Source organism: Sorangiineae bacterium MSr12523, assembly GCA_037157775.1.
Classification (GTDB): domain Bacteria; phylum Myxococcota_A; class Polyangia; order Polyangiales; family Polyangiaceae; genus Pendulispora; species Pendulispora brunnea.
Map to the genome: position 1 here is coordinate 11750236 of CP089982.1, position 230686 is coordinate 11980921.

At 65.9% G+C, this 230686-nt stretch carries 159 protein-coding genes, 1 tRNA gene and 2 pseudogenes (2 of these 162 running past the window's edge); 75 read left to right on the plus strand and 87 right to left on the minus strand.

Translation table 11 applies throughout. The annotated features are described in order from the left end of the window. From LZC95_46430 to LZC95_46455, 6 genes are all read right to left on the minus strand, one after another. Window positions 1–238, minus strand: the 5' portion of a protein-coding gene (locus LZC95_46430; GenBank protein ID WXA93880.1) for a non-ribosomal peptide synthase/polyketide synthase. The gene continues 21500 nt to the left of window position 1, outside the view; only the first 238 of its 21738 coding nucleotides appear in the window; its start codon is at window positions 236–238; its stop codon lies beyond the left edge, outside the window. Next, complete coding sequence (locus LZC95_46435; GenBank protein ID WXA93881.1) at window positions 235–20922, minus strand: non-ribosomal peptide synthase/polyketide synthase; 20688 nt, start codon at window positions 20920–20922, stop codon at window positions 235–237. The genes LZC95_46430 and LZC95_46435 overlap by 4 nt, the downstream gene beginning before the upstream one ends. A 62-nt stretch (window positions 20923–20984) precedes the next feature. Continuing rightward, window positions 20985–22457 carry a hypothetical protein gene (locus LZC95_46440; GenBank protein WXA93882.1) on the minus strand — a complete coding sequence of 491 codons (1473 nt, stop codon included), beginning with the start codon at window positions 22455–22457 and terminating at the stop codon, window positions 20985–20987. A gap of 1 nt (window position 22458) precedes the next feature. Beyond that, window positions 22459–22692 (minus strand): MbtH family NRPS accessory protein, encoded by a 234-nt coding sequence (locus LZC95_46445; protein ID WXA93883.1) that lies wholly within the window; start codon window positions 22690–22692, stop codon window positions 22459–22461. A 111-nt stretch (window positions 22693–22803) separates the two neighbouring features. Further along, window positions 22804–24972, minus strand: coding sequence for a TonB-dependent receptor (locus LZC95_46450; protein ID WXA93884.1), 2169 nt, complete (start codon window positions 24970–24972; stop codon window positions 22804–22806). Window positions 24973–25028: 56 nt separating this feature from the next. Further along, window positions 25029–25517: a transcriptional repressor gene (locus tag LZC95_46455; protein ID WXA93885.1), complete on the minus strand. Its 489-nt coding sequence runs from the start codon at window positions 25515–25517 to the stop codon at window positions 25029–25031. 83 nt (window positions 25518–25600) lie between these two features. On the opposite strand from LZC95_46455, the gene LZC95_46460 reads away from it, so the two are divergent. Continuing rightward, the gene (locus tag LZC95_46460; GenBank protein ID WXA93886.1) at window positions 25601–26329 is read left to right on the plus strand and encodes a LamG domain-containing protein; all 729 of its coding nucleotides are present in this window, start codon (window positions 25601–25603) and stop codon (window positions 26327–26329) included. Window positions 26330–26473: 144 nt separating this feature from the next. Next, window positions 26474–27304, plus strand: a complete 831-nt coding sequence (locus LZC95_46465) for a class I SAM-dependent methyltransferase (GenBank protein WXA93887.1) — start codon at window positions 26474–26476, stop codon at window positions 27302–27304. A 640-nt stretch (window positions 27305–27944) separates the two neighbouring features. Here the strand turns inward: LZC95_46465 and LZC95_46470 are convergent. Next, window positions 27945–28934, minus strand: coding sequence for a nucleoside hydrolase (locus tag LZC95_46470; GenBank protein WXA93888.1), 990 nt, complete (start codon window positions 28932–28934; stop codon window positions 27945–27947). A gap of 112 nt (window positions 28935–29046) precedes the next feature. Between LZC95_46470 and LZC95_46475 the strand changes: the two genes are divergently transcribed. Next, complete coding sequence (locus tag LZC95_46475) at window positions 29047–29715, plus strand: NAD(P)H-binding protein (GenBank protein ID WXA93889.1); 669 nt, start codon at window positions 29047–29049, stop codon at window positions 29713–29715. Window positions 29716–30666: 951 nt separating this feature from the next. Here LZC95_46475 and LZC95_46480 read toward each other — a convergent pair. The 4 genes from LZC95_46480 to LZC95_46495 all read right to left on the minus strand — a co-directional run bounded on the left by LZC95_46480 (window position 30667) and on the right by LZC95_46495 (window position 44841). Beyond that, window positions 30667–31248 carry a hypothetical protein gene (locus LZC95_46480; protein WXA93890.1) on the minus strand — a complete coding sequence of 194 codons (582 nt, stop codon included), beginning with the start codon at window positions 31246–31248 and terminating at the stop codon, window positions 30667–30669. A 40-nt stretch (window positions 31249–31288) separates the two neighbouring features. Then, a complete protein-coding gene (locus LZC95_46485) occupies window positions 31289–31882 on the minus strand; it encodes a hypothetical protein (GenBank protein WXA93891.1) in 594 nt (197 codons plus the stop codon). A gap of 11 nt (window positions 31883–31893) precedes the next feature. After that, on the minus strand, window positions 31894–42645 hold the full coding sequence (locus tag LZC95_46490; protein ID WXA93892.1) for a Rhs family carbohydrate-binding protein: 10752 nt from the start codon (window positions 42643–42645) through the stop codon (window positions 31894–31896). Window positions 42646–44759: 2114 nt separating this feature from the next. Beyond that, window positions 44760–44841: transfer RNA gene (locus tag LZC95_46495), tRNA-Leu, on the minus strand. A 53-nt stretch (window positions 44842–44894) separates the two neighbouring features. Here LZC95_46495 and LZC95_46500 point away from each other — a divergent pair. Both LZC95_46500 and LZC95_46505 read left to right on the plus strand, forming a co-directional pair. Further along, window positions 44895–45803: a LysR family transcriptional regulator gene (locus LZC95_46500; GenBank protein WXA93893.1), complete on the plus strand. Its 909-nt coding sequence runs from the start codon at window positions 44895–44897 to the stop codon at window positions 45801–45803. Window positions 45804–45873: 70 nt separating this feature from the next. After that, the gene (locus LZC95_46505) at window positions 45874–46410 is read left to right on the plus strand and encodes a YceI family protein (protein WXA93894.1); all 537 of its coding nucleotides are present in this window, start codon (window positions 45874–45876) and stop codon (window positions 46408–46410) included. Here LZC95_46505 and LZC95_46510 read toward each other — a convergent pair. From LZC95_46510 to LZC95_46520, 3 genes are read right to left on the minus strand one after another with little or no spacing between them, the layout of a single operon-like run. Further along, a complete protein-coding gene (locus LZC95_46510; GenBank protein WXA93895.1) occupies window positions 46380–49832 on the minus strand; it encodes a hypothetical protein in 3453 nt (1150 codons plus the stop codon). The two genes, LZC95_46505 and LZC95_46510, sit on opposite strands and share 31 nt — an antisense overlap. Continuing rightward, window positions 49829–50710, minus strand: coding sequence for an ATP-binding cassette domain-containing protein (locus LZC95_46515; protein ID WXA93896.1), 882 nt, complete (start codon window positions 50708–50710; stop codon window positions 49829–49831). The genes LZC95_46510 and LZC95_46515 overlap by 4 nt, the downstream gene beginning before the upstream one ends. Before the next feature lie 10 nt (window positions 50711–50720). Beyond that, window positions 50721–51581: a TrmB family transcriptional regulator gene (locus tag LZC95_46520; protein WXA93897.1), complete on the minus strand. Its 861-nt coding sequence runs from the start codon at window positions 51579–51581 to the stop codon at window positions 50721–50723. Window positions 51582–51710: 129 nt separating this feature from the next. Here LZC95_46520 and LZC95_46525 point away from each other — a divergent pair, with 129 nt between their 5' ends. The 3 genes from LZC95_46525 (at window position 51711) to LZC95_46535 (ending at window position 56520) form a co-directional block, all read left to right on the plus strand. Beyond that, a complete protein-coding gene (locus LZC95_46525) occupies window positions 51711–54287 on the plus strand; it encodes a protein kinase (protein ID WXA93898.1) in 2577 nt (858 codons plus the stop codon). Between the two features lie 100 nt (window positions 54288–54387). Next, a complete protein-coding gene (locus LZC95_46530; GenBank protein ID WXA93899.1) occupies window positions 54388–55119 on the plus strand; it encodes a hypothetical protein in 732 nt (243 codons plus the stop codon). A gap of 51 nt (window positions 55120–55170) precedes the next feature. Next, complete coding sequence (locus LZC95_46535) at window positions 55171–56520, plus strand: hypothetical protein (protein ID WXA93900.1); 1350 nt, start codon at window positions 55171–55173, stop codon at window positions 56518–56520. Here LZC95_46535 and gstA read toward each other — a convergent pair. Both gstA and LZC95_46545 read right to left on the minus strand, forming a co-directional pair. After that, window positions 56517–57143: a glutathione transferase GstA gene (gene gstA, locus LZC95_46540; protein WXA93901.1), complete on the minus strand. Its 627-nt coding sequence runs from the start codon at window positions 57141–57143 to the stop codon at window positions 56517–56519. The two genes, LZC95_46535 and gstA, sit on opposite strands and share 4 nt — an antisense overlap. Before the next feature lie 54 nt (window positions 57144–57197). Further along, window positions 57198–58256, minus strand: coding sequence for a hypothetical protein (locus tag LZC95_46545; protein WXA93902.1), 1059 nt, complete (start codon window positions 58254–58256; stop codon window positions 57198–57200). 287 nt (window positions 58257–58543) lie between these two features. On the opposite strand from LZC95_46545, the gene LZC95_46550 reads away from it, so the two are divergent. From LZC95_46550 to LZC95_46560, 3 genes are read left to right on the plus strand one after another with little or no spacing between them, the layout of a single operon-like run. Then, window positions 58544–59188: a hypothetical protein gene (locus LZC95_46550; protein ID WXA93903.1), complete on the plus strand. Its 645-nt coding sequence runs from the start codon at window positions 58544–58546 to the stop codon at window positions 59186–59188. After that, complete coding sequence (locus LZC95_46555; protein ID WXA93904.1) at window positions 59185–60744, plus strand: Tim44-like domain-containing protein; 1560 nt, start codon at window positions 59185–59187, stop codon at window positions 60742–60744. The genes LZC95_46550 and LZC95_46555 overlap by 4 nt, the downstream gene beginning before the upstream one ends. 26 nt (window positions 60745–60770) lie before the next feature. Next, window positions 60771–62924, plus strand: a complete 2154-nt coding sequence (locus LZC95_46560; protein ID WXA93905.1) for a glucan 1,4-alpha-glucosidase — start codon at window positions 60771–60773, stop codon at window positions 62922–62924. 17 nt (window positions 62925–62941) lie between these two features. On the opposite strand, the gene LZC95_46565 is transcribed toward LZC95_46560, so the two are convergent. From LZC95_46565 to LZC95_46580, 4 genes are all read right to left on the minus strand, one after another. Beyond that, complete coding sequence (locus tag LZC95_46565; protein WXA93906.1) at window positions 62942–63652, minus strand: hypothetical protein; 711 nt, start codon at window positions 63650–63652, stop codon at window positions 62942–62944. Between the two features lie 14 nt (window positions 63653–63666). Further along, the gene (locus LZC95_46570) at window positions 63667–65433 is read right to left on the minus strand and encodes a HAMP domain-containing histidine kinase (GenBank protein WXA93907.1); all 1767 of its coding nucleotides are present in this window, start codon (window positions 65431–65433) and stop codon (window positions 63667–63669) included. 143 nt (window positions 65434–65576) lie between these two features. Next, complete coding sequence (locus tag LZC95_46575) at window positions 65577–66800, minus strand: SUMF1/EgtB/PvdO family nonheme iron enzyme (protein ID WXA93908.1); 1224 nt, start codon at window positions 66798–66800, stop codon at window positions 65577–65579. Beyond that, on the minus strand, window positions 66797–68233 hold the full coding sequence (locus LZC95_46580) for a sigma-54 dependent transcriptional regulator (protein WXA93909.1): 1437 nt from the start codon (window positions 68231–68233) through the stop codon (window positions 66797–66799). The genes LZC95_46575 and LZC95_46580 overlap by 4 nt, the downstream gene beginning before the upstream one ends. A 33-nt stretch (window positions 68234–68266) precedes the next feature. Here LZC95_46580 and LZC95_46585 point away from each other — a divergent pair, with 33 nt between their 5' ends. Together LZC95_46585 and LZC95_46590 are read left to right on the plus strand one after the other, a co-directional pair. After that, window positions 68267–68878: a Uma2 family endonuclease gene (locus LZC95_46585; protein WXA93910.1), complete on the plus strand. Its 612-nt coding sequence runs from the start codon at window positions 68267–68269 to the stop codon at window positions 68876–68878. 48 nt (window positions 68879–68926) lie between these two features. Continuing rightward, window positions 68927–70063: an iron-containing alcohol dehydrogenase gene (locus tag LZC95_46590; protein WXA93911.1), complete on the plus strand. Its 1137-nt coding sequence runs from the start codon at window positions 68927–68929 to the stop codon at window positions 70061–70063. Window positions 70064–70250: 187 nt separating this feature from the next. Here the strand turns inward: LZC95_46590 and LZC95_46595 are convergent, their stop codons facing one another. Next, complete coding sequence (locus tag LZC95_46595) at window positions 70251–71294, minus strand: agmatinase family protein (GenBank protein ID WXA93912.1); 1044 nt, start codon at window positions 71292–71294, stop codon at window positions 70251–70253. A 34-nt stretch (window positions 71295–71328) separates the two neighbouring features. On the opposite strand from LZC95_46595, the gene LZC95_46600 reads away from it, so the two are divergent. Beyond that, entirely contained in the window at window positions 71329–72690 is a 1362-nt protein-coding gene (locus LZC95_46600; protein WXA93913.1) for a glutamine synthetase family protein, read from the plus strand. On the opposite strand, the gene LZC95_46605 is transcribed toward LZC95_46600, so the two are convergent. Next, complete coding sequence (locus LZC95_46605) at window positions 72650–74389, minus strand: hypothetical protein (protein ID WXA93914.1); 1740 nt, start codon at window positions 74387–74389, stop codon at window positions 72650–72652. The genes LZC95_46600 and LZC95_46605 overlap by 41 nt on opposite strands. 59 nt (window positions 74390–74448) lie before the next feature. Between LZC95_46605 and aspS the strand changes: the two genes are divergently transcribed. From aspS to LZC95_46620, 3 genes are all read left to right on the plus strand, one after another. Continuing rightward, window positions 74449–76335, plus strand: a complete 1887-nt coding sequence (gene aspS, locus LZC95_46610) for an aspartate--tRNA ligase (protein ID WXA93915.1) — start codon at window positions 74449–74451, stop codon at window positions 76333–76335. 4 nt (window positions 76336–76339) lie between these two features. Then, on the plus strand, window positions 76340–76852 hold the full coding sequence (locus LZC95_46615; protein WXA93916.1) for a hypothetical protein: 513 nt from the start codon (window positions 76340–76342) through the stop codon (window positions 76850–76852). A 205-nt stretch (window positions 76853–77057) separates the two neighbouring features. Further along, window positions 77058–78482, plus strand: coding sequence for a hypothetical protein (locus LZC95_46620; GenBank protein WXA93917.1), 1425 nt, complete (start codon window positions 77058–77060; stop codon window positions 78480–78482). Here the strand turns inward: LZC95_46620 and LZC95_46625 are convergent. Further along, complete coding sequence (locus tag LZC95_46625) at window positions 78479–79513, minus strand: hypothetical protein (protein ID WXA93918.1); 1035 nt, start codon at window positions 79511–79513, stop codon at window positions 78479–78481. The genes LZC95_46620 and LZC95_46625 overlap by 4 nt on opposite strands. Here LZC95_46625 and LZC95_46630 point away from each other — a divergent pair. The 3 genes from LZC95_46630 to LZC95_46640 all read left to right on the plus strand — a co-directional run bounded on the left by LZC95_46630 (window position 79512) and on the right by LZC95_46640 (window position 82956). After that, complete coding sequence (locus LZC95_46630) at window positions 79512–80459, plus strand: hypothetical protein (GenBank protein WXA93919.1); 948 nt, start codon at window positions 79512–79514, stop codon at window positions 80457–80459. The genes LZC95_46625 and LZC95_46630 overlap by 2 nt on opposite strands. A 12-nt stretch (window positions 80460–80471) precedes the next feature. Beyond that, window positions 80472–82118: an ATP-binding protein gene (locus tag LZC95_46635; GenBank protein ID WXA93920.1), complete on the plus strand. Its 1647-nt coding sequence runs from the start codon at window positions 80472–80474 to the stop codon at window positions 82116–82118. Window positions 82119–82365: 247 nt separating this feature from the next. Further along, on the plus strand, window positions 82366–82956 hold the full coding sequence (locus tag LZC95_46640; GenBank protein WXA93921.1) for a TlpA family protein disulfide reductase: 591 nt from the start codon (window positions 82366–82368) through the stop codon (window positions 82954–82956). Between the two features lie 141 nt (window positions 82957–83097). On the opposite strand, the gene LZC95_46645 is transcribed toward LZC95_46640, so the two are convergent. Next, the gene (locus LZC95_46645) at window positions 83098–83934 is read right to left on the minus strand and encodes an ABC transporter ATP-binding protein (protein ID WXA93922.1); all 837 of its coding nucleotides are present in this window, start codon (window positions 83932–83934) and stop codon (window positions 83098–83100) included. Between the two features lie 137 nt (window positions 83935–84071). On the opposite strand from LZC95_46645, the gene LZC95_46650 reads away from it, so the two are divergent. The 7 genes from LZC95_46650 to LZC95_46680 all read left to right on the plus strand — a co-directional run bounded on the left by LZC95_46650 (window position 84072) and on the right by LZC95_46680 (window position 96770). After that, window positions 84072–84728, plus strand: a complete 657-nt coding sequence (locus LZC95_46650; protein ID WXA93923.1) for a hypothetical protein — start codon at window positions 84072–84074, stop codon at window positions 84726–84728. A gap of 201 nt (window positions 84729–84929) precedes the next feature. After that, complete coding sequence (locus tag LZC95_46655; GenBank protein WXA93924.1) at window positions 84930–85598, plus strand: sigma-70 family RNA polymerase sigma factor; 669 nt, start codon at window positions 84930–84932, stop codon at window positions 85596–85598. A gap of 8 nt (window positions 85599–85606) precedes the next feature. After that, window positions 85607–86509, plus strand: coding sequence for a zf-HC2 domain-containing protein (locus tag LZC95_46660; GenBank protein ID WXA93925.1), 903 nt, complete (start codon window positions 85607–85609; stop codon window positions 86507–86509). Between the two features lie 313 nt (window positions 86510–86822). Beyond that, window positions 86823–88847 (plus strand): hypothetical protein, encoded by a 2025-nt coding sequence (locus LZC95_46665; GenBank protein ID WXA93926.1) that lies wholly within the window; start codon window positions 86823–86825, stop codon window positions 88845–88847. A gap of 206 nt (window positions 88848–89053) precedes the next feature. Beyond that, window positions 89054–92809 carry a hypothetical protein gene (locus LZC95_46670; GenBank protein WXA93927.1) on the plus strand — a complete coding sequence of 1252 codons (3756 nt, stop codon included), beginning with the start codon at window positions 89054–89056 and terminating at the stop codon, window positions 92807–92809. Further along, on the plus strand, window positions 92806–93354 hold the full coding sequence (locus LZC95_46675) for a DUF1318 domain-containing protein (GenBank protein WXA93928.1): 549 nt from the start codon (window positions 92806–92808) through the stop codon (window positions 93352–93354). The genes LZC95_46670 and LZC95_46675 overlap by 4 nt, the downstream gene beginning before the upstream one ends. Next, on the plus strand, window positions 93348–96770 hold the full coding sequence (locus LZC95_46680) for a hypothetical protein (GenBank protein ID WXA93929.1): 3423 nt from the start codon (window positions 93348–93350) through the stop codon (window positions 96768–96770). The genes LZC95_46675 and LZC95_46680 overlap by 7 nt, the downstream gene beginning before the upstream one ends. Here the strand turns inward: LZC95_46680 and LZC95_46685 are convergent. The 3 genes from LZC95_46685 to LZC95_46695 are packed head-to-tail and all read right to left on the minus strand — an operon-like array spanning window position 96757 to window position 99915. Continuing rightward, window positions 96757–97644: a hypothetical protein gene (locus LZC95_46685; protein WXA93930.1), complete on the minus strand. Its 888-nt coding sequence runs from the start codon at window positions 97642–97644 to the stop codon at window positions 96757–96759. The genes LZC95_46680 and LZC95_46685 overlap by 14 nt on opposite strands. Window position 97645: 1 nt before the next feature. Next, window positions 97646–99121 (minus strand): aldehyde dehydrogenase, encoded by a 1476-nt coding sequence (locus LZC95_46690; protein ID WXA93931.1) that lies wholly within the window; start codon window positions 99119–99121, stop codon window positions 97646–97648. Then, window positions 99118–99915, minus strand: coding sequence for an acetoacetate decarboxylase family protein (locus tag LZC95_46695; GenBank protein WXA93932.1), 798 nt, complete (start codon window positions 99913–99915; stop codon window positions 99118–99120). The genes LZC95_46690 and LZC95_46695 overlap by 4 nt, the downstream gene beginning before the upstream one ends. A gap of 50 nt (window positions 99916–99965) precedes the next feature. On the opposite strand from LZC95_46695, the gene LZC95_46700 reads away from it, so the two are divergent. Both LZC95_46700 and LZC95_46705 read left to right on the plus strand, forming a co-directional pair. Beyond that, window positions 99966–100817, plus strand: a complete 852-nt coding sequence (locus LZC95_46700) for a fumarylacetoacetate hydrolase family protein (protein ID WXA93933.1) — start codon at window positions 99966–99968, stop codon at window positions 100815–100817. Then, complete coding sequence (locus tag LZC95_46705; GenBank protein ID WXA93934.1) at window positions 100798–102045, plus strand: glutamine synthetase family protein; 1248 nt, start codon at window positions 100798–100800, stop codon at window positions 102043–102045. The genes LZC95_46700 and LZC95_46705 overlap by 20 nt, the downstream gene beginning before the upstream one ends. Here the strand turns inward: LZC95_46705 and LZC95_46710 are convergent. Together LZC95_46710 and ggt are read right to left on the minus strand one after the other, a co-directional pair. Beyond that, complete coding sequence (locus LZC95_46710) at window positions 102027–102551, minus strand: MarR family transcriptional regulator (GenBank protein WXA93935.1); 525 nt, start codon at window positions 102549–102551, stop codon at window positions 102027–102029. The genes LZC95_46705 and LZC95_46710 overlap by 19 nt on opposite strands. Beyond that, window positions 102548–104302, minus strand: a complete 1755-nt coding sequence (gene ggt / locus LZC95_46715) for a gamma-glutamyltransferase (GenBank protein ID WXA93936.1) — start codon at window positions 104300–104302, stop codon at window positions 102548–102550. The genes LZC95_46710 and ggt overlap by 4 nt, the downstream gene beginning before the upstream one ends. On the opposite strand from ggt, the gene gshB reads away from it, so the two are divergent. The 6 genes from gshB to LZC95_46745 all read left to right on the plus strand — a co-directional run bounded on the left by gshB (window position 104301) and on the right by LZC95_46745 (window position 111784). Beyond that, a complete protein-coding gene (gene gshB, locus LZC95_46720; GenBank protein ID WXA93937.1) occupies window positions 104301–105260 on the plus strand; it encodes a glutathione synthase in 960 nt (319 codons plus the stop codon). The genes ggt and gshB overlap by 2 nt on opposite strands. Before the next feature lie 9 nt (window positions 105261–105269). Then, on the plus strand, window positions 105270–106313 hold the full coding sequence (locus LZC95_46725; GenBank protein ID WXA93938.1) for an FHA domain-containing protein: 1044 nt from the start codon (window positions 105270–105272) through the stop codon (window positions 106311–106313). A gap of 53 nt (window positions 106314–106366) precedes the next feature. After that, on the plus strand, window positions 106367–107782 hold the full coding sequence (locus LZC95_46730; protein WXA93939.1) for a pyridoxal-dependent decarboxylase: 1416 nt from the start codon (window positions 106367–106369) through the stop codon (window positions 107780–107782). Between the two features lie 293 nt (window positions 107783–108075). Continuing rightward, window positions 108076–108591, plus strand: a complete 516-nt coding sequence (locus tag LZC95_46735) for a (2Fe-2S)-binding protein (GenBank protein WXB00277.1) — start codon at window positions 108076–108078, stop codon at window positions 108589–108591. Continuing rightward, the gene (locus LZC95_46740) at window positions 108588–109574 is read left to right on the plus strand and encodes a xanthine dehydrogenase family protein subunit M (protein ID WXA93940.1); all 987 of its coding nucleotides are present in this window, start codon (window positions 108588–108590) and stop codon (window positions 109572–109574) included. Before LZC95_46735 ends, LZC95_46740 begins: the two co-directional genes overlap by 4 nt. After that, on the plus strand, window positions 109571–111784 hold the full coding sequence (locus LZC95_46745; protein WXA93941.1) for a xanthine dehydrogenase family protein molybdopterin-binding subunit: 2214 nt from the start codon (window positions 109571–109573) through the stop codon (window positions 111782–111784). The genes LZC95_46740 and LZC95_46745 overlap by 4 nt, the downstream gene beginning before the upstream one ends. On the opposite strand, the gene LZC95_46750 is transcribed toward LZC95_46745, so the two are convergent. Continuing rightward, window positions 111779–113050 (minus strand): divalent metal cation transporter, encoded by a 1272-nt coding sequence (locus tag LZC95_46750; protein WXA93942.1) that lies wholly within the window; start codon window positions 113048–113050, stop codon window positions 111779–111781. The two genes, LZC95_46745 and LZC95_46750, sit on opposite strands and share 6 nt — an antisense overlap. Window positions 113051–113074: 24 nt before the next feature. Between LZC95_46750 and LZC95_46755 the strand changes: the two genes are divergently transcribed. From LZC95_46755 to LZC95_46780, 6 genes are read left to right on the plus strand one after another with little or no spacing between them, the layout of a single operon-like run. Then, complete coding sequence (locus tag LZC95_46755; protein WXA93943.1) at window positions 113075–113638, plus strand: DUF6184 family natural product biosynthesis lipoprotein; 564 nt, start codon at window positions 113075–113077, stop codon at window positions 113636–113638. Next, the gene (locus LZC95_46760) at window positions 113635–114543 is read left to right on the plus strand and encodes a DUF4202 family protein (GenBank protein WXA93944.1); all 909 of its coding nucleotides are present in this window, start codon (window positions 113635–113637) and stop codon (window positions 114541–114543) included. The genes LZC95_46755 and LZC95_46760 overlap by 4 nt, the downstream gene beginning before the upstream one ends. Beyond that, window positions 114540–115622, plus strand: coding sequence for a glycosyltransferase (locus LZC95_46765; GenBank protein ID WXA93945.1), 1083 nt, complete (start codon window positions 114540–114542; stop codon window positions 115620–115622). Before LZC95_46760 ends, LZC95_46765 begins: the two co-directional genes overlap by 4 nt. 1 nt (window position 115623) lies before the next feature. After that, entirely contained in the window at window positions 115624–116379 is a 756-nt protein-coding gene (locus LZC95_46770) for a nucleotidyltransferase family protein (protein WXA93946.1), read from the plus strand. Then, a complete protein-coding gene (locus LZC95_46775) occupies window positions 116376–117086 on the plus strand; it encodes a TIGR04290 family methyltransferase (GenBank protein ID WXA93947.1) in 711 nt (236 codons plus the stop codon). Before LZC95_46770 ends, LZC95_46775 begins: the two co-directional genes overlap by 4 nt. Before the next feature lie 14 nt (window positions 117087–117100). Beyond that, window positions 117101–117970, plus strand: coding sequence for a beta-xylosidase (locus LZC95_46780; GenBank protein WXB00278.1), 870 nt, complete (start codon window positions 117101–117103; stop codon window positions 117968–117970). On the opposite strand, the gene LZC95_46785 is transcribed toward LZC95_46780, so the two are convergent. Genes LZC95_46785 through LZC95_46820 form a run of 8 tightly spaced genes read right to left on the minus strand, consistent with a single transcriptional unit; the run spans window position 117961 to window position 127638 of the window. Then, a complete protein-coding gene (locus tag LZC95_46785) occupies window positions 117961–119724 on the minus strand; it encodes a hypothetical protein (protein WXA93948.1) in 1764 nt (587 codons plus the stop codon). The two genes, LZC95_46780 and LZC95_46785, sit on opposite strands and share 10 nt — an antisense overlap. A 12-nt stretch (window positions 119725–119736) precedes the next feature. Next, window positions 119737–120864, minus strand: coding sequence for a glycosyltransferase (locus LZC95_46790; GenBank protein ID WXA93949.1), 1128 nt, complete (start codon window positions 120862–120864; stop codon window positions 119737–119739). Further along, entirely contained in the window at window positions 120861–121958 is a 1098-nt protein-coding gene (locus LZC95_46795) for a glycosyltransferase (GenBank protein WXA93950.1), read from the minus strand. Before LZC95_46795 ends, LZC95_46790 begins: the two co-directional genes overlap by 4 nt. Beyond that, window positions 121955–123067: a glycosyltransferase gene (locus tag LZC95_46800; protein ID WXA93951.1), complete on the minus strand. Its 1113-nt coding sequence runs from the start codon at window positions 123065–123067 to the stop codon at window positions 121955–121957. The genes LZC95_46795 and LZC95_46800 overlap by 4 nt, the downstream gene beginning before the upstream one ends. A gap of 5 nt (window positions 123068–123072) precedes the next feature. Continuing rightward, the gene (locus LZC95_46805) at window positions 123073–124152 is read right to left on the minus strand and encodes a glycosyltransferase family 4 protein (protein WXA93952.1); all 1080 of its coding nucleotides are present in this window, start codon (window positions 124150–124152) and stop codon (window positions 123073–123075) included. Further along, on the minus strand, window positions 124149–125435 hold the full coding sequence (locus LZC95_46810; GenBank protein ID WXA93953.1) for a TIGR04295 family B12-binding domain-containing radical SAM protein: 1287 nt from the start codon (window positions 125433–125435) through the stop codon (window positions 124149–124151). The genes LZC95_46805 and LZC95_46810 overlap by 4 nt, the downstream gene beginning before the upstream one ends. Continuing rightward, on the minus strand, window positions 125432–126520 hold the full coding sequence (locus LZC95_46815) for a GDP-mannose 4,6-dehydratase (protein WXA93954.1): 1089 nt from the start codon (window positions 126518–126520) through the stop codon (window positions 125432–125434). The genes LZC95_46810 and LZC95_46815 overlap by 4 nt, the downstream gene beginning before the upstream one ends. 2 nt (window positions 126521–126522) lie before the next feature. After that, window positions 126523–127638 (minus strand): NAD-dependent epimerase/dehydratase family protein, encoded by a 1116-nt coding sequence (locus LZC95_46820; protein WXA93955.1) that lies wholly within the window; start codon window positions 127636–127638, stop codon window positions 126523–126525. A 277-nt stretch (window positions 127639–127915) separates the two neighbouring features. Between LZC95_46820 and LZC95_46825 the strand changes: the two genes are divergently transcribed. The 5 genes and pseudogenes from LZC95_46825 to LZC95_46845 all read left to right on the plus strand — a co-directional run bounded on the left by LZC95_46825 (window position 127916) and on the right by LZC95_46845 (window position 132403). Continuing rightward, a complete protein-coding gene (locus LZC95_46825; protein WXA93956.1) occupies window positions 127916–128293 on the plus strand; it encodes a hypothetical protein in 378 nt (125 codons plus the stop codon). A gap of 232 nt (window positions 128294–128525) precedes the next feature. Further along, window positions 128526–129113 (plus strand): annotated as a pseudogene (locus tag LZC95_46830) (DNA topoisomerase IB). Window positions 129114–129294: 181 nt separating this feature from the next. Further along, window positions 129295–130452 (plus strand): glutathione-dependent formaldehyde dehydrogenase, encoded by a 1158-nt coding sequence (locus LZC95_46835; protein WXA93957.1) that lies wholly within the window; start codon window positions 129295–129297, stop codon window positions 130450–130452. Between the two features lie 14 nt (window positions 130453–130466). After that, window positions 130467–131657: a hypothetical protein gene (locus LZC95_46840; protein ID WXA93958.1), complete on the plus strand. Its 1191-nt coding sequence runs from the start codon at window positions 130467–130469 to the stop codon at window positions 131655–131657. Next, the gene (locus tag LZC95_46845; GenBank protein ID WXA93959.1) at window positions 131657–132403 is read left to right on the plus strand and encodes a ferritin-like domain-containing protein; all 747 of its coding nucleotides are present in this window, start codon (window positions 131657–131659) and stop codon (window positions 132401–132403) included. Before LZC95_46840 ends, LZC95_46845 begins: the two co-directional genes overlap by 1 nt. Here the strand turns inward: LZC95_46845 and LZC95_46850 are convergent. Then, window positions 132400–133770 (minus strand): hypothetical protein, encoded by a 1371-nt coding sequence (locus tag LZC95_46850; GenBank protein WXA93960.1) that lies wholly within the window; start codon window positions 133768–133770, stop codon window positions 132400–132402. The genes LZC95_46845 and LZC95_46850 overlap by 4 nt on opposite strands. After that, window positions 133767–135407, minus strand: a complete 1641-nt coding sequence (locus tag LZC95_46855) for a prolyl oligopeptidase family serine peptidase (protein ID WXA93961.1) — start codon at window positions 135405–135407, stop codon at window positions 133767–133769. The genes LZC95_46850 and LZC95_46855 overlap by 4 nt, the downstream gene beginning before the upstream one ends. Window positions 135408–135525: 118 nt before the next feature. Between LZC95_46855 and LZC95_46860 the strand changes: the two genes are divergently transcribed. The 7 genes and pseudogenes from LZC95_46860 to mscL all read left to right on the plus strand — a co-directional run bounded on the left by LZC95_46860 (window position 135526) and on the right by mscL (window position 144985). After that, the gene (locus LZC95_46860) at window positions 135526–136164 is read left to right on the plus strand and encodes a succinate dehydrogenase (GenBank protein WXA93962.1); all 639 of its coding nucleotides are present in this window, start codon (window positions 135526–135528) and stop codon (window positions 136162–136164) included. Between the two features lie 104 nt (window positions 136165–136268). Continuing rightward, the gene (locus LZC95_46865; GenBank protein WXB00279.1) at window positions 136269–138212 is read left to right on the plus strand and encodes a serine/threonine protein kinase; all 1944 of its coding nucleotides are present in this window, start codon (window positions 136269–136271) and stop codon (window positions 138210–138212) included. 1 nt (window position 138213) lies between these two features. Then, window positions 138214–138795, plus strand: a complete 582-nt coding sequence (locus LZC95_46870) for a Uma2 family endonuclease (GenBank protein ID WXA93963.1) — start codon at window positions 138214–138216, stop codon at window positions 138793–138795. 60 nt (window positions 138796–138855) lie between these two features. Further along, the gene (locus tag LZC95_46875; protein ID WXA93964.1) at window positions 138856–143076 is read left to right on the plus strand and encodes a tetratricopeptide repeat protein; all 4221 of its coding nucleotides are present in this window, start codon (window positions 138856–138858) and stop codon (window positions 143074–143076) included. Continuing rightward, entirely contained in the window at window positions 143073–143597 is a 525-nt protein-coding gene (locus tag LZC95_46880) for a hypothetical protein (protein WXA93965.1), read from the plus strand. The genes LZC95_46875 and LZC95_46880 overlap by 4 nt, the downstream gene beginning before the upstream one ends. A 3-nt stretch (window positions 143598–143600) precedes the next feature. After that, the gene (gene tsaD / locus LZC95_46885; GenBank protein WXA93966.1) at window positions 143601–144668 is read left to right on the plus strand and encodes a tRNA (adenosine(37)-N6)-threonylcarbamoyltransferase complex transferase subunit TsaD; all 1068 of its coding nucleotides are present in this window, start codon (window positions 143601–143603) and stop codon (window positions 144666–144668) included. 11 nt (window positions 144669–144679) lie between these two features. Beyond that, a pseudogene (mscL, locus tag LZC95_46890) lies at window positions 144680–144985 on the plus strand (large conductance mechanosensitive channel protein MscL). Between the two features lie 378 nt (window positions 144986–145363). On the opposite strand, the gene LZC95_46895 reads toward mscL, so the two are convergent. The 11 genes from LZC95_46895 to LZC95_46945 form a co-directional block, all read right to left on the minus strand. Continuing rightward, window positions 145364–147250 carry a PilZ domain-containing protein gene (locus LZC95_46895; protein ID WXA93967.1) on the minus strand — a complete coding sequence of 629 codons (1887 nt, stop codon included), beginning with the start codon at window positions 147248–147250 and terminating at the stop codon, window positions 145364–145366. Further along, window positions 147201–148055, minus strand: a complete 855-nt coding sequence (locus LZC95_46900) for a CDP-alcohol phosphatidyltransferase family protein (protein ID WXA93968.1) — start codon at window positions 148053–148055, stop codon at window positions 147201–147203. Before LZC95_46900 ends, LZC95_46895 begins: the two co-directional genes overlap by 50 nt. 181 nt (window positions 148056–148236) lie before the next feature. Continuing rightward, complete coding sequence (locus tag LZC95_46905; GenBank protein WXA93969.1) at window positions 148237–149100, minus strand: ATP-binding cassette domain-containing protein; 864 nt, start codon at window positions 149098–149100, stop codon at window positions 148237–148239. Window positions 149101–149109: 9 nt separating this feature from the next. Then, window positions 149110–150150: an ABC transporter permease gene (locus LZC95_46910; GenBank protein ID WXA93970.1), complete on the minus strand. Its 1041-nt coding sequence runs from the start codon at window positions 150148–150150 to the stop codon at window positions 149110–149112. A gap of 5 nt (window positions 150151–150155) precedes the next feature. Next, on the minus strand, window positions 150156–151187 hold the full coding sequence (locus LZC95_46915) for a sugar ABC transporter substrate-binding protein (protein ID WXA93971.1): 1032 nt from the start codon (window positions 151185–151187) through the stop codon (window positions 150156–150158). Between the two features lie 35 nt (window positions 151188–151222). Continuing rightward, complete coding sequence (gene iolD / locus LZC95_46920) at window positions 151223–153100, minus strand: 3D-(3,5/4)-trihydroxycyclohexane-1,2-dione acylhydrolase (decyclizing) (protein ID WXA93972.1); 1878 nt, start codon at window positions 153098–153100, stop codon at window positions 151223–151225. Continuing rightward, window positions 153097–153969 (minus strand): 5-deoxy-glucuronate isomerase, encoded by an 873-nt coding sequence (gene iolB, locus LZC95_46925; protein ID WXA93973.1) that lies wholly within the window; start codon window positions 153967–153969, stop codon window positions 153097–153099. The genes iolD and iolB overlap by 4 nt, the downstream gene beginning before the upstream one ends. Further along, window positions 153966–154850: a deoxyribose-phosphate aldolase gene (locus LZC95_46930; GenBank protein WXA93974.1), complete on the minus strand. Its 885-nt coding sequence runs from the start codon at window positions 154848–154850 to the stop codon at window positions 153966–153968. Before LZC95_46930 ends, iolB begins: the two co-directional genes overlap by 4 nt. After that, the gene (iolC, locus tag LZC95_46935; GenBank protein ID WXA93975.1) at window positions 154840–155799 is read right to left on the minus strand and encodes a 5-dehydro-2-deoxygluconokinase; all 960 of its coding nucleotides are present in this window, start codon (window positions 155797–155799) and stop codon (window positions 154840–154842) included. The genes LZC95_46930 and iolC overlap by 11 nt, the downstream gene beginning before the upstream one ends. Beyond that, a complete protein-coding gene (locus LZC95_46940; protein WXA93976.1) occupies window positions 155796–156665 on the minus strand; it encodes a sugar phosphate isomerase/epimerase in 870 nt (289 codons plus the stop codon). The genes iolC and LZC95_46940 overlap by 4 nt, the downstream gene beginning before the upstream one ends. After that, a complete protein-coding gene (locus LZC95_46945; protein WXA93977.1) occupies window positions 156662–157669 on the minus strand; it encodes a Gfo/Idh/MocA family oxidoreductase in 1008 nt (335 codons plus the stop codon). Before LZC95_46945 ends, LZC95_46940 begins: the two co-directional genes overlap by 4 nt. Before the next feature lie 180 nt (window positions 157670–157849). On the opposite strand from LZC95_46945, the gene LZC95_46950 reads away from it, so the two are divergent. Continuing rightward, entirely contained in the window at window positions 157850–158581 is a 732-nt protein-coding gene (locus LZC95_46950; protein WXA93978.1) for a GntR family transcriptional regulator, read from the plus strand. Here the strand turns inward: LZC95_46950 and LZC95_46955 are convergent. Then, on the minus strand, window positions 158576–158773 hold the full coding sequence (locus LZC95_46955; GenBank protein ID WXA93979.1) for a hypothetical protein: 198 nt from the start codon (window positions 158771–158773) through the stop codon (window positions 158576–158578). The genes LZC95_46950 and LZC95_46955 overlap by 6 nt on opposite strands. Before the next feature lie 148 nt (window positions 158774–158921). Between LZC95_46955 and LZC95_46960 the strand changes: the two genes are divergently transcribed. After that, complete coding sequence (locus tag LZC95_46960) at window positions 158922–160049, plus strand: hypothetical protein (protein ID WXB00364.1); 1128 nt, start codon at window positions 158922–158924, stop codon at window positions 160047–160049. Here LZC95_46960 and acpA read toward each other — a convergent pair. From acpA to LZC95_46975, 3 genes are all read right to left on the minus strand, one after another. Continuing rightward, the gene (gene acpA, locus LZC95_46965; GenBank protein ID WXA93980.1) at window positions 160024–161508 is read right to left on the minus strand and encodes an acid phosphatase; all 1485 of its coding nucleotides are present in this window, start codon (window positions 161506–161508) and stop codon (window positions 160024–160026) included. The two genes, LZC95_46960 and acpA, sit on opposite strands and share 26 nt — an antisense overlap. 117 nt (window positions 161509–161625) lie before the next feature. After that, the gene (locus LZC95_46970) at window positions 161626–163161 is read right to left on the minus strand and encodes a hypothetical protein (protein ID WXA93981.1); all 1536 of its coding nucleotides are present in this window, start codon (window positions 163159–163161) and stop codon (window positions 161626–161628) included. A 149-nt stretch (window positions 163162–163310) separates the two neighbouring features. Further along, window positions 163311–164873, minus strand: coding sequence for an acyl-CoA carboxylase subunit beta (locus LZC95_46975; GenBank protein ID WXA93982.1), 1563 nt, complete (start codon window positions 164871–164873; stop codon window positions 163311–163313). Between the two features lie 74 nt (window positions 164874–164947). Between LZC95_46975 and LZC95_46980 the strand changes: the two genes are divergently transcribed. Beyond that, window positions 164948–165556 (plus strand): histidine phosphatase family protein, encoded by a 609-nt coding sequence (locus LZC95_46980; GenBank protein ID WXA93983.1) that lies wholly within the window; start codon window positions 164948–164950, stop codon window positions 165554–165556. 4 nt (window positions 165557–165560) lie between these two features. On the opposite strand, the gene LZC95_46985 is transcribed toward LZC95_46980, so the two are convergent. Both LZC95_46985 and LZC95_46990 read right to left on the minus strand, forming a co-directional pair. Next, the gene (locus tag LZC95_46985; protein WXA93984.1) at window positions 165561–166700 is read right to left on the minus strand and encodes a KamA family radical SAM protein; all 1140 of its coding nucleotides are present in this window, start codon (window positions 166698–166700) and stop codon (window positions 165561–165563) included. 2 nt (window positions 166701–166702) lie between these two features. Beyond that, window positions 166703–167680: a peptidyl-prolyl cis-trans isomerase gene (locus tag LZC95_46990; protein ID WXA93985.1), complete on the minus strand. Its 978-nt coding sequence runs from the start codon at window positions 167678–167680 to the stop codon at window positions 166703–166705. Between the two features lie 80 nt (window positions 167681–167760). Between LZC95_46990 and pyrH the strand changes: the two genes are divergently transcribed. Beyond that, window positions 167761–168546, plus strand: coding sequence for a UMP kinase (gene pyrH / locus LZC95_46995; GenBank protein ID WXA93986.1), 786 nt, complete (start codon window positions 167761–167763; stop codon window positions 168544–168546). 222 nt (window positions 168547–168768) lie between these two features. On the opposite strand, the gene LZC95_47000 is transcribed toward pyrH, so the two are convergent. Genes LZC95_47000 through LZC95_47015 form a run of 4 tightly spaced genes read right to left on the minus strand, consistent with a single transcriptional unit; the run spans window position 168769 to window position 172679 of the window. Further along, entirely contained in the window at window positions 168769–169764 is a 996-nt protein-coding gene (locus LZC95_47000; protein ID WXA93987.1) for a hypothetical protein, read from the minus strand. After that, window positions 169761–171401 (minus strand): response regulator, encoded by a 1641-nt coding sequence (locus LZC95_47005; GenBank protein ID WXA93988.1) that lies wholly within the window; start codon window positions 171399–171401, stop codon window positions 169761–169763. Before LZC95_47005 ends, LZC95_47000 begins: the two co-directional genes overlap by 4 nt. Then, entirely contained in the window at window positions 171398–172258 is an 861-nt protein-coding gene (dapF, locus tag LZC95_47010; GenBank protein ID WXA93989.1) for a diaminopimelate epimerase, read from the minus strand. The genes LZC95_47005 and dapF overlap by 4 nt, the downstream gene beginning before the upstream one ends. A gap of 16 nt (window positions 172259–172274) precedes the next feature. Next, window positions 172275–172679, minus strand: coding sequence for a DUF167 domain-containing protein (locus LZC95_47015; GenBank protein ID WXA93990.1), 405 nt, complete (start codon window positions 172677–172679; stop codon window positions 172275–172277). Between the two features lie 40 nt (window positions 172680–172719). Between LZC95_47015 and aroB the strand changes: the two genes are divergently transcribed. The 5 genes from aroB to LZC95_47040 all read left to right on the plus strand — a co-directional run bounded on the left by aroB (window position 172720) and on the right by LZC95_47040 (window position 177512). Beyond that, on the plus strand, window positions 172720–174291 hold the full coding sequence (aroB, locus tag LZC95_47020; protein ID WXA93991.1) for a 3-dehydroquinate synthase: 1572 nt from the start codon (window positions 172720–172722) through the stop codon (window positions 174289–174291). 43 nt (window positions 174292–174334) lie between these two features. Next, entirely contained in the window at window positions 174335–174904 is a 570-nt protein-coding gene (locus LZC95_47025) for a hypothetical protein (protein WXA93992.1), read from the plus strand. 80 nt (window positions 174905–174984) lie between these two features. Then, complete coding sequence (locus LZC95_47030) at window positions 174985–175311, plus strand: cell division protein ZapA (GenBank protein WXA93993.1); 327 nt, start codon at window positions 174985–174987, stop codon at window positions 175309–175311. Continuing rightward, window positions 175308–176525 carry an 8-amino-7-oxononanoate synthase gene (locus tag LZC95_47035; protein WXA93994.1) on the plus strand — a complete coding sequence of 406 codons (1218 nt, stop codon included), beginning with the start codon at window positions 175308–175310 and terminating at the stop codon, window positions 176523–176525. Before LZC95_47030 ends, LZC95_47035 begins: the two co-directional genes overlap by 4 nt. A 51-nt stretch (window positions 176526–176576) precedes the next feature. Next, on the plus strand, window positions 176577–177512 hold the full coding sequence (locus LZC95_47040; protein ID WXA93995.1) for a dethiobiotin synthase: 936 nt from the start codon (window positions 176577–176579) through the stop codon (window positions 177510–177512). A 442-nt stretch (window positions 177513–177954) separates the two neighbouring features. Here LZC95_47040 and mgrA read toward each other — a convergent pair whose 3' ends face one another. The 3 genes from mgrA to LZC95_47055 all read right to left on the minus strand — a co-directional run bounded on the left by mgrA (window position 177955) and on the right by LZC95_47055 (window position 181130). Beyond that, complete coding sequence (gene mgrA, locus LZC95_47045) at window positions 177955–178986, minus strand: L-glyceraldehyde 3-phosphate reductase (GenBank protein WXA93996.1); 1032 nt, start codon at window positions 178984–178986, stop codon at window positions 177955–177957. A gap of 128 nt (window positions 178987–179114) precedes the next feature. Further along, a complete protein-coding gene (locus tag LZC95_47050; protein ID WXA93997.1) occupies window positions 179115–180473 on the minus strand; it encodes a serine/threonine protein kinase in 1359 nt (452 codons plus the stop codon). Between the two features lie 54 nt (window positions 180474–180527). Then, a complete protein-coding gene (locus LZC95_47055; protein ID WXA93998.1) occupies window positions 180528–181130 on the minus strand; it encodes an ABC transporter ATP-binding protein in 603 nt (200 codons plus the stop codon). A 174-nt stretch (window positions 181131–181304) separates the two neighbouring features. Here LZC95_47055 and LZC95_47060 point away from each other — a divergent pair, with 174 nt between their 5' ends. The 3 genes from LZC95_47060 to LZC95_47070 are packed head-to-tail and all read left to right on the plus strand — an operon-like array spanning window position 181305 to window position 185547. Beyond that, window positions 181305–182267 carry a MoxR family ATPase gene (locus LZC95_47060; GenBank protein WXA93999.1) on the plus strand — a complete coding sequence of 321 codons (963 nt, stop codon included), beginning with the start codon at window positions 181305–181307 and terminating at the stop codon, window positions 182265–182267. A gap of 8 nt (window positions 182268–182275) precedes the next feature. Next, the gene (locus LZC95_47065; GenBank protein WXA94000.1) at window positions 182276–183316 is read left to right on the plus strand and encodes a DUF58 domain-containing protein; all 1041 of its coding nucleotides are present in this window, start codon (window positions 182276–182278) and stop codon (window positions 183314–183316) included. A 2-nt stretch (window positions 183317–183318) separates the two neighbouring features. After that, window positions 183319–185547 (plus strand): DUF3488 and transglutaminase-like domain-containing protein, encoded by a 2229-nt coding sequence (locus tag LZC95_47070; protein WXA94001.1) that lies wholly within the window; start codon window positions 183319–183321, stop codon window positions 185545–185547. On the opposite strand, the gene LZC95_47075 is transcribed toward LZC95_47070, so the two are convergent. The 18 genes from LZC95_47075 to LZC95_47160 form a co-directional block, all read right to left on the minus strand. Further along, entirely contained in the window at window positions 185534–186016 is a 483-nt protein-coding gene (locus LZC95_47075; protein WXA94002.1) for a hypothetical protein, read from the minus strand. The genes LZC95_47070 and LZC95_47075 overlap by 14 nt on opposite strands. 352 nt (window positions 186017–186368) lie before the next feature. Further along, the gene (gene clpB, locus LZC95_47080) at window positions 186369–188981 is read right to left on the minus strand and encodes an ATP-dependent chaperone ClpB (protein WXA94003.1); all 2613 of its coding nucleotides are present in this window, start codon (window positions 188979–188981) and stop codon (window positions 186369–186371) included. 115 nt (window positions 188982–189096) lie between these two features. Further along, window positions 189097–191748, minus strand: a complete 2652-nt coding sequence (gyrB, locus tag LZC95_47085) for a DNA topoisomerase (ATP-hydrolyzing) subunit B (GenBank protein WXA94004.1) — start codon at window positions 191746–191748, stop codon at window positions 189097–189099. A 196-nt stretch (window positions 191749–191944) separates the two neighbouring features. Beyond that, entirely contained in the window at window positions 191945–193063 is a 1119-nt protein-coding gene (gene recF / locus LZC95_47090; GenBank protein WXA94005.1) for a DNA replication and repair protein RecF, read from the minus strand. Further along, window positions 193060–194193: a DNA polymerase III subunit beta gene (gene dnaN / locus LZC95_47095; GenBank protein ID WXA94006.1), complete on the minus strand. Its 1134-nt coding sequence runs from the start codon at window positions 194191–194193 to the stop codon at window positions 193060–193062. The genes recF and dnaN overlap by 4 nt, the downstream gene beginning before the upstream one ends. A gap of 448 nt (window positions 194194–194641) precedes the next feature. After that, on the minus strand, window positions 194642–195565 hold the full coding sequence (locus tag LZC95_47100; protein WXA94007.1) for a hypothetical protein: 924 nt from the start codon (window positions 195563–195565) through the stop codon (window positions 194642–194644). A gap of 106 nt (window positions 195566–195671) precedes the next feature. After that, a complete protein-coding gene (locus LZC95_47105) occupies window positions 195672–197174 on the minus strand; it encodes a tetratricopeptide repeat protein (protein WXA94008.1) in 1503 nt (500 codons plus the stop codon). Beyond that, the gene (locus LZC95_47110; protein WXA94009.1) at window positions 197171–197761 is read right to left on the minus strand and encodes an RNA polymerase sigma factor; all 591 of its coding nucleotides are present in this window, start codon (window positions 197759–197761) and stop codon (window positions 197171–197173) included. Before LZC95_47110 ends, LZC95_47105 begins: the two co-directional genes overlap by 4 nt. Next, window positions 197746–198672 (minus strand): hypothetical protein, encoded by a 927-nt coding sequence (locus tag LZC95_47115; GenBank protein WXA94010.1) that lies wholly within the window; start codon window positions 198670–198672, stop codon window positions 197746–197748. Before LZC95_47115 ends, LZC95_47110 begins: the two co-directional genes overlap by 16 nt. A gap of 50 nt (window positions 198673–198722) precedes the next feature. Further along, on the minus strand, window positions 198723–199658 hold the full coding sequence (locus LZC95_47120; GenBank protein WXA94011.1) for a hypothetical protein: 936 nt from the start codon (window positions 199656–199658) through the stop codon (window positions 198723–198725). A 52-nt stretch (window positions 199659–199710) separates the two neighbouring features. After that, complete coding sequence (locus LZC95_47125) at window positions 199711–201111, minus strand: carboxypeptidase-like regulatory domain-containing protein (protein ID WXA94012.1); 1401 nt, start codon at window positions 201109–201111, stop codon at window positions 199711–199713. Further along, window positions 201098–201817 carry a zinc ribbon domain-containing protein gene (locus tag LZC95_47130; protein WXA94013.1) on the minus strand — a complete coding sequence of 240 codons (720 nt, stop codon included), beginning with the start codon at window positions 201815–201817 and terminating at the stop codon, window positions 201098–201100. The genes LZC95_47125 and LZC95_47130 overlap by 14 nt, the downstream gene beginning before the upstream one ends. After that, complete coding sequence (gene ccsA / locus LZC95_47135; protein WXA94014.1) at window positions 201810–204653, minus strand: cytochrome c biogenesis protein CcsA; 2844 nt, start codon at window positions 204651–204653, stop codon at window positions 201810–201812. The genes LZC95_47130 and ccsA overlap by 8 nt, the downstream gene beginning before the upstream one ends. Window positions 204654–204704: 51 nt before the next feature. After that, window positions 204705–205784 (minus strand): pyridoxal phosphate-dependent aminotransferase, encoded by a 1080-nt coding sequence (locus LZC95_47140; protein WXA94015.1) that lies wholly within the window; start codon window positions 205782–205784, stop codon window positions 204705–204707. Window positions 205785–205789: 5 nt separating this feature from the next. Further along, window positions 205790–206341 (minus strand): hypothetical protein, encoded by a 552-nt coding sequence (locus LZC95_47145; GenBank protein ID WXA94016.1) that lies wholly within the window; start codon window positions 206339–206341, stop codon window positions 205790–205792. Further along, entirely contained in the window at window positions 206338–207399 is a 1062-nt protein-coding gene (locus LZC95_47150; protein ID WXA94017.1) for a FliM/FliN family flagellar motor switch protein, read from the minus strand. The genes LZC95_47145 and LZC95_47150 overlap by 4 nt, the downstream gene beginning before the upstream one ends. Next, entirely contained in the window at window positions 207396–211178 is a 3783-nt protein-coding gene (locus tag LZC95_47155; protein WXA94018.1) for a tetratricopeptide repeat protein, read from the minus strand. The genes LZC95_47150 and LZC95_47155 overlap by 4 nt, the downstream gene beginning before the upstream one ends. A 17-nt stretch (window positions 211179–211195) precedes the next feature. Continuing rightward, window positions 211196–214876 carry a DUF3857 domain-containing protein gene (locus LZC95_47160; GenBank protein ID WXA94019.1) on the minus strand — a complete coding sequence of 1227 codons (3681 nt, stop codon included), beginning with the start codon at window positions 214874–214876 and terminating at the stop codon, window positions 211196–211198. A 130-nt stretch (window positions 214877–215006) separates the two neighbouring features. Between LZC95_47160 and LZC95_47165 the strand changes: the two genes are divergently transcribed. Continuing rightward, window positions 215007–215927: a UbiA prenyltransferase family protein gene (locus tag LZC95_47165; protein WXA94020.1), complete on the plus strand. Its 921-nt coding sequence runs from the start codon at window positions 215007–215009 to the stop codon at window positions 215925–215927. 1 nt (window position 215928) lies between these two features. After that, window positions 215929–216699 (plus strand): CPBP family glutamic-type intramembrane protease, encoded by a 771-nt coding sequence (locus LZC95_47170; GenBank protein ID WXA94021.1) that lies wholly within the window; start codon window positions 215929–215931, stop codon window positions 216697–216699. Here the strand turns inward: LZC95_47170 and LZC95_47175 are convergent. Further along, window positions 216672–217919 (minus strand): MFS transporter, encoded by a 1248-nt coding sequence (locus LZC95_47175; protein WXA94022.1) that lies wholly within the window; start codon window positions 217917–217919, stop codon window positions 216672–216674. The two genes, LZC95_47170 and LZC95_47175, sit on opposite strands and share 28 nt — an antisense overlap. 19 nt (window positions 217920–217938) lie before the next feature. After that, window positions 217939–218688: a TlyA family RNA methyltransferase gene (locus tag LZC95_47180; protein WXA94023.1), complete on the minus strand. Its 750-nt coding sequence runs from the start codon at window positions 218686–218688 to the stop codon at window positions 217939–217941. A 107-nt stretch (window positions 218689–218795) separates the two neighbouring features. Here LZC95_47180 and LZC95_47185 point away from each other — a divergent pair, with 107 nt between their 5' ends. Together LZC95_47185 and LZC95_47190 are read left to right on the plus strand one after the other, a co-directional pair. Further along, window positions 218796–219608, plus strand: coding sequence for a rhomboid family intramembrane serine protease (locus LZC95_47185; GenBank protein WXA94024.1), 813 nt, complete (start codon window positions 218796–218798; stop codon window positions 219606–219608). 106 nt (window positions 219609–219714) lie between these two features. Continuing rightward, entirely contained in the window at window positions 219715–221100 is a 1386-nt protein-coding gene (locus tag LZC95_47190; GenBank protein ID WXA94025.1) for a hypothetical protein, read from the plus strand. On the opposite strand, the gene LZC95_47195 is transcribed toward LZC95_47190, so the two are convergent. Next, entirely contained in the window at window positions 221097–222008 is a 912-nt protein-coding gene (locus LZC95_47195) for a helical backbone metal receptor (protein ID WXA94026.1), read from the minus strand. The two genes, LZC95_47190 and LZC95_47195, sit on opposite strands and share 4 nt — an antisense overlap. A 119-nt stretch (window positions 222009–222127) precedes the next feature. Between LZC95_47195 and LZC95_47200 the strand changes: the two genes are divergently transcribed. From LZC95_47200 to LZC95_47215, 4 genes are all read left to right on the plus strand, one after another. Continuing rightward, a complete protein-coding gene (locus LZC95_47200) occupies window positions 222128–223279 on the plus strand; it encodes a hypothetical protein (GenBank protein WXA94027.1) in 1152 nt (383 codons plus the stop codon). A 39-nt stretch (window positions 223280–223318) separates the two neighbouring features. After that, window positions 223319–225349, plus strand: a complete 2031-nt coding sequence (locus LZC95_47205; GenBank protein WXA94028.1) for a prolyl oligopeptidase family serine peptidase — start codon at window positions 223319–223321, stop codon at window positions 225347–225349. Window positions 225350–225392: 43 nt separating this feature from the next. Next, the gene (locus LZC95_47210; GenBank protein WXA94029.1) at window positions 225393–226766 is read left to right on the plus strand and encodes a glycoside hydrolase family 76 protein; all 1374 of its coding nucleotides are present in this window, start codon (window positions 225393–225395) and stop codon (window positions 226764–226766) included. A gap of 68 nt (window positions 226767–226834) precedes the next feature. Next, window positions 226835–228142 (plus strand): hypothetical protein, encoded by a 1308-nt coding sequence (locus LZC95_47215; GenBank protein ID WXA94030.1) that lies wholly within the window; start codon window positions 226835–226837, stop codon window positions 228140–228142. On the opposite strand, the gene LZC95_47220 is transcribed toward LZC95_47215, so the two are convergent. Together LZC95_47220 and LZC95_47225 are read right to left on the minus strand one after the other, a co-directional pair. Next, window positions 228139–228930 carry a metallophosphoesterase gene (locus tag LZC95_47220; GenBank protein ID WXA94031.1) on the minus strand — a complete coding sequence of 264 codons (792 nt, stop codon included), beginning with the start codon at window positions 228928–228930 and terminating at the stop codon, window positions 228139–228141. The genes LZC95_47215 and LZC95_47220 overlap by 4 nt on opposite strands. A gap of 33 nt (window positions 228931–228963) precedes the next feature. Then, window positions 228964–229815, minus strand: a complete 852-nt coding sequence (locus tag LZC95_47225; protein ID WXA94032.1) for a hypothetical protein — start codon at window positions 229813–229815, stop codon at window positions 228964–228966. 26 nt (window positions 229816–229841) lie between these two features. On the opposite strand from LZC95_47225, the gene LZC95_47230 reads away from it, so the two are divergent. Both LZC95_47230 and LZC95_47235 read left to right on the plus strand, forming a co-directional pair. Beyond that, window positions 229842–230630: a fumarylacetoacetate hydrolase family protein gene (locus LZC95_47230; GenBank protein ID WXA94033.1), complete on the plus strand. Its 789-nt coding sequence runs from the start codon at window positions 229842–229844 to the stop codon at window positions 230628–230630. A 10-nt stretch (window positions 230631–230640) separates the two neighbouring features. After that, window positions 230641–230686: the 5' end (the start) of a formylglycine-generating enzyme family protein gene (locus LZC95_47235; GenBank protein WXA94034.1), read on the plus strand. It continues 794 nt past the right edge of the window; the window shows 46 of its 840 coding nt (coding positions 1–46); it begins with the start codon at window positions 230641–230643; its stop codon lies beyond the right edge, outside the window.

Sequence of the window (230686 nt, forward strand, 5' to 3'; positions counted from 1 at the left end):
CGCTCGCGGGCTCGAGCTTCCAAAGGAACCAGAGGCGCTCCTGTCCGTGCGACAACGGGAGATCCCCTGGGCGGGACGCGAGGCGGACGATGGGCAGGCGCGACGGCGAAATCGCGTTCTCCTCGAGGCGGGCCCGGAATGCGGCCCGCTTTTCGGCGGGCAGCGCAGCGTAGCGTTCCGAAAGGCGGTGAAACTCGTCGCTTGTATTCTGCAACTTGGGGACTCCGGGGATCGTCATGTCAGGGAATCGAGCCAATCGTTCATGAGGGCGACGGCGCCATCGTCCGCCGCGTGAGCTTCATCCAGGTGCTTCGCGAGATCGCGTACGGCCGGGTGCTGGAAGACGGCGGCCACTTCGACATGCCGCCCCATGGCCTCGGAGAGCCGCGCGGCCACGCGCACTGCCGCGAGTGAGTCGCCACCCAGGTGGAAGAAGTCGCTCTCGGCGAAGGCCTGCGTCAGCCCCAACACCGCGGAGAAGGCCTCCGCCACACGGTTCTCCATCGGCGTGCGCGGGACGGTACGGGCGCCCAACTCGTCGTAGCCCGGCTCGGGAAGCGCCGACCGATCGAGCTTGCCGTTGGTCGTGAGCGGCAGCGCGTCGAGCAGCACGAACGCCGCCGGAACCATGTGCCCGGGCAAGCGCGACGCAGCATGGCCGCGCAGCGACGCCTGGGTCAGCGCGCCATCGGGTACGGCGTAGGCAACGAGGCGCGGGCCGCGTTCGCCGTCCGAACGCACGACGACCACCGCCTCGCGAACTTGGAGGTGCGCCCGCAAGGTGGCCTCGATCTCGCCGAGCTCGATGCGATAACCGCGGATCTTCACCTGCGCGTCGGCGCGGCCGATGTACTCGATGTCGCCGTCGGCGAGGCGGCGCGCGCGGTCGCCCGATGCATACAGGCGACGGCCGCCGCCGCGCGGATCGGGGACGAAGCGCGAGGCCGTCAGGCCGGGGCGTCCCTGGTATGCGCGGGCAAGGCCGGCGCCTCCCACGTAGAGCTCCCCGATGCCGTTGACCGGCACCGTGTTCATGGCCTCGTCGAGCACGTACAGCTCGAGATCGTCGATGGGTGCGCCGATGAGGCTGCGCGCCCTGGCCGGCTCGAGATCCGCCGGGGCGAAGACGCGATGGGTGACGTGCACGGTGGTCTCGGTGATGCCGTACATGTTCACGAGGCGGGGCAGGCTTTCGCCGCGGGCCTGCGCCCAAGGCGCGAGCAGCGCGGGGTCCAACTTTTCGCCGCCAAAGATGACCGCACGCAGGTCGCGCAGCGGGTGCTCCGCCTGGCGATCGATGTGCATGAGCGGCACGAACGCCGAGGGCGTCTGGTTCAACACCGTGACGCGCTCCTCGGCGAGGAGGCGGTGGAACGCGCTGGGATCGCGCGTGGTCGCATAGGGGACGACCACGAGGCGGCCGCCATGGACCAGCGGGCCGAAGATCTCCCAGACGGAGAAGTCGAACGACGGCGAGTGAAACAGCGTCCACACGTCGGCCGGGCCAAAGCCGAAGTGGACCGCGGTCGCGTCGAACAAGCGCGCCACGTTCGCGTGCGTGATGCCGACTCCCTTGGGGTGCCCCGTGGAGCCGGAGGTGTAGATGACGTAGGCAAGCTGCTCCCGGTGCACCGGTACGTGCCAACCCGCGTCGTCGGTCGCGTGGGGCAGGTTCGAGGCGTCGATGGTGTCGAGGCTCTCCCACTCGGCCGAGGGTGCGTCGAGCACGACGCGGCGGATGCCGGCGTCCCGGACGGTGTCGGCCAGGCGCTCGCGTGGGTAACGCGGATCGAGCGGAACGTACGCGCCGCCGGCCTTGAGAATGCCGAGAATCGCCGCCACCACCGCGGGCGATCGATCGATGCACACGCCCACCGGTTCCTCACGGCTTACCCCGAGCGCGAGCAGCCGCCGCCCGATGCGGGTCGACCACGCATCGAGCTCGCGGTACGTCCAGCGTTGGCCCTCGAAGACCAGCGCCACGGCATCGGGCCGCAACGCAACCTGCCGCGCGAACCGCGCAGGAACGGACTCGAACGGGTGCACGGCCACCACGGGCGCAGGGGCCTCGACGTGCAACGCCATCTCGCCGATGCGGAGCTCGACGTCGGCAGCAGCGGCCTCGAGGATGGCCGCGTAGTCTTCGAGCAGGCGCGCCACGGTGACCTCGTCGAAGAGATCCACCGCATAGCCAAAGGACAGCGTCAGACGGCCGCGCGAGGACGCTGCATCGAGCATCAGGTCGAAGGCGACGTCGCCGGTGCGCGCCGGAACGGGCGAGACGCGCAGACCGGCGAGCTCCGGTACGATGCCGTCGTCCTCTTCGTAATTGAAGGTGACACGGAAGAGCGGCGTCTGGCCCAAGTTGCGCTCGGGCCGCAAGGCATCCACCACGCGGGCGAAGGGAACGTCTTGGTTCGCCAGGGCCGACGCCATTTCCGCGCGCACCTCGCGCAGAAGGTCGCCGAAGGGCATGGCCGCCCGAAGCACCGCGCGGTGAACGACGGTGTTCACGAAGAAGCCGATGAGCGGCTCCGTTTCCACGTGCCCGCGCCCCGTGACGGGGATGCCCACGCGAATGTCGCGCTCGCCCGCGTAGCGGTGAAGCAGCACATCGAACGCCGCGAGAAGCACGACGAAGCGGGTCACGCCGGCCCGGCGCGCCAAGGCATCGATCGCGTGAACGCGCTCCGGATCGAGCTCGCGCGCGACACGCGCCCCATGCGGGCTCCGCGGACCGCGCCGCGGCCGATCCGCGGGAAGCTCGAGCGCGGGATGCTCGCTGCCAAGGTGCTCACGCCAATGCGCGAGCTTTTGCACCATCGCGGCTTCGTTCGCGGTATCCCGCTCCCAGAGCGCGTAGTCGGCGTATTGGATCGGCAGGGGCGCGAGCTCCGCACCTCGGTAAGCCGCCGCCAGCTCGGCGAGGAACCGATCGACCGAGGCACCGTCGGAGACGATGTGGTGCATCGCGAGCACGAGCACGTGGTCGCCCGGGGCGCGCTTCGCTAGCTCGACGCGAAAGAGCGGGCCGCGCTCCAGATCGAACGGGCGCGCGAGCGCATCGGGGCTCGGCTCGCCATCGCGCTCGACCCATTCGAAATCGGGCGACTCGGAGACGATTTGAACCGGCGTCCCATCGGGGCCGGCCTGAAACCGGGTTCGCAGGCTTTCGTGGCGCGCCACGATTGCCGTGAGCGCATCGCGCAGGGCAGGCACGTCGAGATCGCCCTCCAGGCGAAGCGCACCGCCCACGGTGTAGGCCGCGCTGTCGGGTTCGAGCTTCCAAAGGAACCAAAGACGCTCTTGCGCAAAGGACAGCGGGATCGCGCCCGGGCGATCCCGGCGGGGCGCCATCGCGTGCACCGAGCCCGTGGTGCGATCGAGCGATGCGGCCAAGTCCGCGAGGACCGGGTGCTCGAAGATGGCGCGCAGCGGCAGGTCCCGCTGGAGATCGCGCCGAATGCGGGCGACGAGCCGCACCGCGGAAATCGAGTGGCCGCCGGCGGCGAAAAAGTCGTCCCGTGCCGAGACCTTCTCGGTCCCGAGCACCTCGGCCCATAGCTTGGCCAGCGTCACCTCCGTATCGGTGCGCGGTGCGACGAACGCCTCGCGCGCGTCGACATCCGGAAGCGCACCGCGCGCAATCTTCCCATTGAGGGTCATGGGAAGCGCCGCGAGCGGCACCAGGACCGATGGCACCATGATCGACGGAAGCTTCCGAGCCAGCGCCGCGCGCAATGCCTGCGGTTCCGCGTGCCCGGTGACGTAGCCCACGAGGCGCGCACGATCGCCGGCATCTTTCACGACGACGACGGCGTCGACCACGCCGGGCTGCGCGCGCAAGGCGGATTCAATCTCGCCAAGCTCGATGCGGTGACCGCGCAGCTTCACCTGAAGATCGAGCCGACCGAGGAACTCCGCGGTACCGTCCGCACGCAGCCGGCATCGGTCACCCGTGCGGTACGAGCGCCCGCCGCCGGCAGACGGTGTGAAACGCTCCGCGGTCATGCCGGGGCGGCCAAGGTAGCCGCGTGCCAGGTTCGTTCCTCCGATGCAAACCTCTCCCACACCGCCCACCGGCACCGGCTCACCGCGCGCATCGAGCACGCGGAGCACGGTGTCGTGAAGCGGCTCGCCCAAGGTGATGCGCTGCCCCGGCTCGAGCCGTGCTGCGCTCGACCAGATCGTCGTCTCCGTCGGGCCGTACATGTTCCAGAGGGTGACGCCCCGTTCGAGCAACGCGCGCGCGAGATCCTCGGGCAACGCCTCGCCGCCCGAGAGGGCCACGAGCTTCGCGGCGCCGCGCCATCCCGCATCCACCAAGGTGCGCCAGGTCGTCGGGGTGGCCTGCATCACGGTGGCGCCGCTGCTGCCGAGCAACGCTGCCAACGCAGCGCCATCGACCAGGGCCTCACGGGGTGCCATCTCCACGCGTGCGCCGGTGATCAGCGGCAGGTAAATCTCGAGCGCGGAAATGTCGAACGACGGCGACGTCACGCTGAGCCACACGTCGTCGGGCGTGAGTCCGGGTCGTTGCCCGGTGCTGGCGAGGAATCGATCGAGCGCTTCGTGGCTGACGGCTACGCCCTTTGGTGCACCCGTCGATCCGGACGTGTACAGCACGTACGCGGTCTGCGCGGGATGCAGAGCGCGCCTTTCGACGGGCGCGCCGGCCGTGCCCTCTTCGTCCTCGACGAGCACGACGCGACGGGCTGCCAAGAGCGCGGCCAAGTTTGCCGCGCTCGCCCGATCGGCCACGACGGTGCCGATGCGCGCATCCTCCAGCATGTACGCCAGCCGCTCCACCGGGTACGACGGATCGAGCGGAACATAGGCGGCGCCCGACGCGAGCACGCCCAAGAGCGCCACCGGAAGCGCCACGCCACGCTCGACGCATAGGCCAATGCGCTCTTCAGGGACCGCGCCGGCGAGGCGATGCGCGATGCGTGAGGACCAGGCGACGAGGCGCGCGTACGTCAGGTGCACGCCTGCGCAGCTCACCGCCACCGCATCGGGCTTTCGCACCGCCTGCACGGACACGCGCGCGGGCACGGCCTGGAATGCGTAGCCCGTAAGCTCCGTTGCGGTGGTCGGGATCGATTCGAGCCGCACATCGCGGACCCGCGCGTCATCGTGGGCGAGCTGCTCGAGTACCCGTGCGAGGTGCGCTGCGAGCCGTTCGACGACGGGGCGATCGAGCGAGCCTCCCTGCCATGCCCACGTGACCTCGAGCGAGGCGCCGGAGGTCACCGACAGGGTCAGCGGATAGTGCGTTCGATCGTCCAGGGAGGCGCCCTCGAAGACGAGATCGCCCGAGGACTGCGCGGCCTCGTGCAGCGGGTAATTCTCGAAGACGAGCAACGTATCGAACAGCGCCGCACCGGAGCGGCCGGCCCAACGCTGAAGTTCGTGAAGCGGGGTGTGCTCGTGCTGCGCGAGCTCGATCATCGCATCCTGCACCTCGCGCAGCCACACCGGGACGGGCGTGGCATCGGGCACGGTGATGGGCACGGGCAGCGTGTTGATGAACAGCCCGAGCATCGCCTCCACACCGGGCAGCTCGGCGGGGCGCCCTGCGACGGCCGTACCGAAGATGACGTTGGCGTTGTCCGCATGGCGGCTCAACACGAGCGCCCACGCGGCCTGCACCACCGTGTTCAAGGTGACGCGATGGCGCCGCGCGAAGGCCACGATGCGAGCGGTGAGCGCCGTGTCGAGCCGCTGCTCGTGGCGTCCTGGCTCGTGACGGTCTCTCGTGCCCAGGCCATCGAGAAGCCCCGCCGCGTCCCCCACGCCCGCGAGCTTCGCGCGCCACCATGCCTCGTCCGCGGCGCCAAGCTGACGAAGCCATGCCACATATTGCCGGAACGGAGGCGGCGGCTGCGCGGGCGGTGCACCGCGGTATTCCGCGATGACCTCGCCGAAGAGCCGCGCCACGCTCCATCCATCGAGCAGCACGTGGTGCGAGGTCCACACGAAATGGTGCACGCCCGCATCCGCCCCCGCCGTCAGACACGCCCGCATCAGCGGCGCCCGCCCCAGATCCATCGAGGCGGGGTCCTCGTTCCATGGAAGCTCCGCATGCCGGTGCACGATCTGCAGCGCCTCGCCGCCGTGCCGCCACTCGAAGTGCGTGCGCAAGATCGGATGCCGCGAAACGGCCGCCTGCCAGGCCGCACGGAAGGCTTCATGGTTCAGCGGACCACGAATGGTCACGCGCAGCTCGTTGGTGTACGCCGCCGGATCGAGCAGCGTGTGGAAGAGAAGCCCCTGCTGCAGCGGCGTGGCCGGGTAGATGTCCTCCACGTTGGCGAGATCGAGCCCGAGCGCATCCAACTCGGCCTTCCCGATGCCTGCGAGCGGAAAATCCGCGGCACTGGTCAGTACGCCCGACGTCGCAGCATGGGACACCAGCGCGCGCAGCGCCGCATCGAAACGCGAAACGATGGCGTCCGCGGACGCGAGGCGCTCGGGATCGTAGCGGAAACTCACTTGGAGCACGCCGCCGGCCACGAGCGCGTTCACCTCGAGCGGGTGCGGAAGGCGGCTCGATGCCGCCACCGCGGGCCCGTAGCCTTCTTCCGCACGGGCAAAGGGCCCCTCGGCGAACTCGAATTGCCCGAGGTAGTTGAAGTTCACGTCCGGGCGCGGGAGCGCGCGCATTGCTTCGCGGGTCGCCGGGTCGGCGCCATAGCGCAAGAGACCGAAGTGCATGCCGCGATGGGGCACCGCGCGGAGTCGCTCTTTGACGACGCGCAGGGCGGCCGTTTGCTCCGCGGGCGCCTCGAACCACACGGGGTACTGTGTGGTGAACCAGCCGAGGGTGCGGCTCGCATCCACGCCGTCGAGGACGTCCTCGCGACCGTGACCTTCGAGGTCCACGAGCAACCCTGCCCCGGGCTCTGCGAGCGTGCGCACCAGGGCCGTGATCAGCACTTCGTCGACCCGCATGCGGTAGACGCGCGCGGCGACGTCGAGCAAGCGACGCGTCCAGACCGCGTCGAGCTCGAGGTTCGTCTCGACGCTCGCCCCGACAGTCCCGGCCTTGGAAAACCGGGTTCCCGAGGCGCGCGCGAGCGACGTCTGCCAAAACGGGATTTCGCTCGTCACCTGCGCGCGGCCCGCATACTCCGCGAGGGCCTTCGCCCAAGCGCTCCACGGTGTGCTCGATGCCGGCAGCGCGATGGCTTCTCCACGCGCGGCCTGGCGATACGCCGTCGCCAGCTCGTCCAGGAGCACGCGCCAAGAAACGCCGTCCACCGCCAAGTGGTGCACGACGATCAACAGGCGCCCCTCGCGCTCGCCCACGTGGAAATAGCCGGCGCGCAGCAGCGGGCCGCTCTGCAGGTTCAGGCTTTTCTGCAAGCGCTCGCCCTCGGCCTCGAGGCGCGCGGTCCAGTGGGTCTCGTGGCGAAGATCGCACACCGAGACGCGCGTGTGCCGATCCTCCGGCGTGACGCGCTGGTGCCAGACGCCGTCGTGCACGTGAAAGCGCAGACGGAGCGCGTCGTGGCGCGCAACCAGCGTGTCGAAGGCTCGCTCGAGGGCGGCGGGCGAGAGGTCTTCGGTCGTGCGAAGGAGGACAGCTTGGTTGTAGTGCGACTCGCCGGCGGGGTGCTCCTCGAAGAACCACGCTTGGATCGGCGTCAGGGGGAGCGCATCGTGGATTTCACGGTGCTCGGCTTCGCGTGCACGGCCGGCGGCCAGCGCGAGCTCGGCGATGGTCGGATGCTCGAGCACCAGCTTGGGGGTAAGGCCGATGCCGAGTTCGCGCGCGCGGGCGACGACGCGAAGGCTCGCAATGGAGTCGCCCTCCAGCGCGAAGAAGTCATCGGTGACGCCAATGTCGGTCCGCTGCAAGACGTCGCACCAAATGGCCACGAGCTGCCGCTCAATCTCGGTGCGCGGTGCAACGGTCGCGTGCCCGTCGCGGATTTCCGGCTCGGGCAATGCGTCGCGGTCCACCTTTCCATTGGGGCGCAGGGGCAGCGATGGCAGGGCCACGATCGCCGAGGGCACCATGTACGGTGGAAGGCTGTCTTTCAAAGAGCGGATCACGGCCTCCGTGTCAGAGGTTCCCGTGACGTAGCCAACGAGGCGACGACGCTCGCCCGAGCCCCGAACGAGGGCGGCGGCCTCGCGCACATCGGGGATGCGACGAAGGGCGGATTCGACTTCGCCGAGCTCGATGCGGTGGCCGCGCAGTTTGATCTGGTCGTCGCGGCGACCGAGGAACTCGAAGGCGCCGTCCTCGAGCACGCGGCAGATGTCGCCGGTGCGGTAGACGCGCGCTCCGGGGACGAAGGGGTCCGGTACGAACGCGGCGGCGGTGGCACCGGCGCGTTCGAGGTAGCCACGCGCCAGTGTGTCGCCTCCGACGCAGAGTTCTCCGATGCCGAAGAGAGGGACTGGGCCGCCGTCGGCGTCGAGCACGTAGATGCGGCGGCTCGCGTGGGCTCGGCCGATGGGGACCACCGCGCGGGTGGCGTCGGCGGTGGTGGTTTCGTGCACGGTGCACGTCACCGTGATTTCCGTCGGGCCATAGCCGTTCGTCAGCCGCACCGAGCCGAGTGCGCTGGCCCGCCACCGTTGGAGCATGTCCGGGGTGACGGCTTCGCCGCCAATGAGCATTACGCGCAACGCGGGGAGCGGTTCGCGCATGTGCGCGATGGCTTGCGCCCAGTACGCCGTCGATAGGTTCAACACCGTCACGCGCTCCGCTGCGAGCACGTCGTGGAGTGTGGGCCAGTCGGGCACGGAGGGTCCGCGCACGACGATGCGGGCGCCGGCGGCCAGTGACGGGAAGATTTGTTCGACTGACGTGTCGAAGTTGATCGTCGCGAACTGATACACCGTGTCGCGGGAGTCGATGCCGTACGTCGCCAGGAAATCCGCCGTGTGCAGGGCAAGGGCGCGGTGGGTGATGCCCACGGCTTTCGGCTCGCCGGTGGAGCCCGAGGTGAACATCACGTACGCGAGTTCGTCCGGGTGCACCTCGGTGAACATGGGGGCGTCGGAGACGCCGTCGAGGTCCAGCTCGGCGAGGATGCGGTGGACGGCGCCCGCCTGCACCATCGCGCGCAGCCGCTCCTCGGGGTAGCTCGGGTCGAGCGGCACGTACGCGCCGCCCGCTTTCCAGATCCCCAGGCATGCCGCCACCATCGTCACCGAGCGCTCGACCCGCACGCCAATGCGCTCGCCCTTCGCGCTTCCTAGCTTGCGCGCAATGCGGTTTGCCAGCGCATCGAGCTGCGCATACGTCAGCCGCTCGCCGTCGCAGGAGACAGCTTCCGCGTGCGGTTGCAGCTGTACGCGTTCGGCAATTTGTCGCGGAAGCAACGGGCCACCCCCCGCCAGCCGGCCGGAGGCCGGCGTACCGCCGCCGAGACGGCGGCGCTCCATACCGCCGGCCTCCGGCCGGCTGTGCATCCCCTGTGGCCGAATCTCATCGAGAATGCACGCTCCCTCGCTCGCGAGCTGCTCGAGAATGGTCGTGTAGCCATCCGCCATGGCCAGCACGCGCGAGCGCGGTACCTTGTGCGGATCCCACGACCACACGATGGCGATGTCATCGCCGCGCGGGATCACGGTGAGCGTCAGTGGATAATGCGTGCGATCCACGACCTGAACACGCTCGATCGAGAGGCCCGTGCCGCTGGCGAGCGGCGTCTCGCCCACGGGGTAGTTCTCGAACACCACGATGCTGTCGAACAACGCATCGCCCGTTCGATGCACCCAATGTTGCAGCTCGTGCAGCGGCGTGTGCTCGTAAGCCGCCAGCTCGGTCGCGTCGCGCTGAAGACCTTGCAGCCATGCGCAAACGGACATGTCGCCGGGTAAATCGACCACCACCGGCAGCGTGTTGATGAACAACCCGAACATGCGTTCGACCCCATCGAGCTCCGGCGGCCGCCCGGAAACGGTGGCTCCAAAAAGCGCCTGCCGAGCGCCGCCCATCCTCCCGAGCACCAGCGCCCACGCCGCCTGCACCAGCGTATTCAGCGTGATCTGGTTCCGCCGTGCCGCTTCACGCATGCGCCGGGCGAGCGAGGCATCCAGGCGCCCTTCGATGGGGCCGGGGTCTTCCCCTCCCAAGGTCGACCGCTGCAGAATCGTCGATACACTCGCCGGGTCGACGACATCGCGGAACTTCGCCTCCCAGTAGACGCGCGGGCTCGGGCACGCTTGCAGCCACACCACGTAATCGCGGTACGGAACGGGCGGCGGCAGCTCGATCAAGCGTCCCGCGCGTCGTGCCGCGTACTCCGCGAAAATTTCGCCGAACAACCGCTGCGCACTCCAGCCATCGGAGAGCGCGTGGTGACTCGTACGGACCAAGTCATACGCACCGTCCGGCCGCCGGAAAAGGTGAATGCGCAACAACGGGGCGGTGTCCATTGCGAAACCGCGCGCGAGATCGGCCTCGCAGAACGAGGCGAGGCGTGCCTCGTAGCCGTGCGTCTCGGACCAATCGTGCTCGACGAAAGGAAGCGCCACCTCGCGGTGAACCACCTGCAGCGCCTGGCCGCCGTGCCGAAACTCGAAGTGCGTGCGCAGCATGTCGTGCCGCGCCACCGCGGACGCCCATGCCGCACGGAAGGCGCCCACGTCGAGCGGACCACGCAACGTCACACGGAGCTGGTTGATGTACGCGCTACGCGACGGGTCCACCAGGCTCTCGAAGACGAGCCCCTGTTGAACCGGCGTCGCCGGGTAGATGTCCTGCACCTCGGCGAGCGGCAGCTTCATCGCCTCGAGCGAGGCTTGCGTGAGCCGCGCAAGCGGAAAGTCGGACGCCGTCCACACCGGCTCCGCAGACGCTGCGCACTCGACCAGCGCGCGCAACCTCGCCTCGAACGCCGCAACCAGCCCGCGCACGACGTCCTCGCCGATCGCCGCTGGACTGAACCGCCAGCTCACACGCAGCGAGCCCTCGCGCACCATCGCATTGAGATCGAGCGCACGCCCCATCTCGGTGGCGGGATCGATCGCATCCCCCGCGAACTCGTCGGCCAGCGCGAAAAGTCCTCCGACCTGGCCCTCGAATCGGCCAAGGTAATTGAAGCCGATGCCCGGCTGCGGCACCGCGAGGTGCGCCGTATCGAGCAAGCCCCAGTGGAGCCCCTTGTGCGGAACCGCGCGGAGCCGCTCTTTTGCATCGACGAGAGCGGCGGCGGAGTCGCCTGCGGCCTCCAGCCAAACGGGGTAACGTGTGGTGAACCACCCGAGGGTGCGGCTGATGTCGACCCCCGCGATCGCGTCCTCGCGACCATGGCCTTCCAGATCGACGAGCGCCCCGGCGTCGCCGGTATGCGCGGCCATTGTCTGGACGAGGGCCGTGAGCATCACTTCGTCGGCGCGCATCCGATACGCGCGCGGCGCGGCATCGAGAAGGCGCTGCGTCTCGGCGGCGTTCAATGTCCACACGATCTCGCGGCTCGCACCGTACGTCCGATCGACGCGGGCGCCTTCCATGTGGCGCGGAAAGGGCGTGGCCAAAGAGAGGTGACGGCTCCACCAGGCAAGCTCGGAGGTGACCGCGTCGCCCGTCGCGTATTCGCGCAGACGCGATGCCCAGAGGCTCCACGGCGTGGTCGGCGCCGGCAGCTCGGGTGCGGAACCTTGCGCGATCGCCGGATAGGCGCGCGCGAGCTCCTCGAGCAGGATGCGCCAGGATACGCCGTCCACCGCGAGGTGGTGCACGACGAGGAGAAGGCGGCGCTCGCCGTTCGGCAGGCGGAAGTAGCCCGCGCGCAGCAGCGGCCCGTGCTGCAGGTCCAGACTTCGCTGGAGGCGATCTCCCTCGGTGGCCAGCTGCGCGAGATCGCGGAGCTCGACGACCTCGGAAAGGGTGTTCGTCTCGTGCTCGGCGACACGCTGGGTCCAAGCCGCCCCTTTGCGGGTGAAACGCAGGCGCAGCGCATCGTGCCGCGCGGCGAGGATGGCCAACGTTTGCTCCAGGGCCTCCGGCTGGACCTCGCCATGGACGCGCAGAAGGACCGACTGGTTCCAGTGCGCGGGGCCGGCCGGATGCCGCTCGAAGAAGCGCGCTTGAATCGGGGTAAGAGGGATGTCGCCGCGCGGTACCTCGTATGGCTCGGCGTGGTTTGCTCGACGTGCGACGCGTGCGCACGATGCAATGGTCGGGTGCTCGAAGAGCTGCTTCGGCGTGAGCTTCCACCCCGCCTCGCGGGCGCGGGAGATGATTTGGAGGCTCAGGATCGAGTCACCGCCCAGGTCGAAAAAGCTCTCCGTGATACCGATGGATTCGCGCTTCAGGACGGCCTGCCAGATTGTCTGCAAGGTCGCCTCGAGCTCCGTGCGCGGGGCTACATGCTCCGCGGTTTCCAGCTCGGGCTCGGGCAGCGCACGGCGATTCACCTTGCCGTTCGGCAACAGCGGCCATGCGGCCAACACCACGTAGGCCGACGGGACCATGTACGACGGCAGCTTTTGCTCCGCCGCGGCGCGCAGTGCTTCCACGCTTGCATTGCCCGTCGCATACCCCACCAGACGCCGCGACTCCCCTTCCCCTTTCACCTCCGCCACCGCATCCGTCACGCCCGCGCACCCGCGCAGCGCCGACTCGATTTCTCCCAGTTCGATCCGGTACCCACGCAGTTTGATCTGCGCGTCCGCTCGACCCAGAAACTCGATGACCCCGTCCGCGCGCTCTCGGCACACGTCCCCGCTTCGGTACAACCGGCCACCCACCGCGTGCGGATCCGGAACGAACCGCTCCGCCGTCAGCCCCGGCCGCTCCAGGTACCCTCGCGCCACGCTCGCTCCGCCGATGCACAGCTCCCCCACCCCGCCAGCCGGCACCGCATTTCCCCATCGGTCCATCACGTACGACGTTCGCCCGGGGAAAGCCTGCCCGATCGGCACGATCGTCTCGCCCCCATCCTCCCTCTGGGTCCGGTGACGGTGCGATGCCACCGTCGTTTCCGTCGGGCCATACAGGTTGTCCAGCTTCACCGCCGACAGCGGACCCGCGAACCACTGCTGAAGCGCGCCGCCGGCCAGCCCCTCGCCTCCCACCGTCACCTGCCGCAGCTTCGGCAGCGCCTCCGGAAGCCGATGCACCCACTGCTGCCAATACGCCGTCGACACTCGCGCGAACGTCACGCCTTGCTCACGCAACGTCGTCGTCAGCTGCTCCAGCTCCCACGCGTCCTTCCCTCGCATCACCGAGCGCCCGCCGCGCGTCAACACAGGCAGCAGCTCGTGCAGCGACACGTCGAAGTTGATCGTCGACGAGAACAACACACGGTCTTCCGGCCCAATCCCGTACGTCCCCACGAAGTCGTCCACGTGCAGGCTCAGCGACCGGTGGCTCACCCCCACGCCCTTCGGTCGTCCCGTCGACCCCGACGTGTAGATCACGTACGCCAACTGCTCCGGGTGCGGCGTCGGCCACTCCCCATCTGCGGCCTCCCTTTCCACCTCGTCGATCCGCACCACCTCCGCATCGGCAAAACGCCCCGCCGTCGACGCGTCGCACACCACCACGCGAACCCCGCTCAGCATCTCCCGCAGGCGCTCCTCCGGGTACGTCGGATCCAGCGGCACGAACGCTCCGCCCGATTTCCACACCCCCAAAAGCCCCGCCACCAATCCCGCCGAGCGCTCCACGCACAATCCCACGAGCTCGTCGCGTTTTACACCGCGCTTCGCCAGCGCATACCCCACCCGATTCGACCACGTCTCCAATGCGCCGTAGCGCGTGACGACGCCCTCGCAGAAGATCGCCTCGGCCTCGGCGTTCGCGCGGGCGGTGCGAGCGATGCGCTCTTGAATCGCATCGAAGGTATAGACGGGCAGCGGCTGCGCCCGCACTTCGCCAAGGGCCAATTCACCCAGGCGCTGGTTCCCGCCTTCTGCGATCCGAGACAAAACCTCCACGTAGCGCGCGGCGAGGCGTTCGACCCACGCGCGCTCGATTCGCTCGCCGTCCCACTCCCACTCGAGCTCGAGGTCCCGATGCGGATAGACCGTCAAGGTCAGCGGGTAGTGCGTGCGGTCCATCGTGGTGACGTTCTCGATGGCCAGCCCGGCGGCGCGCGTGCCAAGGACGTCGAAGATCGGATGGTTCTCGTACACCAGCACGCTGTCGAAGAGCGGATCGCCTGTGCGGCCGGCCCACTTCTGCACGTCGGCGGCCCGCGTATCCTCGTGCTCGCGCAAGCTCATGGCGCGCTGTTGCACGGTGCGCAGCCATGCATCGAGGCTCACCTCGGGCGACGTCTCCAGGCACATGGGCAGCGTGTTGATGAACAAGCCCACCATGCGCTCCACGCCCGGGAGCTCGGCAGGACGGCCTGCCACCGTAACGCCAAACACGGCTTGCGCCCGGTCCGCGTGGCGCGCGAGCACGATGGCCCATGCGGCTTGCAACAGCGTGTTCACGGTAACCCGCGCGCGGGCAGCCGCCGACTTGAGCGCACCCGAGAGGGAGGCGCCGGGCGCACGGCGCAGGTGGTGCGTCCCCGGCTCCCGGAGTCGAACGCGACCGAATCCCGCGCCCACCGTGGCCGGCGCATCCCATCGCGCGAGCTCGGCACGCCACCACGCTTCGCCGCTCGGACGCCCCTGAAGCCACGCCACGTAGCGACGGTACGGAGGCGCCGGCTCCCTCGGCACCTCGCCCTGCGATGCATGATCCTCGAGGACCTCGGCCACGATGCGCGACGCACTCCACCCATCGAGCAGCGCGTGGTGGTACGTCCACACCAGATCATAGCCACCGTCGGGGCGCACCAACCCCGTGATGCGCATCAGCGGGGCCGCCCCCAGATCGAACCCACGCGCAACGTCGGCGGCGCGGACCTCCGCGACGAGCGTCGCGTACGCATCCATCGAAAGATGCGACGCGTCTCGCTCCTCGTAGGGCAACGAGACCTCACGGTGCACGGTCTGCAAGGCACCTCCCTGGGGCTGCCACGCAAACGACGTTCGCAACACGTCGTGCCGTACGACCGCCGCCTCCCAGGCCTTGCGCAACGAGGTTCGATCGAGCTCACCCCGCAACGTGAGGCAGCCCTGCGAGACGTAGACCCCGCCCGACTCCTCGAAGGCGTCGTGGAAAAGCAGCCCCTCTTGCACCGGTGTCGCCGGATACACGTCCGCCGAGTTCTCGCTCGGAGCTGCCGCCGCACCCTCGCACGGCGCTGCCGCCGCGGCGAGTTCGGCCACCGTCGGATGCTCGAACACCTGTCGCGCCGAAATGGAAAGCCCCGCATCACGCGCCCGCGCGACCAGCTGCAGGCTCAGGATCGAGTCGCCGCCCAGCGCGAAAAAGTCGTCCCCCGTGCCCAGGTCGTCGCGCCCCAGCACACGCTTCCAGATCGCGAGCAGCACCTCTTCGCGCTCCGTGCGCGGCGATGCCGCATCCACCGCGCGGGCCATTTCCGGTGCCGGCAACGCGCGGCGATCCAGCTTGCCGTTCGGCGAACGCGGGAACGACGCCAGGGGCACGAGCACCTGCGGGACCATGTGCGCCGGGAGCACCCGTGCGAGCGCGCGGCGCATCACGTCGGGCTCTTCGCCGCCCACCACGTACGCCGCCAGAAAGCGGCGCTCGCCCTCGCCGTGGAGCATGGCCACCGCGTCCTTCACGCCCGCGAGCGCGCGCAGCGAGCTCTCGATCTCGCCGAGTTCGATCCGGTAGCCGCGCAGCTTCACCTGGTCGTCGAACCGTCCGAGAAACTCCAGGGTTCCGTCCATGCGGCGCCGGCAACGATCGCCGGTTCGGTACACGCGCCCGCCAGCCGCCACGCCGGAGCGTGCAGGCTCCGGTGCGAAGCGGAGCGCGGTCTGCAAAGGCTGACCCGCGTAGCCGCGGGCGAGGCTCGCGCCACCGAGGCATAGCTCGCCGATGCCGCCCGGCGGGACCTCGTTGCCGTCGGGGTCGAGCACGTATGCGCGGCGGCCGGTGAAGCTTTTTCCGATGGGCACCATCGCATCGCGCACGTCGTCCGCGCACGTCGCGTGTGCCGATGTGGAGACGGCGCACTCCGTGGGGCCGTAGCAGTTGTCCAACCGCACCGAGCCAAACGAGCTCGCGCGCCAGCGGCCGACGGCGTCGCCGGCAAGCGCCTCCCCGCCGACGCGCACGCGACGCAGCGATGCGGGCGGCTGCGGCGGCAGATGGTGCAGCCACTGCTGCCAGTACCCGGTGGCCAGAAAGGCGAGCGAAACGCGCTCGCGTTCCAACGTCGCATTCAGCTCGGCCCAACTCCAAATCTCGGGCCCGCGCATGACCAAACGCGCCCCCGCGGCGAGCGCGGGGAAAATCTGCTCCACGGCCGCGTCGAAGCTGATCGTCGAAAATTGAAGCACCACGTCGCGCGGCCCCAGCTCGAAGGCCTCGGTGTAGTCGTCGACGTGCAGCGCCAGGGCGCGATGGGAAATCTCTACGCCCTTCGGCCGGCCGCTCGAGCCCGACGTGAACATCACGTACGCAAGCTGCTCCGGGTGCACCGAAGCGCGGCGCCCCGTCTCCTCATCACCGTCGGCGTCCGTCACGGAAACGAGGAGCCGGCCTTCGAGCACCTCGCGAAGGCTCTGCGCGCTTGCCGCATCGGCGACCACGCACCGCACGTGTGCATCGTCGAGCATGGCCCGCAGCCGCTCCACCGGGTACGTCGGATCCAGCGGAACGAACGCCGCCCCCGCCTGCTGGATGCCGAGCATCCCGGCCACGACGGCCACGGAGCGCCCCACGCATAGACCGACCCGTTCCTCCGCGCGCACGCCGGCGGCCTCGAGCCGTGCCGCAATGCGATGCGACCACGCCCCGAGACGCTGGTAGTCGATGGATGCTCCTTCGCAGGTCACGGCCACGGCGTCGCCTTGCTCGCGAACGCGGTCGGCGAAGCGATCGAGCACGCTGCGAAAGGGCTGCTCCGTCGAGGTCTCGGTGACGCTCGTCAAGCGAAAGCCACCCGGGTGCGTCCCTGCATCGGCCGACGCCTGCTCGAGCAACGCCACGTAGTCGCCAAGCACCTGCTCGGCCACGCCGCCGTCGTACCGGCCCGCGCGGTACTCGAGTGAAAGCGCCAGCGCATCCCCTGACTCGCGCGCGTGCAAGGTCCAATCGAACGGAGCCCCTGCTTCGAGCTGCTCGATCGCCACATCGAGGCCCGGAAGGCGCACCGACTCGATGTCCGGCGGCACGTGGTTGAACACCACGTCGAAGAACGGCGCCGCGCCGTGGCGGCGCTCCGGCTGCAACGCAGCCACCACCCGCTCGAAGGGCACATCCTGGTTCGCCCGCTCTTGCGCCGCGCGCGAACGCACGTGCGCGAGCACCTCCGCGAATGTCGCCGCCGGCGGCACGGTCGCGCGATGCACCACCGTGTTGACGAAGTAGCCCACGAGCCCCTCGGTCTCGGCGCGCCCTCGTCCGGCGGTGGCGACGCCGACGACGACCTCGCGCTCGCCGCTGTAGCGATGGAGAAGCACATCGAGCGCGGTCAGCAGCACCACGGACAACGTCACACCCTCGCGTTGCGCCAGGTGACGCACGGCGGACATCGCCTCGGCCGGCACCATGCGGAGCGCCCGGCCCATCGCATCGCCCTGCTCGAACGACGACCGCCGCCCCGGCGCCTCCGTCGGGCGAACCTCCGCGAGCGCATCACGCCAGTACGCGAGCTGCGCCTCGTGCGCGGCCGCGCGCTCCCACACCGCGTAGTCACCGAACTGGATCGGCAACGCCTCGAGCGGCGCCGCGGTTCCATCCCGCTCGGCCGTGTAGAAAGCTGCGAGCTCGCGCCAGATCGTCGCCACGGACCACCCATCCGCCGCGATGTGGTGCACCGCGAGCACGAGCACATGCTCCTCGGGCGCGAGCCGCACCAAGGCCGCCCGCGTCACCGGACCGCGCTGCAGATCGAACGGCCCCGCGATGGCCGCCTGGACCGCCTCCAAGCCCGCGTCGTGCTCTTCCCATGGCAGCGGCGCGTCCTCCGCGGGCTGCTGCCATGGCACGCCGTCGACCTCTTCGAACCGCGCCCGCAGCACCTCGTGCCGATCGAGCAGCAGCCCGAACGCGGCGCGCAGTGCGTCCACGTCCAGCGACCCCGTGAGCCGCACCGTCGCGCTCAGGGTATACGCCGTGCTCGCGGGACGGAGCTTCCAGAGAAACCACAGCGCCTGCTGCCCGTGCGAAAGCGGGGCGCGCACTTCGGCGCGCCGCAAAATCGGCTGCCTCCGCGGCGTCGATGGCGCCTCGATGCGCGCGGCCTGCGCGGCGATGGTGCGTGCCTCGAAGACCGCCTCCATCGGAAGATCTGCGGGAAAGAGGCCCTGGATGCGCGCGAGCAACCGCGCCGCACGCAGCGAGTCGCCACCCGCTTCGAAAAAGTCATCGTGCACGCCGGGGTTGCGCACGCCGAGGATCTCGCTCCATAGGCTCGCCAGGGCATGCTCCGTCGACGTACGCGGCGGCACGCGCGCCGCTTGCGCGGGCTCCTTCTCGGGACGGTACACGGCGAGCGGCGCGATCGCGCCCGCGTGCCACTCGGGAACGCAGGCCGAGCGGCGCAGTTTTCCGCTCGACGTCCGCGGCAAGGTCCCCGGGCGAAGAAGCAGCCCGAGCTCCACGGGCATCTGGTGCTCGCCCGAAATGGCGCGCGCAATCGCACGCAGAATTTCCTCCGCCCCGCGCGATGCTACCTGCGCCGGACTCGCCTCCACCGCGAAGCCGATGCCCTCGACCCCGTCCACCACGAAGGGAAACACCGAGGCGCGCCCTTTGCGAACACTGGGCACGCGCTCGTGGATCGTCTGCTCGATGTCCTGCGGGTACACGTTCTGCCCCCACACGACGAGCGTGTCCTTCACGCGCCCATTGACGAAAAGGCGTCCGCGCTGCACGAAGCCCAAGTCGCCCGTGCGCAGGAAGCGCTCCTCCGAGCCATCCTCGTGCACCACGGTGTGAAACATCGCGGCGGTCGCCTCGGCATTCTGCCAATAGCCGCCGGTGACGCTCGGACCCGAGACCCAAATTTCGCCGGTGCTCCCCTCGTCGCATTCATGCCCGGTCACCGGATCGGAAATGCGCACGCGATGGCCTTGCACCACGGGCCCGCACTCGACGAGCGATCCGCCCAGTGGAAGCGGCGCCGCACGCATCCCCGAGCCCGCCGGCGACACGGACACCACCAAGGTAGCTTCCGCGAGACCGTACGCCGGTGCCAGCGCGCGCGCTGCGAAGCCGCAGGGCTCGAAGCGTTGCGCGAAGGCCTCCAATGTTGCCGCGCGAATGGGCTCCGCGCCGCAGAACGCCACGCGCCAGCGACGCAGATCGAGGCCGGCCAGCACTGCGTCCTTCGCGCGGTCGACGCAGAGCTGGTAGGCGAAGTTCGGACCGCCTCCGACCGTGCCTCCGTATTCCGTGATGGCCTTCAACCAGAGCATGGGGCTCTGCATCACCCGATGCGGCGACATGAAGACGAACGGGATGCCCGCATGCACGGAGCAGAGCATCGTCCCGATGAGCCCCATGTCGTGGAACAACGGCAGCCAGCTCACCATCACGTCGTCCGGCCCGAGGGCCATCCCGACGGTGAGGGCCGTGCAGTTGGCCATCAGGTTCGCATGGCTGACCATGACGCCCTTGGGCGAGCCGGTGGAGCCCGAGGTGTACTGCAAGAAGGCCGTCGACGCCGGATCGCGCGCCGGAGGCTCCCACGCACTCAGCGCCGGCACATCGCTGCGCACCACCACCGTGCGCGCGCCCTCCAGCAGCGCGGGCTCGAAGTTCGCGAGGTGCGCTTCGCTTGCCGCGTCCACCAGCAGCAGCCGCGGACGCGCATCGCGCACCATGCCCACGAGCCGCTGGAAATGCTGCGCATTGCCGCGGGTCGGCGGGTAAGCCGGAACCGCGATGATCCCCGCGTAGAAGCAGGCGAACATCGACACGACGTATTCGAGCCCGCTCGGCGCGAGGATCAGCGCGCGATCGCCCGGCTCGGCCTGCGCGAGCAGCGTCTCGGCCACACGGCGCGCGTGAGCGTCGAGCTCCGCGTACGTCAGCGGGATGGCCGGTCCTCCCGCATCCGGAATGAACCGCACCGCCACCCGGTCTGGCGTCGTGCGCGCGCGATCGCGCAGCACGCTGCCGAGATCCCGCGGCTCCGTCTTTCGGCGCTGCCGGAAGGGACACACCCCCACCTCGGGCGCGTTCACGTCGTCGATGAAGTACTGCCGCCACTCCAGGTTCGTCGGATCGCCGTACACGCCCATGTCGGGGTGGTGCGGAAAGCCATCCCATGCGAGCAGCCGCCGTCGCACCTCGGCGCGGGCCTCTTCGCCGATGGCCCGCTTGGTCACTTGGTCGATGAACACGGCCCGCGGCTGGAAGAGCATCACGATGCCCGGTCCCAGGTTGCGGCTGCGCCGGTTCTCGTACGACGGGCTGCACCCCACGACGAACATCTGCTGGCCGAACGCGGAAAACTCCCACGCCGGATCCGACGGATCCACGTCGAGCTCCAACTCGCCCGCGGTGTCGGCGTCGTGCAAATGCTGCAGCACCTTCCAGCAGAAGGTGCGGTACGCCGCGTGGTCCAGCGGCTCCTCGGTGGGTTCGAAGAACAGCGCGAAGTTGCTCCGCTGATGCTGCGGCATCCGCGACAGCTCGGAAAAATGCGCCGTCGTCGCCGCGAGGTGCGACCAATCGTCGCCGTTCACGAACGCGTAGAACATCTCGCCGCGGCGTTCCGCCGTGGTCCCGAAGAAGCAAGGAAACGCGGGATCGATGACGTTCTTGCGGAACGCTTCGTACGACCGCACGAACCACTCCGGCGGGTTCTCGATCCCCAGCCGTTCGCCGACGATCACACGGCTCGTCCAGGAACTCGGGGCGGGACTCCGCCTTCGCGGCGCGCCCTCTTTGGTGCTCATCGACATGATGGATGCCTTTTTTTCCTCGCCGCAACGTGGCGATGGACGCGAAAGAAGTAGGCGCCGGCTCAGATCCGTATGGCGGCGCCGCGCGGATCCAAGTCCGCGACGAGAGATTGCACCCAGTCTTCGGGAATGATCGGCTGGTGGTAGACGCACTCGTCCGACTCGATGGACGAGCCGTGCAAGCGCCCCATCGGCACGAGCACCATCTCCCCCGGAGCTAGCCGCAGCTCCATGCCGAGGTTGCCCCAGAAGATCATGTTGCCCGTCTCGATGACCACGAGGCGGTGGTCGTCGTGCACGTGCGTGGTGGAGCACATCTCGCGCGGCTCCACGAAGGTCTCGCGGTCGATGTTCGGCCGCTCGGCGCGAATGCGGGCGTCGATGCGGTGGGCAATCTCCTTGTAGACGTCCATCGACGAGAGCCAGCGGAACTGCTCACCGAGGTTGCGGCGCACGGAGGTACCGAGGACTTCCGCCATGCCGAGACCTCGCTCGACCTCATCGAGACCGCGCGCGCCCCACCGGCGTTCGACGATGTCCAAGGTCTGCTCGAAGCGGTGCGCCAGGTCGTCAACGAGGGAGTGTGTCATTCCATCATCGTTCACGTCATTCGCGCCCTCCAGCCCAAGCTTGGCGCCTGCCATTCCCGTGAGGCATCCGAAGGCGACCCACTCCGCCTCGGCGGCGAAGGCCGCACCGTAGAGGCGAAGCGCGCGATCCGGCCGACGCGCGAGCGCGTGAAGGAAGTTGCACGAGGCGAGGCTCGTCGACAGGTAGAATTGCCAATACGAGTGCTGCTGGCGTTTGACACCGCAGCGGTTGGCGAGCCGGCGCACGTTCGCATCGGACGGCGCATGCGTGACCAAGCGCGGTGCGAGGCTCGGGCCGAGCGGCTCGAAGAAGCGCGAGGCGGTCGCACGGGCGAGGGCGGCGCGCTTCGAGGCCGCGAGCGCCCACGTCTGAATCAGCGCGAAACGCGTGCCTTCTTCGACGTACCCCGTTTCGGCGAAGCGCCCGAACACCGAACCCCAGAATGCGGCCTCGGTGCGGACCAGCACGCGCAGGCGATTCAGAAGCTCGTCCTTGCGTGCCACGCCCGTGCTGGAAGGGGCCTCGCGCTCGAGGAAATCGAAGGAGAACGCCTCCAAGAAGGGCAAAATCTGCGCGCCGAGCATCCGGTGCTCTTCGTCGTAGAAGCGCGCGACGCGATCGAAGCTCTCGGCCGAGCCATCGCGGGGCAGCCCGGCGATGCCCAATTCGTGGATGGAAAGCAGGATGCGCTGCGAGGCGAGAAACGGAAGCTGCGTCACCGTGTCGGGCGTGACGGGCCGCGAAAACTTGATGAACGAGAGATCCTCGGGCCGAGCAGCGCGGCGGTGAAACTCGTCGTCGAGCTCCAGCTCTTCGACCATCGCGCTGCGCAGCGCCTCGTGCGCGGCGAATTGACGGATGCCCTCGGTGGCGCCGCGCGCATGGCCATCCCAGTCGTCGAACGCGAACGTCCTCTTCGGACTCTGCGGATCGGCGGAGCCCACGTCAGGACATCCTGCTCTGACGTTCGGCTTCCTCTTGGGCCAGCGCTTTGCGAAGGCTCAGAGGGCGCATGTCCGTCCAAGTCACATCGATGTACGCGAGGCATTCGGCCTTTTTTCCCTGCTTCCCGACGGCCTTCCAGCCCGCGGGAATCGGCTTGTAGCTCGGCCAAATCGAGTATTGCTCTTCGTCGTTCATCACGACGTCGAACGTCGTGTCGTCGTCACCCCAGCTCATGGCAGACCTCCACACTTATCTGGCTGTGGAAATGTCTTTTAGACCCTCTTGATAATGATTCTCAACTTCTTTTCGGTTGGGTTGACCGTCTGTAAGGTGCAGACCATGTGGTCAGCGCACGTCAGCTGCGATTTTGACGAAGAATTGGCGTCCCGGACGCTGCGCCCCGAAGATGTCGAACACACGCGCATCGGTCAGGTTGTCGACTTCGAAGGTGCTCGCGACACGGGTGTCCCCTGCAAAGACAGCCCATGTGACTCCGGCGGCGTGCGTGACCTGCGCGTCCACGACGTCTTTGAATCCGGTGGCGCCCTGGCTTTCCCACGCGCGAAAGAAGGAGTGCACGTAGCGACCGACGTAGTACGGCTCGACGGAATCGTTGGGGCCGGGAAGCCCGCGAAAACGGAAGCGCGCGCCCCAACTGCCGAAGAAATACGGCCGGGCGACCACGCGATCCCCGTTCTCCGGAGCGAACGGGCCTTCGGTGGCCGTGTTGCGAAAGTCGTTGTACGTGACGGATCCGTCGAGGGTGACGAACCTGCCGGGAGCCGTCCACGCACCGCCGGCTTCGACGCCGATCGCGCGCGCCGCGAAGATGTTTTGGTACGTGGTTTGAATCGTCGCCGGGAACACGTTGATCAGGTTGTCGGTGTCGCGAAAGAAGCCGTTCACGTCCAAGGTGATGTCGCCGATGCGCTTGCGGCGTACCTCGATGTGCGGGCCAACGTTGATGTTGTGGCTCTCCTCCGGCTCGAGCTGCGGGTTTGCCTTGATGAGCGCGCCGTCGCCGAAGGTCTCGTCGGGGCTGGGTAGGCGCGTGGCCCGCTCGTACGAGGCCTTGGCGTAGAGCCAATCGTTCACGCGGTAGCGGATCGCGTTGCCGATGCCGAAGCGGTGTTCGTTGACGTCGAAGCTCCGGCCGAATTCGTCGTTGGACGACGCGCGATAGACGTAGTCCTTTACGAAGAAGATGTTCTGAAGGCGGCCTTCGAGCAGGTTCATTTCGTACTCGACGCCGCTGTTCAGGGTGAAGAGCCGGCCTGCGCCGCCGACGTCTTGGAGCGGAGTGTCCGCGCGCTCGTCGCCGGTGCGCACCGTATAGGAGGGCGTCGCGGCGAAGCGCAGCACATGGTCTTTGGCCAAGGTCCACGTCACCAGCGCGCGGGCGAAGACGGCGTCCTGCCAGAAGACCTGATCGCGCGGCTTGCCCTCCACCTCGCCGGGTCTCAGCCGTGGTCCGACACGGCGGCCGTACCAGTCGTAAGTGAAGGCTCCCACGTCGGTGAAATGCATGAACCGCCGCGAGTAGTTCGCCAGGGTCTCGAGCTCGAGGTTCTTCGCGAGGGGCTGCTCGTAGCGCACCGTGCCGCCATACACGCGCTCCTTGCGCGTGACGTCGCCGTAAGGCAGGGTCATGATCAGGTTGCTCTGGATGTCCTTGTCGAAGCCCGTCGCGAAGACGCGCGCAGTGAGGCGGCGTGCCCACGGGCGATCGACGACGCCCGCCTCGACGGCGCCGCCCAGCGCCCAATAGCCGTCGTGAAAGCGTGGAACGGTGACCGGCTCCAGGTGTGCCGCTGCGTTGGTCGCGTTGACGTCGACGTCGTAGTTGTTCTTCGCGCGGTCGAGAAAGGCGGTGGCGCTGAAGACGAACCCCGAGTCGATATCGCGCGTGCGACCATCGACCGAGAGCCGGTAGATGCCGTTCGAACCGGTTTGGTAGCTCGCCGAGAGGCGCGGCGCGTAGTTCGAATCGAGGCTCACCAGGTTCACGGCGCCACCCAAGGCATCGGCCCCGAAGCGAAGAGGAACGACGCCGCGGTACACTTCGACGCGCTCGATCAGGTTCACGGGAACGTTGGCAATCCCGAAGGGAAACCCCGCCGAGGCGAGCGGAACGCCATCGAGAAAGAAGCGAATCTGCTCGTCCGAGAGGCCATTCAACGAAAAGCGCGTGCTGCTTCCCAAGCCTCCATCGCGGGCCACCGAGATGCCCTGCGTGCGCGCGAGCACCTCCCCCATGTCCACGGTCTGCTCCTTGGCGCGACGCAGATCGACCACGGTGACCGACTCGGCCGAGCGCACGAGGCGTTGGGCGGGGCTGCCCTTTCCGCGCACGGTGACTTCCGCGGGCTCTTTCTTGTCCTTCGCGCTCGCGTCGTTTGGCGCCTTCGGCGTTTTCGATTCGTCGGACGAAGACGCGGTTTGGGCCGCAGCATGGGATGCGTCGAGTGCGACGAGCAGGTGCAGGACGAGCGCAAGGCGCCGTTTGGTTCTCATTCGCGTTCAAGCACGCGTTCGAGCACACTCCGGACGAGGATGCACCCTCGTTGTTTTCAGCGCTTCTTTTTGCGGCACTTCGGACAACAGCCGAGAAGCTCGTGAACGTGACCGGTCAGCTCGTAGCCGTACCTCTCGGCGATCACGCGTTGAAGCGTCTCGAGCACCTCGTCATGGAACTCGACGACCCCTCCGCATTGCGTGCACACCAAATGGTCATGGTGCGGCCGCTCGAAGGCGGCCTCGTAGCGCTGTTCGTCACCGGCGGACACGAGCGCCGGCTGCACGATGCCGGCTTCCACCAGCAACGGCATCGCCCGATAGACGGTGGCCACGGCGGCATCGCGCAGACCGCGCGCCTGCAGCACACGCGCGAGCTCCTGCACGTGAAAGTGCCCGTCGTATTCCAGGGCGGCCCGCACGATCGCCTCGCGCACGGACGTCATGCGAAGCTCCCGCGCATAGAGAACCTCCCGAAAGCGTTCCAGCGCGCGAGCGATACGCTCCTCCGAATTGAGGCAGCTCGCTTTCCCGACGTGAGCCACGACCTGTGGATCTAGCTTGCCCCACACGTAGGTCAAGCCACCCGAAGCGGACGCCGCGAGGAACCGTGTTAAAGTCAGGGCGTATGCGTCGCTTCGCGGGTTTCAGTCTGGCAAGCGCGATGCTGGCGACGGCATGCTCGCTCTCCCAGTTTTCCGCCGAGTTCGGTCGTGACGCCGGCGCCGATGCGGGGATCGACGGCGCAAACGGCGCGGATGGTGCGATCGGCTGCAGCGCGTCCATTTTCTGCGACGACTTCGACGGCGCGCAACCTTATGTAAAGTGGGACGATGCGCCACCCCCGCCCGGGTCGGCCATCTCGATCGACCCCACGAAGTCCGTCTCGTCGCCGAACTCCGTGCGCCTTCAGTGCGGCAACGACCGCATCTGCCATTTGCAGAAGACGCTGCCCAAGATCGACCGCATGCGGGTCGATTTCGACGTGCTCCTGGTGACCGCCCCACCGGTGCCGCGCACCATCTGGTCCCACAGCTTCGACCAAAGCGACGAGTCCATCGAGATCAAACACGTACAAAGCGGGATGGAGTTTTCCATCTGCGCGCGATCGTCATGCTGGGCCCAACGCGACCTCGGCGATGCCAAGGACGTCTTCCACCACGTCCGCGTCGACGTCATCTTCGGCGACGCCGGCCACATTGACGTCTTCGTCGACGGCACCCCACGCATCACCAACGCCCAACCCGTTCCTCGCTCCAACTTCGAGCGCGGCGTTTTCTACCTGGGCAACGCGTTGCCCGATCCGGGCACCTCGAGCGACGTTCGGATCGATAATTTCACAATCTCACCTTTTTAGTCGTTCTCACTGACGGATTCCGGCGACGGGTGCCAATTCCATGCAAAGGCGCTTCGAGAAAGGTGCGCCTGCTCGAGCCTGACCGCACGCCCGCGGGTGAAATGACCGAGGCGGAACGGCGGCCTTTTGTCCGGAGCCGATATCATGAACCGTTCTTTTCCGAATTGGCATCCCATGCATTTCGTTCCGCCAAAGTCGAATGCGGTGATCGACATTGGGTGCAACGTAGGCGAATCGCTCGTCGCCGCTCGAGCTCTTGGCGTCAAGCGCCTATACGGCATCGACATCAATAGGTATGCCGTGGATGCAGCACGCCAGCGGTTCGCGGGCGACGAAGATTGCGCACTCGCGCACGGGTCGGCGGACGAATTACCCTTCGACGCGAACGCCGCGGACGTGGCCATCTGCACGGAGGTGCTGGAGCACCTCCCCAGCGAGTTGCGCCCCTCGGCCTTGCGCGAGATCCATCGTGTGCTGCGCGACGACGGCACCCTCATTTTCACCGTTCCCGCGGCCGGCATGTTTGCTCCACTGGATCCCGCGAACCTGCGCTTCCGATTCAAAAGCCTCTACGGCTTCGTCTCGTCGCGCCTCGGTGGTCCTGGACGCGACCGGGGATACGAAGGCCAAAAGCACGGCATCGTTTGGCACCATCATTTCACCCTGGATGAGCTGCATGCCCTCTTCGAGCCGTACTTCGAAATCACCACGGTGCGATGGCGCGCCAGCCTGCTCGCGCCGATCTGCGACATCCTGACCTTTCCATTCGCCCGGCTCAATCGCTACGACCACCCCGTCTACCGCGCCCTCGTGAGGGTTACCAACTGGGACCACTCGAAGGACTTCGGCGAGGCCTACGCCTACAACGTTCTCCTCGTCGCCAAGAAGCGGCCGACTCTCTCTCGTCCCCAGCCGTGCGGCGACTCGGACGCCCACGAACCGACACGGACGGCGTCGGATCGGCGTGTAGCCTAGCAAGCGCGATGCTGGCAACGGCGTGCTCCCTCTCCCCGCTTTCCGCCGAGTTCGGCTGTGACGGTGCACGGCTCGTTGAAAACCAGTCCCGGTAATATCGCTGTTGAGTATCGAAGGGACCCGAGCTTTCCGCATCCGGACTGCATGAGTAGCGTCCCGCGTCGTTTATTAGGTTTGCTTTGTTTTGTCTCCGCTGCCGACGCACAAACCAACATCGCGTCGCGCGCGTCGTTTATCGACGGCTACGATCGGAGTCGCGGGGCTACCCGCGGGCTGGCTATTTGGCAGGTCGATCACCCGCCACCCGACGCCGAGGGGGCGACGAGCATCGCTGCGATGAATATCATGCGAGAGTACGCCTGGCGCCCGTCAACACAATTGAAATACCGCCACGAAATACGATATCTTTCTTCCAATATCGCGCAACGCATATCGAACGCATCGTTGAATCAGCCCTCCAATTCGTCACTGCAAGGGACTCTGGCCTCGTGCTCACTCGGATATGCGAAGGAACAATCGAAATCTTCGCAGAAGGTCATGGCATCGTCCAGTCGTCATTGCGCTGCGCAAGGAGCGAATGAATCCGGGATATGCGCCGAGTTTCGCATGAAGTTCGTCACGTGGACTATCGATGCAAGTTCTACGGGGCGTCGACAAGCATGTCTTCGATGGACGCGGTCACCCGACCCGACGGATCCGAGAACCGCAGGTAGTGCTGATTCGCACTCGATGCAAGAACACACTGGTTCGAGCCATCGTCGGAAATTCGATTGAAACCGCATCGCACCGCGGTGAAGTGTCGGCTGCCCCGCACCGCGTAGAGCACGGGCAGCACGTCCCAGACGTCGTTGTCGATGCCGGCGCCGAAGCCAATCTCGAAGGCTGCACGCACCGGGCTGTCCGCGGGCGCCTGCGTCGATGCGCGCTTTCCGACCTTCACGGAGGACTCGCCGCCGCTGAAGACGATGGGCGTCGGCCAATCGCGCATCACGCGGCGCGTGCCCGGAGGGTCGAGTGCGAAGTTGAACTCGGGTGCATCGATGCGCGGATACTGCCCGCCCATCATCACCATCCGCGCGACCTTGGCACGAACCAGCGCCGCCCCCGATAACGCACTGTATTCGTCCGGCCCCGAGTCGAGCAGCGCGGATAAGTTCGTCGCCGCGCCCAGCGACAGAATCACCACGCTGCGGTCTTTTTCCGCCGCGAGCAATTTGCGATACAAGCGAACGGCATTCGGGGCCGCGGAGCCGCCCGCGAGATCGTGCGGGAAGCGCTCGACGAGGCGCCCGACATAGTCGTGCGCATACTGTTCGCAAATCGATGCATCCGTCGGCTGCAATGCGCCAATGGGAATATCGGGATGACCATAATAGGTATTCACCACGTCGACGGCGGCCGCCCCCGCATCGCCCCGCGTGTTCACAAGGACACCGAGCAGCCTCGCCTCGCCGCGGCTGTGCATCACGTTGGCCATGGCCAGCGCCGCCACGTCATCGACCGCGGCGCAAATGTCCGTGTCGATGAGGATCGGGGGTGGTGCGTCGCATTCTTCGACGGCTTCGAGCGACGGACTCGCGGAGATCGTCGCAGCGAGCACGAGCACGGCGGCGGACTTTCGCATCGTCATGGGAAAGAATTGGCCGACGCGCCCCAGTCTGTCGAGGACCGTGGCCCTTTTTTGAATGGAGAACGAAAACGATGTCCGGCAAGATGCGACTCCAACGTCGAGCGACCAAGAGATGAAACTCACAATCTTCGCGGCAACGGGTGGTGTTGGTGGTCAGCTCCTCACGCAGGCGCTCGACGCAGGCCACGAAGTGACCGCTGTCGTCCGAAACCCGAGCAAGATCTCTCGAAAAGAAGTGCGCGTCGTCACCGCCGATCTGGCAGCTCCGGATCGCGGCGCGCTCGAGTCCGCCGTCGATGGTGCGGACGCGGTGCTCTCCGGCCTCGGTCCACGATCATCATCCGAGGCCGGTATCGCATGGCGCGGCACCCAAGCCATCGTGAACGCCATGCAAGCAACGTCCGCGCGGCGCCTCGTCGTCATCAGCGCCGCCCCGGTCGGGACCGTGCCTTCCCCCGCCCGCCCCAATCCGCCAAAGTTCGATCCCGGCGATGGCGCCTTTCTGCGCCACGTCGTCTATCCGATTCTAAAGACCCTACTGCGCAAGTACTATGTGGACCTCGCGCAGATGGAAGACATCGTTCGCGAAAGCTCCCTCGATTGGACGGTGGTCCGGCCACCGCAGCTGACCGACAAGCCTCTCACCGGCAGCTACCGCGTGGCATTCGAGCAAAATCTGCCCCGAGGCCTCCACATCTCCCGCGCCGACGTCGCCCACTTCATGCTCCGCGCACTCGAGCGAGCCGACACGAGCCGCCGCGTCGTCGCAATCGCGGATTAGGCTGCAGCCCAGTAACCAGCTGTGGTCGGCGACGGTGGGCGACAACGTCGCGCGCTCGAAAAGCTCCTTGGGTTTGGTCGCCGTGACGCGCGAAAACGCGCGACGACGATACGCACGGGGGTCGCGCGACGGAAACCAAGCCGACAACTCTCCTCGAAACCGATTCGCTCGGCGTTGCCTTCGAGGGTACGTCCAGAATTTCGACTCGTTCTTCGGGAATGTGGAGCGAGCGCCGATCGCGTCGACCTTTCGGCCTGCGATGTCGCATCGACACCGTCCTTCTTCGGAGCATGCAGCACCTTTTTCAAAGGAAGCAGCGGGGAACCCCTGAGGCGCCGAACAACTCTTTCCTCGAAGGCATTCGAGAATGCCGGTTTCACCGGCAGGTTCTTCGGAGGAACCTCTCCTTCGCAATATACAGCTTCAAACCAAGGTTCTCTCTCCCTGAGAGCAAGTAAATCCTTGATTGCTGTCGAGAACACTGTGACCCCGATGCTGCCGAGATTCACCAGGTCACGTTCGCACACGAGCGAAAGCCCTGGCACGGCGCTTCCCGTAGCGCGCATCCTTCGATGCGCATTGCACGCATGCACGATTCGATCACGCCCACCGTCGCCTGACAGCGACTATCCGTCCGGCTGCCGAGCGCACCGATGCACCGATCTCGCGACATCGTGGTTACGCCACACGAGAGCGAACGGCCGCTGCCCCCTAAGTAGGCTTCGCTCCACTGACAGAACGTATAGACGTCGTCGTCCGACAGCGACGAAACCTTCGCACCCTCAGGAAGCCCCGACGTCTCCGGAACAGGATCGGAGCCTCCACACGCGAACGTGGTCACAATCACGAAGCCTAGGAGGCTACGCGCGACGTCCCGGCGCAACGGCCGTCGCATCGGTACCGTTCTTCTTCGGAGCATACAGCACCTCTTAATGGAAGCAGCGGATACCCTCATCGCTTCGAACCACCTAACAATTCATCCATGGTGGGGATCCGAAACGGTGGTGGCTTGGGGAGATCCGGAGCTTCTTCGCCTTCGTAGCAGACAGCTTCGAACCATAGTTTCGGCTCAAATTGCAGGAGCAAATCTTTTATCTCGTCGGAAACAACGGTAACTCCATTGTTTCTAATCTTGCAGATATTGGGCTCTCTTACTTTGTAAGATGGGTCCAAAATGTAAGGTCGCTTAAAGCTTGGACGACCTTGTTGATCGTAACGTATCGATTCTTGCGACAATCGGACTTCGTCCAGGCCGAGCAGCTGGAGCATGGGCGGTCGAGGTTCCATCGCGGGTTGAGGCCCTCTTACGTGGGCAACACGCCTAGCCTGCTTGGATTCGGGCAGTACTTTTTCGAGCTCGAGCGCTACTTCTTCACCAACGAGGATATCGCCGCCGACGAGCACTACTCTGGGACCATCTCTGAGGAGCGTAACGCTCAACGGCCCTTTTTGCGTAGGGGTATTGTCGGGACCGTAGTGCCAGGCACTCCCATCATCTTCAGCCCACTGTCCGTCATCGATTCTGAAGAGCATCTTCGATCTCCACGCTATTTGGTGGAAGCAGCGGATACCCTCATCGCTTCGAGCCACCGAACAATTCCTCCCTCGTGGGTATTCGAGAAACTGGCTTCACAGGCAGGTCTTTCGGAGGATCTTCCCCTTCGTAACATACGGCTTCAAACCAAAGTTTCGGCTCTCTGAGAGCAAGCAAATCCTTGATTGCTGCTGAAAAAATTGTGACACGATTATTCTTTATTTTACATATATTAGGCTCTTTTACTCGATACGCCGCATCGAGAACAAATGGCCGTTTCAATCGTATCGTCCCTTCTTCGTTAGGAACGATGGACATCGGTGACAACGGGATCTCTTCGATGCCAAGCAATTGAAGCATCGATGGTCGCACCGCCATCTCCGGTTGTGGTCCTCGAACATGAGCTACCCGGCGGGCTTGCTTGGACTCCGGCACCAACCTCTCGATTTCCAGCGCGAGCTCCTCATCAACGAGGACCTCACCGCCAACGTCAACGACTCGATAGCCGTCCTCCAGCAGACAGACGCTTAGCGGGCCGTTTTGAACACGTTGATAGCGGCCCTTTCCGTCAGGTTCGTAGCTCCATGCGCTACCGTCATCCGTGGCTATCGCTGCGTTGAGCATAAAGAACATCGTTTGCCTACTTACTTTACTGGTTCCCAAAAAGTATGGCCGTACTTGTCGTCTATGTGGTTGGCGAAATTTTCGATTTGCTGTCGCGAAGGTGTCTGCCCGCGGGCGTCGAAGCCATTCTGGAACTCGGCCCACTCCTGAGTAATGTCGTTGTGCACATTGAACCCGGCATTTCGGCTGCTTGAGACTCCCTGGATGTTTTCCGGCGCATCGAAGTCGAACCCTTTGAAATCCGGATGCTCTCGATAATCCTGCGGAATCCGATGGTGGGCATCCCATTCGGATGGTAGCTCCTGTTTACCTTTTTGGCTCAAGGACTGGTTGTATCGGCCTCGATAGTCGCCCTTGGCGATTTCTTGCTGCGGGCTCTTGGCCGCAGGAGGCGCTTGGGTCCGTGAAGGCTCCTCCGGTTTGGCTTGCTCGGCCTTCTTGATGGCGCCTTGAACGGCCTTGACGCCTTGGGCCATGTTGTACACGCCCCCCGCCGCCACCGTACTCCCGACGGCAGCCAGCGGCACCCCTACCGGGGCGCAAGCTCCGTCGGTCACCACGGTGCATGCAGCGCCGGTCAAGCCAGCACTACCGCCCTGTACGCTGGTGTAGAGGCCGCCCGAAATGAGACCCAGGCCGCGACCAAACTCGAAATCCGCATCCGGATGCGGCTGAGAGGCGGCCGCGGCGAACGGCACCACGCCCTGTACAACCCCAATCCCAACGCCGAGCAAACCTTTGCCCGTACGGACGTACCACGGGTCACCGGGAGCGTGACCGGTCGGGTCAACCAGCCCGACCGGGTTGTTGAACGTGTACGTATAGAGTCCGAGATTCAGCGGCGAATACACACCACCGTTGGGGCCACCGCCGGTGAGGTACTTCCGAAGAATCGGGTCCGGCGAATTCCATTGGCTGATCCGCGGGTCGTAGTAGCGGGCCCCGAAGTAGTAGAGACCCGTTGCAGCATCGAGCTCCTTGCCCGTGAAGAGGTACTTCGGTCCGACCTTCACGGTCGGATTGCTTTCGTCGACCCAGAGCTCGCCCGTAGGGAAGTACTCTTGGTGCGCGACGATCTCCTGCTCGGAGCTGGTGACGTAGTTGGTGCTTCCAAGACGATCATCGTGCAGATAGACCGTCGTCGATGGATGCACCCATTCGGGGCCCTCGCCGGTCTTGCTTGCGATGCGGGACGGCCCGGCGAAGATATGCTTCGTGGGTACCTTCCCATCACGCAACGTGAGGTTCGGGCCGAAGTAGGCGGTCTCCTCTTCGAGCCATTGCAGATTCACGGCGCGCTCGCCGGCACCGTCGTAGAGGGCGCGAGCAAGCTGCATGTTGTTGCGTTCGACGACGTGTTTGACGCGATCTTCCTCATCCCACTCGAGCGTTCGTCTCACGTCGGGATCGCCGTACGCCGTTTCCGCTTGGTTGCCGTCGAGGTCGTACTCGATGAGCCGTGTTTTCGTGTCGTGCCCTTCGCCGGGCCCGGCGAGCGTGTCAACGATCCGCGTCGGCGCATGCGGGCGCGTCCCGCCGTACGTGTAATCGGCGGTGTAGGTCACATCGGTGAGCGGGTAGTCTTTCTGCCACTCGCCCCGGAAGAACGTCTCGTGTTCGACCCGCTGGGCCTTTTGGACAATGTTGCCGATGCCATCGTAGTTGAACGCGAGCCCGTACGTCGTCCGCCAGGGATCGTCCTCCTGGTGCACGCCGTTGGCCGTCTTGAGTTGGTAAAGGTCGTCGTATGTGAAGTTCTGCGCGACAGTGCCCACCGCGACCGTCATCGCTCGATCGGGATCGAACGGTGCATCGTTGCGCATTTGCGTAACGTTGCCGACGGGATCGTAGCTGTAGCGAAGGCGCTGCATCGGCCGCGGCGGAAGCTCGTGGAAGACGAGGTACGGATCGCGGTAATCGGCGTTGACCTCGGTCAAGCGACGCGTGAGCGGGTCGTAGCCGTACTTCGTGGTGATACCGTTGCCCGAGACGAGGCGCGTGCGCTGCTCGAATTCGTCGTAGCCGATGAAGTTCAAATACGGCGTGGTGATGGTCCCCCCGCTCGGGCCACTCGACGGCATGGTGCCGACGGCGCTTGTCACGTTTCCACCGCGGTCGTAGCCGTAGGTGACGGTCTCGATTTCTTCACCGGGGAACTGCATCGAGAGCACACGGCCGAAGGAATCGTAGGCCCACGACATCGTGCGGTCGTACGTCTCGGTCGGCGGGATGGACTGCAGCGGATTGAGGACCCAGCGCTGCTCGATGACGTTTCCGAGCCGGTCGTAGCGGTAGGTCTTGGCGCCTGCTTCGCTGGTTTCGACCGTAACGCGTCCGGCGAGATTGCCTGCCTGGTCTCCCGACTGCGAAGCGTCGCCGTAGGCGTACGTCACCGCCGGCATGTACGGGTATTCAATCTTCTTCAAACGATTGAAGTCGTAGTGGTAGCGGATGCCCTCGTGAGTTCCGCGAAGCTTGGCCGTCTGCTTGCTGCCGAGGTTGCCCGATAGATCGAAGCTCAAATCCGTTCGGCCTGAGTCCGGACTCGTGAGCGACACCATGCGGCCGACCGTGTCGTAATCGGCCGTGGTGACATTGCCCTTCGCATCGGTCACCCGCACCAGCTCTTCGACGGGGTTGTAGGCGTAGCGCGTGACCAGCGGTGTCGGTGCACCGCCCGCAAGCCGGTTGGACTCTTCCACGGCGAGCACGAGTCCTCGCACATCGCGATAGGTCGTCATGGCCGAGCCGGGGAGCCCACCGGCAGCGTTGACATTCGGATCGCGCACCGTGGTCGTGAGGCGCGTGACACCGTCGAGCGTTCCAAAGCCGTAGGTCGTCGTGCTCAGCGCGCCATCCGGTGTTTGCGTCGAACGCGTGCGCCCGAGCACGTCGTAGGTGAACAACGTAGGGTTCTTCATTGGAGCGAGCACGAAATTGGCTGCGTCGCTCGTATCGAAAATGGGTTGTCCTTGCTGCACCACCCGGCCGCGCGCATCGAATTGGAGCGCCCCGCTGACAATCATGCCGACCGCGGTACCGGCGCCAGTGTCCTTTTCGATGTCCTTCTTGGTCTGAATGACACGATCGAGGCCGTCAATGAACGTCGCCGTAACGAGCGGATCGCCCGGATGGAGTACGTCCTTGTGCGCGGTGATGGCGTATGCCGGCAATGCACTTGCGTTGCCTTGGTAGCTATAGCCAAAGGAGATCGTCGGCTCGTTCGAGCCGATGTCGTTCGGCCCATAAACCGCGGAGAGACGACCAAAATCGTCAAAAACGAAGTGGTTCGACTGCTTGTTGACGTCGTTGGTCCACTCGACCGTGCCGAAGTAGTAGTTCGGCACCGACGATGAGATGTAACCGAACGAATCCAAGATGCTCGTGCGGTACGTCCGCGCGACGTCGTCGTAGGCGTAGGTGAGCTTGTAGCCGCGCGGATCCGTCGTCTCTTGCAGGTTTCCGTAAGGATCGTAGCGGAACTGCCACGTTGGATTGGTTGCTGGATCCCCGGTGTAGGGGCTTCCCGTCGCGGGATCCTTTCCACCGATGACCACGTTGGTCAGCGTTTTGAGCGCACCCGTCGCGTAGTAACTCGCTTGCCGATTGCGCAAGATGCTGCCGCTGTGGTCTTTCGCCGTCACTGCGCTCGAACGGAAAATGCCTTGCGCGGCCAGCGCCGGATCGTAATCGACGTGATAAAGGACATCGTCCTCCGGCCCATCTTCGGCAAAGACCTTCAGGTCCGTGACGTTGCCGTTATCGTCCCACACGCGCTCTTCGGAGGCTGCTTTACGAGGCTGGGAAAGATCGCTCGTGGTGCCTTCGTACCAATAAGAGATGCGTGAAAGTTCCTTCGGGAAGAAGGAGCCTTCGCGCGGCGGTGCGCTGACATTCGCGGGGTCGTCGTAGACGAACTGGTTCGAGGTGTAGAGCGCCCCCGAGCTGTCACGCGTGGACGCTCGGACCACGAATCCTTTGCGGTAGAAATCGCGATTGAGATATTCGATTTCATCGACGCTGCCGTCTTCCAGGGTGGTGCTCACGTTGGCGAAGCCGAAGTCATCGCGCTCGATCCGGTCATAGATGCCGCTCGGCTCGTAGTGGATCGTCCGCGCGTAGTGGTTACCCCGCCCGTCGTCGACGTCGACCTTGGTCAGCACATACTTGTTCGTGGGCTCGTCGATCTTCGGCAACCCGTTCGGCCGATTGAGGAGCACGAGGTTGCCTTCTCGCTCGTACTCCAGCGCGATGTTGCTGCCGAGGGGGCGATGCACGGCCGAAAGCAGGTTCACCGCACCGATGAGATTCCTTTTGACCAGAACATTGTTTCCGTTCTTGTAGACCATGTCCACGCGGCCATCGCCGTCGATGTCCGTCATGGCCGTGTGAGCGGAGCTCGAGCCGTCCGCGTAGTAGCCTTCCACCCCGATGCAGATGAAGAAGCAGACTTCGACCTTGAAGTTGTACGAGTAGGTTTTCGCGCGACGCATTTCGAGCGCGTCGTCGAGCCCCCCGAGGAAGTTGTAATCCCCGTCCATGGGGATGCCCCAATCGGGCACCTTCCAAAGGACCTCGTTCGGGTCGAATTTGTCTCCGAGATTCTGATGAACGCGCAGCACGCCGGTTTCGCCCGGCTTGCGCATGATTTGGTCGGGCAAACCGTCGCCCGTCACGTCCACCAAGTCGACCAAAGTTCGGGTGACGTTGTACGTCCAGCCGGCCCCGCCTCCGATGCCAGCGCTCCCTCCACCGCCACCAACACCGATGCCTGTGCTCTTCGAACCACTGTCTTGCAGACGAACCGAATCAACACCGATGTCGATGCTGAACTTGTCGACCAAGAAGTCGACCGCGGACTTGGTGATGCTATGGCCGGCCCCCTCGAAACCTCCGCCACTGGGGCCGACATCGCGTTGCTGCCATTGTCCCGTCGTCCACGGGATCTCATTGCCGAGGCGATAGCCGTAATTGAGGCGGACTCGGAATTGGTTCGAGTCCGAGGCATCTGGATTTCGCGTGACCGCGTCAGGTAAACCGTCCGAGTTGACGTCCACCCAATCAACGAGGCCACTCGTGTAGCCGTAGTCGACTCCTTTGCTGAAGCCGGCCATGAACCGCTTCTTCGACTTTCCGTCGCTGGATGTGGAATTAACCAGCTGCACATCGAGTCCCGCATGAGCGCTGATGGCGGCGTGCCGGCTCTGATGGAGAGAATCGAGGCTGGGAAGCTGCGGAACGGGGACGGTGGCGAAGAACGTCCTGCCATTACTGAGCTGGACCAGACCACCGTGGGACACGGCGTCCGCATAGTGGTCGCCGTTGAAATCGAAGAAGTCGTGATCGCTCGATGTGGCTCCTTCGTTGAAGGCGATGCCACCGAAGCCAAAGTCGGCTTCCAGGCGAAGGTCCCAGGTCGTTGCCGCTCTTAAGGAACCCACACCACCAATGCCATTGACGGCCCCAACGGAACCGGCCCGCGTGGGGTTCTGCACGCCTGCTGCGATGTACGCGCTACCAGGACCATCCCACGCGAAGGTGGGCACCCCGGAGCTCGTATCGATGCGATTCGGGATGGGCAGATCAAAACTTGGGGGCACCTGCCGCAACTCCCCTTTGTTGTTGTAGGGGAACGTGATCTTGAACTCGTCGAAGGGAAGATCGCCGTTGTAGAACCCCGTGTACCATCGATGGTACCCACCGCCCATCGGATGCGCGGGAAGGCCCGTAATAGGATCGGGCAACTCTTGCGTGCCGTCGTACCAGCGGGTGTTGACCGGCATCGCGGATCCATTGGCGGTGACGTTGCCGAACACGCCGTTGGCGAGGCTTGGATCGCCATAGATGTTGATGAAGAGAGGGTCACCGGCGTGGGCGCCGGGCACGGTGACGTGAAGGATACTGGTAGTATCCGTAATCAACGTACTGGAGTAGAGCTGATTAACTCCTTGAACCAAGACCGCGGCGAACCCCGGGGCGGGCAGCTTCAGAGTTCCTTCGATGACCACATCCCCTGTCGTGGGGACCACGTAGGCTTCCAGCGGCTTGTTGGGCAACGTTTGGCCGTATGGAAAAAAGACCTGTGCCGGCTGTGAGATGAGCTCGATCGGGATCGTCGCGTTCGGATCTGGGTCGTTCTGCATTTTGCAAACGACTTGAGGCGAACCAGGATCAGGGGTCGTACACGAGACCGGTCCACACACACGATGATCCTGCGCGTCGACCTTGCAGTACGTCCGGTGGGTAACATACGGAGCCCAGTGAATACGCTGCGGATCAAATGATACGGCGCTTGCCGCGGGACCATTCGGATTGATTGGGCTCACGCGAAATGCGATGCGGTCTCCTTCCTTGAGATCAGCATCGTCGAGGATGATGGGGACGGGGGCCGGCGCAGCTTCTGCACCGAAGTCCTGGCCAAAAATCTCCTTATCGTGACCGAACGTGTCGATCAGGAGAATGCTCGCGTGCACCCCGATCGGGGTGGATTCCTTGGCGAACATCGCGCCGAGCTGTGCATGGGTGTCGAAAGGTGCCGTCCAGGTCACCTTGGTTTGCCCCGCTACTCGATGATCGGCAGCATACTCGTAACGGTAAATGTACGAGCCATCCGGTTGTTTCAGTTCCCGTACGCCGGCCGCCACGTCATAGGTGATCGTCGGATTCCATGCCGTGTCGTTGAGTTGCGATTCTTGCGCAAGCTGCGTATCGGGCCCACTTGGATCGTGGAAGGGGTTCAATTCGGTGTAGATGCGGTCACCGGCCGCTACCGGGATCGAAATGCCGCCGCCGCACGCATTGCTGCCGGATGGCACGCAGGCGTTGAGATCGTTCGCCGCAATGAACCGCGACCACACCTGGTTTCCGTTATGGAAGACGGTCGCTACGAGTCCGTTGCCGCCGGCGTGAAGCTTTTGGATTGCACCCGTGAAGAGGACCGTCCCATCGAAGGGTGCAAGCCACTGCACCAGGGGCGCGACGCGATGAAAGCCCGTAGTAGCCGCTTGCTTTTGCAAGGACGCATCGATGGAGCCGCGACTCGAGACGGGTCGCACAGGCTCGGATAGGGACGTAGGGGCACCAAAATGCCCGGCTCCGTCACCGGGGAAATATTTGACGACGCCTTCGTCGATCCGCACCACATCGATGAAGCCATCACCGTTTGCATCGGCGAGGATCGTGCCGTCCTCCGACGATGTTCGCGTATAGGAGGCGCTGCCGCCGACCGCTTCGAAAAGCTTGATGCTGCCCTTGGCGCTCCAGCCCAGGTTGCTCGTACGCCCAAGGCTTTCGAGCCCCAAGAGGGGTTGATCGTAAAGGTGCGAGTTACTCGGTTGCGAAGTGGATAATCCGGGTCGCAGAAAATTGAAGCTTCCGCCTGACCCATCGGAGAGCAGATCGGGCATGCCATCGCCGTTCCAATCGAGGAGCATCCGATGGGTGGCTTGGGCGCCACCGTGAGCGCCTCCGCCCACCGTAGCCTTGAAGATCCCCGTAAAGCCGATGCCCACGTTACCACTGAGGCCCGCGTTCCAGTCGTTCACGTGCGAAAGTGGATCGCCGGTCGATGTCGTGCCCCACGACTTCGGCGTGTCGAAAGCGTCGATCTGCCCGCCCGTGGTGTGCATCGCCGTGTAGTCGAAAACGTGCTCGTCGAGCTGCGTCCTGGAGTCGAGCCCTCGAACCTCGATCGAATGAAGGAGACTCTTGAAAAAGTGTTCCTGCGACGACGCCTCGTATGCCAGCTGGTAGCGGCGGATAATCTTTGACTGGTAGAGCACATCGACGTGGTCCAGGCGATGGCGCGTCCGCTCCAGGAAGCCGCCCCGGCCCGACGACATAATGTCCGGCCGTGAGCCGGCTGCATCGCGTACGAACAGAACCCGGTAAGGAGCAACAAGCCCGCCGCCGTCGTTGGCGGTGTAGTCGATGCGCTCGGGATAGAGCTGCGCGAAACGGTCTCCTGCCGGATTGCCGTTGGCATCACGCGTAACGTCGATGTCTTTGGCGTACGTGACGCGCATCACGTTGCCGAAGGTGTCTTTCACTTCGCGAAGGCCCCATCGGAACACGTGGCACGCCTGATTGGGATCGGCGAGTACGGCGGAAGCGTCGCTTCCGTACGTGAACACGGTGCCTGCCCTATCGGTCACCTTCCAGCCCGTGACACACGGAGCCTCCACCAGGCGTTCGATGCGCTCGAAACGGCCTTCAACGCGCCGCCGATAAAGTGTCTCGGAACCAAGAACGGGCGTTAGCTCGTCTCCATCAATGGCATATGTGTCCTTTAGGCCCTGGACTTCCCCATACGAGGCCGCACCGAAGCGGGTGTCGATTTCAATGCTCGATACGGAGAGGTCCCAACCCGCACCGAGCCATCCATTCGTTTTCGCGCTGTTGTATGTAAACGCAAGATGCGGCTCGATTCCGCCCCGGCCGGGCGGTACCTCGACCGGATAGGAAAGCGTCGCAGAGCCGGATGAATTGCCTTGCGGCGGGGCAATCAACTCGATGGCCGCCGAAGGACTGCCGACCGAGATTCCCTTCATTTCATTCGGATTAAAGGAGGCCGGGCCAGGCGCGTCGGGCATTGCCAACGTGGCGTTGACGAAGTCCGTGAAGTGCTCGGTCAGCCCCGAAAGTTCACCGTTCTCCGCGCCACCCACGCGCCCGATGCGCTGCCATTTGCCGAGCGGCTCATCGTAGTAGAACGAAAAAATGTGCCTTTCATGCATCGCTTCGCCGAGCGAGGCGCGGTCGTATGGAAGCGTGATCGTGACCGGCTTCTTGAACTTCAACCCGTGCGGCCCGAACCGAAACGCGCGACCATCGGGCGAGACGTTCGCCATCCCGCGCGACATGGCAGGAACCTGCGCCGGCACAAGCGGTCGCACCGTGATGCGGACGTCCTTATCGACAGCCCCGGCGGGGATATCGAGCTTTGCCCCGCCGAAGGCGATCGTCCTCGCTTCTCCGGCGCGCACGACTTCACCGAACGGCGCCCCATCGTCTTCGACAAGGCTGGCATCGCTCTTCTTTGCCGGATCGAGGCACGGACCAACACGCACGGACCGTTGGAGCACCCTGCCGCTCGCCATGGTGGCTTGCAGCGACACATCCCACGAGCGACCCACGAAGAAGTCGGGCTCTGGAACCGCAGCCGAAAAGCTCGCATCGTCCCCAAGGGACTCGGCCTTTTGCCCGTTGACCGCAAACGCAGCCAAGCGGTCACCGGCGTTGGCCGTGACGAACCCGCGCACGTAAGCCTTGTGACCGACGCACTCACCGTGAAGCGGATAGCTCACCGCGATTCGCGCCCCGTCACCTTGGCGGGGTACGGCGCTCACGGTAACGGCGACGGCGGACACGACGCGGTGGTCATCCTCGACGGGAAGGACACCCCGCGCCTTCGTGCCCTCAAGCATGACGGACAGCGAATTGGTCACCGGGAGCCGCCCGGCATCCACTCGGTGCCACCCCGCCTCCAGGCCCTTCAAGTCGATACGCACCGGCGCGCTTTTCGCCCCTATCCCCGCGGCGCGAACGAGCAGATGCCTGTCCGTCTGCTTCCCGAGCTCGAAGACGAGATCGTGCACGTGAGAGGGCGATTCGAGCGCTATACGACGCTCCTTCCCTTCCGAGGCACCGGGAGGATTCTCCACGACGCGACCAAGGGGCACGCCGACGATACGGAGGTGGCGCACACCGTAATCGAGCGCGTTCAACCCCGGAAGTGGCAAGAAACGAATCTCGTTGTCCCCCTGGTGGAGCGCAGACGGGGCGATCTCCTCGACTTGAAGCCCCCCATCGCCCATGACACTCGAAGCGTTCGTGGCCGCGACGCGGTTGCCTCCCTGGATGGATGCACCGTTGATCTGGCGCACCGCTTCGGTCCAGTGACCGAGACCCGCGAGCTCGTAGACGAGAAACGCCCGCGTCAGCGAGCGCGGGTCGGCGTCGAGCATCGCGTGGAACACGGCGGGCTGGTTCGCGGCGCTCGTGCCCAGCGTCACACGCGCGACACGGCCCTCGTTTGGCGTCGCGCGAACTGCCATGGCTCCGAGTGCTACCCCCGAGAGGATCTGGTCTGCGAGCTCGGCGTCCGCGACACCGCGCCTCGGCGACGCGAAGCCCCAAAGCCCGATCTCGCCCGGACCGCGTGACGTCTTCCCGGCCCACTCAATGACAAGCCGTTTCACCGGCGTCGATTCGGTGGTCGCGATCCGCGTCCAGGTACCCGCCGCGGCGCGTACCGGAACGTTGCTCAAGCCTGCTAGAGGACGGAGCTCGAAACCTTCGCCCTGAGCAAAGACGCTGATCGCCCCATCGGCGGGTCCGAGCAGGGAGAGCGCCGCCAGCTTCGTGGGCTCCTGGAGCTGCACCTCGACCCGCACGGGCGCGCCCGCCGCCGCTTCGATCGCCGTGTCCGAACGCCCATCGAACAGTGTCCACGGATCTCCGCTCAGCCCCTGCGACATTCGCACGACGTAAGTGGGAAGCAGCGGCACCGGGAGCACCTCGGTGGCGAGATGCGCCCCGCTTGGCGTCTCGGGAACCCCAACGTCACGCGCAGCAACTGACTTATGCACGTTCGGCGCCGGCGTAGGACCTTTCTCCCGTGGGTCTTCATCTTCGATGGGTGGAGACGCCGTTCGCTGCATGGCCGCCGCACGAGCCAATGCTTCGAACGGCCCGCCCAAGACGAGCAGCACACTCAGAATCCCAGATAGCGCGGGCGCAAAGACGCTCCGCTCCCATCGAGCTCGATTCATGACCTACTCTTCCCTCTCACAACTCTGTCGTCCGACAAGACGGAAGGACAAACGGGTTAGACCCTGTCACCCTATGATGCCGGTGCGACTGTGCCAGATCGTCAAAGAGGCGCAATGCATTTAGGTAAATGCCTTACTCAATTCACAAATATCGCGGACTTAGAAAGGTTGGAGTCCAAATAAGATCCCGTTGTCGCGACGTCGCGCCAAATGGCCGTCAACGGCCATACCAGCACCCACCGCTAGATCCGCGCTCTTCCCACACTTCGGAATCTCCGCGGCGATGCGGGCCGTCAGGAAGGTCCTTCGGGCCGATCCGAGTCCCGCCCGCCATTCGATCCCAGCTTTCGAAACCTCCACCTGCATACGACGACCAACCCTCCTTTCCTGCGGAGAGTCCGACCTCGTTGCTTTCGACCGAAATCACCCAGGCAGTCACACATGCCACTTGCATTGTGGCTCCGTGCGCGTGGGTAGAACGAGGACACAGTGGAGTTGAGGCGACCGTCCCGTCACGGGCAAGCCACGCAGACAGGATTTCCGCGGAGCGCCGAACCTGGCTTCTCCATCCGGAAAGGATGCGTGTTTTTCGCGCTGCCTACCGTTCAGGAACAGAGCGTTCGCCTCGGCCAGCATGTCGAGCGCGAGTGCTTCGAGTGCTTCGAAAGCCGGTATGGGTCGTACGCTATCCTCGTATCGAGGCCGGCAAGCCAGGGTCTCCGATCCATTTTGGTACATGCGCATGGCTCCCCACTGAACTGGAAAGGAGCGCCCCCTTGGAGGAAGGGCAGGCATTGGCGACGTCCGCCGGAGGGCGCTCCACGGAATCGCCAGAGCAAGGGGCGCGCCATAGAGTGCACAGCCGGGGTCGGCGTTGGTTCCTCGCCGCTATTATCGTGGCAACGCCGGAAGGGCTTGCTCAAAAATCTAGCAACGTATTGTCCGCGTTAGACAACGCACCGACCTCAAATCGAGGCGTTTTCGCGGGGTGGCCGACGTAGTGCTCAATTTTTGGGCAGTGCTCATTTTTTGAGCAACGCCTTACCTTATCGCATCTTGTTGTGCAGGGTATTCCGATTGATCCCAAGCAGTGCGGCGGCCTTGGTTCAATTTCCCCCAGTCTCTCGGAGCTCCGCTTCGATCGCCCATCGTTCGAGCCAATCGAGTGCCGCGGGCAAGCGCACAATGTTCGCATCGTCGTCCACCGCATCCTTGGGTGCAGACAGCGAAAGGTCAGCGGCCGAGATCCGTGGATCCTCGCCCAGCATCAGCGCGTGCTCAATCGCGTTGCGTAGCTCCCGGACGTTCCCGGGCCAGGAATAGCTCTGGATAGCATCGAGATGCGTCCGGGGAGAATCCCTCGATGCGCCGGCCGGCGGTAGGCGCAAGGTCCGTGAGAATTTGATTGGCCAGCAAGAGCAAGTCGTCGCCTCGCTCGTGCAAAGGGGGCACATGCGCTTTCAAAACGGAGATACGGTCGAAGAGCTCTTTGCGAAACGCGCCGATCGCAATCATCGCCTCGTGATCTTCGGCGTCGCGGCAGTCGCCATAGTTGGGGCGCAGATGGCCTATCGATATGTAGCGGGTCGCCAGCACACCGAGAAAGCTCTCGTCGCGGCTGAAGCCTCCGCCCCCCGAGTCCCAACGAGAGAGCGATGCGATTGTGGACTGCGCGATTCAGCTCTGGATGGATGGTGCATGCAGACTTGCGCGTGCGGCGTTTGCGCGCGCGAGCACGAAACATCCATCTGGACCCTCGTGTTCCCGAACATCGACTGGAAGCACCTCACCCAACTGTTTCGGAAGCACCTCGAACTCGCGGGGATCGGAGTCGACGAGCGCCAAGAGATCTACAGGCGCTCCGAAAATCGCAAGCGGATCGTGGCGCACGACCTCGCGCGACGTTCATCACTCGCAGTTTGGCGGCCGGCAAGACGGAGAGCTGGGTTCAAGATCGCACCGGCCACACGACGCGCGGGCAGTTGATGAACTACCGCGAGTCCGCGCGCTCGTCGTCGACACCATTTATCACGAGCTCGGAGCCATCACCGAGCCCCGGACGACCACGGACACCTCCCCGACGGGGGGGGCCATGCCTAGGGATCAAGAACAAGTGCACGGGAGGGGAGTCGAACCCCTACGCCTTGCGGCGCCGGAACCTAAATCCGGTGCGTCTGCCAGTTTCGCCACCCGTGCTCGGTCGAGGCCGTACTATAGCCGGCCTTCGTCGGCGAAACTAGACCGGGAAAATGTTCGACCCCATCACGCTCGACCAGCTACGCGCGCTCGTGGCCGTCGTGGAGGAAGGCAGCTTTTCTGCGGCTGCGCGCAAGCTCCGGCGGGTCCAGTCGGCGGTGAGCACCGCCATGAGCAATTTGGAGAACCAGCTCGGGGTGCCCCTTTGGGACCGTTCCACGAAGGTGGCGCGCCTGACCGAGCAGGGCCAGGCGGTGCTGGCCGCCGCCCGGAGGGTCCTGCTCGAGGTCGACTCCCTCAAACGACTCACCAGCGACATGGTCATGGGCCTCGAGGCGCAGGTCTCCCTCTGCGTCGACGCCCTCTTTCCCCTGAGTGCCCTCGTCGAGCTTTGCGAGGGATTTGCCAAGGAATTCCCCTCGGTCGACCTGCGGGTGGACATCCAGGTGCTCAAGGCGGTCACCGAGCGCGTCGTCTCGGGCGCGGCCACCATCGGTGTCGTCGCACCACCGGGCGTCGCCGGCGATCTGGAGCGCACCTTTCTCGGCCGCATCGAAATGATCCCCGTCACGGGACCGAAGCACCCGCTCGCCAGCATCCGCGGCCCCATCCCCGCGGCCCGCTTGGCCGATGCCGTACAAGTCGTCCTCTCCGAGCGCAGCGACGCGGGCATCGCCGATCAGGCCGTCCTCTCACCGCGCACGTGGCGCGTCGCCGACCTGCACACCAAGCATGCCCTTCTGCGGGCCAACCTTGGGTGGGGCAACATGCCCGAACACCTGATTCGCAACGACCTGCGCTCCCGCAAACTCGTGCGCATCCGGCCCCAAGCATGGGTGGGCATGGACCTCCGGGTCACGTTTCATGCGGTGTATCGGCCCGGATCCATGTTCGGCCCGGCGCACCGATGGGTCCTGGATCGGCTCGCAAGCCTGCTCCAGGAGCATCGAAGAAACAGATGATACGTATCGATTTTTCGTCGGGTACGTCGATGGACGGCAAACCCTAACCTCTGGCGCAGGAGGTTCTTCCATGGCCACGTACTCGATTGATACGGCTCACTCGGAAATTGCGTTCACCGTTCGTCACATGATGTTCGCCAAAGTGCGGGGCCAGTTCAAAACCTGGAGCGCAACGCTCTCGTACGATCCTGCCAATGCGTCCGCCTCGAACGTCCAGGTCGAAATCGACGTGGCCAGCATCGACACGCACGAAGCTCAGCGCGACGGGCACCTGCGCTCCGGCGACTTTTTCGATGCCGAGAAATTCCCGAAGATCACCTTCGCGAGCAAACGCGTGGAGTCGACCGGCAAGGGCCGTTACAAGCTCGCTGGCGATCTCACCATCCATGGTGTGACCAACGAGGTCACCTTGGAGGTCGAGCAGACCGGCCACGGCAAAGATCCCTGGGGCAACGAGCGTCTCGGCTTCAACGCCAAGGCGACCATTTTGCGCAGCGATTTTGGCTTGAAGTGGAACCAGGCGCTCGAAACGGGCGGCGTCCTGGTCAGCGACAAAGTCGAGATCGAGGCCGAGCTTCAAGTCGTGCAGGCGCGCGCGGCAGCCTGACGCTCCAACTGCAGCACCATCCGATCGGGATCGACGACGATCTGCTCTGGCGGAAAATCCGTGTCGATCTCGAACTCGGCCGGCGCATCCGGCGCGACCCGCACCCGCGTGCGCGCGCTTCGTGGGCCGGCGGTCGCCGCGACCTCGACCCACACCCGGCCGGAGCCCTCGTTTTCGAGCCGGCCACGGACCCGCCATCGGGCCCCCACGGACTCACATCGCGCCGAAGTGCGAAAGCGCGGCACCGTCACCGCTTCGAACCACTCGGCCACGAACGCGTCGAACTCGGCCGGATCCTTGGCGAACGGGCGCATCGTTTCGAAGAAATCGTGAAGCGTCGGATGGTCGGCATTGCCGCGGTACTTCGCCACGAACGCGTGCAGCCCGCGAAAGAACTCCTCGCGACCCGTCGTGTGCAGGAGCATCCAGAAAGCCCAGCCACCGCGCGCATACCAGACGGGGGCAAGCCCCAGCCGCCCCTCCACGCTGTCCGAGCGCACCAGCGGCTGCTCCGAATCGGCGCGGCGCTCGCGCGCGTAATGCCGCTCGATGCGATCGGCAAAGGCGATGCGCGCCTCCTTGCCCTTCACCGCCTCGAGCAAAAGCATCGCGCTGAAGTGCGATAAGCCTTCGGCCAGCACATTGGCGCCTGGCCCATCGCCGAACATGACCAGCCCCGGCCACCATTGATGCGCCACCTCGTGCGCCGTAATCCAGAAAGGCAATGGATCGCGCCCGCCCGGCTCGGCGAGAAAACCGATGTTCTCCGAAAAGGAGATGTTCGTGGAAAACCCTTCCGCGTACGCATCGAGCCCGGCAAATTCGCTGAGCTTCAAACTTTGCCACGGATAGGGGTAGAACCATTCCGAATAGTACTTCTTCGCACTCTGTAGGGCCAGGGCCATCTCGGCGACATTTGCGGCGTGCTCGGGAAAATAATGAACTTCGGTATCGCCTGCGCGCTCCACCTTCCAGCGGCCGGCGACGATATTGAAATAGTAAACCGGCTCGTTGCTTTCCCAAACGGTGATTCGCTTTCCGCCGGCCGTCGATTCCGCCGTTTTCGTTCCCACGGAATTGGCGGTGAAATCCTCCGGTGTGGTCACGCGGATGCGCGTTCGAAAGGGCTGATTGGCCCCGGGCATGGCGGCTTTGGTCGTGCCCGCGTAAAAATCGGGCTCGTAGACGCGCGCCTCGGCGCGGTTTTCCTCGGTGATGCCGATGTCATCGCGAAATCCGAGCGCGGGAACGAATGTCGCGTCCAGGTTCGAGAGCACCACGCTCGAAGGCAAAATGAATTGGTGCACGCGCCCGCCGTTGGCACTCGCCCCATCGGGCACACGCGCGTGGTAGGAAAAGCCGATTCGCGCGGTCGCGTGCGGCTTCAGCGCCCATTCGAAGATGCGCAGGTTCGAGCGATTTTCCGGCGCATAGGGCTCCCCATTCAGGGTGAACTCGAGGTCGCGCATGTGCCGTGCGGTCGTCAGTGGAATGCGCCGAATCGGGGCTTCGGTACGATTTTCCAATTCGTACGTTCCGCGCACGTGCATCGAGCCCGCGGAAGGCTCCAACTCGACATCGACGTCCACGAAGGTCAAATCCGGAAGCGGTGCATCGCGGTACGTGACGACGTTTTGCTTCCAATAATCCTTGTCGGCCCGCTTTGCCGCGTCACCCTGGTACCCCGACGCAACCTGGGCCCATACGGCCACGCCAAGCCCCAACACCGGGACCCAATACGGTGCAAGCCCAAGGCGTCCACGCAAACCTACGGCCAATCGCAAAAAGAGAATCGTCAGCGATACGACGTAAATCCGATTCAGAATCAGCACCGTGCGATCGCATTCCAGAACACTGATATCGCTCCAGGCGACGCTCTTCCAAAGTAGCCAATTGGTCGCCCAGGTCATCTGGCCTTTGACCCCGAGCCACGCGGTCGCCGCGAGCAACACGAGGCCTGCGGCGTAGGTGAGGGATCGGCTCCGCGAGCGGGCATACACCATGGCCGCAAAGGCACAGAAAAACGCGAGTGTCGGCATCCCCAGGACGAGCCACGACAGCACGAACGGCCCCACGGCCCACGAGGGCGCGCCGCGCAGCACGAGCACCAACAGGCAGACGAGCCAGGCGACCGTCAGGATCGCCATTCCCAACACGAGATTCGCCAGCACGGCGCCCAGCATGCGCGTGCCCGCGGAGATTGGCGTGGTGCCCACGATGTCCGCGATGCGCGTGCGCGCGTCACGCCCCATCGATTCCACGGTGTAGAAGAAAAGCATCGCCGCGGTGCCCAGGAGCAAGCCCGGGCCACATTTGCGCGCAAGCATCCCCGGCATGGGCAGCAGGTTGCTTTCGAACGGCCCCATAGCATCGAGCACGCCCGGCACGATGGCAATCAAGATGACCGGCACGAACAGATAAAGCCCCGATTGCCGCAGCAGTGCGGAAAGCTCCGCGCGCACGAGCCGCGCCAATGTTCGCGCCACGGAAGGCCGCGCGTGCCGCACCGCGATCTCGTCTGCCCGCACCGCCGAGCGCACCTGCTCGATCGGCTCGATGCGTGCGTTCTCCTTTCGCGGGGCGCGCGGCCGACGTGCCACCCAGGTCACCGCGGCGAGCCCCACGCCCGCCCAGGCGGCACGCGAAGCGAGAAAGTCCGCGCCCCAAACCACGCGCGCCCCATTGTAGAACGCCGCACCGCGGTCCACGTCGAGGTACGTCTGTTCCAGCCAGCGAAACCCGGTGGGGTCGAGCATCATCAGCCACGTCCGCACCGCAGGGGCGAGATCCGGTGGGTACCATTCCCAGAACACGAAATTGCACAGCAGCAGCAAGGCCACCGGAAACACGAACACCGCAATACCGCGCCCCGACCACGATCCCAGCGCGAAGGCCACCCCGGAAAGGAATACGACGGTGGGCAGGGCCAATACCAAAATGGGAACGACGTATTGCCCAATGGAAAAAGGCCCTCGAATGCCGGAATTGGGCGCCGGGCCCAGGTGATTGCACGCCATGACGAAGAGCGTGTGCAGCCCGAGCAGGAGCAAACACGCGACGGCGGCCGCGCCGTATTTCGCCCAGACATGCTCGTGGCGGCGGAGCGGCGTGGTCGCCAGCATGTCCCCGATGCGTGCGCGCTCTTCGCGCACCAAGGGCATGCCGCATGCGATGGCTACGAAGAATCCGTGCGCGAGCAAGGTGCCAATGCCAAAGAAGTGCGCCGTGGCGAACTCCGATGTCACCCACGCCTTGGTCACGCCTGCGGAGCCATCACCTGCACTGATGGCCAAAGCGCCGCGACCATAAAGCCAGGAGATGACCAAAAGCACCGTTCCCCATATCCAAAAGAGCGGGCGGCGCCGGTACTCGGCAAAGTCGGCACGCATCACGGTGCGAATGCGGTGTGCGGCGGGGCTCACGCGGCCCTCGTGATGTCGGTCTCGTCGTTCATCATCAGCACGAACGCATCCTCGAGGGTGGGCGGCACAGACTGAAACCGCGGCTCGGGGGCTTCACCGTCTTGGGCGAACAGGCGCACGTGCATGGCGCCCTCGACGAGGAACGCCTGCGTCACCGTAAAGCGATCTCCGGCACCCTCGAGTTCCTCCTCGTGGATGCGCCCTTCGAAGATGCACCCTGCGAGCGCGCCCCGTGCCTCGCCCGGGCTGGTGACGCGCACCACCCGCCCTTGCCGCAGCACCGCGAAACGCGGGCAGAGCACGGCCACGTCTTCCACGAGGTGCGTCGACAGAATCACGGTGCTCTTCTTTCCCAGCTCGGACAGAAGCCGGTACACGCGCTGCCGCTCTTGCGGATCGAGCCCCGCCGTCGGCTCGTCCACCACGACCAAGCGCGGCTCGCCCGCGATGGCCTGCGCAAGCCCCAGGCGCTGCCGCATGCCGCCGGAGTACGTGCCCACCTTGCGATTGGCCACCGCCAGAAGATTCACCTCGCCGAGCAGAGCATCGACCAGGCCATCACCGGATATACCTTTCAAATCGAGAAAGAACTGGAGCATCTGCCGCCCCGTGAGGTGCGGATAGAGGCCGAACTCCTGGGGCAGGTAGCCGAGTTTCTCCCGCACGAATTCCGGGCGCGCGACGATGTCCACGCCGTCCAAATGCACGGAGCCGGCGCTCGGTGCGAGCAGGCCCGTGAGGATCTTCATCAAGGTGGACTTGCCCGCGCCGTTGGGCCCGAGAAGGCCGAACATGCCCTTGCCTATCTCGAGCGACACGTCGGTGAGTGCGGCTACGCCGCCGGGGTGAATCTTGGTCAGCGATTCGATGCGAAGCACGGTTGGCCTCCTAAGCCGGGCCCAAACGTTCACGGAGCGCGGCATAGCCCGGAAGATCCACCGCCCCGAAGAGTTGCTGCGTGCGTGCGAATGCCTGGGCGAACGCCGCCGCGTCGGCCTTGGCTTCGATGAGGCGCTGAAAGCCCACCACGGTCATCTCGGATTTGATGCCGCTATGGTGCACGACCGAGAGGCATGGGCTTTCGCTCCACACGGCTTGATGCACGCCCTCGCCGCCCGTGCGCAGCAGCGCAAAGAGGTACTCGCGTGCATCGGCCACGATGTTGAGCCATTGTCCGCCCGGCCAAGCTTCGAGCTGGCGCGCGCCCGCGGGGTTCTCGAACACGTGAATGCCCGGCGGGAACGTCGCCGGCGCGTAGGTCTGCACGCAGACGGAGACACCGCGGCGTGCAGCCTTTTCCAGATCGCCCCGTAAGAGCTCGACCGACTCGGGAAACAAATCGCAAAGCAGCACCTTCTGCCCGCGCTCGATCATCGCCCGGGCGCGCGCGAGCACCTGATCGTGCGCGGCGAGTTGGTAAACGCGCTCGTCGGGGGCGGGGCCACGCAGCTTGGCCAGCGCCTGCTCCGCGCGCGTGCGCGCCTGGGCGAATTGCTGCTGCAGTTGCCCGATCAATTCCGCCGGCGGCACCGCACGGCAAAGCCGCCCCGAGCTCTCCTCCACGAGGATCGCGCCCTTGCGTTGAAGCGACTCGACGGCCTTGTAGACATTGGCCGCCGCCTTTCCCACCTCCTGGGCGACCTTGTAGGCGGTTGCCGGAGAGTGTTCCACCAAGGTGACGTACACCTCCGCCTCCAATGCGGTGAAACCCAAGTCGACCAGCGCCTCGATGCAGAGTTCCCGCGTCATCGATCGTATTAGTAGCACGAGCTACTAACACGTCTAGCCGGGATGCATTTCGTGATCAAAACGGTCGATCGCGAACACTAAGGGGCAGAGAACATGGCGCCGGAGCGCACGACACGTAGGGAAGGTCCCATGCTGCGCGACAACGCCATCGTGCGTTGGCAGCCGGCCGCGCGCGCGGAAGCACTCGAGCCCGGTACGGTGTTCGCGGACCGCTACGTCGTGCAAGGTTGCTTGGGCAAGGGTGGGATGGGGCTCCTGTTTCGCGCCTTCGACCTGCACCTCGAACGGCAGATCGCGCTGAAGATTCTGCACGCCCACACGGGCTGGAGCCTCGAATCGAATCCGCGGGTGCGCATCTTGCGAGAAGCCCGCGCGGCCGCTGCACTCTCGCATTGGAACGTGGTGACGATCCACGACGTCGGCGAGCACGACGGGCTCGCCTTCATGGCCATGGAATACGTGGCCGGCGAATCGCTGGCGGCCGCCGTCCGAAAGAACCTTGCACCGTTCGCGGTGCGTTTGCGCTGGATGACCGATGTCGCCCAGGTGCTCGCCGCCGCCCACGCGCGCGGCTTGATTCACCGCGACATCAAGCCGGAAAACGTGATGATCACCCGCCGGGGCGAGGTCAAAGTGCTCGACTTCGGCATTGCGCGTTACGGCGAGGACGAGACGAGCGCGTGGATCGTGGGCACGCCGGGCTACATGCCCCCGGAGCAAAATCGCGGGGAAGCCATCGATGCGCGCGCAGACCAGTTCGCCTGGGCGGTGACGGCGTACGAAGCCTTCACCGGCCAGCTGCCCTGGAAGGAAATGCCCCGCGACAACGCCACGGACTACGGCGCACCGAAGCCGCTGGATGGCGCCGTGCCCCCGCACATTGCCGCGGCGCTCGCCCGCGCCATGTCCATGCGGCCAGCGGATCGCTTTCCCTCGATGCGCCATCTCTTGGCGGCTTTGGAGGCGCCACCCGCGCCGGTGTCGGCGGTGCGTCCGCGTCGTCCCAAGCGCCGTGATCCTTCGCTGCCACTCATGGCGCTGTTGGTGGTGGCCCTGTTCCTCCACGGGCTCGGTCTTCTGCGAAAATCGGCTGCGCCGGCGGCTGCGCGGCGGGTCGCCACGCCATCGGCATGCACACGCCTCGCGCACGAGTCCGTCGTGGAAGGCCTGTCCTTTCTGCGCGATGCCAATTGGGGCCCGGCCCATGCCGCCTTCGAAAAGGCCGTGGCCGCCGATCCCTCGTGTGCCACGGCGCGCCTCTACCTCGTCGTCACCGGCGAGACGTATTACCCCATCGTCGAGGAGCGCGAGCAAGTGCAACGCGCGCAGCGCCTGCGCGATGCCTTGAGCGAACGCGAAGGCCTCGTGCTCGATGCGTGGACGCACATCGTCGTGTCCGAGCCGCCGGATCGCGAGGCCGCCGCGCGCGTGCTCGAGGAGGGTGCGCGCCGGTTTCCGCACGATGCCGAGTTGCTCACCCTTGCCGCCACGGTGCGCGTGCACTCCGGCAACGATGCCGCCTCCGTCGAGCGCGGCCTCGCCCTCGCGCGCCAGGCCAGCGAGCTCGATCCGAAAAGCGCCGATGCCTGGCAGGTGCAGAGCGCAGCCGCCTGGCGACTTCACCGCGAAAGCGAGGCGCGCGTCGCACTGGACAAATGCATCGAGCTCTCGCCCGGCTCGGCCGATTGCATCGCCGACCGCAGCAGCCTGCTCTCCAACGCCGGAGAGTGCGCCGAGGCGGCCGAGGAAGCTCGCCACGCGATCACCAAGGTTCCTACGAGCCGGCGGGCGCACCGGCAGCTCGCCTATGCTCTCGCCGCGTCCGGCGCCCCCGAGGACGACGTGCACGCGGCGCTTCGCGATTATTGGATGCTCCTGCCCGAGGCATCGCGCAAAGCGGCGCGCCTTCACGATCTCGCGCGGCTGTCCGTGTCGTACGGCCGCTTCGACGAGGCGGAGACCTTCGCCACCGAGCTCGCCCGCGAGATTGCCTCGGATCCGTCCCTGGCCCCGCACCAGCGCGCCGCGGAAACGCTGGTGGATCTGTATTCCGAAACCGGGCGCCATGCCCAGGCCGCAACCACGGCGCAGACGTTCCTCCATTTGAAGGACGCGTGGACCGGCACGGATTTGGATACGCGGTCGGAGAATCAAGACATGGGCTTTGGCCACGAGCCCTCGATGCTCGCGGCACTCTTCCGTGCGCGCGATCCCCACGAGGCCGCGGAGCCGTGGGAGCCCTCGACCGAGGCTTGGGAACAGCGGGCCCGCAAAATCATGGGGGCCCGCGATGTGTGGGCCTACCGCTTCGAGCCCGTGGCGGATATGCCGGGCATCGCGGAAGAAGCCTGGCAACATCGACCGCCGCCGAGCGATGCCGGATTGCCCGGGGGATGGAGAATGGCCTCCTCGGCGGGTCTGCGCGAAGGCCATATTGCACTTCGCGCGGGTGAGGCCGCCGAGGCCACGGCGCTCCTCGAACCGGCAACCAGGACGTGCCGCATGCTCGATACGCCATTTGCGCAAATCCACGCACACCAGTGGCTGGGCGAAGCCAAAGAGCGCACCGGCGACATCACCGGTGCATGCGATGCCTACAGCACCGTCCTCCGCCATTGGGGCGATTCGAAACCGGAATCCTCGACGGCCGCCACCGCACGCGCTCGCAGCCGCGCTCTAGGGTGTGCTATCGATCGCCGAGGCTGAAAACAAGGTGTAAACGATTCGTTTACGCCGACCGGTGCCACGGTGATCCAATGGTACTCATCCCGCAAAAGCCTTATGGTCGATACGGGTAGGAATGCCGATGGATAATCATCTTCGACAGGGCGATCGATTTCCGACGACCTGCGCATCGATCGTTATGGGCGTCCGCAGCCACGACGGCCTAAAGCGCACACGAAGCAACGAGCAGATCTGCCTCGTGTACTGGAAACCCGTATACAAATACTTGCGACTTCGCTGGCGATTCAGTCCGGAGGAGACGCAAGACATCACGCAAGATTTCTTTCTCAAAGTGCTCGAGCGAGATCTCTTTGCGAGCTACGACCCCAACAAGGGTCGCTTTCGCACGTTCGTGCGCGTGTGCCTCGATCGCTTCGTCGTGGATCGCGGGCGCATCGCCAATGCATTGAAACGCGGAGGCAACACGCCGCCGCTCAGTGTCGACTTCGCGCGCGCCGAGGAAGAATTGACCTTTGCCGCCGATATGACCGATCCCTTCGATGTCTTCTTCGACAGCGAGTGGATGCGCCACCTGCTTGGCTTGGCCGTGGAGAAGCTGGAGCTCGAATGCACCAGCAAGGGCAAGAATCTTCATTACCGCATCTTCGAGCGCTTTTACCTGCACCCTACTGGCGCGCCCTCGTACGCCGAGCTGGCGACGGAATTTGCGGTATCCGTCACCGAGATTACGAACCGCCTCGGCTTCGCGCGTCGCGAGTTTCGGCGGGTCCTCCTCGATTCCTTGCGGGCCATCACCGCAACCGACGAGGAATTCCGCGCCGAAGCGCGTGCGCTTTTGGGCGAAACGCTCTGAGCGCAACCCGGCAGCGGGCTTGGCCGAACATAGGGAGGAGAGGTCCCTACCATGTTCGCCCATTCGTCCGATGCCTCGCGCACATCGCTTATCGCCTTATCCTTATTGGGCTTTGCCGTCCTCACCGGCTGCCCATCCAAATCGAATCCCGCACCGGACACGCACGCCGCGGAGTCGAGCCGGCGAGACGCCAGCGTCACATCGGCAGCTCCCGCACCGGCACCGGCCGTTTCCGTCGCGCCCGCGGCGCCGTCCAATCCCAAGGCGTGCTCCGTCGTCGGATCCGGCATTTCCATCGCCAAAGGCGCCCGCTCGGACACGGGCGCCACGCCTGCACGCCTGTCGGATGGGCGCATCGTCATCGGCTACGCCGTGGGCACGAACCCCCGCGCCTCGGTCGTCGATCTCGGCGCCCAAACGGCAACCGCCGTCGACGTGGACGCGAGCGCCCTCACGAAGGACCTGGGCCCGGTCGATAAAGGAAGCACCTTGTTCCTTCACCGTGTCACGCCATTTGGCGCCGCGGAGTTGAAGATGCGCGTCTTGGTCGATGCCTCGGTCACCGCGCAGGACAAATCGAAACGCGTGCGCTGCGGCTTCTCGGATGCCGATCGCATCGTCGGCACCACGCCACCGAATCCGATGGCGGGCGTCAACGTGGAAGAGATTCGCAGCTGCCGCAGCTTCACCGACGGAAAGAACGTGTGGGCGCTCTCATCGTCGGACACGACGGCGCGCAACAGCGGCGAACCGACGAGCCAATGGGCCTTCCATCTCGTTGGCAACGACGGCGCCGCAACCAAGACGATCTTGGGCACACGCAAGGTGCCGGATGCCACGCTCGAGCGGTACAATTTCGATCTTCCCGCGAGCGTGCACGAAGGGGACGCGGGCTACGTGTTCGCGGGGCGCTTCAATGGAAACCTCGCGCTCACGCGGCAGGCGGAAGGATCGGACGCCGCCTCGGAGCTATCGCTTCTCTGGTTGAAGGCCGCCTTGGGCATGCCGGCCGTGGCCGCCGCCGATCGCTCGGTGACCGTCATCGCGCCCATCGCGGGCAAGCCGGATCTCTACGGAGTGACGTTTCCCATCGAGGCGGAGGCGCCCAAGCCGGCGCTCCTTGACGTGGAGACCGGCGCGGGCGAACGCACCTCGCTCAGCCTTTTGCGAAATGGCGCCGATTCGGTGCTCGCCTTCGTGGAAGCCAAAGGGGACGCGAAAAGCGTGAAGCTCGTGGTGCTCGACGCCGCATTGAAGCCGCGCACCCCGGTGCTCGATATTCCAGGCAACGGAAAAGCCGCGGCGGTCAAGTTGCTCGCCCTGGAAGAAGGCCGTGTTCTCGCCGTCATCGTGGATGGCGGCGAAATCACGGCCAAGACCATTGCCTACCCGTTGCCCTAAGCGCTGGCTCTCTTCAGCTCGGCCTCGACGTCGAGGGCGGCGCGCACGGCCGGGCGCTCGGTGATGCGCGCCACGTACGCTTGCAGAACGGGCCACTTCGCCAAGTCGAGATCCGCGCCGAAGTACTTCGACCAGAGAAGGATCGTGTACAGGTACGCATCCGCGACGGTGAAGGTGGCGCCCGTGAGGAACGGCTGATCCGCGAGCGTGGTGCTCAGGAAATCGAAGTTCTGCCCGAGGGTTTCGATGACGGTCTTCTTCGTTTCGGCGGGCGTCGTCGGCTTGAAGAGCGGCGAAAAGCCTTTGTGGACCTCGGAGGCCACGTAATTGAGCCACTCCTGAACGCGCACGCGCTCCAACGTCCCCGCCTTGGGTACGAGGGTCGAACCCGGCTTCAAATCAGCAAGGTATTGAACGATGGCCGCGCCCTCGGTGAGGACCTCACCACCATCGAGACGAAGGGCAGGAACCTTTCCCTTCGGGTTGATGGCTTTGAAGTCCTCTCCGGACTTGGTCTTTTTGGTGGCGATGTTCACGCCCTCGACCTGGACGTCCAGGCCGACCTCACGAAACACGATGTGCGGAGAAAGCGAACAGGCACCCGGGGACACGTAGAGTTTCATGCCCGCAAATGTGGGAGCTGCCTCCTTTTAGTCAAGTAGCTTCCGAAAAAGAAGCTACCCCACCGTCGCCATCGTGGCCGCCACCAAGAGGAGGATCAAACCAACGGCGACCCAAATGGCCACGCCGACGTGCGCTCCAGCCGAAGCGAGCGAGACCGCATGGAGCTCGTCCTCCGTCCCTTCGTCCTCGAAAACACCGGGCAGCGACGGCAGCTTTCGCTCAGCAGGCGGGGCCGCCCTAGCTGGAACAGGAGCAGGAGCAGGAACAGGAGCAGGAACAGCCGGCGGAGGAAACACCGCCGGAACCACGGCGGGCGCTACGCGCGACGCGGGTAGCGGAGGCATGGGCGGAGCAACCGGGCGCGCATGCGAAGGCGATGGAGACGACCTCGGCGCATCGACGACGGGCACGTCCCATACCGGCGCCTCCACCGCGAACTTCACGGCGTGCGTGGTGACCGCGGGCATCGGCGGTGCGGGCGGCGGCATGATTCGCGGGGTTGGAGGAGGCGGGGCCGTCTTGGCCGCATGCGCCTTGGCCTTCTCGACTTGGTCGGCAAGTGCCATGACTTCGCGCACTTTCGACTCCGGGAAGACCGGCGTGATGGATTCCATGAACACCGGCGTGATGCGATCGCCGTAATTCGGATCGTTCGGATCGTCGATCGAGGCCGTCTCTTCAATCGCAACGACCTGCGACGTTTCGAACCAAGCCGGCGCCGCAGGCGCGCCCTTCTCGAGGTTCGACTCCAGTGTCGAGTTCAGTGCTGACTCGGCCCACCATTCGACGTCGCTCGCCGAAAGCTCCGGACGCTCGGGCGGCGTTTTGCGTGAGTTGCGCGCGATACGTCCTGCGGCCCCATCTTGTTTCGCCAATGTTTCGGCCTTCGTAATTCCGGACTTGAACGATGCTTCGGACTCCTCGATTCCCGATCGCCGCGGAGCGGCCAACGGGCGTGCCGTTGCACTCGAAGCGGAGATCTGCACGCCACTCGGCGTCGACTCACGGTACCGAACGCCATCGGGGAGCGGAGGCGCGACCCCACGGCCGGCTGCATCCTTCGCCGAGGGCGGTCGAGGCGTGTCGAGTCCTTCTTCCTTCTTCTTCGCCATACTCATTACTTCGCCCTCGAGCGGACTGCAGCACTTCGGCCACGAGAGGTCCTGCGAACCCCGAACCCCCCATCAAGACACGCGCCGCACCATGGACGCATGATTCGTTGCACACGCACGTGAGACTGTGTGTCGGGACCTTCCTTCAGAATCACCCACCCCCTTGAGAATAGCGCGCGCAGACAACAATCGCCCAGTCGATCCGACTTTTTTATCAAATCTTGCAAGTGATTTCACACTGCTTTTTGCATTCCGAGCGAAGAGGAGCTGAGAGTAGAGTTGCCCACATGACGCTTGCTTCGTTCGCCGCTGGTCTTTTTGATGGTTTTTTCGGGGGTGACGCGAAGGCCCGAACGTCGGCCGCGGTCAAAGCCGTCGAGGCGTGCACCTCGGCGGAAATCGTCGTCGCGGCGCGGCGCTCCTCGGGGAATTATCGGGCGGCCGACTACCACGCGGGCTTCGTCCTCATGGGCGTTCTCGTGGCCTACATGCTCGTCTCTCCTACGGTTTTCACGTTGGGAACGATCGCGTTGGAGGGAGTCTGCGCCTTCGCCATCGGTGCGTTCTTGTCCGCGAAGGTGAGCGTCGTTCGCCGCTGGCTCGTTCGAAAAAGCACCCTGGCGGATAATGTCCTTCGCGCAGGCCGTGCCGCCTTTTACGAATTAGGCATTTCCAACACGAGCGGACGCAACGGAATACTCGTCTTCGTATCCGCCTTCGAGCGCACCTGCGTCATCGTGCCCGACCTAGGAATCCGCCCCGACCAACTGGGTGCAGAGTACAGGCTTGCATGCGATCGCCTCGAACGGGCGACCTACCAACTGGATTTCAACGCGTTCGTCATTGCCCTGGAGCAACTTGGCCCGGTTTTGGGCAAAGCGATGCCGCGTCGCGAAGACGACATCAACGAACTCCCCGACGAGGTCCAATGACACCGCGCGCGCGTCGCATCCTCTTGATATCGGGCATCGCGTTCGGTGTCCTGCTTTGCGTCGCTGCCGTGGCGTTCGCTCGACCCGGCGGAGGACAATCTTATTCCGGGGGAAGCCGCAGCCGCTCGAGCGGTGGTGGCGGTGGAAGCAGCAGCGGCGGTGGCGATGGAGGGTTCCTCATCGAACTGCTCGTATGGCTCGTATTTCGTCATCCCGGAATCGGTATTCCGGTGGTCCTCATCGTTGCCGCCATTTTCGTTGGCCGCTCGATGCTCGGCAGCAAAGTGCAGGAATGGTCGACTGCGGCCACCCCGCAAAGCGTCACCCGCGTCCAACGCGTCGAGACACCGCCGCCTCAAGCCGCACGAGCGGTTCCCCGATCCGCGCTGGATGCGCTTCGCGCCATCGATCCGGAGTTCTCCGTCGTCCTATTCGAGGACTTCGTCTATTTGCTCTATGCGGAAATCCAACGCGCACGCGCGGGGGCCGGCAGGTTGGCCAGCATTACGGCCTTCCTGTCCCCGCAACTAGCGCAGAATCTTCAAGCCGGTGCGTCCGGCGCTTCTGCCCTGGCCGATGTGCGGGGAATCGTCATCGGTGCCATGCGCCTTACCGGGTTTTCAGGCACCTCGAACATCCATGCCGCGACGGTCTCCGTGGAGCTCGAATTCGAGGTGAACTACGTCGAGGTGAACCAACAAGGCGGTGAGCAGCGCTTCTACGTGACGGATCGCATGGGCCTCTCACGCGCACGCACGGCGCAATCGCGGCCGCCGGCCCGGGCGCGCACGCTCGATTGCCCCAACTGCGGGGCTCCGCTCGAGAACATGCGCGGAACGCAATGCGCTTTCTGCCAACAAGACGTGGGCGGGGGGCGCTTCGATTGGAACGTGGGCTACCTCTCCACGATGACCAAGGAGCGCCGCGGCCCGTTGCTCACCGGCGATGTGCAGGAAACAGGCACCAACGAGCCCACCTTGGTGGATCCGCAAGCGGTGCCGCGCATCCACGCCTTCGAGCAGCGCGACCCTGCCTTCAATTGGGATGCATTCACGAATCGCGCCGCGCACATCTTCGGAGCGCTTCAGGGCGCGTGGTCCGGGCGCGAGCCGGCGCGCATCCGCCCGTACGTCTCGGACAATCTGTTTCAGTCCATGGTCTATTGGATCGATTTGTACGTGCAGGCCCGGTGCCGCAACATGAACGACAACGCACGCATCCTGCGCATCGACCTGGCCAACGTTCTCTCGGACAAAGTGTACGATGCCATCACCGTACGCATTTTCGCCACGGGCGCCGATTACACGATTTCCGACGACGGCAAAGTGCTCTCGGGAAGCCGCAGCCGCGAACGAACCTATAGCGAATATTGGACCTTCATTCGCGGAAGCCAGCGCCAAGGGCCCGCGCGCACTGACGCGGCATGTCCAAACTGTGGCGCGCCACTCGACATCAGCATGGTCGGAAATTGCCAGTTCTGCCGCGCCAAAGTGACCGCCGGCGAATTCGATTGGGTCCTTTCCCGCATCGAGCAGGACGAATCGTATACCGGGTAAGGTGATATCGGCGTAAGACGGTGGCCATGCCGAAAGCCATCCGAAATCGCATTTCGCTCGGAATCGCTCCCAAAATCTTTTTGGGCATGGCCTTTTTGGGCTGTAGTAGCGCCGCGCGCGATTCGGGGGAGGAAGGACAAGCGCTGCTCGCGGATGCTCCTGGCGCACCGGGCATCGGCTCCGCCTGGACGACCGGCGCCAAACAGGGACTCGGCACATCGACCACCGCCGCGTCGAAAGTTTGGTACACGATTGGACAAGGCATCACCCACGAGATTTATTACCCGCAGGTCGACACCGCGAACGTGCAGGACCTGCAATACGTGGTGACCGACGGCTCGTCGTTCATGGAGCTGGAGCGCGACGCGACCACGCACGATGTGCAATTGGTCGATCCCAAGGCTCTAGAGTACCGTCAAATCAACACGGCCAAGAGCGGCCGATACCGCATTACGAAAACGTACGTCACCGATCCCGATCGGGCCACGGTGCTCATCCGCACACGCTTCCAAGTGCTCTCGGGTGGAGCGCTGCAGCTCTACGTGCTTTTCAATCCTTCGCTCAACAACAGCGGCATGGGCGACACCGGCGCCACGGTGAATGGGAAGCTCGTGGCGAGCGATGGGCCGGTGGCGAGCGCGCTCGCCGCCTCGACGGGATTCAGCAGCGCCACCAACGGGTACAGCGGCACATCGAGCGACGGGTACAACCAACTTCGCAACGATCACCGCTTGTCCGGTATTTACGATACGGCCTCCGCCGGGGGAAACCTCGTCCAGACGGCGCAGGTCCCCGTGGGCACGGACACGAGCTTCACCTTGGCCTTGGCGTTCGGCACGGATGGCACGCAAGCCGCCAACACCGCGCAGGCCTCACTCGATCGCGGATTCAGCGCCGTCGAGTCGTCCTACAAGACGGGATGGCGCAATTACCTCGCATCGCTGGCAGCGCCGCCGGCCAGCGTTTCTGGAATGACCACGCAGTTCCAAGTGGCGGCGATGACGTTGAAGGCGCACGAAGACAAGACGTACACGGGCGCGTTCGTCGCCTCGCTCACGGTGCCGTGGGGACAGGCCATCAACGCCGACAACAGCAACACCGCCGGCTACCACGCGGTGTGGGCGCGCGACCTGTACGAGATGGGCACGGCGGAAATTGCCATTGGCGATCGCGCGGCAGCGAATCGTGCGCTCGATTATCTCTTCAACGTGCAGCAACGCCCGGATGGCTCGTATCCGCAAAACACGCGGCTCGATGGAACGCCGGTATGGGGCAGCCTGCAGCTGGACGAGGTGGCCTTTCCGAGCATCCTGGCGTGGCAACTCGGCCGGACGGACGCGGCGTCGTACGCGAAGGTCAAGGCGTCTGCGAATTTCCTGGTGAGCCACGGTCCGTCGACGCCGCAGGAGCGGTGGGAGGAGGCCGGTGGCTACTCGCCGTCGACGCTCGCCGCCGAAATCGCAGGACTCGTCTGCGCGGCCGACATCGCGCAGAAAAACGGCGACACCGCAGCGGCGAACACCTTTCTCGCGACGGCCGATTCCTGGCAGCAAAACGTGGAAGCGTGGACGCTCACCCGCAGCGGGCACCTCGATGGCAATCCCTATTACGTGCGCATCGACGACAACGGGAATCCCAACGATGGTCACAATTTGTGCATCGCCAACGGAGGCGGATGCCACGACGAGCGCGATGTCGTCGATGCGGGCTTTCTCGAGTTGATTCGCCTCGGCGTGAAGCGCCCCACGGACGCGAACATCGCGGCATCGCTCGCGGTGGTCGACCGCAACATCCGCGTGAACACGCCGGTGGGTGCGATGTGGTACCGCTACAACCACGACGGCTACGGCGAGACCGACAGCGGCGGCCCGTACACCGGCGCGGGGCGAGGCCGGCTCTGGCCCATCTTTTCCGGAGAGCGCGGTGAATACGAAATCGCCAACGGCCGCAGCGCCACATCGTATTTGGCCACGATGGCCGGCAGCTCGAACCAGGGTTACCTCATTCCCGAGCAAGCCTGGGACCGCCCCGACGCCAACGGCTTCGTCTTCGGCAAAGGCACCGATTCGGCCACCCCCCTCGCCTGGTCCATGGCCCAATTCGTCCGCCTCGCCGTATCGATCAGCGCGGGCAAAAATGTGGAAACCCCGTCCATCGTTGCCACCCGCTACGCCCGATAGAATAGAAAATGGGGACCCTAATCGATTAACACATTATCGAACGCCACCTGCCACTCCCCGCCCCCGGCATACGTCCGAACCCCGAGAGAAACGCCAAACGTCGGCCCCAGCGAGGCGTGCAGTGGAAGCTCCACCACCTGCTCTCCCAATCGAATCACCAGGTTGCCGCTGCCCTCGGCGTAATGAGCCTCCACGTCGACGCGCGTCCACGTCGCCCTCGCCAACCCCTGCCCTGCACACACGACGGAGCTGGGCTCGGCGCCCGCTACGAATTCTGCGCCGCTGCAGCCAAGGCCATCGCCCGAATGGTTCACATTGAAGGTCACCTGGTGGCCGGTCGACGTTTCCAACTTGAGAATCGTTGCGCCGGAATCACCCTTGCCCGCGGCCTCGATGCGCATATCGAAAGCCAGATGCATCCGCGTCACGGGCCCGGGCAACGTCTTGACCAGGTACGCCACCGCACGCGCGTCGGCCGATGCCCGCGCCAACGCCGCACCCGGCGGCGACTGCACGGGATTGGTCACCGTTTCGACGGTTCCCCCGCTGCGCACGTCCAGCGCACTCCAGCCGCTGTTCACCGGCCCCTCGTCGAAATCGGCACAAAGCAAATGCGGCGCGGATTGCCCTTTGCAAAACGGCCCCGAGCTCGCCGCGGCTTCATCGCTCCCACACCCCGCCGCCACGCCCAACAACGCGACCAGCGCGCCGAACAACCTTCTACGCATCGGCGGTACTATATCTACGTATTCGACGTTTTCCGGATCTTCACCACGCGCGTCAGCATTTCGCCCGTATCGCTTTCCGCGGGGCGCGGACCACTCTCGGTTTCGAACGTCACGGGGAAACGCACCCAAAACGTGGTGCCCTTGCCCGGCTTCGACATCACCTCCAACGTGCCACCGATGCGCCCGAGAAGCTGCACCACCACCGACAGGCCCACGCCATAGCTATTTTTCGCGCGCGTGTGCGGATCCGAGCCGCCGGGGCGGAACGTCCGCTCGAGATCGTCGGCTTTGATGCCACGGCCCGTGTCGCTCACGCGGATCACCAGAAAGCCGCGGACGCCGTCGACTTCGACGGTGATGGCACCACGATCCGTGTACTTTGCAGCATTCGTTAGAAGGTTGTCCAGCACCCGGTCGAGCAGCAGCGGGTCCATCTCGATCGAACTCGGTGCCTCGCGCGTGGCCACCACGGTGGCGCGCACGTCGTCGCGGCCATGCACCAAAGCACGCACCCGACGTCGCAGGCGTTCCACCAGCCCGGCAACGTCGATGGTGGTCGGCGCCAAAGTCATCATGTTGCGCTGAGCAGTGGCCACCACCATGAGCTCGGCCAGCATGTTTCGCATGTGCGCGATCGCGCTCTCCAAATCTTGGAGGACCAGCTTGCCCTCGGCGTCGAGCAAATCCCTATTTTCGCGCAAAAAATCCGACGAGAATTGAATCGCGGTCAGCGGATTGCGCAAATCATGTGAAAAGCCGAGCAGGGTCTTTTCGCGTGCATCTTGCAGCTGTTCCACGCGTTCGGCGATCTGCGCCAAGGTCGCGGAGCGCTCCACGTTCTCTTCCTCGAGAAGCCGCGTCCATTCCCGCTGCCGCTGGTGCAAAAGGACAATCTCGCGCCTCGCCTCGGCCTCCTCGTTGGCGACCCGGCGCAGGGCATCCGTGACTTCCTCGCGCGTGATGCGGTCGGCGCGGTCGCCGCGAAACATCTCGTACATATGGGCTAGGGCGCCCGACAAGATGGGCAACGTCCAGCCAATGGGCGTGCCGAGCAACCCCGGCGACGCGAGAAACGTGACCAACGCCACCAATGCGAACGTTGTCACCGCGAAAAGTCCAGTGCGGCCGCTGTACCAATAGAAATGGTACTCGCAGCATTTGTCGCCGCGGGCTACGCACGAGTACTCGCGCACCATCGCCTCGGGCATGCCCCAGAGCGTGGGCAACTTGCATGTCTGCGCCTGCCGCGAGAGGCACACGAGCCGGCTCTCGGGTCGCGACGACGTCCAACGGACACGCGCGAAGTTGCGCCCGCGGGCGACCAACTTGAACTCGCCCACACGGGTGTAGAAGCGATTCGACATCTCCAAGGCGCGGAAGACCAAGCTGGGCGCGGGCGCCCAAAGAAGGACGCGTGCGGGACCGTACACCTCGGCCATGCGGTGCGTGCAGGCCACCTTGAACGTCTCGTCGTCGCCCAACGCCGCGCGGGCATTGGAGAGCAGAAGCTCGAGCCGCTCCCACGAAACCCACTTGCTCTTCCCCTCGAAATCCGCCGGGTCGAGCCCACACGATTGCGCAAACGCCTCCAGCTCCTCCCGTCCGCCGCGGTCCTCCAAGTACCGCGCGATGGGCCACATCAGGCGCAGATTGAACTCGGGATCCTCCGTGCGGTTTGGCTGGCGCTGCGAAATGGGCGCAACGGAGATCCGCTCGGGGCCACGTCGTTGAATCTCCCCCAAGGAGCGCGCCCTATTCGGTGTGGGGACGATCTCCGCCATCGGCCTATGCCCTCTGTGCCAGATCGAATCGTACCACTGCGGCGACCGTCTCGGATCGACGCGTGGGGATCGGACATCCTTCCCGAAAGATGTATCCCACGTTGCCGTATGGGACGCGCCAGGTCCCATACGACCAAACGGTCTCAACGCTTTACGGGGCCGACGTCCACCCGACCGTACGCATAGAGGATTTCGCGCAGAAAACTCCCCTTGAGATCCAGGCCGCGCATCCTCAGGTGGCGCGCGTCGCCGAACAGCACGACCTCCGCGGCATCGCGACCGGAGTCGATGCTCGTCAGCACGACCGGCTCCCCACCCGGTGTTGGCGGGACCCGACCGATCATCACGCCGCAGCCCGAGGGCGGTCGCTTCTCGTCGGCCTCCTTGCTGCGCGCGCAGCCGGTCACGATGAACAGTTCCTCGTTGGCCGATGGATGCCATGTCCACGCTTGGCGCGAGACGAAGGGCGCCGCCTCCGATGCACCCCACTTTTTGCTTCCGGCCGCGGCGAACGGCGCGCCGACATCCGCGGGCTTCACGCTTCGCTCGAGTGGCGTGCCGGGCTTCACCACGAGATCGTTCGTCTGCGCGTTGCGCGGACCGGCGCAGCAACGAAAGCCCATGGTTGGTCCCTTGGACGAAGTCGGACGACCGATGGCGTTGGCACAACGCCCTGCAAGCTCGCCGGCGAGCGCGTTGCCTCCGCGCAGTACGCCCAGATTCGACTGCGACGAGCCACGTGCCCAGGGGCTGTCGGTCCACTCCCAGACGCCGCCGTGCATATCCATCGCGCCGAAGTCGCTCTTGCACTGCACGCGCTCGCCGCTGGGTCGCTTGGCGGCGTGTTCGATGGCCACGCCCATGCCGCAGGCCGAAGCGCGGTACGCGTCACCGTATTCGTAGGTGGAATTGTCCGCGCCTTTGCAGGCACGCTCCCACTCGAACTCGGTGCACAGGCGCTTGCCCTTGGCCTCGCACAAGTGAGCGGCATCGTCGTGGGTCACGTTGGATGTGGGAATGGCCCCCGCTTCATTCGGATACGGAAGCGCGTCGATGTAGAAACCGCCCAGCACCATCTCGGTGCCGGGCAACTCTTCGTCCGGCACGCGGGGCACGCGATCGGGCGGCGTGCCCGCGCGCAGCACCCCAGGCGGGATCCACGCCATACCCGGACGCGGCGCCCCCACCGACGACGACGCCGATGGCGTAGGGGAAGAGGCGATGGCCGAACCCGAGGACACGGGTGAGCCCGCGTCGGCGAGCACCTGCGGCTCGCGCTTGGTGCAACCCGGCGCGCAAGCAACGCACGCAACACCGGCAACACCAGCCAGAGCCGCCGTGATCGCGACCCACGTGCGGGAACTCACTCGCCTTTCTCGCCAGCCCCGCCCGCCCCCTCACGCAGCCCGAGCTCTTTCATCTTGAGCTGCAAGCCTTTGCGCGAAATTTTGAGCAGGCGCGCGGCATGCGTGACGTTGCCGCCCGTTTGCAGCAAGGCGCGGCTCACCAGCTCGCGCTCGAGCCGGCTCATCGCCACCTTGACGTGCTCCTTCATGCCGCCCTCGCTCGAGAGCGCGGCCTGCAAGTCCGCCTCGGCCATGGGCACGGGCGACACCGACGGCGAACCCGAACGAAGCTCGGGTGGGAGATCCTGCACGCGCAGCCGCGGCACATCCGAGAAGAGCACGGCGCGCTCGACCACGTTCTCGAGCTCGCGGATGTTGCCCGGCCACGAGTACGTCGTGAGCAGGTCCATCGCCTCGGGCTCGACGCCGACCACGGACTTCTTGAGCCGCTCGTTGAACTTCGCGAGGAAGTGCTCGATGAGGAGCGGGATGTCCGTCGCACGCTCCCGCAGCGCGGGCAGGCGAATGCCGACCACGTTCAGGCGGTAGAACAAATCTTTCCGGAAGGAGCCATGCGCGATGAGCTTCTCGAGATCGCGGTTCGTGGCCGCGACCAGGCGCACATCGACCCGAATCGTCTTGATGCCGCCGACCCGCTCGAACTCGCTCTCCTGCAGGGCGCGCAGCAACTTGACCTGCATCTCCACCGGGATCTCCCCGATTTCGTCCAAGAACAGCGTGCCGCCGCCGGCCAGCTCGAAGCGCCCCGGTTTCGAAGTGACCGCTCCGGTAAATGCACCGCGCTCGTAGCCAAAGAGCTCACTTTCGATGAGTTCCTTGGGAATGGCCGCGCAATTCACCTTGATGAACGGCTTGTCCTTGCGCGACGAGTGATCGTGCAGGGCGCGGGCGACCAGCTCTTTGCCGGTGCCGCTTTCGCCGGTGATGAGCACCGTGGTGGGCGTATCGGCGACCCGCTCGAGCACGGCGTACAGCTCGGTGAGGCCGGGCGAGCTGCCGATGATGCCAAAGCGCGCCCCGGCCCCCGGCTCCGTGGGCGAGGCTTCCTCACCTGCGAGCTGGCGCGTCTTGAGCGCCTTGGCCACGATTTGACGCACTTCGTCTTTGTCGAAGGGCTTGGTCAGGTAATCGAAGGCCCCCAGCTTGAGCGCCTCCACCGCCGTGTCGACCGTACCGTGGGCGGTGATCATGACGATGGGCAGGTCGGGATCTTCGCGGAGGGCTTCGCGAAGGAGCGTCATTCCATCGACCTTGGGCATCTTCAGATCGGTGACGACCAGATCGATATGGTGCTCGCGCAAGAGCTGGAGTCCTTGCTCTCCGTCCTCGGCCGTGAGGACGTCGTACCCGTCGCGCGAGAGTTGGGCCGACAGGATTTTGCGCAGATTCGGCTCATCGTCGACGATGAGCACCTGCTTTCGTTCGGGGAGCATGGGAAGTAGAGCTTACCATGGTAAAATCCCGGCATGGGAAGCGGCGCAAACCCCCGGCGCCCGATGACCATCGAAGAATGGGCAGCCCTCGATGAGGACGTCGAGGGGGAATTCGTCGACGGGTACCTCGAGGAAGAGGAGATGCCGAGCTTCCTTCATGGTTTGGTCAATGGTTGGCTGGTCGAAAACTTGCGGCGCTGGGCGCGCCGGCGGGGCGGGTTCGTGGCCAGTTCTGACGCGAAATACGCCGTTTCCTCGACCCGGGGCCGAAAACCCGACGCCGCCGTGTACCTGGACGGGCGCAAGCCGACCGCCGAAGGGCTGATTCACGACCCGCCGGACTTGGTTTTCGAGGTGGTGTCGCACAACCCGCGCGACGCCCGGCGGGATCGCATCCATAAGCTGCAGGAATATGCCGCTTTCGGGATCAAGCTGTACGGCATCATCGACCCAGCCCTACGCTCGCTCGAGGTATTCGAATTGGGCGCAGACGGCCGCTATGTGCGCGCGGTGGGCGCCAGCGAAGGGTGCGTGTCGAACATACCGGGGTGCGGTGTCCTTTTGCTCGACCTGGACGAACTCTGGCGGGAGGTCGACGATTTGTTGGCGGCGGAAAGAGACAGCACCGTCGGCACGGGTGGATGAGGCGAATCGCCCTTCCGAGGAAAGTGGCAAGCGTGATAGCCCCAGGACATGAGCGATCTGGTGACTTGGAGCTTTCCGACGACGATTGTTTACGGTAATGGCGCGCTTTCCACGCTCGGAGACCACGTCAAGCGCCTCGGCGCGAAGCGGGCGCTCGTCGTAGCCGATGCAGGGGTGGTGAAAGCCGGCATCGTCGCCAACGTCACGGAGACGTTGAAGAAAGCAGGGATCGCGGCGGCCGTTTTCGACGGCGTCGATCCGAACCCGGTGGAGAAGAACATTTTCGACGGCGTGGAGGCCTACAAGGCCCACAAGGCCGATATCATCATTTCCGTAGGCGGCGGCTCCCCGCTGGACGCGGGCAAATTGATTGCGCTCAAGACGACGCACGAGCGCCCGCTGGTCGATTACGACGACGCCACCGGCGGCGATAAGTTCATTACGACGAATGTACCGCCGACCATCGCGATTCCGACGACGGCGGGCACGGGCAGCGAAGTGGGTCGCTCGGGCGTGGTCACCTTGGCGGCGACGGGCCGCAAGACGGTGATCTTCAGCCCCTACTTGCTTGCCAAGGCAGCGATTCTGGATCCCGCGCTCACGGTGAGCATGCCCGCGTCGGTCACGGCGGCGACGGGCTTCGATGCGCTCACGCACTGCCTCGAGGCCTACTGTTCCTTGGGTGACCATCCGATGGCCGACGGGATTGCGCTGGCCGGGCTCGAGCTGGTGGCGAAGTACCTCGCCCGCGCGGTGCGCAAGGGCGACGATCTCGAGGCGCGCGGTGCGATGATGAAGGCCGCCATGATGGGCGCGGTCGCGTTCCAGAAGGGTCTCGGCGCGTGCCATTCGCTGGCGCACCCGCTCTCGAGCGAAAAAGGTTTGCACCACGGGTTGGCGAACGCGCTCTGTTTGCCGGCGGTGGTCGAGTTCAACCAATCGACGATTCCGGAGCGCCTCGAGCGCGTCCGCGTCATCCTCGATCCCCGCGCCGAAACCGCCGCCGACGCCCTGCGCACCCTGCGCTCCGAACTGGGCCTCCCGGGCGGCCTCGCCATGCGCGGCGTCACCACCGCCGACATCCCGAAGCTCGCCGACAAAGCCATCATCGACGCCTGCCACCGCTGCAACCCCCGCCCCACCACGCGCGAAGACCTAGTGAAACTCTACGAAGCCTCGATGTAACGGCCGGAGAGATTGAACAGGGAGAGGGGGAGGCGGGGAGGGAAACAACGCGAATCCCACCGGGTGCCTAGGCTTTTTTTGGGTTTTCAGTTGGCCCAGTGGGCGCATTGAAAACCAAATTAGCCTCGGTGCGCGGTGGGATTCGTGCCGTATCCCTCCCCGCCTCCCCCCCTCCCTGTAAAATCTTCTAGCTTTTCATCGAGCGGAGGGTCCAGCCGATGAGTTTGTAGAGGATGCGGGCGCCGACGTTGCCGTCCCATTCGTCGTCGCTATTTGGGGAGGGGGCGACTTCGTTGAGGTCGAAGCCGACGATGCGCTTTTTGGCTTCGACGACGGCGCGCAATAAAGCGGAGGCTTCGTGGAAGGCCAGGCCGCCGGGGACGGGGGTGCCGGTGTTGGGGCAAAGGACCGGATCGAGGCCGTCGATGTCGAAGGAGACGTAGACGTCATCGGGGAGCTCGCGGGCGATGCGGGCGAAGTGGTCGTCGATTTGGCCGCGGCGGCGGGAGGCGGCGAGGTCCACGTCGTAGAAGGTACGGATCTTTCCGCCGCTCCCCTCGATGCGGTCGTGCTCCTCCTCGCAGAGATCGCGGATGCCCACTTGCACGAGGCGTGAAACGCCGGGAATCTCACGGGTGACGGACTCCATGATGGAGGCGTGGGAGTACTCGAAGCCCTCGTAGGCGTGTCGCAGATCCGCGTGTGCATCCACGTGCAGGATCCCCAGGCCGGGGTATGCCTCCGCGTGCGCGCGGATGGTGCCGTACGGCGTCGAATGATCGCCGCCGACCAGGCCCACGATCTTCTTCCGCGCGATCCACTGGCGCGCGGTTTCGTAGACCATATCGTTCACGCGCCGGCTCACCGCGTTCACCTTGGCCAGGCGCGCGGCCAACGGCGATCCCGCTTCGACCCGCCCGCCCTCGGCGATGATCGCCTCCGCATCCACACGCGCCTCGCGGTTCCAGATGCGGATCTCCTCGTTTTCGTCGAGCAGCGCGATCTTCGCCTCGTAAGGCCGCCCCGTCTCGATGTCGAAGAGATCGACCTGCCGCGAAGCCTCTAGAATGGCCTGCGGCCCCTTGTGCGTGCCCGCCCGGTACGATGTCGTGACGTCCCACGGGACGGGAATGAGGACCACACCGGCTTCCTCGGGCGAATCGGAGAGGCCGAAAACTCCCGAATCCGCGGGCGCGGCGGCATTCGGGTCGAAGGGGCGATCATGCGGCATGCGCGCTCGTTTAGCATACGGTAGCCTCGGCACCATGCGAGACGGGACGAACCTGAGGGCGGAGTTCGAGGCGCGGGGTATTCGCAAGGTCAAGGTCGGCGGCTTCGACGTCGACGGAGTCTTGCGCGGCAAATACGTTGCGCTCGACAAATTCTGGAGCGCGCTCGAGCACGGATTTGGCTTTTGCGACGTCATTTTCGGCTGGGACATCGCGGACGTGCTCTATGACAATGCCAAGGTCACCGGGTGGTCGACCGGCTACCCCGATGCGCACGCGCGCATCGATCCCGAGACCTTCCGCGTGATCCCCTGGGAACCGGACACCGCGGCCTTCCTCGTCGACTTCGTCCAGAAGGACGGCTCGGCCCATGCGGCCTGTCCGCGCTCGCTCTTCAAAAGCGTGCTCGCCCGCGCCCAATCGCGCGGCTTCGATCCGGTGTTCTCCGCCGAGTACGAGTTTTTCATCTTTCGCGAAAGCGCCGAGTCTCTGCACGAAAAGGGATTTCGCAACCTCACGCCGCTTTCGCCGGGCATGTTCGGCTATTCCTGGGTGCGCGAAGGGCAGCACGCGGAACTGCTCCACGACATCATGGATCGCATGGCGGCCTTCGACATCCCCATCGAGGGCCTGCACACGGAAACCGGCCCCGGGGTCTACGAAGTCGCCCTCCGCTACGACGCCGCATTGCGCATGGCCGACAAGGCGGCGCTCTTCAAAACGGCGATGAAACAGCTTTGCGCGAGCCGCGGACTCTCCGTGACGTTCATGGCAAAGTGGAATGCCGACTTGCCCGGAGCAAGTGGCCATTTGCATCAATCGCTTTGGCGGCGCAGCGACAAGACGAATGCCTTTTACGATCCGAGCGATCCGCAAAAGTTGAGCAAGATCGCGCGCCATTACGTGGGCGGGCAAATCGCCAACATGGCGACGCTCACCGCGCTCTATTCGCCGACCATCAACAGCTACAAGCGCTACGTCCCCGGCGTGTGGGCGCCGCTGACCGCGTCCTGGGGCGTGGAGAACCGCACGTGCGCCATCCGCGCCATCCCCGGCGACGAGAAATCCACGCGGCTCGAATACCGCCAGACCGCCGCCGACATGAATCCGTACATCGCCATGGCCGCGTGCCTCGGCGCGGGTCTCTGGGGCATCGAGAACGAGGTGGAGCCGCCCGCCGAGGGCAAGGGCGACACCTCGGGCGAAGGGTCCGGCTTCCAGAGCTTGCCGCGCACCCTCAAAGACGCCACGGCGCTTCTTTCACGCTGCAACGAGGCACGCGCCATTCTCGGCGAGCCCTTCGTCGACCATTACGTGCGCACCCGCGATTGGGAGGTACGCCAGTACGAGCGCGTCGTCACCGAGTGGGAACTGCGCCGCTATTTCGAAGCTGTGTGACGGCGCGCAAGTCCTCCTCGGTGCGGGAGGCGAGCTCGCGCTCGTGGGTGGCCGCGAGCGCCTCGGCCCGCGATTGAAGCGGCACGGCCACGATCGCGCGCACATCGGGGTTCTCCGGCGCCGCGAGCAGCTGCTCCCAGCGCTCGCGCACCGGAGAAAATGCCTCGAGCGCGCGTTTGCGCTCCAAGGTGCTGCGCGGCTCGGGGTGAAAAAGATCGACCGCGCCGCTCGCGATCAGATGCCGCGCGATGCTCTTGTCCCAGGCGGGCTCGAACAGCACGGCGAGCGGACGCTCGCTGGCCAAGGTCGTGAGGGCCCACTCGCTGGGAAGCCCATTCAAGGCCATGTCGCGGAAAAACGCGGCGAGCTTTGGCTCGCGTGCCAGCTCGCGCATCGCCGGGCGCGCGTTCAGATGCGCCGTGGAGACCACGGCCAGATCGCCGCGAAGCAAATGCGACGCCCGCAGCGCGGCCAGATGCTCGAGAAAGCGCCCGTCGCTGGCCAGCAGCACGGTGCGCGCCGGAAGCCCGCCGAACAGCGCCTCGTGCCACGCCACCTGCGCCGCGCGCGTGCGCTCCTCGGAGCGAAGCGTGGCCTCGTCGAACAGGACCACCGGGAACGTCAGCTCGAGCAGCACGATCATCGCGGCACTCGCCGATGCCAGAGGAACCTGCGCGCGATGCACCATGCGCACGAGCTCGTGCATCGCCACGGCGGAGAGCAAGGCCAACCCGGCCACGCCGGCCAAGATCACCGGCCCGAAGTGCGTCGGCCCCACCGCCGCCGCACCGCAGGCAATCGCGCCGGCGCTCGCCCCGACCACGCCCACGAGGCCCATGGCCAGCGGACGGGCGCCCGCCGCGAGAAGCGCCGCCACCGTGCCCGCCGCCGCCAACGCGAGGGCCAGCCACCCGAGCTGCGCGTGCGCGACGAACATCGGGTGCGCGGGCAGCGCCTCCAGGTCGAACCAAGGCACCGTCGCGAAAAACGCCGTCCGCGGACGGCGCACCGCCAATAGAACGAGGGGCCCCAGCGCCGCGGCGACCAACGCCAGCTCGCGTGGCCCGGGCCGCGCCGGCCGACGGCCTTGCAGAAACGCGGTTCCTCCGGCGAAGAGCGCCCCCACGACCGCCGCAGCCCCCGCCCAAGGCTCGTAAATCAAGGCGGACAGCGTGAAAAACGCCGTCCACACCGCCCGCTGCGAGCCCGCCGCCCACACCGCGAGCAGCACCAACAGCGCGCCCGCCGTCGCGCCGCCCGGTGCGAGGGCCTCGGTTTGCCAGGCCATCGACAGCGCCGCCATGGCCGACGCGATGGCCGCCACCGCGGGACCAAGCCACCGCGTCGGTGCGCACGCCGCGAGCAGCGCCCGGGCCATCCCGTACATCACCGCCCCGGCCAGACCGCACACCACCGCCGACGCCAACGCCGCCCGAAAGACCTGGGTGCCGATGGGCAGCATCAAAAAAGGCGCCGCAATCCAGGCATCGAGCGCCTGCCAGGGCCCGGCCCAACCCAGGCCCACCGTGCGGATCACCCCGCCATCGTGCGCGGCATCGGCCACGTTTTCCGCGTGCAGCACGGCTGTAAGCGCCGGAAAAACGGCAGCCGCGGCCAGCGTTGCCTGCTCGAAACGCGTCCCCATCCGCGCCCGAGGGAACACCAGATCGCGAAAGCGTTCCAACTTTCGCGATGACACGGCGAGGCATAGAATGCCCGACCCGTTTACCTTTTCATATTTTCGAAGCGAGGTCGGCCTTGGCCAGGTTCATCGACGAGCTGAAACGCAACGCGCACTGCGGACAACTCCGCGCACAAGACGAGGGCAAAGAAGTCGTTCTCTTTGGCTGGGTCGCCAGCTATCGCGATCACGGCGGCTGCGTCTTCGTCGATTTGCGCGACCGCGAGGGCATCACGCAGCTCGTGTTCGATCCGAATCGCAGCGGCCATGGCGATCTGCCCAAGGCCGCCTACGAGCTCGCCCAGTCGCTCCGCTCGGAGTGGGTCATCGGCGTGCGCGGCCTCGTCGTCGGCCGCGGCTCGAACAAGAACCCGCGCCTGCCCACCGGCGAAATCGAGGTCCACGTCATCGAGCTCGGGGTCTTCAACAAGGCCGAAACGCCGCCCTTCGAGATCATCGACGAGCTGGACACCTCCGAGGAAAAGCGCCTTCAGTACCGCTACCTCGACCTGCGCCGCGCGCCGCTGCAGCGCACGTTGCGCATCCGCCACCGCCTGCACCAGGCGACGCGCCGCTACTTCGACGACAAGGGCTTCCTCGAGCTCGAGACGCCCTTCATGGTGAAGTACACGCCCGGCGGCGCGCGCAACTTCCTCGTCCCCAGCCGCGTGCACCAAGGCAAATTCTACGCGCTGGCGGAGAGCCCGCAGCTCTTCAAGCAGCTGTACATGGTGGCGGGCTTCGACCGCTACTTCCAGATCGTCAAATGCTTCCGCGACGAGGACCCGCGCCTCGATCGCCAGCCCGAGTTCACCCAGATCGACGTCGAGATGTCCTTCGTCAGCCAGGACGACGTCTTCCGCACCATGGAAGGCCTCATCTTCGCGCTGTGGAAGGAAGCGCTGGGCATCGACCTGCACGATCTCTACCCGGAGGGCCGCTTCCCGGAGATGCCCTTCGAGGAGTCGATGAAGTACTACGGCAACGACAAGCCGGACCTTCGCTTCGACTTGCCCCACACGGATCTCACGGGCGTGGTCATCGACCACGGCGGCGGCGGCATCCCCTTCTTCAAGGACATCGCCGAGAAGTTCACCAAGGGCACCTACCGCCGCGATCTTCCTGCGGAAATCGTGAAGGCGCTGCGCGTCCCCGCGTCGGTGGGGGGCAATTCGCTCTCGCGCACCGAGGTGGACAAGCTCGAGGAGTTCGTGAAGGGCATGGGCGCCAAAGGCCTGGCCCGCGCCAAGGTCGACGCCGAGGGCAACTGGACACAGTCGCCGCTGGCCAAGACGGTCACGCCGGAGATGCGCAAGGCCATCAACGAGGCCGTCGGCGCCAAGGATGGCGACTTGATCCTCTTCCAGTTCGGCAAAGAGAGCGTCGTGCAGACGGTCATGGCCAACCTGCGCGTGCACCTGGCCAAGAAGCTCAAGTTGATCCCCGAGGTCGGCCACGGCGGGAAGTTCAAGTTCCTCTGGGTCGTGAACCCGCCCCTGTTCGAGTACGACGACGAGGCGAAGAAGTGGGTCGCCGCCCACCATGCCTTCACGCGCCCGCACGACGGGAACGTCGACTTGATCGACACGGATCCGGGCAAGGTGCTCTGTCACCGTTACGATCTCGTGCTCAACGGCTTCGAGATCGGCGGCGGTTCGATCCGTCTCCACGATCCCGCGGTGCAGGCCAAGGTGTTCGCGGCCATGGGCATCGGCGAGGAGGAAGCGCGGCAAAAGTTCGGCTTCTTGCTCGATGCGCTCAAGTTCGGCGCACCGCCGCACGGCGGCATCGCCGTGGGCATGGACCGCTTGGCCATGCTCGTTTCCGGCGCCGAAAGCCTGCGCGACGTGATCCCTTTCCCCAAGACGCAAAAGGGAACGGACTTGATGACCGACGCCCCGACGCGTCCCAGCCCCGATCAACTCACGGAGCTTCGCATCCGTGTGATCGAGCCCCAGAGCTGACACCATGCTGCATCCCCCGAAAAAGCGCGCTTCTTCGATCGTGCGGGCCGCCGTGGTCTCGGCGCTCGCCGTCGGTTTGGGCATCGCGGCGCTCGCATCGTGCGACGATGGCTCGCACGCCTACGGTGCACGCGCGTACGATCGCGCGCGGGGATGCCTCGGGCCAACGCAGTCCCTCGACGTCGTGTCGGGGGACGATCCCGGCTCGAACTGCGCCATCAAGTGCCTCGTCCCTCGCTCATCGGGAGCGGGGGCCGAGACGGCCGTGTACGTGAGCCGGCAGTGTCCTCCGTACCCTCCTCAGTTCGATACCAGTGGTCTGCAGCCCGGCTGCGTCGAGGCGATTGCCGCCTTGGAGCGCGGTGCCTTTTGCCTCACCGATGGCGGATCGTCGCAACCTCCGCCCGACGCGGGCAGCACGAACGACGGCGGAACCACACAAGACGCGACGATCGATGCCCCGACCGATGCGGCCGATGCGAGTGACGCCAGCGATGGCAATGTCACAGATGCCTAACGATGCATGACAGCGCGATCACGTGAGAGCGTGATCAGTAATGCTGCTGGAGCGTGCGAAGGTGTACCGTACCGTCGCACCTTAAGCCCCGTTCATCGTGCAAAAAGAGGTGTGTAGCGAGAGAGCCTGCTACGTTTAGTCGTCGTAGCAACACGCTCGATTCCATCCCCCTTAGCCTTTTCGGAATACCCAAGGAGGGTTCGCTATGCCTCGAAGGACTTTGCTGGTGGCCTTGCCGGCGATCGCGTCGATCGTCGCAGTGATTGCACAAGGCTGCAGCACCGGCACCGAAGACATGTCCGAGTTCCCCAACTTATCGCAGTCGGGCAACGGTGGCCCGAACGGGAACGACGACGGCGGCGGCGTGAGCATCGGGGAAGGCGGCATCGGGAGCGGAAGGGATGCGAGCTGGGATGGAACCGCGTGCGCAGGCGCGCGCGCCGAAGCGTTCCGCGTACCCGTCTACATGCAGATCGTGCAGGACGGCTCGGGAAGCATGGATGCCTACAACGGCGATCCGCCCAACACGTACATCCCGGGCGGCCGCGAAAAGGATCCTCTCAATCCGAACCGCCCCGCCAAGAGGGATGACGGAAAGAACCCCTGCCCGCTCATCGGTGCGTGCGATGAATCCTGGTTCGGCCTGACCGGCAAGAAGTGGCTCGCGGCCCGCGGATCGCTCGGCTCCTTCGTCGACTCCTTGTCCAACGAACAGAACACGACGTTCGGCGTTGGCTTCCTCTTGTTCTCCAGCACGGAGCCGGCCAACGGTGGCGACTACTCGAGGATCGACATCCCCATCAACAGGGTGGATGCGAACCAAGCTGCGAGCATCAAGCAGCGCATGGCGCCGAAGTCCAACGGCGCGGCAACGGTGTACCCGCAGGGTGGTACCCCGCTCTATGCGTCCATCACCGGCCAAGGCGCCGTGTTGGCCAGGTTCGATCCGGCCAACCCGCCCACGTCGCTGGCCAGCGGCGGCAAACGGGTGCTCGTGGTCATCACCGACGGCGTCCCCTCGCCGCGTGAAGGCTACTCGCAACCGCAGGAAAACGAGGCCGTGCGCCAGGCCGTGGCCGCACTGAAAGCGGGCAACCCGTCCATCACGACCTATGTCATCGGCGTGGGCGATCCTACATCGGACGTGGGCGACTACGACGAGGGACTCCTCGGAAAGATGGCCGTGGCCGGCGGCAGCCCCGCGCCCGGGTGCAACCCAAACTGGGCCGACGGCGATCCCAACAGCATCCCGTGCCATTTCCAGATCACCCCCGGCGAACGCAATTCGCAGCAGATTGCCGCCGACTTCATTCGCGCGATGAACTCCATCCGCGACATCGTCGTGCCTTGCGACTTCCCCTTGGAGAAATCCTCGGCCGACGCGGGCCAGATCGATCCCGAGCGGGTCAACGTGGTGTACGAGCCCGGCAACGGCGGCGCGCCGCAGCAGCTCAAACACGATTCCTCCAATGGCTGGATTTACAACAACTACAACGCCGACGCGGGCGAGCTGCCCTCGAAGATCACGTTGAACGGCGCCTCGTGCAACACGCTGCGGAGTGATCCCGGCGGCAAGATCCGCATCGTCTTGGGCTGCAAGACCGACGATCCGGTCATCAAGGTCAACTAGCGGCGGAGCAGGGCGCGCAACGCGGCCATCGGATCGAAGCCCAAGGCGCCGGACACGGTCACGTCGGCACCGGTGGCGGCCGATCCGAGGCGCTTGCGCATGCTCTGCACCACCGGCTCGAACCAACCGATGCGCGCCGTGAAATTGCGCAGGCCTTCCAGCGCATAGCGCGAAACGTCGACCCCGAGCGCAAGCCCCACCGCGCTCGGGATGGGCGTCACCACCACGTCGCGCAAGGCCACCGCGCGGCCCCACGCCCCGGGACGCGGATCGATCTGCAGCTCGCGAAAGCGTTCCACCTCCGCGAAAAAGCCCAGCGAGAGCGGCCCGTAATGATCCTCGACCGCGCGCACGAGGTGGCGGTAATCGCGGCGCCACTCGCCCGAAAGCACGCCCATGGCGGGGCGCAGCTCGTCGGGTCCGGCGAGCACGTCGAACCCGCGCCCGCGCCGCCGCGCCACGAAGGCGGTCCACAGTTCCTCGTCCTTGAACATGCCCAGCGCGATGGTGTGCCCGTCGGCGCAGATCGATCCGATGGTGCGGTCGATCATCGGCGGCGTGGGCACGGGCACGCCGTGCAGCCTTCGCGGCCAGCTCTCGATGCCGCCCTCGCGGATCATCTCGCGCACGATGGTCACCAGGAGCAGCGCCTGCTGCGTGATGTCGTCCCCGCGCCGCGTGCGCGCGCCGAAGCGCTCCATCACTTCATCGAGCGCCCCGCGCTCCGCGGCAATGCCCCAACTCGCGCGCTGCGAATTGGCCAGCTCGGCCAGCGAAAAGGGCGGCGCATCGGGCGCGGGCGGCGGTGGCGGGGCAATCCGCCCTTTGGCCGTGTGAATCAGCTTCAGCACGGTGTCCTTTTCCACGATGGCGATCACCCCGCCGCGCGGCCGCGTCGGCTCCGCCTCGACCTTGACCGCCCGCGGCTTCCACAGATCGAGAAAACGCGACCAGTCTTCCGTCTTCCACCCTTCGAAACGCACATCCGCGGTGAGCACGGCGACCGAGCATAGACTAGATTGACGCGCCATGCCGATCACCGCCGAGGCCCTCTTTCGGACCCACTTCTTGCCGCTCTACCCGCCCGATGTGCAGGGCGACCTGGCGCGCGCCCGAACTGTGGATGCCAATCCAGGGAAAAACCCAGCCATTTTGGCGCACCTGGAGGATGCCGCGCGCATCTTCGTGGCCCGCGCCGACACCTTGTTGGGGCGTGAGGTCCACCTCGATTTCACCGACGCGAGCGTCCATCGCTTGAGCGCAGCGCTCACGCCGGAGCGGCGCGACGCGTGGCGGGTGGCGGGTGAGGCGGGCACGGCCGAGAATGAGCTGTTCAACGTGGTGGTGCACGGCGCCGCCTACGTCGGTGCGTGCATTCTGCATGATTCACGGCGCCAAGCGCACTGGGCGGTGCGAAGGCCGCTCTGGGAGAGCGTCATCGAGCTCGTCTCCCCGGCGGGCGAGGCGCAGCTCGCGATCTTCCAGTGGTGGCTCAAATCGCTGGCCGACGACGATGCGGGCACCTTGGCCGATCGCTACCGCACCCATGTGGAGGTTCCGACCTGGCCAGCCACGTCGCTCCCGAGCATCGCGCCAAAGGAGCGGCGCCTACCGCGCATCGCCAAAGGCGTTCGCTACGATGTACTGTACAAACATCTCAAGGCGCACCTTCCCGAGTTGCGCGATCTTGGAAAAGATTTTCCCAGCGCCGAACGCTTTTCCGAGCTCGGGCTTCGCTGGCTGGATTTTCTGCTGCTCGGCGAAGGCGACGAGGGGCGCATGCTCCTCATGTACGGACCGGGCGAGGGCGGCCTTCATTTGATATGGCTCGATCGCTCGGGCTTTCACAAGTCGTCGTTCATCCCCGCGGAATCGTTCCCCGATCCGGTGGTGAAGACCGAAGACGATCAGCTCGTGATCGTCGTGTCATGGGAGAAGAAGCCCGTCGTCCATCGGATGCTCTGGTGGGGACCGTAGTACACTGAGGTCGTGCGTATTCCGGGTAAGACCGAGCGGCGACTCGCGCTGGCCATTTTGCTGTCGGCGATGCTGCCGCTCCTCGTGGCGATGCTCTTCGCCAATTCGCTCTTCCGGCAAGCCTCCTCCATCTGGTTCAACCCGGAGGTGGGGCAGCAGCTCGATCGGGGCGTCGCCGTCTACAAAGATTACGTCAAGGCCATCCGCGATGACATGAAGCACCAGGCCGACGCCATCGCGGCCGACGAGGTGCTGCGCGAGGCCGCCGAGCACCGCAACACGGAGCTCGTCGAAGCGCAGCTCGATGCGCTCTTTCCGCGGTACCCGTCGCTGGTCGAGCTCCACATCTTCGATCCGGAGAACCGCCCCCTCGCCTCGCGCGATCGCGGCCGGCCGGTGGACGAGGCCTCCGAGCGAAGCCTGGAGCAACGCCGTTCGCTGTCGACGGACGCCACGCCGCCCATGCTGGTGGCCACCTTCGCCATCGATCGGCAGCGCCTCGACGAATTGGAGCGCGACGGCGCGGTGGTGACGACCTTCCACCAGCTCGAGGCCTCGCGCGGGGAGCTTTATCAGGGCTACCTCTTGGCTTTCGCGGCACTGCTCGGGATCACGTTTTTGGTGACCATCATGCTCGGCACTTTGCTCGCACGCGGGGTCACGTTGCGCATCAACCGGCTGGCGGCGGCCATCAACTTGGTGGCGCAGGGCGATCTCAGTGTGCGCGTGCCGGTGACCGGCTCCGACGAGCTGACCGATCTCGCGCGCACCTTCAATCGCATGATCACCGAGATGGGCCAATCGCGCGCGCGCATCGAGTTTCTCCAGCGCATCGGCGCCTGGCAGGAGATGGCGCAGCGCCTGGCCCACGAGATCAAGAATCCGCTGACGCCCATCCAGCTTGCCGTGCAGGAGTGCCACCGCAAGTACGCCGGCGAGGATCCTCGCTTCCGGGCCCTGCTCGATACGACGCTGGAGATCGTCGAGGAAGAAGTGGGCACGTTGCGCCGCCTGGTGGGCGACTTTTCCAACTTCGCGCGCCTGCCCAACGTGGAGCTCAAGGAGTCGAGCCTGCGCGAGTTTTTGCGCGAGTGCTCCGAGCAGCTCTCGCACCTCGAGGAAACGAGCATCCCGGGCGAGGGCGCCTTCACCGATCTTGCAGCCAACGTGGACATCACCTGGGACGTGCCCGACGAGCCGCTCACCGCGGCCATCGACCGCCAAATGCTGCGCCGTGTGCTCGTGAACCTGGTGCGCAACTCCGTCCAGGCGATCCGCGATGCCGCGCCCGAGGCCGCGCGCACCTCGGAGGCGAGCGTCATCGGGCACGTGCAGGTGAAGGCGTTGGCCGAGGAAGATGGCGCGATCATCACCATCGACGACGACGGCCCCGGCGTCCCCGAGGAAGCGCGCAGCCGCATCTTCGATCCGTACTTCACGACGAAACACGACGGCACGGGCCTGGGCCTAGCCATCGTGAAGAAGATCGTCGTCGAACACGGCGGCGGCATCGACGTCACCGAAAGCCCCTTGGGCGGCGCCCGTTTCATCGTGCACCTCCCCCGCACCACCGCCCAAGCCGAAACCCGCGCCCGCAAGGCCCGCGAGGGCGCGATCTCCCGCCCCTTGTCCACCACCGGCGGCGTCTCCCGCGATTAGCCGCTATACTTCTGCACATGGCGGACGAGCGCATCAACCCTTCGCCGTCTCCACATCGAAATCGGTGAACGCGCCGAAGAGGTCGTTCGCTGCATGACCATCCCCTGCATCGCCACCGACCCGTGAAGCCGGTTCCCCGTGGGTTGCGGACGCAACGGAATCGTTGCCGCGGCATCCCGAGTTCGTGAACATTTGCGCGTAGTCGCCGAAACCTTGGGTGCATGCTAACCGTAGAAGCACGAAAGCCATGACGATGTCGGCCGAGAAGACCCGAACCGCGCGCGCAACACCTGGTGGGGGCGGAAACAGCATTTACCATTCGGTGGCCATCGCCGTGATGGTCGTTGGTGTCATTCTGGGCTTCGCCGTGCTGCCGCGCTGGTTTCGCGCGTCGGAGGGCGGGGCGCTTTCGGGTAAGCCGGGACCGGATTTCCAGCTCGAGCTCGTTGCCAATGCACCGCAGATGGGCCAGCGCACGCTCGCCTTGAACGAGTACAAAGGCAAAGCCGTCGTGCTCGATTTTTGGGCCACGTGGTGCGGCCCCTGCCAGGCGCAATCGCCCGTGCTCGACAAGCTCGCGCACCGTTACGAGAGCCAGGGCGTAGCCGTGGTCGGCATCAACACCAGCGACGCCCCCGGCGCCGCCGCCAAGTGGGCGCGCTCGCACCAGATCACCTACCCCATCGTCTTCGACGACGAGGGCGAGACCTCGCATGCTTACGGCGTGAGCAACCTGCCCACGCTGGTCATCCTCTCGCGCGAGGGCAAGGTCGTCGCCGTCCGCGAAGGCTTCACCGATGCCTCCGAGCTCGAGTCGATCCTCAAGCGCGTGCTGTAAGAAGAAGATGGTCGAACCGCCAAGGCGCCAAGAACGCCAAGGGGTTGGAGGTTCGTGAAGCAGCGCGTTTTTCTCGGCTGCACCAGCACATCAACGAATCTTGGCGACCTTGGCGTCTTGGCGGTTCGATCCTCTCGAGCTTCAGCGACCGCGCATCGGCAGAAAAAAGCGCATCCCGGTGAGCTCGTTCACGCCGACGTAGAGATCCGTGTCGAAGGTCTCGCGCAGCCGCGCGTACGTCATCACCTCGTCCACCTTGCCCACGGCGAGGAAGCGCCCCGCCTTCATCAACGCCACCCGCGACGCGTACTGCGACGCAATGTTGATGTCGTGCATCACCACCACGCACGCGAGCTTCTGCCGCGCGACCTGCTCCACGAGAAGGTCGTACAGCGCAATTTTATGCCGTACGTCGAAAAATGCAGCCGGCTCGTCGAGAAGCAGCACCCGGGGACGCTGGGCCAGGGCGCGCGCAATCGCGACCCGTTTCTGCTCGCCGCCGCTCAGGGCCAGCACCGGCCGATCTGCAAAGGCAGCCAAATCGCAGCTTTGAATGGCCTCCTCCACGATGCTGACGTCCTCGTCGGTGGCCCGCATCCAGCCGCCCTGGTGGGGGGCCCGGCCCATCATCACCACATCGCGCACGCGGAAACCGAAGGACATTTCCTCGGTCTGCCCGACCACCGCCATCGTGCGGGCCAGCGCTCGCCGATCGTGGGCACCGAGCGGCGTTCCAAAAAGGCGAACCTGCCCGGATGTTGGCTCGAGCGTGCCCGAAAGCACACGAAGCAGCGTACTCTTGCCTGCTCCGTTGGCACCGAGAAGCGCGACGAGCTCTCCTTCGGCCACGGTAAGATCCACGCCATCGAGAACGGGAGGCGAAAACGAGCCTTTCGGAGCCTTCTGTGGATAGCTTGCGCAAACAGCAACGGCCTCGAGCGCCGGTGACGTCAATTCCTCGCCCCGATTCGTCCACATCAAGGTACGCTCTTCACAGCAGGACTTATCTTAATACCAGTGCCCGAACTCATCCCCAATCGGTATGGGGGTGAGCCGATTGAGGGTTGAAGTTTTCTCCCTTTTTTTCCAAACCGTAGACGGAGGCAGCGTCAATCGTGGACACCAAGCCCGAGACAAGCTCGCAAACCGCCGAGAACGTGCAACCGTCCCCGGACCGGCAGCGGCGCGTGATCAAGCGGTATTCGAACCGCAAGTTGTATGACACCAAGGACAGTCGCTACGTCACGCTGCTGCAAATCGCCGAAATGGTGCGCACCGGTGAGGACGTGCAAATCATCGACAACACGTCGAAAGAAGATCTGACCGAGGTCACCCTCGCGCAGATCATCTACGAGGAGCAGAAAGCTCACGCGCGCAACGTGCCGCTCCAGACACTCAAGGAGCTCATTCACTCGCGCACGGAGAAGGTGCTCTCGGATTTGCGCGAAGGTCCGATTGGCCGCCTCATTCCGGTGCCGAAGGGCAAGACGGAAGGCGAGGTCGAAGCGGCGGCGGAGACCCCCGAGCGCCCCGTCGAAGAGGCCCACGCGTCCAAGCCAAGCCTCGTCGACCAGGCGAAGGAAACGCTGGAAGAGTGGCAGCACAAAATCGACGAACGCATCCGCGCCGTTCTGCCGAGCATCACGCCGTGGGAGCAGCTCACCAACGAAGTGCGCCGCCTCGGCCAACGGATTGAAGAGCTCGAGAAGAAATTGAAGAGCACGCCATCCAAGAGCGAGAACGGCAACAGCGAAAACAAGGATGTAAAATAACGTTTAGGGTGGGGCGTACAGGGAGCCACCTCGGGTTGCCGTGCTTACTGTGCGGCCTGTGCAGGCAAGCGCAGAGACTTCCAGGTTTGCGCAGGTTTTCGCGGGTTTGCACGTGTTTGGGGTGTCTGCGGGTTTTGCCGGAATCGTAGGGAATACCTCACGGATACCCCCTGTTGGCCTCGAGTGAAGGGACGCTCCACCATGTCGGCTTTCGCGGCGGAAGACGAAAAGTTCAAAGATTCCGATTCTTTTACCGAAGAGACGCTGTCTCATCTGGACGCGATGTATGCCGTCGCGTGCCGCCTGACGCGAAATCCAACGGAAGCGGAAGACCTCGTACAGGACACGATGGTCAAAGCCATGCGGGCCCGCGACCAGTTCCGCGCGGGTACCAACTTGAAAGCGTGGCTCTTCCGTATTCTGACCAACACGTTCATCAACAAGTACCGCCGAGGCGGCTTGGAGCGTGCTCTGTTCGACGGGCCGGATGCCGACCCGCTGGCGGATGGATGGGTGAGCGCGTCAACGATGCGTCAACTTCGCGATCCGGAGCAGATCGCCCTGATGCCCATCGTGGAGGGCGAGGTTCGTACCGCCCTGGACAAGCTGCCCGCCGAGTTTCGGTTGGCCGTGGTTTTGTGCGACGTCGAGGAGTTCTCGTACGAAGAGATCGCCGACATCATGGGCTGCCCGATTGGCACGGTCATGAGCCGGCTGCATCGCGGTCGAAAGCTTCTTCAACGTGCCCTCTATGGACACGCGTTGGCTTTGGGTATCGTCAAGGGTGAGGACAGTGTCGGAACTGCGTCCGAAGAGTCGGCGCCGACCGATCTTGCGACCTATCGAGCGAAGAGGCGCAAAGCCGGATGATGACCGCCATGAGCACCACGCATTGCACGCAGTTCAGTCACCTGTTGGGCGCCTACATCGATGGCGAATTGGAGCCATCCCGGGTTCTCGAAGTGGACGAGCACGTCGCCAGCTGCGAGACGTGCCGAGAGCGTGTGCAGCTCGATCATGCCGTTCGCGGTTCGCTCAAGCGCATCGTGAAGGCGTCAGCGCCGGAGGGACTGCGTTCCCGCGTGGCCTTGGCCATGGCGGCGGAACGAGAGCGCGGTGAGCGTCGCGCGGATGCGCAGGCGGGATTCTTCGGCAGCCGCCGAACGAGTGTTGCCCCCGCAGGCCGAGGAGATACAGGCCGAGAAACAGGAATGATGTGGCGTGCGGCATTGCCGCTCGCGAGCGCTGCGGCGTTGGCCGTGGTGTGGGGCGTTGCCACGCGCGGGCCGATGAGCAAAAGCACGACGAGCGACAAGGTGTCGGCGGGGCTGGCCAGCGATTCGTTGATTCAAGATTTGGTGGCGGAGCATTCGCAGCCGCTGCCGCCCGAGAGCACGGATCCGAAGGCCGTGCGCGATCTGGAACGCTACGTTGGGGTTCCTGTTCGTCCGACGAGCTTCGAGAAGCGCACCGGTGCGCGCTTGGTCGGCGGGCGTGTGCTGCCGATGATGCACCATGAGCGTGCGGCCATGCTGACGTACCAGATTGGTACGGGCGCGGACGAGCGCCGGGTCAGCGTCTTCGTCTACGATCCGCGACACATCCAGATGGACGCGGAGGAGTTGATGCCGCGTGCGGTGGGCACGGCGCAGGTGCGCGTGGGGAAGTTCAATCGGTACTCGCTCGCGGTCACACAGGCGGACGGCGTGGGGTATGCGGTGGTGACGACGGATCTCGATACGGATCGCAGTGCGCAGTTGGCGGCTTTCGCCGACGAATAGCAAGTCCCCCCCTCCCCGGCCCTCCCCCCCGAGGGGGAGGGAGCAAGAATGGGTTAAGAGGGGTCAGGATTAAGAAAGCATTAATACGCAAGGCGTCGGGCCGAGGGCCGCGGCGCTTTTGCCGTTTGTCCCTTGCGGGTGCGTAGGTTCGTATCCAGCTTTCCCGTGCCGAACGAAAGAGTACCCCGTCACCGCGAGATGGCTCGCGTAAGGCGCAATTCGCCCGAAGCCGGCGGGCTGCGTTGAAAGTCGGCCGCGGCAAGCCGCGGACCTCCGGGGAAGACCTTTCGTTCTGCGGAAAGGAGCACCAGCCATGCTGGCGCTTGGAGAGCTGTATTTCGTCTTGGGCGTAGGTTTCGTCCTCTTCGTCTTTCTCGTGGTCGCATTGGGTATACGGGTCATTCCGAACAATCGAATTGGAATCGTGGAGAAGCGCTGGAGTGAGCGCGGCTCGGTCAAACAAGGATTCATCGCGCTGGCGGGAGAAGCGGGTTTTCAGCCTGCGGTGCTGCGCGGCGGTGTCCACTACCTCAATCCATTCCAATACCGCGTTCATCGCGTGCCGCTGGTGACCATTCCGCAGGGCAAAATCGGATACCTCTTCGCGCGCGACGGCGAGCCGCTCGGCCCGACGCAAACCTTGGCCAGCAATGCCACGGCCGACGACTTCCAGGATGCGGCGGCGTTCCTCAAGAACGGCGGACAACGCGGCCCGCAGCGCAAAATCCTGCGTGAGGGCACGTACGCCATCAACCTGGCGCAGTTCGTGGTCATCACCGAGACGCAGCTTCATTACCTGCCGCTGTCGGGCGACGAGCTCGCGCCGTTTCAGCAAATGGCGCAAACCATCGGCGCGCGCGGCGGCTTCGCGCCGGTGGTCATCAAGGGCGCCGACGACTTGCTCGGCGTCGTCACCGTGCACGACGGCCCCTCGCTGGCGCAGGGTCAGATCATCGCGCCCGTCATGGGCGACGACCCGCACCAGCCTTCGACGTACCACAACAAGTTCCAAGATCCAGAGCGGTTCCTCGCCAGCGGCGGCCTTCGCGGGCGGCAGCTGCAGGTGCTCGTCGAGGGCACGTACTACATCAACCGGCTCTTCGCGACGGTGGAGATGATCCCGAAAACGGTGGTCGAAGTGGGCACCGTAGGCGTGGTCGTCTCGTACACCGGCGAGTCGGGCAGCGACATCTCCGGCTCCGAGTACAAGCACGGAGAGCTCGTACGCAAGGGCGAGCGCGGCGTATGGAACGAGCCGCTCTTGCCGGGCAAGTACGCGTTCAACCTGTACGCGGGCAAGGTCATTCAAGTGCCCACGACGAACTTCATCCTGAAGTGGAACCGCGCGCAGTCGGGCTCGCACAAGTTCGACGAGAACCTCTCCGAGGTGTCGCTCATCACGCGCGACGCCTTCGAGCCTTCGCTGCCGCTCAGCGTGGTCGTGCACATCGATTACCGCAAGGCACCGCTGGTCATCCAGCGCTTCGGTGACATCAAGCGGCTCGTCGAGCAGACCTTGGACCCGATGGTGGCGGCCTACTTCAAGAACATCGCGCAGCGGCGCACCATCATCGAGCTGCTGCAAGAGCGCGCCGAGATTCAGAACTCGGCCGCCTTGGAGATGAAGGAGAAGTTCGCGCGCTACAACCTCGAGCTCGAGGAGGTGCTCATCGGAACGCCCACGTCGGGCCACGATGGCCACTCGATCGAGCAGATCCTCGCGCAACTCCGCTCGCGGCAGATTGCCGAGGAACAGGTGGAAACGTACGCGCGGCAGGAAAAGGCCGCCGTCAAGGAGCGCGAGCTCCGCGAGGCGGAAGCGCGTGCCAAGCAGCAGACACGCATCACCGAAAGCGAGCTCGGAATCACCGTGGAGACCAACGAAGGCCGTGCGGCGTACCAACGCTCACTGCAGCAGGCGGAGCAGATTCGATGTCTGGCGCAGGCCGAAGCCGACAAGATTCGCGTCTACGCCGAGGCCCAGGCCGAGAAGGAGGCGCGCATCGGTGTCGCGCAGGCCATCGCCACCGAGGAACAGGTCCGCGCCTACGGCGGGCCGAAGTTCCAGCTCACGCAGCAGGTGATGAAGGATTTCGCCAAGGCCATCGCCGACGCGAAGGTGGATGTCGTGCCCCGCGTGGTGGTCGGCGGGCACGGAGGACCGAACGGCACCAACGGCGGAGGCGGCCCGAGCCTGCTCGAGGGGCTCCTCACCTTGATGCTGTCGGATCGCCTCGGGGGTGGCGGGCTGACGGCAAGCCTCGGGGCGAGCCGGCCGCAAGCGGTCGAGCTGCGCAAGGCCATCGAAATGGGGCTCAAGAAGGACGCGGTAGACTAGCGCGCCACGCGCTCGTACTCCTGTTCGCTTGCGGGCGCGAACGACGTTCAAGTTGATTCGCGCCCGCGGATTCCCTGCTAGGAAGAACCGAGTAGAGTACGCATGAGGCCCGGGGGTGGCTCAGCGGAATACGCATGCGCAGAAGTGTCCCCGTCGCATACGAGTCTCGGTTTCGCACGCGACGATGGCGGTGGATACGACGCGCGTTGATCGCACTCGTGGCGGTCCTCGCGCTCGTGCCCACCGTCGCTTTTGGTCTGGTCCACAGCCTGGATCGTCCTTGGGTCAAGGTGCGCGTGCAGACGCTCGTGCATTCGATGGCGGGGCTCGACATCGACTACGACACCGCCCGGGTCCAAGTCCTGAGCGGGATCGCGATCGAGGGCTTGGTTCTGCGCTCCCCTCCCGCGCTCCGTGGCATCGCCCCCGAGCTCGCGCGCATCGGACGGCTCGAGGCAGGCTGGTCCACGTCGCTCTTCACGGGGCGCGGGCGCCGCGTCGAGCATGTTGCACTGTCGGACGTCGCGGTGACGGTGGCGCTCGATGAAAACGGCAACACGTCGTTCGACGCGCTCTTCCCACCGGACCCCGCGGCGCCGCCGAAGAAAGCGACCCCGCTCTCGCACCGAGGGCGCGATCTCGAAGCGCTGCTGCCTCTGTTGCCGGACGCCGACGTGAGCGGCTTCTCCTCCGTCGTCGTGCGCACCGAGCAGGGGAAAGAGCGGGATCGAATCACGGTGCGCGGCGTGGAGCTCCATGTCCGTGCGGAGTCCGAGGGCGGATGGCGTCTGCGCGCCAACATGGGCGCCCAACCGACGCCGCTCGAATTGGATGTGGCGCGTCAGCTCGCGGGCGTCGTGTCGGGCGACGCGCACGGGCGCCTGTGGCTTACGGCGGACCTCACGCCGTCCGAGGTCTCCGCCGTGATCGACCTCGAGGTGCCGTCGCAAACGTTCGTCTCGGGCCTCGGCGCCGGGCACGCCCTTCATGCCGAAGCCACGGCGCGCTTCGATCCCGCCGCGGGAAAGACGAACCTCGGGCTCGCGCACACGTCGGCCGCGGGCGGCGGCGCGACCGCCGAGGCCGCGATCGAGCTTCCGGACAGCGGGATGCCGTTCATTCGCCACGCGCAGGGAGACGTCGATTTCGTGCGGCTCTTGGAAATCGTTCCGAGCGATCTCCTGGGAGTGCGCGCGAACCTCGGGCGCGGGAAGCTTCATTACCGCGTCGACGGCCTCGCGACGAATGCGCTGCCGCGTTTGAACGAGGGGGCCGAGGTGATCCTCGACGCCGATCTCGCAGACGCCAAGATTTCCCAAGCGGGCGCCGATGTCGACGTGGGGCTCGCGAAATGCTCCGCACGGGTCGTGCCCGCCGCCGATGCGAGCATCCACGTGAAGGCCTCGTTCGCGATCGACCGCACCAAGGTCACCGCCGGCCGCAGCGGCGTCCATGCCAAGGACGTCGCCCTCGACGTCGAGGCCGCGCAGGCCAAGGACGGCGCATTGACCGGGCGCGCGGGGCTCACCTTCGCGGATTGGAACGTCGAGACGTCGGGTGCTTCGGGTGCGCCGCTGCTGGCCGCGCTCGGCGGGAACCTCGGCCTGCGCTTCGAGAAGCTCGCCGTGAGCCCGGAGGATCCGCTCGCGAGCCGCGGCGATGTCGCCGTGACGAGCGAGATCGGCTCACTCGCGCTGCGCTCGGCGGGAACGCGGACGACCCTCGAGCGGATCGCCTTTCGTGCGCAGACCTCCCTGGCAGGGCACGCGCCGTACACCCTCGAGACCGACGCGCGCACCGAGACGCTGCGGATCGAGCAGGGAGGCCGGCCGCTTGCGCGCGTGCCGGTGCACGTGGCGGCGCGAATCGACGGAGCCGCACCCGATCTCGACCATCCGAGTGCAAGCCGCGGGTCCGCACACGTCGCCGCCGATCTGGGCAACGTTCACGTGCAGCTCGATGCCACGAAGGCAGGCGATTCGCTGGATTACTCCCTCGATTCGAAGGCACCGAACTTGGAGGCCGTGCGTCCGTTCTTACCGGCGGACATCGCGAAGAAGGTGCCGTGGGAACGCATGGCCATCGCGCTTCAATCGCACGGACGCGTGCAGCGGATCGCTTCGGAGGCGCCGTCGATCGAGCAGCACACCGAAATCGATGTCGCACGACCCGCGTTCGAGCGCATCGCCGCACACGCGGCCAAAGTCGTGCTCGACTCGAAGGGCACGCTCATGCACCCGACCCTGGACGCGGACCTGCGTTTCGAGCGGCTGGCCTTCGATGGCGCGAACCCGAGCGACGATCACGTGTCGCTCGCCGCCACCCTCGATCGCGAGGCTTCCTCGCTGAACCTGCGGCTGGCCGCCGAGGGCCGCGCGCAAGCGAAGCTCGAGGCCGCGCTCGGCTTCGACCGTGCGCGGCGTGCGGTGACGTACGACGTCCATGCGAACGTCGGACGCCTGTCGCCGCTCGCACCGTTGGCGTCCGTGGCGGCCGGTCTGAGGGGCGTCGATCTCTCGAAGCTCGAATTGGCACTCGCCGCACGGGGCACGCTGGCCGGCGTGGTTTCCGATGTGGACCGCAACGGCGGGCTCCGTCTCGAACGGACACCATTGCAAACGGCGGCCCTCGACGGGACGCTCGATGTGCGCGGCAAGCACATCGCGTGGAGCGGCGGAGACACCGCATTCTCCGCGCCCGAGATCGCGCTATCCGCCAAGGTTCGCACCCAGGGCGCGCGGCGCATCGTCGAAGGCCAACTCGAGGGCGACGAGATCCACGTGGCGAGCGGCCGGCGCGACTTCGTCGTGGCGGGTCTGCACGATGAGCTCACCGCGACCATCGAAGGCCAGCTCACCGAACCCGATCTCGAGCTCACCTCGCGGATGTCCGTGCGCGCCCTCAAGCAGGACATCGCGCCGATGTACCCCATCGGCGATGCGACATTGAACCTCACCGCCCGCCGCAGCCGCGACGGCATCGTTCGCGTGCCCCACCTCGAAATCGCGAACGGCGCCGGCGGGACCACGCTCTCCCTTCGGGGCGCGTTCGACCCCAGCGAAAGCCAGCGCCGTTTGGAGCTGGGCGGTAGCCTGCGGCAAGATCTCGCCCGGATGTCCAACACGCCGGCCGTCCTCGCGGCGAGCGGCACGACCCATGTCACCTTTCGTGTCGAGTCCCCGAACCTCGCGACCTTTCGTGTGATCGCCGACACGCAAGTCGAAGGGGCAAGCCTTCGCATGCCGCGTTCCGGCATCATCGTGGAAGGCGTCGATGGCGAGGTCCCGGTCACCCTCGCGCTGCGCGTCAGCGAAAAGGGACTGCGCTTGCTGCGCGAAGATCGGGACAATCCCTATTCGTCACTCCGCTTTTCGGATCAACATCCGCTCCTCAGCCGCGGCAGTTTCATTTCCATTCGCCGGCTGACCCTTCCGCAAGTCACGATTGCCCCGTTGGTGGGCAATCTTCAAGTCGAGCAAAACATCATATCGCTCCGGCAATTCGAAATGGGGATCCGTGAAGGGCATATCACCGGCTTGTGCGCGCTCGATTGGAACGGCGAGAATTCGACCCTCAACATGCATGTCCGCGCCGATGGCGTGAAGTCCTCGCGCGGCGAGCCCTTTTCCGGAAGCGCGGCACTCCAGATTTCCGCCGGAGAGCACAGCATCGAAGGGCGCGCGGACATCCTTCAAATTGGCAAACGGCACTTTCTCGATCTTCTCGAGCTCCAGGATCCGTTCCATGCCGATCCGTCGATCAACCGGATCCGCAGTGCGCTCAGCCTCGGGTATCCCGATCGCCTGCGCGTCACGTTCAATCATGGTTTCGCGAGCGTCCACGTCACCTTCGGCGGTCTTGCCCGCATCGTGAGTGTGGGCGACATTCGCGGAATCGCCATGGGGCCGCTCATCGATCGGTACCTTGCACCCGTCATCTTCTCTTCGAAGAAAGAGCCATGATTCGCGTCCCCGTTTTTGCATCCTTCGTGTTTTGCGCGTTCGCGTCCATCGGCTGCTTCGGTGCGCCGGAATTCGTCACGGTCGATCGCGCAACCGCGCTCGAACAACAGGCCGCGGGCTCTTTTCCGGACTTGGAACGCAAGCTCAATCGCGCGAGCATCACCCCGCGGCCGGTCCCGCTGACGCCGAAACAATTCGAGGCGCTCGGGATCAAACCGATTCGGTTCGTCGACACCACGGAAATGACGGACGCCGATCTCGTCGATGGGCTCTTGGTGCAACATTGCATTGGGGAGGGGCGCGACGGTCTTCTCGTCGATACGCATAGCGCGTGCATTGGCGCCGCCGACCACGAGGATGCGCTCGAACTCGTGCAGCGCGTGAACGGGGCGCGGATCCAACTTTGGCGCTGGATGCACGAACAGCGGCCCGCCGTTTCGGCGGAGGAACTGCGGCGCACCTGGCGCGAGGTGCATCTCCGCGGTGTGGTCTGCGGCGGATGGGTCCAGGTGGGACCGGAGCAATGGGAGGCCAAGCGATGCTGAACCTTCGCCACGTGCTCATGGTGGCGATGGCGTTGGTCGCGTTGGCGGTCGCGGGGGGCGCGCGCGCGCAAGACGAGGAAAAGAACGCGATACGCCGTCCGGAGCGGCTCACGGTGGGCACCGATGATCAATTCCTGGGTCAGCTCGCGGCGAATGGGAAAGACCTCTACTTCGTCTCCAATCGCCATACCGTGAACGAGATTTATGTCGAGAACATCGAGAGCGGGCGCTCGCACGTTCTCTTCGACGAAGGCGCGGAGGTCACCTGGCCGCGGGTGAGCCCGGACGGAAAATCGATTCTTTATCTTTCGTACAGCCAGCACGCGACCGGGCAATTGTGCGTGCGTGATTTGCCCTCGGGCGAGAAGCGACGCTGCCTCGGTGGATCGGCGGCCGTGCTCTTGGCCGAGTGGATCGATTCGAAGCGCATCGTCGCCATCGTTCGCCAAACCATCGCGGGGGATTTGCGTGCCCTCGAGGTGACCGTCGAACGGAATCTTGCCCCGCACCGGTTCCTCGGGAGCAACTTGGCGAACCCCACGGTGTCGCCCGATGGGCGATGGCTCGTCTACGTGCCCCTCGAACGTGCGAGCGAGCGGGTCGGCCCGGCATTTCGGGCGCATGCGGGGCGGCGGCTCGAAGCCGTTCGCATCGACGCTCCGGGCACACCGGTGGCCATCCAGATCGACGTTCCTGGCCTCACCGGTCAGCCGGTCTTTTCCAAAGATGGGCGCGCACTGTATTTCGTCCAGTTCTTCGCCGATTCGAACCACGATGGCGTGGTCGACGCCGACGACAACGGTGTGCTTTTTCGGGTCCCCCTTTCCTTCGGCCCGGATGGCCGCGGCGCCTTGACGGCGGGACCGGCGGTCCAAATCACCGATGAAGCGTGGAATTGCCAGTACCCGGCGCCGACCCGCGACCGCCTGATCATGACGTGCTCGCGCGGAAAGAACCTGGACCTGTACGAATTGCCGCTCGATGGAGAGGTGCCCGCCAATTGGACCTCGGAACGATTGGGCCTCGAAATCGACCTTGCGAGCTCGCGCGCGAAGCTTCAGCTCCTGTACCACCATCGGCTGGCGCGTGCGAAGACGGTCGATGGGCGGCGGTTCATCATGCTGCGCCTCGTACGGCTCCATCTGACGCTCGAGGAGTTCGACGCGGCGGAGTTCTATGCAAAGCGCATCGATGCGATGGACGATACCGAAAGCGATGCGCTCTCCCAATCGCTGCTGGTGCTCATCGAGCACCGCAAAGCGCTGCGCGAGCGCGAACGGGGGCGGATGTTCCGCGACTTCGACGAGCAGTCGCGCGCGCGCATGAACAAGCTGCCCGTGGTGACGAACGAAAGCCGCGCCGCGGCGGCCATGTCACGGATCGTGCGGAGCGAAATTGCCGATACCATCGGCGACAAGTCGTTGGCGCGCACGGAGCTCGAGGCCACGCCTCTCACCGAGCGAACGGCGCGCGCGGTGCTCGAGGCCTATTACGAGCGCGCCGACGAGCTTTATCGCGAGCTCGACGATCGGGAGGCGCTCGTTGCGGCGTGCCGCCGGCTGGCGACGCGGGAGAAGCTCGCGGTCGACGACCAGCTTCGCTACGCGCGTGCCGCCGTGCGGGCGATGGTGCGCGGGCTCCCCTTCGCCGAGGCCGACGCGAGGCTCGCCCGTGAACGTGCCGCGACCCCCGGCGATTCGGAGCTCGGGTTCGCCATCGATCTCGCGCGCGTTGTGCTCAAGATCCGTCCCGACCACAACGCCCCGGTTCGAAAAGAGCTGCTCGAATTCTACGAAAAGCAGACCAAGGTCGAACGGCACCGCGCCATCGTGCTCGACGCCGTTCAGCGCGCGATCGAACTCGGCGCCGATCCCATCGTCGAAGGGCTCGCGCAGGAGTACATCGACGACGTCAAGCCGGGCACCATCGAGCGGCGCCGCGCGGAACGATTGTACATGCAAGTGATGGTGGGGCGCGCCTTCCGCCGCCGCGCCGCAGGGCGATTGGACGAAGCGCGCGCCGACTTCGAGGCGGTCGCCAAACGAACGGGCGCCTTCGAGGCGGTGGTCGGAGCGATCGATCTGCGCCTTCGCGCGGGGGACAAGCCCGCGGCCATCCAAGCGGACTACGTGGCCATCAAGGATGACGAGGACTCGGAAGCCATCGCGAATTTCGTGGCCGCGTACTTGCTCGCGCGCCAGCTTCCGAAGCTCGAAGGCGAGGCGCACGAGCAGGCCGTGGAGCAGGCCATCGCCGCCTTGATGCGCTCGTGGGACGACTTGAAGAATCAATGCCTCGCCCAATCCTTGTATGGATCGGTGCTTCACGAACGCTACCTCCGCACCGGCGAGCCTGGTGCGGCCGAGCGGGCGGGCACGCATTATCTGGTCGCCCTCGAGCTCGTGGGCAACAATCTCCGCTACCGCGCGATGGCTCTGGGCCAGCTCGGGCTCTTGCACACGCAGGTCGGCAATTATCGGATTGCCCTCGGCTACCTCAAGGACCGCGACAAGCTTCCTTACGCGGACAATTCGGAGGGGTTTGCGGTGCGCAGCGCCAAGGCGCGGGCCCTCCTCCATATCGGGCGCGAGAAAGATGCGGCGACTGCGGCCGAGGAGGCGCTGGCGATGCTCGACCGCCAGCCGAGGCTCGAGCCGTACCGCGTGCTCGCCCTCGACCGCGCGGCGCTCTACAACTTGGCGGCCGACCAATTCGAGCGGGCGCTCGCCCTCTACGATGCGGAGATGCCGCTCGTCGATGCGGATCGCGGACCTTCCGCGGAGCACAATCGCTTCGTCGTGCGCCTCGCGCGCTCGGCGGCGGCGCTCGGGGCCAACAAGCCACAACGCGCGCTCGACGATTTGGCCCATGTCGATCGCGCCATCGACAATGGGAAGTTCACCGAGACATTGACGTGGGCGCACGCAGAGAATGAACAGGTGGTCCGATCGTATCGCTTGATCGCGGCCGGTCTGCGCGCGCGTGCCTCGCAAGGACTGGGGCGGCTTGCCGATGCGGGGCGAGCGCTCGAGACGCGGCGCAAGCTTCTCGAGAAGGAGACGAAGACGGACGACCGCGGAGAAGAAGTGCGCGCGCTCATGCTCGTCGAGGCCCAACTCGCCGACAACGCATTCGAGCGCCGCGATCGCGCACAAGCCGCGGCCGCGCTCGGGAAGGCCCTGCAGCACGCCGATCACCTTCACGATCTCGCCAAAGGTGCCGTCGATACCGATCAACTCGACACGCTGTGGCTGGCCGCGGAGCTGCACACCTTTGCGGGCATTCCGGGCAAGTCCGATGTTCCCAAGCGACTCGATCGGGCCATGACCGAAATGGCCAAGCAAGGCTTGCCTGCATTTCGCAATTACCTGCGCTGGTTCGAGATTTACATGACGCTCGCGGCTACACCGCGGTAGTCGTCCACCCGCCGGCGGGGCGTTCGAACCAGACGTGCGCCTGGCCCGTGCCGACCGAGTTCTCGTAAAGGGAATACGGAACGCCGGGCGCGCGGCATTCGGCACCGCCGACGGCGCCGGACATCATGAGGTAATGGCCAAAGTGCCCCTCGGGAGCGTGCCGCAGGTAGTCGGGCATGAAATCGATGACCTTGCGATGCTCCCCCGTGCGAAGCCACGCGAGCACGCGCTCGTCGGCGGCGCGGGCCTCGGGGCTCGAGATGTTCGCGGGATCCGAAGACTCGCACTGGCGCAACTCTTTGAAGGGCACCATGCGATGGCTGAAGCCACCCGACGCAAGAAGAACGACCCGCCGATCGAGGCCGGCGATGGCCTGGCCAATGAGCTTTCCGAGCAGGAGAAAGTCGTCCGGCGTCGCGGTCTGATTGACGCCCACGGAGATCCAGCGTTCGCCACCGGCGAGGTACGTCCAGAGGTTCACCGTTCCATAAAAGATGGGCAGGAGCGGATCGTCGCACGCCAGGGCCCATGTATCGTCGCGCCCTTTGGCGAGACGCTCGACGGCGAAGGCCAGCTCGGGATCGCCCGGCATGTCATAGGGAATGGCCTTCATGCCGCGCGGAAGCTCGTGCGAGGTGAACAGGCCATGGCGACGCGCGTGCGCCGTGAGAATGTGCTCGAAGGTGACGATCCAATGCGTGTCGAAGACGACGATGGTGTCGGCCTCGAGGCGGTCGAGCACCTCCGTGCGAAGCCGGCGCAGGCCTCCAACGAGAGAAGAGTCTTCTCCGCCGTTGAGGGCGCGGCGTACGGGCTCCGGCAGCATGATGCCCGGTGCGTGCGATACGATGGCGGCGCCTACGATTTCGCCCACGTCAGGCTCCTCCTTCGCCGTTCGCCCACGGTGCGGTGCAGACGTTCTTCACGTCGGCGTAAAAGTCGAAGCTCCAGTTGCCGCCTTCGCGTCCGACGCCCGATTGGCGGGCGCCGCCGAAGGGGGCGCGAAGGTCGCGCACGAAGAAGCAATTGACCCAGATGGTGCCGGCGACGATGCGCTCGGAGACGCGCTCGGCGCGGGCCCGGCTCTGCGTGAAGATGGCCGCGGCCAGGCCGTAGCGGGTGCCATTGGCGAGGGCGATGGCTTCATCCTCGTCGTCGAAAGCCTGCAAGGTGAGGACGGGGCCGAAGACTTCTTCCTGGAGGATCTCGGCGCCGCCGGGGACGTCGACGAAGAGCGTGGGGCGGTAATACAGACCACCGAGTTCCTCGTTGGGGCCTCCGCCGAGTGCGACGCGTGCGCCGCGCCCGATGGCGGTCTGCACGAAGCGGTCGATGCGTGCGACGTGCTCGCGCGCGATTTGCGGGCCGATGTCCGTGGCGGGATCGCGCGGATCGCCTTGGCGAAGGGCGCGGGCGCGCTCGAGGAAGCGCGTGAGAAACGCGTCGTAGACGCGGCGGTGCACGAGCAGGCGGGTGGCGGCGAGGCAGACCTGGCCGGCGTGATCGTATTGGCCGACGGCGTGGGTGACCGCCCGATCGAGATCCGCATCGTCGAAGACGAGAAAGGGTGACTTTCCACCGAGCTCGAACGAGAGGGGCGTCAGGTTGCGCGCGGCCGCGGCGGCGATGGCGCGTGCGGTCTGTGTCGAGCCGGTAAACGAGATGCGATCGACGTCGGGATGGCGCACCAGGGCGGCGCCGGCCTCTTCGCCGAGGCCCTGCACGACGTTGAAGACGCCCGGTGGAAGGCCGGCCTCGTGCGTGATGTCGGCGAGGAGCGAGGCGGTGAGCGGCGACCACTCGGCGGGCTTGAGGACGACGGCCGCGCCGGATGCCAGCGCGGGGGCGATCTTCCACGTGGCCAGCATGAGCGGCGCATTCCACGGGGTGATGAGCGCCACCACGCCGGAGGGCTCCCAGCGCACGTGGTTGCGATGGCCGCGCGTCTCGAAGTCGGGCACCTCGAGGGCGGCGAGGTGGTCGGCGAAGTGATGGAAATTGTGCGCCGCGCGGGGCACGACGCTGCGCTGCATCGAGCGCAAGAGCGGCCCGGCGTCGCGCGTCTCGACGGCGGCAAGCTCCGGGAGGCGACGTTCGATGCCCGCGCCGATGGCGTGCAGCACGCGCGCCCGCTCTTGGGGCGGCGTTCGACCCCACGCGTGAAAGCCTGCCTTGGCGGCGGCGACGGCACGGTCGATTTCGCGACGGCCGCCGCGTGCGACGTGCGCGATGATCGCGCCGTCGATGGGCGATGCATCGTCGAAGACCTGGTCGGATGCGATCCGCTCGCCGCCGATCCAGTGCTCGGTGGATACCTCGACGCCTTCGACGTTCATCGTGCCTCGATTCATTTGATGCGCGTGATGCATGTTCCGCCCTCGAACGTTACGCCAACGCTGCGGTGGTAGCCGGCGATCATCTCGCGCGGTGCGAGGGCAGCGAGCTCCTCGGTCGGAGAGGCCAACAGGTCCAACTCGACGGTGCCGGTCCATGCAGGGCCCAGCTCCACATCGCGTCCCTTCATGGTGACCAACTCGTGCATCGATGCGGGTGCGCCCTGTTCAATCGAGGGCCATGCACGCGTGTGCAGCATGGGCAGCGCATTGACGAAGCCGGTACTCGAGGAAGGCCCCGTGATGGTGAACCGCGCCTCCGCAAGACGGCGACCGCCCGCCGAAAGGGTCGCACCAAACCGGCCGCCCGGCTGCAAACGCGGCCCGGCGCGTCCAACCGTGACCGGCCGGGTCACGTGGATGGCGCCGAGCTTCTTCGGGTAACCCTGGTGCCAGCCGCGGGCGAGCGCAAAGTCCGAATCGACCCAGATGTACACGCAGCGCGAATACAGCTGCCCGCGAAAGACGCAGCGCACGACCGCGAAGCACTCCTTGTATTGCGCACGCACTGGATCGAGTAGCTCTTCGAACGAATCGGAGCAGGACTGCCAGTCGGCCCAGATGAGGGCGACCGCGCCGGGATCTTCCGGCGCCAACTCGATACCATCGGGCAGTAATGCCGCCACGCGTTCCGGATCCGTTCGATACTCGACCGTGAGCAGCTCGCCCGAATAATGCCACGGCGGCGGCCGAACCACGGCAGCGCGACCTTCGGGGGAGGACGGCGGCAAGAATCCTTGAAGCGTGGCCATGGCTGGCAGTATAAACTGATTCGGTACCAAATCAATTGGAGGCCCCGACCATGGAAACGCGGCGCATTCTCGTCGACGGTGAGACGCTCACGGTTAATGCCTCCGGCGAACTCGGGGAGCTCGTGGCGGCGGATGGACGTCGGTTTCGTGCCGATGCGGTGCAGCATCTGCCTCCGTGCACGCCGACCAAGATCGTGTGCGTGCATCTCAACTACGAGAGCCGTCGGGCCGAATTCGGCGCCAAGCTCGGGTCCACGCCCACGTATTTTCACAAGCCGGTGAGCGCACTGAATGCGCATGGCGGCGAGGTGGTGAGGCCTCCACCGTGCCGCTATTTGAATTACGAAGGCGAGATTGCCATCGTCATCGGGCGCACCACGAAGAACATCGCGCCCTCGGACGCGGCGGCGAGCATCGCGGGCTACACCATTGCGTGCGACTACGGCCTTCACGATTTTCGCGATACCGACGCAGGCAGCATGCTGCGCGTGAAAGGCGCCGACACGCTTTGCCCGTTGGGGCCGGGGCTCGTCACCGGGTGGGACTTTCGCGGCAAGCGGATCCGCACCTTGGTCAACGGCCAAGTGCGCCAAGACGCCACCACCGACGAAATGATTTGGGACATGCACTACCTGGTGGCCGACATCGCGCGTACGATCACCTTGGTGGAAGGCGACGTCATACTTTCCGGTACCCCCGCGAACTCCCGGCCGGTGGAGCCGGGGGACGTGGTCTCGATTCAGGTGGAGGGGCTCGGCGTGCTGACGAACCGCATTATCTCGGGCGAGGTGCCCGTGCGCAGTGACGTGGGCGCGCAGCCATCGGAGTCGGAGGAGGTTCGCTCCACGGCGCTCGGCGGCGATTGGGAATTTCGAGGGATCCGTGCACCGCGCCGCGATTGATCCGCGTCCGCGGTTGCGGCTTCTCTGGGCCGACCTGCTCGGGGTCGAGCGCGGGAAATACCTTTACGGGCGGCGCGCCGAGGCAGGGCACACGAACTTCGCCGTCACCACGTTCGTGACGACGCTCGACAAGACGATCCTCCCCGTCGCCGGGTTCGCACACGACGTGGGGCTGCCCGATCTGCAGGCGCGCATCGACCCATCGTCGGTGCGGCCGGGTTGGGAAAAGGACACGGTCGTCGGCATGTCGGATCTCACGCGCGATGGCGCGCCGCTCGCGGTGTGCCCGCGTCAGATGCTGCGGCGTGCGTGTGCGCCGTGGATCGATGCGGGGCTGTACCCGCAGCTCGCGTTCGAGTTGGAGTTTTACCTGCTCGCCCCGGATGGGCGCGGAGGTTACGGGCCGCTCGTGGCACCGGCGCCGCACGTGTACGGAACCGGGCCGGGGGTGGATCCCGACGGGGTGCTCGACGACATGGCGGCAGCGGCCGCAGGCTCGGGCTTTCCCCTGGAGGGATTTGCCAGCGAGTTCGATGATGCGCAGTTCGAGTTGAACCTCGGGCACCGCGATGCGCTCGCGGCGGCGGACGATGCGTTCTTGCTTCGCCTCCTGGTGCGCGAGGTGGCCCTTCGCCGCGGGTACCGTGCGACGTTTCTCGGGAAGCCGTTCAGCGAGCGGGCAGGCACGGGGATGCATGTCAATCTGAGCTTCCGCACGGCCAGCGGGGAGAATGCGCTCGACGATCCGCGCGCAAAGGATGGCCTTTCGGCGAAGGTGCACCACGCTACCGGCGGGCTGCTCGCGCACCACGAGGCGCTCGCGGCGGTGTTTGCGCCCAACGTGAACGCGTACCGGCGGCTTCGTCCCCACCAGATGAACGGCTATTGGGCCAATTGGGGCTACGACGATCGCACCGCGGCGGTGCGCATTCCGCCGGAGCGCGGTGCGGGCGCACGCATCGAGCACCGCACACCCGACGGCGCGGCCAATCCGTACCTGGTCGGAGCGGCGCTGCTCCATGCCGCACGCTTCGGTGTCGAGCGCGAGCTCGTGCCGACCTCCGCGAGCGATCGCACGGTGCCGGAGTCGCTCGGGGCTGCGCTCGATGCACTGGAGGCCGACACGTGGCTGGGCGCCGAGCTCGGTCCCGACTTCGTGCGCGCCTTCACCGCGTTGAAGCGCGCCGAATGCGACCAGGCCGCGGAGCTTTATTTGCCGTTCTTCTGATCCACGCCGCGAAGCAAAACGCGAAGCAAGCCCGCGAGGCGATCTTGATCGGCGGCACCGAGGCTGCTCGCCACCGCGGCCTCCTCGGCGTTGAACTTCGGGAAGACCCGCTCGATGACCTTGCGGCCCTTGGGCGTCAGGTCGACGAAGACGGTGCGGCCGTCGTGCGGGCCCGGGCGGCTCTTCGCAAAACCGCGACGCTTGAGCGTGGCCACGACGCCCGTCGCGGTGGGGCGGCTGATGCACACGTGCGTGGCGAGCTCGCGCACCTCCATTTCGCCCCACACCCAGAGCACCCACAACGACGAAAACGACGTCCACGAGAGCCGGTCTTCCGCGAGCACGTTGCCCTCGAGCCGGCGCCGCACCGCCATGGAGGCGCGGAATAAGTTCGAGATGGCCGCCATGGCGCGGAAGTCCAGCGGCAGATCGCCGAGCTTCTCCATCACCTTGGCCTCGGCCGGAAGCAGATCCGCCTTGCCCTGTTGCTTGCTGGTGCTCTTCATTGGGCGAGGGCAAACCCGTGTTTGCGTGGATCGGCCGTGGCCAGAAGCCGCGGTTGCGGGCCGCGTCGGTCCCAGGCCACCATCTGCACCGCGTTCGCCGACGATGCCGACTCACGCACCGTCTCCCCGCGGGCGCGCATGCCGGCGCGCACGTCTTCGGGGACGTCCGGCTCGACGAGCACCTCGGGCGTCGCCCCGTGCACGAAGATGCGCGGTGCACTCACGCAGGCACCCGGATCCATTTGATAGACGAGGCGCGCGAGCGTCGCCTGCATCACGTTGCCCGCGATGCGAAGCCCGCCCGAGCCGCCGGCGGCCAGAATGGGCGCGCCATTTTCCAGAACGATGGTCGGCGTCATGCTCGAGACCGGGCGTGCACCGGGGCGCGGCCGGTTCGGGCCGAGGCCGATGACCCCGAAGCCCGCAACGTCGCTCGGCGAGGAAAAGTCGGTCAGCTCGTCGTTGAGCAGAATGCCGGTATCGCCCGCCACCAGGCGCGCACCGAAGGGACCGTTCACCGTCGTGGTGAGCGAGACCACGTTGCCGTCGACGTCGGCCACGACGATGTGCGTGGTCCCCTGCTCCGTCGACTTGAACTCCGGCGCCACGTGCGTCTTGTACGGATCGAGCTTCTTTTGCCGCGCCGCCATGCGGTCCGTGGCCAAGGCGCGCTCGTACGACTCGTTCACCGTCGGCTCCAAGTCCGGATCGCCCGCGATGCGCGCGCGATCGGCCACGGCCCCGCGCATGACCTCGGCCATGAAGTGCAGGTACTCGCTCGAGCCGAAGCCCAGCTTCGCGAGCATGCTCGTCGAGTCCGCACCGAGGATGCTCGCCGCCTCGAGCAACATGAGCCCACCCGCCGACGGCGCCGGCATGGTGTAGATGGTGCGCGCCCCGAAGGTGCGCGTGAGCGGCGCGCGCTCGCGAACGCGGTACGCCGTGAGATCGCTCTCGTCGAGCGTGCCTCCTGCGGAGCGGGCGGCCTGCACGATCTTCTTCGCGATGTCGCCGGTGTAGAACGGACGCGAGCCTTCGCCGCCGAACCGGGTCAGCGTGCGCCCCAACTCGGGCCGGCGCACGACGGCGCGGTAGCCGAGCGGGTTGTCGCCCGGGAAGAACGCGCGCGCCAGATCCGGCGATTGAACGATGTACTCGCGCATGCGCGCCAGCGAATCGGCCATGTGCCGGCCCAGCGAGAAGCCGCGCGTCGCCAGATCGGCAGCGGGCTGGGCATCGGCCGCGAGGGACCGTTTGCCGTAGCGCAGGTTGAGCAGCTCGAGGCCGGCAGGCTCACCGGGAACGCCCACGGTGTGCCCGCGCTGAGCGGCCTGGGCATTGGCGCCGTTTTGCGCCAGCAGCTTTTCCACGTCGATTTTCTGTGGGGCCGTCTCGCGGAAGTCCAGGGCGACGACCTTGCGATCCTTCTTCAAATAGACGAGCGCGAAGCCTCCGCCCCCGATGCCGCTGGACACTGGATTGACGACCCCGAGCGTGAGCGCCGCCGTGATGGCGCCATCGATGGCATTTCCCCCATTGCGCAGTGTTTCCAACGCGGCATGCGTTGCGTCGGCATTTTCAGTGGCCACGGCCACCGAGGCGCCTTCGGCGGCCTGCGGGAACGCGGCGCGGCTTTGGGAGGCCGGAAATGCGAGCACCAACACCGAAACGACCGCCACGAAGACGATGGGGAGGCGCGGAATTCGGCGTGGTAGGCTGCGTCCCAGCAAAGTACGAAAAGAGGCGTTCATGCGATTCGTGTTCGTGATGGATCCGATGCAGAAGGTGCTGCCGGACAAGGATACTAGCTTTGCGTTGCAGCGCGCGGCATTGAAACGCGGCCACCAACTACTCCATGCGGAGCTGCGGGATCTCTTTGCGAAGGACGGCGACGCATGGACCCGCGCGCGCGAGCTGCGCGTGCAAGACCGGGCGCCCTTTTTCGAGTACGGCGCGGTGAGCGACGTGCGCTTTGCCGACACCGACGCCGTCTTCATCCGCAAAGATCCGCCGTTCGATTCCGAGTACCTGTATGCCACATTGCTCCTCGAACGGGCACGCGGGCAGACGCTCGTCGTGAACGACCCGCGCGGTCTGCGGGATGCGAACGAAAAGCTGTACCCACTGCACTTTTCGCGTCACATGCCAAAAACGCTGGTGGCCTCCGACCGCGAGCGGATCCTGGATTTCACCGACGAAGTGGGCGGCAACGCCGTGATCAAGCCGCTTTATGGCGCCGGTGGCGCGGGGGTGCTCTTTCTCTCGCGCAAGGACCAGAACGCGCGTTCGATCATCGAGACCCTCACCCGCGAAGAAACGGTCGCGGCCATGGTGCAGGAGTATTTGCCCTCCGTGCGCCAGGGCGACAAACGGGTGCTTTTGCTCGATGGGCAGGTGCTGGGCGGCATCAACCGCGTGCCGCGTGCGGATGACTTGCGCTCGAACATTCACGTGGGCGGGCGCGTGGAACCGTGCGAGGTGACCGCACAGGAACGTGCCGTGGTCGATGATATCGCACCACGTCTGCGCGCCGACGGCCTCTATTTCGTGGGCCTCGACTTCATTGGCGGCAAACTCACCGAGGTGAACGTCACATCCCCCACCGGCATTCAGGAGCTCAGCGCCCACCAAGGGCGAGACGTTTCCGAGGACGTGATTGCGTGGGTCGAAAAGAAGGTAACTTCGGGTGCGGCGAGGTCGACATCCTGACGGGCATTCATGCCGCTCACCATCGTCGTTCGCTCCTCCTCGGAACCCGGCGCCTCTAGCGACGCTGCCGATGCTTCGCTGACCTTCGACGGTCCACGCATCGTCATCGGTCGCGGCACGGGGTGCGATGTCCGCCTGCCCGACGTCAGCGTGAGCCATCGCCACGCCAGCCTGCGCATCGACGCGGGCGTGCACACGTTGATCGACGAGGGGAGCCTCAACGGCACCTTCGTCGGGGGCGTGCGGCTTTTGCCCCAGGTGCCGCGGGTCATCCAATCGGGCGACTTGGTGCGCGTGGGGCGCGTCTGGCTCGAGCTGAGGATCGACCAGCGCCCCGCCACCCGCGATTTGTCGCTGGCCACGCGCGATCTGGCGCTGCGCCTCGTCTCGCAGGCGATGCGCAACCTGGGGGACGACACCGTGCCCAAGGTCACCGTCGTCGAGGGACGCTCGTCCGGGATCTTTCTGCACCTCGAGGAGGAGGGGCGCATCTACATCGTGGGCCGCGGAGAGTCGTGCGATCTGCCGCTCGATGAGCGCGATTCGTCGCGGCAGCACGTGCAGCTCGTGCGGCGGGGTTCGGTCGTCTTGGTGCGCGATCTCGGCTCGAAGAACGGCGTCGTGCTGGGCGAAGCGCCCCTCGACCGCGAGCGCGATGTGGTGTGGAAGGCGCACTCGATGATGCGCGTCGGCACCACGGTGCTGGCACTTCAAGAGCCGGTCGCGGAAGCCTTGGCCGATCTCGAAGCGGCGCCGGACGAGAAGCTCGTGCCGGCGGACGTACCGCCGCCGCCCCTGCGCGAGGGCAACAAGAGCGATGCTCCGATGTCGGAGATCCCCACATCCTCGAGCCTGCGCCCCGAGGACGAGCGCAGCTCGGCGCCCATCGCCAGCGTCGAGAAAATGAGCGAGCCGACGCCGCTGCCCAAGAAAAAAACGACGCACCTGACGCCGGGGTATGCCCTCGTGGTCATCACGGCGTTCGCGGTCATCGTGGCAAGCCTCGTGGGCCTGGTGTGGCTTTTGCGCACGGGCGAGAGCAGCGGCATGTAGTTTGGTACCAAATCATCTGGAGCGACCTGGGCGGGCACGCTAAAGTAATGGCCATGACGCCCGACGAATTTCGCGCCCTGGGATACAAGATCATCGATTGGATCGCGGAGTACCGAGAGACCGTCGAACCGCGGCGGGTCATGTCGCACGAGGCGCCGGGCGCCGTGCGGGCCAAGCTGCCTGCGTCTGCGCCGGAGGAGCCCGAGCCTTTCGAGCGCATCCTGGCCGACTTCGAGCGCATCGTGGTGCCGGGCATCACGCATTGGAACCACCCGAGCTTCTTCGCGTACTTCCCCAGCAACACGAGTCTCTCCGCCGTGCTGGGCGACTTGCTCGCATCCGGCCTGGGTGTGCAGTGCATGAGCTGGCAGACCAGCCCCGCGGGCACCGAGCTGGAAGAAGCCGTGATGGATTGGCTCCGGCAGATGCTCGGCTTGAGCGAGAGCTTTCGCGGCTGCATCCAGGACACGTCGTCCAATGCGACGTTCGTCGCCATGCTCTGTGCGCGGGAGCGGGCCACCGACGATGCACGCCTCAGCGGAGGTCTGCAGAGCATCGCCGCACCATTGACGGTGTACACGTCGGAGCAGGCGCATAGTTCGGTGGAGAAGGCGGTGTTGCTCGCGGGCATCGGGCAGGAGCAATTTCGGACCATCGAGACCGATGGGCAGTACGCCATGCGGGTCGATGCGCTGCGGGCGCGGCTCGAGGAAGACGTGCGCGCGGGCAAGAAGCCGTGTGCCATCGTGGCAACGGTGGGCACGACGGCGACGACCGCCTCGGATCCGCTGGTCCCCATCGCGAAGCTGGCGCGCGAGTACGGGGCGTGGCTCCACGTCGATGCGGCCATGGCGGGCATCGCGATGATTGCACCGGAGTGCCGCGAGCACTGGACCGGCATCGAGGAGGTGGACTCCATTGCCGTCGATCCGCACAAGTGGCTCGGGACCGGGATGCACCTGAGCGCGTACTACGTGCGCGATGCGTCGTACCTCACGCGGGTCATGTCCACGCAGCCGCACTACCTGCGCACCGCGGCAGACGACAAGGTGACCAACTTCCGCGATTGGGGCATTTCGCTCGGGCGGCGTTTCCGGGCATTGAAGCTCTGGTGCCTCTTGCGCGAGCAGGGCACGAGCGGGCTCGTGGCGCGCATCCGGCGCGATCTGGCCAACGCGAAATGGCTCGAGGCCGAGGTGCGAAAGACCGAAGGCTGGGAAGTGGTCGCGCCCGTTCCGTTTCAAACGGTGTGCGTGCGGCACGTGCCGCGGGGTCTACGCGACGAGGAGGCGATCAATGCGCACAACCTCGCCTGGGCCGACCGCATCAACGAAGGCGGCAAGGCGTACCTCACGTCGACGGTGGTCGCGGGGCGACGCATCGTGCGCGTGTCGGTGGGCTCGGAGGCCACGGAGCTTTCCCACGTGAAGAAACTGTGGGCGCTCATGCAAGAGACCGCCGGCACTTAGCCGCGAGCTAGTCGCGATAGGCGCGGCATCGCGCTCGCAATGGCTTGGCGTCCGAAGGGATGCCAGCGATGTGCGGTGTGAAAAAACGAGACGTCGAGGGTGTGAGCCCGAAAGATCCGAGCTTTTGCCAAGCGTTGGAGCCGTCGCATCCCGTTTGGCTACGGCGTGGCGATAGATCACATCCCGCGGGCGAACTATCACGGCGCGAGCTCGTCGTTTCAGGGTTGGTCGGTGGCTGTGCGCTCGTGCTGGCGCAAGCCTGCGGCCGCAACACGGCGGGCGATGCAGGCGCCGTGTCCGTCGGGCAGACGGCAACGTCGGCAGCCGAGGCCGCGCGCGAACTCGACGTCGTGCTCCACGTGAACGGCGACGCGCATACGCTGCGGCTCGATCCACGCGTGTCACTGCTGGATGCGCTGCGCGAGCGGCTCGGGCTGACGGGCACGAAGAAAGGGTGCGACCACGGCCAGTGCGGTGCGTGCACCGTGCTCGTCGACGATCGCCGCGTGCACGCGTGCCTCACGCTCGCGGTGATGGTGCAGGGCGCAAAGGTCACCACCATCGAGGGCCTGGCGCGCGGCGAGGAGCTGCATCCGATGCAGGCGGCCTTCGTCACCTGCGATGGGCTTCAATGCGGCTACTGCACACCGGGGCAGATCCTGAGTGCGATCGGCCTCGTCCACGAAGGGCACGCGAAGACCGACGACGAGGTGCGCGAGGAAATGAGCGGCAACATTTGCCGGTGCGGGGCGTATTCGAACATCGTGTCGGCCGTTCAGCTGGCGCGTCGCAAGGGAGCGGCGTCGTGAATCCGTTCGGCTATGTGCGGCCGGCCGACGAAGCCGCCGCCCTCGATGCGGGGGCCGAAGCAGGCTCGGAGTTCATCGCGGGCGGCACGGGGGTCGTGGACCTGTTGCGTCTTGGGGTGGAGAAGCCGGCGCGGCTGGTCGATTTGAACGCGCTGGGGTGGGACAAGATCGAGCGCACGCCCGAGGGCGGTCTCTACGTGGGCGCGCTGGTGAAGAACAGCGATCTCGCGTGGCATCCGGACGTGCAGCGGCACTACCCCGTTTTGTCGGAGGCGCTGCTCGCGGGCGCCTCCCCGCAGCTGCGCAACATGGCCTCGGTCGGAGGAAACCTGCTGCAACGCACGCGCTGCGCGTATTTTCGCGATGTCGGCGTGACCGCGTGCAACAAGCGCACGCCCGGCTCGGGGTGCGCGGCCATGGGCGGGTACGTGCGCATGCACGCGGTGCTCGGCGGCAGCGAGCACTGCATCGCGGTGCATCCCTCGGACATGTGCGTGGCGCTGGTCGCGCTCGATGCGGTGGTGCACGTGCGCGGGCCCACCGGGGCGCGGCTCGTGCCGGTGGCCGACTTTCACCTCGTGCCCGGCACGCACCCCGAGGTGGAAAGCGTGCTCGCGCGAGGAGACATCGTCGTGGGGATCACCCTGCCGCCGTCGCCGTTCGCGCGCCGCTCGGCCTATGTGAAGGCGCGCGATCGCGCCTCGTATGCGTTTGCCCTGGCCTCGGCCGCGGCCGCGCTGCACCTCGAAGGAACCGTGGTGCGCGATGCGCGCGTGGCGTTCGGCGGCATTGCCACCAAGCCGTGGCGCAGCAAGGAAGCCGAGTACGTGATGCGGGGCGAGCCCGCCACGCGCGCCCTGTTCGAGCGGGCGGCGGAGGTGGCGCTTCGCGAGGCCCGCCCGCACTCGGGCAACGAGTTCAAGGTGGCGCTGGCGCAGCGGGTGCTCGTGCGGGCGCTCTCGCGCGCGGGAGGCATCGCATGACGCAATGGATGGTGGGCAAAGGCATCGACCGGGTCGATGCCCGGCTCAAGGTGACCGGCAAGGCCGATTACGCCGCGGAGGCGCAGGTGCCCGGGGTGGTTCACGCGGCCATCGCCACCAGCACGGTGGCCCGCGGTCGCATCGCGTCGCTGGAGACGAAGGAGGCGGAACGCGCACCCGGCGTGCTGGCGGTGCTTTCGCACCTGCGCGCGCCGAAGCTGCCCGGCATTCGCGAGAAGACGACACCGCAGGACCGCTACCTGCAGCTCTTTCAGGACGATCGCATTCTCTACAACGAGCACCCCATCGCCTTGGTGGTCGCCGACACCTTGGAGCATGCGCAATACGGCGCATCGCTCGTGGTGGCGCGCTACGAGACGGAACCGTTTTCTATCGACATGAACGCGGAGGCGCCGCGCGCGTATGCGCCCCCCAACGCCGGACCGCACGGCACGACCGATTCGCACCGCGGGGACGTGAACGCGGGCCTCGCCGCGGCCAAGGTGACGGTGCGGCAGACGTATTCCACGCCCACCGAGCATCACAACCCCATGGAGCCGCACGCATCCATCGCCGTGTGGCAGGGCGAGGACCGCGTCACGATTTACGATACGACGCAGGGCATTTTCGGCGTGCGGAACAAAGTGGCCACGCTCTTTGGGATCCCCAAGGAAAACGTGCGCATCGTTTCGCACTACGTCGGCGGCGGATTCGGTTGCAAGGGCTCGCCGTGGTCCTACGTCGCGCTCGCCGCCATGGGGGCGAAGGTCGTTGGACGCCCGGTGAAGCTCGTGGTCACGCGTCCGCAGATGTTCACTCTGGTCGGGCATCGCCCGCACACCCTGCAAGCGGTGGCGCTCGGGGCCGATGGCGAAGGGAAGCTCACGGCGATCTCGCACGACGTGCGCTCGACGACCTCGCGTTTCGACGAGTTCGTCGAGCCCTCGGCCCTGCAGACGCGCATGCTCTACGCCTGCCCCAACGTGAGCACGACGCACCGGCTGGTGCGGCTCGACATTCCCACGCCGACCTTCACCCGGGCCCCCGGCCTGTCCACGGGCACCTTCGCGCTGGAATCGGCGATGGACGAGCTTGCGTATGCGCTGAAGATGGATCCCATTGCGCTGCGGCTCAAGAACTACGCAGAGACCGATCCCGACACGGGCAAGCCATGGTCGAGCAAGTCGCTGCGCGAGTGCTATCGCCGTGGGGCCGAGAAATTCGGCTGGTCGCGACGCACCCCCGATCCGCGATCCATGCGCGATGGGCGGTGGCGGATCGGCTGGGGCATGGCCACGGCCACCTACCCGGCGACGCAGCGCCCAGCCTCCGCGGTGGCGCGCATTCGCGCGGATGGCAGCGCCCTGGTGCAGGCCGGCTCGCAGGACATTGGCACGGGGACGTACACCATCATGACGCAGATTGCCGCCGATGCGCTGGCTTTGCCCCTTGCACGCGTGCGCTTCGAGCTGGGCGATACCCTGTTTCCGGAAACGCCGGTATCGGGTGGCTCGCAAACGGCCGCCAGCGTGGGCTCGGCGGTGAAGATGGCCGGTCTCGCGGTGCGAACGAAGCTCGCCGAAATGGCGGTGGCGGATCCCCAATCGCCACTTTATGGGCGGCCGGTCGCCGCCATCGACGCCGAGGAGGGCTCGCTTTTCGTCAAAGGCAATCGGGCGCGCAAAGACGGCTTCGGCGACATCGTGAAGCGCAGCGGAAAACTGGAAATCGAGGCACGTGTCGACAATCAGGAAAAGGAGGACCGCAAACGGTATGCGACGCACGCGTTCGGGGCCCAATTCGCCGAGGTGAAGGTGGACGAGGATCTCGGGCTCGTACGGGTCACTCGGTTCGTGGGGGCATTCGGCGCAGGCAAAATCCTCAATGCGAAAACGGCCGAAAGCCAACTCCAAGGCGGCATCGTCTGGGGCATCGGACTGGCCTTGCACGAGCACACGTGGCGCGACGACCGCAGCGGGAGGGTCACCACGAGGGATTTGGCCGATTACCATGTACCGGTGAACGCGGATGTGCCGCACATCGAGGTCATCACGGTGGACGAGGTCGATCCTTACGTGAACGAAGTCGGCGCCAAAGGGATCGGCGAAATAGGAATTACCGGAACGGGCGCCGCGATTGCCAATGCGGTGTACCACGCCACCGGACGGCGCATCCGCGATTTGCCCATCACCCTGGACGCGCTTTTATAGAATCCAGGTGACGACCAGGCCGATGGTGGCCGAGGCAATGGCCACGAAGGTGACCCAGCCGAGCACGTTCAAGGCCGTGCTGTTGACCCGTTTTCCCATGATGGCTTCGTTGTTGGTCATCAACAAGATGAGCAACATCAGCGGTGGTGTCGAAAACCCCTGGACGATGCCCGACCATACCAAGGCGCGAATGGGGTGGATGCCCAGGAAATTCATGCCCATGGCCACCAGGGTCACCACCACGATGGTGCCATAAAAGAGTTTGCCCTCGCACGGCTTCAAGCCCAACCCATGCTTCCAACCGAAGGCCTGGCACAGGTCATAGGCCGCCCCGGTGGTCATGACGGGGACGGCAAGAAATCCCACGCCGATGACACCGAGTGAGAACAACAAGCCGGCTGCGTTTCCCGCCAGCGGACGCAACGCCTGCGCGGCGTCGGCCGCCGTTCGAATCTCCGTCGTCCCCGCTTTGTGAAGGGTCGAGCCCGTGGCGAGGATGATGAAATACATGATGAGATTCGAAAACAGCATCCCGAAGACGATATCCCACTTGGTTTGGGTGAGCTGGGCCCTGGATACGTGATTCCGTCCCTCGTGGATTTCGCCATTGACGCGTTTCTCCTCGACCTCCTCGTTGGATTGCCACGTGTACAAGTAGGCAGAAAGCGTGGTTCCAATCACGGCCACCAAGAGGGACAGGAACTCGCGGTCGAAGCGAATCTGGGGCACGAGGGTGCCGCGGACGATTTCCCCAACATTGGGTTTGGCCCAAATGGCGGCCCCGACGTAGGCAAGCAATGTCAGCGCGAGCCAGCGAAACACATTGCGAATGATGCGGTAGGAGCCCCAAAACTGAAGCGCGAGAATGGTGGCCGTCACCACCACGACGATGAGGTTTTTCGGCAGGGGAACGAGCAGCTCGATGGATGCGACCATCCCGCCGATGTCCGCGCCCGCTTCGATGGTATTGCCAATGAGCACGCCCACCAGGGCTGCATGCAAGAGCCAACGCGGATAATGGTCGCGAATGACCGCGAACAGCCCTTTTCCGGTGACCTGGCCCAGTTTGGACGACAGGTAAACGACCGCGAACATCATGGGAAATGTCACGGGCGCGGTCCACAAGAACGAAGGACCCAATTTCGCGCCGGCGCTGGCATAGGTGCCAATGGCGGAGGGATCGTCGTCGGCCGCACCCGTGATCAAGCCCAGTCCGAGAGCTCTCCACACCTTGGGGCGTGCCGAGCCATTTCGGTCTCGAGCCATGGCGGAGCCACGGGTGCAAGGCAAATGCCTCGAGCATTCGTGGAGTCATCGAAGAGCGACCGCGGCCGCGTTCATGGCACGCGCGGTGCTCTCCTCGAGGGCGTGGAACCGCAACAAGACCGAAAAAACCCTCCCCTTCGTACGGTCGTCGGGGTGATCGCGACGTTGGCCATCGTTGCCTCGGTGGGCATCTTCGCTGTCTACAATCGACGGGACGAAGGCAAAATCGGCACGGCGCAAACGACCGGGGCCTCGGTCGCCACGTCGCACCTGCAGGAGGGCGTTTCGCCCGACGATTATGGGAAGGTGAATACGGATGCGCACGAACGCATCACCGCGGCACGATGCGACCGCGAGGAGCGCTGCCAAACGATGGGCGGCGGCAAACGGTACACGGGCCGGAAGACGTGCGAGAGGGAGCGGCGAACCCAAGCCAATTACCTTCTTCCCGCCGAAAAATGTTCGCGTGGCATTCCGGCCGACCGGGTCAACGCCTGCGTAACGGCCATCGCCGCGGCCAAGTGCGACATGCCCGCGGAATCTTTCGACGAGCTGGCACCGTGCACGGCGCAGGCGCTCTGCCAATGAGCGACGCGGGCCAAATGCGCCACAGCGAGGTAAACCTGTCCGAAGTGTGGCTCGCCGGCGAAGGCGCGCGGCAGAATGCGGCGCGCCTTCGTCGTGAGTTTCCCAGATTGAACGTGCAAAGCACGCCGGACAGCGAGCGCGCGGCCGCCATCGTGTACGCCGCGGTCTGGCACCGCGAACCCTGGGATCCGTATTCGTTCGACGATGCCGTGCTTGCGGCCATCGAAGCAGGCCTTCCCTTGTGCATCGCCACCGATCCGATGGAGCACGACACCGCAACGCAGGTGGTCACGCGTTACCAGCGTTGCCTCGCGTGGCCGGAGGCGCGACATCCGGGTTGGCGCGACGTACTCCGCGCCCATCGCGCATTGCACGATTTGAACAAGCCGCTGGTGCGCGCGGACTACGAGCATGCCCTCGATGCGCGGGCATGGATGCTCCGCCTCGATCCGGAGGCGAGTGTGGAAGCGCAGCTCGCGATTCTCTTTCACGATGTGGAGCGGCTGGTGAGTGAGGCGGATGCGCGCATCGAGCAGCTCGCACCGAATTACCAAGCCTTCAAGGATGCGCATGCCCAGGAAGGAGCGCGCATGGCCGACGCGGTGCTCGCGTCGTGCGGCATCTCGAGCCCGATACGCGCCCGCGTGGCGCATTTGATCGCACGCCACGAATCGCCGGATGGCGCTACGGAGGAGCTCAGCCTCATGAACGATGCCGACGTGCTCTCCTTTTTTTCGCTCAACAGCCCCGGCTATCGTCGCTATTTCGGACGCGAGCAAACACGGCGGAAAGTTCGATATTCCTACGAGCGATTGAGCCCGCGCCGGCGCGATCGACTGGCACACGTACGCCTGAACGAGGACGTTGCGGAGTTCCTTCGCGAGGAAATGGCGGTGGCCGCGTGAACATCACGATCTTCGGATTGAGCATCAGTTCCTCGTGGGGAAACGGGCACGCCACGCTTTGGCGAGGCCTCTGTCGCGCCCTGTCGCGCATGGGGCACACGGTGACCTTTTTCGAGCGGGATGTTCCCTATTATGCGCAAAACCGCGACAGGCCGGATCCCGATGGGTGCACCTTGCATCTTTATCGCGATTGGGCGGAGGTCCTTCCGACGGTGCGCCGAAGCCTGGAAGGCGCCGATGCCGCGATCGTAACGTCGTATTGCGCCGATGCGCGCGCGGCCACCGAGCGCATGCTCGCCGCGTCCATCCCGGTGTGCGTCTTTTACGATATGGACACGCCCGTCACCTTGGATGCCCTGGAGCAAGGCAAGGCGGTGAGCTATTTGCCGGCCGAGCAATTGTCGGATTTCGATCTCGTGTTGAGCTTCACCGGAGGGCGGGCGCTGTCCATTTTGAAAGAGCGCCTGCGGGCCCGCGCCGTGGCCGCCCTTTATGGGAGCGTGGATCCCGAGGTGCATCGGCCCTGCGAGCCGGTCGATGCTTACCGGGCCGATTTATCGTATTTGGGCACGTACGCGCGCGATCGGCAACCGGCGGTGGAGCAGCTCTTCGCCGCGACTGCACGTGCGATGCCTTTGCATTCGTTCTTGCTGGCCGGCTCACTCTACCCCGAGGAGCTGACGTGGCCTGGCAATGTGCGAACGGTTTCCCATGTTTCGCCGGGCGACCATCCGGCCTTTTTCGGTTCCTCGCGCCTCACCCTCAACGTCACCCGTGAGCCCATGGCCAAAATGGGATATTGCCCATCGGGGCGCCTGTTCGAGGCCGCGGCTTGCGGGGTGCCTCTCTTGAGCGATGCCTGGGAAGGGCTCGAGCAATTCTTCCGGCCCGACGCGGAGATCCTTCTGGCGCGCACCACCGACGATGCAGTGCGGGCCATGTGCGTACCGGCCGAGGAACTCGCCCGCATTGCCCGCCGCGCCCGCGAACGCGTGCTCGACGAACACAGCGCCACCCGGCGCGCCGAAGAGCTCGTGCGGCTGCTCGAATCACATTCTGGACCTACGCAAGGGAGATAGCATGTGGGGTATCGTTCCGGCTGCGGGAATGGGAACACGCATTCAACCGCTCGCCTTTTCCAAAGAGCTTTTGCCCGTGGGAAGCCGTGTCGACGGGCAGATCGAACGGCCGTGCACGGTCAGCGAATACCTGATCGAGCGGATGATCCGCGCGGGCGCGGAAAAGATATGCATGGTCATTTCCGCGCACAAATCGGATATCGTCTCGTATTATGGCGGTGACGTGCGGGGCATCAGCCTCGCTTATGTCGTCCAGAGCGAGCCCGCGGGCCTTTGCGATGCCATTTTCCGCGCTCTGCCGCTCCTTCCGCGCGAGGAAGAAGACGTGCTCGTGGGGTTGCCGGACACCATTTGGTTTCCCGAGGACGCGCTCGGCCAGTTGCAGGTCGGCGCACGGGAGATCGGATTCGTGCTCTTCCCCGTGGATGCGCCCGAGCTGTTCGACGCCGTGGTGCTCGACGAGCGCGACCGCGTGCGCGAAATTCAGGTAAAGCAAAAAGGCGCTTCCTCGCATTGGATCTGGGGCGCTTTTCGCCTCAAGGCCGCCACCTTGCGCGAGCTGTACGAACTTTGGTGCGAACGCGACAAAGTGGACCCCTATCTGGGCACCTTGGTGAACGCTTACCTGGAACGCGGGGGCCGTGCCTACGGGGCGCGCATCGGCAACGCCTACGTGGACGTGGGCACCTTGCACGGCTACCGCAAGGCGCTCGAATTGCTCACCCGCATTCGCAAGGAAGGAGGCGCCCGGGAATGACTCCGAGCCAAATCGAACGAGGTGTCCGCGAACTCGGCGACTGGTTTCACAACATGGACCTGGGCGGCGTTCAAACGGCTCCGAATCACTTTTTGGGCGACTACCCGGGTGCCAAGTGGCGTCGGTTCGAGCACGCCATCGAGCGGGACCTCCGCGGCAAGAGCGTGCTCGACATCGGCTGCAATGCAGGGTTCTATTGCCTCGAGATGAAACGCCGCGGGGCATCGCGCGTCCTGGGCATCGACAGCGACGATCGCTACCTCGCCCAAGCACGCTTTGCGGCCTCGGTCACGGGGACGGACATCGAATTTCGCAACCTGAGCGTCTACGACGTGGCGAGTTTGCGCGAGCGCTTCGACGTCGTCCTTTTCATGGGGGTGCTCTACCACCTCCGCCATCCGCTGCTGGCCTTGGATCTTTTGTACGACCACGTGGTGGGCAACACGTTGGTCTTCCAGACGATGATGCGCGGCAGCCGCGAGGAAGAGCCCTTGGCCGAAGATTATCCCTTTTCGGAGCGGCGCATTTTCGACTCTCCGGGGTATCCGAAATTGCACTTCGTGGAGCGCAATTATTCCAAGGACCCCACCAACTGGTGGGTACCGAACTTGGCATGCGCCAAGGCCATGCTGCGCAGTGCAGGATTCGTGATACGCGATCAACCCGAGGAAGAAGTTCTCATTTGCGCACGGGGGACGAGACCATGACCGTGGAAGCGGTGATGTTGTGGAACGAGCCGAACAACATGTCGCATTGGGATGCGCTGCTCGACCCCGAGTGGGCCATCTACGCGGACATGGTCAAACTGGCCGGGGAAGCCATCTGCGCGGAAAATGGCGGATTGGTTCGCGTGCTGGGCGGCATTTCGCCCATCGATCCCGAGTTCATTCGCAACATGGACCGGCGTGGGGTACTCGCCGCCGTCGATGCGGTGGCCGTGCATGGCTTTCCGCTCGATTGGAACCACTGGCAAATCCACGAGTGGCCCGAGCGCATCGCGGCGGTGGCCGAGGTCACCTCGCATCCGATATGGGTTTCCGAGGTGGGGGTGTCGACGTTCGGGGCGGAGGAGGTTCAGGAGTTCGGGCTTCGGCGCACCGCGGAGCTCCTTCTGGGCAAGGCGCCCCGCCTGCATTGGTACAGCCTTTACGATTTGCCGCGTGCCTGGCCGGCGACGACACGCCATCGCGAGGCGGAGGGCTCGTCGTATTACCGGCATTTCTACATGGGTCTTTTGCGCGAGGATGGGACGCCCAAGCGGGCGCTCCGGCACTTTACGGATTACACGCCGGAGCTCGGTATTTGCCAATGGTTCCACTTCGAGGATCCTCGCCTGGACGAAGCGGTGGCCTGGCTGAAGAAGCTGGGTGTGCGCAAGCTTCGCACGGGGCTCAGTTGGGCCGATAGCTTTCGGCCCAATGCGCTCGTGTGGTTCGATCACATGATGCGCGCGCTCGCATCGTTCGATGTCACCGTCACCTATTGCTTTACCCCCGATTCGTGCGGACTGCGACCGGATCATACGAGTCCGCCGCGGCAAATCGAGCAATATGCGGAATTCTGCGCGCAGATGACCCGGCGCTACGCGTAGAGCAGCCTGCCGATGATTTGCGCGTAACGCGTGCACGCGGCCTGGAGGCGGGGGATTTCAGGATGCCCCGCCTCCAGGGCGTCGCGCTGCATGGTGTGAAGGCCCAATTGAAAGGCCGCGTAGGCCAATTGGTAAAAGGCCAATTGGGTGTGGGTGCGGCGATACCCCGTGCGCAGGGCCACGGCGCGGACAAGGGATTCGTGGTCGGCGTTGGAGAGGCCGAGTTCGATGCGCGCGCCCGCCATGTCCCAACCGATGTCCTGGGCGCCGATGAGATCGTGCGCCGCGTGGTGGTCGAGCGCGTCCGTTTTCAGGATGCGGCCATTCGGCGCGACGAGCCATTCCCAGGCGTGCATCTTGTTGTCGCCGAGAATGGGCTCATGGCATGCGACGACCTCGCGAAGCGCACCCTCCCAACGCTGGCGCGCATGACGGGCCATCTCCTGGCCCAGCGCGCTGCGGATGTTGTGCTCGAGCATCTCGAGCAAGCGCAGCGGCATCGCGCCCATGGCAGCGCCTTGGGCGCGTTCGCGCGCGAGAAACGTCAGATGGCGCACCACGGCCTCCACGACGTCGGCACGCGGAACGTCGGCGACGGAAAGTGGAATATGGTCCCCGAGCCATTCCTCGGCGATGAAGCCGTGTCGATACGCCAGTACCGGCGGAACGAGCCCTTCGGCGGCAAGCCGGCGCGCCCGGGCCATCATCTCCTCGCCGTAGCGACCGAGGCCTGCAAAGCGCAAGAGCCACGAGGTGCCCGCCGCGCGAACTCGGTATTTGCGGCGTTCGCGGTGCGGGAGGCACGCGGGCCAGTCGCGCTCGTGGGCAAAGCGATGGGCGCGCCATGCGCCGGCGCCAAGGTCCTCGCACGGTCCTTCGGGCGGTCCAAGATGGTCGACGAACATTTGCTCCAGGCGCGCATCCTTGGCGGGGCCGTGGAGAAAGACATCTTCGAAGTCGATCACATGGCGCGCGGAACGCTTCCACCGCGCGCGATGCGCTTCCGAACCGCGCGCGCCCACGTCGCCGCGGTGGCTTGGGAAGAAATGAATGCGCTCGGGCGCGACCTTTCGCGCCTCCAGCCAATCGGCCACGCACCCGAAGGAGCTTCCCGAAAGGCCGGGGCCTTCGTCCACGATGGCGTACGCGGCCTCAGGGCCTTGGAGCAACCGCGCTTCGAGCGCGGGGCCAATGGCCAGCGCGCGCTGGAATGGCGGGCCGATGGGTCGCACACTGAACGGCGCCGGCGCATCGAGCCCGGCGGCGACGCAGGCACCTAGACTCAGCCCGATGCTGCGAATGCCCACCACGCACCACTCCGACGCGGCCGCACGCGCCTGCTCGGCGGCCAGGACATACATCTCCGGGTAAACGGCATAATGCGTGTACCCTTCCATGGCGCGCAGCCGGGCGCGCTCGGGAATTGGCATTTCGAAGAATGCGTCCAACGCATGCGGGTCGGGGCACTCGACGCGTCCATGCCAGCTCGCCCGCAGGGCGCGCGCCAGGGCGGTCAAGGCATGGGCGGCGGCCAGGGCGGTCGGGCTCGGCCGATCGATGCGCGTGCGTTGAAACTCGTGGTCGACGATGGCCTGGAGAAGCTCCGACACGTCCACGAAGAGCGCCACGAGCCGCGCATGACGTGATGCCCAGGGAAGCCGGCCCGCGCGGGCGAGTCCCCGCCACTTCGCGCGCAGCGCGTGAAGTGCCCGCCGCGTGTCCGCCACTCGCTCCGCATCGGAGAAGACGAGCATGCGTTCGTCCGCTCAGGCGAGGGAGCCGGCCCGCCGCACCGAGTGCTTGCGCGTGCGCGCACCCCGGAAAGCGAGCACCTCGGTGGTGTAGCGCTCGAGTGCTTCGGCGCGGTGGGCGGCCGTATGCTCCCGCAGCACGCGCTTGCGCGCGCGCTCCGCCATGGCGCGGCGGGCGGGCTCTTTCACCTCGCGCAGATACCGCAGGATGTCCACCGGGGTCTGCGCCAGCGCGATTTCCCACCCCGGCACGAAGAACGTCTCGATGCCCTGCCAGCGATCGCTCAAGATGGGCGTGCCGCAGGCGGCGGCCTCGAACAGACGCACGCTGGGCGAATAGCCGGCCGCGATCATGTCGCGCCGTGTGATGTTCAGCGAGAAGCGCTGCGCAGCATAAAAGGCGCGATGGTCTCCCGGCGCAAGGTGCTCCACCCGCTCCACGTTTCGAGGCCACATGGTGCTGGCGGGATACTGAGGGCCGGCAACGATGTAGCGCCCCTTCTTCCATGCCTCGGCCGGCTTGAAGAGCAGCGTCTCGAGCGAAGGTTGCCGGTCGTCGCTGTACGTTCCCAAATAGCCCAGGTCCCAACGCGGCTCGATGTCGGGATCGGGCCGGTACAAATCCGGATCGACGCTGCAGTACAGCGGTCGCGCGCACCGCGCTCCGTAGTCGCGCTCCAGGAAGCCCAAGGTGGGCCCTCCGGTGAAGGAGAGGTACAGATCGTAAAGCGGTATCAATTCGCGCGAGAGATAATCGACTTTCCCGCGTTGCAAATTCCGCAACGTGACCGGTGTGTCGATATCGTAAAACGCCGTGCAGCCGCGCGCCGTCTTTTGCACCCACGCGCCCACGTCGACGCCGTCGGGAACGTAGGAACCCACCACGACCAGGTCCGCCTCGCGCACGGTGAGCGCAAAGCGTTCGCGCAGCTCGCCGACGCTGTCGTAGAGGTACGTCCGCGCGAAGGCCGGATCGGGCATATCGCGGTTTTGAGCATAGAACGGCAAATCGCGTTCGAGAAAGACGACGCGATGCCCGCGCGCGGTGAGCTCACGCAACAGGCCACGGTAGGTCGTCGCGTGACCATTGCCCCACGAGGAGGTGATCGACAGCCCGAGAAATACGTACGTGTACGATGTCATGCATAACCCACGAGCAAAGAGGTGGTCTTCCGGAGGAGGAGCGATTCGATTTGTCGCGCACGAATGCCGTACGTGTGATCGAGGAGCACACGCCGGCGCGCGGCTTCGCCGATGGCCTGGGCTTTCTCACGTGGCACGGTGCGCAGAAGTTCCGCCACCTCCGCCCCGTCGTGCGCCACCAGGATCTCTTCGCCTGGCTCGAGGAAAAGCTCGATCCCTTTCCACGCGTCGGTGATGATGCACGCCCCCGCCGCGGCGGCCTCGAACACGCGGGTGGCCGGGGAATACCCCACCTGCGCCATATCCTCGCGCGCCACGTTCAGCACGAAATCGGCCGACGTATTGAGCGCATTGTGATCGGCCGTGTAGACGTGGCCGAGGCTTCGCACATTGGGCGGCATCGGCTTGTCCGCCCAGCCATTTCCGCCGAGCAAGAAGGCCTGCTGCCCGAGCTCGCGTGCAGGACGGAAGAAGAACTCGTCGATGCGTGCCTCGCGATCGGGAAGGCGATTGGCCAAGAGGGTGAGATCGGCCAGGAATCGGCCTTCCGCAGGCACCGGATAATGCGTCTCCGGATCGTGCGCATTGTAAATGGGCACGCACTGACGCGCTCCGAACTCTTCGTAGCCATTCACCACCGGATCGCCACCGCCGTAGGTGAAGACGTAATCATACAAGGGAATGAGCTCGCGAAATGGATCCCGCCGGTCATTTCGCACGCGCGCCAAGGTCGCGGGGGCATCGACGTCCCAGAAAATCGTGGTCTGCCGCGGACGCTTGTACGCGAGAACGGCGGCCTCCAGAAGCGAGTCGAGCACCCCCACCCCGCTGGCCTTGACGAGAACGTCGGCTTTCCGCGCCGCATTGGCCACGAGGCGTGAGACGGCGGCCGGATCGGTGGCAGGATAGACGACCACGTCGGCCCATGGTGGGTCCGGAATGTCGCGGTGCGCATGCCGGTCGAATGCGTCGGGCTCGTAAAACGTTACCCGGTGCCCGAGCGCATCGAGCGCACGAATGATGCCGCGGTAATACGTCGCCGCGCCATTCCAATAGGCCGAGACCAGGCTCGAGCCGAAGAACCCGATGTTCATGACAGACTCCCGTTTTGCAAAAGACCCAATTCGCCGGCAATCGAAAGAAGCTCCGCAGCACGATGGCCGCAGGTGTGACGCCGAAGAATCGTTTCACGCCCGTGCTGGGCCAAGGCATGCGCCCAATCCGGATCGGAGAGCAGATCGCAGAGGTGCTCTTCCATTTCGCGCCGGTTGCGGGCTACGAGGTAATCCTCGCCCGCGGTGAAGAGCCCTTCCGTGTCCGACCAAGGGCTGCAGACCAGGGGGATGCCACACGCGAGCGCCTCGAAAGGACGAATCGTCGGAATACCCGGCAAAGCCTCCACGTATGGCCGCCGCGGGATGTGCACCGTGACTCGGTATTGGGCAAATACGCTTGGAACGCGGTGATTGGGCAGCCACCCGCCGTAGGAGATCCCCGCTTGGGAAAGTGCGGAGAGCGCCTCCTCGGGGTAACGCACGCCGTGCACACGCGCCCGAAGGCCCAATGTGCGCACGGGCTGGAGAAGAAACTCGTCGAGCTCCGCACTTCGTTCTTCGTCGCCCCAATTGCCGATCCACACCAGATCGCCCTGGTTGGCGACGCCCGTGTGGGGGCGGAAGATGCGCGTGTCGGCGGCCTCGTGCCATGTCCATGCGCGCGCGGCCCAGCCGCGCTCGAGGTACAAATCGCGAAGCACGTTTCCGAAGGCGAGAACGCCGTCGTAGTGCGATAGTTCGAATTGCTTCATCGCCTCGGGCTGGGTGATGGCCCGGTGGTGCGTGTCGTGGAAGAGAATGCGGCACTGCGGATTGCGCGCGCGGTATTGGCCAATGCGGTGCACCAGCTCGGGCGCGTTCCATTCGTGGACGAGCACGAGGTCGACGCCGTCGAGGGCCGCATCGAGATCCAGTGCGTCGCCCCGGTACCGCGTGGGCACGAAGAGAGGAAAGGCGCGGCGGACGTCGTCGAGGGCCTGGGAACCACCGTCGGCGAGCAAGTTGTTCATGCTCCAGCCGTCCTCCGGCTCGAAGATGCGGACGGCGTGCCCGCGATCCATGAGCTCCGCGGAGACGCCCCGCAGGAAATGGGCATTGCCGTGATTCCAATCGGATAAAATGGAGTGGCAGAAAAGAGCGATGCGCATGGCCTTCAAGCCTCCTCCTGAAGCTCGCTGTAAAGGGCGAGGTAATCGCGAGCTTGACACGCGAGCGAAAAATCGCGCGCGCGCCGCTGCGCACGTTGGCCCATCTCGACGCGCCGGCCAGGGTCGGCAATGAGTCCGAGCAGCGTGGTGGCCAGCGCCTCGTGATCGTCCGATGCCACATAGAGCGCGTTGGGGCCCCAGATTTCGCGCAGGCTGGGGATATCGCCGAGGACGAGCGCGCAGGCCGCATGCGCCGCCTCGAGGGGCGCGAGGCCGAATGGCTCGTAGCGCGCAGGGTGCGCGTAAATCGCGGAGGTGGCGAGGCACGCTTCGAGCGCTTCGCGCCCGAGCCAGCCCAAATTGCAAATGCCCGCGAGCTCGCGGGAGCGGCCGTCGGGGTGCACGGGCGAGCCTGCAACGTGAATGGGCCATGGTGTGCGCGGCGCAATGGCGGCGAGAGCCTCGACGTTCTTCGCCTCGTCCCACAATCGTCCCTGCGAAAAGATGACCTGGGATTTCGTGGAGCCGGTGCGACTCGGCACGGGTGTGGCATTGTGGATCACGCGGGCGCGGGCCGGGCTACCGTAATGCTTTCGCACGGCCTCGAGCATCGCCCGTGTGGGCGCCACGACGGCGTCCGCTCCGGAAAGGCCCCGCGCCACCGCCGTGCGGTAACGGGCATATTTCTCCGGCGGCGGTTCGTTCTTGACGGCGTCCCACCATGACAAGACACACGAGTGCGCAACCACCACCGTGGGGGCCCGGAAGGGCAACGCCCCATGCGCATACATGTTCGAATGCACGATATCGGGCCGCGTTTCCCGCTCGAGCGCCAAAAGCCATTCGCCGCTTCGGCCGACATCGTCCCAGGGATCGTCCATCCATTCGAGGCGCCCTTCGAACACGCGCAGATCGAGCCCGGAAATGCGTTCTGCCTCACGCCGCTGTTCGGTATTCGGCGGCGGGCCCAGCGCGGCGAGAACCACCCGCACGCCCTGCTCGGCGATGCCGCGCGCCAGGTGCAACGCGTAGGTCCATACGCCGCCGACGGCGTCGCAGGTCATGAGCACCGTACGAAGGCTCATCGATGCTCCAATTCGTGCAACGGCGCGGGTACCTGCTCTTGAATGTCGCTGAAAGCACGAAAGCGCTCCAAGTAGTCGGCGTGGGCGCGCTCCCATGCATCGTCGTCGAGCTGGCCCCAGCGAAGCGCGTATTCGGGCGAGCCCGGATAGGCAAACAGCGGAACGGGATCGTTCGACCAAACGCCGGCATCGGAGAGCCGCCGCCGCCACGCCGCGAGCTCCTGGGCATCGTCGAATTTGCCGTCGAGCAAGTTCGCCTGCACGAAGGGCACGTGCCGCTTGACGAAGAGAAGCAGCTCGGTGAGCTCCTCGGTGGTGAGCTTGCAGCGTTTGGCCAGAAGCGAGCGCCCGCGCTCGGAAATGCTCTCCACGCCGGCCTCGATCGATACGCAGCCGGCCGCGCCGAGCAACGTGAGCATCTCCTTCGACCAATTGTCGATGCGCATCTGGACACCAAAGTGAACCTTGCGCGGAATGAGCGCTTCCAACAGCGGTCGATCCGGAACGAAGATTTCGTCGATGAAATAGAAATACTGGACACCCTGCGCGATGAGCCGGTCCACCTCGTCCAAGACGACGTTCAACGGGCGCTTGCGGAAGCGATTACGAAAATTGTCCTTTGCGCAAAAGGTGCAATGGTACGGGCACCCGCGCGAGGTTTCCACCTCGGCCCCCGGCCCCATCGGCTTCGTGTCGAAGCGGTGATGGTGGTGATCGTGGCGCGTCACGAGCGCGTCGGGCCATGCGAGGGCCGGCAGCTTGGACATGTCGGTTGCGTGCGGCTTGCCGTGCACGATTTCTTCGCCGTCGCGGTGGAGCGCCACCGAGGAGAGCCCGTCCCACTCGGACACGGGTGTGCAAGCGAGCGCCGTCAGCACTTCCTCGCACTCGCCGAGCACGGCCACGTCCGCGTGGAGCTTGCGAAGCACCGCGCGCGGGGTCGTGGAGGCGTGTGGCCCCACGACGATCAGGTACTCGGCGAGATCGCGCACTGCATCGGCGAGCTCGCCAGGGACGCGCAGCTCCGGCGGCGCACACCGCCAAAAGAGGTAGCTCGGGGCGGTGGTGAGCACGATCATGTCGGGCTCGAACGGCCCGAGGCGCGCGCGAACCTCGTCCAACCCGAGCTCCTCGAGCTGGGCATCCACCAGCTGCACCTCATGGCCCGCGGCTTCGAGCAGTGCCTTCGAATAGGCGAACTCCAGTGGAAAGTGCGGCGCGCGGCACCCGAAGTAGACGCTCTTTTCGAAGCTCCAGCGCGGATTGACGAGGGAAATCTTCATGACACCCCCGTCAGGTTGGCTGCGTGGGCCGCGCGCTGAACCGATCTGTCCCTGGAGTCCAGCGCGAGCCATCGGAAAAGCCTCTCCACACCCTCGCGCACGCCAACGCGCGGCGACCATCCGGTGAGCTTTCCAAAGCGCTCGGGGTTCGACACGTAATAACGCTGGTCGCCCACGCGCCAATCGTCGTGGTCGAAGGCAATGTCCATCCCGAGCCTGTCACGCATATATGAGAACAGCTCCAGTAAACTCGTCGTGTTGTCCGGCCCGCCGCCCATGTTGAAGGCGCGGCCGCGCACCCGATCCATATGGGCATCGGCCGCGAGAAAGGCATTCACCAGGTCATCGACGAAGAGAACGTCGCGCACCTGTTTGCCGTCGCCGTAAACGGTAATCGGCTCCCCGCGCAGCGCACGGATGAGAAAGTGCGCCACCCAGCCCTGGTCCTCGGTTCCGAATTGCCGTGGGCCGTAAATGCAGCTCATTCGAAAGACCACCGCGGGAATGCCGAAGCTGCGTGCGTAGTCGAGCACGTATTGGTCGGCCGTCCCTTTGGAGCAACCGTACGGACTGTGAAAATCGAGCGGCCGCGCTTCATCGATGCCCCGCGCGCGCAGGCCGGCGTCGGACGGCTCGTAGCGGGTGGCCGACTCCGTGAGCTCGACGTCGCCGAGGCCGCCGTAAACCTTGTTCGTCGATGTGTAGAATACACGCGGTGGCGTCGGCTGCGCGCGCACCGCCTCCAGCACATTCAGCGTGCCGCCCGCATTGACGTCGAAATCGAACTGCGGATCCGTCAGGCTCGACGTTACCGCGACCTGCGCCGCGAAGTGAAAGACGTGCGTCGCACGAGCCACCTCACGCCGCACGACGGCCGGATCGCGCACGTCGCCGATGACCACGTCCAGCCGGCCGCGGTGCTCGTCGCGCAGCCACTCGAGATTCTTGCCCACGTAGCGCCGCGAAAGGTTGTCCAGCACGATGACATGCGCATTCAGGCGCAAGAGCCGGCTCGCCAGATTCGAGCCGATGAAACCGGCGCCGCCCGTGACCAACACGGTCGCACGCCGCAATTCGGAATTCATATTCATAGGGTTAGCCCTCGCATTTCGAGTTCGGCGCGCGCGCTGGCCACACGGTCGCGGGCCACCTGCCCGCTCAGCCACTGCGACAGCTCGTGAATCCCTTCTTCCAGGGTGACGTGCGGCTCGTACCCGAGCTCGCGGCGCGCCTTGTCGATGTTGGCAAAACAATGGCGGATATCGCCCACGCGGTAGCGGCCGGTCAACTCGGCGGCAAGCTCCGGCCGCCCCACGCCCGCGGCCACGCGTTCGGCCACCTCGAGAACGGTCACCGAGCGTCCGCTGCCCACGTTGTACACGTTGCCCGGTGCCTGCTTCGACTCCATGGCCAAGGCGCATGCGCGCACGACATCGTGCACACTGACGAAGTCGCGCCGCTGCAAACCGTCTTCGAAGACCAGCGGGCGATTCCCGTTCAACAGGCGCGAGGCGAAGATGGCCAGAACACCCGTGTACGGATTGGAGAGCGCTTGCCGCGGGCCGTACGCATTGAAGAAGCGCAGGGCCACGGTGGGAATGCCGTATGCGCGCCCCACCACGAGCGACATCCGTTCTTGGTCGTATTTGGAAAGCGCATACACGGATTCCAAATTCGGAGCCTTCGTCTCGGGCGTCGCCACCGGCGAAAGCACGCTTCCATCGTCCGAGCACAACTCCCAATTCCCAGCACGGAGTTGCTCGAGTCCGCGGCTGGCGCTGGCCGTTACGCGACCTCGTGCATCGTGGTACAGCCCCTCGCCGTAAATGCTCATGCTCGAGGCCACCACCAGCCGCTCGACGGGCTTTTTCGACAGTGTTTCGAGCAGCACCGCCGTACCTACGGAATTCACCGAAGTGTATTCCTCGATGCGGTACATGCTCTGGCCAACGCCCACGAGCGCCGCGAGGTGGAAGACCACGTCGATGCCGTCGAGCGCTTTGCGCACGGCATCACCGTCGCGCACGTCGCCGACGACGAGTTCGACGTCACGGTGCAAATATTTCGGCCTTGCGCGGTCGGCTCCGTGCACTTGAGGATCGAGATTGTCCAGAGCACGAACTCGATGTCCGCTTCGCGTCAGATGATCCGCGAGATGCGATCCAATGAATCCGGCTCCACCCGTTACGAGTACGTGCGCCATGGTCGCCAACGCAAAGCGACGTACGTGCCAAAGTGATCTTGCCCCCGCGAGTGGCACGAAAAGAAGGTACTAACCTCCCTTGCGTGCGTTTCGTGCCACGCCCGCGTTATGTGACAATATGCGACCCGGTCGATCGTCGCTGCGTCGGAACGGGCCAATTTGTCACGGCCCGAGAAATCGAGTTGGACGCGGAGATTACGAGTCCGCCATCGGGTGATGGCCTGCGCGATGCACGGCGCGGAGGATAACGAAACGCCATCCCAGGAAAGGAGCGGCCATGGCACAAGCAGTAGCAACGACCGACCACGAGCGAATTCGGCGTTGGGCCGAAGAGCGCGGCGGGCACCCCGCGCGGGTAAAACGAACGAGTCGAGGTAAAGGCGACACGGGCATTCTTCGCATCGACTTCCCCGGATTCAGCGGCGAAGGCACGCTCGAGGAGATTTCGTGGAAGCAGTTTTTCGACACCTTCGAGAAGAAGGAACTCGCTTTTCTCTATCAGGACCGTACCGCCACGGGTAAACCCAGCCGGTTTGCGAAGCTCATCGATCGCGCCTCCGCCCCCGAGAGCGCACCGAGCCGTCGCAAGTCCGCGTCGACCTCGCCGCGCAAACCCGTGAAGCGAAAGGTCAGCCGGGGTGCCGCGAAGCGTTGAACTGCGTTACGTCAGCGATGTGTCACCCGGCATTCGCCGCGTGCGCTGCGGCGGCGGATTTCGGTATCTGACGCCGGAGGGAACGACGCTGCGGGACGCGCGCGTGCTCGCGCGCATTCGCAAACTCGTGATACCTCCGGCGTGGACGAAGGTGTGGATCGCCCCGATCGGCCACGGGCACATTCAAGCGACCGGGCGCGACGCAAAAGGGCGCAAGCAGTACATCTACCACGTGCGGTGGCGCGAGGTTCGCGATGAGGCCAAGTACCACAAGGTCCTCGCGTTCGCCCGAGCGCTGCCGCAAATTCGCAAAGCCGTGGATCGCGATCTGGCGCTGCCCGGCCTGCCCCGCGAGAAAGTGCTGGCCACGGTGGTGCGGCTTCTCGAACTGACCCGCATGCGCGTGGGCAACGAGGAATACGCGCGCGAGAACGGTTCGTACGGATTGACCACCTTGCGCGAGCGCCATGTCGTCGTGGAGGGGTCGCGCCTTCATTTCCACTTCCGCGGCAAGAGCGGAAAGAAGCACGTCATCGACGTGAACGATCGGCAATTGGCGCGCATCGTGGCGAAATGCGGCGACCTGCCGGGCCAAGAGCTCTTCCAATATCTGAACGAGGCCGGCGAGGTTTGCTCCGTGGAGTCGGCCGACGTGAACGATTACATTCGCTCCATCGCGGGAGATGCCTTCACGGCGAAGGATTTTCGCACGTGGGCCGGCACCGTACTCGCGACGCGCGGCCTGCTCGAACTCTGCAAAGGGTGCGAGGAGGCAAAAGCCCCGACGAAAAAGGCTTTGGCCGAAGTCGTCAAAGCGGTGGCCTTGCAACTCGGCAATACACCCTCGGTGTGTCGCAAATGTTACGTACATCCTGCGGTATTCGACGCGTACGAGCAGGGATGGCTCGCGGGCGCGTTCGCCACGGCGGCCGAAGCCGAAGAAGAGGCCATCCTGAAATGGCTCGAGCGCGCGGCGCAGAGGGCCAAACGAGGAGACTCCCATGCAAGCAGTCGTGTTTCATCACCCCAAAAAGGTCAGCGTCGACAAGGTGGACGACCCCCGCATCCAGGCCCCGACGGACGCCATCCTGCGCGTAACGTCGACGGCCATTTGCGGATCCGATCTCCACATTTACAACGGGTTCTTCCCGCAGATTCGAAATCTCGTTCTCGGCCACGAGTTCATGGGCATCGTCGAGGAAATCGGAACGTCGGTGCAGCGCCTGAAGAAGGGCGACCGGGTGGTGGTGCCCTTCCCCGTCGCGTGCGGACAATGCTTCTTCTGCGAACGGAGTCTGCCGGTCCATTGCGAAAACTCGAATAAGAAGCACTACGGGCCGGAGGGCGGCCTGCTCACGCAAAAGGGCGGCGGTCTGTTCGGATACACGGATTTGTACGGCGGGTATGCCGGCGGGCAAGCCGAGTACGTCCGGGTTCCGTATGCCGATTACGGACCGCGCCGTGTTCCCGATTCGCTCACCGACGATCAAGTGCTCTTTCTTTCGGACATCCTGCCCACGGGCTGGTCGGCCATCGATTGGGCGGAGGTGCGCGGCGGCGAGACGGTTGCCGTCTTCGGTTGCGGCCCCGTAGGGCTCATGGCGCAGAAGTGCGCCTGGCTGCGCGGCGCCCGCCAGGTCATCGGCATCGACCGGGTGCCATACCGTCTGGAGTGCGCGCGCGAGACCGCCAATGCGGAGGTCATCGACGCTTCGCAGGTCGACCCGGTGCAGGCCATCCGCGATCTCACCCACGGTCGCGGCGCCGACGTCTGCGTCGACGCGGTCGGCATGGAGGCGCACCGTGGCATTGCGAAGAAGCTTTCCAATGTCATCCACGCCGAAGTCGGCAGCATCGAGGTGCTGCGCCACTGCATCAGCGCCGTCCGCCGCGGCGGCACCGTGACGGTCGTGGGCGTGTACGGCATGAACTACGACGATTTCCCCCTCGGCCAAATGTTCGACAAGGGCATCCGCATCGGCTTCGGCCAGGCGCTGGTTCATCGCTACATCGACGAGTTGGTCAAAATCATCGAGAGCGGGCACGTGCGCACCGACGACATCATCACCCACCGCGTGGCGCTGTCCGAAGCGCCGCATGCATATGACATCTTCTGTCGCAAAGAAGACCGCTGCGTAAAAGTCGTTCTCAAACCCTGACGAGGAGCACGGCCATGAGTCTCGATATATTTGCAGAGCGGGGTATACCGCTCGAAAAGCAGGAGTTCGATTGGCGCGACCTGGTTCGCGTTCCTTATAGCAAACTCGATGACGACGCCTTCACCCGGGTGCGCGTCATTCTGATGAACGGCATCGAATCCGAGGCTCTGCGTTTCGGTCACGCCGCAGCACGCATGAACAAGGCGTTGCAGCTGCAACTCGCCCGCGTTCGGCGGGTCGAGCAGCACCAGCAGACATTGGTCAATTGGCTCAATCCGCCGGATCAATCGGCCTTGGAGACGACCATCGGCTTCGAGCAAGTGGCCATCGAGGTGACGGCCAGTGTGGCCGCCCACGAGCCCGATCCGTATATGAAGCAGGTTTATCATTTTGGCATGCTCGAGGACTTCGACCATCTGTACCGATATGCCGCACTGATGGATCGCATCGAAGGCAAGGATGCCAATGCGCTCACGCAGTGTTACACGGATATCCGTCCGGGCCGGCCCACGGCCGTCGAGCACCGCGCACCCGAGGACGATTTGCGGGAGTGTTACGATCGAAAGAAGGCTTCGCCGATTACCAAGTTGAATGCGCTGACCATCATGGCGGGCGAGCACCAGACCCATGATTACTACATGACCGTGGGGCCCACCTTCGCCGATCCCGCCGCGCGCCAGCTCTATGCGGAGATTGCCTCCATCGAAGAGCAGCACGTGACGCAGTACGAGTCCATCATCGACCCGTACGAGACATGGTTGGAGAAGTGGCTGCTCCACGAAGCATGTGAGGTCTACAATTATCACTCCTGTTATACGCAGGAGGACAACCCCCGCATCAAAGAGATTTGGGAGCGCTTCGTCGAATACGAACTAGGCCATTTGCATTACGTGATGGACTTGTTCAAGACGGTGGAAAAGCGTGACCCGGCCGAGATCCTTCCGCAAACGCTGCCCGAACCCATCGCCTACCAGAGCCACCGCCGCTACGTGCGCGACGTGCTCCAGGCCGAGGTGGACCTTCGGGCGAACGGCACGCAGATCGTCGGCCCGCGCGAAGACTCGACGGCGTCGATGGCCTACCGCGAACGCATGAACCGCAATGGCTCGCCGTCGCAAATCGTGGCCGCCGGATACCGCTGGGCTCCCGGTACGGAGCTCACCCTTCAGAACGGCGCGAAGGCGCCCCAGCAAGCGAGGCCGTGATGAACGTGGTGGGAAAGAGCACCTTGAAAATGGGATTGAACCGCACCGGGATGGCCACGTCCCCCATCCACGGCAAGGAGCTGGTCGATTCGGTGAGCGAAGCGACCCCCAGCTCGACGGGCGACGAACAATGGATCGCGGCCGTGCGAAATGCGTACGGCAAGGAGGGCCTGCCCGTCGGCCACGTTCCGGCGCCTTCCACGTTGAAGGGCGTCGTGGGCACCACCATCAAAGCCGTGCAGGGCCTGAGCATGACCGTCTTCATGGACAAGCTCGGCGAACGCCTTGCCTTCGAGCGCACCGGCACGCGTCTGTACGAAGCCTTGCTCTCCAAATTCGACACCTTCGGAACCTTCGCCGGTGGGCCCCAGCGCTCGGTGCTGGAGCGATTCCACCAGGAGGAGCTCACGCATTTCTCGCTCCTCAAGTCGACCATCGAAAGCCTTGGCGGCGATCCCACGGTCATCACACCCTCCGCGGATGTCGTCGCCGTTGAGTCGATGGGCCTCGCCCAAGTGCTGCTCGACCCACGCACCACCTTCGTGCAAGGCCTGGAGGCCATCCTGGTCGCGGAGCTGGCCGACAACGACGGGTGGACCTTGCTCATCACGCTCGCGGGCGACTTCAATCGGGAGGACCTGGTCCAATCCTTCAAAGAGGCGCTCGACGAGGAGAACGCGCACCTCGAGAAGGTCCGCCACTGGGTGCGCGCCGCCATGCGTGTCGAGGAAAAGGTGAAGGACTAGGAGGCCGAGCGCAGAAGCAGCGCCGCGAGGAGGGCGAAGCCCAAGAGGCCAATGCCCAGGCCCACCGCGACGCTGCCGACGCGGCCTTCGATGAGCTCCGGCGGCAATCGTGCAAAGCCGATGCGGCCGCGCTTTGCATGGCGCAGGAGAAGCAGGCCCTCGACCAAGGCGGCGAGGAGCAAGGTCCACAAGGCGAGGCGCAGGCCCCGGGCACGCGCGCGGGCGGCGACCATGTGCACGGGGCCGAGGCCGTCGAGTACGACCGGGCGCGGGAAGGCGCGGGCGGTCATGCGCGCGAGGGCCGGGCGCACGTCGCACGGGCTCGCCGGCGGAACATAGGGGAAGGCCAAGGTGGCGCCGGACAAAGTTTCGGCGCCGTGGGGCTCGCCGGAGGCAATGACGAAGCCCTTTTCCGGAGCGTCAGTGGGGAAAGGCACACTGGCGCTGCGCATCCCGGTGCCGTCGACCTTGAGATCCAGCGCGTAGCCGCGTGCCCGGCCCTTGTCGTCGTCGATTTCGACGTACGCCACCGGGCGCGGGGACGGGCTGCGGACGCTGAGGCTTCCGCCGGCCTCGGGCAAGGACACCGAGAACGCGCCACCGGCCACGGGGATTGCGCCGTACCAGTCGCCCGCGCGCACGGTCTTCCCTTTGCCCTCCTCGGCATGAAACGACGCGCCGACGACGTGGGCGCGCGCGATCATCGACACCTCCGCCCACCCGTTGTCGCAGGTGCGCACCGTCGGTGCGGCGGACTCGAGGCCTGGCTCGGGCTCCACCGCAATGCGCACGTTGGCCAGCCCCGCCCCCGTCGTGGCATCCGTCGCGTGCACGAGCACCCGCGAGGGAAACTCCGCCGCCAGCGAGCGACCGATCACCACGGCATCCAGCGCAATGGTGCCTGCACGCCGGCTCGGCGCGAGAAACGCAGGTGCACGCTCCTCGATGGAGTCGGTTCGCTGCGGCGGCACCGTCACCATGCCGTGCGCGAAATCCTCGCCGGTGCGCGACGACACGACTTGCGCGGCGAGGCGTTCGCCGGGCGCGACCCCTTCGAGCGCGAGCCAGGCTTCGGCCACGCCATCGGCGTTCGTCATGCCCTCCCACGTCGCACCGTGGCCGCCTTGCTGCGTCACCGACACGCGCAACGCCTCGTTGGGCACCGGCTCTTTGACGCCGCGATCCTCGCGCATCAACGCGATGGTCCACGCTAGTCCATGCTGCCCCGTCGCGGGCGGCGCACCGTACACGCGGGCGGCCCGCGCTTCCTGCGAGGCACCGATGCGAAGACCCAGCGCGATCACCACGACGGTGATCACGGGCGGGCAGAGGAGCAGTGCGCGCTCCCAGCGCGGGTTCATTTTCATCGGGGAGACGGCGATACTACCGGGGCCATCACGGAAGCCGGAACCGAGATTCCCTCCCAACGCACTTCGACTTTGACGTTGGGGTCCATGGTGATGGGCGGCGGCGTCATGGGCGATGTCCCCAGCGCCCCGCGCGCGAACTCGATGGAGCGCACGCCACTCGCCGCAAGCACGTGAACCGTCTCGCCGCGCCGCTCGATGTCGACGAATGCGTCCCCGATGCCGGAGCGCGCGATCTTCACGCCGTACGCCCCCGTGTCCACCGGCCGCACGCTGCGGTAGGTCACGCGCGAGACCGTGGCCGGTACGCGCGCCTCGGAGGCCTGGCCCACGACCTCCGCAATGAACCGCGCCACCAGCGCGCCGTCGTGCCCCATGTGCGGGACGCGATCGTGGCGCACGGCAAAGCCTCGGTCGCGCAGCACCCGCGCGAGCATCGCGCTCTGGGCCGGGGGCGAGACGCGATCATCGTCTCCGTGCACGAGCCACACGGCCACGTGCCGGCCGTTCTCCGCCACGTCGAGCGCGTTGACGAGGTGCGCGGCCGCCTCGTTCGGCAGGATGCTCTTCACGTAGGTGCTCGTGTCGTATTTCGAGTCGCCGAAAAAGCTGGTGACGCTCGCAAACTTGTCCGGATGATGAAACCCGATGGTCGTCGCCCCCGCCCCGCCCATCGAGGCACCCCAAATGGAGATGCGCCGCGGATCGACGGCCACGGCCTGCGAGACCGTATCGATGGCCCGCATCACTTCATCTTCGGCGGCTGCGGTGTAGAGCGAGTTGCCCAAGCCGCTGGGCATGAGCAGCACCACATCGCGCGCGGCCGCCTCGCGCAGAAGGTCCGCGTACGCGCCGTAGGTCCACATCGTCCCGTTCCACGGGTGCGTGCCCACGAGAAGCGCCGACGGCTTTTGAATGTCGTGCCCCGGTGGGATGAACACCACCGCCTTGCCTCCGCCCGCCGCCGCATGCGGCGATGCGAACGAGAGAAGCCCCAGGCCCTCGCGCGATTCGATCTGCGCCCCGAACTTCGGCGCTTGTCCGCACACGATCCGGTGCTCGTACGCGCCCACGTGGATCTCGATCTCCACGTCGTGCGCGCGCTCGGGACGCGGCGGCAGCGGCACCACCACCGGACCATTTCCGGCGGTGGGCACGGCGGTGCCGTTCACCAAAACGCGACCACGCCCCGAGCAAACGGGGATCTCCACGGCCACACGCTCCCCACCGGCGACCTGGAATCGCACCGCGTACAGGCCCGTCGGCAGGTTGTTCCGCGCCAGATCCCCCCAGGTGAGAGCCTTGTACGTGCGCCGGGCACCGGGCGTCGGCGCGGCCCCGAGCTCCACGGAGTGAAGCTCGGTCCCCTGCACCGAAGCATGGAGCGGGATGGCCCCGGTCAGCGTAGGCGCGTTCGCACTGATTGCTCCAGCAGCGTTTCCTCCCGTAGAACTCCCGGCGTCGCCGCCATTCGGCGCTCCGCCAGCTCCACTAGGCCCCAGCGGCGGGCGCACGCTGGTCGTCGGACCCACGGTCGCTGCGTCCACGGGCGCCGCAAAAACCTTGGTCGGCGGACCAAAGCTCGCGAGAACCCCCACCGTGGCGAGCACGGCACAACGCATCCCTCCTCTTTTCATCGATGTGCCTTGGTAGCGCAAGCCCCCTTGTCAACGCTCGCCGTTCGCACCAGCATCGTGCGCGATGCTGAACGCTAGCGCTACAACGACACAGGCTGCTTCCGAGGAAAGCGAAAAAGTGGGAATCAAACTGGGCGGTGCCAGCTTTTTGCGCGCCCGAATTGGCTCACTCCTCGCGATTTTGCCGCTCGGCATCTGGTCCGTCGTCCACATCTGGAACAACCTCGCGGCCTTTTACGGTGCGGAAGCCTGGGAAAAATCCGTTACGTCTTATCCACATCCAGCCGCCCAGTTCATCACGGCCATCGTGGTGTTGCTCCCCCTGCTGATCCACTCCGTCTGGGGCATCGGCCGGCTGCTCAGCGCGCGACCCAACAACGTGCGCTACGGCTTCTACACCAACCTGAAGTATGCCCTTCAGCGCATCAGCGCGATCGGCCTGCTGCTCTTCATCATCGCCCACCTCTGGCTGGCCTGGATCCATCCGCGCTTCGTCGAGGGGCATGCCGAGGCATTCGCCGACATCAGCCACGAAATGCGCTTCCACACCCCGACCTTGGTGGTCTACGTCCTTGGCATTCTCGGGCTGGCCTACCACCTCGCCAACGGGCTGCACACCTTCTGCATGGGGTGGGGCATCGTGGAGAGCCGGCGCGCTTTGAAGAAGCTCGAGTGGGTCATCCTGGGATTCTTCGTCGTCCTGCTGGCAATGGGCTGGGGTGCGATTTACGCGCTGTACAGCGGCGCAACGCCCTGAGCGGGCCCCCAACGAACGGGAGGAACGCCGGCCGAAGCTGAAGGAGGAGCCATCTTTCGGCAGGGCGTTGTCTCCGGCTCGAGCCGGAGGTAACCTTGTGCCATATGACCGGCGCGCCTTCACTGCCGCGCGGATCCGTTCGTAGGGGGGGTAAAGAGGAACTTCGGGCCTCCATCCTCAAGACCTACCTGCTTCGTATCCGCGCCGAGAAAGGGGAGCGAGCAGCACGTGCCCTCCTCAACAGTGCGGGGATCGATCCCGCGATTGTCGACAACGAAACCGGGTGGCTCAGCGTCGGGGCCGCCCGACGTGCCCTTCGCGCCCTTGCGCAGCAGCTCGGCCCATCGGCGCTGCGCCACCGCGGGGAGTACGTCACGCACCCTGAGGCGCTGGGCACGCTGGTGCGCATGCTCCGCATCGCCGAGCAGCCCATCGATGCCTACCGCTACCTCGCGGCCAACGCCCGCGAGGTGACGCGAATTGGTACCTGGGAACTCGAAGAGCTCGGCCCCAAGACGAGCAAAAGTATCAAGAGTCGAACGAGCGATCGCGCCGTCGTCGATGCCGTCCGGATGACGTATCGGCTGCGCGACGACGCCGTCGAAGATCCAGACCGGCACGACGCGCGGGAAGAAGAGCTTCTCTGCGCCGCACGCGAAGGAGAGCTCGGCGGCATCCCCCGCATCTGGGGCCTGCAAGACGCCGAGATCACGCACAACACGTGCATCGCGAAGGGCGCCGACGCCTGCGTGTACACCGTCCGCTGGCGCAGCACGGTGCCGCGCACCGGCGCGCCGCTCGGAGGCACGATGGCCGCCATCGGCTGCGGCGCCACCATCGCGGCCACGGGTGGTTGGGTCGCGGGAAGCATCGCCGCGGTGCTGGGCGCGTTGCTCGGCGGGGGCGCGGGCTACCTCTGGGATCGCAACCGCGAGGACCGCAGCGCGCGCTCGTTCGAGAAGAACCGCATCGCCGCGCTCGAACGCGGCCTCGAGCTGCGGGGCGAGCTCGGCTCCACGCCGGGAGAGCTCACGGGCACGGTGCTGGGCGGCAAGTACCGCATCGGGCGCAAGATCGGTTCGGGCGGCATCGGCGTGGTCTACGCGGCGGAGCACGTCTCGCTCGGCCACGAGGTGGCCATCAAGGTTCTCCGCGGCGCCGCCGCGCGCGACGGTGGCGAGATCGCGCGCCTTCGCCGCGAAGCGTACATCCAGGTGCACGTGGAGCACCCCAACGTGGTGCGCGTGCTCGACTTGGACCAGATGCCCGACGGGTCGATCTACGTCGTCATGGAGCGCCTGGTGGGCCGTTCGCTCGCCGACAAACTCGGACGCGAGGGCGCGCTGGCACCGGGCTTCGCCTTGCCGGTGTTCATCGGCGTGTGCCGCGCGTTGGGCGCCGCGCACCAGAAGGGCGTGGTGCACCGCGATCTGAAGCCGGGCAACATCTTCTTGCTCGAGGACGGCAGCTCCAAGGTGCTCGACTTCGGCATGAGCAAGTTGACGACGGCGGAGTCGCTCACGCAAGCCGGCTACACCTTGGGCACGCCCGAGTACATGGCGCCCGAGCAATGCATCGGCGCCGCCGTGGAAGCGCGCACGGACATCTACGCGCTGGGCTGCCTCATGTACGAGGCGCTCACCAGCGAGCTTCCCATCGTCGCGCAGAGCCGGCGCGAGCTTCTCGATCTTCATCAGCGCCAGGTCCCCACGCCCATGCGCACGCGCCGCCCGGATCTTCCCATTCCGGAAGCGCTCGACGACGCGGTGATGAAGTGCCTCAAGAAGAAGGTCGCAGACCGCCCGCACAGTGCCAACGAGCTGGCCGACATGCTCGAGGCCATCCCGCGCGACGGCCTTCCAACGAGCTACCCCTTGGGGGTTGCCCGCCGCCCGCCGCCGACGACGCGCCCGCCGCCCGCCCGCGATCGCGACGCAACCAATGGCAAAAAGGAAGACGCGCGCGACGACAAGAAGGATCCCGCCGCAGGCGCCACGGGAGCCGGCGCGGGTCACGGCACCGCAAAACCGCCGGTCACGTCGAACTGACATGGCCTCCAAGCGAGGCACGGCGACATGGGACGACCTCTTGGCCATCCCGGAGGACGAGCGCTACCACGAGGTCGTCGACGGCGAAATCGTTGAAAAGGCTCACCCCTCGTTCGAGCATGGCAACGCGCAAGGCGGACTCATTTCAACGCTGCGCCCCAGTTTCCAACGACGCCCCGGAGGCCGGCATCCTGGCGGCTGGTGGTTGGTGCTCGAAGTGGACATCGAGTTCGAGACGCATCAGGTGTATCGACCGGATATTTCCGGATGGCGTCGAGACCGAGTCCCCGAACGCCCAACCGGAATCCCGGTCCGCGTCCGCCCTGACTGGGTGTGCGAAGTCCTTTCCCCGACGAACAAGCGCAACGATACGATCCGAAAGGCGCGCACGTACTTCCGCATGCGGGTGCCGCACTATTGGCTCGTGGACCCGACGGAGGAAACGCTGACCGTTCACCGCTGGACCGCGGAAGGCTACCTCCTCGTGCTCACGGCCGAGCGCGGAGAGCGTGTGCGGGCGGAGCCCTTCGATGCGATCGAGTTTTCCGTCGGTCTCCTTTTCGGCGACGATCCCGAGGACTGATCCGTCGCTTCCATCCAGTGCGCGGGCGCCGGTTTGCGTCTAAGCTGAATAAGACTGGTCATGCTGCCTCGTCGTCGTTCTGCTGCGCTCGCTTCTCTTCTCGCCGCTGCCCTTGCGTATTCCAGCGTCGCATCCGTGGCGCAGGCGCAGGATTTCGATCCGCGCGGGCGTCACCGTCCTTCGCAGCCGGGCAAGCCAGGGGGCAAACCCGGCGGTACGTCGCGGCCTCCGACCTCGGGTGCCCCGCCCACCTCGCCGAAGCCGCCGGCAGGAACGGGTAGCCCGTCGGCGGCTTCGGAGACGGGTGCACCGCCGACGGTGCTCATCGAGCGCTACGCGAAAATCGTGCTCTCGCAGCCGGGATCGCCCTTTCCGCTGCAGCGCCTTGCGCAGCTTTACCGCGACAAGGATGGGAACCTGAACGCGCTCGTGGCCGACTTCGAAAAGCGCGCCGCGGCTCCGGGGGCCGAGCAGTACGCGGCGACGGTCACGCTCGCGGGCATCTACAAGTTGGACGGGCGCGGCGACGACGCCATCAAGACGTACGAGAAGGCCATCGCCCTCAAGAGCAACGACGCCACCGCGATGCTGGCCCTCGCACGCCTTCTGCAAGACCGCGGTGACACCGCGGCGGCGCGCAAGCGCTACGAGCAAGCCCTCGCCCTGCAAACGGTGCCCGCCGACAAAGAGCAGACGGTGCGCACGTTGATGGCGCTCGCCCTCGACGCGAAAGATTTCGCGGGCGCCAAGGCGTTCCACAAAGACCTGGTGAAGATGCAGCCGTCGAGTCTCTTCGTGAAGGGCGAGCTCGGACGCGAGCTCTTCACGCGGGGCGAGTTCGAAAAAGCCGAGGCCGAGTTCAAAGAGCTTGCCGCCGCCGCCGCGGGCGACAACCGCGCGCTCGCCCCCGCGCTCAAGGAGCTCGGCAAGGCGCAGGCGAAGGCCCACAAGAACCAAGAGGCCATCGCCACCCTGAAGAAGGCCCTCTCCGTGGCCGGCTCCGAAGCCGCCGTGCGCGCGGAAATCTACGAGGTCATCACGGAGCTTTACCGCGCCGACCAGCAGCTGCCGGTGCTCATCAAGCAAATCGAGGACGAGCACCCCAGCGACTTCGCGCGCCTGGCGCTGCTCGGCTCCCTCTACGAAGAGACAGGCGACGCCGTGAATGCGCTGAAAACCTACCAGCGCGCCCTGGCCACGAATCCGCGTCATATCGATCTGCGCCTCAAGATGATTCGCCTTTTGCAATCGCAAGGAGAGTTGGACAAAGCGATTGCCGAATACGAATCACTGATTCGCGCGGCACCGAACAATCCCGAGTTCGTTTTCGAACAATGCGATGCCCTCATTCAACGCGGCGACCGCGCCCGTGCGCTGCGCCTGCTCACGCAATTGGAGGCGCGCGCGCAAGGGGACGAAGAGGTCCTCAGCCGCCTGGCCGACTTTTATGGCCGCATCGGCGAAAATGAGAAATCGCTTCACGTCCTCTCGCGCCTCACGCAAGTCGCACAAAACGACCCGTCGCACCTGGTCGATTTGGGAGATCGCTATTTCCAAGATGGGAATACGCAGTTGGCGGTGCAAACGTGGAAACGCATTCTCACCACGGTGACGCCGCGGGCGCGGGCACTCGCCGCCTTGGGCGAGGTGTACCTCGAGCACGACATGACCGCCGACGCGCTGACCGCCTTGCGCGAGGCCGCGCAGCTCGAGCCGCAGAATCTCACGTACAAAAAGCAGCTCGCCGGCGCATTGGAACGGTCGCGCAATTACCAGGAGGCGCGCACGCTTTGGTCGGAGCTGGGCGAAAAAGCCAAAAAGAACAACGACAAGGTGCTGGCCCGCGAGGTGCGCTCGCACATGGTCACGCTCTGGGGACTCGAGCGGAGCATCGAGCGGCAGCTCCCGCCGCTCACCGCGCAATTCCAGGCCAACCCGCCGGACATCGAGGCCGGACGCACCTTGGCCGAGGTGCAGATCCACGTGCGCAAGCTGCCCGAGGCCGAGGCCACACTCCGCCGCGTCATTCAATTGGCGCCGGGCGACGCGGATAGCTATTTGGCCCTCGAGCGCGTGCTCGTGCAGGAGGGCAAACTGCTCGATGCCATCAACGTGCTGGAAAAGCTCGTCGTGGTGGAGCCAAAACGAGCGCGCGAGCTGTATCAACGCATGGCCCAATATGCGTTGCAGCTTTATCGCGACGACGACGCGATCAAATACGCGGCGCGCGCGGTGGAGTTGAGCCCCGAGGATGCCGAAGGTCACCGGCGCCTCGGTGAAATGTACCGCTCGCGGCAAGATACCGCGCGGGCCATCGTCGAATTTCGCGCGGCGCTCGCGAAGAACGATCGGCTCTACATCGTGTATTTCGAATTGGCCGATTTGCTGTTGTCCAAAGGCGAAAACGACGAGGCCGACCGGCTTTTCCGCCGCGTGCTTCGCGGTGCACCCGACGAGGAGCTGGTCGCGCGGGCGGCGCGGCTGTCCATGCAGATCAATTTGGGTAAGGGTACGTTGGAATCGCTCGAGCAGGAGCTCTTGCCGCTCGCGATTGGCAATCCGCAAAAGACGATTTACCGACGGCTCTTGGTCGAGATTTACGGCAGCCTGACCTTCGGCCTGGTGCAGCGGGTGAAAAGGACCGCGAGCCCGACGGCTACGGATGGCGAACGCGCCACCGTGCAGAAGGACGCCGAGGAGGCACGGACGGCGCTGGCGCGGGTCGGCGGGCGCGCGGTCAAACCGCTGCTCGATGCGCTGGCCGATCAGGACGCGGGCCAACAACGCGTGGCCATCGACGTGCTTGGCTACGTGCAGAACAAGAATGCCGGCGCGGCGCTCTTCTCGTACGCCACCGGCCCGGGCGATCCCGCGCTGCGGGCGCGGGCCATGATCGCGTGCGGTGCGCTGCGGGATCCTGCGCTTTTGCCGAAGTACCGCACGCTCTTGTTCCCCAAGGGCGAGGCGCAGCTCGACGAGGGAACGCCAACCGATGCCGTGGCCGTCGCCGCGGTGTGGGGCCTCTCGCGTATGCAGGACAAGCGGGCCATTGCCATGTTGCGCAATCTGACCCGCCACGGGACGCCGGAGATGCGCGGCCTGTCCGTGCTCGGGTTGGGCCAGCTCAAAGACCGCGGCTCCATCGCGGAGATCGCGCGGGTCGCGCGCACCTTGGACTCGGGCAACGTGGCGCGCGCCTCGGCGGCGTTCGCCCTGGGCGAGCTCGGTGCCGATTCGGAGTCGGCGACGTTGCTTTCGCTGGCGCAGGGCCCCGATCCGTTGCCGCGGCAACTGGCGCTGGTGGCCCTCGCGCGCATGGGCGTGCAGAAAAATGGGGAGCCGCCGGGCGGAAGGGCGGCCCTCGGTGCCATGGCCGATGCCGTGTTCGCGGGACGCGATGCCGAGGGCACGCGTGCGCGCAATTCGTCGGAGGCGCTGCGTGGAGCAGGGAGCTCGGCCTTGATCCTACTTGCGACCGCGACTTCATCGGCGCGACCAGGCGCGGGACCGCAGGGCGAGCTTCTCCCAGTGCCTGATGGGGCGCTCGACGTGGAGGGCATTTTGATGCGGCTCGTCTCGCGCACCTTCACGGCGAAGGAGCGGGCGCGCGCGGTGACGAAGTACGGCGATGCGCTGGAGGCCGCGGCGCTCGCAGGTCTGCGCACCTCGGCCGATCGCGCACTGACCGTGCTCGATGCGGTAGGCGCAGGCGAAGGGGCGCTGCGGCCCTTCGTGGAGGCCGACGCCTCGAAGGATCCCGACGTGCAAGCCGCGCAGACGCGGGCGAAGTCGCTGGCGCGCGCGCTGGAGGCGCAGGCGATCTCGCTGGCGCGCCACCCCGAGGTGGAGGTGCGGCAAAAGGCCATCGTGCTCCTGTCGCACCTGCCGACGGATGCCGCGAGCGAAGCCGTCGTGCAAGCCGTGGCCGACCGAGACGAGGAGGTGCAGCGCGTGGCCCTCGCCGCCATTGGCTCGCATGGGAATGCGCGCGCGGTGGCCGCCGTGGCGAAGCTCCTCGGCGAGCAGGAAAATTGGGCGATGCGCGTGCTCGCCGTGCAAGCGCTGGGGCGCCTGGGCAATGCGTCGCCCGACGCGGGCCGGCACCTGCGCGAGGCCGCCACCAAGGACTCGTACGCGCTCGTGCGCGAGGCCGCGATGAAGGCGCTCGCCTCGTTCGATCTCCGCGGCGCGCAGGAGATCGCTCAGCGCATCTCCACCACCGATCCCGAGCCGCGCGTCCGCGAAAGCGCCCGCGCTATATTGCAACGCGGAAAGCCGTGAACCGATCCATCTCGAACATCGCGAAGGCGGGCGCGCTGCCGCTCCTTCTCCTGTGCCTGGGGAGCTGCCGCAACACCTCGCGCTTCTCCACGGGCGACGGCCACTACGAGGGCACCGTCATCAACGGCAGCTTCGTGCGCTTCAACGTGCCCGAGAACACGCGCATGTGCCTCACGTTGGACATGGACCGCTTTCAAAGCCTGCCGGGGACCATCACCACGTCGGACGGGCTCTTCAAGGCAACGGCACTGGAGCAGATCCCGCAGATCTGGCACGATCCGCTCTCGACCTTGTCGTTTGGCGAGGGGCGCGAGAAGAACATGATTTACGTGGCGACGCCTCTGGCCACGGAGCTCCGCGACCGTGCGGACGTCACCGTCGTCGTTTCGCTCATGAGCTCGGGCGACGTCGAGGTCCGTTTGATGCGCAGCACCCAGCGCGCCTCCCCGGATCCCCAGGCGGCGACAGCCTTGTTCGGCGTGTTCGTGCTACAGCAACACCCGGGCAACTGCCCGATCTAGACAATGCTCGTACTTGGAATCGAATCATCGTGCGACGAAACCGGCGCGGCCGTCGTACGCAGCGATGGAACCGTGTTGTCCGACGTGGTGCAGAGCCAAGTCGACCTGCACGCCCGCTACGGTGGCGTCGTGCCGGAGCTTGCCTCCCGGGATCATGCGCGCAACATCGACCCGGTGGTGCGCGAGGCCCTCGCCCGCGCCAACGTCGGCCTGGACGATCTCGGCGGCATCGCCGTGACCAACCGGCCCGGCCTCGTCGGGGCGCTTCTCGTCGGTGTGCAGTTCGCCAAAGGGATCGCGTGGGCGCGCGGCCTGCCGCTGGTCGGTGTCGACCACCTCGTGGGCCATCTCTTGGCCGTCTTTCTCCGCCGGCCCGGCGAGTCAAGCGACGAGGCGGCACCGCGACCCGAGTTTCCTTTCGTCGCGCTGCTCGCGTCGGGGGGCCACACCTCGATTTACCATGTCGATGGCCCGACCGAGGATGCCTGCCGCGAGCTCGGAGGAACGCGCGACGATGCCGCCGGGGAAGCCTTCGACAAGGTGGCGAAGCTCCTAGGGTTGGGCTATCCGGGCGGCCCCGTGATCGACCGATTGGCTGCTATCGGCGATGCCTCGCGCTTTCCGCAGAAAGCCCCCATGGCCTCGGTGCGCTCGCTCGAATTCAGCTTTTCGGGAATCAAGTCGCGGATGGCCCGACATGTCGCCGACCACGGGATACCCAAGGATGAGGCGGAAATCGCGGCGCTTTGTGCGTCGTTTCAGCGCGCGGTGACCGATGTTCTGGCCAAGAAGCTGGTGCAGGCCGCCGAGATGAATGGCGTGTCCCGCGTGGTGCTCGGCGGCGGCGTGGCCGCAAATCGCGAATTGCGCGAGCGCGTGCGAACCATGGCCAATGCGCGGGGGATCGACTGCTTCGTCCCACCATTGGCAAGTTGCACGGACAACGCGGCGATGATCGCGTACGCCGGCGCCGCACGCTTGGGCCGCGGAGAGCGCGACGGGTGGGATCTCACGGCCACGAGCCAGACCTCGCTTCTTCGATTGACTCGCAAGGGAAGAGGGGCGAGGTAATGGCTATGGCGATATGGCAAGACTTCAAGAAGTTTGCGCTCAAGGGGAACGTCATCGATCTGGCGGTCGGTGTGATTATCGGCGCATCATTTGCCAAGATCACGGACTCCCTCGTCAAAGACATCATCATGCCGCCCATCGGTCTTCTGGTCGGCAAAATCGACTTTTCGAATTTGTTTATCAATCTAGGGGAAAAGAGTTACGCCACGGTGGCTGAAGCCAAGGCGGCCGGAGCGCCCACGCTCAACTACGGCAACTTTCTCCAGACCGTGCTCGACTTCTTCATTCTGGCCTTTGCCATTTTCATGATGGTCAAGCAGATGACCCGTCTGCAACTCCGTTCCGACGCCACCAAAGACTGCCCTGCCTGCACCAAGCCGATTCCCTTGGCCGCAACGCGATGCCCAGAATGCACGGAGTCGCTCAAGGCGGCGGCGTGAGCGGGTAGCCCGCGGGGAACCCTGTGTAGACCGCTTCGAGCACGAGCGCGTGCGCGTGCACGTGCACGATCACGTAAACGATCACGTAAACGATCACGACCACGCCCCGTGAGACGTGGTCGTGGTCGTGATTCGTGATCGTCTTCGTGATCGTGCACGCGCACGCGCTCGTACTCGTGATCGTCTACGTTTCGTCTACGTGCTCGTGAACCGTGCGCGTGCGCGTCCGCGAAGCCCCCCCTCTTGCCCCTCTCGTCAGTGCTTCTTCCCCGCGTGCTTACGCTTTGCGCCATTGCTCGGCGTTGCGTGCGCCCGCGGGCTGTCATGCCCCTCATGCCCATCGTGGGCATCCGCCACCCGATCCTGCGGCGACATCCGGCCCGCGGGTGCGAGAACGATTTCCAACGTCTCTCCCTTGGCTCGCACCACGTAGTTCGGAACGCCGTCCTTGAACGTCACCGAGAGCTCGGCGCCCGCGGGATCGTTCACCACCTTGATGCTCGCGATACGGCCATCGCGCGCGGCGAGCGGGGCCGCCGCCTCCAGCGAGCGACGCGACGGAACCACCACGGTGAAGCCCGTCGGCTGCGCGGCACCGTTGATCTTCTCGATGGCGCCATCCATGCGCAGACGAAGCACGTTGCCGTGATTTACCGTCCCGTTCGAGAACGGTGCCACCGCAATCCGGCGCGGGGGCGGCGCACGACGCTCTTCCCTCTGCGGGGTCGCATCGGCGAAGTTCGGAGCCTGTGCCGTCTCCGGCTGCGGCGCCGGCGCATTCGCCAACGCGTTGGCCGCATTCGGCGCCGCCGATCCGACCGGTGCTGCACTGTCGGCCTGCGCCACCGGGGCGGCACTCGCAATCGGCGCTTCGTTGGCGGCTGCCTCGGGTGCCGGCGGCGGAGCCGCGGGCTTGCGCATGGCGACCGCCCCCAGAATGAGCAGCGCCCCCGCTACCCCGCCGAGGATCATCTTCTTCTTGTCCAGCGACGCGAAGCCCGCCGGCTTCTCGTCCAGACCCTCGCGCAGCGACGAGAAGTCGCGCACCACCTTGCGGCCTTCGGCGTGCAGCCCCCCGCCGGGCGGCGGTGCCGTCACCCTGCGCATCGGAATGCCCACGTCGTCCTTTGCCTCTCGCCCGTCGCGTTGGTCACGCCACTTGCGCGCGGCCAGCAGCGCGAAGGTCGTCTTCGCCCGCTGCGCGAACGCATTGATCGCCGGCGTCACCTTGGCTGCGCTCCGCGAGATGGCGCCCTTCATCCGGTCCGCCGCCGTCGGGGCTTCGCCTTCCTCGTCGCCGTGATCCGTATCGGTCACCTCGACGTCGACCCCAGGGTCGCTCGACGGCGGCACCACGGCTTCGGCCGTCATCGTGTCGGCGCGCTCGAGCACCTCACGCGGCTCCTCCCGCGCTTCACGCATATCGCGCGACTCGCGCGCTTCGCGCATCTCCGCCGGCGGCGGTGCCATCACAGGCCCCACCCCCCGCACCGTTTTCGCCGTCTCCATCGGCGAAAATTCGTCCGAGTACTTCAACGCAACCACCAGCTCCGGCACCTGCGAGCCCGGATCGACCTGCACCTCGACCCGATCGATCACCGCGGGTCGCTTCTTCCCCGTCTCGGCGTTCTCCAGCTCCAGCCCTTTGCCGACCTGCAGGAACCCGAGTTCGCTGCCCACGGTCAGCTCCGCCTGCTGCATGCCCTTCACGCGCGCCTTCATCGGCGAGCCCAGGCCATCGATGTGCAGCCGCACCTTCATCCCGGGCCCTGCACGCCGCGGCGACGCCTCCGCGTCGCCGTGCATCGACGAGGGCGGCGCAACACACATCATTTGGCCCAAAATGCGCGCGCTGTCGGAATCGAGGTTCGAGAACCGAATCCCGAATTCGCCTCCGCGCGCCGCTTCGCGCGACCACACCACCTCGCCCGAGGCCAGCACCATCTCGCGCGGTCCCGCATCGAAGCGGCACGTCAGCGGCTGGCCCACCTCGGGGAGGTAAGCGGTTCTCAGATGCATCCCCTCCAGCGAGACGTCGACCGCCTGCGCCTCGAAAGCCGGGCCGGTCGCCCCGCCGACTTCCACCATCGCTTCAAACGGAATCCGCGTCGCACCGGGCGCGCGGCGATCTCCTTCGCTCATCGGTTCCTCCAACGGATACGGACTCTCGCTGGATAAGAAACCGAGACGATGTGGGCCAACTTTTCTCGTACGAAGTCGTTTCGTCCGACCAACGGGCGCCGGCGAGCATGCGCCGGGCCGCGCTCACGTTGCCGACCACGGCAATCGCGCCCAGACCCACGAGCAGCGGCAAAAGCTGGATGGCCGGTGCCACGTCGGGCGCCGCCGACGCCACCAGCGGCACCAGCACCGCACCGGCGAGCAAGAACGTCAGACGCTCCGCCCGGCGCATCGGCGACTTCGGATCCGGCGCACCGATCTCGCGAAGCATCGCCGACGCGTAGCTCACCATGAAGCCACCGACGAGCGCCGCGAGCACCAGCGCCAGCATCCACGCCGTGTCGTGCACGTAGATGGCGATGCCCCCGAGAAAGAGCGCCTCCACGTACCGGTCCACCGTCGTATCGAGCAGCTTCCCGAAGCGGCTCACCGACTGCGTCTGCCGCGCGACCAGCCCGTCGACCGCGTCCGCCAGCGCCGCCGCGCACGCGGCGAAGGCACCCAGGCCAAAGTGCCCGAGCGCAAAGAACATCGCCGCCAGCGCCGCGAAGCCGAGGGACGAAAGCGTCACCCCGTTGGCCGATATACCTAGCCAAACGATCAGGCGCGCCACGGGTTGGAGCGCGCTGTAGACGGCCTCCATCGGAGCCTTGCCGACGATGGCCAGCGGCGCCTCCCGCTCGAGGCGCTCGAAGGTGCGCACCCCCACGCGAAGCGTGAGCGCAAAGAATGCCGCCAGCACGGCAACGAGCGTAATGCAGAGCACGACGGACGCCGTGCAATCGATTGAACTACCCAAAGCATGCCTCCGCGGCTGTGCGAGCCAGCCACGCGAGTCTGGGACCGACTGTTTGCAACGACGAGTTGCCAACGTACGAGCCGTCGTCGCCGCACCACGAGTCGGGAGCTTTATTGGACGAGCCGTCGCCGCGCCAGGCGGGGGCCCATCACGTCACCCGTTCGAGCTCCAGTTCGACCTTTCGGTCGTCGTTTTTCCGCGGATTGTTAACATCTGTAAAGCCCGGACGCGCCAGCTCGTGGGCCAGTTCATCGAGTTCCGCGCCGCCCGCCATCAGCCGCGTGAGCTCCTCGCTCGAGATGTCGCTTTTGGCGAAGTCGCCCAAACTTTGACCTCGATTCAACACGAGGAATCGATCCCCAATGGGGTACGCGTGATGCGGATTGTGCGTGATGAAAATGACACCCAATCCTTTGTCTCGCGCCTGGGCAATATAGCGTAGCACCACGCCCGCCTGCTTGACACCGAGGGCCGACGTGGGCTCGTCCAAGATGAGAAGCCGTGCACCGAAGTACACCGCGCGCGCGATGGCCACCGACTGCCGCTCGCCGCCCGAGAGCGTGCCCACGGGTTGATCGGGATCGCGCAGATCGATGCCCATGTCTTTGAGCTCGCGCCGTGCGGTTTCTCGGGCCATCTCCACGTCGAACCGCTTGAAGGGCCCCCACCCCTTCGTGGGCTCGGAGCCGAGGAAGAAGTTTCGCCAGATGGCCATCATGGGAATCATGGCCAAATCTTGAAACACGGTGGCGATGCCCGCTTTGCGGGCGTCGCGCGGATTGGTGAAGCGCACGGGCTGCCCGTCGACGAAAAGGCCCCCTTCGTCGGGCACGTACACGCCGGACAAAATCTTGATGAACGTGGATTTCCCTGCGCCGTTGTCGCCGAGCACGCAGGTGATTTCGCCCGCGCGCACCGTGGTGGAGATGCCCTGCAGCGCAATCACCGAGCCGAAGTATTTGCAGACGTTGCGAACCTCGAGAAGCGCTGCGCTTTTGGCCGATTCGCTCATGGTTCGCTCCTACTTTCGTCCCTGTTCGGCGTAGTGACGCACGACGTGGTTGGCCAGCACCGCCAAGAGAAGCATGGCGCCGAGGAAGAATTTGAACCAATCCGAGTCCCACCCCACGTACACGATGCCCTGCGACGTCATGCCGAAGATGAGCGCACCGAGCGACGCCCCCACCGCCGAGCCGAATCCTCCCGTGAGGAGGCACCCGCCGATGACCGCGGCCACGATGTAAATGAGCTCGTCGCCGATGCCCTGGTTGGCCTGCACAGTGGTGAGGCGCAGCGCCACCATCGTGCCCACGAGCCACGCCGCGCCCGACGTGGTCATGAACAGCGCGATCTTCGTCTTCGCCGCCGGCACGCCCACGTTGCGCGCCGAACGCGCATCGCCGCCGACGGCGAAGATCCAGTTGCCCTGACGGGTCCGCAAAAGCACGTACGTCGCCACCACGGTGGCCGCGAGCCACCAGAGGATCGTGATGCGGAACTCCGCCCCCGCGATGTTCACCGTCGAGGCGAAGAGCTGCTGCGCGAGGGGGTAGCCCTGCGTGCGCCCGATGCCCTCGATGAGCACCGTGTTGGTGAGCGCCTTGGTCACGCCCAGATTGAGCCCCTGGAGCATGAGGAAGCTGCCGAGCGTGATGATGAAACTCGGCAGCCCCGTGCGCGTGGTGAGGTAACCATTGAGAAAGCCGATGCCCAGCGCCAACACCAATGCAGCGAAGATGGCTAGCCAGAGGTTCCAGCCATAGTGGCTCGCGAGCAGGCCAATGGTCAGGCCCACGGTGCCGGTCATCACGCCCGACGACAGATCGAACTCGCCGCCGATCATCAAGAGCGCCACGGCGATGGCCATGATGCCCAAGGTCGACGCAGGGTCGAGCCAATTGGCGATGCCCGCGGGCGCGCGGAACACCTCCGATTGCGAGGCAAAAAAGACGAAAATGATGACGGCACCGATGATCGCGCCGAGCTCCGGGCGAGCGAGAAGGCGGCGGGCAATCCCGACGTCGACGACGCGTTCATCCCTTCGTGCGGCGGTGGTGGTCATCGCGACTAGCGAGCTCCCTGCTGGATGTATTTCTGAACCAACTCCGCATTGGCCTTGTCGATGAAGCCGGGCCCGGTCAGCACGGGCTGGCCGCCGCCGACGGTGGTGCCATTCATGCGGTACAGATTGAGGAAGGTCACCGGCAGGTAACCTTGGAGGTACGGCTGCTGGTCGATGGCAAAGAAGATTTTGCCCGCGGAGATATTTTGCAAAATGGTGGCGTCGACGTCGAACGTTGCCAACGCCACCGTCGGCCGATTCGCCTGCGCGATGGCATTCACGGCCGCGCCAGCCACCGCATTGTTCAAGGTGAGCGCACCGTCAATGGAGGGATCGCTCTGGAGCTTCGCCGCGATGGTGGATGTGGCGCTGGCGAGATCGCTCACCGACACCTGCAGGTTCACGACCTTTCCACCTTCGAGCGTGCGCTTGGCGCCGGCGCAGCGTTCCTCGAGGCCGACGTTGCCCGCCTCGTGGATGATGCAGAGCACGTGTTTGAGCCCCTTCTTGGCGAGGCGCGCGCCCGCCGCTTCACCGGCGACCTTTTCCGTCTGCCCGACGTGGGTCATCGCCCCGAGCTCCGCGGATTTTTCCGCGCCCGAGTTGATGGTGATGACCGGGATGCCCGCCTGCACCGCCTTTTGAATCGACGGGCGCAGCGCTTCGGGGTTGGCCATCGACACGATGAGGCCGTCCACCTTTTGGCTCACCGCCACGTCGATGAGTTGGGCCTGCTTCTGCGGATCGCCGGAACCCTGGTAGGTGACCTTCACGCCCAGGTCCTTGCCCGCCTGCTCCTCGCCGTTCTTCACGACGTCCCAAAACTTGTCGCCCGCGTTGGCGTGCGACACGAGCGCGAAGGTCAAGTTCTTCGTGGCTTTCGCCGGGGTGGACTCGCCGGTCGTACCCGTTGCGCCCGTGGCGCTGGCCGCCGTGCCGCCGGAGCCAGATCCCGTGGAGCTGCTTTCCTTGCTACAGCCCACGAGCGAAAGTTGAACCATCGCAAACATCGCAAAAAGCGTTTTCGTCGTAAGCATCGGGGATTTCCTCTCCTGGGATCACAAAAGGGGCGTCAACTCGGTTTGATGTAAGTGCGTTGTGCGGGCTTGGCCGCATCGTAAGCTTTGCGCGCCTCGCGCGTCGTCTCCAAGGACGAGACTTCGGCGACGGGCACGTCCCACCACGCCTCGCCGTCTGGCGCGCCGATCATCGGATCCGTCTCGACGTGGATGACGGTGGTGTGCGTCGCGATGCGGGCGGCGGTGAGGGCCGAGCGCAGTTCGTCGATGGTTCGGACGCGTTTCACGTCCGCACCGAGGCTCGCTGCGTTGGCGGCCAGGTCGACGGGCAGGAAATCGCCGTCGAGGCGCCCGCCGGCGGCGCGGTAGCGGTAGCGCGTGCCAAAGCGCTGCGCACCGACGGATTGCGAGAGGTTGCCGATGGACGCGTAGCCGTGATTTTGCACCAACACGACAATGAGCTTGATGCCCTCCTGCACGGCGGTCACCAGCTCCTGCGACATCATGAGGTACGAGCCATCGCCCACGAGGACGAACACGTCGCGATCGGGGCACGCCATCTTTGCGCCCAAGCCACCTGCGATTTCATAGCCCATACACGAATATCCGTACTCGACGTGATACCCTTTGGGGTCGCGGGTACGCCACAATTTATGCAGATCGCCCGGCATCGACCCGGCGGCGCAGACCACCACGTCCCGCGGCTGCGAGATCTCGTTGACGGCGCCAATGACCTCGGACTGCGCCGGCAGCGGGGTCGCCCCGTATTTGTAAGCACGCTCGACCTTTGCATCCCAAGCGGCCGCCAGTTGTGCCGATTTCTCGCGGTACGAGGAGGCGACGCGCCAGCCGCCCAGGCCTGCGGCGAGGGCCTGGACACCTGCGCGCGCGTCGGCCACGAGCGAGACGCCCGCGTGCTTGGCCGCGTCGAACGCGGCGATGTTCAGGTTGATGAACCGGACGGCGGGGTTCGCGAAGATCGTGCGGGAGGCCGTGGTGAAGTCGCTCCAGCGCGTGCCGATGCCGATCACCACATCGGCCTCGCGTGCGAGGGCATTCGCAGCCGTCGTGCCGGTCGCACCGATGGCGCCGACCGCCTGCGGGTGGTTGTACGGCAGCGCACCCTTGCCGGCCTGCGTCTCCCCGACGGGGATCCCGGTGGCCTCGACGAAGGCGCGCAGAGCCTCGGTGGCCTCGGAGTAGATGACACCGCCGCCCGCCACGATGAGCGGCCGCTGCGCCGAGCGAAGCAACTCGAGAGCGCGCGCGAGGGCACCCGGCTCGGGAACCGGCCGGCCCACGTGCCAAGTGCGCGGGGCGAACAGCTCCTCGGGCCAATCGTGGGCCTCCGCCTGCACGTCCTGCGGGAGCGCCAAGGTCACCGCGCCCGTCTCCGCGGGATCGGTCAGCACGCGCATGGCCGAAAGCAGCGCCGCGGGCAACTGCTCCGCGCGGTGCACGCGATCGAAATAGCGCGAGACGGGGCGGAAGCAGTCGTTCACCGAGACGTCGCCGTGGCGCATGTCCTCGAGCTCTTGCAGCACCGGGTTGGCCACGCGCGTGGCGAAGGTGTCGCCTGGGAGCAAGAGCACCGGGATCCGGTTGATGGTCGCAAGTGCCGCACCGGTGACCATGTTGGTGGCGCCGGGCCCGATGGAGGTGGTGCACGCCAGGGCGCTCAGCCGGTTCTTCATGCGCGCATAGCCCACGGCCGCGTGCACCATCGCCTGCTCGTTGCGCGATTGGAAATAGCGGAAGCCGGGGTTCCCCTCGAGCTCCGCCTCGAGCAGCGCTTGCCCGATGCCGGCGACGTTGCCGTGGCCGAAGATGCCGAAGCACCCGGCAAACAGCGGTTGCTCGATGCCATCCCGCTCCGTGCGCTGCGCGATCAAGAAGCGCACGAGCGCCTGTCCCACCGTCAGCCTCGTCATGCTTTCCTCCGGTTGGCCGCCACCCGAGGGTGCGCCATCGGCAAGCGCGGATCGATCGGCTGATCGGTCCACGTGCTGCGAATCCACCCGTGCGCGGGATCGTCGCAGATGCGCCAGGCACGTTCGCCGGGCCCGGCCATCACATTGAGGTAATACAGATCGTAGCCCGGCACGGCCATCGAGGGACCGTGCCAGCCGTGCGGAATCAGCACCACGTCGCCGGAGCGCACCTCGGCGAGCACGTCGATGGGACGCGACTCGGTGCCGTAGACGCGCTGGTAGGCCATGCCGCCGCGCACTTCGTAGTAGTAAATCTCCTCCAACTGCGTCTCCCCCTCGCGGCACTCATCGTGCTTGTGCGGCGGGTACGACGACCAATTGCCCGCGGGGGTGAGCACCTCGCACGCGATCAATTTGTCGCATTCGAAGACACCGGGCGTGGCGAAGTTGTTCACCTGCCGGCTGCACGATCCGGCACCACGCAGCTCCACGGGCACCGATTCCGCGGCGACATAGCGCACGGGCAGCCGCCGCGAGCAGCGGGCGGACGGCAGGGCAAATCGCCCGCCCTCCTTCGAATGCAGGGTCAGCTCGGCATCGCGCGGCACGTAGACGAAGTCGCTCACCTCCGTGAAGACGTCACGCCGGCCGTGCAGCTCGTGGTGACGGCCTTCGCACTCGACGATGCAGGCGCCGGTGAGCGGCAGCACGATCATCTCCTCGTCGCCGGTCGCGAAGCTCACACGCTGGCCTGGCGCGAGGGTGAGCGCGCGCAGGGCGGACCACTCCCAGCCAGCCCGCTGCGGCGTCACGCAAAGCGAGAACGGCCCCTCGCGGGTGCTCTCGGCGCGCAGGTGGAAGTCGGTCATGTCGTCTCCTTCGGAAGCAGCCCCGCCGCCGTGTCGACGGCGGCCGACACGTCCCCATTCGATGGATAGAGCAACGTGCGCCCCACGACCAGCCCGCGCACCGTCGGCAGACGCAACGCTTTGTGCCATCGCTCGAAGGCCGCATCGAGGGCGCCGCCTCCCTCGCCGCCCAAGAGCAGCGCCGGCAAGGTCGAAGAGGCCATCACGCGCTCCATGTCGTCCACCACGGGTACCTTGAGCCAGGTGTACGCGGAGCTACTTCCCAGGCCCGAGCTGATCGCAATCGCGTGAATCATCGCCTCGGTCGACAAGTCGTTCTTCAGTTTTCCATCGACGCGATGGCTCATGAACGGCTCCACCATGGCCATGCGCTGCCGTGCGGCCAGGGCATCGACGGCGCGGGCGCATGCTTCCAACGTGCGCACGCTCCCGGGGTCGGTGCGGTCGATGCGCACGAGCATCTTGCCGCCATCGAACCCCATGCGCGCGATGGTCTCGGCATCGTAGCCCGTGAATCGGTCGTCCAATTCGAACGACGCACCCACGAGCCCCCCGCGGTTCATGGATCCGATGACCACCTTTTCCTCGAGCGCGCCCAGGAGCAGCAAGTCCTCGAGGACGTCCGCGGTGGCCATGACCCCGTCCACGCCGGGCCGTGCGAGCGCCGTGCAAAGGCGCTCGAGCAAGTCGAACCGATTCCCCATGCCCAGCGGATCGCTGCCGATGCGCAGCGCGCCCCGCGCGGGATGGTCCGCGGCAATGATGAAGAGGCGCCCGCTCGCGCCCAGCAGCGGGCGCTTTTTGCGCGCCCCGGCCAACTCCGCGATGCGCTCCGGATGCCGCGCACGCGTCTCGAGCAGGGCGCCGATGTCAATGGCCATGCGTCATCTCCGTTTCGACTTCCCCCGTGGTGGGCATCGCACTCGAGCATGCGAGGCGCGACGCCACGATGGCACCGGCCACGTTGGCGAAGCGCAGCACGCGCTCGAGCGGCCAACCCGCGAGCAGACCATGACACAAAGCGCCGCCGAAGCCATCGCCCGCACCCAGCCCGTTCACCACCTCGACGGGATGCGGCGGCACGAGCACCGTGTTCTCCGCATCCACCGCCAACACGCCGTCGGGTCCTTGTTTGACCACGGCCAGATCCACGCCGCGCGCCCTCAGCGCCGCTGCCGCCGCCTTGGGATCCTTTTCGCCCACCGCCGTGTCGCACTCGTCCAAGTTGCCCACGGCGAGTGTTGCATGCGGCAGCGCCTCCTGCACCCAGCGCCGTGCCTCCTCGCGCGAGGGCCAGAACATGGGCCGGTAATCGAGATCGAGCACCGTGATCCCACGCCGGCCACGCGCCTCGAGGGCCGCGAGCGTGGCCGAACGCGAAGGCTCCGTACAAAGCCCGGTGCCGGTGACCCAAAAGATGCGCGCCGCGCGAATGGCGTCGAAGTCGAGCTCGCGCTCGTGGATCTCCAGGTCCGGCGCCTTGGGCCAGCGGTAGAAATAAATGGGAAAATGGTCCGGCGGGAAGATCTCGCAGAACGTCACCGGCGTCGGAAGATGGGGCACGCTGGTGACGAAGCGGTCGTCGACGCCGAACTCGCCGAGGGCGCGATGCACGAAGCGCCCGAAGGGATCGTCGCCCGTACGTGTGATCACGGCCGCGCGGCGTCCATGCCGGCTTGCCGCGACGGCCACGTTGGTGGCACTGCCGCCGAGGTACTTGCCGAAGGTCTCCACGTCCTCCAGCTTTTTCCCCACCTCGAGCGGGTAAATGTCCACCCCCACGCGCCCCATCGTGAGCACGTCGTACGGGCCAACGAGCGCGTCGATCATCCGTCCAGTCCCCGCAGGTACGCCACGCTGGCGACGACGTCGGCCACGGGTCCTTCTCCTTCCGGCGCGCCGGTGAGGATCGTGTCCTGCTCCATCACGTACCACCCCGTGTAGCCGGCGCGCTCCAAGGTGCCCACGATGCCGGCCACGTCCACGTTGCCGCGCCCCAGCGGGCGGTACATCCCCTGGCGGACCGCGTCGGTGTACGAGACCTCCCCTTGCTGCACGCGCTTCGCCCAGCCTACGTCGACGTCCTTCAGGTGCATGTGCCGAATGCGGTGCGGCACCTCGCGCACCAAGGCGAGCGGATCGGTGCCGCCGATCATCAGGTGCCCGGTGTCGACGCAAAGCGGGACGCTCGAGCCCTCGAGCACGCGCCGCACTTCGTCCTCGCGCTCGACGACGGTGCCGACGTGCGGGTGCAACGTCAGCAAGATGCCCCGCGCCTTGGCCCGCGCCGAGAGCCGGTCGACGTTGTCGAACAGGTTCTTCCACGCGCGATCGTCCAACGTGGGTCGCTCGTCGTACCCTTCTCGTCCGGTCACGGCTGCGAGCACCAGCACCCCGGCGCCGGCGGCCACGAAGCCATCCAGCGCGCGGTCCACCACCGGCGTCGGATCCTGCGCCGGATCGTGCAGCACCGCGGGCACGAAGCCTCCCACCGCTGCCAGCCCGTACGAGGCGAGTGTGGACGCTTTTTGCGCCGGATCGCTCGGAAGGAACTCGTCGGGCCCGAACTCCGTGGCCTTGAGCCCCACGTCGCGCATCTCGGAGAGCACGCGCTCGGGCGTCAATTGGTAGCCCCAACCCGGAACCTCACATACGCCCCACGAGATGGGCGCCCCTGCAATGCGATCGGCAATCATTGGGTAACCTCCGTCATTTTCACCGGCCGATGCTGATGCCGCGAGATCTCACACGCCTCCGCGATGAGGAGCGAGGAGAGCGCATCCTCCACGGTGCACGGGCTCTGCCTGCGCCCCGCCACCACGTCCACGAAGGCCTCGAGCTCGCGGACGTACGCATCGTGGAAGCGATCCAAGAACAGCGGGTACGGCTTTCCGGTCGGGAACGTGATGCCCGGCTCCACGGAGCGCAGGGCGGTGCGTTCGTCGAGGCCCACGGCGATGCTCGCCTTCGAGCCGAGCACCTCGAGCCGCACGTCGTGCCCGCCGGCGTTGTAACGCGTCGCGGAAACCAGCGCGATCGCCCCATCGTCCATGGTCAGGAGCGCGCCGTTCGTGTCCACGTCGCCCGCATCGCGGAAGAACGACTCACCGCGGTTTTGTCCGACGGCGTACACTTCGACGACCTCGCGCCCGGTGACCCAGCGCAGAATGTCGAAGTCGTGCACGCTGCAATCGCGAAAGAGCCCGCCCGACGTGGGGACGTAATTCGCCGGGGGTGGCGACACGTCGAACGTGCACGCGCGCAAGGTGTGGACCCAGCCCAAATTGCCCTCTTGGATGGCCGCGCGGGCGGCCATGTATCCCGCGTCGAAGCGCCGCTGAAAGCCGATGTGCACCGGCGCGCGCGCGCCCTGAATGCGCTGCAGCACTTGCCGCGTCTGCCCGGCATCGATGGCCACGGGCTTCTCGCAGAAGACCGGGATCCCGGCCTCCACGCCTTGAACGATGAGCGACGCATGCGCGTCCGTCGCGGTGCAGATCACCAGCGCATCGATGCGCGCGCTGCCCGAGAAGAGATCCTCGGGGCGCTCCAGTGCTTCACCGCGCACCGTGGCCGCGACCTGCTTCGCCCGCGCGGCGTCGACGTCGGCCAGCACCAAGGTTTCCACCTCGGGAAGCTGCCGAAGGGTATTCGCATGAAAGGAGCCAATTCTGCCCACTCCCGCAAGACCGATCCGCATCGTGAAAATCCTCTCCGAACGGCCGCGCCTTCGCGCCGTTCCGAAACCGCAAAGAGCCCACGAGATGGTCCGCCACGCCCCCGACCGAGTCAATACTTTGTTAAGACATACTAACGTTAGGACGTCGTAATGTTATAATGGCATTACGCAGTGCGTTGCAGTCGCGTATAAGGAGTCAACGTGGATATCGAGCTCGATCGCGGTAGTCCGGTGCCGCTCTACTTCCAGGTGGCGCGTCAAATCGAGCAGGCCATCGAGCGGGGCGAGCTCGTCCCTGGCAGCCGCCTGGAGAACGAAATCGAGCTCGCAGATCGGCTCGGCCTCTCCCGCCCGACCATGCGCCGGGCGATCCAAGAGCTGGTCAGCAAGGGGCTGCTCGTGCGTCGCCGCGGCATCGGCACGCAGGTGGTGCACGGCCAGGTGAAGCGCCGCGTGGAGCTCACGAGCCTGCACGACGATCTCACGCGCGGAAACCAGCACCCCACGACCCGCGTTCTCGAGCACGAGACGCGGCCGGCCTCCGACGACATCGCGGTGCACCTCGGCGTGCAACCCGGCGCCCCCGTGGTCCGCCTCGTGCGCATCCGCTACGCGCAGGACGAGCCGCTGGCCATCCTGCGCAATTGGCTCCCGGCGAGCCTTGCTTCATTCACGACCGCGGAACTCGAGGAGCGCGGGCTCTACGCGCTCCTCCGCTCGACCGGCGTGCACATTCGCATTGCATCGCAACGCATCGGCGCGCGCACGGCCAGCGGGGAGGAGGCGCATCAACTCGGCATCAAACGCGGTGCGGCCGTGCTCACGATGGAGCGCACGGCCTATGGTGAATCGGGCAGCGCCGTGGAGTTCGGCGCCCATATTTATCGGTCGGACAATTATTCGTTCGAGATCACGCTGGTCGAGCGCTCATGAGGCGCGACGGCGCAAGCGCAGCTGAATGAGCTGCGTCCAGACCTCGACCAGCGTGCGCGAACGCCATCGTTCCTCTTCGTAGAGATCGGCGAGTTCATCGACCCGCGTCGACTCGGCGTCCGCGACCGCGGCGTTGATTTTCGCGACGTATTGCTCGTTGAGCCACCGTGCTTCCGGACTCATCTTGGTCATGTGGATTAATCTAAGGCCCGATTTGACGCAGGGGAAGCCGCATTGCGTCAAATCACCAAAACGATACATTCCGTACACATCGAGATAGAGAGCGAGGGAGTGACGGATTCAGCCAGGAGCCCCCAAGGATCCCGAAGAAAGGTGATCCGTGATGCGTCTCCACTGCCTCCCTTTGCTTGTGATTCTTACGGCGTGCTCATCCCATATCGACGCCGCGACGAATGAACCGCGGCCCGACGATCCGAATCCGTCGCAACACGCCATCTCGGCGTCGTCGTCCGTCACGTTGATTCCTTCCAACCTGCCGCCGGACACCTGCACCACCGCGGGTGCCGGCGATCTGATCGTGCCACGCGGAACGTCCGTATCCCTCGATCCGAATGCGGCGTGCGATGCCGTCGTTTCTCAAGGCCCGAACCTGCCGGCGATTTGCGTTCGCAAATTCGCAAATGTGGCCATCGCGGGGACGCTGGCGATCGACACCCGCACGAGCTCCCACGACGCGGTGGCCATCGTCGCCACGAACGCCTTTCAGGTGAGCGGACGCATCGACGGGCGCGGGCGCGGGGACGTGCGGGGGACGGGGGGCAATGCGCCGGAGCCTGGGCGTGCATGGTCGGGCGCAGGCGCGGGCCACGCCACGCCGGGCGCGCCGGGCCTCGATGGCGATCCGCCCGCTGCAGGTGGCGGCGCGTATGCCACGAGCCGCACGGACGTTGCGACAGGAGCGGCGGGCGGCGTCGGTGGCGTGGGGCTCCAGACCGGCGCCGCGGGAGGTCGCGCGGGAGGCGCGCTGCACATCGTGGCGTGCCACGACTTGGATCTCTCGGGGACGCTCTCCGTCGCGGGCGGAAACGGGGAACGCGGCGGCGACGGATGGGCGGGCAATCCCGTGCCGGCACTCGGCGGAGGTGGTGGCGGCGGCGGAAGCGGGGGCACGCTCCTCGTCGAGGCCCTCCACGTTCTCGGATCCGGCGCGGCCCTGAGCGCCATCGGGGGCACCGGCGGAACCGGCGGAACGGCGTTCCTTCCGACCACCACCTGGCCAGGCGGCGCAGGCGGCGCCGGGGGCACCGGTTCGCACGGTCCGACGGTCGGCGAGAACAGCAACTACGTCTCCGAGGGACCCTACCAAGGCATAACGGGGAGCGGAGGAGGAGGCGGCGCGTCCGGACGCATCGCGATCCTCGTCCCCACCGGCACCGCGCTACCCGCCGTCACTTCCGACCCTCCCGCCACCGTGGGCGCGGCTACTGTGCAAACCGCATCGCGTTGACGGACAGGTCCGCCTGCCCCGCCACGGCATCGTTCAGCGACGGCAGCCCCCACCGCTTCTCAATCAGCTTGAGGATGGCCGTCGTGTCGTACGACGTCGAGTCGATCCCCGGCTTCGCGAACGGCGAAATCACCAACGTGGGCACCCGCACGCCGGGCCCCCACTTGTCCCGCTTGGGCGGGGCCACATGGTCCCAGAACCCGCCGTTCTCGTCGTACGTGACGACGATGGCCGTGTCCTTCCACGCCGGCCCATTCATGATGGCCTGAATCAACTCGATGGTGTGCTGCTGCCCCGCCACCATCGTCGCATATTGCGGGTGCTCGTTGTTGATGCCCACCGGCTTGACGAACGACACCGGCGGCAACGTCCCCGCCTTGGCCGCCGACACGAATTCGCTTTCGTCTTTGAGGTGCCGGGCCTTCGCCTCGGTACCATCCGCATACTTTGCAAAGTAGATGAACGGCTGATGGTGGTACTGATATTGCGCATTCGGATCGATCGTCCCCGCCAGCGCATCGTTCCAACCGCCCGCATACCACGCCCAATCCACACCCGCGTCGCTCAGCTGATCGCCAATCGTGACAAATGTCTGATTGGGCAGATAGCGCGTTTTGGTGTCATCGATCGTGGGGTGCGGCTGGTTCACCGAGTAAATCGTATTGACGGCATATCCGTCCGGCGTGAGCGCCCGGTCCGCGTCCGGTTTGACATTACCCTGCGCATCCAATTGCGACTTCATGAAGTCGGGCGCGTCGAAAAACTCCGGCGTGCGCGCGGCAATGAGCCACATATGATTCAAGAACGACCCGCCGAAGGCCGCATGAAAGAAATGGTCGCACACCGTCACGTTGCCGGCGATGCTTTGGGCAAACTGCACCATGGGCAGTGACGCCGTGGGGTAATACCCCAGGGCGAGCCCTTTGCTGGAATTGATATCGACGAACAGATCCATCTTGCCGCCATGGATCTGCGTTTGCTCCTGATAAAACCGATGTTGCACGTCGACCGTCTTCTGATCTTGCGGCACGTACGGCGTAATGTCGAATGGCTGATTCGGCAGCTTGCCGTCGGGAATGTGCGGGTCCGTCTGCGGCAAGGTCGCATACGGCTGATTCGTCGTCGAATCGATTTGAGGAATGCCGGTTTGCGAAGCCGACAATCCTTCCGCACCGGGGTAGCTGCCGTACAGATTGTCGAAGCTGTGGTTCTCCAAATAGATGACCACCACGTGCCCCAACGCGGATAGCGACGGCCGGCCTGCGTCCGCATCGGCCTTCGCGTCGGCACCGGCATCGGGTGCCGGCGCATCACCGGCAGCGTCCGCAGCCGTCGCATCCTTTCCGGCGTCCGAAATCATGGGCACGATCGTATCGTCGGAGCCGCACGCCCCGAGTGTCATCGCCACCATCGCCATGGAGGCACCACCAAAAGAGAGCATCGAGCGCAGCGTTCGCATGATGGCGCGGACGCTAGCCAACGTCGCACTCGTTTTTCCGTGACACTTCGGTGGCGAACCGTTCACCAAAGGGTGAAACTTCGAAAGAAATGGAAAATGGCCGAGATTAACTCTCGTTTACTTTAGCGCGCGCTCGATTCCCGTTTTCTCTCCGCGCGGTGCTTCCGCGTAAACATGGCTGCTCGGGGCGAGCACTGCATCGCGCCCGCGGGTGAAGCTCTGCTCGCGCACGATGGCGTGGTACGCGCGATTCAAATCGAGCGCGCGCGCTGCACTGGGAAGAAGCAGCGTCGAAACATCCTTGTGAAGAAGCGCAATCTCATTGGGGCGCAAATTGCCGCGCGCGTCGAAGAAGCGCTCGATCACTTCCCGGTTTTCGCGAAACTCGTCCCCGGCCCCATTCTCGCGAAGGTACTGCGTGTATTCGTATTGCCCATCCCGCGTGCGCGGCTCCGGCATTCCGCGCAGATCGTGCTGCGTCCAATGGTAATAGCCGCGCTTTCGCGGGAAAGAAAAAATGCTGTCCGTCGTTCGTCCGATTTCGCCGTGGCAACCGGCGCAATAAACGCTCTCCTCGTACGATTGCGGACGCAGCGAGCCATCGGCCGCTTCGATGAAGCCCTGAAAGAGCCAGCCTTGGTTGTTGTAAATGCCGCGATCGAATTGCCAGAGCACGGGCAAGGTCCCATCGGGCGACTCGGCCTGTTCCACGATTTCCGACGCTGCATGCTTTCGCAAATCATCGACACTGAACCAACGCACCTTTTTGGCATAGCGCAGTTCCTTCATGCGCGATGCCATGCGCACGGCCCCGTCGGGTCCCACATCGAGGTAGCGGACGCTGTGCAAAAACTCCGTACCCAATGGGAATAGGCCCGCGACAATCGGAAATCGGCCGGTCTGCTCTTCCTGGCTGGCCCGCCCCACCCAATGCATGCGGGCCTTGTCGAAGGTCACGCGCGTGGCACGTCCCAGCTTGCCGTCGAGATCCAGGTCTGCCCCAACGGTGGCTTCGTCGACGGGCTCGATGGCGACGTCGGCGCGGGCGACCAGGGCGGAGACGATGGCAAGATTGATTTCGTAAATGCGTGAATCCGGGTTCCCCTCGCGGTTTTCGCGAAGCATGGGATCCAATCGAACGAGCACGTCGTCGAAGGAGCCATTGGTTGGAAAGAAGGTTCCCAAGAAGGGCGCATAGGCAAAGGCGCGCCACCCCGTGACCGTCCCGTCAGGCCGATGGTCATAGCCTTGCTCGTCGAAAGAGAACCACGCATCGGGAATGTAGCCATCCCATTTGCCGTCTTCCGAGCCGTCCCATTCTTTGGGAAGTGACGACAAGGTTTTCGCCAGGGCTATCTTCCCTTCGCCATCGAAGTAATTGCGTTGGCGGACATAGGCGAGGACGTCATCGTCGCTCTCGCGCGGGGAGCGAGCGACGGGCGGGTCGAACAGATTCGACCAATGGTTCTTGGCCGCCAGCGGATGAAAGGACCATTGCAACTGCAGGTCGGCGTCTTCGACGAAGTTCGGCGGATCGGAGTGAATGTGGCACGCGTAACACGGGTTTTTCGCCTTCCCCGCGCCGTCGTGCGTCTTCGTATAACACTGCGCCGGAATGTACGCGTACCGATTGGCGAGAACGCGATCGGTCATCCCTCCAGGGACCGGTGCTGCACTCCCCCTCCCTACTTCGGCCGACGGTGCCGAAACAACGGGCTGCGCATTGGCATCCGACGTCGTCTCGGTGCGCCTGTGGCAGCCAAGAGCAGCCACAGGCAACAGAGCGAGAGGGACCAGCAGCTTCACAGCGGGATATTCGTATGTTTCTTCGGCGGGTTCGAATCCCGCTTGTCCTTCAGCATCTCCAGCGCCCGATGCAATCGCTGGCGCAACGTACGCGGGTAAATCACTTCATCGATGAACCCGAGTTCGGCCGCCTTGTACGGATTGGCGAATTTCTCTTTGTAGTCGAGCACGAAATCCGCGCGGGCCTTCGCCGGGTCGGCGGCTTTGGCGATCTCGTTTCGGCGAACGATGTTGACGGCACCGTCCGGCCCCATCACGGCAATCTCCGCCGTCGGGAATGCCAAGTTCACGTCGGCGCGAATATGCTTCGAGGCCATGACGTCGTAGGCGCCACCGTAGGCCTTGCGCAGAATCACGGTCACCTTGGGAACGGTGGCCTCGGCAAAGGCAAATAGCAACTTGGCGCCATGCTTGATGATGCCGCCGTATTCCTGATCCGTTCCCGGCAAGAAGCCCGGCACGTCCACGAAGGTCACCAGCGGGATATTGAAACAGTCGCAGAACCGCACGAAGCGCGCGGCCTTCATCGAAGCATCGATGTCCAATACGCCGGCGAGCACCTGCGGCTGATTCGCCACCACGCCCACCACCCGCCCGCCAATTCGGGCAAAGCCCACCACGATGTTCGCCGCGTACTCGGCGGCAATCTCGAACAGATTTCCATCGTCCACCACGCGCGCGACGACTTCCTTCACGTCGTACGGCTTGTTCGACTCGACGGGAATCATCGTATCCAGCTCGGGCACCTCGCGCAGCGGCGGATCTTGCGTCGGCCGGAACGGTGCATCTTCCTGATTGTTCGAGGGCAAGAACGACAAGAGCTCGCGAACCTGCGCAATGCACGTTTGGTCGTCGGGCGACGTCAAATGGCACACACCGCTCTTGGTCGCGTGCGTATGCGCGCCGCCCAGATCTTCCTTGGTCACGTCCTCGTGGGTCACCGTCTTGATGACGTCGGGGCCGGTGATGAACATGTAGCTCGTGCCCTCGACCATCAAAATGAAGTCGGTAATGGCCGGTGAGTACACCGCGCCGCCGGCACAGGGCCCCATGATGGCGCTGATCTGCGGCACCACCCCGCTGGCCAGCGTATTGCGCAAAAAGATGTCCGCGTAGCCCGCGAGCGACTCGACACCCTCCTGAATGCGCGCACCACCCGAGTCGTTGAGCCCGATGACCGGCGCGCCCACTTTGAGGGCCATGTCCATGACCTTGCAGATCTTCTGCGCGTAGGCACCGCTCAGCGAGCCGCCGAACACGGTGAAGTCCTGTGCGAAGACGAAGATCTTGCGGCCGTCGACGGTGCCGTAGCCCGTCACCACGCCGTCACCGAGCACCTTCTGGTTCTCCATCCCGAAGTCGGTGGCCCGGTGCATGACGAAGCGCCCGATTTCCACGAACGAGCCCGGGTCCAGAAGAAGGTCGATGCGCTCGCGTGCGGTCAGCTTTCCGCCTTCGTGCTGTTTCTTGATGCGCTCGACGCCGCCGCCGACCAGCGCCTTCTCGTTCAGTTCGTCGAGTCGTTTGAGATGGGGGGGAAGATTCTCCTGGCTGGCCATGGCCTCCCAAATACCACGATGTCGATTGGCAGCGTGACCTTGCCTTCGCGCGGCACCTGGAGGAACGTCCTTGCATGCCGGATCTCATCTTGATTCGCCACGGCGAAACCGAATGGACTCTCTCCGGGCGTCACACGGGACGCACCGACATCGCCCTCACGCCCCGGGGCGAAGAGCAAGCGCGCTCGCTCGCGGCTTGGATTTCGCGACGGACCATCGCCCGAGCCTTCGTGAGCCCGCTCGCGCGCGCGCGAAAAACCGCGGAGCTCGCAGGCCTTCGCACCGCCGATTTCGCGCTCGAGCCGGATCTGCAGGAGTGGGATTACGGCGCCTACGAAGGGCGCACCCGCCCGGAAATCCACCAGGAGCGCCCCACCTGGGACCTGTGGAAGGACGGCGTGCCGCCCGGCACCGGCGCACACCCCGGCGAGAGCATCGAGCAGGTCGCTGCCCGGCTCGACGGCGTTTTGGTCAAGGTGCGGGCCGTTCTCGCCGAAAATCGCGGAGACGTCGTCGCCGTGGCGCACGGCCACTCGCTCCGCACCTTGGCTGCGCGGTGGCTCGAACAAGCGCCGCAGTTCGGCGCCCGCTTGCGCTTGGAGCCGGCGCATTTCTCCATCTTGGGCTTCGAGCACGCGCTGCCCGTCATCCGTCAGTGGAACTTCGGCCCCGGCGGAGAATAGTCGCTTACTGGTCAAGCACCGGCGGGTCGATGTAGTCGACGAGCTCTCCGCGGAACGTGCGCAGGGTGGTGCGCCCTTCACCCTGCGCGACCACGTAATTCGGCAGCAGCGGCACCTTGCCTTTGCCCTCCGGCGTGTCGCAGATGAACTTCGGCAGCGCGATCCCGGTGAGGCGGCCCTGCAGCGTGCCCATGATCTCCAGGCCGCGCGAAAGCGGCGTGCGCAAGTGGCCCGTGCCGCGCACCGGATCGGTCTGCAAGAGGTAGTACGGCCGCACGCGCGCGCGCACGAGGCCGCGGAACAGTTGCTCCAACGTTGCGGCGTCGTCATTGATGCCGCGCAGGAGCACGGTCTGGTTCATCACGGGAAACCCCGCATCGGCCAGCCGCGCGCACGCCGCGAGCGAGGCGCGGGTCAGTTCCTTGGGATGGTTGAAATGCGTCATCACCCACAGCGGGTGGAAGGGCCGGAGCGCGCGCAAAAGCTCGCCCGTGATGCGCATGGGCAACGTCACCGGCACGCGCGTGGCGAGGCGGATCGTGTCCACCGTCGGAATGGCCCGCACCGCGCCCACCAAGCGCGCAATGCGCTCGGTGCCCATCGCCAGCGGATCGCCGCCGCTCACGATGACGTCGCGGATTTCGGGATGCGCGCGCACGTACGCCAGCGCGCCGGCGAGCCGCTCGTCGGGCATCGCCCCGCCGCCGTTGCCGACCATGCGCGAGCGCGTGCAAAAGCGGCAATACACCGCGCAGCGATCCGTCGCGAGCAAGAGAACGCGGTCCGGGTAGCGCTGCACCAGGCCGGGCGCCACCTCGTGCGCGACCTCGCCCAGCGGATCCACCAAGTCGCCCGCGATGGTCTCGCCCTCGCGCGCATCGGGAACGCACTGCTTGCGAATCGGGCACTCGGGATCGTCGCGATCGCACAAGCCGAGGTAGTACGGCGTCACGCTGATGGGAAACCCTGCGCTCTCCGCGCGGCGCGCACCTTCGAGTTCGCGCTCGGTCAGACGAAGCGCCCCCGCGAGACCCGCCGACGACGTCACCGCATGGCGGATCTGCCAGCGCCAATCCTGCGGGCGGCGACGCTCCTTGAGGGGCTTGGGCCGGGGGTTCAACGTGATGAGCGGTGCGGTGGCCATGATCAATTCCGTTTGCCTGCATCCACCCCGACGTTGGCCAACGCGGCCTCGTCGATTTGGACCGGGTACTGCGTTCGAAGCGCGGCGAGGAGCTCGTCCTCTTTCGCGCGCATTTTATCTTGCGAAAGCTTGATGCGGATGGTGCGCTCCGCCTCGGCGTACGTGCGCTCGCGCGCATCCGCCTTCTGCGTGAGGCGCACCAGATACGCCTTTCCGGCGGCCACCACGGGCTTCGTGTGCACCTCGCCGACCTTGCCGATCTCGAACAGTGCCGCGCGCACTTCCTCGGGGATGCGCGCATTTTCCCCGCGCGGATCGCCCGGCGGGCTCACCATGCCGAGATCGCCCGCGAGATCCACGGGCACGTTGGCCTTGGCCGACGGATCGAGCGACTTCTTGCGAACCAGCTCGCCCCACTCCGCCGCCGTCGCCTTTTTCGCCGCATCGAGCAGCGCCCGCGCGCTCGCCTCGTCGCGCAGCACGATGGCCGATGCGCGCCGCCGCTCCGGATCGCGGTAGTCGCCGCGGTGCGCGTCGAAGTACGCCCGCACCTCGGGCTCGGGCACCTCGTTCGGCGTGGGCCCGCTTTGCCGCGCTTGCGCGACCAGTGCCTCGCGCAAAATCGCCCGCCGCTCGCCCGCGACACTGGGCTCTTTGTCGTAGCCTTTCGCCGTCGCTTCCTCGGCGAGCAGCTCGACGCGGATCATCTCCTCGAGCAGCTCTTTGCGGCGCTCGGGCGACTGGTAGCGCAGTCGATCGAACTGATCCATCTGCTCCAACGTGGCCGCGAAATCGCCGAGGGTGATGGTCTTTTTGCCGACCTTCACCAGCACCTGCGCGGCTTCTTCCGGCGTGAGCGCGCTCGCTCCTCGTGGCGCGGCGGCATCGCCCGCGTCCGCCTCGCGTGATTTGTGACCACAGGCCGCGGCTGCAGCCAGCACGACCGTGACCAAAATGATGCGCAAACGAGGGTTTTCCACCGGGAAAGGTGGATTACCAGGGTCAGTTGGGCTTTGCCACCGTTGCGCGGATTGCACACGCCAGGTAGAGGTCGTCCCCCATGGCGCCACCGACCCGATCTCTCACCGATGACCGCGACGATCGCACCATTCCGCCGGCGCCGAGTCACCCGGCGCTCAAGTACCACCGCATCGTCCTCAAATTGAGCGGCGAAGCGCTCTCGGGCGCCGATGGCGGCTTCGGCATTCAGCCCGACATGCTGGGCAACCTCGCGGCCGAATTGGCGGAGGTGCATGCCCTCGGGGTGCAGATTGCCATCGTGGTCGGCGGCGGAAATATCTTCCGCGGCCTCAAAGGCTCCGCCGCCGGCATGGACCGAGCGCAGAGCGACTACATGGGCATGCTCGCGACGGTCATCAACGCGCTGGCCATGCAGGACGCGCTCGAAAAGGCCAACGTCCCCACACGCGTGCAAACCGCGATTCAAATCAGCCAGGTCGCCGAGCCGTACATCCGGCGCCGCGCCATCCGGCACTTGGAAAAGGGCCGCGTGGTCATCTTCGCCGGCGGCACGGGCAATCCCTACTTTTCCACGGACACGGCCGCCGCCCTGCGCGCGATGGAAATCCACGCGGACGCGCTCTTCAAGGCCACCAAGGTCGAGGGCGTCTACGACCGCGACCCGGCCCGCTTCCCGGACGCCGAGATGGTCACGAAGATGAGTTTCGATCGTTTTCTCACCGAGCGCATCGGCGTGATGGATTCCACCGCGGCCACACTTTGCCGCGACAACGGTCTGACCATCCGTGTTTTCAAGATGGCCACCCGCGGCAACATCAAGCGCGTCGTGTTTGGCGATCCCATCGGTACGATCGTCGAAGCGTAGACGATCAGAAAGTCGCAACGTTCGCCGCACTCAGGTCGAGATTCCGTAAATGCGGGGACGGTGCAGTGCGCCCCGCTTCTTACTGGAAAGGACGCGGCGGCATGGCAACTTCGATCGTTCACCTCCTCGGATCCCTCCCACTTGGCGAAGGGGCGGGCGTTCTTGCGCTGTCGGCGCTGGTCGCCCTGGGCCTCGTCGGCCGCCGCGGCGCACGCTAACGCTTTACGTGCGCAGCGCGCGGAGCAGCAGCTGCGCCACGTCCCCGACCTTCACGGGATCGTGATCGGGCAACAGATTCCGAGCATCGAGGGGCCTTAGACCCGCCGTTTCGCACGCTTGGTCGACGAGGTGCTCCGCCGCCTCGTCGATGCGCACCACCGCGAAGCTGCCCTTCATGGCCATGGGCCAAAGGGGCGCATAGGCCGGCACCAGCGGGCAGGTCGTCACGTCGAGCTGCATCGCGCCGTGGATCGGAACGAACGCCACCGTGGCAGGCATCGGGATGGGCGGCACACCGTGCGGCGAGGCGGCCGCGCCCTCGAGGCATGAAATCGCGTGCGAAATCACCGCAAGGCGATGCGGCGCACCGGCGAAAACGAGGCGCACGGCCGAGCCGATGCGAAGCCGTTTCTGCTGCTCGATGGAGCGCGCCACCGACGCCAGCTCCTCGTCCGTGCCGAGTGGCACCCGCTCTTTGGGCGATGCGAGAACGCGCACGCGGCCGCTCTGTTTCAGCTCCGAGACCGCGGAAAGGATCTCCACGTCGGACGCCGGAACGCGGTCGAGCAGCGCATCGAGCAAGATCGGCCCGCGCAAATGCACGAGGAGTGCACGCGCCGAGGTGCTCATGGTCAGCGGCACGCCCGGATCCGTCTCCACCGCGAGAAGCGGACGCTCGTGCGCATCGGGAAATGCTTCACGCAGCCGCTCGAGCTCGAGAAGCACGCGCGGAACCGCGTTGAGGATCTGCTCCGTCGGCGTGCGAATGCGGCGGGTCCCAGTCGTGCGGTGCTCGAAGCTCCACGTCGCGCCGGGCAGGGCCAGCGCCCGGTACAGCGCCTTTTCCCCGGTGGCGTCGAGAAAGATCGCATCCTCGATGTTGCCCAGCGCGAGGCGCAGTTCGGCGACCCGTTCCCCTTCGCGCACGACCAAGGTGCCCGTGCGCTTGGCCCGTACGAACTCGCGCAAGGTGGCCACGGGATCGGCGCTCGTGCTCATGCGCGCGCCTCGGCGAGCTTGCGCGCCACCAGATCGGCCAGCATGGCGTCGGCCGCATGCACCGCCTTGAAGCGATCGCGCTGCCGAACACCGCAGCACGTCCAGGTCCCGTGCTCCGCCGCCACGACGATGGCATCGACGCCGTCGCCATCCGAGCCGCGCAGATCGATCTGCTCGGCATCGGTGCACACCTCACGCACCGCGGGGCCGAAGCCCACGCCGTCGGGCCCAGAAACCAGCACAGACGTCGCGCCGCCGCGTCGCGCTTCGAGGCACGCGTGCCGCACCAGCGACAAGGCCGCGGGCACGGCGAGATCCAGCGGATACGGCGAGCCCTCGCCCGCATCGAGCAGCGGACACGCGAGCAGCCCTTCGACGATGGCGCGCAAGCTTTTGCGGGCCAAATCGAGCATCCGCACCGGGGAGCGCAGGGAAAGCTCGACGCGGGCGCGGGCAAGCTTCATCAGCGCGTCCGCGTCCGCGGCATCCTGCGGAAACGTGGCCGCGCCCACGGCGCCGAAGGCCATTTTTCGCCGCAGAAGCTGCGCTTCCAGCGATCCCGTGTTCGGCAGGAGAAGCCACACTTCGTCATCGCCCTCGTCGCGCCCGAGCGCGTCGCCGGGACGGGTCAGCGCGCGCAGCTCCTCTTTGAGCTTCGAGGGGGGCCGCCGCATCGCGCCCAGCGGATCCGAGAGCGCCACGCACATCGCCGAGACCTTGCGGCCATGCCGCGCGGCTTCGTCCAGCGCGCGCCGGAGGTGCTCGCGAAAGCGGGCCACCGTCTCGAAGCGCGCGGGCTCCGCGGCGCGCTCGCCCGTCCGCGCGGCACGCGATGCCAGCACCACGAGCGACGAGGCAAACGACGTGAGATCGGCAAGGGCCGGGCGGTACGCGGGATCGGCGCCTTCGACCACCACCGCGCCGCTCCCCAGGGCAAACGTCTCGCGGTCTTGCTTCGAACCGAATCGCTCGAGATCGATGTCGCCGGAGCTCTCGGGCGCGGTGACCGGCCCCGACGTCGCCACCCGCGAAAGCGAAACGCCTTCGGGCTGGTAGACGGACACCGCGCGCGCCGCCCCCACCTGCACCACGGCATCGGCCACGGCGCGCATCAGATCGGGCATCGCGCCCCGCGCAGCCAGCTTGGCCATCTGGCGCATCGCCTCGATGGCATTCCTTGTATGTGCAAGTTGTGCTTCCAGAAACTCACGGTGGCGCGCCGTTCCGCGCTTTTCGCGCACCTCGCCCATGGCCCGCAAAATCGCGTCGCCCGTCGTCGGCAAGGTCACCATGCCGGTGGCCCCCAACGTGAGCCCCTCGAGGGCCAAATCCAACTTGGGCGACGGCGCCATCGCGTAGACGGTGATGCCCTCCGACGCGGACTGCAGATGGTGCACGAGCGAAAGGCCCGTCCCATCGCCCAGGGTCACGTCCACGAAGGCGAGATCGGGCCGCAAATTCGCGCAGACCGCGATCGCCTCCGCGAGATCGCCCACGCCGGTCACGCGATCGCCCATGTGGCTCGCGGTCTCCTCGAACGTGCGCAGCTCCTCCGGGTCCCGGCACACGACGAGCACGCTCATCGGCGCCATGGGAGGCAGCGGGGGCATGCGCAGCGCCGAGCCGAGATCGCTCATCCGGCCACGTCGACCCGCCCCGAGTAGACATGCCGGGCGCCACCCCGCATCTTCGCGCGCCCGCCATCTCCCTCGACCCAAATGGTGAGCGGCCCGCCAGGAAGCCGCACCGTCACGGGGCTTCCCCAGGGAGCCAGATCGCGCGAGCACGCCGCAGCCACCGCCGCGCAGGCACCGGTGCCGCAGGCGAGGGTCAGCCCCACACCGCGCTCCCACACGACGAGGTCGAGGAAGCCGCGATCCTGCACACGCGCAAAGCCGATGTTCGCACCCTCGGGGAAGGCTTCGTGCGTGGCGAGCCGGGGGCCGATGCGGTCGATCTCCTCGGCCGAGGGCCTTCGCAATGAGACCGCGTGCGGGTTGCCCACGTTGACCTCGACCAGATCGATCTCGCTCCACTCGGACTTCTCGCCGGGAAGCGAAATGCGGCGGTTGCCGAGGATGCGTACCACGCCCATGTCGACGGTGACGTCGGCGGCGCGGTTCTCGTCGCCGTCCAGCTCCACGTGGCAGCGGCGCGGGCCGGCGTCGGTCTCGAAGGTGGCATCGAGCACGCGCTCTCCGCGCGAGGCACGCGTGTGATGCCGCGCCACGTGGAGTGCCATGCAGCGAATGCCGTTGCCGCACATCTCGGGGATGCTGCCGTCGGCGTTGAGCACGCGCATGCGGGCAAGCGCGCTGGGGCCACCCGGCAGCACGAGGATCACGCCATCGCCGCCGACGCCGAAACGGCGATCGCACAGCTTGGCGGCGAGGTCCGGCGAGACGATGCCATCGTCCTCGGCGTCGATGACGATGAAGTCATTGCCAATCCCCTGGTATTTCTCGAATGATAGCGTGCGGCTCAACGGGGCCATGGGGCTGAGCGTACCCTTATTTTCCTGGGTCGGCAGCCCCGCGGATGAAGCGTTCGAGGCGCGAAAGCGTCTCTGCGGCAGAAAGCCCGTCGACCTCCACCTGCTTCTCGCGCGAGCCGGTGCCGCGCACCAGCCGGACGGATTTTTGTGGCATCCGAAGCGCCTCGGCCAAGGTCCGTACGAGCTCTTCGTTCGCCAAGCCGTCCACCGGCGGGGCCGCCAGTCGAACGTCGAGTGCGCCTTCGCGCACGCCGAGGATGGCGCTCTCTTTGGCGCGCGGCCGCGCATGCACCGCGAAGCGCACCACGTTGCCTTTGGCGACCAGCGATAGACCCGGCGAGCCGGGTCCATCCCGGTAGGAACTTGGGGCGGAGCGGTCTACGCTCGATGGCTCCGGCGGTGGGTGTGGACGACGTGTCACCCTAGGAACCATACGACCGCGGAGATAGGAGCCAAACATCGTGCGATCGATTGTGCTGAGTGGATTCATGGCGACGGGCAAAAGCACGGTCGGGGCGAGGCTGGCCGCCAGGCTCGGCGTTTCGTTCGTGGATACGGACGAGCTCATCACCGCCGCCGCCGGCCAATCGATTCCCGAGCTGTGGAAGAGCGAGGGCGAGGCCGCCTTCCGCGCGCGCGAGCACGAGGTCGTGCGCTCCCTGCTGCTCGACCCGACGCCACGCGTGATTGCCTTTGGCGGCGGCACGGTCACCTCGCGCGAGCTGCGGCATCTGGCCCTCGAGCGTGCCGTGGTGGTGACCCTGACCGCGCGTCCCGAGACCATCGCGCGCCGGGCGGGCGATGTTTCGGGCCGGCCCAACCTGGTGGCGCCGGATCCGGCGGTGCGGGTGCGGCACCTGCTCGAACAGCGCGCGGCCATCTACGCCGAGTGCCACCAGACCTTGCAGACCGACGACGTGGATGCGGATGCGCTGGTCGACGCCATCGTGCCGCTCGTGCAGCGCGATCCCATTGCGGTGCCGCTCGGGGAGCGCAGCTACGTGGTGGACGTGACCTTCAACGCGCCGGAGCGGGTGACCGACGCCATCGCGCGCCTCGCACCGTCCTCGCTTCTGGTGGTGACCGACGCCCACGTGGAGCGGGCACGCGGCAAAGCCCTGGAGGCTGCGCTGCACCCGCTGACGATTCCGTCGACCCGGGTTTCGTTGCCGCCGGGTGAGGAGCAGAAAGTGCTCCCCACGGTGGGCACCATCTGGGACGCGGGCCTGGGTGCGGGCATCGACCGGGGGGCGCTGGTGGTGGCCTTCGGCGGGGGCGTGGTGGGCGACTTGGCTGGGTTCGCGGCATCCACGCTTCTGCGGGGCATCGACTGCATCCAGATCCCCACGACGTTGCTCTCGATGGTGGATTCGTCGGTGGGCGGCAAGACGGGCTTCGACCATCCCGTGGGCAAGAACGTCATCGGTGCGTTTCACCAGCCCCGCGCGGTCATCGTGGATCTGGCGCACCTCGCGACCTTGTCCGAGCGCGAATTTGCCTGCGGCCTGGCGGAAATCGTGAAGATCGCGGCCATTGCCGATGCGCCCTTGCTCGAGGCGCTCGAGGCGCTGGGCCCCGTGTCGCCGCACCAGCTCGACGGGCTTCTCCCCATCGTCCGCGCGGCCATCGCGGCCAAGGTGCGCATCGTGCGCGACGACGAGCGCGAGACCGGGCATCTGCGCGTGCTGCTCAACCTGGGCCACACGCTCGGTCACGCGATCGAGGCCTACGGTCGCTTCTCGCGCTACTTGCACGGCGAGGCGGTGGCCCTGGGCACGGTGCTGGAGCTGGAGGCCGGCGCCAAACTGGGCCTCACGCCCCCCGCGTACGTGGAGCGCATCCGCACCCTGCTGAAGCGCTTTCACCTGCCCACCGAGATCGCCGCAGCGGATCTCGCGGCGTCGTTCCGTTTCGTCGGCAGCGACAAGAAGCGGCGCGGGAACCGGATTCGGATCCCCTTTGCCTCCGGGCCCGGCGAGTCCGTGGTGAAGGACGTAACCAGCGACGAACTCCGGCAGGCCGTACTGACTTAAGGTCATTGCCCATCGCCTCGGAGCGGTGGGAACATCGCGCATCGTGCGAACCGCCTTCACCCTCGCCTCCACGGTCGCCGCCATCGCCGGGAGCTGCATCGCATTCGAAGGCGGCGCCCACGCCGCGCCTCAGGTGAGCCTGGGAACCACGGTCGGGGGGGCCCTGACCGGTCTCCGCCTCGAGGATGGCCCACACGCGGCCTTTCACCTCGGGGCGAGGGGGGACGTGTTCTTCCTTCGCTCGAACGAGCGCAGCGTCGGCATCGGCCCCTTCGCCGAGGTGCTGACCGCCGGCTTCGACACCTTGGAGGCGGGTGGTGGCCTTTCCGTTCTGCTGCCCGTGTTCTCGTCGCTGCCGGTGATCTGGTCCGGGGGCGGCTTCGTGCGCCGGGCGCCGGCCCTGGACTGGGAGGGCGGCGTGTCGACAACGTTGTTCTTCGGCGCCATGGGCTACAACTTCCACTCCTGGTACGAGATGCAGAATGGAGTCTTCGTCTCCGCCAGGTACGGCCTCGGCGACGGCCGCCAAGCCGACATCGTGTTCGGGGTCCGGCTCGACCTGATGCTCCTCGCCCTGCCCGCGATCTTCATCTACGAGGCGATCGCCCACTGAGGGGTTAGGGGTCGTTCTACCCAACCCCGAACCCCTCCCTTTTATGGTGACCAAAGCGGAGCGGGACTATGGTGGTCTCGATGGATCGTCGCGCCAGCCAGGTGATGCACGTGCAGGTCGCCGGCCAGCGGTACAAGGTCGTGAGCTCGTCGTCGCAGGCCGAGTTGACCCGGCTCGCGGCTGCGGTGGACGCCAAACTGGCCGAGCTCGCTCCCCGAGGTCCCCAACAGGGGACGCCGCCATCCATCGTGCTGGCAGCCATTGCCCTTGCCCATGACCTGGAGCAAGAGCGGGCGAAGCGTCAGCGCGTCGAGGTGAAGATTCGTGATCTTCTGCGTCGGATCCTGGTGCGCATCGACAGCGCGCTGGAGTCGACGGCAGAAGGGGAAGGCTCTCGTTCTGAATGATATCGGCGAACCAAGACGCTCCCGGCGTCCAACTCGAGACCGAGCCAGCGGCTCCCAGCCAGGCCTCGCCTGTGTTTCACGTGAAACATGGCGCACCCCCTGCCCTGGCCCATCTTTCCGAGTCCATCGAGGCTCTCCGCGGCAAGGACCTGCTCCGTGAGCGGCATGCACCGCTCGACCCGACGTCGGTCTCCTTTTGCTCCAACGACTACCTTGGCCTCGCCAGCGTCCCTCTGACCGGGCACACGCCCCGCGGGGCCGGCGCCTCCCGGCTCATGGCCGGCGAGCGCGCCGCCCATGGCGAACTCGAGCGTGCCTTGGCCACCTGGTTGCGAACCGAGGACGCCCTGGTCTTCTCCAGCGGCTACGCGGCGAACCTCGGGACCGTCTCCGCGCTTGCCCAACCCGGCGATGTCATCGTCAGCGATGCGCTCAACCATGCCTCCCTCATCGATGGGTGCCGGCTGTCCAAGGCCAAGACCATCGTGGTTCCCCACCTCGACCTCGACGCTGTCGGTCGGGCCATTGCCACCGCCTCTCCAGGGCGGGCCTGGGTCGTGGTCGAGTCCTACTACGGCATGGACGCCGACTCCCCGAACCTCCGCGCGCTCCGGGCGTTGTGCGATGCCACCGGCGCGGCCCTTATCGTGGACGAGGCCCATGCCCTCGGCATCTTTGGTCCCGACGGCCGGGGTCTCTGCGCCGAGCAGGGCATCGTCCCGGATGTCCTCATCGGAACCATGGGCAAGTCCCTCGGCCACTGCGGCGCCTTCGTCGCGGGATGCCGCGCCCTCACGACCTGGCTCTGGAACCGCGCCCGGCCCTTCGTCTTCTCGACCGGGATCAGCCCCGCGGTCGCCGCCAGCGCGCGCCGCGCCTTGGAGCAATCCATCGCCGAACCCTGGCGCCGGCACACCGTCCTCTCGCACTCCAACCATCTCCGCGAGTCCCTGGAGGCCATGGGCCTGACGGTTCTTGGCTACGGGCACGTCCTTCCCATCGTCATCGGCGAGGCCCGAGCCGCGGTCGAGGCTGCTCGGAATCTGCACGAGCATGGGCTTCATGTTCTCGCAGTGCGTCCACCTACCGTTCCCTACGGAACGTCGCGCCTGCGCTTGACCGTGACGGCCCGGCATACCGACGTTCACGTTGAGAACGCGATCCGCGCCCTTAGCCTTGTCCTTGCTACTTCGCTCGAAGAGCCCAAATCTTAACTTTCGGCCATCGGTCCACTACGCCATCGGTCACTACAGGGGGAGCCTGCCTTGAGACGCATCGTTATCACCGGCACGGGTACCGGCATTGGTAAGACGCATTTCGCATGTGCCGTAGCGCGGGCGGCGGCTGCCCAGAAGTTGCGGGTGGCGGCCTTCAAGCCCGTGGAGACGGGTGGTGACTCGGCGGGCGGTGAGTACACCGACTCCGCGCAGCTCGCGGCCGTCTCATCGTTTCACGTGAAACGGTGGCTCGACCCCGTTTACACCTTCCGCGAGCCGATCTCCCCTCACCTCGCCGCCCGGCGCGCTGGCATTTCCCTCGAGCTCCAGCCCATTCTCGATGCCATTCGGCTCTTTGACGACCTGGACCTGCACCTGGTCCTGCTCGAGCTGGCCGGGGGCCTCTTCAGCCCGCTGAACCGCAAAGAATCGAACGCGGATCTGGCCCTCGCCCTCCACCAGGCGGGCGTCGCCTCGGCCGCGGCCATCCCCATCACGCAGCAGATCGCCGTCGCAGCCGAATCCACCGGCTCCGTCGCCCCGGCCGTCGTGACCCCGCCACCCGCCACCGAGATCCCCGGCTCGACTTCGGGGACCTGGTCTTCGTCCGGCGTGAGTCCGTCCGATCCGGCGTTTCCATCCGCCGCATGGTCCCGGGCCGATTCTTTCCCCCCCGAGCACACCGCCAGCAGCCCTCCGACCCAAGACGATTCGATCCCCCGGGTCGTCCTCGTCGCGCCGGACCGACTCGGCGCCCTTCACGAGATCGCGGCCACCACGCGCGCCGCCGACGCGATGGGGCTGCCCATCGCCGGGGTCGTCCTTGCCATGCCGGAGCGCCCCGACTCCTCGACGGGCCTCAACGGCGCCGAGATCCAGTACGTCACCACCGCCCCATACCTCGGGACCCTGCGGCGCGCCACCATCGACACCCTCGCCTCCGACCTGAAGATCAGCGGTTTCTTCAACCGGCTCTTTGGCTAGGCCGGCATTCCAGAAGATCGAACCGCCAAGGCGCCAAGAACGCCAAGAGATTTTGTGGGTTCTCGTCCGCCGCCGGCACGGCCTGAGGCCCGCCGCGCGCTAGTTCGAGGCCGCACCACAGAAGCTCGAACCGCCAAGGCGCCAAGAACGCCAAGAGAGACTTTTTGGGTTCGGAACACCCCGACGCTCAAACACTCTCTCTTCTTGGCGGCCTTGGCGTCTTGGCGGTTCCAAAACCCATCCGTCGTCCGCCGGTTGCGCGCGCTACTTCGAGGCCGCACCTACAGAAGATCGAACCGCCAAGAACGCCAAGAGAGATTTTCTCGGTTCCGGGACAACCTCCGCACAAAAACACTCTCACTTCTTGGCGCGCTTGGCGCCTTGGCGGTTCAAACCCATCTCTCGCCCACCGGTTGCGCGGGCGAGGCCCCCCCGGAGCGGGCTACTTCGCGCTCGATTTTGCCCAGAGGTTGATGCCCGCTTCGGTCGCGTGGGCGTCGATTTCCTTGAGCTCGTCCGCGCTGAACTCGAGCTTCGAGAGGGCCGCCACGTTTTCCTCGAGTTGGGCCACCGAGCTTGCGCCGATGAGGGTCGACGTCATTCGCGGGTCGCGGAGGGTCCAGGCGAGGGCCATTTGGGCCAGCGACTGACCGCGGCGTTTTGCGATGGCGTTGAGGCCGCGGACCTTGGCCAGGTTCTCCTTCGAGAGCTGCTCCGTGCCCAGGGAACCCGGGCGGCTCGCCCGCGAACCCTCGGGAATCCCCTCCAGGTAGCGGCTCGTCAATAGGCCCTGGGCCAGGGGCGAAAAGCCGATGCAGCCCACCCCTTCCCGCTCCAGCACGTCCAGCAGGCCGCCCTCGATCCATCGATTCAGCAGCGAATACGACGGCTGGTGAATCAGCAACGGGGTCCCCATGCGGCGCAGGATCCCGGCCGCCTCCGCCGTCTTTTCGGGTGAGTACGACGAGATGCCCACGTAGAGCGCCTTGCCCTGGCGCACCGCCGCGTCGAGGGCGCCCATGGTCTCCTCCAGCGGCGTCTCCGGATCGAGCCGGTGCGAGTAGAAGATGTCCACGTAGTCCAGCCCCATCCGGTGCAGGCTCTGGTCGAGGCTCGCCAGAAGGTACTTTCGCGACCCAAAGTTCCCGTACGGGCCTGGCCACATGTCGTAGCCGGCCTTCGTGGAGATCACGAGCTCGTCGCGGTACGGGCGCAGGTCCTTCGCGAGGATCTGCCCGAAGTTCGACTCGGCCGACCCGTACGGAGGACCGTAGTTGTTGGCCAGGTCGAAGTGCGTGATGCCCAGATCGAACGCCCGACGCGCGATGGCGCGCCCCGTCTCGAACGGCCGATCGCCGCCGAAGTTCTGCCAGAGGCCCAGCGAAATCAGCGGCAGCTTCAGACCGCTGCGGCCCGTCCGTCGATAACCGATGCGCTCGTAGCGATCGGACGCTGCAAGATATCCCTTTTCCATGCGCTCAGACTTAGCCCAGTCAGAAGGCGCCTGACAGGCTCGCGCCGCCGCACAACACGACCGGCATACGGGGCACACTCTGCCGCGCCACGCGTGCCCGACGCACGAATTACCACGTGGTAACGACTCTAATGCCGGCCCCGATCGAGCGGATTCTCGTCCTCCGGTAACGGCGCCGAGGAAGCCGACGACGATGCCGCTGGCCGCCGTTTCGGCGACGCCACCACCGTGCGCGGCGATGGCGACGACGCTGCGGCAGCGCCGGCGTCTGCCATCGCGACGCGCACCATCGCGGAGGGTGCCGCCGGCGACGTCGAAGCGGCCGCCTCCGCCGCCACCACGGCTCGATCATCGCGCGCCGCATCGGGCGCGCCGTGTCTCGGCCACACCGCCAGAATCGCCGCGGCGCCGCTCAACACCCCGAGGATCACACCGGCGGCCAACCACACGACCCGCTTGCCCCTGCCCTGCCCCTGCGGAGCCGACGGCGCACTCACCGTGGCGCCGTCGTGCATCGAGGGCCGTGCGCCACCCCCCGCGACCACCGGCGTGATCACCACCTGCATCGGCGCCATCGTCTCGTTCGACCCCACGACCATCGTGTCCCGCCCCGCCACCGCCGCCTCGGCCGCGCGCACGGCGGCGTGCATCGCGTGCGCGTTGTGCCAGCGCCAGCCCTTGTCGAAGGCCAGCGCTCGGTCGATCACGATGGCCACCTCCGGCGCAATTCCCGGTAGGGCCGCCGCGGCCAGCGGGAGCGGCTGATTCATCGCCAGCAGAAGCTCCTCGTTCATCGTTTCCGCGGCGCGCAGCGAACGGCCCGCGAGGAGGGTCATCAACGTGGCGCCCACCGCCCAGACGTCGCTCTGGCCATCCACCTCCTCCCATCGGCCGCGCGCTTGCTCCGGCGGCATGAACGCCGGGGTTCCCAGCACCATGCCCCCCAATGTCCCGCCCGTGGTGCCACCCGTGGCCTCGTGCAGACGCGCGATGCCGAAATCGAGAATCTTCACCTCGCCGCCGGGCTCCGTCACGAACACGTTTTCAGGCTTGATATCGCGGTGAACGATGCCCCGCTCGTGCGCCGCCATGAGCACCTCGAGCACCCGCCGCGTCACGCGCAATGCCTCGCCCACCGTCAGCGGCCCATCTTGCAGCGCACGATCGAGCGAGTAACCCTCCAGCAACTCCATCACCAGAAACGGTGCGCCATCCTCCGCGGTGTCGTCGTCCAACACGCGCACCGCCCCGGGATGCTCCACCTTGTTGGCTGCGTAGCCCTCGCGCAGAAACCTCGTGCGGATCTGCGCATCCGAGGCAAACGACGCGTGCAGCATCTTCACCGCTACGCGATTCCCGTTGCGGTGCCGGGCCGCATAGACCGCCGCCATGCCACCGACGCCGAGCACACGCTCCAGGCGCCACTTCCCGCGCAGCAGCATCCCCACGCGCATCTGTGCCGCCTCGCGCGGGGTCAACTCATCCATCGCGCGCAGAATACCAAACGCCCGGACCCCGCCGAAGGAGCGCCTTGCCGCGTTTTACGCCACGACGCGGCCGCGTTCGAGCCGCACGTGCGCGTCGCCGATTTGCGCAAAGCTCGGATCGTGCGTCACCAAGATGACCACCGCGCCCCGATCGGCCTCCTCGCGCACCACGCGCGTGAGACGCTCCGTGGAGCGCACGTCGAGACCCGCCGTCGGCTCGTCGAGCAGCACCAACTGCGGTGCGTGGACCAGGGCCTTCGCCACGGCAATCCTCTGGCGTTGTCCCCGCGAGTACGTGCGCACGGGTCGCTCGCCAAACGACGCAAGCTCGAAGCGTTCGCACGCGCGCTGCCATCCCCGCTCGGGATCGATCCCGCGAAGGCGCGCTGCCAGCACCACGTTCTCGCGTCCCGACAGATCGCCGTAGGCCAACGTTTCGTGCCCAACCCACCCGAGCACGGCGCGAACGTCGGCTCTCGTCTTCCCAAGCTCACCGTGATCGACATCACCCAAGGTAGGCTTCGCCAATGTCCCCAGGATGCTCAGCAAGGTCGACTTACCCGAGCCGTTTGCGCCCTCGATGACGGAGACTTTCCCGCCTTCGAAACGCGCGCTCACGTTCGCCAACGCGCGAACCGGCCCGTACGTCTTGGTCACGCCACGAACGGCAACGGAAAACGGCACAACCCCAGCCTAACGCAACATTCGGCTCGGCGTCCCGCTTGTGCCTTTCCTTCCCGAGTTGCCTTTGCGAGCGCGACCTTCCATCAAGTGACATCGATTCGCTGCTCGAGTCCGTGTTCGGCTGCGGGACGTGCTATTCTCAGGCCCATGACCGCTGCGGCTGCGGTGATCTCCAACGAGCTGCCGACATTACAGAAGCTACGCCAAGCGGTCGAAAGCGCCCTTGAAGGGAAGCACGACGCCGTCGAGCTCGCATTGGTTGCCCTTCTTGCGCGAGGCCACCTCCTCATCGAGGACGTGCCTGGCGTCGGAAAGACGACCTTGGCGCGCGCCCTGGCCCGCGCCGTCGGTGGTGAACTCCGGCGCGTCCAGTTCACGAGCGATCTGCTCCCCAGCGACGTGCTCGGCGTATCCGTCTACGACCAACGCTCCGGCGAGTTCGTGCTGCGGCAAGGTCCCGTCTTCGCCAACGTGCTCTTGGCCGACGAGATCAACCGCGCCAGCCCGCGCACGCAATCCGCGTTGCTCGAGGCGATGAACGAAGGCCAGGTCTCGCTCGATGGGCAGACCATGCCCCTGCCCGACCCATTCTTCGTCATCGCGACGCAGAATCCGCAGGATTTCGCAGGCACGTTCCCGCTTCCCGAGTCCCAACTGGACCGGTTTTTGGTCCGAGTTCGCATCGGATACCCACCCCCCCAGGTGGAAATGCGGCTTCTCCTCGACGGCAACACCGACACGGCGAAAGACGTCTCCGTGGTGCTCGATCCGTCGCGGCTCGTGGCCTTGCAGCGTGAAGTCCATCGCGTCACCTTCGATCATGCGCTCGGCAGCTACCTGCAGGCGCTCATCCAGGCCACGCGCAGTGCGCCCACACTTTCGCTGGGTGCCTCCCCGCGCGGCGCCATTGCCCTCGCCAATGCCGCGAGGGCTCGCGCCCTTCTGCGCGGACGCAACTACTGCATCGCCGACGACGTGCACGATCTCGCCGTGCCCGTGCTCGCGCACCGTATTCGCCTCTCCACGCACGCCGAAGGCTTCATGCCCACGCGCGACGAGGCGGAGAACGCTTTGCGCGAGATCATCGGTCGCGTCCCCGTTCCCCTCTGAGCCTCACCATGCGGGAGTCGTTTCCTCAGCGCACCGGCCTTCCCGGCATCGTCCGTCGCGATCGCAAGCTCGGACTGTGGGCGCGCGTTCGAAATTTGTTCGTGCCCCCGCGCAAATTGAAATTCACGCGCGAGGGAAAGTTCTTCGTCGGCATCACGCTCGGCGTTGGCTTCGCGGCCATCAATACGGCGAACAATCTTCTTTATCTGCTGCTCGGAATGCTGCTCGCACTCATCGTCGTCAGTGGCGTCATGAGTGAGATCTCCTTGCGCGATCTTACCGTATTGAGACGCCTGCCCTTGCGCGCGCAGGTTGGCCGCGCTCACCTGGTGGAAATCGAAGTCTACAATCACAAAAAACGCGTTCCGTCGTACGCCATCGAAGTCGAAGATCTGCGCCACGGACAGCCCGCCGACAAACGCTGTTTCTTTCTGAAAATCAGTCCCAAATCAGCGCAGGTGGCCGCGTATCGACGCACGCCGAACAAACGGGGGCGTGATCATCACATCGGCTTTCGCATTGCCACGCGTTTCCCCTTTGGCCTTTTCGAGAAGTCGCGCGAGATCGAGGCCGAGGGTGAACTCATCATTTATCCTCCCGTCGACCCCGTGAAGCTGCGTCCCCTGCCCGCCGGCCGTCTTCCCGGCACCGATGGCACCCTGGGGCGCGGTTATGGCGACGAGTTCCTCGGGCTTCGCTTGATGCGGCCTGGCGAAGATCCGCGCGACATCCAGTGGAAGAAGACCGCCGCCGTCGGGCAGCAGGTCCTGCGCGAGCGCGCCCGTGAGGCGCGGCCCGATATCTCGCTGCCGCTCGAGACGGCAAGGCCGGAGACCGCGGCCGATGATTGGGATGCCCGCTTCGAGCGGCGCATCCGCGATGTCGCGTCGCGGGCCGTCGCCCATTTGAAACGCGGCGACGCCGTGGCCGTGCGCACCTCCACGGGCGACGTGGCCCGCGGCGACAGGTCCACCGGCGCCGATCCGGTTCTTCGCTTCCTCGCCCTCGTGCAACCTATTCCGGCGCGCGCGCTTCGTAAGCTCCTCTGATCATGCGCTTTGGACTCGTTCACCGGCTGATGACGGATGCGCTCGCGGCGTTGGGTGTCCTCGCGATCGTGAGCACCGCCGCACTCAGCCCTTGGACGAATGCGCTGCTCATGATCGGGCTCATTGGTGCGCTGCTCATCCCCGAGCGATGGCAGAGCCGGCCCGTGTTGCGGCACCTCGCCTCGGCCGGACCACTGGCCATCTTCGTCATTCAAGCGGCCCGCCTCGTGGCGGGGCGGCCCATGCTCGATGTCTCCGTCGAGTTCGCGGCGCTGCTTCAGATCGTGCGCCTCGCCACACGCCGCGGTGCCGCGCACGATCAGCAGATCATCGTGCTGGCGCTGCTGCACTTCGTCGCCGGTACGGTGCTCGGCGGAGGCCTGACCTACGGCCTCTGCTTTCTCGGATTTCTCGTGGTCGCGCCGGGCGCGCTCGTGTTGAGCCATCTGCGGCGCGAGGTGGAGGGCAACTACCGCCAAGGCGCACGCGATCGCACCGGGCTTCCCGTGGACGTGCCGCGCATTCTGCGCAGCCGCCGCGTCGTCGGGCGCGGATTTCTCGCGGCCACATGCCTCATCTCGGTGCCCATCTTTCTCTTCACCGCGACGCTCTTCATCCTGTTTCCCCGGGTCGGGCTCTCGCTGCTCTTGCTGAATCATCCGCGACCGGGACGCATGGTCGGCTTCTCCGATCGTGTCGATCTCGGCGACGTCGGCGCCCTGCGCACGGATCTGTCGTCGGCCGTGGCGCTTCGCTTCGACATTCCCGATCTTCCCGATCCGCGACCATCGCGCATGGTGCTGCGTTTGCGCGGCACTGCGTTCGACGCGTACGACGGACGCGCGTGGCTGCGCACGCAGACGGAGAGGCGGGCGGCCGAGCGGGCGTTTCCCGGCTCCGATCTGTATCCGCTGGTGCGCCAGCCCGACGGCGACAAAGACCGCAAGGCCACGTTCGACCTCGAGTCGCTCGATCCGCCGGTGGTCTTCCTTCCGCCGCACACCGTGGCGTTGCACGTCCATCTCCCCAGTCAGCCGCTGCTCAACGAAGCGCTGACCCTGCAGCGCGGGCCCGAAGGCGAGGTGCGCTACGCCGGTGAGAGTGCGCGCGGGCTGCGCTACGACGTGTACCTCGATCGCGAGCGCAATCCCGTGACGGAGATTCTCTCTCCGCACGATCGCGCACGGTATCTCGCGCTGCCGCCGTCGTTGCCGTCGCGCATCGGTGGTCTCGCGCACGCGTGGACGGATGGCCTTCCCAATGATTACGCGAAGGCCAAAGCCGTCGAGGAAAAGCTGCGCACGCAGTACAAGTACGACTTTGGCTCGCCCTCGGGTGGGACGAAGCAGCCCGTCGACCACTTTCTCTTCGAATCGAAACGGGGCCACTGCGAGTTCTTCTCCACGGCGATGGCCGTCATGCTTCGCGAGGTCGGCATTCCCACGCGCAACGTGACGGGTTTCGTCGGGGGAACGTACAACCGATTCGGGCGCTATTACGCCGTTCGGCAGGCCGACGCGCACTCGTGGACGGAGGTGTACCTCGACGATCCGGTGCACCCCGGATGGCACACGTTCGATCCCACGCCGCCAGCCGGTGCGCAGCCGCTCGAAGAGACCACCGGCGCGCTGGTGTACATGCGCGATTTGGTCGAGGCGCTGTCGCAGCGGTGGAACCGGTACGTCGTGGGTTACGATTTGCGCACGCAGGTGCACCTCTTCGAGGACGCGACCCGGCAGTACGATCGCTTCCGTGCGCAGACGGGCCTCAACCGCGGTGTCCTGGGTTACCTGACCCGCGCACCCGTCGTGGCCGCGCTTCTGCTCGTGGCCGCTTCCGTTGGATACATCATTTGGAAGCGGCGCCGCAGGGGAGGGAAGTCGGGCGAGAAACTCGCGCCCAAGACCCCGGCGGAAAAGCGACTCGAGAGTGCCGCCGCGCTCTACCGTTCCTTGGATGGGGCGCTGATGGCTCAAGGCATCGCGCGTCCGGCCGCGCTGCCGCCGCTCGCGCACGCCGAACACCTGCAGAAGAACAAGCACCCGCTGGCGGACGAAATTCTAGCGCTCACCCAACTCTACCTGGAGGCGCGCTTTGGCGGTGTCTGCCTCACGCCAGAGGCGACCCGCGACTTCGAGCGTCGTGTGCGAACGCTGCGTTCGACCCGGCCCGAGCCACCGGATCGGTCCGTATCGCAGCCTCCTGCCGCGGGCTCGGCTACACGAGCGTGATCGTGGCGCGGTGCCCGTCGCGCTGAACACGCGCGGTGCCGCTCAATGCGTCCGCCGGCATGCGCGCCTCGCGGCCGTCGAATTCCAGATCTGCTCGGCCGCGCTCGATCCACGCGACCACCACGGGTGCGCGTTCGTTGCTCTGCGCACCTTCGCGCAACTCGAACAAGTCGATCTGCACACCGCGTCGCAACTCCGCCGCGGTGACCGCGCGTTGCATCGAGGCCACGGGCTTTGCGCCCGGCCGATAGGGATCGCGGTCGCCGTCGTAGGTCTGCACGATGAGGCGGTACTCTTCGCCGGCGCGCAGATCGCGCAAATCGCTAGCGGCGGCGCGCACTTCCGCATGCACCGTCGCGGCAGCGGCCGCGCCACCGAAGGTCGTCGCGGCGAGAATCGCCATCCACGACACGTTGGTGCGTGCAAAGCGAGGCAGCTTCTCCTTCAAGGTTCGCTTCCGGGATGCCATGGGGACCACTGGGCATCTAGCCAATCTCGTGCCAATCGTTGAAAGCGCTGAAATCTGGTCCTTCACACCGGATTCTACGGATCAAAAGTCCGAAGGTTTTGCGGCCCACGTGCTCGGGCCCCGCAACCCCCGCGAAACCTGCGCACCGGAAGCTGCGCCGCCCATGTGTCCAGGAGTCGTCGCCACCACGCCCTTCGCGACACAGGGGACCATTTCGCCTCGGTCACCTTGGACACGTGGCCGCAGGTGGCCCACGGCGCGGACGCATTCGTCCTGACGCACGTGGATTACCTGTGGATAACTGCTCGAAGACCTGCCCGATGCCGCGTGCACCTGACACGTGTGCCAACTTTCAGTTCTGAACCTGCGATCGAAATGTCAGCCCTTCGCCCGCGCGATCGACGAGGATCGTGGTTCCCGCGGAGAATTCTCCCCCGAGCACCCGTTTCGCCATTTCGTCCTCGAGGTAGCGCACGATCGCGCGCTTCAAAGGACGGGCGCCGAATTGCGGATCCCAACCCACCTCGCCAAGGAAGTCCTTCGCAGCGTCCGTCACCTCGATGCGCAGATCCCGCCGCGCAAGACGTGCCTGGAAGCGTTGCAGTTGGATGTCGACGATGTGACGCAAATCCTCCCGACGCAGAGGCTCGAACACCACGATCTCGTCGAGACGGTTCACGAACTCGGGCCGGAAAGCTTTGCGCACTTCCTCCAGGGCCGCGCGCCGCACGAGCTCCCGTTTGTCGCCGGGCTCCAGGTTCGCGCGCGTCTCGATGGCTTGGATTTGCGGCGAAGCGATGTTGCTCGTGAGGATGATCACGGTGTTCTTGAAGTCCACCGTGCGACCTTGCCCGTCGGTAAGGCGCCCGTCGTCGAGCACCTGCAGAAGCACGTTCCACACGTCCGCGTGGGCCTTTTCCACCTCGTCGAAGAGGATGACGGAATAGGGACGGCGGCGCACCGGTTCGGTGAGCTGACCGCCTTCTTCGTACCCGACGTAGCCCGGCGGCGCGCCAATCAAACGCGAGACGGCGTGCTTTTCCATGTACTCGCTCATGTCGAGCCGGAGCATGGCGCGCTCTTCGTCGAAGAGGTACTCGGCGAGCGCCCGCGCAAGCTCCGTTTTGCCGACGCCGGTCGGGCCTAGAAACAAGAAGCTACCAATCGGCCGCCGATCGTCGGATAGCCCCGCGCGCGAACGCCGCACGGCATTGGCTACGGCTTCGACGGCCGCTTCTTGCCCGACGACGCGCTTTCGAAGCGCCTCCTCGATGTGCAGAAGCTTGTGCATCTCGCCCTGGAGCATCTTCGAGACCGGGATGCCGGTCCACTTGGAGACCACGGCGGCCACGTCATCGTCGGTGACCTCTTCGCGCAAATACGACGTCTTCTCCTGCACCTTGGCCAAGGTCCGGCGAAGCTCCTCGATCTTCTTCTCGAGCTGCGGCATGCGGCCGTATTTGATCTCCGCCGCCTTCCCAAGCTCACCCACACGCTCCGCGCGTTCTTGCTCGGCGCGCAGGTTCTCCAGCTCGGGTTGCGCCTGACGGATCTCCTCGATGACTTCCTTTTCGCGAAGCCATTGCGCGCGCATCGCGCTCGCCTTTTCCTCGAGCTCCGCCAGCTCGCGCGCGACCGCCTCCCGCCGCGACTTGGAGGCGGGATCGCGCTCCTTCTTCAACGCTTGCTCCTCGATCTGGAGCTGCATCACGCGGCGTTGAACGGCATCGATCTCGGCCGGCATGCTGTCGACCTCCATTTTGATCTTCGCCGCGGCCTCGTCGATCAAATCGATGGCCTTGTCGGGCAGGAAGCGCTCCGTAAGGTACCGATCCGACAAGGTGGCCGCGGACACCAAGGCGGCGTCTTGGATGCGGATGCCGTGGTGGATCTCGTAGCGCTCCTTCAGGCCGCGCAAAATCGCAATGGTGTCCTCCACGCTCGGCTGCGATACGAACACCGGCTGGAAGCGGCGCTCCAACGCGGGATCCTTCTCGATGCGCTTTCGGTACTCGTCCAGCGTGGTCGCGCCAATGCAGCGAAGCTCACCGCGGGCGAGGGCAGGCTTGAGCAGGTTGGCCGCGTCCATCGAACCTTCGGCCGCGCCCGCACCCACGATGGTGTGGATCTCGTCGATGAAGAGCACGATCTGTCCGGCCGCGGTCTCCACCTCTTTGAGGACCGCCTTCAACCGGTCCTCGAACTCACCGCGGTACTTTGCACCGGCGACGAGGGCGCCCATGTCGAGCGAGACGAGTCGCTTGTTCTTCAACGACTCGGGTACGTCACCGCGCACGATGCGCTGGGCAATGCCTTCGACGATGGCGGTCTTGCCCACGCCCGGCTCGCCGATGAGTACGGGGTTGTTCTTCGTGCGCCGTGAGAGAACCTGCATCACGCGGCGGATCTCTTCGTCGCGACCGATGACCGGATCGCTTTTGCCGCGTCGGGCGGCGTCGGTCAAATCGCGCGTGTACTTGTCCAGCGCTTGGAATTTGCCCTCGGGATCTCGATCGACCACGCGCTGCGCTCCGCGCACGCTGGCCAAGGCCGCGAGTAGCTTGTCGTAGTTGACCTTGCCGCTTTGCTCGAGGAGCGCCTGCACTTCGCGATCGGTCTTGGCCATCGCGAGGACGTAATGTTCGACGGAGACGAAGTCGTCCTTGAGGCCCTTGGCCTCGTCCTCGGCGCGACGCACGACCTCCAAAAGGCGCCGCGCGAGCCCGGGCTCCGCACCGCCGGACACTTTGGGAAAGCCATCCAGGCGGCGTGTGAGGCCCGTGGTCAGCTGCGTGAGGTCGGCGCCTGCCTTCTGGAGCAGGGGACCGGCAACGCCTCCTTCTTGTTCGAGCATCGCGAGGAGCACATGCTCGGGGTACAGCTCGGGATTGCCTCGCCGTGCTGCGAGCTCGAGGCCATCGCGGAAGGCTTCTTGGCTCTTGGTGGTCATTCGATCGGGACGCATGGGCTCTCTCTCTCTTGCTCCGGTTTTGGCGGGCAAGATAAGTCCCCACGGGTCCCCGGCAAGAGGCGCGCCTATGTTGAAGCGCGCCCCTTACGCAGGGCTTGCGAAGCCCCGATCAGATGTCCAAATTCTTCACGTTGAGCGCGTTGTCCTCGATGAACTCGCGGCGCGGCTCGACTTGATCGCCCATGAGGATGCTGAAGATCTGATCGGTCTGCACGGCGTCGTCCAAGCGGACTTGGAGCATGACGCGCGCATTCGGATCCAGCGTGGTCTCCCACAGCTGCTCCGCGTTCATCTCGCCCAGACCTTTGTAGCGCTGCAGCTGGATGCCCTTGCGCCCGCGCCCATCGAGGTACTCCCAGAGCGCGTCGGCGTCCTCGATTTCGATTTCGCCCTTCGCAGCCGTGGCCTCCTCGGCGGCGGCTTCCTCGGAGCCTTCTTCGCCTTCGCTGGCGCCGCGCTTGGCCAGGTCTTTCACGAAGTACGGTGCCGGCCCCAGCGAGCGGACATCCTGCTCGATGGCGTAGAGCTCTTCGTACTCCGCGGACTCGACCAGGTTCCAGTCGATCATCGTCTGACGCGCAGCCGAACCCGGACGCGGCGTGATCTCGATGCGTGCCGCACCGTGCTCCACCTCCCACGTGACCTCGATGGTCAGCGGGAAAATGTCGGGGTACTTCTTCTCGAGCAGCGCGCGGATCTTGGGGATGCCCGCCTCCACCTTGGCCTTGTCGCGGATCTCGTTCTTTCCGAGGCCGCCGGCCCGCAGCGCCGCCGCCACGAGGCGCGCATCCGCGCGTCGATCGATCTTCGACAGCGCGCGACGGAAGAAGCGAAGCCGCTCGGCCAGTCGCAAGAGCGGCTCGCCCGTGATGGTGAGACCGCGCGAGGAGCGCACCGCGAGATCGCGCACGCCGTGCTCGAGGAAGTACCGATCGAGCGCCGGCTGGTCCTTGAGGTACGTGTCCTTCTTGCCGCGGCGCACGCGGTAGAGCGGCGGCTGCGCGATGTAGAGGTAGCCCTTCTCGATGATCTCCGGCATGTGCCGGTAGAAGAAGGTGAGGAGCAAGGTTCGAATGTGGCTGCCGTCGACGTCGGCGTCGGTCATCAGCACGACCTGGTGGTAACGCAGCTTCTCCACGTCGAACGACCCGCCGCTCTCCGGCGAACCAATGCCGCATCCCAGCGCCGTGATCAGCGTGCCGATTTGCTCGGACGAGATCATCTTGTCCAGGCGCGCGCGCTCCACGTTGAGGATCTTTCCGCGCAACGGCAACACCGCTTGGAACTTGCGGTCGCGGCCCTGCTTCGCAGAGCCACCGGCGCTATCTCCCTCGACGATGTACAGCTCGGCGATCTCCGGGTTGCGCGACTGGCAGTCGGCCAGCTTGCCCGAGAGGCTCGTGATGTCCATCGAGCCCTTGCGCACGACCTCGCGCGCCTTGCGGGCAGCCTCACGCGCCTTGGCGGCCAGGATGGCCTTCTCCAGGATTTTGCGCGCCGTGGAGGGGTTTTCCTCGAAGAATTGCCCGAGTTTCTCGCCGATGACGGCCTCGGTGATGCCTTTGACCTCGCTCGAAACGAGCTTGGACTTGGTCTGCGAATCGAACGACGGATCGGGGTGCTTGACGCTGATGACTGCCGTGAGGCCCTCGCGGATGTCCTCCCCCGAGAGGCCGTTCTTCACGTCCTTGAAGAGATTTTGCGCCGTGCCGTAAGCGTTGAACACGCGCGTGAGCGAGCCGCGCAACCCCGTGAGGTGCGTGCCACCGTCCTTGTTGTGGACGTTGTTCGTGTAGCAGTAGATTTGCTCGGCGTAGCTCGAGTTCCACTGCAACGCGACCTCGACCCCGATGGGGTTGCCCTCTTCGTTGGGCTGCTCGGCGTTGATGTACACGACCTTGTCGTGCACCGGCTCCTTGGTCTTGTTGAGGAGCTCGACGAACTCGCGGATGCCGCCGTCGTACTGGAAGATCTCGCGCCGGACTTTGCCTTCGGTCGCGGCGATGTTGCCGCCGCCGGGATCGCGCTCGTCGCTCAGCTCGATGACGAAGCCGGCGTTGAGGAAGGACAACTCGCGCAGGCGGCTGGCGAGGATGTCGTAGCTGAACTCGGTCGTGGTGAAGATTTCCGCGTCCGGCTTGAAGGTGATCTTCGTGCCCGTTTTGTCGGTGTCACCGATGACGGCCAGCGGTGCGACCGGGGCTCCACGGCGGAATTCCTGCAGGTGCACGTGGCCTTCGCGCTTGATCTCCATCTTGAGCCATTCGCTCACGGCGTTGACGGCGCTGACGCCGACGCCGTGTAGGCCTGCGGAGACCTTGTAGCTCGAGTGGTCGAACTTGCCGCCGGCGTGCAGAACGGTCATCACGACCTCGGCCGCGCTGACGCCGCGGTCTTTCATGATGCCGGTGGGGATGCCGCGCCCGTTGTCGTCGACCGTGACGGAACCATCGAAGTGGATGGTCACGACCATCTTGGTGCAGAAGCCACCCAGGTGTTCGTCGACGGCATTGTCGACGGCTTCCCACACGAGGTGGTGCAACCCGGAACCATCGTGCACGTCGCCGATGTACATGCCGGGGCGCTTGCGAACAGCCTCCAGCCCTTCCAGTACTGTGATATTTTCGCTGCCGTACGTGGACGTCGATGCAGGAGCGGCGGCGGTGCTCGCCGGAGCGTCGTTGGGCGTGCGGGAAGCGGGGTTGGCGTCTGCGGATCCCGAAGAGACCGTCTGCGGGGATTCAGGGGGCGTTTCGATCATCTGGCAATCAACTTGTCAGCGAGGTGAACGTTGGATGACTGTTTGATCGGTTCGAAGATCTGCGATTGATTTGCAGCGTTGAACCGTGGCCCTCGCACGCCCCGAGTGGAGGGCCGGACGAAGGCGTGGATTATATCGCGCGGCGGCGTTTTTATCCACCAAGAAGCGCCGATATTTCTTCAGCTATTTCCTATATTTAGGATGCTTCATCGGAGGGTGAAATCACCCCCTTCGAAACGGCGAAGTCGAGACGTTCTCGGGTCGCGGCGTCCGGTAATTTTTCGGTCTCGATGAGCTCGCGACGTGTCGTCGTGAGAAACACCTGACCCTGCTGCTCGCGCAAAAAGGAAAACAGCGACGCGGTGCGCTCGCGATCCAGCTCGCTCGAGACGTCGTCGAGCAGCAGGATGGGGCGAACGCCCCGGGCGCCACCGATGACATCCATCTCGGCGGCTTTGAGCGCGAGGACGACGGCGCGGTGTTGCCCCTGCGAGGCGGTGCCGCGCATGCGATGGCCTTGAAGGCCCAGCGCGAGATCGTCGCGGTGCGGTCCGATGCTCGCGCCGCGGCGTTTCAGATCGACGCGCCGGTTTCGTTCGAGTTCGCGCCGGTACGCTTCGGCATCGTCGGGCGCCGAGGGTGCGTACTCCACGCTGAGCACCAGATCGGGTGCGGCGATGCGGGTGAACGCAATGGACATCGACGCGGCGAGATCCGCGGCGGCAAGACGGCGTGCCGCCATGACCGCGAGCCCATGGCGAACCACCAGCTCTTCCCACTGTTCGAGATCGCGCGCTTCGGTGCCGCGCATCTCCAGGGCTCGTTGTCGTTCGCGCACCGCACGCGCGTAGGACAGCGTCTCTCCGAGGGACGCCGGCAAGAGGTACAACGCAACCCGATCGAGCAGGCGACGGCGCTCGCTGCCCGCGCCCATGGAGAGCGAGAGATCGCCCGGATGAAACAGCACCGCGGGCGTTCGAATCGCGTACTCCGCGGCGGTGGCGGGGCGCTTGCCGTCGATCTTGAGCAGGCGTTGGCCCGCGCGAAGGCCCACGGTTTGCTCGCGGCGGAGCTCACCCTCGGAGAGCACGGTGCGCACGCTTGCGGTGTCAGCGCCGTGCTCGACCGATTCACCTGGCTTCACCGTGCGGAAGCTGCGCGAGGTCGCGGCGAGGTAGATGGCCTCGAGGAGGTTCGTCTTCCCCTGGCCATTGTCCCCGTAAACGACGTTGAAGCGCGGGCTCGGCCGGAGATCCACGCGCGCCAGGTTGCGGAAGTGGCGAACGGAGATCTCTTCGATGTGCAGCGATTTCAAATGCGCATCGGCATGACGACCGCGAGGAAGTTGCGCTCGCTGGCCGGGCGCACGACGGCGGGATCGAGCTCGCCGCTGAGGCCCAGGATGATGTCGTCTTCCTGCAACGAACCGAGGACGTCGAGGAAGTACTTCGCGTTGAAACCGATGGTGATGTCGGCCCCGGCGTAGTCCACCGGGATCTCGTCGAAGCCGTCGCCGCTCTCGGGCGATTCGCTGGTGATGCGCATCACGCCGCCGCTGATGCCGAGCTTCACGCCGCCCGTGCGCTCGCTGGCCGCAATCGACACGGCGCGGAGGGCATCGGCGAATTGCCCGCGGGGCACGCGGACCTTCTTGTCCGAGTTCTGCGGGATGACCTGGGAGTACGGCGGGAACTGCGCGTCCACGAGCTTGACGCTGAAGGTGCTCCCTCCGCCTTGGAAGAAGGCGCTGGAGCCGCTCTGCGTGATTTGGATCTGCGCCCGACCATCCTTGCCTTGCTCGGGCACGATCTCGTCGCAGAGACGGCGCAGCTCGAGGATGGCCTTGAGCGGGATGAGCATCGTGGCGGAGGCCTGGCGACCCTCGACCTTCACCTCCATCTTGGAGAGGCGGTGGCCATCGGTGGTGACCATGCGCACCACGTCTCCATCCCACTCGAACAACGCGGAGTTGAGGTGGGCCCGGGTTTCGTCGCCCGAGATGGAGAAGTACGTCTTTTGAATGAGCTCGCGCAGGACGTCGACCTCGATGGCCAAGGTGGGCGCGCCCTCGGCGGGGACGGGGAGGGGAGGGAAGTCTTCCCCGGGCATTCCACGCAGGGTGTACCGACGGGCGCTTCCCGTGGCCTTCAACGTGGTCGTGGCGTTGTCCTCGGAGGCGATGCGGATGGGGCCGTCGGGCATCATCTTCACGCGTTCGAGCAAGTCCTTCGCTGGAACCGCGACGCTTCCGCCCTTGCTGACCTCCGCCGCGACCTTTCCTGCGATGGCCAGGTACAAATCCGTCGCCGCGAGTCGCAGAGAATTTGGCCCCTCCACCGCAAGCAGGACATTAGAGAGCACGGGCATGGTGCTCTTACGCTCCGCAACACCCTGCATCCTCGTGACGAGCTTCAGCAGGTCTTTCTTGGTTACCGTGAGTTCCATGCTCTCCGCCGGGGTTCTTCCGTATTACCCATTAGATGAGATCTCTAGTGGTGTCGATAGGGGCTGTGAGAAGCGTGGATAGTCAAATTTTTGACGTAATTTCCGTAGCTTAAGTCTCCTCAGGGCTGTGGAAGGCTCCGTGTGGAAAACGGGGACGGATGGGGAAGGATGTAGGGGGTAGACTTATCCGCAGCCTTTTCCCCTGTGCTGTCCCCGGTTTTGCCGGCACGTTCTCCACAGCTCGGGCGTAGACCTACCAGGCTGCCCGTTGGCCGCCGAGTACGGTTCCATGGCGTGGCTGACCCCGTCTCTCGAAGAAAAAAAGCGAACCGCCAAGGCGCCAAGGTCGCCAAGGGTTTGGGGGGGAGCCTCGGCGCGCGGGCGACACTCCATCCCATCCATCTTGGCGCTCTTGGCGTTTTGGCGGTTCAAACAGACCGCGTGAACCTTACGGTGTGTCGCGGGGCAGTTCGTTGAGGGCATCGACGGCGTCGAGGGCACCGCCCAGGCCGAACCAGTCGATGTAGATGACGTTTGGAACGCGTTTCGTTTGGTGCCAACAGTCTTTGGCGCGCTCGAAGACGAAGGACTCTTGATTGGCGCGTGTGGCCAGTGCGGGATCGGGCATGAGGATCCCTGCGTCGTCTTTGTAAACGAAGTGGTTGACGAAATAGAGATCGTTGCTCGGCTTACCGCGGTAGAAGCCGCACGAGAATTGATCGGAATTCGTTACGTTGAAGTCCGTATCGACGACGAAGTCCCACAAGTAATGCTGCCACGTCGGTCGATTGGAGTCCTGGCTATCATTGAACACGACGAGTCGCTGATTGGCCACGACCATGGCGCTCAACGTTGGCCATGGCGTGCCGGATGTGTGCGTGTACAGATAATCGATGAGCCCTGCTTTCTCGAAGGTGTGCGCCACCGCTTCGGGGCTCACCGAGCTTTCGGCGAAGATGGTCACCACCTCCGAGGGATTGTTCTCCAGAAATGCGCGAACCTGATTCAACACGTTGACCAGTGGCTCTTGGCCGAGGGCGCCGCGTAGATCGGCATTGTGGGTCACGTAAACGTCATTGGGATCGGAATCCGTCGCGGTGAAATGAGGACTCGGGCGCAATCCCAATCCGCGCACACCGCGTTCGAGTTGTTTCCAAACCGGATACATCTGATTCGGTTTTTTGTAATGAACCGGCCCGTCGTCGGCCCACGCAAATGCGTTGTGTGTAGCAAGTTGCGTGATTTGGTCGTAGCGCCGGGTGCAATCGACGCGGTTGCACGTGCGAAGCGGCGCAGAAGACGATGGCGTATCCTTCGGCGGGTGTTCGTCGTGTGTCTCGATGACCGTGACAGGCAAATAACATCCGGCCACGGCCGTCGAGAGCCATACCAAGGAAGGCAAGCCAACGAAGGAAGACAAGCAAGACCAAATGGACTTCATGGGTACTCCGAAAAATGACGAACGATGAAAATGTGATTCAGCGGGCCGTGCGTGCTTCGAGGGCAGCGAGGCCGCGCGCCACGATGGCGGGAAGCGGATCGACCTTTTTCAGCGCGGCAACGATCTCGCGGGCGCCGTCCATGTCGCCTGCATCGGCGAGTGCGCGCCCCCGCTCGAGCATGGCTTGCTCGCGGTAGGGCGACGCGGGACCCGAGGCGATGAAACGCCCCCACACGCGGGCGCGTTCCAGAGGGTCCTTGTAGCTTCGCGCAAGCAAGAACGTGGCGTCGGCGGCCAGTGCGGGATCGCGCGTGGTGGAGGCCAGCGACGAGAGACGGCCTTGTGCACCCGCCACATCGCCGCGCGAGAGCTCGAGTTCACCTACGACGAAGCTGGCCTTGTCGCGGTAGTTCGCGGATCGACCCGACAGCATGAGCGAGCGCGCCTTCGTTTCCGCGACCGCGCGATCGCCTGCGTGCAACGCGGTCTGCACGGATTGCCAGAGCGAGGCATCGGTGTCGGCTTCGGCGGGGGCCGATGCTGCGGATGGCGAAGGCGCGGGCGGTTCCACCTTGTCCGACTTGGGGGCTTCCACCTTTGGCGGCGCGGGCGCGGGCCGGGAGCTCTCCGAAGGTGCCGAGCGCGGGGCGAGGATGATCTCGCCGCCCGAGCGAACCTCCGCCGATTGACCCGCGAGCAAATGAATCGATGGTGCCTTGCGCTCGACGGCGCCCACGGCAACCCAGCCGGCGTCCACCACGATGTTCGTGCGCGTGGGGGTCACCTCGAAGTGCCACGATGACGAGATTTTCGGCAGCGTGTGCATCGTCGCGTGGGGGCTCACGATCTCGCTTTCGCCGTAGGTGTGCACTTCGGCGTTGCCGCGATCGATTTGCAATGCGGGGCTTTCGCCCTTTTCGCGGGCCATGAGGGGAGCGACGCGTGCGGGACCGGTGACCTCGAGCGACGATGCGGGCTCGCTTTCACCGGGCATTGCCCAGCTCAGCATGAGGCTCGCTCCGCGCGGAACCTCCGCCGGTGCATCGAGGGTGCTGTTGGCGGCCATGCCGGAACGCGCGCACGCCGGGCAGTCGCGCATGACCATGAACGACGGAGCGCGGGCCGATGCCGGCGGTGCCGGTGCGATGACGGGCGGAGTTGTCACCGATGCCGATGGCACTACGCTCGCCACCGGCACGGTGACCGGCGCGTGCACTTCGGGCCAGCGCGGGCCGAAGCGCAGGACAATCACCGAGGCAATGGCGGCGCCGATGAGTGCACTTCGCCAACCGAAGGCCGGTCGCGGAGTGCGCCACGCTCGCACGAGGCGCCGCTCGCTGGCGTTTCGCGCCCGCGCGTCGTCCACCAAGGCTGCGGAACGCCACGCCTCGCGGGCCGTTCGAATGACGTGAACGTTTTGCTGGCACATAAGACAAGCTTTCAAGTGTTGCGAAAAGTCGGGGATGTCCGGGTTCCCCTCTTCGCGCAATGCCTCCGCCACGTCGTTGGCGTCGAAGCCTCGATCGCACGTGGGATTCATGGCGCCTCTCCGCGAAAGCAGGGGTCCTTGGACAAAAGCGAGGAGAGCTCGAGGCGCGCATGGCGCAAGCGCGAACGCACCGTGGGCTCGGGGCACTCGAGGATCTCCGCCACACGCGCGGTGGGCAGCTCTTCGAGATCGCACAGCACGATGGCGGCACGTTTTGGGGCGCTGAGTCGATCGAGCGCGCGGTGCAGGCTGCGCGAGCGCTCGCGCTCCAGGGTGATGGCGGCGGGGTTCGTAGGTCCGGGATCTTCGGCCTCCTCGGGCGCGTCCCCCAGCGAGAACCATCGCCGCCAACGCGTGGACCAGCGCCAGTGGTTCATCGCTTGGCGCGCGCAGATGCGGTACGTGTAGGTCGAAAATTCGGAGCGCCCTTCGAAGCGGTCGATGGCGCGGACAATCCGCTCCAGGGCGGATTGCGTGAGGTCCTCGAGCTCGGGCGTCGGGCCCACGAGGCTGCGCATCTGCGCCCGCACCAGCGAGACCAAATCGGGCCACGCCATCGGCGGCTCGCAGAGACCTGCTTCGCCGCGCTCGGCGTCGTCCCCCAGCATCGTGATCGCGAGATCTACCAGGCGGCCCATCGACAACCAATCTCGAGCACACCCACGGCGTTGCCCAGTATGCGATTTGGAATGACGCCGCCCACCAGCAGCGATGCAAAGGGATGAACGCTCCCGGCGGTGGGAAGCTCGAGCGTCACGCCGCCGAGGGCGTAAAGGAAGATGTCGTCGTTGCTGCTTCGGTATTCCGGGCCGAACGTGCCGACGCCGCCAAGCTCGTACGTCGAGTAGCCCCATGCGGCGCCGGCTTCGAGTGCGAGCCCAAGGATGTTCCGCAATCCCCCCGGGTGCCAGACGGCGCCGCCGCCGAGTCGGACGTTGAAGACCCTTGCCGACTTATCTCCGCCGCTCGCGAAGTCGAAGCCCAGCGCGATGTACGGCGTGATGGCGCGAGGAAGGAAGCGGATCGCCTTGCCGGAATCGAGCAGGCGCAGTCCGAGGCCGTAACCCCAAAGTGCACCGTCGCGCGCCTGGTCGTGCGGCCAGTAAAGAAGGCGCGCTGCGGCGGCGAGGCCTCCCGGCTTTTCGGCGGTTTGCACCGGCGGGGCCGGCTTGGCAGGCGCAGGGGCGGGTGCCGGCGGAGGAGCAGGAGGCGGGGGCGCCGCCGTCTCCGAGCGCGCGACCCATAGAGCGGCCGCGCGCAGTCGTTCGTCGTTGTCGCCGCGCACTTCGATGTGCCAGAGCCCCGTGCCCCGTTCATCGTGGGCCTCGAGCGTCCAATGTTCGTCGTCGCCGCATTGAAGAGCGAGCCGCCGCGTGCCTTTGTCGTCATTGACTTCACACGTGTGCCCCGCGGCTTCGCACGCGAGGGCGATCTGGCGGGCGAGGGGCGTGCTCCATTGCGGGCATGACGCAGGATCGACCCACCACGTGACGGTGGGGGTCGCCGCCGCGGCGGAGCTCGATCCAAAGACGATGGCTGCGCTAGCCATGCCGATTAAGACACCGCGTGAGGTCGCCCCGATCAAAGAATCGCGCGACGTCACCACGCGATCCACCGGACGCCGATTTCGACGGAGCCCATGACCAAGCCGGGACTCTTGGGCACGGTGGTGCCGAGGCCGAGCGAGATGAAGGGCCGAAAGATGCCTGGCACGGGCGCTTCGGCGATCATGCGGGCCAGCAGATAGCCAAAGGGCACATGCCCCGTTATCACGTAGTCGCGGCTCGGATCTCGATCGCTTCCGGAAAAACCGGGGTTCGTCTCGCGAGTCCGCGCGACGCCGACGCCGAGCTCCAGCGAAAATCCGATGATGTCCTTGGTGCGGGGCGCATGCCAGGTGATACCGACACCGGCACGCAGGCTGAACGCGCGCTCGTCGAAGTAGCCGCCGCTCCACGTCGCTTCGCCGGCCAAGGAGGCGAACGAGTTGAACCGTGGCGGGAGAAAGCGTATGAGTTCGCCCGGATCGTGGATTCGCAAGGCCGCTCCGTAGCCAGGCGCGCCGTCCCCGCTGTCCGCGTAGTACCCGAGGCGTCCGGCGAGGTCGAGGCCTCCCCATCGTTGCTGCGGCGGAGGGTTCAACGTGATTTGCGGCGGTGCTGCAGGTGTAGCGGGTGTCGTCGTGGGCGCCGCCGCCATCGTGACGTCGGAGCGCGCGACCCACACGGCAGCCGCGCGCAGGCGCTCATCGTCGCCGCCGCGCACTTCGATGTGCCACAGTCCCGTGCCGCTGACGTCGTGGGCTTCCAGCGTCCAGTGATCCGCGTCGGCGCATTGCAACACGAGCCGCCGCGCGGCCTTGTCCGACGTCGTTACGTCGCAGGCATGCCCCGTCGCCTCACAGGCAAGTGCGATTTGCCGCGAGAGAGGCGTCGTCCATTGCGGGCACGACGCCGGGTCGACCCACCACGACGGGGTCGGTGGCAGCGCGGCCTCGACCGCGCCGGCCATGGCGAATGCCAGTGCCCAACTCATGCCGCATTGGACACCTCAGGCTGGTGCGCCGATCAAAAATTATGGATGCAGACTAGGACGCCAACGTCCGGGCGATCGCATCGACGATTTCCCGCCGCGCGCGCTCGTACGTCTTGGGGCCGATGTCCCCGGCTTGGTGCGCGCGCTCGAGTTCTTCCAGCTCGAAAAGAAGCTGCTGGCGCGTTCGTTTGGCGTCGCCCTTCGGAACGACGCGGCGCCGCCCACGCGTCTGGTAGGCGTAGCCCAGGCCAAAGACGACACCGAGCGCGGCGAGCCCGGTGGCGATGAAACGCGCGGGACCTGGGGTGGGAATGTCGCTCAGCGTGATGTTCAGATCGCGCAAGACTTCGCCGCGCTGCATCTCCTTCGTGGTCTCGAGCAGGCGGCCGCCGTTCATGTCCGAGTTGGGCATCGCCGCGGGAAACCCTTCGACGCGAAGCTTCATGTCCTGCGACGCCGCCGCGAGAACGCGAGCCGCTGCAACGCGCGGGGGAAGGCCCACGCGGATGTCGACGTTGGATGCGCCCGCGTACGGTAGCTGCCAGCGGAAGATGAGCGAGTGCTGACCCGGTGCGAACGTGCCGTGGATGCGCGCACCGCGCTTTTCGACGGCATCGACGCCTTGGTCACTCATGCTTTCCTGGCCCCTGAGGGCGGTGAACTCCGCCGGAAGGGTCATGACCAGGTTGTCCGGCACCCAGGCCGCGCGTCCGAAGTTGTAGACGTTGATGGCCTCTTCGAACTGGATGCGATCGTCCTTCAACTCGGCGTAGAGGTTCGCCTGCATGACCACCAGGGCCTGCTCGAGATCCGAGGTGACCGGGTAGACGTGCAGCTTGACCCTCATGCCCGATTTGGAAGGCGCCAGCTGAAAGGGCGTGGCCGCGAAGACGGCACCCTCGCGGGGAACGGTCACGCGGTAGGCGACGCCCGAACCCGTTTCCAAGCTGTCGAAGCGCACCGCGCCCTCGGCGTTGGTGATCTGGTTCACGTGCCTGCGCGCATCGCCCTTGGCCACCGATTGCTGCAGGATGCCCAAGGTGACGTCGACGTTGGGGAGCGGCTTGTTCTCCGGATCGAGGATCTGCACGGCGATGGTGCCCGGCGGCAACGCGGAATCGTCGTCGACGATGTCCTGGGGCGCGCGGAACATGCCGTTGCCTTGACCTTGGTGCGGGTTGTTTGCGCCATGCGGGTCATGCGGATCGTCCCCATCGCCATCGGGATCGTCGTCGCGCAACGCGGCCGGGTGCCCGGGCGGAAGCTGCTCGTCGCCGCGCACGGGACCGGGATGATCGGGCGCTGCATCACGCCGGCCTGCATCGCTCGACGCGCGCGCATCGGGGGCGCCGGCGTCCGCCGGCTTCGGGATGATCGGTGCCGCAGGCTTGGGCGCCTGCGCGTGGGCCATGCCAGCGAGAAGGAAGACCAGCGCGAAACTAAGCTTGCGCATTGGCCACCTCCTGCAGCGCGTTTCCGCACTTCTTGCAAAAGGCCGCATCGCTCTCGTTCGAGGTCGCGCACTTCGAACACGCCACACGCGCCACGGGTGCGGGCGCCTCCTCCTTCTCCTCGTCAACCGCCGTCTCGGCTCCCTCCCGCTCCGGGGAAGGGTCGGGGAGGGGGAGACCATCGGCCAGCCCGCGCTTTGCCAAATGCTTCTGCGCAATCTCCTCCGCGCGTGCGCGGTACGGTTCCACCTCGGCGTCGATCTCGCGCAAAATCTCTTTCGCCTGATCGCGGTAGTGCGCAGCAATCTCGGCGTAATCCTCCGGGTCCATCTTTCCGACGTCTCGCTCGTGTTCCAAATCTTTCAATGCGCGCAGCACGGCGCGTTTGCGCTCCTCCGCATCGCCGAAGCGATCGGCCCGCGCAGCCAGGTGATCCAAGTCTTGCGGCAGCGGAGCATCGCCGCCCAAGGTGCGCAGGCTTGCCCAGAGCAGGGCCACCGTCCCCACCAGCACGCCACCCGTGACGACGAGCAGCGCGGGCCCGACGCTCAGGATGAACCCCACCGCCACGGCCGCCACCATCGTGACCAGTGGCAGGCCGATGGCGACGGTGCGGCCAAGACGGCGTTCCGCCTCGTCCGCCTGCGCGGCTTGCGTGGCTTCGGCCACGGCGGGCTCTTTCGGTTTGCGTTTCGACGTTTCAGTCATCGAGATCGCGAAGCTCCTCGTCCAGGCGAGCGTCGTATTCGTCACGCTTCGTTTTCACGTCGTCCTTGCCCTTGTCCTTCTTGGCCGGCTCCTGCCCCTTGGAATTGCCGCGCCATCGGCGAAACAGAACCATCACGCCGACACCGCCCGCCGCAATCGCAGCCAACGGCACCGCATAGATGGTGCGCATCGCCCCCGTGTTGGGCGGAATGGCCAGCGCCTCCGAGCCGTACTGCTTCTGATACGCGAGGACGATTTGGTCCTTCGTCTCGCCGGCGCGCATCTTCGCGCGGATCGCATCGCGTGCCTCGTCGGCGGTCCCGCATGCGCACGTCGACAGAAGGTCGCGCGCGCAACCGCCGCACATGCAGCGGAGCGCGCTGAAGACCTCTTTTTCAGCCGGCGATTCGATGTGCACCGTTCCCGCGTGCAAGCTGGACGCGCCCGCGCCCACCGACTGCGCGTGCGCCGTCGCCGGCATGAGCGCGATGAGCAGACCCAAGGTCATACTGCCCACAGCCCCCGCCGTTCCCCGCGCCACCGCCCACACGCGCGACTCTTCGGGCTGGAACTCGGGCCACATGCACACGAAGCTGCCCAGGACGAGGATCAAGCATCCGATCCAGATCCACGTCACCAGCGGGTTCACGTGGAACTGCAGCGTGGCCAGCTTGGTCTGCGGATTGATGGCGCCCACCACCACGTAAAGATCGTCACGCAGCGAGTGCAGCAGCGAGACCTCCGTCGTGGGCTGCTCGGCGTTCTTCTTGTAGATGAACTTCGCCGGGTTCACGTAGCCGGCGAATTTGCCGTTCTTCGTCACGCGGAAGTCCGCGAAGACCATGCGCTTCGAGTTGTCGAGCTCCATGCGCGGGCCCATGTACTCGAGCGCGTAGTTGTCGATTTGGTAGACCTGCCCCGGCATCATCGCCGTCTCGCGGTCGATGTTCCACGAGTGGCCGGTGAAGCCGAGCACCATGAGCACGATGCCCATGTGCACGATGTACCCGCCGTAACGGCGGCGCGACGTCGGCGGCAGGGTCATCATCGTGTAGAGGAAGCCGGGGAAAAAGCCCGCATACCAAAGTGCCGCGGGGGTGCCCGCCGAAGCACCGCTCTTGCGCCGTGAGCGGAAGAGCAGCACGAACTCCTGCACGATGACCGCCGCATTGAAGACGCACAGCGAGACACCCATCACCGGCGTCACCGCATTGAAGGCGCGCAGCACCTGCCCCAACGTGCCCGGGTAAATCGGCTCGCTGAAGACGATGGCGGGGAAGCCGAGTCGCTTGCCCAGCGCGAAGTGCAGCACGATGGCGACGACGAACGCGATGCCCGGCGCCATGAAGTTGCGGCGCAGCGCATCGGGGCTCGTCTTCTTCCACCCGAGGAGCGAGCCGCAACCCATGAGCGCGAAGATGATGAGCCCAATGGGCTGCACCCACGCGTTGTAATACGGCGGGCCGACGGTGACCTTCTCGTTCCAGAAGGCCTCGCTGATCATCGGGAAGGTCGTCGCCGCGAGCACGAACACCATGAACCCGAGCAGGGCCCAGTTGTTCATGACGAAGGTGAACTCACGCGAGAAGATCGACTCGATGACGGGCCGCTCCGTCTGCGTGTCGAGCCCCGCGGTCATGCGGCGGAAGACGATCTCCACGCCAGCGTAAACGGTGAAGCCCAGGAGCAGCGGAATGGTGAGCACCGGCCAGGGCAGGTAGTGCGCGAGCGCCCAACCGCCGGGGGCTGCCAGGATCACCATGGTCCAACCGGAGATCACCGCGGCCTTGCGCAGACGCGGCGACGGCGGAAGATGACGCAGCTCCGGCCAGCGGTAGAGGATGAGCGTGAGTACCACGGCCGCGGCCAGCGCGAGGAAGTAGAGGAAGTACGTTCCAATCGACGACTGCGCGAACGAGTGCACGCTGGCGATGGCGCCCGAGCGCGTGAGGAACGTGCCGAAGATGGTCATGAAGAAGGTGAGGCAGACCAAAAAGATGTTCCACAGCTTCAAGAAGCCGCGGCGCTCTTGGATCATGACGGAGTGGATGAACGCGCTCGACGTCAAGAAGGGGAGGAACGCGGCATTCTCGACCGGATCCCACGCCCAGTAGCCGCCCCACCCGAGCTCGACGTAGGCCCAGAGCATGCCGAGTGTGTTGCCGATGCCCAGAAAGAGCCAGGAGAAGAGGGTGAACTTGCGCGAGGCGGTGATCCACTCCGTATCGAGCCGTCCGGTGACCAGGGCCGCGATCGCGTAGGCGAACGGGATCGTGCAGCCGACGAAGCCGATGTAGAGGCTCGGCGGGTGGATGATCATGTAGAAGTCTTGCAGAAGGACATTGAGCCCTTCACCGTCGCCGCGGGCGCCGCCGACGCTGGTCGAAAACGGATTCGCCGCAAAGGCCATCAGCACGCAGAAGAAGAGAACGACGGCCATCATCGTCGCGATGATGTACGGCTGCAGTGCGAGGTGCTTCTTGCCAAGCGCGAAGACGCAAACGCCTATGTAGAGCGAAAGCAAGAAGAGCCACCACAAGAGCGACCCGTCCTGTCCTCCCCAGAGCGCGGTGAAGAGGAAGACCGTGTCCATCGATCGATCCGAGTAGTGCGCGACGTAGCGCAGTCGGAAGTCGTGGCTCACGAAGGCGTAGGCCAAACAGAGCACGCACGATGCGATGAGGAACACGGTGCCGTACGCACCGAAACGCGCAGCTTGCAACGTGCGCGGACGGCCCGTGGTACCGGCCGCGAGCGACACGGCGAACGTGTACGCGGCGACGACCATCACGCACAGGAGAAGGGTGCTACCGAAGAGCGGAAATGTGTTCCACATGACGAAGACCTCGCGCTGCGGCGATCGCGGCAGCTAATCGATGAAGTCTAGTCAGAGGCTGCGCAGAATGCGACCGAGACGGTCGAGTCCTTCGTCGAGACGTGGATCATCGATGGACCATGAGAGTCGAAATCCATTGGGGACTTCGAAGAAGGACCCGGGCACCACGAGGGCGCCGTGCTCGGCGGCCCCCTTCTCCAGAGCTGGCCGCAGATCGCCTGCGCCGGGCAGGGTGGCTAAACCGAAGAGTCCGGATTGCGGCCCGCTCCACGCGAACCGCGGTTGTTCTTGCGCCAACCAGGCCGAGGCGCGCGCGCGTTTGTCCGCGAGAAGACGCCGGGACCGCGCGGCCAACGTTTGAATGTGACTCAGCGCGTGAATGAAAAGCTGCGCGTGCGGAAGGGGCAAGTAGCCGGCGCTCGACATCATGGTGGCGTACGCGCGACGAATGACGTCGACCGGTCCGAGCACCCATCCAAACCGGTGGGTTCCCAGGCCGTAGCACTTGGTCATGCTGGAGACGACGACGATGTTGTCGGCCAGGCGCCGCGCGCAGCCGCGGAAGACCCCGTCCTTGTCGACGAAGTCGTCGAAGGGCGAATAGATCTCGTTGACGATCAGGTGACCGCCTCGTTCTCCAATGAGGCGGGCGACCTCCTGCAAGGTCTCGTCGTCGGTGCGGCGCCCCGTCGGGTTGTGCAAATTGGTGATGAGGACGGCGCGCGTACGCTCGGTGATGCGCTCGGCCACGAGCTCGGGATCGACGGCGTAGTCGGAGTCGGCCGGACGCGGAAAGCGGGTGACGTGGGCGCCGATGCCGCGCGCAGTGGTAAGGAGCGGCTCGTAGGCAGGTTCCTCGACCAGGATTTCATCGCCGGGCGAGAGCAAGCTGGCGTACGCGATCCAAATGGCGTGCGCGGCGCCAATGGTGGCGATGGTTTCCTCGGGGGTGACGCTGTTGTGACGCGCAATGGCGGCCGTCAGCGCGGGCCGTGCGCGCGTGTCGTCCAGATCGGGCGGCGGGCCAAGCTCCGCGAGGTGGAAGGCCGGCATGCCGCTGGTGGCCAGGTCAAAGGGGGTTTGGCCGACGTTCTGAATGGCCCACTCGAGGTAATTCACGCGGGGGTACATGGTGGCTAGGGCTCTTTGCGCTTGAGGGTGAACTGTCCGTCGCGAACGAGGTGGGCATCGGGAAGGGAGAGCTTCATCGTGCCCGTGGCATCGGCGCCGGTGACCTTCCCGTAAAGCGTGCCGCTGAATCCGCGATCGGCAATGTCCTTGCGGGCGATGCTGGCGGCGAGCGCATCGCCGGTGAGCGAACCGTAGACGACGGAGGGGCCGAGGACGCCTTCGAGGGTGCCGTCCACCTTGCCGGTTTGGGGATCGATGGTGAGGTCGATTTTCCCTTCACCGAGCCCCTCGGGGCCGTCGTCGCCGCGCCACTTCACGCCACCGTATTCGGGGCCGCTGGGAACGTAGAATGTGCCGCGCGTCGTTTTGTAGGTGCCGGTCCAGTGGACGGGTTGGCCCGCCTGCTTCTTCTCCGCGGCGGGTTCGGTCTTCTTTCCGGCGGCGGTGGCCGCATCTTCGGTGGCGCTGCCACCCGCATCGGGCGTAGGCGGCGGAATGTCCGATTTGCCGCAGGCCGCGAAGGCGAGAACGAAAAGGGCGGCGTGACGCATCATCATCCTTGGTTCTCCAGGATGCGGACGCCGAGTTCGCCTTCGATGTCGACCAGCTCGCCGCGCGCGACCTCTTGTCCGCCGACGCGCAAGATCACGGAGGAGCCGACGGGGCGCCCCAAGGTGATCACGTCGCCGGCGCGGAGGTTGGCCCATTCGCGGGCGCGCATTTCGGCGGAGCCGACTTCGACACGAACGACGACGGGGACGTCGCCGGCGTTCTCCACCAGGGCATTGTCTTCGCGAGCCATCGAGAGATCCTCCACCGAGCCACCTACCACGAGCTTGCCGTCCGCGCCGAGCGTTGCCGACAGGCCTCGGTCCGAGCGCGGGGCGCAAAGGATCACCGGGCCCGAAAGGCTCCACGGCGGCGGAAGCCACACCGCACCCGGCGTCAGCGTTTTCATCTCGGACACCGTGGACAGCGACACCGACGCCACGATCGGCATGCTCAGGGGGATGTCGCCCAGCCGCGCCAGTGCAGCCCGATCCCACGGCGGCTCCGTGCGCGGCGAAAGCAGCGGATCGCCCGGCGAAAACGCCACGCGCGCGAGAAAGGCCTCATCCCCGAGCACCACGGTGAAGCTCGCGAAGAGGGCATCCTCCATCGCCGCATCCATCGTGCGAACCCGCAGGGGGAGCGCACCCGCCCCGCGCCGCAAGGTCGTCACCACCACGGCGGCGAAGGCTCCGTACACGGTCGCCGGGGGCGGCGAAAAAGGATCCAGCGACGAGGTGCGAAGCAGCGGACGGCGGAGTGCCCGGGCCACCACCTGCGCCGCGAGCGCGCCCTCCACCTCGAGCCACGCGCGCACCGTTCCCGTGTCGTCTTCGAGCCCCAAGGTCACCGCGCTCGGATCCGTACGGCCTGCGCGGGTCGCGTCCCGCACGTGGCGCAGCCGCACCTCGATGCGGCTGTCGAGGATCTCCGCGAGCGCCGCCTGCATCGCCGCGATGGAACCGCTCGCATCGAGCAAGTGCCGGAGCGCGCGCATCGCTTCGAGCGAGCGCGCGCTCATGCCATCCAGGGCATCCCAGGGATAGCGCCGAACCGTGCGGCTCATCGACCCAGCATGATCTCGCGTTCGACGAGCTGGTCCGCCTGCTGCGAAAACCGCTGGAACCGGGTGTATTCCTCGCCCGGCTGCACCCGGCCGGCGGGGATGTCCACCACGCGATCCAAGTACAGCGCGTGCCCGTGCACGGCGTCGCCGACCCGCACGAGGCGCTCACCGTCGCGCACCTCGCCCACCGGAAGGCTCGAGGGCATGCGCATCGACTCGGGCACCACCACCTCGAACTTCACCTCCACGTGGGAGGAGCCGCTGATGAGTTGAGGCGTCTGCCGCTCGGCCAGCGCCGCCAGTTGTGCCAGGCGCATGGGGAACATGGGCTTGAGCGACATGCCGCCATTCACCGCGCGCGCGAGCTGCGGCACGTCGGCCTTCACCCGCACCACGAGCGGCGCGTCGAGCGCTTGTTTGCCCTCGACCTGGACGTCCCGCACGCGCGCGCCCGGGAAATTGCGCCCTACGAGCCGCGTCTCCACGAAGTCGCGCACCTGGCCGGCGGCGATGCGATCGAACACGCCGCGCACCGACGCGCCCACCTTGCCGCGGAAGGCTTGCGAGAGATCGAGGCTCGCGGAGCCGTCCTCGCGCAAGGTGGCGCGCCCCTCGAAGCTCACGCCATCGAGATCGCCGCCCGTCGCCGTCGTGTCGCGCGGCGTGCCCGGAATCAGCCGGTACGCCGGCTGCCCGCGCAGGCCCGCGGCGATGTAGCCGAAGGGCGCGAACTTGTCGCGCACGGTGAGCCAGCGGATACCGGACTCCGTGTCGAGGCGCATCACCAGCGAGTCGTAGGCCTCCGTCTCACTCAGCTTCCCCAGCGGAGGCGGCGCGAGGCGGTTCTTCACCACCGCGAGCTCCAGCGGGATCCCGAGCTGCCGCAGAAGGTGCCCATACGCCGACTGCAGCGAGCCACTGCGCCCGGTCAGCGCGCGGCGGCCGTCGTTCTCGTTGCCCTCTTCCACGGCGCCGAGCACGTAGTGGTAAAGCTTCTCCGCGCGGGCGAGGCGGCTCTTCTCGGGCACGTCCTTGACGATCTCGCGCGCCAGTTTGCCGAGGCGCGGATCGAGCGGCGTCTCGTCGGAGGCGAGATCCACCAGCCGGGCCAGCGACTCCTGCAGCGACTGACCCCAGCCGATGCGCACGCTCGGGAGAAACTCCGTCGGCGGCACGGCATCCGGCTCCTCGGGTGCCGGCGGGCTCTCGTCGACCCGCCAGCGGCGCTCGACGAAGGTCCCGAGGGCGCGCTCTTTGGGCTTGGGTACGCTGCCGCGCGTCTCGACCTCCAGCGGGCGATCCTTCGGCGAGATGACCACGAACTCGCTGCGCCAGTAGCCCTTGTCCGCCTCGCGGAAGAACCACTGCGGGCCCTTGTAGCTCTTGCCCTTTTCGCCGTCGCCCCGGAACGAGGTGACGTGCTCCATCTCGACGTAGTCACCGATCTCGAGGTGGGGCAACGTCAACGTGGGCTTGCCCTCCACGGGCTCGGGCTCGAGCACGCTGCCGTCGGGTTTGATCACGCGCAGGCGCAGCACCAGGCCTTGCGGCGGCTGTTGCTCGGCCTCCTTGCCGATGGCCTCCTGCGACTGCATCCGCTGGATCTCGTGCTCGAGCATCTCGCTCGAGCCGTCGGGGTGCACCCACAACGCGGAGTAGTCGAGGACGCGCGCGGCATTGCCGGCCATCTTCTTGCCGCTCTTTTCCCACTTCTCGAAGTCGCGAATGACCTGCTTGCCGTCGATGCGGTACGGCTCCAGGTTCGTCGCGCCCTCGATGACCGTGATGGCATCGCGAAGCTCCGCCACCGAGGCTCCAGCCTGGATGGACTCGGCGAGCGCCCGCCGCAAGGCCCCGCGATCGCCCTTGGAGAAGGCGCGATCGGCCAGGCGGAAACGCACCGTCGCGTCCTCCGGGTTCTTGGCCAGCGCTTTGTCGAGTTCCGCGGCCGCCGCCGCGGGATTTCCGGCGCGCGCGAGCACGTCGGCGATGCGCGTGGCGATCTCCTTGCGATCGGGGCGGCGCTTGGCCAGCCGCCGCAGCTCGTCGATGGCGGCTTTCCAGTCCTGTCGCGCGAGCGCGCGCTCCAGATCGACCTCGGCTTCGGGATCGAGTTTCTTGATCCGCACCGCCACGGCGTCGGCCAGCTCCAGCGGGCCATCGTCCTCCAGCGCATCGAGGTACGCTCGAAGCGCGTCGGCGTCGTCGGGGAAGCGCTTGCTCAGGTCCGCGAAGGCGCGCATCCGCTCCGCGCGCCACTCGAGCTTGCCGTAGACGCGCCCGAGGCCTTCGAGGATCTCGGGCTCGTTGGGGAACTCCTCGACGAGCTTGCGCAGGGGCTCCACGCCCTCGACGAGGCCCTTTTGTTCACCCGAATCGAGCGCGAGCCACGCGCGCGAGTACCAGAGGCCCGCGTCCTTCTCCACGGCGCGGGTCCGGTAGCGGCGCTCGTTCTGACGGCGCTTGTCCTCGGGGTAAATCGGATCCGCGTGCGCAAACGCGGCCGCCGTCTGCAACGCCACCGGCGCGGCATTCTCCGGCTCGACGTAGGGATCGAGCAGCGCACTCGCGACGTCGTCCAGGCCGTCGACGCTGGCGAGGCTCGCCGCGAAGAAGCCTTGCAACGGGGACGCCGCCGCGCGGTTGCGCACGATGGTGTCGAGCGGATTGACGCTGGGCAGCGCCACGGCCTTCGTCAGGCCATAAGGCCGCGTGGCATCGATGTCCGTGGTGATGCCGGCCGGCCGCCCGTCGGCGCCGAAAAACCGGAACGACGTGTTGTCGTTGAGGATGCGCGCCAGCACACGGTGCCGCCCGGGACCGACGTGCACGTTCGCGCCGAAACGCTGCCAGACGCCCCACTCGCGCAGATCGCGCTCGAGCACGGGCACGTCGTCGACCCACACTTTGAGCGCGCCCGCGACGGCGAGGATCAAATCGCGCTCCTGGTCCGTCGAGAAGAACGCCTCGGCGTAAAATACGCCCTTTCCGGTCTGCTCGGGCGAGCCCACCAGGCAGCGGTGCTGCTCGACCTTGAGGATGTGCGGCCGCGTCCCGCGCAGCGGATCCGGCTCCCACGATGGCGGCCAGGGCCGCGAATCCTCCGCCGGGAACGAACGCCGTCGGTCCACCGAGGTGCCGCGTCCGAACGGCCCCGCGAGGCGCACCTTGCGCGCGCAACCCGCACGCGCGGTGTACTGCGCATCGTACGCGTCGTCGATGACCACGGCCTTGTCGAAGGCTTCCGCGTTGGACCAGTCGGAGAGCTCGGCCACCGAGCGCCACCCGAGCTTGCCCGGCCGCGCGATCAGGTCCTCCAGCGTCTTCTTGTGCCGCGTGTACAGATCGGCGACCGAGCCACGCAGCGCGTGCAGGTGGTTCGTCGCGAACCATGCCACCAGATGCACATCGGGGTCCTCGCTCTTGCTCGCGGCGACGAGACTTGCCGCGTAGGCGTCGGCCGCCGCCCGCGGATCGCCGTGGGTCTCGTCGTAGAGCGCCAGCGCGAGGCTGCCGTACAGGCCCTCGTGCTTCATCTGCCGCAGCTTGCCGATGGCATTCTTCGCCTGCCCGGCATCGCCGCCCGGCGCCACCATCTCCAAGAGCGCCCAGCGCCCCACCGTTTCACCATCGCCCGAGGCGCGACCTTTGTCCCGCGCATCGCCCAGCGACGTGGGGCTGTTCACCGCGGGCGTCGCTCCCCCGCAGCCGGCCGCACTCGCCAGCGCCAACGTGAGAACGACACCCAGCCGACGTACCTGCTTCCAAGAATCGAACATGGACAATCGAGAACCCTTCATTTCACGCCCAACACGAGACGTTGCCCCAATGCGCGGTCCATCGACTCGCAGAAGGCGCGGAACGCCGGATATTCGCTGGCCTTGATGCGCGTCTTGGTCATGGTGACCGTCGTTTTCACGTGCGCCGTCGTCCCCGTCATGTCGACGTCGACGCGGAAGCTCCCGAAGGGGCTCGACCCCTCGGCCTTCACCGGCGCGTTGACGATCTTCGCACCCGCGGGAATGCGCAGGGTCCAATCCGTCTCGTCCGTCGACTGCGCGCGCAGCTTCACGTCGAGCCGCCGCTGGGACAGCGACGCGTAATCGCGCACCGCGTGATCGTTCGGCCCCACGGGCAGGCTCAATCGGTCACCCTCCTTGCGCCCGAACTGCGGCACCTTCGCCTTGGCGCGGAGCCACACCTTGCCCTCGATATCCTCGAAGTTCGCCGCCTCGAGCGACCCAAGCTCGAGCCCCGCGAACTCCGCCGACAGATCCTCCTGCACGCGTTGCTTGCGCGTCGCCTCGGCCCAGTAGCGCTGCCGCCACGTCGGGGCCGATACGCCGGTCACCTCCGCGCGCCAATCGATCTGCGCCGTGCCGTCGACGTTCACCGTCGCCTCCAGCTTGCGAACCGCCGTGCTCTCGGTGGCCGGCGGATCGGGCAGGTGGACCAACTTGGGCTTGCCCTCGTTGATCTGGATGGCCAGCGATCCGCGATCCATGGCCGGCAGCTCCATCGAGCCCGTGTTCTCCGCCGTTCCGTCCAGGTACAAATCGAGCGACGGCACGTACGCAATGGCATGATCGAACGGCGCCAAGCTCGCCGGATCCGTCTCGAAGTCGCCGCGCATGCCCGAGCGAACGACCACGATGGTCGATGGGATGCCCAGCTCTTTGAGCATGGTCACGATGAGCGTCGCCTTGTCTTTGCAGTCGCCGAAGCCGCGCGCGAAAATCTGCGCGCACCGGTACGGCTTGAAGCCGTGGATGCCGAATTCCAGCGCCACGTACCGCGTCCTCTGCACGACGTAGTCGTAGACCGCGCGCACCTTCTCGCGATCCGTCTTCAGGCCCTTGGTGACCTCGGCCACGCGCCGGCGCACCTCTTCGTCGGCCACGAATTGATCTTTCACGAGCCCCCAGTACCAGCGGCCCATGTCGTCCCAGCTCTTGTACGTGGAGACGTGCACGTGGCCGAGCAGCTCGGAATACGGCGGCTGCAGCGGCTCCGGATCGATGGCCGGCACGTTCTCCGCGGTGAAGCGGTAGACGCGCGTGTCGCCCACGACCTTGGTCGTCGACTGGATGCCCGGCACCTTGGGCTTGTTGAAGTAGAACGTGCGCGAGGTCGGCGTGATGAGCACGTACTCCGAGTGGGCGATGTTCTCGCCTGCCTGCATGTACTTCACCTCGCCGAAGTAGTCCGCGTACTCGTTGCGCGTGGCCACGTCCTCGACGCGGTACTGCAGCTCCACCACGTCGCCCGGCGACAGGCGCGGGAAGCGCACGTAGAACGCGCGCGAGCTCGTGTACATGCTGATCGACGGATCGTTCACCGGCCCTTCGCCGTTCTCCGTCGCATCTTCCACCTGGCCGTTCTCGTGGTAGACGTGCGCGCCGCGCAGCTGCACCGTCTCGGTGTCGGCCTGGAAGCTGAATCCGTACTCGCGCGCATCCGTCGCCGCGCGATCCGTCAAAGGCTGGAACACCACCTGGTGAAAGCGGCTCGCCAGGCCATTCGGGAACACCGTGGTCACCTGCAGATCGACCAAGGTGCGCCGATTCTCCCCGCGCGCGGGCGCCTTGCGCTGCGCGAGGAACTCCTTCGCCGGGCGCGCGTAGCCTTCGTCCGGCCGCGGCTTGGCCGGCTCGAGGTGCGCCAGGTATTCGCGCACGTCCTTCGCTTGCGGCTTCAACAAGAGCACCTGGCGCAGCAATTTCTGCTGCTCCTCGGGGTGCCCCGCCAGGCCTTGCGCCTCGGCCAGCGCCCGGATCGTGTCGGTGTTCTCGGGCGAGAGATCCAGCGCTTTCTTGTAGAGTGCAACCGATCGCGTGCGGTTGCCCATGAGCAGGTAGCTCTGGGCCGCCGACGCCAAAAGCGGCGCGCTGTCCGGGTTCATGGCCATCATCCGATCGAGCCAGCGCTCGGCGCCCTTGATGTCGCGCTGGGCGATGGCCAGATCGATGCGCCCGCGCACGAAGGAAATATCGTCGAAGCGCAGCTGCGAGTAGCGCTCCTCCAGCTCGCCCGCCTCCGTGGTGCGCTCCATCTGCCGCAGCGCACCCACCGCCGCGTGCACCACGGCCACGCTGCGCGGCTGCCGCGCGAGCGCCCGCTCGATGAAAGCGGCCGCCGTCTCCTTGAGGTTCGCCTCCTCGTACAACTCGTAGCGCCCGAGGATCGCTTCCACCTCGTCGGGGTCGAGGGCCAGCGCCCGGTCGAAATACGGCACCGAGTCGCGCCAATTCGAGCCCGCCCGGGCGTGCCGCGCGCGCGCCAGGAGCACGTCGATCTGATCTTCGGTCGGCACGCCGCCCTTCTTGGCCAGCGCCTCGGCCTTCTCGATCCAGATGGCCTTCTGGTTGCGATTTTCCACGAGCTCACTGGCCAGGAGCAGACGCCGGATCGTCGGGGCCTTCTCCGCCGCTTTTCGCGCCAAATCCCGGGCGCGCCGCTCGGAGGGATCGTCCGACTGCGTGAGCTGCAGGTAGCGCGCGAAGCCCTCGAGCGACGCGGGATCGTTGCCCTTGATGAGCCGCTCGAAAGCCTGGATGGCGCCTTCGACCCGCGACGCGGGCTTTTTCCCCGCCGTTGCCGCTTCTTTGGCATGGGCCGGATCGGCATCGGTGACGATGCGCGGATCCGGGTCGCCGCGCTCGCCGGCGAGGCGGACGGTCAGCATCGGCGCATCGTCGTCGCCGCAAATCTTGACCAAGAGCCGGTTGTAGCCGCTCGTCATGGTCACGTTGGCGGCCCAGCGATCGGCGTCGATCGAGCGGTATTTCTCGTCGCGCAGCACCTCTTCGCCGTTCCACCACACGCGCATCGCCCCAGCGCTGCCGGCCCAGATCGAGATGGGGCGGGAGGCACCCGCGGCCAATTTCTCGTCGCGCGCGTAGGTGAAGGCGTAGGCGCACACGTTCTGCGTCGGCTCGATGAGCCCGCCGAAATCGAGCCAACCGTAGGGTGCGGTCGCCGGGGACACCCGCCAGCGCACCGGCCGCTCCTTGCCATCGAAGGTGCGCCCCAGATCCGGTGTGTCGGGCTTCTTTTCCAGCGGTTCGACGCCGAAGTCGCGATCGATGCCGGCCTTGCCCTCGTTGTCGAAGGCGCCCGCCACCAAGAAGCGCGACACGTACCCCAGCTTCGCGATGCGCGTGCGCGATCCATCGAGATCGCCCCGGCGCCGGCGGGCGTAGGCCTCGAGAAGGCCCGCGTACGCGCGCGTGGGCGGCGCGATGGAGGCGTCTTGGGCCACGTTGCGCAGCACCTCCTCGATCTCGCCCGGATCGCCCGCGTTCCACTCTTGCCAGAGTTTGCGCAGCGCCACGTACGCGTGCGGCCCGCGCGCGGAGCGGATCTCCTGGTGCAAGCGGGTCAATTTCGAGAAGCGCTCGCTCGAGTCCGCCGCCGCATCGCCCGGCACCGCCAACACGATCAGCGCGATCAGTGCGACGAGAGAGGGCAAAAACACGGGAAGGCTCGAAAGAATCGCCCGGCGGCGGGGGCGCTGGGGGCGTGGAAGGGTGGTGGCAGTCACGAAAACTCCGGGTTGAACAGCCGTTGTACTATCGAAAGGACGTCAGTACTAAAGAGCGATCCCAATGTTGGCCGGCCTGATCAAGACCATCCGCCCTCACCAATGGGTGAAAAACCTGTTCGTGATGGCGCCGATGTTCTTCCACAAAGACGTCTTTCTCTCTACCCCCGCGGGCCCGGCCCTGAACTTGTTGGTCACCGGGCGGGCGTTGGCGGCGACCGGAGTTTTCTGCCTTTTGGCCGGTGCGGTCTACACGATCAACGACCTGGCCGACGTGGAGGCCGACCGCATTCACCCGGTCAAGCGCTACCGGCCCATCGCCAGCCGCGAGGTGCCCGAGGCTCTTGCGTGGCTGATGGCCGTCTTGCTGGTCGTGCTCTCCCTGGGCATCGGCTTCCTGCTGCATTGGAAATTCTTCATCTGCGCCGTCATCTACCTCTGCCAAAATATCGCCTACACCTTCAAGCTGAAGTCCATCGCCGTTCTGGACGTGGCCTTCATCTCGTTCGGCTTCGTGCTGCGCGTGCTGGCCGGCGGTTTTGCGACGGATACGCAGGTCAGCACGTACATGATCGCATGCACCGCGCTTTTGGCCCTCTTTTTGGGCTTCGGGAAGCGGCGGCACGAGCTTTCCGGTGAAAATGCGGGCAAGCAGCGGGCAGCCCTCAAGGCCTACACGCCGATGGGCCTCAACGTCCTTCTGGCCCTCACCGGCGGCGCCACCGTGGTTACGTACATCGCGTACACGATCGATCCGGTCACGTGCGCGTTCTTCAACACGAAGTCGCTGTGGCTGACCGCGCCGTTCACCATTTTTGGCATCTTTCGGTTTTTATTCCTGGTTTCTGGCCGGGCAGGGCGCGGGCTCAAGAGCGAAAGTCCCACCCAAGAGATGTTGCGCGACGTCCCGTTCGTGCTGAATTTGGTGCTCTGGGTCGTCATGGTGGTTGCCATCGTTTATAGGCTTCGTCCTTCGCTCGGCTGACATGTCGCGCGACGCGAGAGCTTTGACCGAGAAGCCGGGCGCGTGGATCGACCTCGCGCTCACCCTGCCGCTTTTCCTCGCGTACCACGCGGGCGTCGTCTTTCTGAAGATTCAGAACGCGACCGACGTCGTCACCCCCGCCCTGGTGCAGCTCGCCGAGGGCAACCGGGCCGTGTACCTCCTCATCACCGCCTCCATCGGCGTGGTGTTCGCGGGGATTTTCGGCTGGCTCGGCCGCGGGCAAGCCTTTCGCTCGAGCAAGTTTGCCCAGGTCATCGTCGAGGGTGCGTTTTACGCCATCGTGATGCGGGTCGCGGGATCGTACGTGGTGAGCAACCTCTTCGCGCCGTCACAGGCTGCGGCAAGCCTCTTCGGCCCGCTTACCGAGGATAAGCGCTTCGTCGGGATGATCACCTCGATGGGCGCGGGCTTTTACGAGGAGCTGGCCTTCCGCGTGGTGCTCTTCGGGCTCGGGGCCAAGGTGCTCGTGAGCGTCTTCGCCAAGCAGAACGTGCAGGTGATGAACCAGCGGGTGGTCGCCGGAACGTCGTCGTTCAAGGCCTTCATCATCATGTTCGCGTGGATGTTCGCGGCCGCGGCGCTCTTCAGCGGGATGCACTACATCGGTGCGCTGGGCGACAAATTCCAGATGGCGTCGTTCATCTACCGCATGGTGATCGGCGTGGTGCTCACGATCATCTACCTCACGCGCGGCTTCTCCACCGCGGTGTGGGCCCACGCGCTCTACGACATCTGGGTGCTCGTGTTCTGATTGCGGGCGAGTCCCAAGGTGCAGGTGAGCGCGAGCAGCATGCCGATGGTCGCCGCGACGTACGGTGAACGCGGGCTGAACGCGCCGTAGACGAAGCCGCCAAAGGCCGGTCCGAGCACGCGCGCCAGGCTCGCCGCGGACTGGTTCGTCCCCAGGATGGCGCCTTGCTCGGAGGCCGAGGCCCGCCGCGACACGTACGACGAGACCGTCGGCTGCGTGATGCCGTTGCCCACGGCCAGCGCGAGGCTCGAGGCGTAGAGCAGCCCGCGCCCGACGGTGGGGGAGAACACCAAACCGAAGAAAGCGATGGCCTGCACGAAGACGCCGACCGGAATGAGCGTGGGCTCCGAGTACCGCTTGGTGAGCGGCCGCATGAACGCGCCTTGCACGATGGCCGCCGTCACGCCCACGCCCGCGAGCAAAAGGCCGCTCTCCACCTGGTCCATCTTGAAGACGTCCTTGTTGAAGTAGCGGAACGTCTGCTCCATGTTCGTGAACGAGAAGATGATCATGAAGTTGACGACGATGCCCGCCAGGATGCCGTTGTCGGCAAAGGCGCGGCGCGCGGCGTCGAGGTTGAGCGGCGAGAGCGATCGCATCGGCTTTTGCGCGCGATTCTCCTTGGGGAGCGACTCCACGAGGCCGAGCGCCACCCAGACGAAGTTCACCACGCCGAGCGCCGCCGCGGCGAAACAGGCGACCGCGCCGGTGTGACCATTGATGGTGATCTTCGCCAGCGCGCCGCCGAAGCCGGGGCCCAGGACGAAGCCGAGGCCGAAGGCCATGCCGATGAGGCCCATGCCGCGCGCCCGGTCCTCGGGCTTGGTCACGTCCGCGATGTACGCGCTGGCCGTGCCCAGGTTGGCGGTGGCGATGCCGCCGAAGATGCGCGCGGCAAAGAGCCAACCCACGTGCGACCCGTACGCGATGCCCAGGCCGAGTCCCAACATGGTGAGCGCGTTGGCGGCGACGGACCAAACCAGCACGGGGCGCCGGCCGATGCGGTCGGAAAGCCGGCCCCACACCGGCACGAAGAGAAACTGCATCAGCGAATACACCGCGCTGAGCAGGGTCCCGACGAGGGCCGTGGTTTGGAAATTGTCGCGCGCTTCTTCCGCCAGGAACGGGATGACCAGCCCGAAGCCGAGAAGATCGAGAAAAACCGTCAGAAAGATGGCCCCGAGGGAGGGACGCCGGGTGCGGGACGAGGATTGCTGCATGAAGCCGGGCGGGACTTTGTCACGGACTTCGGCGTGCGTGTACGAAAGCTTCGCGATTTCCTTTCGGGCCGGGCAAGACCGAGTCGCATTGCGCGAGAATCGTGAATCCGGCCGCTTCGATGGCCGCGGCGGCTCCAGCGATGGCCTGCTCGCGCACGGCCTCGTCCTTCACGACGCCCTTGGTGCGTGTCGCCTCCTCCCGACCGACCTCGAACTGCGGTTTGACAAGGGCCACGAGCTCGCCTCCGGGGCGGGTCACCCGCGCGATGGCCTCGGTCAGCCGGTCGATGCCGATGAACGATGCATCCACCACGGTGAGGTCGACTTCGCCACCCACGGACTCGGCGGTGAGGGTCCGCGCGTTGGTTCGTTCCATGACGACCACCCGCGGATCGACCCGGAGCTTGTGCGCGAGTTGCCCATAGCCGACGTCCACGGCGATCACGGTCTTGGCGCCGCGTTGCAGCAGGCAATCGGTAAAGCCTCCGGTGGAGGCGCCCAGATCCAGGCAGCGCCAATCCGTCGGGTTGACCCCAAAGGCGTCGAGCGCGCCCTCGAGCTTCACCCCGCCGCGCGACACATAAGGATGATCGGCCCCGCGCACGGTCACCGCCGCATCGGCCGCAACGGTGGTGCCAGCCTTGTCGACCCGCTCGTCGCCCACGTACACGACGCCGGCGAGCACCATCGCCTGCGCGCGGGCCCTCGAGGGTGCAAGCCCCTGGCTCACGAGCAGTTGATCGATGCGGACGCGGGACTTGCTGGCCATGGGCCCATTGTTGCCGATCGGGCTCGTCGCCGCGACCCTCGCCTTTCGGGCCGATCTCGCTTAATTAACGAGGTGGCACGTAATCAACGAGAGTGGCAGGTCAATCCATGAGGGCAGGGCAGGGGCGCTGGCAGGATCGGTTCTCGTTCGGCGGACGGCTGCCCTGGGCGGTCGGGCTGCTTCTTTCGCTCACGGTGATCTTTTCGCTCGCGGTTGCCTTCGGTAACCGCCACACCGGGCCTCTGTTCCAGCTCGCCTCGTTGGTGCCGGCCGGCGTATGGCGCGGGGAAGTCTGGCGCCTCGTCACGTGGGCCTTCATCGAGCCAAGCCCGCTGTCGCTGCTCTTCACGTGCCTGGGCATCTACTGGTTCGGTTCGGATCTGGCCGGCGAGTGGGGCTCGGCGCGGTTTCTCCGCGTGCTTGGCGGCATCGTCCTCTCGTCCGCCGTGGTCACGTGCCTCTTGGCGCAGCTCGATGTGGCGCTGCTTCCGCAGCACTACCTGGGAAGCTGGGCCTGCGCCTGCGCCATGATCGTCGCGTGGGGCCTTTGGTTTCCCGATCGGGTCGTTCGCATCTATTTCATTCTGCCGATTCGGGGCTACTGGCTCGCCTGGCTCACCGTCGGCCTGACGGTGGTGTATGCGATTTACGCGGGCTGGGAGCGGTACCTACCGGAGCTTCTCGCGGAAGGGTCGATGCTGGCGTGGATCTTCCGCGGCACCTTGACGGCGCGTTTGGCAAAGGCCCGTCAGCCGGCAGTGCGCCGACCGAATCCGGTTCAAGCGAAGAAGCGCCCCGCGAAGGGTGTCTCCTACCTGCGCGTGGTCGAGCCGCACGACGACGAGGATCCGCCGCCGATGCCGGCCGATCTGGAGAAGCGCGTTCAGGACCTTCTGCGCGGCACGAAACGCGACGACTAGCGATACAGGTCGGTGTTGTAGCCGCTTCACAGAAGCGAATTTGAGTCACTGAAAGACGTGACTGGGACTCGGGTTTCGCGGTGCAAAGCGGGATACGCAACGTGGCTTGACCCTTGCGATGCAGCTCGGCGTGCGGGCTCTCTGGCTTACGCTTGTCTTGCTTTGCTTCGTCATCGTGCCGCGGTCGGCGGGTGCCGTCGGCCTGGTGCTTCCCGGCGATGCCAACCAGGTAACGCAGGTGCGCATCGCCGTCGCGCCCTCGGCCGCGCGCACGGTGCGGTGGTACTCCCTTTCGACGGCGCATGCGGAGCCACTCGTGTGGATCATTCCCACGGGGAAAAATGCCGTGGTCAGCGCGGTGTCGCACGCGTGGCTCGAAGCGTTGGACGAGGCCTCCGCCGTGCAGGTGATCCCATCGTGCGGCCCCTCCTCCGTCGAGACGCACCGGAGCGTGCAAGTCGGACCGAGCCCGTTCCCGCCCGAGTTGGACACCGCGACGTCGCTCGAGGAGCTAGATACGAAGCTTGGCGCACCGGACTTGCCCGCCGGCGTGCGCAACGATCTCGCGCGCCGCTTGGCCACGCAGAACCTCGTCGTGGTGCGCACGAAGGGGCCGCACACGCCGGTGATCCGGGTCGTCGATGCGGAGGCGGGGATGCCCGTTCCCTTGTCGCTCCTTCGCTCGGAACGCAACGTCGAGGTGACGGCGTTCGTCGTGTCGGAGCAGCCGTCGATGCTTGGAACGAGGATCGATTGGCCTCCGTCGATCCACTGGTTCGGGGAGCGCTCGGATTACCTGCTGAAGCGCGATGTCGCGCTTTCGGGTGCAGCGCCCGGAGCCTTCGTCGTGGAGTCGTCGCCCAGCATCGTCCCCTCCGTGACCGCGGCGTACCTCGATCTGGCCGCACGCTACGGTGACCGTGCCGACGACTTGGAGCTCGCACGAGCGCAGCGCGCGCCGGACTCGCTGCGCATCACGCGGCTTGCGGGACGCATCCCGGCGCAAGGTGCCTCGCCGGATCTGCGCGTCAGCGCGTTGAGTTCTCCCGCGCCGGATCAAGTCCTCACGGCCCACGCGTCGTGCAGCTCCGGAGGCGGCCGTGGCGGCGGATCGTCCGCGCCGCCAAGCCGCAACGACTCGTACGAGAGCGCCGGCTGCAGCGGCTCGAGTTCCTCCTCCCGCGGCAGCAGCAGTAGCAGCTCGGAAAGCTGCAGCAGCGACACCACCGACTCGAGCAGCTCACGCGAGGAGGACGGCGAGGGCTGTAGCAGCGACACCACGGATTCGGACGGCTCCGACCATGATGACGATTCGGACGATAGCTGCGACAAGGACGACGACGGCAGCTCGTCGGACAAGGAGGAAGACCAGTGCAGCACCTCGGGCGCAAAGCGGCGCTTCAAGGGCCGCAGCCCGCTCTCGCGCGGTGTCCTCGTGCTCGCGCTGATCGTGCTCCCCCTACGTCGCCTGGGCCGCCGCAAACCGGCCTAAGGAATCGCAGCCTCCGGGTGTATCCCGCGGGCGAAGACAGCGAGCCCCTCCGCGATGCGCGGGCCGGGGCGGAGCACGCTCTCGTCGGCCATGGCCACCACGCGCCCGGATTTGACCGCGCGAAGCTCCCGCCAGCCCGGCGCCTCGCGGGTGATGCGCTGCGCGCCGTGTGCTTCGGCGATGGCGGCGTTCACCACGACGTCGGGGTCGAGCGCCAGCACCTGCTCCATGCCCAAGGTGGGGTAGAGACTGCCCTCGCGCACGGCGTTGGTGCCACCGGCGCGCTCGATCATCTCGTTGGCGAAGGTGTGCGGGCCGGCCACCACGATGGGCTCGAGCCCAAAGACGAGGAGCACACGCCACCGGGGTCGCCCGGCCACGGCCGCCTGCACTTCACCTTCGCGGACGTGCAACTTCGTCACCACGGCGTCGGCCTCCGCCGCGTGGCCCGTGCGCGCGCCCAGCCCGAGCAGCATCGTGTCGATCTGCGCGAAGGACTCGTTCTCGGGAAAATACCCCTCGGTGCCGAACGCCGTGAGCCGCTCCAGAAGCTGCGGTCCCGCCGGCCCGCGCCCGCCGACCACGAGATCGGGCTTCAGCGCCAAGATGGCCTCGAAGTTCGGATCCGCGAAGCCCCCGACCTGCGGCAGGCTCAGAGCCTCCGCTGGAAAATCGCAATAGCGTGAGCGCCCGACGACGACGTCCTTCGCCCCGATGGCAAAGAGCGATTCGGTGGTCGACGGCGACAATGACACGACGCGTTTGGCGATGCGCACCCCGGCCTCGGTTCCTCCGGCCTCGGTCGCGGAGGACCCGGATGGGCGCCGTGAGCATCCGAACCCCTGGGCCAACGCCAACGGCGCCAACAGGAGGAGCAGCAGCAACCAACCGGCAACAAAACGAGGCATCGGGCCATGGCTCCAGAACGAAGGACGGAAACGGGCACAAAGCGTGAAAGGAACTTGCCCATCGCCGCCGATCCGGGAATTTTGTCAATGGCAACCGCTCGCTCTATGATTTCGAACCGTTGACTCCGCACGAATTCGAAGAAATCTCGCTCGTCATCGACGTCATTCGGAGCGAAACAAAAGCTCCGGAGGGCTGCTTTGCGAACGCGATACGCCGGTACGTCCAGGGCCTGAACTGGCCGCCGACGTTCTACGCGAACCCCGCCTATCGCGCCGAATTGCGTGTGCTCCTTCGCGCGCTTCAGCTCAAGCCGCGCGAGCGCGAGGACATCGTGGCGCAAGGGGTTGCGCTGCTCGAGCTCATCTCGAGCCCCCACGCCGATGCACGCATCACGTGGCGCCAGGCCTTCACCGGGGAGGCCGGTGGCGGTGGGCTCTACCCGCCGTCCGCGCCCGAGGGCAATCAGGACGAGTACAACCGTCGCGAAAAGATCCTTTCGCACCGCTGGGCCACGCACCATCTGCTCACCCACGGGCGTGACGCCAGCGAAAGCTCGATCGACGTCTTCCTTCAAACGGAGTTTGCCCAGGCGCTCACCGATCGGGTCGAGGCGTTCTACGGCAAACCCCGCCCCAAGGACGGGTCCATCGACGAGCACGAGCCCATCTTCGCCGAGCATCGCCACTGGGCGCTCAAGCCCTCGTTTCGCCTGACCTCGCTCATCTCGCTGGCTTGGGAGGAGTCGTGGCACTTCAACTCCGTCACGCCGAAGCACGACAGCCGCCCGGGCGAGTTCACCTGGACCCCGCTCGACGAGGCGACCACGATTCGCTACTGCGAGAGCGCCATCATCAAGGCGCGCTACGTCTACGCCACCGGCCGTGACGCCGCCGCCGTCTTCGAGCGCCTGCGCGGTCTCGACGTGTTCCAGCCCTCGGAGCTCGTGGCGCTGGCCCGTGCGGAGGCGGATCCGGCCGCGCGCCGGTTGCACGTCTTGAAAATGGGCCTGTCCGCCACACCGCGCGGCGTGTTGGTGCGCGAGAACCGCGCCCCCGAGCCCGACGTTCTGGCCTTCCTCGCCGACACGATGGGTGCGGCCGAACCGGAGTTGCGCGACGCCGCGGTGACCGCGGCGAACTTCCTCAAGTGGGACATGCTTGCGCTCGCCATGGAGGCCATCGTCGAAGGCGACGACGTGGCCGAGCTGCGCACGCTCGCGGCTCGGACGCTCCGTGAGATCCGCCGCTACGCGCACTCCAGCGAAGGCTAGAGAAGGGTAGAATCGCGGCCTCCTTGAAAGGGGGCCTTCATGAACGAGCGCGCGTGCATCGTGGCTTCGTCGTTCCTGCTTCTCGCATCCTGCGGGAGCCCACCTCCCGAACCCGCGAAAACGACGACGAGTGCTTCGACACCGCCGGCTTCCGCGAGCCCGGTGGTGCCGCCGGCCCCGAGCGAAGGGCCCGTCGCGCCCGACGTCCCTTCGGGAGCGGCGGCGCAGCGGGACGGCGTGCTCGCCTCCGACGCCGCGCGCATCATCGGGGCGTTCATCAACGGCGATCCGAACCTGTCCCCCGATGGGAAAAAGGTCGTCTTCCGATCGAACCGTGATGGGCTGACACAGCTCTACCTCGGCGAGGTCGCCAAACCGGATGCGCCGGCGGTTCGATTGACGAAGACCGCGCAGCGCACGCTCTCCCCGGCGTTTTCGGCCGACGGCAAGAGCGTGGTCTTTCTCTCGGATCGGGGGGCCGACGAGAACTACTCCATCTTCCGCGTCGGCGTGGACGGCAGCGGGCTCGAGGAACTCACCCCTGGGGAGACGCTCCATCGGGACGCGCCCTTCCTTCCCGACGGCGCACCGGACACCCTCGTGTACAGCGCGCGCAAAAAGGAAGAGAGCACGGCGCGCGTCTACGTTCAGTCCTTGAAAGGCGGCGCACCGCCCAAGCTCGTCTACACGGACAGCATTCCTGGAAAGCTCTTCGCCGTCGATCGAAACGCCAAGCGCGCGCTGCTGCGCCGCTACATTTCGCATTCCGAGATCGTGCTGGTGCTGGTCGATCTCGTCACCGGGCAGGCCAAGTCGATCTACCCGGCCCCGGGGAAGATGGTGGCCATCGAGGCGGCCGCGTTCTCTGGCGACGGCAAGACGATCTTCGTCGCCACAGACGAAGGAGGCGAAGGCGGCACCCTGCTCGCCTTCGATGCCTCCACCTTGGCTCAGCGGGCACGCTACGCGGATGCGACCCTCAAGACGGCCGCGATCAACGAGCTGGCGGTTCCGCGCAAAGGCGATCGGCTGGCCATTCGGCTCGATGCAGGAAATCGCTCGGTGGTCCGCATCCTCGAGGCAAAGACGCTCAAGTCCGTGGGGGAGGCCAAGCTTCCCCTCGGCAGCGGCGCCGGCTTGGTACCGAGCCACGACGGAAAGAGCTTCGCCCTGCATTGGTCGACGCCGAATCAGCCGCAGGACGTCTTCCTCGTCGATGCTCGTACCGGGGCGGCGCGGCCGGCGTTGAAAGAAGCGCGCTCCACGCTCGCAGGGCTCGGCGAACTCGAGGCGACGGTGCAGACGATTCCCTCGTTCGATGGAACGCAAATCCCGCTCAACGTCTACAAGCCGAAAGGGCTCGCGGCGGGCTCCAAGAAGTACCCGGTGCTCGTCAGCGTGCACGGTGGGCCGGCCGGCTCGTCCCCGGTGCGTTGGTCGACGCAGGTTCGGTTTTACACGGCCCATGGCTTCATCGTCGTCGAGCCCAACATCCGCGGCTCGACGGGCTTCGGCCGCGCGTACGAACAGGCCGACGACGGGCCGAAGCGCATGGATGCCGTGAAGGACATCGAGGCGGTTGGGCAATGGGTGCTTTCCACGCCGTGGGCCGATCCTGCGCGCCTCGTGCTCTCCGGCGGGAGCTACGGCGGCTACATGACTTTGATGGGGCTCACGCACCATCCCACGATGTGGAAGGCGGGCATCGATCTCGTGGGCGTCTACGATTGGCGCACGTTCATGCGCTCCACGAGCGGCGAGATTCGTAGCGTTTTCCAAAAGGAAATCGGCCCCGAAAGCGACAGCGCCTTCCTGGCGTCGATTTCACCGGCGACCCGGGTCGATTCCATTTCGGTCCCCTTGTTCGTCTACGCCGGCGCCAACGATCCGCGCGTCGCGCGCTCGGAATCGGACCAAATCGTCCGCTCGCTGCGCACGCGAAAAGTACCTGTAGAATACATGGTCGCCGACAACGAGGGCCACTCCCTCGATCGCAAAGAGACCGTCACCTCCTTTCTCGCCCGCAGCACGCGCTTCTTGGAGGAAGCGCTGAAGCTCGAACGCCAGTAAATGGCATTGTTCGCGATCGTGATCGCGCGATAGGCTCGTCGGCATGATCGCTCTTCTCGCGTCGGCCCTGGCGGCGACGATTTGCAATGTGCATTGCGAGCCGCGCGATCCTGCGGTGGCCGGTGCCGATCGCACGGCGGCGGAGGCCACGGTGTGGTCGCGCAAGATCGTGCTGCACCTCTCCGATCCGGATGCCATGGGCTGGGCCAGCATCGACGACGGCGATCCGGGCGATGAAGCATGGCTCGATCGATCCTTCGATGGCGGGCGCACGTGGGAGCCGGGTGGCAGCAAGCTCGGGGCGACGACGATTCCCTCGGGGCGGCACGGGTGGCGCACGCTCATGTACAACGTGGATGACCCTGCGACGCGGGGCATCGGTGCGCTGCGCGCATGCGGCAAGGCGGGCAATCGACCCGAGATCGCCTGCACACCGTGGTTTCGCACGGCGGCGAGCACGCGTGTCGAGGCCGCGGCCACGGCCCTCATGCAGCTTTACGACAATGGCACGGGCCTCTGGAAGACCACGGGCTGGTGGAACTCCGCCAATGCATTGACCGCGATGCTCGATTATTGGACGCGCACCGGCAATGCCCAATACCGCTATGCCATTGCCAACACGTTCGACAAAAACCGAGGCAACGATTTCACCAACGAATACCTCGACGACACCGGCTGGTGGGGCCTTGCATGGGTGCGCGCCTACGATCTCACGGGCGAGTCGCGGTACCTCGACATGGCGAAAAAGACCGCCGACTACATGAACGCGTACCGCGATGGCACCTGCGGGGGCGGCGTGTGGTGGCGCACCGACAAATCGTACAAGAATGCCATCACCAACGAGATTTTCATCGAACTGAGCGCCGCGTTGCACAATCGAATCGCGGGCGACACCGTCCACGTGCAGCGCGCCCGCGAGACGTGGCAATGGTTTCAAGCGAGCGGCATGATCAACGCGAACAACTTGATCAACGATGGCCTGGACTCCGCGACGTGCCGCAACAATGGGCAGACCACGTGGACGTACAATCAAGGCGTCATCTTGGGCGCGCTGGTGCAACTGCACGATGCCACCGGGGATGCGTCGTTGTTGACCAAGGCCCGGCAACTTGCTGACGCTTCGACCGCGAGCACCGCGCTCAACCCGGGTGGCATTCTGCGCGAGCCCTGCGAAAGCGGCAATTGTGGTGCGGATGGCCCGTCGTTCAAAGGCATCTACGTGCGCAACCTGGGCGAACTCGATCGCGCCCTCGCGGGTCGGCCGTATCGCATGTACCTGCAGCGGCAAGCCGATACGGCCTTTGCGCGCAATCGGACGATGCTGGATCAATATGGCCTGCATTGGAATGGGCCGTTCGATCAGGTGGACGCAGCCCGCCAACACAGTGCTCTCGAGGCCCACGTCGCCGCGTATTGAACGACGAGCCCTTGCCGGGGCGTTGGGGTGTACTTAGCCTCTTTCGACACTTTCGAGGGGAGACGTCCATGGTTCGTCCGCTATCTTGCAGTGCCGTTGCCGTTACGATGCTGACGCTCGTGGGATGCGACGCCGAGGCGCCTGCTGGCACGGAGACGGCAAACGTTGCCCAGGCATCATTTCGCACGGACGACGTCGTTCGCGAGTCGCTGGCGGGCGATGTGGCGCATTACAGCTTCGTCCTCCGCCTCGGCAACACGCCGAACGCGCGCATTCGCGTGCACCGTCTCGTGCGCGAGCGCAGGCCATGGCACCCGCGCCGCACCGAGGGTGCCGTCATGCTTGTGCACGGCGACTTCTCCTCCTTCGCGAGCAACTTCGCGCCGACGGCCGACTCGGGAATGGCCCTTCACCTCGCGGCCCATGAAGGGCTCGACGTGTGGGGCATCGATCGCCGCTGGTCGCTCGCACCGCAGGGCGCGAATGTGGCCGACTTCGCGGACATGGGCCTCGCCCAGGAGATCGACGACCTCGGGCGCGGCTTGGCCTTTGCCCGCGGCGTGCGGCTGGCCACCGGCGGGGAAGGGGAGCGCTTCACGCTCGCGGGCTTTTCGCACGGCGCGCATTTGGCCTATGCCTACGCCTCCGCGGAGGCCGCGCAGCCGGAGGCGCGTCGCCACGTGAAGGCTTTGGCGCCGCTCGATATTTATGCGGAGATTGCGCCGGACGAGAATCCCGTGTTCCGCGAACGGGCCTGCGGCGATGCGGCGTTTTATCGCCAGGAGTTGGCCGACGGCCATTTCGAGCAGAGCAACGGGCTGTTCATCCAACTTGGGTCCCTCGCGCAGAACGCGCCGAACGAGCAAACGCCTTTTCAGGATTTCTTTCCGGGATACACGAACCGCGGTGCGCTCGTTCGATTTGCGGCGCAGACGGCCGTGGTCTTCCCACCGATGTTCACGCCCGTCTACCACCTGGCGTCCGGCGTCCTCGATGCAAACGGTGTGGCCACCGCCTTTCGCGATTCACCCGAGGTGGCCGTTGCCGCTTATTTCGCCAACGCATCGCCGTATCAATCGACCCGCGAGCTGGCGGATTTCGACACGCTTCTCTGTAATCAGGGACCGCCGCCGGTGGACGTGCCGCTCGATCGAATCCGGATCCCTCTCTACTACCTCGGCGTGGCCGGCGGCTTTGGCAACCATGGCCTGTACTCGACCACGCGCGTCCGCTCCAAGGATGTGACCACGGTGGTCCTGCATCGATTCGGCCCCGAGCGCGAGGCGGAGGACATCGGTCATGCCGATATCCTCTTTGCGCGCGACGCGGCGGACATCGCGTGGAAGCCGCTCGCCGCGTGGATCCGCCGGCACTAAGACCCGGCGCGTAGCTCGAAGAAGGCCACCTCGGGTTCCGAAGCCACACGGGGAACGAGGCTTCCGCGACCGAACCCGAGGCCGCGACTCACGTAAAGCCAATTGCCGCGCACCTTGTACAGGCCGCGCAGGTAGGGCTGCCCCAACTTGTCCGCGATCCACTGCGTCATGGCACCGAAGTGCAGGTGGCCTCCGTGGGTGTGCCCCGAGAAGCACGCGAGGCTTCGCGCCTCCGGCAGATCGTCGGCGGTGCTGGGCGCGTGCGCCAAGACCAGCGCCGGCTTGTCTTGGGGCACGTGTTGGAACGCGCGCCGCACATCGTCATGGCGGGTGACGGCGTCGTCGATCCCCACGAGAAACAGGGGCTCGCCGCGCACGACCACGTGCAGCGACTCGTTGACCAGCACCGTGCAACCGACCTCCTCGAGCGCGGTGCGTACGGCGCGTGCGTCGACGAAGTGATCGTGGTTGCCCAACACCGCGAACGCCGGACCCGCCATGCCCGCGAGCTCCTTGGCGATGCGCGGCAGCGGGTAACGCGAATGGGTCACGAAGTCGCCCGTTAGAAAGACCAAATCCGGCTGCGCACGCCGCACCGCCTGCAGCGCACCCGCGATGCGGGCCCGCGGCGTGGCCGTGCCGATGTGCAGATCCGACAACTGGGCAATCCGCACGCCGTCATGGGCGGGGTGCAGCCCAGGCAACGAAAGCACGGTGTGCGTGGTCTCGAAGTACGCGGCCGAACGAGGCCGCAGGGAAGGCATCTCCGGATGCGCCGTAGGGTTCATGTTCCTAGGATTGTAGCGGCACGCCGCAATCCGTCACGGCGCCAGCTCCAGGCGCGCCGTTTCCGGCAAGAGCCCCGCGGCCACACCCCGGCGATAGAGCTCGCGGATGGCGTTCACCACGTCCGGTTTCATCTCGCGCGTGTCCTCGTTGGCGTACATCGCGAGGTACCGATCGAGCAGCGCACGGTCCAAGGGAAGATCGGTGCGCTTTTCGGCGCTGAGCAGCGACGCCATCATCTCCTCGCGGTGTTCGAGCGCCCACGCGATGGAGGCGCGGCAAAGGCGCGAAACCTTGGCGATGGTCACCTCGCCCAACCCGCGACGGATCGCATTGCCGCCGAGCGGCAGGGGCAGGCCGCCGGTCGCTGCCGCCCAGGCCTCCCCCAGCTCGAGAACGCGGTGGAAGCCCTCGCGCTCGTAGGTGAGACGGCCTTCGTGGATCAACAGCACCGCGTCCACTTCCCCCGAGCGCAGCGCCTCGAACGCCTTGGAGTACGGTGCGATGGGAACCACCACCGGCTCGAACACCGGGCCCACCAACCGCAACGTGAGGTACGCCGTGGTGCGCAGGCCCGGCACCCCGATGCGCTTTCCCGCGAGGCTCTCGATGCTCCGCGGCTCGCGCGCCACGACCACCGGGCCATATCCGCGACCCACCGAGGCCCCGTGCGGGAGCAAGAGCCAATCCTGCGCAATCGTGGCGTAGCGCGCGATGGACACGGCGAGCACGTCGACGTCGCCGCGTTCGGCGCGTTGGTTCAGCGACTCGGTATCCTCGCGCTCGGCAACGAAGGTGAGCCCTTCGCCATCGATGCGGCCCTCGAGCAGGGCCCAGAACATGAACACATCGTCACTGTCCGGAGAAAAGGCGAGTCGGATGGGCATGGTCGCTCTATCATGCGTACCACACCATGCGAATCGTTCGTATCGTCCCGCCGTCCGCGACCACGCCACTGGCCCAGCCGGTCTTCGCCATCCTCGATGGCCAGACGCTGCGCATCCTCTCGAAGGCGCCGTGGGACGGAGGCTCGCCCACCGGGGAAACCCTCCCGCATACGGACGCCATTCCGCTTCTCGCACCGGTGACGCCGTCGAAGATCGTGTGCGTCGGGCGCAACTACGCCGCGCACGCCAAGGAACTCGGCAACGAGGTGCCGAAGGCGCCGCTCCTCTTTTTCAAGCCGCCCTCCGCGCTCATCGGCCACAACGGCACCATCGTCCTGCCGCCCGAGAGCGAGCGCGTCGAGCACGAGGCCGAGGTGGGCATCGTCATCTCCCGCCGCTGCAAAGGCATCTCCCGCGAGCAAGCCCGTGACCACATCTTCGGCGTCACGTGCGTCGGCGACATCACCGCCCGCGATCTGCAGCGCGCCGACGGCCAGTGGGCCCGCGCCAAAGGCTTCGACTCTTTCTGCCCCACCGGCCCGTGGATCGAGACCGATCTCGACGCCCAGCTCGATGTCCGCGACCTGCGCATCTCCTGCACCGTGAACGGTGCCACCCGGCAAGATGGCCGCACCTCGCAGATGATCTTCCCCATCGACGAGCTGCTCGCGTACACGAGCCGCATGATGACCCTGGAGGCCGGCGATCTCCTCGTCACCGGCACCCCCGAGGGCGTCGGCCCGCTCGTCCATGGCGATCGCCTGGAGATCTCCGTCGAGGGCGTCGGCACCCTCGCGTGTGCGGTGCGGAAATAACGCGGCGCGCATGGCCGGGCGCTCCTGGATGCACATCGCGCTGGGCGCCGCCATCG

Excerpts from the sequence above, each read along its gene's own strand:
- LZC95_47175 (WXA94022.1), bottom strand. The coding sequence starts at position 217,919 with ATGCAGCAATCCTCGTCCCGCACCCGGCGTCCCTCCCTCGGGGCCATC.
- LZC95_47070 (WXA94001.1), top strand. The coding sequence starts at position 183,319 with ATGCGCTTTGGACTCGTTCACCGGCTGATGACGGATGCGCTCGCGGCG.
- gshB (WXA93937.1), top strand. The coding sequence starts at position 104,301 with ATGCGATTCGTGTTCGTGATGGATCCGATGCAGAAGGTGCTGCCGGAC.
- LZC95_46780 (WXB00278.1), top strand. The coding sequence starts at position 117,101 with ATGTTGTGGAACGAGCCGAACAACATGTCGCATTGGGATGCGCTGCTC.
- LZC95_46770 (WXA93946.1), top strand. The coding sequence starts at position 115,624 with ATGTGGGGTATCGTTCCGGCTGCGGGAATGGGAACACGCATTCAACCG.
- gyrB (WXA94004.1), bottom strand. The coding sequence starts at position 191,748 with ATGATCGAAACGCCCCCTGAATCCCCGCAGACGGTCTCTTCGGGATCC.
- dnaN (WXA94006.1), bottom strand. The coding sequence starts at position 194,193 with ATGGAACTCACGGTAACCAAGAAAGACCTGCTGAAGCTCGTCACGAGG.
- LZC95_47140 (WXA94015.1), bottom strand. The coding sequence starts at position 205,784 with ATGTACCCCCGCGTGAATTACCTCGAGTGGGCCATTCAGAACGTCGGC.
- LZC95_46520 (WXA93897.1), bottom strand. The coding sequence starts at position 51,581 with ATGACGCGGGAACTCTGCATCGAGGCGCTGGTCGACTTGGGTTTCACC.
- LZC95_46835 (WXA93957.1), top strand. The coding sequence starts at position 129,295 with ATGCAAGCAGTCGTGTTTCATCACCCCAAAAAGGTCAGCGTCGACAAG.
- LZC95_46800 (WXA93951.1), bottom strand. The coding sequence starts at position 123,067 with ATGCGCATCGCTCTTTTCTGCCACTCCATTTTATCCGATTGGAATCAC.
- LZC95_46945 (WXA93977.1), bottom strand. The coding sequence starts at position 157,669 with ATGCGGATCGGTCTTGCGGGAGTGGGCAGAATTGGCTCCTTTCATGCG.
- LZC95_46445 (WXA93883.1), bottom strand. The coding sequence starts at position 22,692 with ATGAGCTGGGGTGACGACGACACGACGTTCGACGTCGTGATGAACGAC.
- LZC95_47130 (WXA94013.1), bottom strand. The coding sequence starts at position 201,817 with ATGACTGAAACGTCGAAACGCAAACCGAAAGAGCCCGCCGTGGCCGAA.
- LZC95_46560 (WXA93905.1), top strand. The coding sequence starts at position 60,771 with ATGCCGAAAGCCATCCGAAATCGCATTTCGCTCGGAATCGCTCCCAAA.
- LZC95_46695 (WXA93932.1), bottom strand. The coding sequence starts at position 99,915 with ATGGCCACGCTTCAAGGATTCTTGCCGCCGTCCTCCCCCGAAGGTCGC.
- LZC95_46875 (WXA93964.1), top strand. The coding sequence starts at position 138,856 with ATGCTGCCTCGTCGTCGTTCTGCTGCGCTCGCTTCTCTTCTCGCCGCT.
- LZC95_47005 (WXA93988.1), bottom strand. The coding sequence starts at position 171,401 with ATGAGCGATCTCGGCTCGGCGCTGCGCATGCCCCCGCTGCCTCCCATG.
- LZC95_46745 (WXA93941.1), top strand. The coding sequence starts at position 109,571 with ATGACGCAATGGATGGTGGGCAAAGGCATCGACCGGGTCGATGCCCGG.
- LZC95_46930 (WXA93974.1), bottom strand. The coding sequence starts at position 154,850 with ATGGCCATTGACATCGGCGCCCTGCTCGAGACGCGTGCGCGGCATCCG.
- LZC95_47210 (WXA94029.1), top strand. The coding sequence starts at position 225,393 with ATGATCGCTCTTCTCGCGTCGGCCCTGGCGGCGACGATTTGCAATGTG.
- LZC95_46615 (WXA93916.1), top strand. The coding sequence starts at position 76,340 with ATGCTGCATCCCCCGAAAAAGCGCGCTTCTTCGATCGTGCGGGCCGCC.
- LZC95_46535 (WXA93900.1), top strand. The coding sequence starts at position 55,171 with ATGTTCGCCCATTCGTCCGATGCCTCGCGCACATCGCTTATCGCCTTA.
- LZC95_46730 (WXA93939.1), top strand. The coding sequence starts at position 106,367 with ATGACGCCCGACGAATTTCGCGCCCTGGGATACAAGATCATCGATTGG.
- LZC95_46845 (WXA93959.1), top strand. The coding sequence starts at position 131,657 with ATGAACGTGGTGGGAAAGAGCACCTTGAAAATGGGATTGAACCGCACC.
- LZC95_46940 (WXA93976.1), bottom strand. The coding sequence starts at position 156,665 with ATGATTGCCGATCGCATTGCAGGGGCGCCCATCTCGTGGGGCGTATGT.
- LZC95_46750 (WXA93942.1), bottom strand. The coding sequence starts at position 113,050 with ATGGCTCGAGACCGAAATGGCTCGGCACGCCCCAAGGTGTGGAGAGCT.
- LZC95_46585 (WXA93910.1), top strand. The coding sequence starts at position 68,267 with ATGGGAAGCGGCGCAAACCCCCGGCGCCCGATGACCATCGAAGAATGG.
- LZC95_46555 (WXA93904.1), top strand. The coding sequence starts at position 59,185 with ATGACACCGCGCGCGCGTCGCATCCTCTTGATATCGGGCATCGCGTTC.
- LZC95_46470 (WXA93888.1), bottom strand. The coding sequence starts at position 28,934 with ATGACGATGCGAAAGTCCGCCGCCGTGCTCGTGCTCGCTGCGACGATC.
- LZC95_46435 (WXA93881.1), bottom strand. The coding sequence starts at position 20,922 with ATGTCGATGAGCACCAAAGAGGGCGCGCCGCGAAGGCGGAGTCCCGCC.
- iolC (WXA93975.1), bottom strand. The coding sequence starts at position 155,799 with ATGATCGACGCGCTCGTTGGCCCGTACGACGTGCTCACGATGGGGCGC.
- LZC95_46525 (WXA93898.1), top strand. The coding sequence starts at position 51,711 with ATGCTGCGCGACAACGCCATCGTGCGTTGGCAGCCGGCCGCGCGCGCG.
- LZC95_46755 (WXA93943.1), top strand. The coding sequence starts at position 113,075 with ATGCCTCGAGCATTCGTGGAGTCATCGAAGAGCGACCGCGGCCGCGTT.
- LZC95_46825 (WXA93956.1), top strand. The coding sequence starts at position 127,916 with ATGGCACAAGCAGTAGCAACGACCGACCACGAGCGAATTCGGCGTTGG.
- LZC95_47110 (WXA94009.1), bottom strand. The coding sequence starts at position 197,761 with ATGGGCCGCCTGGTAGATCTCGCGATCACGATGCTGGGGGACGACGCC.
- LZC95_47220 (WXA94031.1), bottom strand. The coding sequence starts at position 228,930 with ATGAACCCTACGGCGCATCCGGAGATGCCTTCCCTGCGGCCTCGTTCG.
- LZC95_46975 (WXA93982.1), bottom strand. The coding sequence starts at position 164,873 with ATGGCCAGCCAGGAGAATCTTCCCCCCCATCTCAAACGACTCGACGAA.
- LZC95_46725 (WXA93938.1), top strand. The coding sequence starts at position 105,270 with ATGCCGCTCACCATCGTCGTTCGCTCCTCCTCGGAACCCGGCGCCTCT.
- LZC95_46815 (WXA93954.1), bottom strand. The coding sequence starts at position 126,520 with ATGAATTCCGAATTGCGGCGTGCGACCGTGTTGGTCACGGGCGGCGCC.
- LZC95_47195 (WXA94026.1), bottom strand. The coding sequence starts at position 222,008 with ATGCCTCGTTTTGTTGCCGGTTGGTTGCTGCTGCTCCTCCTGTTGGCG.
- LZC95_46570 (WXA93907.1), bottom strand. The coding sequence starts at position 65,433 with ATGGCGGAGATCGTCCCCACACCGAATAGGGCGCGCTCCTTGGGGGAG.
- LZC95_47215 (WXA94030.1), top strand. The coding sequence starts at position 226,835 with ATGGTTCGTCCGCTATCTTGCAGTGCCGTTGCCGTTACGATGCTGACG.
- LZC95_46795 (WXA93950.1), bottom strand. The coding sequence starts at position 121,958 with ATGAACATCGGGTTCTTCGGCTCGAGCCTGGTCTCGGCCTATTGGAAT.
- LZC95_46870 (WXA93963.1), top strand. The coding sequence starts at position 138,214 with ATGGCCTCCAAGCGAGGCACGGCGACATGGGACGACCTCTTGGCCATC.
- LZC95_47145 (WXA94016.1), bottom strand. The coding sequence starts at position 206,341 with ATGATGATGCGTCACGCCGCCCTTTTCGTTCTCGCCTTCGCGGCCTGC.
- LZC95_47050 (WXA93997.1), bottom strand. The coding sequence starts at position 180,473 with ATGGATGAGTTGACCCCGCGCGAGGCGGCACAGATGCGCGTGGGGATG.
- LZC95_46790 (WXA93949.1), bottom strand. The coding sequence starts at position 120,864 with ATGACATCGTACACGTACGTATTTCTCGGGCTGTCGATCACCTCCTCG.
- LZC95_47225 (WXA94032.1), bottom strand. The coding sequence starts at position 229,815 with ATGCCCATCCGACTCGCCTTTTCTCCGGACAGTGACGATGTGTTCATG.
- LZC95_46700 (WXA93933.1), top strand. The coding sequence starts at position 99,966 with ATGGAAACGCGGCGCATTCTCGTCGACGGTGAGACGCTCACGGTTAAT.
- LZC95_46820 (WXA93955.1), bottom strand. The coding sequence starts at position 127,638 with ATGGCGCACGTACTCGTAACGGGTGGAGCCGGATTCATTGGATCGCAT.
- LZC95_46710 (WXA93935.1), bottom strand. The coding sequence starts at position 102,551 with ATGAAGAGCACCAGCAAGCAACAGGGCAAGGCGGATCTGCTTCCGGCC.
- LZC95_46475 (WXA93889.1), top strand. The coding sequence starts at position 29,047 with ATGAAACTCACAATCTTCGCGGCAACGGGTGGTGTTGGTGGTCAGCTC.
- LZC95_46690 (WXA93931.1), bottom strand. The coding sequence starts at position 99,121 with ATGAATCGAGGCACGATGAACGTCGAAGGCGTCGAGGTATCCACCGAG.
- LZC95_46665 (WXA93926.1), top strand. The coding sequence starts at position 86,823 with ATGCTGGCGCTTGGAGAGCTGTATTTCGTCTTGGGCGTAGGTTTCGTC.
- LZC95_46680 (WXA93929.1), top strand. The coding sequence starts at position 93,348 with ATGCTGAACCTTCGCCACGTGCTCATGGTGGCGATGGCGTTGGTCGCG.
- ccsA (WXA94014.1), bottom strand. The coding sequence starts at position 204,653 with ATGTGGAACACATTTCCGCTCTTCGGTAGCACCCTTCTCCTGTGCGTG.
- tsaD (WXA93966.1), top strand. The coding sequence starts at position 143,601 with ATGCTCGTACTTGGAATCGAATCATCGTGCGACGAAACCGGCGCGGCC.
- LZC95_46840 (WXA93958.1), top strand. The coding sequence starts at position 130,467 with ATGAGTCTCGATATATTTGCAGAGCGGGGTATACCGCTCGAAAAGCAG.
- LZC95_46630 (WXA93919.1), top strand. The coding sequence starts at position 79,512 with ATGCCGATCACCGCCGAGGCCCTCTTTCGGACCCACTTCTTGCCGCTC.
- LZC95_47035 (WXA93994.1), top strand. The coding sequence starts at position 175,308 with ATGATATCGGCGAACCAAGACGCTCCCGGCGTCCAACTCGAGACCGAG.
- gstA (WXA93901.1), bottom strand. The coding sequence starts at position 57,143 with ATGAAACTCTACGTGTCCCCGGGTGCCTGTTCGCTTTCTCCGCACATC.
- LZC95_46580 (WXA93909.1), bottom strand. The coding sequence starts at position 68,233 with ATGCTCCCCGAACGAAAGCAGGTGCTCATCGTCGACGATGAGCCGAAT.
- LZC95_46645 (WXA93922.1), bottom strand. The coding sequence starts at position 83,934 with ATGTGGACGAATCGGGGCGAGGAATTGACGTCACCGGCGCTCGAGGCC.
- LZC95_46855 (WXA93961.1), bottom strand. The coding sequence starts at position 135,407 with ATGAAAAGAGGAGGGATGCGTTGTGCCGTGCTCGCCACGGTGGGGGTT.
- LZC95_46760 (WXA93944.1), top strand. The coding sequence starts at position 113,635 with ATGAGCGACGCGGGCCAAATGCGCCACAGCGAGGTAAACCTGTCCGAA.
- LZC95_47065 (WXA94000.1), top strand. The coding sequence starts at position 182,276 with ATGCGGGAGTCGTTTCCTCAGCGCACCGGCCTTCCCGGCATCGTCCGT.
- LZC95_46460 (WXA93886.1), top strand. The coding sequence starts at position 25,601 with ATGCGTCGCTTCGCGGGTTTCAGTCTGGCAAGCGCGATGCTGGCGACG.
- LZC95_46500 (WXA93893.1), top strand. The coding sequence starts at position 44,895 with ATGTTCGACCCCATCACGCTCGACCAGCTACGCGCGCTCGTGGCCGTC.
- dapF (WXA93989.1), bottom strand. The coding sequence starts at position 172,258 with ATGGCCCCGTTGAGCCGCACGCTATCATTCGAGAAATACCAGGGGATT.
- LZC95_46450 (WXA93884.1), bottom strand. The coding sequence starts at position 24,972 with ATGAGAACCAAACGGCGCCTTGCGCTCGTCCTGCACCTGCTCGTCGCA.
- LZC95_46480 (WXA93890.1), bottom strand. The coding sequence starts at position 31,248 with ATGCTCTTCAGAATCGATGACGGACAGTGGGCTGAAGATGATGGGAGT.
- LZC95_46675 (WXA93928.1), top strand. The coding sequence starts at position 92,806 with ATGATTCGCGTCCCCGTTTTTGCATCCTTCGTGTTTTGCGCGTTCGCG.
- LZC95_46655 (WXA93924.1), top strand. The coding sequence starts at position 84,930 with ATGTCGGCTTTCGCGGCGGAAGACGAAAAGTTCAAAGATTCCGATTCT.
- LZC95_47030 (WXA93993.1), top strand. The coding sequence starts at position 174,985 with ATGGATCGTCGCGCCAGCCAGGTGATGCACGTGCAGGTCGCCGGCCAG.
- LZC95_46895 (WXA93967.1), bottom strand. The coding sequence starts at position 147,250 with ATGAGCGAAGGAGATCGCCGCGCGCCCGGTGCGACGCGGATTCCGTTT.
- LZC95_46805 (WXA93952.1), bottom strand. The coding sequence starts at position 124,152 with ATGAGCCTTCGTACGGTGCTCATGACCTGCGACGCCGTCGGCGGCGTA.
- LZC95_47120 (WXA94011.1), bottom strand. The coding sequence starts at position 199,658 with ATGAGTTGGGCACTGGCATTCGCCATGGCCGGCGCGGTCGAGGCCGCG.
- LZC95_47185 (WXA94024.1), top strand. The coding sequence starts at position 218,796 with ATGAGGGCAGGGCAGGGGCGCTGGCAGGATCGGTTCTCGTTCGGCGGA.
- LZC95_47180 (WXA94023.1), bottom strand. The coding sequence starts at position 218,688 with ATGGCCAGCAAGTCCCGCGTCCGCATCGATCAACTGCTCGTGAGCCAG.
- iolB (WXA93973.1), bottom strand. The coding sequence starts at position 153,969 with ATGACCGACTTCCACCTGCGCGCCGAGAGCACCCGCGAGGGGCCGTTC.
- LZC95_46905 (WXA93969.1), bottom strand. The coding sequence starts at position 149,100 with ATGAGCGAATCGGCCAAAAGCGCAGCGCTTCTCGAGGTTCGCAACGTC.
- LZC95_47230 (WXA94033.1), top strand. The coding sequence starts at position 229,842 with ATGCGAATCGTTCGTATCGTCCCGCCGTCCGCGACCACGCCACTGGCC.
- LZC95_46955 (WXA93979.1), bottom strand. The coding sequence starts at position 158,773 with ATGACCAAGATGAGTCCGGAAGCACGGTGGCTCAACGAGCAATACGTC.
- LZC95_46850 (WXA93960.1), bottom strand. The coding sequence starts at position 133,770 with ATGAAAATGAACCCGCGCTGGGAGCGCGCACTGCTCCTCTGCCCGCCC.
- ggt (WXA93936.1), bottom strand. The coding sequence starts at position 104,302 with ATGAACGCCTCTTTTCGTACTTTGCTGGGACGCAGCCTACCACGCCGA.
- LZC95_46775 (WXA93947.1), top strand. The coding sequence starts at position 116,376 with ATGACTCCGAGCCAAATCGAACGAGGTGTCCGCGAACTCGGCGACTGG.
- LZC95_46620 (WXA93917.1), top strand. The coding sequence starts at position 77,058 with ATGCCTCGAAGGACTTTGCTGGTGGCCTTGCCGGCGATCGCGTCGATC.
- LZC95_46550 (WXA93903.1), top strand. The coding sequence starts at position 58,544 with ATGACGCTTGCTTCGTTCGCCGCTGGTCTTTTTGATGGTTTTTTCGGG.
- LZC95_46980 (WXA93983.1), top strand. The coding sequence starts at position 164,948 with ATGCCGGATCTCATCTTGATTCGCCACGGCGAAACCGAATGGACTCTC.
- LZC95_47205 (WXA94028.1), top strand. The coding sequence starts at position 223,319 with ATGAACGAGCGCGCGTGCATCGTGGCTTCGTCGTTCCTGCTTCTCGCA.
- LZC95_46970 (WXA93981.1), bottom strand. The coding sequence starts at position 163,161 with ATGACCGATCGCGTTCTCGCCAATCGGTACGCGTACATTCCGGCGCAG.
- LZC95_46590 (WXA93911.1), top strand. The coding sequence starts at position 68,927 with ATGAGCGATCTGGTGACTTGGAGCTTTCCGACGACGATTGTTTACGGT.
- LZC95_46985 (WXA93984.1), bottom strand. The coding sequence starts at position 166,700 with ATGGCCACCGCACCGCTCATCACGTTGAACCCCCGGCCCAAGCCCCTC.
- iolD (WXA93972.1), bottom strand. The coding sequence starts at position 153,100 with ATGACGAGGCTGACGGTGGGACAGGCGCTCGTGCGCTTCTTGATCGCG.
- LZC95_47075 (WXA94002.1), bottom strand. The coding sequence starts at position 186,016 with ATGGCATCCCGGAAGCGAACCTTGAAGGAGAAGCTGCCTCGCTTTGCA.
- LZC95_47150 (WXA94017.1), bottom strand. The coding sequence starts at position 207,399 with ATGAGCCGCACGGTTCGGCGCTATCCCTGGGATGCCCTGGATGGCATG.
- LZC95_46600 (WXA93913.1), top strand. The coding sequence starts at position 71,329 with ATGCGAGACGGGACGAACCTGAGGGCGGAGTTCGAGGCGCGGGGTATT.
- clpB (WXA94003.1), bottom strand. The coding sequence starts at position 188,981 with ATGCGTCCCGATCGAATGACCACCAAGAGCCAAGAAGCCTTCCGCGAT.
- LZC95_46910 (WXA93970.1), bottom strand. The coding sequence starts at position 150,150 with ATGACCACCACCGCCGCACGAAGGGATGAACGCGTCGTCGACGTCGGG.
- LZC95_47125 (WXA94012.1), bottom strand. The coding sequence starts at position 201,111 with ATGCGCAAGCTTAGTTTCGCGCTGGTCTTCCTTCTCGCTGGCATGGCC.
- LZC95_46505 (WXA93894.1), top strand. The coding sequence starts at position 45,874 with ATGGCCACGTACTCGATTGATACGGCTCACTCGGAAATTGCGTTCACC.
- LZC95_46865 (WXB00279.1), top strand. The coding sequence starts at position 136,269 with ATGACCGGCGCGCCTTCACTGCCGCGCGGATCCGTTCGTAGGGGGGGT.
- LZC95_46545 (WXA93902.1), bottom strand. The coding sequence starts at position 58,256 with ATGGCGAAGAAGAAGGAAGAAGGACTCGACACGCCTCGACCGCCCTCG.
- LZC95_46625 (WXA93918.1), bottom strand. The coding sequence starts at position 79,513 with ATGGCGCGTCAATCTAGTCTATGCTCGGTCGCCGTGCTCACCGCGGAT.
- LZC95_47165 (WXA94020.1), top strand. The coding sequence starts at position 215,007 with ATGTTGGCCGGCCTGATCAAGACCATCCGCCCTCACCAATGGGTGAAA.
- LZC95_46640 (WXA93921.1), top strand. The coding sequence starts at position 82,366 with ATGACGATGTCGGCCGAGAAGACCCGAACCGCGCGCGCAACACCTGGT.
- LZC95_46530 (WXA93899.1), top strand. The coding sequence starts at position 54,388 with ATGGATAATCATCTTCGACAGGGCGATCGATTTCCGACGACCTGCGCA.
- LZC95_47170 (WXA94021.1), top strand. The coding sequence starts at position 215,929 with ATGTCGCGCGACGCGAGAGCTTTGACCGAGAAGCCGGGCGCGTGGATC.
- LZC95_47155 (WXA94018.1), bottom strand. The coding sequence starts at position 211,178 with ATGTTCGATTCTTGGAAGCAGGTACGTCGGCTGGGTGTCGTTCTCACG.
- mgrA (WXA93996.1), bottom strand. The coding sequence starts at position 178,986 with ATGGAAAAGGGATATCTTGCAGCGTCCGATCGCTACGAGCGCATCGGT.
- LZC95_46810 (WXA93953.1), bottom strand. The coding sequence starts at position 125,435 with ATGAAGATTTCCCTCGTCAATCCGCGCTGGAGCTTCGAAAAGAGCGTC.
- LZC95_47060 (WXA93999.1), top strand. The coding sequence starts at position 181,305 with ATGACCGCTGCGGCTGCGGTGATCTCCAACGAGCTGCCGACATTACAG.
- LZC95_46785 (WXA93948.1), bottom strand. The coding sequence starts at position 119,724 with ATGCTCGTCTTCTCCGATGCGGAGCGAGTGGCGGACACGCGGCGGGCA.
- LZC95_47105 (WXA94008.1), bottom strand. The coding sequence starts at position 197,174 with ATGAATCCCACGTGCGATCGAGGCTTCGACGCCAACGACGTGGCGGAG.
- LZC95_46595 (WXA93912.1), bottom strand. The coding sequence starts at position 71,294 with ATGCCGCATGATCGCCCCTTCGACCCGAATGCCGCCGCGCCCGCGGAT.
- LZC95_47115 (WXA94010.1), bottom strand. The coding sequence starts at position 198,672 with ATGGCTAGCGCAGCCATCGTCTTTGGATCGAGCTCCGCCGCGGCGGCG.
- LZC95_46490 (WXA93892.1), bottom strand. The coding sequence starts at position 42,645 with ATGAATCGAGCTCGATGGGAGCGGAGCGTCTTTGCGCCCGCGCTATCT.
- LZC95_46565 (WXA93906.1), bottom strand. The coding sequence starts at position 63,652 with ATGCGTAGAAGGTTGTTCGGCGCGCTGGTCGCGTTGTTGGGCGTGGCG.
- LZC95_46915 (WXA93971.1), bottom strand. The coding sequence starts at position 151,187 with ATGCTTACGACGAAAACGCTTTTTGCGATGTTTGCGATGGTTCAACTT.
- pyrH (WXA93986.1), top strand. The coding sequence starts at position 167,761 with ATGGCGCCACCGACCCGATCTCTCACCGATGACCGCGACGATCGCACC.
- LZC95_47000 (WXA93987.1), bottom strand. The coding sequence starts at position 169,764 with ATGAGCACGAGCGCCGATCCCGTGGCCACCTTGCGCGAGTTCGTACGG.
- LZC95_46485 (WXA93891.1), bottom strand. The coding sequence starts at position 31,882 with ATGTTCTTTATGCTCAACGCAGCGATAGCCACGGATGACGGTAGCGCA.
- LZC95_46465 (WXA93887.1), top strand. The coding sequence starts at position 26,474 with ATGAACCGTTCTTTTCCGAATTGGCATCCCATGCATTTCGTTCCGCCA.
- acpA (WXA93980.1), bottom strand. The coding sequence starts at position 161,508 with ATGCGAACGCTGCGCTCGATGCTCTCTTTTGGTGGTGCCTCCATGGCG.
- LZC95_46660 (WXA93925.1), top strand. The coding sequence starts at position 85,607 with ATGAGCACCACGCATTGCACGCAGTTCAGTCACCTGTTGGGCGCCTAC.